Raw genomic sequence first — 178,000 nt, 5'->3', positions numbered from 1 at the left:
AGAAAAACTTTCCAAAAGAATTTTGGAGGGTTATTTGGCATGCTCAGTAATTAGTATAGCACCATCTTCTCGCTTTTCTATTGAAAAATCTTGACAAGTTATTAGCTGGTTTACTTCAACAAAAAAAAGGGACAGCTGCCTGCCATGGCGATCTGTCCCTTTTTTCTGCACTATTGTTCCCCGGTAGTTTAGCGAACTACTCTTTAGGGAATTCACTCCTATTGCCTGAGATCTTCTTTAATTAACAATAATCTTCAGAAGTTCCCTCTCTACATATTTTAGAAATTTTTGGGTTAAAGTAAGAAAACTGGTGTTGATAGGAGGGAAATGTGTGGAGTCAAGTCCGTCGATTGAACTGACAGATCAATACTTCAAGCAGCTTTTTGCGGAACAAGGTGACTTTCAATCGAAACAGTTGTTCATTGGTGGAACGGAGTATAGGCTGTTTTATTTTGACACGTTGATTGATTCCTCCCTCGTTCAAGATTTTATTCTAAAGCCGTTACTTCTTCGTCCATTGGATGCGATCCGTGATGTTGTGTCGATTCTTGACTATACGGAAACTGAGCAATTAGAGGATGCATGTAAGGCTGTTATGTACGGAAAGGCTGTTCTGCATCGCAACGGAGATAGCAAGCTATATTTGCTTGGGGTGGATTTAAAGAAGGAGCGCAGTATTAATATCCCGACGAATGAGCGGGTTTTACGTGGTGCGAACGAAGCCTTCATTGAAAATTTAGATACGAACATCAACCTGATGCGCAAGTTAATTAATTCAACAGAATTCGTTGTAAAATCGTACACCATAGGACGGCTCTCACAGACGAAAGTCGCTGTCATGTATATCAAGTCGATTGCGAACTCGGCGATCATAGAGGAACTGGACAAAAGGCTCAAAAGCATTGACATTGACTATCTCGAGGCACCAGGATTTATCGACGAGCTCATCCAAGAGAAGAAATTCAGCCTATTTCCACAACTCCTTGTTACGGAACGGCCTGACCGCGCACGGGCCTATTTGATGGAGGGGAAGGTCGTCATTGGAACGGCAGGATCACCCGACGCAATTATTCTGCCCGTATCATTCTGGTCTTTTTTCCAAAGCCCTGATGATTACCAAATAAGTTGGCTTTTAGGCTCAACCTTCCGATTGTTGCGTCTCTGCTGTGTTTTCATTACGCTATGCCTGCCCGCGTTTTATGTATCAGTCAGCTCCTTCGATCCGCAGTTGCTACCAATTAATTTCGTCAATACCTTGCAGAGCTCACTGCAACATGTCACATTTCCTCCTGTATTCGAGGCGCTGTCGATGCTATTCATGATTGAGATTTTAAGAGAGGCGACGATTCGGCTGGCAAGCCCCGTGGGCCAAACGATTGGTGTAGTTGGAGGTATTGTCATCGGCACGGTAGTCGTGCAATCAAATTTGGTTTCCAATACCATGGTTATCGTAGCCGCTTTAACAGGACTCTCCTCTTTCACAATCCCTTCATACGAAATGAGGAGCGCAATTCGCCTGCTAAGCTATCCTGCGCTACTTCTTTCCGCGGTATTTGGTCTATTCGGCCTCGCCTTCTTCTTTATGATGATCATTATTTATTTGTGCCAAATGAATACGATGGGACTACCTTACTTTACGCCACCCTTCTCCTTCACTGACATGAAGGATACGCTGTTGCGCACACCGATTTGGAGCTTGCGCAAACGACCAGTAGGAACAGCGCCGAGCAATCGAGTCAGGATATGGAAACCAAGGAGTTGGAAGCGTTGAGAAAGGAAGAAATTATCACAGGAAGACAGCTGATCTCGCTCGTGGTATTGGCGCAGCTCGGAACCGAAGTTTTATCTCTGCCACATGTAGAGGCCGTAGTTTCTGGCCATGATACTTGGCTGGCGGTAATCCTAAGCGGAATTTCCGCACAAATAGGCATCGTCCTGCTATGGTGGCTTGGCAGCCGATATCCGACGCGTAACTTTTATGCTTATATCCCACTTATCGTAGGCAAACCAATAGGAGCATGTATCAATTTATTGTATGGGTGCTATTATGCCCTTTCCGGACTCCTGTTGACCTTACTTTATAGCGATATCTTGAAGAGTTGGCTATTTACCCTCACACCTAGATGGATCATCATTCTATTACTACTTATAGTGTGTGGGTATGCGGCTACTTCTACGCTGAAGAGACTTGCTTATATATCGCAGACCTTCATGGTCTTCTCTTATATCAGTCTTTTCCTTATCGTTTTTAGTGGAATCTATGGACTCGATATAAAAAACTTACTTCCGCTTTTACCCGGTGGCTGGTACCCGATCATGAAAGGTGTCTATACCGCATTTGGTTCATATATCGGGTATGATCTACTTCTATATGCCTACCCTTACATACAAACTACTAGTAAAAAGAAACTGCTTCTTACGATGACGCTGGCAAACAGCGGCACGATCGTGTTCTATGTGGCCGTGTGTCTGATCTGCTCCATGAAGTTCAGCGTGGAACAACTCACCGCTATTCCTGAACCCATCATTTTTATTTTAAAAAACTATCGGATTGAAACGCTGCAGAGTATTGACATCTTATTCCTCATCTTCTATGTGTGCATTGTAGCGGCAACGATCTATGTGTATTTCTTTTTGTCGGCTAAGGCATTTCAGCATCTACGCAGTCAAGGCATGGGGAAGCAGCATGTTTGGGTATGGGCTTTTGTAGCTGTTTGTTTCATAGGAAGTTTCTTCATGACGAAGCGCACTACCCTTCGACAGTTTGCCTCGGCTCAGGACATGGCGTCCATTATTTTGGTCGTTGTTCTGCCTATCGTCCTGCTCATCATTTCAGGGCTGCGAGGAACCAGGAGGAGTCAAATATGAAGAAAGTAATTGCATTGCTAATCATCTGCCTGCTGTTGACAGGATGCTGGGATCAGGATCAGCTGAAAAAAATGCTTTTCGCCGATGTTATCGGGTTAGATTACGAGGGTGATAGTAAGCAGCTCAAGGTTAGCTTTGTTATTGCCTCTCTTAAGAAAGCTTTTCAGGGAGGCGGTACTCCCGAAAACTTATACATCGCATCCAACGGCGAAAACATCTATGACGCCGTAAGTAAGACAAACAAGAATATGCCTGGCATCCTTACGGTATTAGAGACTAGGTTGTTTCTAATTAGTACCCGATTCGCCAAAGATCAGCCGCTCAACTATCTGAATGTCACCGCTCAGTTCACAGCTAATCCATTATATGGTTATCTAGCGGTGTATGACGGCGATATTTCAAAACTGCTCACTAAGAAAAAAATAAAGGGTGATCAGACCACATCGGAATTTCTAGTTGGTTTATTAGATGATGAGAATAAAAGAGGAAACATCCCTTCTAGCAAATTAGTCGAATATATACTTGGGGGATCACATTTTATTAACGACTTCGCGGTCAATCGATTTGAGCCTTATGAAAACGGGGCTCGGCTTGCAGGTACCGGCTTGTTTCGAGACGGGAAGTATACCGGTTACAACATGAATTCTGATGATACCCTGCTACTACATCTGATGTATCAATCAGAAGGCAAAAACCAGCTGATCCATGGTGAAATTAATGGTAAAAAGTATACGGCTTTGGTGAACAAGGCTAAACGAAGTATCCATATTAACACGAAGGATAATAGTCTTCAAAACATTGAGGTTTCGTTGAAACTAGACGTGAAATTAATCGAAGATGGCCTAGCATATAAGAAAAAGACGACCGAATTGCTCACCGAACTGGAAAAGGATATCACAGTCGATATGACAGCCAAGGCATCTAAGATGATTGCGACTTTGCAGAAGGCTAATTGCGATGACTTGCAGCTTGGACATGAAATCGCAGCTTATCATCCAAAGCTGTTCAAAGACAAGATCTGGTGGCGTGAGCAATATCCGAATGTACGAATTAATCCTAGCGTTACCGTTAAAATTCTTAATACTGGTATTTTGGAATAAAATACAAGCCTGCGGCTGATTATGCTGCAGGCTTGTTATCGAGAAGTTGCCTCCTCTTTCGCATATTTTTTTGTTATGTCATTACGTTATTCTGCCCGATCGTATTATGAGGTCACCAGATCTTTCTGGTAGACCTCATATTTGTGTGGTCGTAAGATAGCGGTAGCCGGGGATCGAACGTTTCTGCCCGTGGGAGTTGGATCCCGAGAGCTATACAGTTCATCCCCCCTACTTGTTATACCATGATTAGGCTGGTTGGGACGATGATCCCGAATCACATGCGATAGTGTGGACGATAAGAAGGTTAGGGGTTGCCGGTGAAAATATATAGGGAGTGATTGTGTGAATCCTGTCATTGGTTTGGATGTTTCCAAGGGGGAAAGTCATGCGCAAGCTTTTGCAGACAGAGGAACGCCCTATGGAAAGAGGTCAATATCTGATGAATTTGCGTTACCTGACAAGGCAACACGAGTCTCTAACGGGTATGTACGTTCAAGTAAAGTTACAATTCCAATCGGTACTGGATCAGGTGTTCCCGGAGTATCATGGCGTTTTTGGTGACCTTTATGCAAAAGTTTCCCTTCGGTTCCTGGCTCTATATCCTACGTCTCAAGCGGTGCTAGAGATGTCTGAGAATGACGTTATGACGCAGATTCAGTCTCTAGTGGGATATGTCAATTCAAACGACTGGACGCTGGAAAGCGCACGAAAACTAATGGCTGCTGCAGGGCGTAATCCCTTCAAGGAGACAGCTTTCCCAAGTCATTTAATCTCGTTGGAGCTACTTGTTAATTTACTTCTTCAATACCAAGAGCATCTATCTAAACTTGATCACTCCATAGAGAAGTTGGCTCAAGAATTATTGGAGTATGAATTAATTCAATCGATCCCCGGAATTGGTACTAAACTTGCGGCAACAATTTTAGCCGAAATCGGGGAAATCGATCGTTTCGATCATGCAAAGAAATTCATCGCATTTGCGGGTATTGATCCTAGCGTTTTTTCTTCCGGAAAGTTTACTGCTACTCGAAATCCAATTACTAAACGCGGTTCTAGAAAGCTTCGTACAGCCTTATACCAAGCTGTTCGTTGTGGTCTGCGAAGCTCACGCAATAAAAAATTAAGGGTCTTTTACGATAAGAACCGTGCTGAGGGCAAATTGTTTAAAGTAGCAGTGATCGCTTGTGCAAATAAACTAATCCACTGGATTTATGCGATCTTAACTAAGAAAGAACCCTTCCGCCTCGACTAAATTAGCAAGCCTTAGACATAGAGGAAAACCTTCCCAAATTCTGTTGGACGGCTATTTGTCGTACCCATTTATCAGTATAGCATCCTTCAATTCATTGATTAATTATTAAATATTGACAGCCTATTAGCTGGTATAGCTTAATGAGGCTGCCATCCGATTTCGCGGCGGCAGCCTCATTTTATAGCTTATTGAACTCCCCCGTTGGTTGAACCAGGATAGGACTCACTTCTATTCATCATAGCTTTTCCTTATAACTAAATGGGATACTGTTTCTACTTTATTTAAAAGAAAATCCAATATACCTTCTGGAAACAACTGTTTTTGTTTCAATTGCTCGAAAGTAACCCAAGTCAATATTATTTCTTCTCGCTCGTTATGATTAAAGGTTTCCTGAATTTGAGCATCATTAATTGAACCCCAATGTAAGATAGTGCAATCATGTCTCTTTTTGCCGTCATACTCAACAATGCTTTCATTAAGACACACAAGTGAGCCAATATCCGATTGTAAATCAAACTCTTCAATTAATTCTCTTTTAATAGCTTCTACCGCAGTTTCTCCGAATTCAATGCTTCCACCAGGAAAGCGATAAAATGATTCTTCTTTATCACATTGAACTAATACAGCTAATCCATCATTACGGATTATTATTGCTTCAGCTCGTAGTAGTGGTCGGTTCAAGTTAATCCCCCTTGTAGAATACTCCTTAATACAAATTATTCCATGCTACATTCCGTTATTGTATTGATTCCTTAAAGTGGAATAAGGCACGCCTCTTGTCATTTTACCCCACAATAATGTAATGCTTTGTACAATCACTCAAATTCACTCCTATTTTTCAAATTGCTCCTTCTTGAGTGCGTTGTAGTAAATTACTTTCTCCCTTATCTCAAGGGACCCACAAGGTTGAAATAAAACTTAAGAGCAGCAGCAAGCAAATCATAAATATTAAAAATTTCCATTTTTTATATTTTCTCAAAACAGCTGATATGCCACTCGAAGTGAAGAAAGCAAACATACACTCGATAAACATTGCAAGTAATACGACTTTAATAAAATGGTTAAGAAATAGAGCCATGGCTCACCCCAATTAGCAATTATTATTTGAATGTTTGTTTGAATTTAACGTTCCTCGTTTGCAGAATGATCAACGTCAGTTTCTTGTATTAGTTTAATAATCTCGTTTACACATTGTTCTACATCCTTGTTTAAACAATCGAGGGTTTTATCACTGTACTTAATGTATAAGGGCAGTCTTTCCTCGTAAACGTCTTCTAGACTATTTCCATTCTTGATAACAATGCCTCTAGTCGTAACATTGATTAGTCTTCTTTTAATTTCTTCATATGGAACGTGTAAATAAATGACCGTGCCACCTTGTTAAAGACATTCATGGCTTTTTCTGAATATATAACGCTTCCTCCCGTAGAGATAATGCAATTTTCTAATTGCAGTCCCGATATAGCTTTTTCTTCGATCTTCATAAATCTCTCTATCCCATCGTTATCGATTATCTCTTGTAGTAACTTACCTTCACGTTGTTGAATGACAATATCCGTATCAACAAAATTCATTCCTAAAGCTTTTGCAAGCAATACACCTAAAGTGCTTTTACCAGCACCTGACATACCTACAAGGACTATATTCATTTTCTTCCTCACTTCATATTAATTGTTATTGATTCATTAAATTTTCGGTAATACCCAGAAATATCCTTCATATGATAATATGTTCATCTACCTAGCAACTCTATGATTTACTGGTGATTTGCTCCGTTTCTTCTTTTACTAGGCAGATCTCGCCTTTGCCTGGACTGTCGTTTTTATAGCAAAATAATGTGCGGTGATGGAGAATTGGCCTACACTTTTAATCTCTGCTGAGCTTGAGGAGCTTATTTCTAGGCTTGCGACTGCTCCCAATGTGATTGATTTCGCTTGATTAAGCTCTGTAAGTGTAAACAAGGTGATATCGGAAATCCCATCCCCTGTTGTATCTGCTTTAACCGTTAATGTACAATGCGGACTTTGATTCCGCACGCTAACTGTTCCAAATGGAAGGTTGCGCCCCGTGTTGAGCGTTCGCCAGTATTGCACGCTCTCGCCATTGCTTTCTTGTGAAATGCTGCCGCAGATTTCATCTGTTACAAGTCGTTTCTGAAGTGGCGAAATTTTCCTCTTTCTACTGATCATCTTTTTAGTTCTGCGAATTTTGCATGATTTTTTAACACGTCTTTTATGACACGGCAAAGAAGCCACCTCCTATACACCAATTTATGGATGAACCCTCGTTTATGGTTGGACGACTTGACTAATAAATCCATCCATGTTTATTTCTAATGGCTGTCGAAACGGCTTAAAATCCCGCCAAAGTTCCATATACATCAATACAAGCTTGAACGCCAGAGATGAGCGAAGTGTCTCACAGTAAACGGCTTGCCGAGTTGAAAATCATTCAGTTCGATTGCAATATCAATTATCGGCTTAGCCGATAATTTTTTTATCGCTGTACTCCCAATACAAATTTTTGGTTATATTGATAATGTGCTTGTCCTCCGACAACTGTTCTTCCTCGTATGACAATCATTCATTTTTCAGCGATCTCGATGAAACTGTCTATCACTCGATTTGGATGCTCCTAAGCCCACTTCAACATAATCCCTACAATGATTCACACCCTAACAAGCGACTATAGCTCAATAAAATAATAATGAAAGATTCGCCTATAAAAAGACAAAACCGCGCTGCATCAAGGCTTCGCGGTTTTAGTCTTTTTATCTGTGAATGCACGAACTAACGAACTGTATAGAACGGTCAACTCTTCAGAAGGGCGAATACCTAGCTCCTGATGAAGCAGTCGAACATAATCCGTATACAGTACGGTCAGTCCCTTTTTGTCCCCAGTCATTTCGCGTATCATCATCAAATGGTGGATGACCGACTCATCAAGCGGATTGTGCCCATTAAGTTTAAGCAATAACTTGGAAGCGGCGCCTGTATCTCCCGACGAAATTAGTACGGCGACAAGGCGTTTGACGTATGAAGTGTACATTTGACTATAACGTTCCGTTTCATGAATAGCCCATACATACGCTTTATCACCGAACAAATCACCCGTATAAAGCCGCTCAACCCTTAGGGCATTTTCCACTTGGCTGGCATCGATCTTTTGCAGTTCTTTCACTTGCGATTCGAACTCTACATAATCAATATTTGCGTCCTTCCACTCAAGTGCATAGCCATCGTTCTCTGAACGTATGACTTCGCGCATACCAAGCGGTTCCAGTGACTTGCGCAGTTGGTACACAGTTGTATTCAAATAGCTCTCTGCACCTGCTTGCTCCATGCCGCCAAAAATATCCGTAACCAACTTGGAACGTGGAATACGTCTGCCTCGGTAAAGCAGGAGATAGGCAAATAACTCTGCGCATTTTCGCGAGATCCACTTCACTCGGCCCGTTTCATTGCTTACAACAACGTCTCCGAGCGCTGTAATAACAACCCCTCCTCTATACTGCGCAGGTGGTACTTGGGTCGCTGGCGGATGGAAAGCCCGCCAGTTCTGAAGCGCACGATGTACGGTTCGCTGCAGCCTCTCTTGGGAAACCGGCTTGACCAGATAGTCGATCACCGAAAGTTCATAAGCTTCTAGGGCGAAATCCTTGTGAGAGGTGACGAACACAATTTGAACCGGAGAGCCTGCGTTTCCTAACTTAGCGGCGAATTCCAGCCCATTCTCACCTTTCATGGAGATATCAACGAATGCGAGAACGATATCTGTATTCTCCTGTAAAAAGAAGGCTGCAGATTTCGTATCCGTGAAGGCGCCAACAACTTGAATCTCTGGCAGCTTATGCAACATTTTGCTCAAAATTAAATGCATTGTCGCGTCGTCGTCTACCAAAATAACTTTCAAGCCTCTTCGCCTTCCTTCCAACGGTCAAATACATCCATCCCGCCTCTTGAACTATGTAAAGTAAAGAAAAACGTCGTTCCCACTCCTGGCATGCTGTCAAACCACAGATTTCCTCCATGAATCGCAATAAATTCACGAGTTAACATAAGCCCAAATCTGGCATGCCCTGCTCCTTGTTCAAGGTCCGGCACTTTGATAAAAGTATCGTCACGGCGCAGCATGTCCATTGTTTCTTCGTCCATTCCTTCTCCATTATCTCTTATCGTCACAACAACCCTATCCTTGTCCAAAATAGCTCCAATTTCAATCCATCCACCAATTCTCGTAAACTTTATCGCATTCGATAGCAAGTTCCGCAGAATGAGATCTAGCATCTCTTTATCTGCGCTAACTGTAAACTTCTCGTCAATTTGCTCTCTCAACACAATATGCTTCATTCCTGCCTTCGACTCTGCTAGTAACAGGGCTTGACGAACGACTTGCTGCAAATTCCAACCTAGCGGTCGAAACACGACATTCCCTTTCTGGTTGCGATACCAGTCGAGCAAATTCTCGACAAGATAGAACGTATTCTGTACTTGTCCTTGGAGTACTCCGAACAATTCGGCATGCTCATTGTTATCCGCAGCAAGTTCTTCACCAAGCAATTCAGTTAAACTGACCAAGTGCGCGATCGGATCACGAACGTCGTGTGCCACAACAGTAAACATCTTGTCCTTAAACGAGTTTAATTCCAAAAGCTGGTTCGCACTCTCACGCAGCCTTGCCTCGTTTTCTTTCAACTCTGTGATATCATTAAACAGGATCATTTTTCCAATGGGTGTGCCTGAATCATAGATGAACGAGACACTGCATTGATAATATTTATTTTTTTTGCCATCAGCTTGGGATCTGTAGAACGAGAACCGTTCGTTTCCGTGATGAGAGTCAAGAATGGGATGAATCAATTCAGGATTCGCGGAGAGAACCTCCCCGACATAAGCAGGGTAATGTTTCGTCAAGGTGAGTTCCGGTAAGACGCCTTCGGCCGCTTTGTTGTAACTGACAATTTGATCCTTGTAATCGAGCAGGATAACACCGTCCCGGATGGTGTCGAACACTTGAGTCAGCGCAAGCGGTGTAAATCGGAGCAGATTGAATCGCAGAATTCCCCAGGCATAGACGATTCCAGACACTGCGAACCCGAAAGGCGTCAAATCGACCACCATTCCAAACCACAAGGTTATATTGAATAACAAGGGCACTGCGGCTCCCATGGTCAGTACGATAATTTGTTTGCGAACAATTCTTGAAGACCGCCAATACATCGGGATAAATAGAAAAAATCCACACAATAATACGAAGTAATTATATAGCGTGTGTGCTTTATACCAAGGTCCTTTAACTGTTTTATACAACGGAAATGAAGTAGACTCATTGATAATATATTGCTCATAAAAAAGGTGATGCCACTCATTGGTCAAATGGAATAAAAAGACCCCTACAGGGATAACGAATAGTGCCAGGGCAAGGCGTTTTCGGTAACGCGAAGCCGTCCCAGAGAATTGGATGACCTGGAAGAGCCATAGCGTTGTGACGAATGGAATGCCCACATATTCGATTTGAAGCGAAAGCTTAACTTCGTATAAGTTGCGGCTTAACAACTCGAAAGCATAACCACTTGCGTACCAAGCCGCTCCTATCATAATCAGAATCATCGTTCTAGCGACTGGTAAATGCCGTTGCTGATAGGACAAAAACGCAACGTATATCATGAATCCCGCTGCCAAAAAAAGCAGTAAGGACAACCATTGAACTGTGTTCACTGCTGTGTCTCTCCTCACTATGGAAATGCCATGCGGGTCATTCCTAAGTAAACCCCCTTTTCAATATACATGCATATTCATCGAGTATCTACCCTTCCTCCTTGTTATTCAAGTAAATAAACAGGAACATTTCGTTAACTAGTAGGCTCAAGGACTTGAGGGTATAAAATAAAAAAGCCGCATCACATGCGACTTTTCATGTAACCATATTCTTCTTTTGCCCAACACAGTCTACTGTTGCAAAGTAAAGATTTTGCGTACTTGCTCATTCCTCAACCAAAGACCTCCCCCAAGCTAACACAGCAAGATAACTAAGAAACAGGATCGGCAAGGTCCTTTACATTCATTATACAGTCGTTTCTTAATAATAAATGACATGAGTATCTCGATGAGATTTAGACTGATTTCTTTGTTTGTTTTTAATCGATAAAATGCACGTATTGCAGGAACCTTTTCAGTATTACTGCTGCCTGCGCCCTCGTTGCATACTCTGTCGGGGCAAAACGTCCGTCTTCCATACCTTTCATAATGCCGTCTTCCGATGCTCGGACTACCGCCTCTTGCGACCATGAAGAAATGGATTCTTGATCCGTGAAAGCGTCTGGATGGCTGCCCTTTTGCCTTTGCCCTTCGCTACCAGTTCCATGGCTGATCAAGGTTAAGGCGCTGGCGATCACAACGGCCATTTGTTCGCGGGTAATCGGGTCATTAGGAGCAAAAAGGCCGGCACCGATTCCACTAACCAGGCCGTTAGCCACTGCCGCATTTACTGCAAATGCATACCATGCAGATGCAGGGACATCCGCAAAACGGGCACCGCCCCCGCTCTCCTTTACGGATAGCCCTAGCCCGCGAACAAGCAAAGCTGAGAATTCCGCTCGTGAAATGGTTCCCTCTGGCGCGAAACGGTCGGCCGCCACGCCGTTCACCAGCAACTTGGACGCCAAATACTCCACATCCGCTTTCGCCCAGTGATCGTTTAAGTCGGCGAACGTTCGTGCTTGCACATCTACAACCGTGTACAGGCTGTTATGTGGCACGTTCAAAATCGCTTCTCTTGTGCCATCTGGACCGGTTTCCAGCTGTGCCGGAACAAAAACGACGGTGCCGTTTGCCGGGATATACTGAACGGCAACCAGGTTACGGTTCATGTTCTCTCGGTCTAACTTAATGGTCCGGATCGAGTACGATCCGCCATAGTCATTCACCTCCAACGTTTGCCCGTTTGCTTCCGCCATCACCTTGTAGTCAATGACGTCGGCGAAAACAGCAAAACCTTGGGAAACGCCAATCCGATTCATCTCTTGTCGAACATTCTCGCCGGCCTGCACCTGTATGATGTTCACGGTCAAAGCCGATACTTCCGTGTCGAGAAGCTCCGCTAAGCCGGTCAGATCGATCGCACTTATCCGCAACTGATAGCTGGAATTGTTCAGCCTCACCTCGATAATTGCATTCGGATAAGCTTGGGCCATATCCGCGATCCAGTCAGCCGAGAACTGTGTTTGTACCGCTTTCTCCCGATTTCCAATGTTAATGCTGACAAACGGTTCCTTCGCATCTTTCAGGAGTTCCAGTACCTTCTCCCTCGTCCGTTTGGGGAGGATGACCTGTTCGACCACCATGCCATCCGAACGCGTGATATTTTTGATGTCGGAAGGATCGACAAGAACGGTAATCCCGCCGCTCATATTTATCTTCACAGTCGTCCCCAATGTGATCGGTCTCCCGCCATTATCCGATGAAGACGGGGTTGAGATCCCAGTAACAGTGATGGTTTTCGCTGTTTCATTGCCTGCTTCGTCTAGGGCAAATACGGTATAGTCGCCGTTAGCACTAATCGTGAATTGAGTTGCGGCCAAAATATCGGTTCCTTTTGTTCCACTAACAAAATCAGCCTCGTTAAGGCTTCCAGGCAGCCAGCGGAGCTCCGTCAACGCATTTCCCGCAGCTGCGCCGTACACGCTTGCGGTCACGCTGATCGCTTTACGTGCCGATCCATTCGATGCAGCCGTCAAGGCAACATCGGGCGGTATCGCCACGATACGTATTCCGCTCGCGTCTGGTGCAACGTAAGTCTGCGAAGCCGCAAGTCCGCTAGAGGTGCGAACGATGCTTGCACCGTTCGGCAGCTCCAATGAAGCGGCAACTTTAATTCCGTCAACATCCGCGAGCCCTGCCGGAATTTTGTATTCGAAAGTAAGTTTTCTTAATGCTGTGTCGCGCTCTCCTGTATATGAGGCATATACCATCTGAGTGACAGAATCATCTCCAATCATGATCGGAACGGCGGGTGTCCCCATCACGGTTACTTCGTAGCCGTAAAATACTGTTAAGCGAAGTGTGTCGCTTGTTCCATACAAATTATTAGCAGATGCGGTTAGCACCACCCCCACCCAAGAGGCTTCAAATACCGCCATAGCGTCGTTCAGACGGACAGTGGTTTCATCCAATCGAGTCTGAGATTGATTCTCCGCATCGTCGGCAATAGCCTGCGCTGCATCTATCGCGGTCTGCAGGGCAGCGCGGTCTACTGCTGAAGTCTGTCCTACATCCGTACCTTCTGGATGATCTGTCAACGCCTGCTGCGCCGCCGTAATCGCAGCCCCCAGCGTCGTCGGAATGCCTGCTTGTATAACGGCGGCATTAAACACTTGAACCGCTGAGTTTAACTGGTTAACGGCAGTATCCAGTTGATCCTGCGTGTAATTGCCCATGTTATCGAGTATCTGCTGCGCCGTATCGGACGCCGTCTGCAGTGCGGTGCGCGTTCCCGTTGACGCCTGCCCCACGTTCACCCCTTCTGGATGATCCGTCAACGCCTGCTGCGCCGCCGTAATCGCCGCACCTAGCGCCGTCGGAATGCCCGCTTGTATAACGGCGGCATTAAACATTTGAACCGCTGAGTTTAACTGATTAACGGCAGTATCCAATTGATCCTGTGTGTAATTTCCCGCGTTATCCAGTATCTGCTGTGCTGCATTAGATGTAGTCTGCAGTAAGGTGCGCGATCCCGCTGACGCCTGCCCCACGTTCACCCCTTCTGGATGATCCGTCAACGCCTGCTGCGCAACCATAATCGCCACGCCCAGCGCCATCGGATTACCCGCCTGCATAACGGCGGCATTAAACATTTGAACCGCTGAGTTTAACTGATTAACAGCAGTATCCAATTGATCCTGTGTGTAATTACCCGCGTTATCCAGTATCTGCTGCGCCGCATTAGATGTAGTCTGCAGTGAGGTGCGCGATCCCGGTGACGCCTGCCCTACATCCGTACCTTCTGTATGATCCGTCAACGCTTGTTGCGCCGCCGTGATCGCCGCACCTAGCCCTGTCGGATTGCCCGCCTGTATAACGGCCGCATCAAACACTTGAACCGCTGAGTTTAACTGGTTAACGGCAGTATCCAGCTGATCCTGCGTGTAATTGCTCGCGTTATCGAGTATCTGCTGCGCCGCATTGGACGCTGTCTGCAGTGTGGTGCGCATTTCCGCTGACGCCTGCCCCACGTTCACCCCTTCTGGATGATCCGTCAATGCCTGATGCGCCGCCGTGATCGCCGCACCTAGCGCCGTCGGAATGCCAGCTTGTATAACGGCGGCATTAAACACTTGAACCGCTGAGTTTAACTGGTTAACGGCAGTATCCAATTGATCCTGCGTGTAATTGCCCGCGTTATCGAGTATCTGCTGCGCCGCATTGGACGCTGTCTGCAGTGCGGTGCGCGTTCCCGCTGACGCCTGCCCCACGCTCACCCCTTGCGGATGATCCGTCAACGCCTGCTGCGCCGCCGTGATCGCCACGCGTAGCGCTGTAGGATCGCCGGCTGAGATAATCACATCTTCGAATGTATCTATCGCCGTTTCCAAATGTGCCACAGCCACATCTAATTCATCTTGAAGATATTGGGCGGCTTGATTGAAAATTTGCTGGGCTGCAGTGATCGCGTTTTGCAAAGCGCTGCGATTTGCCGCCGAAGTTTGCCCCACGTTCACCCCTTGCGGATGATTCGTCATCGCCTGCTGTGCCGCCGTGATCGCCGCCACCAACGCTGTGGGATTGCCAGCCTGGATAATTTCCGCATTAAATGCCGCAATTGAAGAAGTCAGCGGTATTGCGGTGTTTGCCAGGTCGGAGGCGATGGTCGCATTCCCGATTCCGTCGATAAAAAGCATAGCTGCGTCGTAGGCTGCAGACAAGTTGTTGTGGGTATTAGCCGGCACTTGTCCTACCCCAGTGCCAGCCAGATGACTTTTTAACAACGACTTGGCGCTAACGACCGCTTGAAACAACACAGTTCCGTCCACAAACGTATGTCCGTTACTTGACGCATAAGCATATACGGGTGAATTCGCCATTCCAAATATTTTCAGATTGCCCGGATTACCCGCAAATACGCCTGACCCAAAGGTTGTTGCATTGCCTAACACAGTTATGCTTGTCAAGTTGTTATTATAAAATGAGCTACTGTCGACTTTCGTTACGCCTGCCGGGATGACTAGTTTCGTAATATGATTACTGTCGAAAGCTCCACCGTTAATCGTCTTCAAATTTTCCGATAATTTAATCGATGTCAAATTATTCATATAAAAAGAGTAGTTGCCGATCATCGTCACACTATCTGGAAATTCGACGGAAGTTAAGGGATTGTTTTCGAATGCGCTGGCGCCAATTGTTAACAAGTTGTCAGGAAGGTCTATGGAAGTCAGGCTAGTATAACGGAATCCATACGTTTGAATTACCTTCACGCTGCTCGGAATCACGACGCTCGTAATTTTAGGTTTGCCCGTACCGTACGTATCAAATGCTGATCTCCCAATCTCGGTTACCGCCGCACCCGTATACGCAGCGGGAATAACCACGTTCAGATCCGTGCCCTTGTAGTCCGTAACCGTCGCGCCATTGGAACCGACTGTAAAAGTAAAATCGTTCTCAGATGCATACACAGGTCGAATCTGAGAAAATGAAGTCCCGAACGCAAGTAATACAATGAATAGGGATAAGACTAATTTTTTCATGGTTTTCTCCTTTACTATAACGCTTGAAGCAAGATGACGATGAGAGTAGAAGCTGATTGGATGAATTGAATACAGACAGGTATCTATGGTTTCTGCAACTAGACGTTCACTATAATTCATAATAAAGAAGTCTAATGAAAGAATAATGAAAGAATCTTACGATTTCGCGTAGGATCAATACTTGTGGATTTTTGGCGAACGAGCGAGGGAAAATCGGAGTCTGGCTGGCAGGGCAAATTAGTGCTTCGACGAGGCGGCGTGAAACATTAGGAAATCGTATTAGGCAAATTATTATAAATCCAATTTGTTTCAGTCAAAAGAATCGATCCACGTGTATTACTTGCCCCACTTTTGATGTAACTTAACCATTCCCGAAGCAATTAGAGCCAGTCATGTAAATAAAAAATAAAAGCAGAGGAATCCTGTGCTGGATTCCTCTGCTCGTTTTATTGCTATGAAAATTTATATTGATGTGATGTTTGAGTTTTCTTTCGATTGGGTTTGTACTATGAGAAAACAAGGGAAAATTCTGGCACTGCAGAATGAAAAACGTGCCTGTAGGTAAGTCGATACTTATAGATTTTTTTGCTTATCTAAGTAATTTTATAGTGAAGAATTTTAAAATTCACTTATACTATTCTCTCATTATGTCGTAATACCCTTTTCTAAAAACGATTACTGCTTCTACGAGTGCTCCAGGTTCCTCGTCTTCATCATAATCAGGTGCATATAGTCCAATACCAAGTTTATTTGATATAATACCCACGTTCTCTTCATCTTCTAATGCATTATCAAATTGTTCCAACCACTTCTTTGCTTCTATAAAAGGAACCTCATTTAATTGTCTTCCATTGAATACTGCTTTTGTTGGCTGACAAAACTCAATAGCTTCACAAATTCCATGTTCTTCTGTGTAGTAAACAAAAACTACTGAATTTCCAAAAAAGTCAGTATATGCTCCCCGAATATCATGCTTATCGTCTGGCTTCTCAGACATTACGCTCCTGACTTGTTCTTTTATCATTCCCAGCGAAATTGGACCAGCACTTTCAAATGGTTTTATAAGAAAATCCATTTAATTCCCCCTACAAGCTACCCTTATTAATATACAATTTGTTACGTTCTACTCCCGTTAACGTAATGAAGCTGCCGATCGTGTCGGATGCTTCGTCATTGAACTGAAATTTGCTTGACTTGGAGTGTACTCCAAGTTGTATCGTAATCTTCAGCAAGTAATTCTATCTCTAGGAGGCGTAGTCATGAACACTTCGAAGACTGTTTTGATAACGGGTGGGAATAAAGGGATCGGGTTAGAGAGTGCCAGACAATTGGGCAAGCTGGGATTCACAATTTTGATCGGTTCAAGAGATCAATCTAAAGGGCAGGAAGCCGCAACTTCGCTGACGAATGAGAACATAAATGCAAAGGCAATTACCCTTGACGTAACAAACTTGGATACAATTCAATCTGCCACGAAACGAATTGAAGATCAATATGGTGCGCTTGATGTGCTGATTAATAACGCTGGCGTGAACTTGGATAGACGTCTTCCTCCGAGTCAACTGGAATTGACAGTTCTCAGGAATACTTATGAGACAAATGTTTTCGGCATGTTTTCTGTCACTAAGGCTATGCTCCCTTTGATTAAAAAATCGCCCGCTGGCAGAATTGTAAACCTTTCAAGTGGCTTGGCTTCCTTGACCTTGAATAATAACCCGGAATCCGATGCCGAAAAATACGGAGTAAATCTTCTCGCCTACATGAGTTCGAAAACGACTGTCAATGCACTGACTGTCTTGTTTGCCAAAGAATTAAAAGATACACCGATCAAGATAAATTCAGCTGATCCAGGCTTCACTGCTACGGATTTAAATGGGCATACGGGTTATCGTACCGTTGAACAAGGCGCTTCTATTGTCGTGAAACTCGCCACCCTTCTGGGCGATGGTCCGACCGGCGGTTTCTTTGATGAAAACGGAGTGATACTATGGTAATACAGTAGGAGGTGCGACTAAGTGATTGACATTCCTGAAACCGTAAGCTCAATTAAACAGGCAGCTGATTTCACAGGTCTGTCAGAAGATACGATCCGCTATTACGAGAGAATTGGCTTGCTTCCGTATGCCGACCGCAAAGCAAGCGGACACAGAACGTACAGTAAATATCAATTGGAAGGCATGGTCTTTCTAACGAGACTCAAAGCAACCGGAATGACACTGGAAGAAATGAAGCATTTCCGTAAGCTTTACGAAGGGGGGTGAAGCCTCACTACCTCAGAGAGTATCCATTCTAATCGAACACAAGAAGAGAATTCAGAACGAGATTGACCGATTACTCGATACACAAAGGATTATCGATTACAAAATTAACAATTATAACCAGTCCCTTGTAAATCCGGACTTAAACAATACAGCCTGTGAGCCCGTAGATTAGTAATGAACAATGAGCTCCGAATCGATTTGAATGGAAATCCCCATTTGTTGATTAGGAGCTTTCTTATTTAACTCTTCTGCCCGTTAGTTCAATCCCAAGGCCATATTAACAAAAATCAAAAACCGGAACCCCTCGGAGTCCCGGTCCTCATCCTATCCAACCTCACTTAACCGCCCATCCCGAAAATACACAACCCGCTTTGCCTGCTGAGCAATCGCCAAATCATGCGTAATCAACACGATCGTCCTGCCCTGCTCATTCAACCGCTTTAAAATCCCCAAAATCTCCACGCTCGTCTTTGAATCCAGCGCTCCCGTAGGCTCATCCGCCAGAATAATCGCCGGGTCTCCAGCTAACGTTCGCGCAATTGCAACCCGCTGCTGCTGCCCGCCGGACAGCTCCGAAGGCAAATGCCGCCTGCGGTCCACGATATCCACCGCTTCCAGCGCTTTCATGACAAGCGGCTCCCGCTCCTTTTTGCTCATCCCCCGATAAATGAGCGGCAGCTCCACATTCTCATATGCATTCAGCCGTGGCAGCAGGTTAAAGCTCTGGAAAACGAATCCGATCTTCCGATTTCGAATCTCAGCCAGCTGCGAATCCTTCATTTGATTAATGGCCTTCCCGTCCAACACATAGTCCCCATGATCCGCTACATCCAAGCAGCCCAAAATGTTCATCAGCGTCGACTTCCCTGACCCCGACGGACCCATGATCGCCACGAACTCGCCGTGATCGATATCTAACGAAACATCGTCCAAAGCACGAATCGTTTCCCCGCCCATCACATAGCTCTTACTCACACGCTCAATCTGGATTAAGGTCATGCACTTCGCCTCCATGATCTGAAACCAAATAAATGAAGTATGCGACTCCTCCGTCTGACCGACCTTACCGCTTCGCCTTATAAAATTCGTGGTACAGCTTCATCAACGCCCGCTTCTCAATCCGCGACACATAGCTGCGGCTAATACCCAGTTCCTTCGCAATCTCTCGCTGCGTTCGCTCTTCCCCGCCAAGCTCCAACCCAAACCGCCCGACAACAACTTCCTTCTCACGGTCATCCAAAATCTCTAAGTTCCGATATATTTTGCTTTTCTCTATCTTCAATTGAACCTTATCCACGACATCGTCCGCTTCCGTTCCGAGGATGTCGATCAACGTGATTTCATTCCCCTCTTTGTCCGTTCCGATGGGATCATGCAAGGACACATCTTTCCTCGTCTTTTTCAACGAGCGCAGATGCATCAGGATCTCGTTCTCGATACAACGCGCCGCAAAAGTCGCGAGCTTCGTACCCTTATTCGGTGAGAAAGACTCGATTGCCTTAATCAATCCGATCGTTCCGATCGAGATCAAATCCTCCAGATCTTCTCCCGTGTTATCGAATTTTTTGACATTGTGGACACGAAGCAACGTAAATTCTAATTTTATTGCAAAATGTGTATTTTTCTCAATCATCTTTCACGGCTCGTTTTCCTATATCGTCCAAAACAATGCTATACCGATTAAACCCTAGTCTCCGTAACAACAAACAAATTCCCTCCCACACCTAGTTGGCATACAAATTCTCATAGTGAAAGCTTTTGTCGGCAATGTCCGCCATTTCCACGGATTCGTTCCAATCCAGAGAAATCGGTTTTTCCATAATGACATGAAGTACCGCTTTCAGCATATCCTCCATGATTATTTTGTGCGTGCTAGGAGGAGTGACCACCACCGCGATATCCGCCGTCGTTTCCTCAAGCGCTTTGTTGTATTCCGTAAAAGCGGGGACAGGTTTACTCCCCAACAAATACCGAGCCTTTTCCAAATTATTCAAGCTTGTGTCCACGATCGCGGCTAATTCGACTTCTTCCATTAATAGGATCGTTGTGATCCAGTGCAATCCGTGCAATCCTGTACCGATTTGACTGATTCTGGTTTTATTCATGTTTTTATGACGACTTGACTATTCGGATTATAAATGAAACAATTATTTATGAATAATCGATACTTATTAAGCGGGGTGATTGTATGGATATCCTATCAATGCATTACGGGAAGCACTGCGTTCCAGAATGGAAATGGCATGTTCCCGTAGGTTGTCATCCAGGGTTTACTTTATGGAGTATTTGGGGTGGAGAAGGTCAAATCATGTTAGGTAAGAACTGTTACAAATTAAGCATCGGTGATGTTTTTTTAATCAATTATCAGAAGGAGGTCGACGCCTACCAAAGTGAACATGTCAGTCTCGATGTACGTTATATAGATTTTACATTGCGATATCCGAATATCTTGTGTAACTTTCCTGAGCATCGCCATTTTGATCAATATCATTTTGTACTAGAGCTTTTCAATCGTTTTCGTTTAGCCGAAGAAACAAATAACTTGACGCACATGGAGATATGGCTGCAAGCACTTATTACAGAATATCAAAACATAACGCCAACATCAGCCGGTGCCTATTCAACAAAAATTGCTGAACTATGCCGCATGTTTCAACAATATCCGCAGCAACAATATGATCTGAGTGAACTTGCTCAGAACTTTTCCCTTACGACAGATCATTTTATTCGTATTTTTAAACAGGAACGCGGTGTTACTCCCTACGCCTATCTGCAGGGGTGCAGACTGGAAACTGCCAAAACTCTGTTGCGAATGTCTACACTCAGTATTACGGACATTGCGAGCAGCTGCGGTTTTTCTGATATCTATAATTTCTCCCGTTTTTTTCAGTCAAAAACAGGAATATCACCAAGCAGATTTCGCAATTGAAATGCTTTATTAATTAATCACTCGAGTCGGACCGGCGTACCACTTTCAGCGCTCAAGTAAACCATATCTAACATTTGAGTGATCTGAAGTCCCTGTTGAGGCGTACACGGTACCTCTTCATCGTTAATAATCGCATCCAGAAACGCCTGCCGAATGTTTGGCATCTTTGAAAACTTCATATCTTCTAAAGGAATGTCATGGACTTCTCCGCCGATTTCCAAAAACACTTTATTGCATGAATCATTCCCATCTCCAACTACTCTATGCAGGACCGCACCGCCCTTGGTGCCATATACCCGTGTTGTAATCACTTCGTTCTCTCGATTGCTGGCCCAGGATGCTTCCAATTCAAGCATAACCCCACCCGTCATACGAAACATAGCTACACCCATGTCATCTAGCTCGAAATTCTGAATGCCTTTGCGCGCAGCCTCTTCCTTGGAGACCTTACAAAACGTGTTTCCTAGTACCCATTCTAGATCTGGATACCCGCAAAACCACATAGCTCGGTCAAGCACGTGCACGCCAAGATCAATGAGAGCTCCACCGCCGCACACTTCTTTTCCAGATGCAAGCGGATACCACCACGGCACCCCACGTCTTCGTTGCCACTGCGTCCGCACATAATAGATATCGCCTATTTTGCCTTCGTCGATCACGGACTTTAACGTTTGACATTCGTGCAGAAAACGCTGATTGAAGTTGATCATCAACTTCCTGTTGTACTTTATAGAGGCATCAAGCATTTTTCTCCCCTCTGCCGCATTTCTTGCCATAGGCTTTTCACACAGTACATGCACGCCCGCTTCCATCGCCTGAATAGAAAACTTCATATGCAAAAAATTAGGAACTGCGAGGCTAATCGCATCCAAATTTTCTTCTTTTAGCATTTTATCGAAATCCGTATATTTTTTTGAAATGTTATATTTATCGCCGATCACTTTCAGTCTTGATTCATCAACGTCGCACAACACAATTTCTTTAACGCTTTCGTTACTGGCGTAGTCTTTAACATGACTTGCTCCTACAGTTAATCCGACAACACCTACTTTAAGTTTTCTGTTACTCAAGCTTATCCCCCCGTTATTTTATTGCAGAAGCATAAATCACAATAATCCTTAAATCCTCGGGACCGTTATTGATAAGACCGTGGCTACCGTTTGCACGGCAAACGCTTATGTCGCCGGGTGACATCTCGTATTGGATGCCATCAAGCTCCATGATTCCGTGACCAGAAATACAGTAGTACCACTCTTCCATAGGAACATCGCTGTTATGCTGGTGATAACCAAAGGTAGAACCTGGCGGGATGATATCATCATGAATGAATTTAATGTACTGCTTATCACTTGCTGACACCGCTTGAATAATATCCCTTAATTGAAAAGGACCTTTGCCGCCATGGCAATTTTGACGAGTCTCATACGCTTGTAACTTATTTTCGATAAAATCCGTTTTTTTCATAAAGTAACTCCTTTTCAACATGCGTTGTTTTTAACACTTTACCTAAATTAATCATAGGCTTGACAAACGGGAATGTAAATGTAAAAAGGCGATTGTAATTTATGAAAAATCGATATAAACATATTTTAACTTTTAATCGTTGTCCCCCTAATATTTCAGCGAGCTGTCCGTAACTGCAAGTTTAAAGGCCATCCTTTGCGGGATGACCCTTTCTTTGCATTGAGAGCATCTACACCATTATAATTGATAAATCCCGTGTTCTATTCGCTGGATGCAATATTCGGCAAACTTGTAGTAATCAAAGTCGTGATGACCTTCTGCCTTAGTAAGTCCACTGTAAAACATTCCCCAAGCAACCTCTCGAACCATCGACACGAATTTCATGTCCTGAAAAATGTGGAATGTTTCCTCCTCGAAATATCCGAAGTAAAACTTTAACCACTCACGCTCATCTGTTACACTGAACTGGTTTGTAAGCGGAATGAGCGTCAATTCAAAAAACACATCTCCGACTCCCGACAACTCCCAATCAATGATTTGCAACTGTTGACCTGTATAAATCATATTGCATAGAAAGGAATCATTGTGACAGAATTTGCTGTTATATTCTTTGTCATCACTCCGATTATGCGCGATTTTCTCTACTCGATTCAAAATTTTGTTTAATCCATCAGGATGCTTGACTTGAAACTGATCTGCGCCTTTCAAATATCCATAAATTAAATCGTAAGGAGTACATGTTCTGCCTTGACCTTCCATACGATGTATTCGTTTGAGGCGATCCATAATCATTCCTTTGATATGATCGTCTTTCAAATCATCTTTCTCAAGCATTCGACCTTCAATAAATTCCGTAACTACAAATTGTTCCGGATGATTACTGGAAATCACTTTCGGAGCAAATCCTTCGCTGTTTGCCTTCTTCATCACTTCTACTTCAGAAAGGCGTGTCAGGTTCAAATACTCATTTTGCCTACTAGTGATGCGAAGAACGTATGTACTCTGTTTGGTTTGTACCTTATAAGTTTGGTTGCATAGCCCTCCACTAAGATGATCAAAACAAAAGAATTCATGACTTAGTTCTGGTACTTCGCAAATAATTTCTTCAACTTTCATGTTCAACAGGATCCCCTCCCACTCAAATCTTCAATCTACCGTAGAAAAAGCGTTTACTTGGATAAATTTGATGTATATGTCTCCCTACTTTACGAGTTCTAAAGAAAAAATACCTCCACTATGATGAATAGTTGGAGGTATCCTGAATTTCCGGTATTTTCTTGGGGTGGTATTTCTAAATATCCAAGGCTTGCTTAGCCAAGGCAAGGGTACCGCAAAGGCCAGCGTTGCCGCCAAGAGCGGGTTGTACAATGTAACTGTCGTTGTGCTCTGAAAAAGCCGGATGCTGTACATAGCCGTTCAACAGTTTACGAACTTGTTCGCGTATAAGCGGGAATAAGTGAGATTGGTTCATAACGCCGCCGCCGATAATGATTTTCTCCGGAGAAAGAATGAGCGCGTAATTGACTATTGCCTGAGCGATATAATAGCTTTCCATTTCCCAAGCAGAATGAGTATCTCCAAGTTCAAAAGCCTTCGTGCCCCAACGATCCTCCAGCGCTGGTCCTGCCGCCAGTCCTTCCAAACAATCTTTGTGAAAGGGGCAGCATCCTTCATAGCTGTCATCCGGATGCCGCCGTACAAAAATGTGTCCCATTTCCGGATGGGTCAAACCATGAACGAGCTTTCCTTCAACGATTGCCCCCGCACCGATCCCGGTTCCGACCGTCATGTACAGGCAGCTGTTCAATCCTGCTGCTGCCCCCCATGTTGCTTCCCCCAAGGCAGCTGCATTCACATCGGTATCAAAACCAATGGGGACATCAAAGTACCGCTTCAAATGCTCTACGATCCGGTAACCGCTCCAGTGCGGCTTTGGAGTTTTTGTTACGGAACCATAAGCCGGGCTCTGCGGATTCACATCGATCGGGCCGAAGGTTCCGATTCCAATTGCTTTGATCTCTTTAGCTGCAAAGAAATCCATCACATTTCCGAGCGTAGCTTCTGGTGTCGTTGTTGGGATAGAGATGCGGTCAAGAATTTCGCCATCTGCCGTCCCAATCCCGCATAAAAATTTTGTCCCGCCGCCTTCGATAGCACCTAATAACAACTCGTCTCCCTCACAATCATCGTCACTTTGTTATACCATTACAACCGAATAGATCGATTTCAATCGATGAAGCGCTAGAGAAATGACCTTGGCCTTTCCATCAAGCACATAGAATTCCAAACCTGTACTGGATGGATCCGGAAAAATTTGATCGGTAATCGCTATCTCCCCGTCATTTGCAAATACTTCAATGGAAGAGTTATCGACAAAAAGGTGCAGCTTTAGCCGTCCGTTTTGAAGCTCCAATCGTACATCATGCTTACAAGCAAATGCATCATGAAATCCGCTTTCACCGGAGTTGCAGCGGTCAACAAACAATGTCTGCATGGCAGTGTTATAGCCGACTACGGTTTCTTCCCGCTCCGAATTCCGAAGCTTAAAACCAACTTCCGATGCGTCACCTAAATCGATTTCACATTCGAGCTCATAGAAATCGCTGAGCACTTCCGAAAGTATGTTTTGACCGGGGCTCACTGTAACCTCTTCCCAAACCTGCCCTTCTAACCGAAGCTTCTGCAAATCCGTCACAGGCTTTTGAACCAAACGTATTCCAGATGCCCCCTTTTTCAGGGTGAGCACCCGTGGCAGCGTCATAGCGCTTCTCCAACTTGTTGTTGGGGTGAGATTTGCATATTTCCAATTGCTCATCCAACCGATAAACAGCTTTCCTTTATCCGTTCTATGAACATCCGACCATGTTACACCAGCATAGTTATCTCTTCCGTGATCCAACCACAATACGGTTTCAGGAGAAGCATCGTTCGTAAATGTACTTCCGTCAAAGCTCCCGACAAAATATTGTGTCCTTGAACCCTCCGCCATCTGTGGATGATCTCCGATGCTGACGATCAGTGTCCATTTCGTTTCTTCAGCATGACCTTCTATCGGCAGTTCTATCAAGTCCGGACATTCCCATACTCCGTCGTGTGAGCCCTCTGCGGCACCAAACTCACTTGCAAAAGTCCATTCCTTTAAATTAGAAGACGTATAGAAATGAACACGGTCACCGACAGCAAGCACCATGATCCACCGTTGCTTTGAAGTATGCCAGAATACTTTAGGATCCCGGAAATCCGTAATTTGCTCGTTGCACAGTACAGGATTTCCGTCATAAATCACCCACGTTCTGCCTTTATCCAAACTATAAGCTAGGCTTTGCCTCTGTCTCGGGCGTTCGGAATCCGGGTAGTGATCCGCGTGGGTGAAAATAGCAACCAGACCAGGCTTTCCGGAGAAAAATCCGCTGGTATCCTCCCAATCCACCACTGCGCTACCAGAGAATATGAAACCATTTTGATCAGGTTTTAACGCAATCGGGCGATGCCCCCAATGGATCAAATCCGTACTGATTGCATGCCCCCAATGCATCGGCCCCCAAGTTGTACCTTCCGGATAATGCTGATAAAACAAGTGATATTCCCCATCGAAATACACCATTCCATTTGGATCGTTCATCCACTTAGTCGGCGGTGTAAAATGAAACTGTGGCCGGTACTTTTCTCTATACATAATAGTTGACATATCTTCCACTCCCTCTATTAAAAACTGGAGCGTGAACTTAATACTCGATCCGCTCCGGCGGTCTTATAACGAACTTATTTTTTTACGTTTCTGTCATAACCTGTTTGTTTGATCTTCAACCAATCTTGTAGCCCCAGACGGTCCAATTCTTTTAAATAACCAGCCCATTCAGCTTCAACTTTCCCATTCTGAATCCACTCGGTCCGTTTTCTCAGTACATAAGCAAACATATCTGTTTCAATCGCAGAAAGTCGATCCAATTCTTCAAGAGAGAAGAACACTTTTGGATAAATATTTTTAGCCTTCATGTCCGGGACCATCACTTTTTTCATTAGGTCTAATCTCCATGCGGCATCGTCTGGCTTCGTCGTAACATTGCCATAGTAAGAATCCAAAATTGCCAATGGTCCGCCAACAAAGGTTTTTTGTCTCAATTCCCAAGGAGACATTCCGTTCAACGATAAATGTTTCAGCATTTTTGTAGATTCATCGAATTCAAAGATATTTTGCTGCGTTTTATCCCCATAAGTACCCCAGTTGTTTTGTACGGATTGGGTTGGATCGTATAGGGAGTCAATCCATTTTGCCGTTGTTTCGATATTTTTATTGTTTTTGGTGATAACCATTCTTCCTCTATCGAAGCCCATTCCGTTCGTTCTCGTTACGTTTTTCCAGCCATTTGGCCCTTCAAGCGCAGGCATAAGGTCATATTTATCATTCATGCCTGTGATATTTCCCTTATCCCATGTAAAATATAGACCATAACGATTTTCTTTTCCTTTAGCAAGATAGGTATTCCAATCCTGCGTAGCCGCTTCAACATCCATTAAACCTTCTTTAAATAATTCATTTAAAAACTTGACGCCTTCCTTAAAGCTATTATCAGCAGATGTGAAAATAACCTTTCCATCATCACTGACAACCGTATGATCCCAGTTTTCACCCAGACCGAAGGAGCCGAATAAGAAAGCCAAGTCTTCTCCTCCGGTTTTATTAACAAAGGACATAGGTATTTCATCCGCTTTTCCATTTCCGTTCGGGTCTTTTGTTTTAAAAGCAATCAAAACTTGCTTTAATTCTTCGGTCGTTTTAGGCATTTTCAAGCCTAACTTATTTAGCCATTCCACGTTAATCCAAGGAAAAGCGTCGACAGAATGGATACTTTCTTTACCCGCGCCCAGCTCCTCAATCCATGGGAATGAATAAACATGGCCATCAGGAGCCGTAATCATCGATTTATATTGCGGCCCTTTCTCCAATACCTTCTTGAAATTTGGCATTTGTTTTTCAATAATATCATCTAGCGGGATAATGGTTCCGTCCTTTGCTAATTTAAGCAAATCGTAGTCACTCAAGGCTGCATCGAAAATCGCATCAGGAAGGTCACCGCTGGCAATCGCTAAGTTTCTCTTCTCCGCAAACGAATCCCACAGATAATTCTCCCAATCAATGTGTATTCCCATCTTTTCTTCTAGACGCTGGAATATCACCTTTTTATTAGGATCTTCGGGAGCTAGCGGTGAGCTTTGTGTCATAAACTTCAAAGCGGTACCTGTGGCGGCACTTGATGCTGCCGGATCGTCTGATTGTTTGTCGCCGCTGCATCCAGTTACTGCCAATAATGCCACCAATGAAATGAATAATGCCTTTTGGGAATGTTTCATATAAATAAACCTCCTCCTTTTTGGAAAACCTATATGCTTGTCGATCCATTATTTTAATGAACCGACCAAAACACCCTTTTCAAAATATTTTTGAAAAAAAGGATACATAACAAGTAACGGCAGACTGGAAATGACAATTGACGAATACTTAATGATCTCAGATAGCCGTTTCAGTTCTGCCATAGCCAATTGGTCCGCAATCATGCCAGGATTTACTTGATTCTGAATTAAGATAGATCTCAAAACCAACTGTAGAGGAAGCAAATTAGCACTCTTCAAATAAATTAATGCGTCGAAATAAGAATTCCATTGACTTACGAAAGCATATAGAGCTAATACGAAAATAATTGGTTTAGATAAAGGTAGAACAATCTTGAAGAAGATACGCACCTCAGATGCACCATCGACCTTGGCTGCCTCGTTCAATTCGTTCGGAATTCCACTAAAGAAAGTCCTTGCCAAAACAATATTCCAAACATTCACAGCCGTTGGTATGATGATCGCCCATACCGTATCTAACATTCCCAAGTTTTTTATCACGAGATAGGTTGGAATTAATCCCCCGCCGAAAAACATGGTGACGACAAACAGGATTGTAAAAAACTTTTTACCTACGAAACCAGCAACCGATAGAGGGTAGCCGGCAAATATGGAGACAACGACCGTAACAAAAGAAAACGCGACAGAGTAAAAAAGAGCATTTACAAATCCCCGGATCATCGCATGATTCAATAAGATGACTTTATACCCTTGAACACTATAATCAGCAAGCTGGAAGGAGATCCCTTTATTTAATAGTGCAGTCGGCTCCATAAACGATGCCACGACTACATAAATCAAGGGAACTACAACGATAATTACAGCAAAGAACAATAGAATGTAATTGATGGTCAGAATAAAACGGTCCAATCTAGTAGGCTTAAAATTCATACGGCATCTCCTTCTCTTTTAATAGAGCCCTTCACCTTCATTTAATTTCTTCACAACAATATTAACGAGGATAAGCAAAACAACATTAATAACGGAGTTAAATAGACCAACCGCAGATGAATAGGCGTAATTCCCTGCTTGCAGACCAATTTTATACACATAGGTTGGAATGATCTCTGAAGTCGGAACATTCATTGCCGTTTGCATTAAATATGCTTTCTCAAATCCAATTGCCATAATGCCGCCGGCAGCTAGAATGAATACGATTGCCATAACCGGTTTAATCGTAGGCAAGTCGATATGTCTAATTCTTTGCAGCAGGTTAGCTCCATCAATGGTTGCAGCATTATGGAGTTCGGGGTCAACGCCGGCTAATGCAGCTACATAAATAATCGAGGACCAGCCCGCTCCCTGCCAAATGCCAGATAAGATGTAAAGCGTACGAAAATAATCCGGATCTGACATAAAATTAATAGGATGGCCAGTAATCAGAGTTAGAATCTTATTAATCGGCCCTACCGGCGATAAGAATACGAATAGCATCCCGACAACAACGACAACGGATATAAAGTTTGGCGCATATAAGACCAATTGAATCCTTTTTTTAACACCAGCTTTACGCAATTGATTCAGCATTAGCGCTAATATGATGGGAACCGGGAAACCAAGTATTAATCCGTAAGCACTAAGTTTCAGCGTGTTCATGAAAATAACTTCAAAATTTGGTGATGTTAAAAACTTCGTAAAATGCTTCAATCCAACCCATTCACTGCCGAAAATCCCTTTGCTCGGACTAAAGTCTTTAAAAGCAATGACCGCCCCGTACATGGGCAAGTACTTAAATATAATCGTCAGGATGAAGGCTGGCGCCATCAGTAAGTACAGAAAAGGATTTTTTCTCATATAATCGATTTTACTTATAAATGCATTGTTTTTCTGTTTAACTGCTCTCATTTCAACTTCTGCTAATTCTCGCAAGACAGTACCCCCTAACTCAATATCCATAGAATTATTGATTTGCACAATACTTTGAATACAAACGTAATTCCGCACATGCAAACCCTTATTGGTAAGGGCTTACAATCTTTGCTTCATCCTTTCGACCACAATTACAATTTACACTCACCATTGGATTTAGTCAACAAAATATTTTATATTTTTGTTCATATGCAAAATAAATAAAGTGCATATTCACACTAAAAATCGATATACCTGCGTATTTTCATATATTTTTTCTCATTCCAAGTAGTAAAACAAAATTAAAAGCGTATTTTTTGACGAATATAAATTCATTTGCACAAAAATAAATGTGCATTTGTTTATTTGAATCACATTACCCAAAGTATTATTGTAACTTTTCAAATGCACCAATTATTAGATTATTATTTGTTCATTTGTAACATTATGAATTGACATTATATTGATATTATTATACATTTACCTTAAACTAATCATCCAATGATCTGCGAACTGTAGCTGTTCGTTAAAGGAGTGCACATGAGTAAAGAAAAAATCACCATACAACATATCGCGGACTCCTTGGGGCTATCCAGGAATACTGTTTCTAAAGCTCTAAACGGGAGTGAAAGTATTCCTGCAGAAACAAGAAATAAGGTATTAAAACGTGCGATTGAGTTAAATTATAAACAGTTTGCTCTTATAGATACGGACACATTAGCCACCAAAAATACAGGCAACATTGCACTTTTAACGTCAAATATGCCGAGCAATTCTCATTTTGGCGCCTCATCACTAAGCGGGCTTGAGAAAAAAATCAGTTCGGATGGTTTTAATTTATCCATTCACATTGTTCGAGAATCGGACATTTCTTCATTAGTACTGCCTAATAATTTCGATACTAAAAAAGTAGACGGAATCGTTTGTATTGAGTTATTTGACAAGAAATACACCCAATTAATCAATACCTTGGGAATCCCAGCCATATTTATAGATTCCACAGCGGATATCTTTTATTCCGAATTGAACTCAGACATTATTCTAATGGAAAATGAACATAGTACGTATTTAATGACAAAGAAATTAATCGATAATAGTTATAAGAACATTGGTTTTATTGGCGATTACAATCATTGTAAAAGCTTTAATGAAAGATGGGTTGGATTTAATAGGGCTTTACTAGAAACACATTTGCAGCTTGACCACCAATTTTGCATCGTTGAAGAAGATCGATATATTGCGGATCCTAGATGGTTAGAGAATCGGTTGGATAACATGGAGAACCTTCCCACTGCGTTTGTTTGTGCGAATGATTTTATTGCCATTAACGTAATGAGGATATTAAAAAATAAAAATGTACAAATACCGGAAGATATAGTTATTTGCGGCTTTGATAACTCTCCCGAGTCGCAAATCGTAGAACCTCATTTAACAACCGTCCATATCTTCCGGGAAGAAATAGGAATTATGGCCGCGGAAATATTGTTATCCAGGGTCAAGTCCCCCCTCAAGCCTCCTCAAATTACTTACGTCCAAACAAAACCGATATTTCGCGAATCTACTGGAAATTTAAACGAATCAAATTTATGAAACCATTAAACAATAAGCCGCTGCAACCTATAAATGGGTGCAGCGGCTTAAGCAGCAACTAAATTTTTCACCTTTTGAGCCGAGCCCAACTACATCGGTACCGTAATTCTATGCTATAATTCTTGTTAAGTTAGACTAGAGGTGAATCAAAATATATTGGACTCCATTATTTGAAAACGATGTACCAGTAGCTCCCGTCTGCTCTTAATGGAGTGAAGGTGACTACTTCTCTCCGTTAGGGGCATTTAGACCTAAAAAAACGGAGGGCATCAAAAAATGAAAAACACCTTATTAGGTTCTATATATTTAGCTGTAGCTTCCAGTATTTGGGGCGGCATGTACGTTGTTGTTAAAATGGTAGTATCGGTCATACCTCCACTGGAACTTGTGTGGATGCGATACTTAGTGGCTATTGTCGCTCTTCTCATTATCGGCTTTATTACACAACAAAAATGGCGGATTGAAAAACGTTATGTCTTAATAATCATAGCCATTGGGGTCATTGGTAATGCCATTTCAATTGTTGCTCAGGAAACAGGTACAATGCTATCCTCGGCACAAATGGGAGCCATTATAACTTCTTCAACACCAGCATTTATGGTTATTTTTGCTCACTTACTCCTTAATGAACGGTTGACGTTAAAAAAGGGACTCTCCATGTGTTTAGCGACAATTGGGGTATTTCTCATTGTTGGAATCGGTCATATGGATTTGTCCAGTAAACTTGGTGGTATATCACTGCTTATTGCGGCTTTAACATGGGCCCTCATGTCTGTACTTGTAAAGCGTATTCCGGGTGATTATTCACAAATTGTGTTAACAACCTATTCTATCTTGGTAGCTCTAATCGTTTTGACCCCTTTTGTTTTGCCACGATTACACGCAATTAATATCTCTCAACTGACTCACCCGACGATTTGGGGAGGACTCTTGTATTTGGGTATTGTCTCAACAGCAGGTGGATTCATACTTTGGAATCGTGGATTACAAATGCTTAACGCCTCAAACGGGGGGATATTTTTCTTCTTTCAACCCGTGGTTGGAACATTACTTGGATGGCTTTTGCTAGGAGAGAACATAGGTTTAATGTTTTGGATAGGCTCTATCTTTATTCTCATAGGTGTTTTATTCGTTATCATCGAGAAAAAATAGGATTTTAAAAAAACCTTCAATGAAATGAAGAAGTTAGAGAAAGTATAGTTAGGGTATCTGGGTGTGGGTCCGGTATTGTACCGGGCTCATGCCCTTTAGTTTTGCCTTAATGAGTTGGTAACTGTACTAATCGATATATTCCTTGGACAATTGCTGAGTTCAATTTGTAGCAATAGTCACTATTTAAAAAGAACGCCCCCCTTAGAATCGGAGTCGATGCGAATCCGTTCTAAGAGGCTTTTTATATGTCATGCAAATTCCTTATTTGCATGATCCGATCCGCCCGTTCGTTTAATTCAATACCGCTATAAGCTCGAGAATGTAAACTACTCATAAAAAAACTAACCGGAACCCCATCGGAGTCCCGGCCTCATCTACCCAACCTCACTCAACTTCCCATCACGAAAAAACACAACCCGCTTCGCCTGCTGCGCAATCACCAGATCATGCGTGATCAACACAATCGTCCGACCTTGCTCATTCAATCTCTTGAAAATCTCCAAAATCTCCACACTCGTCTTCGAGTCCAGCGCACCGGTTGGCTCATCCGCCAGAATGATCGCCGGATCTCCTGCCAAAGTCCGAGCAATCGCAACCCGCTGTTGCTGCCCGCCGGACAGCTCCGAGGGCAAATGCCTTCTGCGGTCCACTAAGTCAACCGCTTCCAATGCCTGCATAACAAGCGGCTCCCTTTCACGCTTACCCATACCTCGATAAATGAGCGGTAGCTCCACATTCTCATATGCATTAAGCCGAGGCAGCAAATTAAAGCTCTGAAAGACGAATCCGATTTTCCGATTCCGAATTTCAGCCAGCTGAGAATCCCTCATCTGATTAATTGCCTTCCCGTCCAGCACATAGTCCCCATGATCAGCAATATCTAAGCACCCAATAATGTTCATCAGCGTCGACTTACCTGAACCTGATGGACCCATAATCGCTACGAACTCACCTTGATCAATCCGTAAGGAAATATCATCCAACGCCCGAATCGTTTCCCCACCCATCACATAGCTCTTACTCACATGCTCAATCTGGATTAAGGTCATCCTCTTAGCCTCCATTATCTGAAGCCAAATAAATGAAGTATGCGACTTCTCCAACTGACCGACCTAACCGCTTACCGCTTCGCCTTATAAAACTCATGATACAGTTTCATCAGCGCCCGCTTCTCAATCCGTGATACATAGCTGCGGCTAATGCCCAGCTCCCTCGCAATCTCCCGCTGCGTTCGCTCTTCCCCGCCAAGCTCCAACCCAAACCGCCCGACAACAACTTCCTTCTCGCGGTCATCCAAAATCTCTAAATTCCGATATATTTTGCTTTTCTCTATCTTCAATTGAACCTTATCCACGACATCGTCCGCTTCCGTTCCGAGGATGTCAATCAAAGTAATTTCATTCCCCTCTTTGTCCGTTCCGATGGGGTCATGCAAGGACACATCTTTCCTCGTCTTTTTCAACGAACGCAGATGCATGAGGATCTCATTCTCGATACAGCGAGCCGCAAAAGTCGCAAGCTTCGTGCCCTTATTCGGCGAGAAAGACTCGATCGCCTTAATCAATCCGATCGTTCCAATCGAGATCAAATCCTCCAGATCTTCTCCGGTGTTGTCGAATTTTTTTACTATATGGGCCACAAGTCTCAAATTGTGTTCAATCAGTTTATTCCTTGAATAGTCATTGCCTTCAGCCATAAGTCTAAGATGTTTTTCTTCTTCTTCCTCAGTTAAAGGTTGTGGAAACGCGTTATTTTTGACGTAGGATACAAGTAATGTTAACTGCTTGATTAAAACAGCAATCGCACTGAAAATCCCAGGCATTCCAGCCACCCCCTTCGATGTTTGCGGATCCTAGCTGTTACGGAAGCCTCCGCTTTCAAGACTAGTATTAGTGTATGTGGGTTTGTGCCTAGAAGTGCATGTACGGATGAACTTGAGGAAATTAGTCTTGTGAACACTACCTGGGAAGGTGCTTGTAATGCTTAGCTGAGATATAAAAAAACTGCCCCTCAGCCGAAAGATCGCTGAATGAGCAGTTCGAAAAAACGTATTATTTCGGTTCGTTCAAAATATAGTCGACCAATTCGTCGAGCGGTACCGTCGCAAGAGCGATCGCTGTGTCAGTAACACCGTAATAAATATATAAAAGTCCGTCTTTCACTACATTGCCCGTCGGGAATATGACGTTTGGAATCTGGAATCCGAACTTCTCGTAATACGTTTCCGGCTCCATGATGAAATTATGGGTTCTGGCAATGATTTTTTCCGGATTCTCCAGGTCGAGCAGCAGTGCCCCGACTCTGTACACCGTATCTTTATCAACACCATGATACAGCGTCAGCCAGCCTTTATCTGTTTTGATCGGAGGTGTGGAGCCGCCGATTTTCTTGAATTCCCAATCGTCGTTTTCCGCTTTGGCGAGCAATTTCGGCTCTTCCCAGTCGATCAGATTGTCGGAATATGTGATCCACATCGCCGCTTTTTCCGTGCCGTACTTCTCACCGATATACTCCTCCGGACGGCGCAGCAGTACATACTTGCCGTTAATTTTCTCAGGGAACAGGATGTTGTCCCGGTCATTAATATCAAGCGGCGTCGTATCGCATAAGTACTCCCAATGAATGAGATCTTTCGACGTCATAATCCCGGAACGGGTCAGCCAATGCTCTGGCTTTTCCCCCCAACCGTCCGGATATGTCGGAACTGATCGTTCCGGAATGCCGGCTCCGGTCGGATAGTAGCTCATCGCGCAAGGACGCAATGCGTAATTCAAGTAAAACGTATCGTCGATTTTCACGACACGCGGGTCCTGTACGCTGCCGTACGGAAATCCGAGCATGTCCGGCGTAACGATCGGTTGATCCACCACATGGCGGAAATTAACGCCGTCATCGCTTTCCAAGAGTCCTAGAAAGTTTTTGCAAGGTGTCAACGATTCTGCCGTACGCTCAATCATGTAGAACTTGTCGTTCTCGATAATGACCGCTGGATTAAAGACCGTCACTTTACGCCAGTCGTATATGCCCGGAACCACGATTGGGTTAGCCGGATGTCTTGTGATTTTCATGGTGGTGCCTCCTGATCATTAATTATCTGTTGTCCATTGTGTCTTGCCGTTCACCTCATTATATAACTGACCAGTGAACGCCTCATATCCGTGAAAGTTTAGAAAACATCCAGATTTTTATGGATGTCATCCGAAAAACTAACGTGTGATGTGAAGCATCGTTTCGGCCTTGTGCAGCGAATCGCTTCCGACCATGATTTTCACATTTCCCGGCTCTACTTTAAATTGCATGTCGGAATCCCAGATGGCCAGTTCCTCGTGACCAAGGCGGAAGATTACGGTCTTCCGCTCACGGGGCGCCAGCTCCACTTTATGGAATCCTTTGCATTCGATGAGACGCCGGGTAACGCTTGCTTCCATGTCTTTGATGTAGAGCTGAACAACTTCAGCTCCCCTCATTGCACCTGTATTTTCGATGTCAATCTCAATCACAACAGAACATTTGTTCTCTAATTCAGTTATAGAGATGTTCGATTGAAGAAGGCGAGGTTGTCCGTAATCGAACGTCGTGTAGCTGAGGCCATAACCGAACGGATACAGCGGGTCCGAGGTCATATCGCGATAAACGCGTTTTCGGCCGGGGTCCTTCTGGTTGTAATATACCGGAAGCTGCGCGGTTGACCGCGGTAGCGATACAGCCAGCCGGCCGCTGGGATTAACATCTCCGAACAATATTTCGCCGATCGCCTGTCCACCTTCCTGGCCCGGATACCATCCGCAAAGAATGGCATCACAAGCATCTACGATGCCGGTTAACGCATGCGGCCGTCCCTGAATCAAGACGGCGATGACCGGCGTTCCCGTCGCGGCAATCTCCTTCACAAGCTGCTCCTGTACGCCTCCAAGCCGCAGATCGGACAGATCGACGCCTTCCCCGCAATCCATCTCGGATGGATTGCCTGCAGTAATAATAGCAGCCCCGTTCGTATCAAACCCCTGATCGAAACGGCGGGCGCTGCTTCCTCCCAATACGAGAACGGCCACATCTGAATCTTTAGCGGCATTGACGGCCTCCGCGAATCCGGTTTTCGACTCGTCGCGGATGCCGCAGCCTTTCGTGTAGACGACCTCCGTACCACGCCCGGCGGCCATCCGGATGCCTTCCAGCACCGTTGTTCCTTTGCCTTCCCGCTGTGTGGACGTATAATCGCCGAGCTGGTTATACAGCTGATGCGCATTCGGCCCAATGACGGCAATGCGTTTCAACGATCTACTTAACGGGAGTTGATTCTGTTCATTTTTGAGTAAAACGACCGATTCCCGGGCAACCTGAAGATTGGTGCGGCGAAACGCTTCGTTGCCAATGACGCGTGCAGCCGTAGTTTCGTCGGTAAAAGGCTGGTCGAACAGACCCAACAAAAATTTAAGCCGAAGCACACGGCGAACGGCCCGATCGATTCGCTCTTCATCCGTTACCCCATTCATAACCGCATTCTCTAATGTAGTGAATGCCGTATCCCACAAGCTGAGATCAACGCCTGCGGCTAACGCGGCGGATGCGGCCGACTCCGAATCGGCCGTCTGTTGGACGAGCCGGTCCACCGCTTCTCCGTCCGCCATGACGATGCCCTGAAAACCCCATTCCTCGCGCAGAATGCCAGTCAGCAGCTTCGCATTCATATGGCACGGCACACCGTCAATTTCGTTGTAAGCGGCCATACACCCCATCGCTCCCGCTTCGACACCGGCCTTCATGCCCTGCAGATGAATTTCCCGCAGCTCCCGTTCCCCGATGTTCGCCGGCCCAGCATTGCGTCCGCCTATGCAAGCGCCTTGCGCACTTAAGTGCTTCAGCAGTGCAACGACTTTATCCGGTCGCGATAACTCTTCCGGCGTCCGGCCTTGCATGCCCCGTACGACGGCTTCGGTCATGCGTGAAGCATGGTACGGATCTTCGCCGTAGCATTCCTCCGACCGTCCCCAGCGTGGTTCATGCAAAATGTCGAGCGCGGATACCAGCGCAAGATGTGCTCCCCGCGCCCTAATTTCTTCTGCCGCATGAGCGTACGCTTGCTCGATCAGCTCAGGATTCCAGGTCGATCCCGCGCCGATATTGACCGGCAGCAACGTTCCGTCCAATGCCTGGTGGCCGTGGGGACACTCTTCCGACAACAGAACAGGAATGCCGAGCCGGGTATTCTCCATGACATAACGCTGCACCTTATTGGCGATGGATGAGCTTTCGCCTGCCGGGATGCCATTCTCATAAGTGACCGCAGACCAAGGATCAGCACGAAACAAACCGTATAATGCGCCCATCCCATCGCCGAAGGCCACCTCACGCTTGAATGCATCCGTCAATTCGATGTCATGTTCCGTTCGGCGGTAGGCATCCCAACCGTACATCTTCTGATTGAGCTGGCCGACCTTCTCCTTTAACGTCATTCGCGACAACAGATCATCCACCCGTTCATCGATGGAAAGCAGCTGGTTTTTATATTTCTCCATCCCCAAATTCACACTCTTTTCTTGTCATAAGTAGCAAGTTGCGAACCGATTCTCAGGTCGTATTTAGATCGCGATATTCTGTCGGCGTCATGCCCGTGTACGATTTAAAGATTGAAACAAAGTATTTGTACTCCTTATAGCCCACTTTGTCAGCGATCTCGTATACCTTGTCATGTGTTTGCAATAGCAGTTGTTTAGCCTGCTCGATACGAAACTGGTTTACGTACTCCGTGAAGCTTTTCCCTGTGCTTTGTTTGAAAATATAGCTGAAATAGCTGGGCGTAATTTTCAGCCAGGCTGCCACATCAGACGCCTTCAAAGCGCTCCGGTTGTGCTCAAAGATATATTTTTTCGCTTTTTCGATAATCCAATAAGGCTTGGAAATTCCGCTCATCTCGATTAACGTAAGGATGGCCGTCAAATCTTCCTTCGCAATTTGACCTATGGCCGCATAAGAGTTAAGTGCATCCAAATCCAATGGGGCTCTATTCAAAGCATCCAAATCTTTGATCCCACTCTCCCTAAGCCGCTGCTGCAGCAGAACGCGGATTTCACCGTACGCGATAGCCGCCTCGTCCAACAGATAACCGCGACTTCGGAAAAATCCGAAGATGTCGGCGATAAGTGTTTCAATCTCTGACAGATCATAACGGAACAGTGCATGCATCAAATTTTGCACCATTTCAGCGCCGGGAAAATGTTCCGGAACCCCATCACGCTTCCGATCAGCCTGATCTTTAAATTCAGCGGTTAGTACGGCTTGCTCATCCAATACATGATAATTCAGCAGGAGTCTGGCCTCTCCACAATGTTCTGCCGTACCGGCGAGCGAGTCATACGCAGCCGAAACGCTGCCGTACAACGATTCTGGCCCATGCCAAGCCTGCAGCATGTTATCTATTGCTTCGTTCCACGCAAGTTCCGTGGCAAGCCTGTTCGATGTATCCACGCATAGTGTAAAAAGTAAATTGGCATGATCGAATACCGATAAACAATGGATCGCATGCTTTTCGAGCGAGAGGTGAATATGGGAAATCCACGCTTCCTGAAGCGATTTATGTTCGGTAGTAGACGTAACCGAAAACCATTGGTAATAACGGTTCATCTGCGTAGCGATCATCCGGAACCGCGCCCCAGAATGAAACGCTGGCATGACGCTCGATAAATCATAAGATGAGGCGACGCCTCGAACGACATTGGAAAGCCACATCATTCTGTTCTCGTTGTCACGATTGACCTGCTCCGCTTCCTTACGCACCTTGGCCACAATGTTCCGAACGAGCCTCAGCAATTCGTCTATATCCACCGGCTTGAGCAAGTAATCGGAAACACCCAGTCGAACCGCCTTTCTGGCATACGCAAAATCCTCGTATCCGCTAATAATAACGATCCGGACGTTAGGCAAGGCTGACTTGAGATGCTCCGCAAGCTCTAGACCGTCCATCCCATCCATGCGGATGTCGGTCAGTACCAAATCCACCTTGTGCTCCTCGGCAAGCCGAAGCGCCTCCGTTCCGTTATACGCCTCCCCGATCACTTGAACGCCAAGCTGCTCCCAAGGGATCGTGTATCTTAAGCCTTCGCAAATAATCGGCTCATCATCGACAATTAACATTTTAACGTTCATGCCATTCACCGCCGTTCTGCGATTCATAAGGAATGATTAAACGAATCCAGGTGCCTTCCACAGAAGCCTCAACAATTTCCAAACCGTATCCCGCTCCGAATATGATAGACAAACGCTCGTGAATATTAGCCATCGCTCCCCGATGATCACTATGGCCTGTTCTTGTGAGCGATTCTCGAATCTCTGCGATCTGCTCGTGGCTGAGTCCTCTGCCGTTATCCTGCACGTCGATCCATATATCCTGATTGACTTGATAACATTTCACTTTAATGAAATTTTGTGGTTGACCACTATCGAGGCCATGTTTCAGGAAGTTTTCCACAAGCGGCTGAATGGTCAGCTTCAAAATAGCCGCATCGGCGATATGTGCTTCCGTTAGCAGTGAGTAACGCAGCTTGCCGCCTAAGCGCTTCTGTTGAAGAAACAAATAAGATTGAACGAATTCCAGCTCCTGCTGAATCGTCGATCTGTCTTGTTCCCGTCCCAAGCTAGAGCGAAAAAACTTGGATAACATCTCGATAAGCTGGCTTGTCCGGGAAGCTTTCTCCAGTCGGGCGGTCCAGCGAATCATATCTAATGTATTGTATAAAAAATGAGGGTCCATCTGTTTTTGCAGCAGCTTCAATTCGGATTCCCGCTGTCGAAGCTCCAGCTTGTACTTATATTCAATGAGTTCTTGGATTGTCATCACCATACCGTTAAACTGCCTGTTCAGCTCGGAAATTTCATCGTGCGACTCAATCGGTACTCTGACCGTAAAGTCGCCCTGCTTCACACGACCCGTTTCCCGCTTTAACCGCAAAATCGGAAGAATGATCGTGTAGTGGAATCCAATCAGCGCCGCTAACCCGAGGATCAGCGTCGCGACGATAATCAACAGCATGATAAATTTTAAACCGGCTGTATTTTCGTTCATTGTAGACTCCGGAACCATAGCGACAACTTGCCAGCCGGTATTTTCCATCGACTGATGAAACGTGAGATAAGAGGCTCCGTCCAGCTCATAAGTGAACGTATCCCCGCCATGCTTGCGCAGCGTATCGAGCAGCGCCTTGTCCGCATCCCGTTCGCCGGTCACCTTATCATCAGAAGTGAGAATCAACTTCCCCTCTTTACCCACAATAAAGATAATTCCGGTTTCCTTGAAAATACCGCTTTTCAGCAAATTCACGATGCTTGACGCGTCAAGACGGATGATGAGTTTACCTAGGGGCTGCGTAATTTCATCGAACGAATTGATAATCCGAAACAAAGAAATGACCTTCGTTCGCCCGTACCAATCGCTCGTAACCGGGTAAGCTTCACTCCAGACCAAACCGCCTTTGCGCTGCGCTGCACGCTGAAGCCATTCGTTTTCATTACCGCTGACCGGCTCCCCCATATGGATCTGATTCTCGTTAATGCCTTGAATCATGATCGACTTGATATAATTTTTGGACATCAGCTGAAACGTAAGAAAACCCTCGATATTCTCTTTATAGAGCTCCGTCTGTTCCCCTGTCATCCATAAATCCGACGGGTGCAAAAAATTGCGGATATCGGGGCTAAATATCATGTAATCCGCGATATCCTCCACCATCTTCGTTTCTTCCGTCAGCTGATTCGTAACGGTATCGAGACTCCTTTTGGTGGATTCAACGAATTGTTGGGTCAAAATGAGGCTGAACTGATGCTGAACGAGAACTCCGACTCCAAATGTAGGCAAAGTAACAAACAGCAAAAATATGAGGAACGCTTTCCGCTTTAAGCTGAAGTTTCCGAACTTCCAAAAACGAGCTCGCATTGTACTTTTCTCCTCATGGCCAAAGTCGGTAGTTACCGTATCTGCACCTGCTTAACCCTTGACCGCGCCTGCCGTCATGCCGTTCACGAGCTGCTTCTGAAGAATCAAATAGAAAATGATGATCGGTATCAGAGCTATCGTGAGCGCAGCCATCTGCAGCGTAAGGCTCGCCGTTTCGATGCCGACGAAATTAGCGAGTCCGAGCGGCAATGTTTTCAATTCGCTGGAATTGATCAACACAAGTGCAAACAAGTATTCATTCCAATTATAAACGAAATTCAAGATGATGACCGTTGCCATGGCAGGTCTCGTAATCGGCAGGATGATGTACCAAAAAATACGAAAAACGCCACATCCGTCCATAACGGCGGATTCTTCCATATCTTTCGGAAAACCTCTCATAAACCCTTCAAGAATAAAGATCGTCAGCGATAAATGAAAAGCGGTATACGGCAAAATGAGCGACAGACTCGTATCGAGCAACTTCAACTTTTGCATAATATGGAAGATCGGAATTAAGGTCGCATGAATCGGAATTAACATGCCGAGCAAGAAAATCCCGTAAGTGATTCCCCGCAGTTTGAACTCAAACCGGGATAAAAAATAAGATGCCAACGCTCCGAGCAAAACCGTGACAATAACCGAGACAGCCGTAATGACGATGCTGTTTTTGTAATACGTTCCCATATTCGCCACTTCCCATGCCTTCGCATAATTGCTGAAGTGCAGCACGGTCGGCAGTGAGAACGGGTTCGCAGCGTAATCCTGCTCACTCTTGAAGGAATCGACCACCATCCAAAAGAGCGGTAATAGATTAATAATGGCAAACAATATTAAAAACGCGTAAATGATGAAATTCTTAAGTTTTCCTGTCCGTTCCATTCGGCTTCAACTCCTCCTTCTTCAGCTCTTTTTTTCCATGCCTAATTTATTCACGACAGTGACCACAATCAGGCTGAATACAAGGATCAGAATGGATACAGCACTTCCGTAACCGAAACGCATGTTTACGAATGCATTGTTATACATGTAGATCGTCATGACTTCTGTATAATGGGCTGGTCCACCGCCGGTCATGACCTGAATCAGGTCGAACACACGGAAGGAACCACTGATGCTGTACACAACAGCGACGACAAGCGTATCCCGAATCATTGGAATCGTGATGAGAAATGTTTTCTTCAGACCAGTAGCCCCGTCCATATGAGCCGCCTCATTGACTTCGGCCGGTATATTTTGCAAAGCGGCAAGCAAGATGACCATATACAAACCGCAGTTTTGCCATATATAAGTAATGCTGATCGATAGCATGGACCACTCGGTGCTTCCAAGCCAGTTCTGCTTCAAGCTGTCCAAACCAAAGAGTCCGAGAACGGAATTGAGCATGCCGTATTCCGTATTATAGATCATTCCCCAAATCAAGGAAACGATTACGGAAGAGATGACGACTGGTAGAAAGCCAACCGTGCGGAAGAAACCTGAACCTTTCAGTTTCTTATTGAGCAGTAGCGCCAGAAGCAACCCGAATGGAATCGTTCCTACGATACCCGCAATCATAATGAAAATATTGTTTTTGAGCGAATTCCAAAAAATCGGATCTTTCATAATTTCGATGAAATTATCGAGTCCGATGAACGTCATGGGCGAGATACCGTCCCAGTTCATGGCCGAGTAATAAACGGACAATCCGATCGGTACGACGGCGATGCCTAAATAAATGACAAGCGCGGGCAGCAGCCCGATAAAAATTGAGAACTTCGTTCCCTTGAGCGTATGCATGACATTTCCTCCTTTTCCCAAATTTGCCCCTTAAAAAGGGAAGAAAACTCGAACAATCGAGTTTTCCTGCCTAACTCATTTACTTTTTAAGATTATCGATCGAACTCTGCAGGTCTTTGGCCAGCTGCTCCGCGGACCCTTTGCCTACCGTGAGAGCCTGTAGGCCGTTTTGCATGACATCGACCACCTGCGCAGGGATCACACTATCGAATACTGGAGCGATTCCTTTACCCGTAAGCGCCATCATCTCTTTTAAATAAGGGCTCGCATCTTGCGGAATTTCGACTTTCGCAGGGACGACGACGCCTTTGCTGATCAGTGTCTTGTACAAATCTTCTCCGACGAAAAATTTCATAAATTCGATGGCTGCCGCTTTCTTTTTCTCATCCAATCCGTTGCTGATGGAGATTCCGTATTGAACGACGCCTGCGCTTTTCTCAGGGTTCCCCTTACCACCAGCAACACTAGGGAACAGGGCGATACCGAATTTATCTCCTTCCTTATTGTTGATACGGACTCTTCCGTCAACCGTAGAAGAAGAAATATGCATAGCCGCTTTGCCTTGGATAAAATAATCTTGCGCCTGAACCGAATCCATATTGTTCATGTCTATGTTGAACGCGGACAGTTTGGTCAATTCTTCAATAACTCCAAGCGCTTTTACGTACTCAGGGTCTGTAAATTTAGCTTGCTTATTCAACACCTGATTCAAGAAATCGCTGCCAACAAAACGATCCCCAATGATTGACATATAAGAAGATTGAAGTGGCCATTTCTCTTTGTTGCCCATTGCAATCGGAGTCATTCCCGCAGCTTTCAGCTTTTTGATCGCATCGATAAAGTTGTCATACGTTTTTGGAAACTCGTTATAACCCACTTTTGCAAACATTTCTTTGTTGTAATAAATAATGTCGACGAATGATTGCTTTGTCGGAATGGCATACTGCTTCCCATCCACTTTCATGCCGGCCAGCGCATCCTCAGGAAGGATGTTTTTCCAGTTGTCCATAATCGAGTCGATCGGCATTAACAGGTTACCGGCGACGAGCGGCGTAATATCTGCTCCCGGCCACACGACATTAATATCGGACAAGTTGTTTCCAGCTGCAAGCGTGCGAAGCTTTGTCTTATACTGGGCAGACGGCACCCCATCTTGTTTGATTTTAATATTCGGGAACTTTTTCTCAAATTCTTCGATTCTCGCCTTATAAGCGTCATTATCGACATTCGGCGACGTCCAAGGATGCATCATCGTCAAGGTCACGGTCTCGCCTGCTGCTGCTGTTGCTGGTGCTCCTCCTGAAGTTGCCGTGCCTTCTTTTTTACCGCAAGCAACGCCTACCGTCGCAAGCATGGCAACCATGCCGATCAATAACGATTTTTTAATCTTACGACTCTCCATATTCAACCCTCATCTCTTTCGTATTTTGACCCATAACATCACTGCAAAATAAATGAGCTTGCCTGTCCATTTACTTTTCCTTTAGATTATAGTTCCTATTAAATGAATCTAATATCCTATGAAATTTTGATAATATCCGAAATATGCCACTAAAATGCGGAGCGCTTTCAAATTCGCACATTCTAACCTTAAATTTGTTCAATTAACAATGTGCCCCTGAGCACGAAGTAATTATACGAACGAATATAAAAGAAAAAGCATGTAAGGCCTTAGCAGGCTCCTACATGCCACCTCTCCTATACTCAGCCAATCTGCCTGAATCATTGGCGAATCCTCCTAGTTCTTACCGAAAATTGCTTCTATACTTATCTTAAAGTGAACGCCAAACCAATACGGAAAGGACGATCGCCATGAATGAACAGCTATTCGGCCAACACCTGGCAGACCGCTGGATTAGTCAGGATCACATTGAATTTTATCAAGAAAACGGATTCGTTCAAGTCAACGATTTGCTGGATGGGGATGAGCTTGCTGCATTACGTGAATATATGGAGGAGTCGATGAGTGCGAAGGAAGGCTTATCGGTGAAAACGGGTAAAGACAACGCGGCCTACGCCAGAGTACTTAATCAGAAGGTGAACACCTGGAGAGATCACGGCGGCATGGCGACCTTCGCCTTTCACCCCCGATTTGCGGAAATCGCCCTGCGTCTGACGGGTGCCAAAGGAATTCGTTTTTTCCACGATCATGCGTTATGGAAAATGCCCGGTGACACGAATGCCACGCCATGGCATCAAGACTCACCGAAGTGGCCAATGAATGAGGACGGCTGCATGAGCATTTGGATTGCTCTCGATGATGTGGATGAGAATAACGGTTGCATGATGTTTGCACCGAAATCTCATAAGGTTGGGAAATTAACGAACATTTCGTTGCATGATCCCGTTAATATTTTCGACTTTGTTCAGGGAACCCCATTAGCTGATCGTAAACCTGTCATGGTACCTTTGAAAGCAGGCAGTTGCACATTTCATGACGGTCTTACTTTTCATTATGCGCATGCGAATAAAACCGACAAGCCTAGACGCGCTTACGCAATCATCTATATGCCGGACGGAACAACGTATAACGGGAAACCTCACATGGTTTCGGATGGGCAGTCATGTACGCCAGAGGAGCCGTTGCGCGGGCCCATGTTCCCGCTGCTTGCCAAAGTCCCTGTTCAAAGATGATTCTTCCGATACTGGCGGGGGGACATGCCGGTCCACTGGCGGAACGTGCGATTGAATAAGCTAACGTCCTCAAAGCCGACCTCTTGGGCAATATCGATCATTTTGAGCTCGGTCTGTACCAACAATCGTTTGGCAGCCATGATTCGCATGTCATTGCGGTACTCCAGAAACGTACGTCCTGTATTCGCTTTAAACTTGGCCTTGAAGGTAGAGATACTCATACCGCAGAGTCGGCTAACCTCGGCCAGCTTAAGCTGCTTTTCCAGATGACGTTCAATGAAGCGGGCGATTTGTTCCATCGCCTGTTTTTCTGATGTACTGGCAAGCCTTACGCTATCGTTGTTCTTTCGGTTGCAGCGGCTTAAAAAAACGAAACATTCCACCAGCTTGGATCGGATCATTGATCGGTACCCATGGTCTTTTACCGTAAATTCCCGAACAATTTCGTCCAGCAGTGACTTCAATTCGCTCTGCTCGACTGGGGTCAGCCACAGCGAGGGCTGATCTTTGACCGATTGACGCATAAAGGGAACGACATAATAAAAATCGAAAAATGAGGAGTCTTCCTGCAACCTTTCCAACTCGTGGAAAATCAAGGACGGATGAAACAAGACATTGTAGACAAGAAGCTGTTCACTCTCCCCTACTCTGTAAGAATGTTCCGTACCGGGTTCAATGACGAACGCATCACCTGTGTGAAGCCTGTGTTCAATGCCTTTATATGTGTGCATGCCACTACCTTCGACGATATAGACGAATTCGACGAATTCATGGCTGTGCGGAGCTACGTACCTTCCTGCCAAAAGTTCGTAGGGGGCCGCATAGAATGGAAATGCATCGCTTTCTAGAAAGCGGTCATTGGTATGATTAACCAAAGGCTTAGCCCCCTCTACTTTTGTCCAGTTTGTCTGGTTTGTCTGGTTTGTCTGGTTTGTCCGGTTTGTCCGCTTACTTTGCTCTTTTGACAGTACTATCTGGCGGAAAGCTTTCGGTCCACACCCCGTTGTTGTAACTGAGCTGAATCTCTCCGGTTGGAACACGTAACTGCAGCGAAAACGACGTCCAAGTTGCCGGAAGTTGTGGACAAAAAGCGATTTCTTGCCAACCCGGCTTAGCAGGCTTTAGGCCGATAATGTCTTCAATCAGCACTGGAACGGGTCCGCTTGCCCAAGGATGGCATAGGCTGGTGTTCCATTTCTGCTCCTTGCCCCACGCCTCGAAGCAGGTAGTTGCTCCTTCTTTCAGCATATTCCCCCAAGAATGCTCATCATCTGATGAAAGCAAATCGTAGATCAATTCATACTCTCCCACCTCCGCAAGTGCCTTCATAACGAAATACGAGAAATAAACGCCGCATGCGAATCGTTTGGTCCGGATCATGTCGACGATAGCAACGACGGATTTCTCAGGGGCGATGCCAAACAGTAGGGGGAGTACATTGGCGTGCAGGGCATGATGCCTACTTTTCTCTGAATCTTTAAACAAGGCGTTCTCCTCATCATAGAAAACCTTCAAGAAGCTTTGCTTCAATTTTGGCAGACGATTCTCATAGTCAACACCCAGCAAACCCCGCATCTCGTTTACAGTACGTACGCAACCGATATATAACGCATTGAGTACATTATGGCAGCCAGGACCTATAGGCTTGGTTAGTTCAAAATCATAGTTATCGCGCAACCCTTGCGGCCAATCGACGAGATTCCATTTGTCCGTAACCCCCAGCAGTAGGCCATCTTCACGCTCAAATTTCTCAAAATGTTGCAGCAAACCTTCCGCATACGGGTACATCTCTTGAAGAAAGGCCTTATCTCCACTGTAATTGAAATACGTCATCACTTGCATAGGCCACTGTAAAGAAAAATCAGCTATTTCCTGCATGAAATGTCCCGGTACTACAGCCATTAGCCCTCCACAGACTAAAGAACTGCGTCCGAATTGCTCAATAGCCTTGCGATACAGCCGTAAATCGCCGCTGAGCAGCATATGCGAATGACCAATGATCGTATTGTCACCCAGATATTGACCTTTCTCTCGGCTAGGACAATCCACGAAGTTTTCCTGCGATCCGTATTGAACACCATTTTTGCAAATATCAAAAATTTGATTCATCCGTTCATCCGAACTGTTAAGTAAACAGCTTTGTTCATCCATAGGATAATGTCTTACCACAGCATGGAAGGATGCTGGGCTCAGTGATTCCTCCGGTCCTTGCACCTCCACATAGCGGAACGCTTTGTAGTCATATGTTTGGAAGGAATCGATGTCACCGGATAATGTCCACTGATCATGATAAAGGCAGTTGCAGCGCATTTCGTAGCGTACCGCCTGATCCCCAGGCATCAGTTCTTCTCCTGACCAGATATGCACGTCTTCTCCCGCTTTTCCATGTGCTGTCATGGCAAACTGGCCCGTCAGCTCTCCACCGAAATCGATCAAATAATGACCAGGTGCTAGCTGACGAACGTACGATGGCTGCTTCCTATAGACGTCAAGCAGCGGAGTCGGCTGCAGAACAAATGTATAATCGATAGTCTCCGTCGTTTCTGCTTGCTGCCAATCTGAATCGTCGTATCCGACTTCTGTCCACCCTCTCTCTGATTGCCTTGCGTCCAAATGCTCGGTGAATTGCGTGTCGTAGCCGAAAGTCACACCACGCCGATTATCCTGTACTTGCTTCGCTTTCCAAGTACGATCTGTTTTAACCAGCAAATTCTCGCCTGCCCACAGTTCTGCCAGCAGACCTTGCCGGTAGTCGGCGCTGTTATAAGCGCGATTCAACAACCCCTGATAGTAGACATGAACGGCAATGACATTTTTCCCTATCTTTAAATGCGGACGAAGATCAATACGATTGTAATAGTAATGGTTCGCATCACTTTGAGCAGGGCCCTGCCCAACGAACTCCCCATTGATATACAGCTTGTAATAATCATCTGCGGTCAGATGAAGCCAGATCTCCTTCTCCTCCATGCTCTTCTCATCCAGTATAAACACGGTTCTTGCATACCAATGGTGATGTTGTAAATCCAATCGATGTGGTTCTACTACGCATTCCTCAAGTTCTTTATGGAAGAAATTAGATTTTGGCAAATGCATAAAAGAACGATCCGTCAACCAACTTGCCTGCCACTTTTTTGACAACTGAACCCTCTCCTCTTCAAAATGGCATACACACCGAGTCCTGGTTTATAGTGTTTTCTCAATGAAGCGCTTCTTCCGGAAATCACTCGGTGGGAACCCCGTTAGTTTCTTAAATGCCCGGTTAAACGAGAAATAATGTTCATAACCAACCAGTCCGGCGATATCCTGTATCGAAGTATCCGTGTCTTCCAAAAGCTGCTTCGAATGAAAGATTCGCAGCGACGTTAAATAATCGATAAAGTTTTCTCCTGTTTCTTCTTTAAATAAGCGGCTGACGTAATTTTTACTTAATGAGAATTGCTCGGCAAGAAGTTGCAAGGACAAGTCTGCATTGGCGTAATGGGTATCAATATAGGCTTTCACATCGTGAATCAACAGCCTGTGATTTTTCGTTTCACGCAGCTGCTTCCACAACTCGGCGACGGTGCTGAGCCGCTCCACAAGTATCTTCTTGATATCTTCCATCATTTCGAAACGGTCAATTGCTTGGGAAATAGGAATAAGCGCCTCCACCCGCCATGACTCGGTATATTCACTCGGAAATTCGGACAATTCACGTGTAAAAGTAAAAGTCATATAGTAAAGCAGGTTCTTTAACTCGTCCCGGGTATACAATTCGCGATTGATGGCTTTGAACAGGAAATCGAACTGGTTATACCATTCATCGTTTCCACTCTTATATAACTGGACAATCGTACGGATTAACTGCAAAATATCAAACAGCTCCGTTTCCGTCTGCCGAGTTATGACCTCATAGTGAATAACGCGATTATTTCCAAATGCGGAGCGGTATTGTACGGCCTTATCAGCCTGCTCATAGGATTCACCGATATCCTCTGAACGCTCCGTCTTTTTCCCTACCCCGATCGTTACGGTGAAGGCAAGATTTGATTCTACCCACGACCGCATACTCTCACAAATCGTACCAATATCACCCATGGATAGTTCGCCGTCTGCCCCAAACAGGATGCTCATTTTATCAACGGAAATCCATTCACTCCAAATACCTATCCCATACTGCTCAGCGGTTTCTTTGAACACGTTCGACAAAACAAATTTCAGGAGCACCTGATCTCGTGTGGAATAGCCTTCTGTAAAATCACTTATTCGATCAATCTCCAACTTGGCTGTCATGAAGGAATGCCAATTACAAGGTAAACCAAAGTTATGCATCTCATCGGTCAACTCATCTTGACTTATCGGACGGTCCCCGCTCATAAGTTCTTGGAAAAAGTATTTTTGACGATAGGGCAAATTTAAATTACTCTCCGACTGATAGCGATCAGCGAAATCAATAATCTTATCTACAGCGGCATCAACAACTGAGATCAATTCTCCACCGGGTTGTCTGACGTTTAAATAGTCCGTTATTCGGCTAATACTCGCATCGATTGGTCTTGCATATCGTTTGGACAAATAAATAATTAAGGCTGAGGCAATCAGAACCATGACAACTCCGATAATAATCCAACTGTAGTAGAGCTCTGAAAAAATCCCATAATGGTACGCTTCTTTGATACCGCTGTTAAACGTCCAACCCGTCTCTTCAAACTTCAAGTTAAGGATATCCTTGTTGGCTTGAACTTTACTTTGCCCGATTAATTGTCCTGCCTGATCTACTAGCGTAATTGAACTAATTGAGTTAGCAGAGATGCTTTGCAGCCAAGAGGCAAGACTCGAAACATCGATATTCACTATGAGGATGCCACTCGGTTCAGTTAGGAAAGGGACTTTTTTTACGAGTGAAACAACTTCAACGTCATAGGGTTGAGAAGGAAGTACTTTGTAGCTTCTTACATTCGTCCAAATGCTAGGAAGCGGCTGCTTCAACTGCTCCTGTACGAAATTGCTATCGCCAAAATCGGCAAGCGGCAGATACATCTCCGTACCCAGCACAGTCTGATCGATGTTGCGGTAAAAATAAATAGATTGAATGAACGGAAAACCAGCCTGAACTTGCCTGAAGAGTTCCGCCACCTTACTGCGCAGCAAATACGGATTGACATCCGAATCGTGAAGCTGAAACATATATTGATTAAACTCTCTATTATTGACGGTTGCCGCATTCACATTCTGATCGATGTTGCCGAGAATCGAGTTAAGCTGAAGCATGGTATATCGCGTAAATGCTTCATTTGCACTCACAGTTTGCGTTTGGGACTGCTTATTCATCGTCATGAAGAAGACAAAAAATAGGACGAAAACAAGCAAATAGACAATGGGCAAATAGGTTGTAACCAAACGGTAAAACCAAGAGTGTTTCTTTAACATGGCATGTTCTCCTCGGGCTTCGAAATGAAAAGGCGAAACCGTCTAATAGGGACGGTACGTACAAGGCTGCCGGCAGAAATCTGCCGACAGCATTCTCCATACTCTTTTAGTTAAAATTCATGGAAAATAAATCGTTCTGAGTCACCATCGTGTCTTTATTCTTCGTGTACCAATCTTGATACCAAGCTTCCAGCTTATTGCCATCCGATTTCTCCCAAATCTTGATCGCATCCTGCTTCGCTTGCGCCGAAGAATACGAGGCTCCGCTAACAATTGCTTTATTCCATAGATCCCCAATTGGGTTACTGGCAGAATCAAGCAAGTTCTTGGAGATGAACTGCATGTCAGCAGGAAGCGTGGGCATGAAACCACCAAGCATGATACTGGCTAACGGGCGGTCCTTGGAAATGTTCAGGCTGAAAATATCTTTACCTAGATCGTAAAACTCTTTCTGAAGCGGATTGTTTTGATCAAAACCCTTCATCGTCGTATCAAACTCGTTATACACATATTGGCCGCCTAACATGCGGAAATCGCCCAACCAGTCAAGCTCTTTCTTATTTTTATCCGCATTAATCGGGACCTCTTTGCCATTGTCAAGCTTGTAATGTGTACCTTCAATGCCACTATAGGTTGTTTTGACCCACTCCGGTGAGCTCAAATAATCAATCACTTTGATTGCAGCTTCAGGATCTTTCGTTTTGGCGTTCAAAACACCTGTCAACTGCACCGGTGGATTGAAATCAGGTGAGAAGCTGCCATACTGGCTGGATGGAAGAGCGATGGCCACAAGCTTGGCATCCGGTACATTTTTACGCAAGGTTTCATATAGAGAGGTGAAAACTTTGTACGAGCCTGCACCTGTATAGATACCAATTTTGCCTGTAACAAAGTCCTGTTCGGCTTTCTTTCCATTCTTATCAGTCAGAAAATCTTTATCGACGATACCTTCATCGAAAAGTTTCTTGCGGAATGCGTTAGCAGCCTCTGCGCGATCCCAATCCTTTACCCACTTGCCATCCTTGATAATCCAGGTTACATTCTGGAACATGGGATCAATTAAGCTGCCGCCTCCGGCCAAATTCATGCCGTATGTATCCTTCTTGCCATTACCATCTGGATCTTGCGTTGCAAACGCTTTCGCAACTTGGAATAATTCATCCGCCGTCTTTGGCGCGGTTAACTTCATTTTATCCAGCCAATCCTGCCTAATTACGGTATAGCTGTACGGCACATAGCCAAGAATGCGGCCAAAGTCATAAATCTTACCGTCATCCCTCGTGCTCAGCTTTTTGAGTAGAGGAAATTTATCTAAAAGTTGCTTGTAAGTTGTGCTATGTTTATCGATCAAGTCTCCGATTGGCATAATCTGCTTTTGTAAATACAGTTGATTGCGGAATCCCACATCGTATTCTAAAATAACATCCGGCGCTGATCCCGACGCGACAAGTGTATTCAGCTTGTTAACGGATTCCGCACGCGGTACGGGTGAAATCTTTAAATTTACGCCGGTTTTTTCCTGGATAAATTTGGTCCAGATATTATTCTCGGCTGTTCCAAGATCAGGAGCAATCGTTCCGCGATCATAAAACGACATCGAGAGGTTCATGGCGCGCGCAGATGCGGATGTAAGAGGTGAAGAAGATGTTTGAGCTTCTCCCGACTTACTATCGGAGCAACCGACCAGTGAAGTTGCCGTAAGCGTCAATGCAACTGTGGAGATGACTAGCGCTTTTTTATTCATATAATAACCCTCCTGTTTAATATTGTATACAAGCATTCTTCTTTTAGGAAGAGCAGACTTGTCAGAGATTCACATGTTCCAGCTATCCTTTAACAGAGCCAATCATGACGCCTTTAACGAAGTACTTTTGCAGAAAGGGATACACGATAAGCATGGGGACAATCATGACAAATACCCCTGCCGCCTTAATCGACTCCGGTGTAACAGATGTAAGATCCTCCGAAGAAGTGTTGGCAATTTCCTGCAGCAGCTGCTGGCTAGAAATCATTTGCTGAATAAGTACAGCGAGCGTATTCTTACTGGAATCGTTGATGTAGATCATGACACTGAAAAAGGAATTCCAATAGCCAACACCATAGAAAAGCGTTAGTGCGGCGAGCACGGGCAATGAAAGCGGCAGGATCATCTGAAGCATCAGTCTAATTTCTCCACAACCATCAATGCGGGCAGCTTCTTCAATCTCCTCTGGAAAGCCGTTAAAGAAGGAACGCATGACCAACATGTTATACACGCTTATTAGTCCAGGCAGCCAAAGTGCGCCATAGGTGTTTACCAATCCAAGTGATTTAATGACCAGATAGGTGGGAATCAACCCTCCATTGAAAACCATGGTAAATACAATAAGCATTGTGAAAAATTTTCGACCGTACATAAACTTCTTTGATAATGGGTATGCCCCTAAAATGGTGAATAACATACTGAGAACCGTTCCAACTAGTGTCACCTCGATGCTATTACGAGCCGCTTGCAATATGCGCGTGCCGGTAAAAAGCTTATGATAAGTCTCGAAATTCCATCCAATAGGCCACAAGCTAACAAATCCGGATACAATGGCATCATTCGTACTGAGCGACAGAGCAAGCATATGCAACAGTGGGAGTAAGCAGCTGACCGCGATAATTCCAAGAAGCACATAATTTATTACATAGAAAAATTTTTCAGGAAACGAGGCTTTTATGAGAATACACTCCCTTCTACCAAAGACTATTGCCTGTTCGTTTGGCGATCACGTTGGCTGCAATGACGAGCACTAATGCGACTACCGACTCGAAAAAACCCATTGCCGTAGCTAGACTAAACTGGCCACCGTTAATGCCCACTCGAAAATTCCAGGTTGAGATGACATCTGAGACTGCGGATACCGCTGAATTCTGCATCACATAAATTTGGTCGAAGCTGACCTCCATAAAATGACCAACCGATAGAACAAACATGATCGCGATGGTCGGTAATATAGCTGGCAATGTAATACTCCATATTTGTCTTAACTTGCCTGCACCATCCATGCTAGCTGCTTCATACAGCGCCGGGTCGACCGCAGCAAGAGCCGCCAAGTAAATGATGGCGTTCCACCCTGCTTCCTTCCAGATCCCACTGCCCACAAATATAGCTATCCAACTATGCTCTTTGTACAAAAAGGGATAAGGTGTTTCTGACCATTGGGTAACAAAATGATTCAGAACCCCTTTCTCCTGGGCAAACACGAGGGCAATAATGCCGCCAATGATGACCCAGTTAAGAAAATGAGGCAAATAAACAAGGGTTTGCACCAGTTTTTTAAACCACAACTTCCTAGCTTCGTTCAAAAGGATGGCTAAGATAATGGGGAAGGGAAACCCGACAACAATTTGTAAAAAACTCAGAATAATCGTGTTGCGGATAATTCGCAGCATTTGGGGTTGCGAGAACAGCATCTCGAAGTTTTTGAAGCCTGCCCAGGGACTTCCGAACACGCCATCCGCAAAATTGTAGTCTTTAAAGGCAATAACAAGACCCCCAATAGGTGCATAACGAAAGATAAGAAAAAAGGCTAACGCCGGTAAAAACATAAGCATAATGGGAACGTTTTGCCGGAAACGCATGCGATCAAATCCCTGTCTCCTATTGAGTTTCCCAGATGCTGAAGTATTGAGTAGCTTCTCTATTTCTCTCACCTTCCTCAAAATTGATTTTCAATAACCCTGAATCGCTTTGCCAAACTCTGGACTTATCTTATCTCGGGATCTACTCCCTCTCAATTCACACATTTCCTGGTAGATCACATTTCTTACATCTTCACTTATCTCACCTTTTTCACTTACCTCAATTATTTCATTATGGGGAAAGCAGCCTGATCCATGATGAAAATAAACACAAAGAACCCTCCAGATGGAGGGTTTTGGGGCCGAGAGAACGCTTCAAGAACGCTACCCGTTCTTGGGAAATCCCCCTGCGTGTTCGATTGTTCTCCGAATTTAGATGGAAAGGGATCTTTAGTACTGCTTGAAGAACGCTTCAAGAACGCTGTCAGTGGCTGCGTACGGCGTCGATGTTTTTCATCGTTACCGCATCCTCCGCGGGCTTCTCTCAAAGCGCAACGATGTTTTTCATTGTTGCAGTAACGCCAGCCCCTACGAGATTTATTGGCATGAGGACTAGTACCTCCATTTTACAAAGGAATGGTCTTTTTCTTTTACCAAATTAAAAAAGAGGTTGCCCCCGCCATTTTCATGGCTTTTGGGACATCCTCTGAAATAAGTGACCATTTCCTTGCAATTACGAAAGAACCTCTTCAGCTGCAGTCTTCCTCGAGGCCAAATGGCGCTCCAACTGCAGCACTTCAATGCCCGCAAGCAACACAATACCGATGCCATGCGTATCATTAATCAGCCAGGAGAGGTCGTCTTTATAGTAGCCAACGCTATACGAGTATCCGGAACCGCGGCACACACCGTACACGTTGCCGAATTTATCGATGGAGATGCGGGCCATCCCGTTCCAGCCCTTGTGAATCGCTGCGATATATTTCTCTGATTCTGTTAGCCAGCCATATCTTACGCCGCGAGCAAAGGCATACAAGAACATCGAGGTGCACGAAGTTTCCTCATACGATGCAGGCTCTGTTAGCACTTGGTGCCACAGGCCATTCTCCCCTTGCAGGCGCAAGTAGCCTTCGCTCAGTTCATTGAAGAATTGCAGCAGCTCGCCTCGCTGCGCATGGTTGTCAGGCAACACAGCCAGTAATTCGGACAAGGAGAAAATTACCCAGCCATTGCCGCGGCCCCATGCAATTTTCGTGGGCTTGTCGATCCCGAAATCATAGACATGAGACATGATTTGCAGCTCAGGGATGTACAATTTTTTCTTAAATTGAATGAATTGATTGGCTGCATCTTCAAGATAACTGATTTCACCGGTCCGCTGGTAGCAGCGGCACATGTACGGCACGCTCATGTACAAGTCGTCACACCACAGCGTCGCGTTCGGGAAATCGACATGCTTCGGCTTACGGTATAGCGATCCATCGGGCAGTCGATCCTGCTTGTTGCTAATATAATCCGCGATCACATCGGCAATCCGCTCAGCGCCTTGAAGGGGCTGATTTTGCAGCGCAAGCAGCATCGTTGCTCCGAACGAGCCACAATCATCCAAGCTGTCCAGTGTAGCCAGCGTGTTCAGCACACCGGAGGCGCCGTATTGGGCTTTATCCCAGCCCGCATAGGTGTAGAGCCGCGTGCACGTTTCGATATGCTTGTAAACATACTGCAGCAAATCATCACGGCCGAGCAGCTTACCGGTCTGAAGCATCCCATACAGCGTCACGCCAAGCGGATAGTTCCACTTACCGAACAACGCATTCTCCGTGAACGGTCGTACCCACGTGTTCGGCTGATCCAGCCGCCAAAACGTTCCGCCCTCCTGCGTCTCCACTAGTGCAAACAGCGAAGCTTCAACATCAGGCATCACATCCTTGGCACCGAACGGCCCAACATATAGCCACTCGTCCTTCGCCCCCTGTACGGGATAAGGCACTACGCGCTCAATGCCTGCCGAAAGCGGGTCCAGACGAAAGCCTGCGCCCCCGTTCGCGCCAAAGCATTGAATGACGAGGTTATGCTCGCCGTACGCTAACTGCAGCACGGCATGGAAAGCGCCTGCTTGATCCATGCTAGCTTGCAGCTCCCCATCCACATAAATCGCAATGCTTCCTTCCGCATGACCGCTCAATTCAACATGCCGCAGTTCAGCCGAAAATGAACAAAGTTTCGTCCACGCCAGGACATACCCGTCGTTTAGTTCGCCGAAGATCCGGGCTACTGGGTTCTTCGCCTGCTCGTTATCACTCCACACCAGCTTCGGATACCAATCGATGTTGTGATCAGCTTCCGTGATTCCCTCTCCAGGGAGCTCACTCCAAACATGATCCTGCGGGGCCGTGTAGATCCATCCCTCGTGGCCGAATCGCTCGGGTGAAGGTGCTAGGAAATGAATCGGATTGCTTTTATAAGAACCTGGCCCAAGAGACCCTCCGCAGCCCGCTTCCGTCTTGGTAAACTGGAACACCAAGTGATTCCAGCCTTTCTTCATCTGAATCGTAACGACTGTTCTTCGTTTTGGATTCAGTTCATCAGCGATATTCGCTTTATAAATGGGTTGCCCATTCGCATACAAAATGAGCGGGCCATAGCAATGCAAGATGAAATTGAGCGGTGTTTCCACGTCACTCCAATATTGTGACCATGCATAGACAATCTGTCCGTTCTGAATCTCGGGAAACCGATTTACAAAATGAAAGTCATAACTATAATCGTGATTCTTTAATATGCCATTGGCACAAAAAGCTCTGTACGCCATCGGATGAGGCGGGTTGTTGCCAACATACCTGTCAGCAACTGTAGCTAATATTTCGCCTACGCGGTCTCCACATTTCGTAAAAATGCTCTCATTGATGTCAATGTAACGCTCAGCCATGGTCTCTTCCTCTCCAACTTGATCTTATTTTGCTGCTGCGCCGCCGCTGCGTTTTTGGTACGCTTCCGTCATTTCTTGGCTCATTTTCGCCAAATCTGCATCTGTTTTGGCTTTTGCAACAAAATCGTCCCATGCGGTAATCGGCTCACGGCCCAAGATGATTTTTGTTTTCAAATCTTGTACTTTTTTCTCAAACTCAGGCAGCAGCTTTTGCGCTGTTGGCGAGTACAGACCGATACTGATATCGGCTACACTAGTTTTGGCACGATCATCTTGAATCTTCATAAACAGATCGTTCGCTTCTTTCGGGAAATATACCTTCGTAGAGCTAGCATATGGATCTGCTACATAGACAATTTGATTAAAGTCAGGACCGTTATCTTTGGCCAGTTGCTCGGTGTTGATCACTTTTTGGCCATCTTTGACCGTGTAATCCACACCTTCAATGCCATATTGCTGAATGGCGAATACATCATCATTCATCCACGTATCGACCATTTTCAAGATGCGTTTCATTTTCGCTTCAGGGACGGATTTCGGGATAGAAATCATACCAGAGAAGCCAGGGCCTTTCGGGTTATATCCATTCATATTGGTCAACGGATAGAAATCAGTTGGCTTCATGTTCGGATCCATTTTTTTCAACAATTCGTAGTGATCGTTCATCGTGCCTGCTTTATCCATAATAATGCCTGCTTTGTTGCCGTTGAACAGATCCGCTGCCTGAGACAGCTTGTAGGATGCGAAATCTTCCGGTAACAGCTTATCTTTGTACATTTTAGTCAAGTACTCAATGGAACTGCGAGTCTCTGGCAGCAGCGCGGTATTCACGATTTTACCGTCAACCAGCTTCCACTTATCGTTTTTCACGTTCGCGCCAGTGAAGCTGTTCTCAATCATCGCGAGCGTTCCCATATCTGCCGGAGGCGTCATGAAGGCAGCAAGTGCCGTTGTATCGTTCTTGCCGTTTTTATCCGGATCTTTCTCCGCAAAGGCTTTCATAACCGTGTACAGCTCGTCGGTTGTTGTTGGCACCTGCATCCCGACATTGTCGAGCCAATCCTTGCGAATAATGAAGAAGGAATCGGCTTCAGCTGGGCGTGGACGCGGAATACCGTAGTTTTTGCCATCCTGCATTTTCGTCAGGTCCCAAGCCGTTTTGGAGACTTTGGAACTCAAGTTCGGATAATCTTTGATGTAAGGGGTCAAATCCCAGAAAGCACCTTGCGCTACTGAATTACGGAAAACCGACGTAAACGGATCGTTAATCGTGATCAAATCGGGAATATCACCGGACGCCAATGTCACATTCAACTTATCCGTATAGTTGTTACCGGACACCCATTGAATTTTCATTTTGGAGTTTGTCGCTTTTTCTATAGCCTGTTTGATTTTGTTATCATCTGCTGCCGGAGACGGCGTAAGCAAAATCGTCATGATGTTAACTTCAAGTGGTGCTTCCGTTCCGCCTGCGGCACTACTTCCTGTATCTGCTTTGTTACCGCATGCAGCCACGACACTAGATAGTGCCAGCATCATTATCATCGAGCCCAGGACAACTTTTTTGTTTTTTCTCACTTTCATTTGAGATCCTCCCTTGTTATGAACTTCTGTGTATCGAACGCCTTAACAGAGCACAAGGTAGACAATAGTACATTCCACTTTGATCGACAATCGGACTTTTTTGTACCCCCATTTCCGCACATTTAGGACTATCTTGCAGCTTGCACATCGATGCATGAAGGCCCGAAACCCCTTATTCCGTGCGGTTTACCTCGCGAAATTGACTTGGTGTAATCCCTTCATACTTTTTGAAAAGCCGATTGAAATAACTGTGTTGATAGCCGATGGCATCGGCAACTTCATTAATCTTCATGTCCGTTTCGATGAGCAAAGACTTGGCGCTACTAATCCGAATATTCGTTAAGAAATCGATAAAATTAATCCCTGTTATCTGCTTGAAAGCCCTGCTTAACGTATATGGACTTGTGCCGAATAAATCCGCGCACGATTCGAGCGATAATGGCGTCATGTACTGCTCACGCAAATGAACGATCACCTGCTCGATGATCTGCTTGAAGTGGTAATCCTGCCGCGAGATCATCTCCTGCACGAAGACCGCAATCACTTTGTGCTGAAACCACTTGAGCATTTGCTCGGGCTCTTTAATTTGCGCAAGCTGCTCGAACAAGTTCACACTGCCGAACAACTGTACGGGATTCATCCCTGATTGCAAAGACGCATACCGAATGCTGCCTAAGAGCTGCAGCATGCCTTGCTGTAGCATGAATTCTGTCGAGCCGTTCGCCGCCAATTCCTTCATAAATTGACCGATCAAATCAACAGCATCTGACTCCTGACCGTTGCGAATTGCATGAATCACTTCTTTATCCAAGGTGAACGGATAGCCGGTTTCCTTAAAGACATTAAGCTTGGAAAGCTGCTCCGTCTTAATAATCTGATTCTCGTCGAGCAGATCTCGATATACCAACGCTTGCTTCACTTCCTCGAACAAATGTGGAATTTGTTTCACGTTGTGAACCCATTTGCTGACCGATATCGTAACCTGCATTTTCAGAATTCGGTTGATCGCTAGGATGATTTCTTGACACACATGCTCCAAATCATCCTCTAACCAGGTAAGCGGATGAGAGATGGGAAAGGATAGCAGGACCCCAATCGAGAAGTTGTGGAAATTCATGATTTCCGCTTGCTCATATTGGCTTTTGAACAACTCATCGATAATGTTGGAGGCCGCGTACGTCACGAGACTTTCATCGCCCTGTGAGAACCTTCCTTCAAGGTTGGCAAAACCCGTCAATTGAACCACAAGCGCTACAAATTGACGTTCCTCTGTTTCCCAGCCATATCGCTTCATCCGTTCCTTCAGGTCACTCTCTTGCAGAGAAATCAAGTAGCCCTGCGCCAGCTGCAGGAAAAAGCCCTCCCGCAGAAGCGGCATTTGCTCTTCAAGTTTGTGCCGCATCTTCTCAGTTTCCTTGGACATATGCTGCCAATGCTTCTCGATCGTGGCAAATTCGTCCTTCACCTCGTCACTCTTTTCACCGGACAGCAGGGTCAGCAGACGCTGTACGGGATGATAGATTCGGCGGGACACGAACCAAGAGAGCAGCAGCGCAATGAGCAGGCTAGAGAAACTAATAACCAATATCCACTTGGAAATGGAGACGACCGGAGCTGTTATTGACGATAGCGGGGCTGCGGAGATATAAACCCACTTTTGGCCCATCCGGTTAAAATGACCATACGAGACAGAGTACGAAACTTTTTGATAATCAAATAACAACGATTCAGGTTTCGCGTCGTTCACCGCAGCTTCTCCTAAGTCCGCTTGGTTCTTCATGTAGGCCTGTTTGAGCGCTTGATCGAGTTCTGCTCCATCCGCCCCGCTGCTGCTCGATAAATTCCAGTTGGCATCCTCATTGAACAGCATCGTAACGCCCTCATCATAAGGAGTTAGCGTTTTCAGCACCTTTAACAAGTTTTCCTGATTGAGTGTGGCAACAAGAGCACCGAAGGGTTCGGTGCTGTCGCCGGGAATTTTATTAACAATCGTAAGTCCCCGTTGGTTCGTTCCTTCGAGCTTCGGAAACGTCCAGAACATCGACCTATCATGCTTAAGAAAGGTCTCGTAACTCTCGATATCTGCACTATCACTAAGAAATTTGTACCGTTCCGTTGTAAAGACCAGCGGACGCGGCTTGTCCAGAAACAGCTCTACTTTCTGCAGAAGTGGATGCGAACTCTCAAGCGACAACAGGGTCCGGTACATATCCTGAACCGTCTCGTAATTATAAGCAAAGTTAAGCGTCTTCAGCTTATCGTCAAACTTGGAGTCGAACGCCCAATGCGATACGGTCATTTCGAGAAAGGCAAGCTGGTCGTCGATATTTGCTGCACGGTTGCTAATCTGATTCTGATGAAGTCCCTGGAGTTCTTCCTTCACGTTGTTCGTGGCAATCCAATAAATACTGAGGCCCGTGATGAGCCCCGGAATACTTGCCATAATGAGAATCATGGCAAGGCTCTTCCAGAAAAACCGATTGTTATATTTATATTTTTGAAAATAGTTGAGTAACGCAGCCAAAATTCCAGTCAAGATGCTCACCTTCCAATAACCGATTTTCTACACGATTCGACATCTTGAGCTGGAATCCCTTCCCTTCTGGCCGTTACCCCTTAACCGAGCCTACCATCGCACCTTTGGCAAAATGCTTTTGCAAGAAAGGATATACCAACAAAATCGGAACCGTCGCTACGATAACCGCAGCCATTTTTAATGTTTCGGACGGAGGCGGGACAGTAGAAACATCCATCCGCAGATCCGTGTTATTCGCATTCAGCAATATGTTTTGCAGCATAACTTGAAGCGGCCATTTGCTTGCATCGTTAATATAAATTAGAGCATTAAAGAACTGATTCCAGTACGCAACCGCATAAAACAGCCCGAATGCAGCCAGCGAAGGAAGCGACAACGGCAAGATAATTCGGAAAAAAGTCGACAAGTCGTTGCACCCGTCCATCGAAGCCGATTCCTCAAGCTCGGCAGGGATACTATCGAAAAAGCCCTTCATCAAGATGACGTTCCAACCGCTTGCAAGTGCCGGTAAAATCAGCGACCACAGGCTATCAATGAGATGCAATTCACGTACCAGCATATAATTCGGGATCATACCAGGATTGAACAATATGGTGATCAGAATCGCGATCAAGGCGAACCGTCTGCCGCGAAGCCTTTTTCTGGATAAAGTATACGCGAGTGAAGCGGTGACTACCAAGCTGAGTGCCGTACCGACAAGGGTCACGTAGGCGCTTACACCAATTGATTTCGGAAAAGCGCCTGTCGCCATCAGAAATTTATACGATTCAAGCGACCACGTCTTTGGAAAGAGCACGAAGCTTTCCTTCAAATATTCCGTGGGATCCGTAAAGGAAACGACAAACACATAATACAGCGGGAAAAAGGTGATGATACCGACCAGACCCAGCAAGATGATGTTACCTATGTTAAACAATCGGTCTCCTAGTCCTACTTTCATATAATTCCCTCCTAAGGACATTGCTATAGCCATGTCTCTCCATAGATATGGACGTTAATAAACCCCTTCTTCGCCCATTTTTTTCGAAATCCAGTTTGCCACTACAACCAACACCAAGCCTACAATCGATTTGAACAAACCAGCGGCCGTACTATAACTAAACTCGCCTTGTTGAATACCGACCCGGTACACATAGGTATCGAATACTTCAGCCACATGGGAAACAGCGCCATTGTACATCAGGAATACTTGCTCAAAGCCAACATCGAGCATATGGCCGAGACGTAAAATGAGCAGTGTGATGATCACGTTGCGGATCGCCGGGAGTGTAATATGCCACATTTGGCGAAGCCGGCCCGCCCCATCAATTTTAGCAGCTTCATATACCCCTGGATCGATGCTTGCCATCGCGGCCAGAAACAGAATAGTTCCCCAACCGCACTCCTTCCAGATCGACTGCAAGGTAAGCATGCCCCAGAACGTATCTGGATTCGTTAGAAAATCAACCCTGGCTAAGCCTATCCCTTCCAGCATTTTGTTAACCAAGCCTTCACCTTTGGCAAACATGAGGAACGTCAAGCCAGAGATGATGACCCATGACAAGAAGTGCGGCATGTAGACAATCGATTGAATGACCCGCTGATACACCACGCTGCGAAGCTCATTCAAGAGCAATGAAAGTACAATGGGCAGCGGGAAAAAGAGCACGAGGTTCAATAGATTAATTGCCATCGTATTACGGAAAAGCAGCATAAAGTCTGGATTGGTAAAAAATCGTTGGAAGTGCTCGAATCCCACCCATTCGCTGCCGGTTATGCCGGCAAACGGCGAAAAGTTCTGAAATGAAATGACCACGCCCCACATCGGAGCAAATTTGAATATTAGAAAAAACAATGCGCCTGGCAGGCCCAGCAAATATAAATATCTGTCGCGCCTTAGATCCTTTAGAATGCCTCTCTTATGCCATTCTCGGGATTTCGCTGATTTGTGAGATGACGTAGATTCTGGTTGTGCGAATGCCATCCTTCCATTCCCCTTTCTAATTTTTTTCTCGTATGATTAACAACTTAGAATAAAACCATGCCGTTTACAATCAGACAATATTGCCCGGGATGAAGGCAATTTTGTCGCAACCGGAACGGAAGCTGAGACTATTTTGCCGGTTGAGACAATCTTGTGCAGAAGAAGGAAAACCGCGCTACAACAGGGATATACACGCTAATATGCGCAAAAAAGGGGCATCCCATGGTCAGTACTGACACTTGGGCCGCCCCTTCTTATTCCTCACTGTCGATAGGAGGATACTTGCCTTTATTCCATCGCCGCAAGCCCATGCCGGTCATAAAAGACCGGGCCTCGGGACCAGACGCTTGCCAGATGCATCAGAAGCTCCCCCGTCATGCGTTCACGGACCTTCGCATAATTCTCATCGGCATACACATTATGCCATTCGTTAGGATCTGCTGCTAGATCATACAGCTCTCCTTGAAACTCGCCGATTCGGCCAATAGCCTCTCCGAGCTTGCCAGGCATATACATGATCAGCTTATAATCCTGCTTTCTCCACATCAAGGCAGGAGCCGAATGATGCGCTTCCGCTCCTTTGCCATGAAATTCACAGAAGGTCCCAAGACGCTGCGTCTCTCCCAGCAGATCAAGCCCGGGCAACTGCGGATTGTCCGGCAATCCCGCTACCTTGGATAAGGTCGGCACGAGATCCACCAGCTCGGCCGGACGGTCGTCCACCGACCCCTGTACCCTTGGCGGCAAATAACTTCCGGCTAGGATCATCGGTACACGGACACTGCTTTCATACAAACAGTATTTGCTGAAGCGGTGTTGTCTCTCTCCTAGCATCTCGCCATGGTCGGAGACGAAGACGATCAAAGCATTGTCTAGCCGCCCTTGCTGCTCCAGCCGCTCCAGCGCCTTGCCCAAGTAATCGTCAAGCCAGGAGCAATTCGCCCAGTAACGAAGCGTTGTCCGCTTGCGCTCCTCCGGCGTCATCGCTTCCCATACATGCCGCTTCTCCCAATAGTTGATCTGGCTGCTCTCATTAACAGCATCGGTCGCGGCCAGATGCGTATCCTGCTCAAGCTCCCAAGGCGGCTGAGTGATATCCGGGATATTGCTAATATCGTATAGATCCTCGAATTCCTTCGGCACATTGAAGCCGGCATGCGGTTTTAGGAAGGAAAGATACAGAAACAGCGGGCGCGACTCGTCCAGCCCCTCATCGATGAACTTCAAACATTGCTCCGCCACCCATCCATCACGGTGCCAATGCGTCGGTACTTGACTCGTACAGCCGAGATAACCTTTGGAATTCTCCTCGCCGCCACCGTAATCTTTCGTTTCTTCATAATAAGCAGCGAGCCCCTCCGGCTCGGCATCCCCCATCATGACAGCGCCATCCTCATAATGTCCGCTGTCGCGGGACAGCCCGACAGCTCGTACTTCGAAGCCGCGTGTAGAGGGAACTGGATTTCTCACCCCGTGATTCCAATGGGTTTTCCCGAAGCCTGCGGTCTGATACCCTGCTTTACGCATTAATTCCGGGAGCGGATCGCTTGGCAGCTTGTCTTCATCGTACAAGCCGCCGTGATTGGTTCGCACTCCGAGCTGCGATGGATAATAGCCGAACATCATCGAGGTGCGGCTAGGCACGCACATCGGCGCCTGACATACCGCCTGGCTATACGTGATTCCCTGCGCCGTCAGTTTATCGATATTCGGTGTATGGATATGCTCGTTGAATGTACCGATACAATCCCAGCGCTGCTGATCTGTCATGAAGAAGATAATGTTCGGTTTGATCGCTGCTTGTTCTGTGTTGTTTGGCATGGACGTCTTACTCTCCTTCCGGGTTCTGGTAAGACCTTACCCGCTCGGCTGTGTAAACTGGCTTCAATTCGTGCTTCGCATAATCAAAATATTTGCCTTCCAGCAAGCCAATTAACGTGTTGGTCACGCGAACTTCGATACGGTTCGTGCCTTCCATCAGCATCGATGTGCGCCCGCTGAAGCGGTACGGCATCCAGGTACGGGCTCCAAGTGACACATTGTTCACCAGCACTTCCGCCACGTCATGGAACTCGCGGTCCAGTCCTTCGAATGTAAGCTCGAAGCTGTCCCCTTGCGGCAATCGGTCCAGCTGAAGCTCACGGCTGAAAGTCATCGTTCCGCCAAAATACGGATAACCCGCATAAGGACTTGCAGCCAGCGGATGCTGCGAAGCGACCGGACGCTTCAAGACGGGGCGCTGCTCGGTGTCAAAGCCAGTTTGGAAGCTCCCTGTTAGATACAGCGCATCGATCAGACCATTCCAATCCTGCTCGACCGTCACCTCAACCGAAATTTCATTGACGCCAGGCCGCAGATACGTTGTAATTTCGCAGCCTACGTTCATGTAGTCATACAAAACGTGTTGCGCAAAATCCAACTTCTGAAGACGATGACCGTTAATCATAATCGAGCCTTCTCCGGAAAGTGCTCCTTGATCCATCACGAGAACCACCTGATCAAGCGGGTTTTCCACGACGATGGTAGTGGAATACCGGGCTTGAAGTGGATAAGCCAAGCTAATGCGCATCGGCGTTCCGAATAACTGGCTCATGTGCACCGGCAACTTCGTCGAAGCAGCCAAGTCTGCACATTGGTCTATGAACGTTTTGACCTGCACCAACGGTGCATCCTCCTCCGCTCCCGATTCTAAGCTGTTAACACCAGGAATCGAGAGATAAAACGCATCCAACCGCACCGCGTTATCGTCATCCGTTTGCGTCGTCCATAAGGTCGACTCGGACGCATCGACCTTAAGCTGCCAAGGTTTGACTGGCAAGGCTTTGGCAGCTAATCTGCGCGTGATACGGAAAAGTCTGGATTCGTAGGCATCCAGTACGACCGGCAACGTCCAGCCGTTGTTAGTGGGTTCAGCCTGGGCAGGCACTTCGTCGCCGCGATCCAAGGATAGCTCTGTAAACAGAGCCTCATTTCCCACATTTCCCTCCCAAAGAGCGGTTGAAATTTGCAAAGACAAATTACGCGCTGGCTCTTCCTGATTGCTCACGAAGACAAGGAAACTATCCGCATCGATTCGGCGAGTCTGCATGAGAATACTGCGTCCGCCGTTTGCCGATTTCAGCTTTACTGCCAGCGGATGAAGCTCTTCAAGCAGATTAGACAGGCTGCCTAGCACGGCAGCCTCATCAGCCGACGCCGCAAATGGCAAGTGATACGCGTTCGCTTCACCTTTGGACCACACCAGAGCAGATTCGGCGCCTTCGTTCCAGAAATGTTCTCCGCTGGGCTGCTGCAAACCGAAGACGCTCGCTGAGGAAGCCGTGTCCCAGCCACTGGTTTCAATCGCTTGATACGGCAATTGCCCCATACTGATAACTGTTCCACCTTGTGCAAGGAACATCTCCAGCTTCGCCCATGCGCCACTCTCCAGATTGGTCATTGGCGGCACAATCACATTCGTATAGCTGGCATTGCCTAGTCTGATCCTACCGTCCTCCACCACCGCTTCCGCGAGCAGTCCTGTATCCAGATGATCGTAATCCCTTCCGCCGTAGGTCAGCTCGTTGCAAATGCGTGTCCACCACGCTTTCAGATCACTAAGCTTGCGCTTCTCATCGACGTTGATACCGCCATAATCAAAATGGTGGAAGGGATTGCCCATGTAGGCCCATAGCGATGTTGTCGGTTGAAGCACCGCTGTTCGAATGTCCGCTTCGCCGCAGCTCATGACATAGCTGATCCGTCCGACATAATCCCCGAGTTGTCTAAAATAGGGCCAATACGGATTTTGCAGAAACTGAGAAGGCGGCGCGTCATGCTTCATCAGTGCATCAAGAGTATAGAAAAAGGCATGGAAGTTAAAAAAGTTCGTGCCTTGCGCGGCCATACGATCAATCATCCACTTCGCATCCTGAAGCGTCATTGACCATCCCACACTATGGAAGCACTCAATTAAGTTACGCTCACGGCCGAACTGACGGGCAATGGAACTGACCATTTTGGCGCTGGAACGAAAGCTTTCCGCCTGATTATTCAAAATCCAATCCAGCGAACGCCCGAGCTTTTCATGCGCGGTATCCCCTCCGGGTACATGACTGTACCGCTGTGTGGTATGCCGTACTGACGGCACTTCGGTCACGTATTGAAGGCCATACTGTTCACACCAATCATGCACCTGCTTATGATAAGCGCTGAGCAGAAGCTCATGAATAGCTTGATAATAATCATAACGAATTCGAGCCGACTGCTCTCCTTCTTCATACAGCAGGGCGTGCAGATGTTCCCGCAGGTCATAGCCATTTTGCTCCATGAAAAATGACGGCAGCTTCGGCGACCATGGTAAGCTTCCCAACAGCCCGATCTCATCGGTAAACATGCCCTTGATCGTACCACCGAAGTATTCACCCAAGTGCTGTGCATACTTATCGTGCGTCAATCGAATAAACGTGGCCATTGCCTCATGATTGCACGGATCGACGAAAGTCCCATAATACTTGAAATCTTCAATTTCCTTCTCCTGCATAATCAGCACTTCCCAATTACCTGGAGGCGGTGTCCACTCCATCTTCTGAATCGTGCGATAGGTAAAGAACCGTTTTTGGTTGTAACTCGTCAAGCCCGCTTTCTGAAAAATCGGCTCCGCTTGGAAATTACCGATGGATGAACGGACATCCACCGCCTCGTTCCAAAGCTTCTCACCTTCGGCGCTAACAGGAATCGCTTTTGCATACAAGATACGCGCCCACGGGAGCTCCATGGACAGATGCTCTCCGCCCTGCACCCGCTCGGCCCGATGCTCGAGTGTATAGTGCTTAGCCTCCGGATGCTCCAGCGTCACCTCGCCGCCAGCAATCCCGCTCGGGTACGGGTACTCGTCGTAGAGCCACACCTGCAAATTGCGGCGCTCGGCCGCTTCGACCGCTACGCGTACTTTACGAAACCAGGCATCGGATAAGTAAGGGATCTGAAGCCCCTGTCTCGCACAGACGAAAAATCCCCCCAAACCCTTGTCTGCCATCTCATCAATCTGATATCGAATCTGCTCATCGTCCATTTCCCCATTCCAAAACCAAAACGGATGAATCCGGTACTCCGCTTCTGGCTGTGCAAAAGACTGCATATTAAACTGGGCCATGCAAGCTCATCTCCTCGGCAAGTGCATATTTAAAATATTGCTTCATCTGTTAAACACTATAAAGGAAGTCACTTTGCCCTAACAATCGCACTATTTTGACGCGCATTATTCTCGCTGCAACTATCTTGCCCGGTTTGCACATCCTTGCGAAATCAGGCCAATATGACGGCCAATTACGTAATAAGGCTGCCAATCGTTCTTGGCAGCCTTGTGGTATTTGTTTATGCAGCTACTACTTCTTTTTCATCTCCTGATATACTTTCTTCTGTTCATCCATGACCTCTTTACCGCCGGTCTTCATGTACTCAGCAACCATATCATCGTATAGCTTATCAAAGTCCGCCGGCTTAGCCGTTACGGTCTTCACATAAATTTCAATGGCTTTATCACCCAAGGTTTGATTGTATTTAATTTGCGCTTCGATGGGTCTGTCAAAACGCGCGGGCAGCTGCCCGTCCTGATCACCAACCTTGATACTGTTCATGGTGAAGTCCTTATACTTGGGATCAGCCGCGTTTGCTTTCAGTGTTTTTTCTTGATCGCCCATATCTTTGCCGTTGATCAGCATGCTGTAGTCCAAATAGTTGTACATCACCTTTTTGGCTTCATCCGAATCCATAATGACCGGAATGCCGTCGTCGCCCTTTTTGTAGGTAACTCCTTCCGTACCGTTTTGCAGATCGAAGATAACGTTATAATCCGACATCCAGTTCAGAAACTTAACAGCTTCTACGGCTCTTTTGCTCGCCTTCGGTACCATGAGGTGAGCAGACAGCGGATGGTAAATCTGCTTCACATGTTTGCCTTCATAGTTCGTGAACGGATCTACGGGCAGCAGCGTGGCACTCGGAACATTCTTCTGCAGGGTGGAATAATACGATTGATAGACAGGTTCGTTTGTATTGGTGATCGCAAATCCGATCAATCCGTTCACTAAATCAGCTTGAAACTTTTTACCATCTTTGTCCAGGGCAAAATCAGGGCTAATTAAGCCTTCGTTATACAGCTTGTTCAAATACTTATAACCTTCTTTATTACCCGGTTTCATCAAATCCGGAAGAGAGTAGTATTCTTCTTCCGTCATTTTCTTCCAGAACGTCCGGACCAGAGGGTCCAGATTGTTGTTATACCGAATGCCATAAGGAATGACCTTTCCGCCCGTATTGCCTGGATCTTTCTCCTTAAAAGCTTTCAACACAGCATAGAACTCATCGGTCGTTGCAGGCGGCTTCATACCCAGCTTGTCAAGCCAGTCCTTGCGGATAATCGGTGTTGAACTGGCGATAATAATTCTTTTCGCGGGAATGGTGTACTGTTTTCCTTCAAAATTGCCATAACTCAAGAGCTTATCTCCGAGATATTTCTTCAAATTCGGACCGTGCTGGTTTATCAAATCGCCAAGCTCGGTCAATCCGCCCTGCTTCACCCAATTCTGTACAGCGGGATCGCTATAAGTAAAAATAATATCAGGCGCCTCATTAGCCGACATCAGCACATTCAGCTTCGGTACTTCCTCTGTTCGCGGAACGGTTACAAACTGCAGCTTGATATTATTGGGGTCGCCAAATTTTTCCTGCATGTATTTGACAAAGTAACTTTCCGTAAGCGGCGGCGCGCCCGGCGGTGTGTTGCCACGGTCGAAAAGCTCTATTTTGAGCGTTACTGGATCTCCCTTGGCCCCACTTCCATTTGCACCACCTGCGCTAGAGCAGGCCGCAACGGTACCTGCCAATAAAATGACCATCAGTGAGCTGCTAACTGTTCGGATAAGCGATTTTTGATTGCGCAAATCATTCAACTCCCTTTTTCATGTAGAATGGGACTCATCTTATGAATCAATCAACCCTTCACTGCGCCAATCATAATCCCGGAAATAAAATATCGCTGAAGCCAAGGATATACGAGCAAAATCGGAATCGTGGCAAACATGATGCTTGCCGCTTTCAGACTCTCGGGAATTGGGGCCATAGCATTCATCCCTTCCGTTGCAGTCGCGTCGCTCATTTGATTACTGATGACTAGTTGGTACAACTTCAGTTGAATCGGGTATAAATCTTGATTTGTAATATAAAAGAGCGCATCCATGAACCCGTTCCACCGACCTACAGCATAGAACAAGCTCAATGTTGCCAGTACCGGCAAAGAAAGCGGCAGCACAATCCGGAATAAAGTTCCGAAATGCGAGCTTCCGTCAATCCGTGCAGACTCTTCGAGCTCCTCTGGAATGGAGGCGAAAAAGGACTTTAAGATAATCAGGTAAAAGGCGTTGATCATGCCAGGCAGTACTAACGCCCAGAGGGTGTTCGTCAGCTTTAACGATTTTACAAGCAAATATTCCGGAATCAGTCCTCCGCTGAAAAACATCGTAAACACGATAATGATCAAAAAGAAGTCCCGGCCTTTCAGTTTTTTCTTCGTAAGCGGGTAAGCTGCACAAATCGTCATGATCATGCACACTACCGTGAATACAGCCACAAGTAAAATCGTGAAAAATAACGAGCTGACCATCTTGGCATCCTTAAATACCGATTGATAAGCCATTGTGCTCCATTCAACCGGGAATACCGTCACCTTATTCGATAAGATTGCCGCATTGGAACTTAACGAGACGGCGACCAAATGAAGAATAGGAACAAGGCAAACAAAGGACGCCACGGTTACTAGCAAAATGATGAAGCTATCGATAACCTTATCGCTTGCACTGACTTTCATTTGACGCCCTCCTTACCAAATTCCTTGGTCGGTCACTTTTTTGGAGATATAGTTCGATGACAACAGGAAGATCAGGCCGACGACAGCCTGGAATAACCCAATGGCCGTAGCGATTGTAAAACGAGCAGAATTGATCCCGACCTTATAAACGAAGGTACTTATAACATCGGACACGTCAGTAACTAGCGGATTCCCCAGCACAAAGGGACGTTCAAATCCGATGCTCGCCATATGCCCAATGTTGATGATTAGCAATATCATTATGGTTGGTTTGATTCCGGGAATCGTGATGTTCCATATTTTACGCAGGCGGCCCGCTCCATCCACTTCCGCGGCCTCATATAGCTCTTTGTTGATTCCCGCTAAAGCCGCCAAATAAATGATGGTACCCCAACCGGCATTCTGCCACACACCTGCTCCCACATAGGTGATAACCCAATAGACGGGTTCAGTTAGAAATGGAATCGCTTTCATTCCTGAGGACTTCAATAATATATTTACCAGACCTGTATTGGTGGATAGAAGCTGATACACCATGCCCCCGATGATGACCCATGAAATAAAGTGAGGCAAATATAGTACGGTTTGCGCACCCTTCTTAAACCATTTGATCCGGATTTCGTTCAATAACACAGCCAAAATAATAGGTGCCGGGAAAGAAACCACCAAATCTAATAGATTGAGCAGCATCGTGTTTCGCAAGACTTTGTAGAAATCCTTCATTAGAAAAATTTCACGAAAGGCATCCAACCCCACCCAAGGACTCTTCCATACTCCCTGGAACATATTAAAATCTTTGAAAGCGATCGTTACCCCATACATCGGAATATACTTGAAGATCAGGAAATACAACATTGGCAAAAATAGCAATGCGTACAACTGCCAATCCTGACCCGCAATAAGTCTCCTGCTTTTTTTTAAGACTGACGAGCGAATGGTATACTGAGCGGCTAGCGTCTTATCCATTGCAGGTTCGTTACTAGGCATATGATTCCTCCTTTTCGTCATTGTATTTCCACAATAATTCAAGCTTGGTCAACATTCAATTAACAAGAATCGCCGCTTATCGAAATGTAAGAAAGTCCCTATTTCTATTACCTAACCTTTTCTCACACCTTAACATTTCCGAATAAAAGGTTGAAAGCGCTTGCTATTTTAATGAGTGAAATTGGCTTATCCGTTGCTATTTACCTCTGTTTTTTTGCGAAAGTCTCCAGGGGGAACGCCCAGCACATTTTTGAAAGCTCGGTGAAAGGAAATGACGTGAACATAGCCAACCCGTTCTGCGATAGTTTGTACCGGCAAATCGGTCTTAAGCAGCAATCTCTGAGCTTCCGCCAAACGAATCCGCAGTAAATAATCAATAAATTTCTCTCCGAACTCCTCTTTAAACAGCTTGCTTAAATAGCGAGGATTCATTTCAAAATGCTCACTAATCCTATTTAAGGATAGATCAGAATCGTAATAATGCGTTTCAATATACACTTTTACCTGGCATATGAGTTCATGATTATTCCTTGCGTAGCGGGCAGCTCGAACACGAGGCTCAAGCTCGGAAAGCAGCATAACCAACCGCTCATGCCATTCTTCCAGTTTTTCAGAGTGCTCCACTAAGGCTTCAAGAACCGGCTTGTATTCCGTGGTCCACAGCTCCTGTGCCTCTCCCGTCATTTCCATCAGTTCTTTATTCAGATGATACATTAAGTAATTGGAAATGTGGTTGATATCGCTTTGTGAGAACCGGCCCTTCTTTAAAGCATGAAAAAGCGAAATCATATGAGTCTGCCATTGCCCATCGTCAGTCCGGAACGATTTCACGATTGTTCGAACCGATTGCAGATGAGGGAAAATCCGACCTTCCGTTTTCGCATGTACATCCCGGCTTCCAATGAGTGAGCCTAATCCAAAGACTGGCTTGTAAGACAAATGTTTTTTTGCATCCGCATAGCTTTGTGGAATGTCTCCAAGAGTGTGGGTCTCTGGCCCGATTCCAACTGACACCGTAAATTCTAGATTTGCTAGAATCCAATCCTGCAGTTTTTTCATGAAATCATATACGGTATTCTCGTCTTGCTCCTGGCTATCATTCAAGTAAAACATAACGGCCATTTGCTGTGGTTCCACCCATTCATTCCACACAAATATCCCTTCGTTTTGGGCAACTTCCTGAAGAACGTTGCTAACAACAAATTTAAGCAAGTACTGATCACGCGAGCTATAGTCACCGATAAAATGAGAGTAACGGTCGATTTCCATCATCGCTACCGCCAACCTGTTGAACTCGGAGGGTAGTTGCAATCTAGCGGTCTCTTGCCTCCACTCCGTTTCAATCATTATCCTATGGCCTTCCAGCCAATCGACCAATACTTGCCTTCTACGAATCAGTAGATCATCTTTATGTAGTTTCTCGTACTGGCTCGTCCTTTCCAATAAGTTATCGATGGCCAATTCTATAAATTTCAGTTCGCCGACCCCCGCATGCTTCACAAGCTCGCTGCTTTTTCGTTTCGTGTAATCATTGATCCTTAGCGCAATGGACTGGATCGGTTTGTAATGCCTGTGAGTAATAAACGTAAACCAAATCAGGCCAATAAGGATAGTCGCTATGCCCACTATTATCCAAAGGTCATTAAATTGCGACATGAAAGATAATTTCCGATCTCTTTGTCCACCCGGCATATACAGCCAGCCCGTATAGTCGGAATGAATCTGCTTCCTTTTTAGCTCTTGTACGGGTGTGGTTTGGCTCTGAAGCGTCAAGTTTCGGTCAAAAGGCTCTAGGTTAGTGGTAAGTAACCGAATGAAACCGGCATCATATCGCGTTAAATCCTTCATAAACCCAACTAATGAACGAACGCGGATGTTTACCACGACAGCCCCCTGTTTGATGCCATCTAATGGGAAAAACTTGACTAATGACACCACTTGTTCCTCACTTGAATCATGAATAAACTCGCGATAATTTCTTGGATTCGTCCACCCTGGGGGCGATGTCTTCGAATGATAGGCAGCAAGAAGGAAGTCACGATCTCCAAACTGATCCAAGTCGGATAAGCCGTTTCTGGATAAAATTTTCCCGGATTGTTCGTTATACATATAAATGGAACTGGAAAAAGGCAGCATGGAAGAGAAATCATCCAGCTTATGTGAAATCACAAAGTAATCAAAAAGCGTTTTATCACCCGCCGAATACGTATAGAAATCTTTTAACTTCTCATCGGTAAAAATTTCTTTGATCGTCATTTGTTCGGAAGCCTTCAGATTAGCATCGACGGCCTGCATGACCTTTGTCGCAATAGAGTCATCCGTCATCGCGATTTGTTTTTGTGCTGAATTATTTAATATCGAGAAAAAAGAAAAGATTAAGACGGAAATGACAACGAAAAATAGGGGGGCGTAAGACAACAGCATGCGATGATACCAGCTCATTTTCATCAAAATCAGTCCTCCTGCACCTATAACTTGATTGACAAATAGCAGAAAAAGATCGTTTCCGCTACCGCTAATTTCCATTTATTCAGCATAGTATATTAGCTTGAAAATTGTTGTCGAATCCTGTTTGAAACAACATGGAGGAGACACAAAAAAACACCGGAAGTTGATCCGATGTCCTTGATTTGATATGGATTGTCCGAATTAATCAAAAATAGTTGAAAACGGTTCCGCTGGCCGGGATATCGTATCGGCATCCATGTAACAAACGCTGAAGGCCCTACGAGATTTGCTGCTGCGATTGCCTTCCGAACCATGAATCGTCCAGTTATGAAGCAAGACGGCTTCGCCGGGCTGAAGCTCCAAATAATCGGCCTCCCTATTTACTGTCAAATCCTCGATCTGCTCCTTGGTCAAAAATCCAGATGGATCATTTGGATTCATAAGATTACGGTGTGTGCCGGGATAAACTTGAACACAGCCGTTTTCACGAGTAGCCGGGTCCAAGGCTGTCCATATCGTCAACAATGGATCACGATCCAAATTGGACCATCGATCCTGATGATAAACCAGACGAGTACCATGATAGGCGGGCTTGTTCATAAACATGGCGCGGAAACTAGCAACCCTAGTGTGGATTCCGTATATTTTTTCCGCAATAGAGCGGAACAGCGGCTTCTTCATATAAGCCAAATACAAGGGATCGAGCTCCAGGTTCTGGATCTTGCGGTAATTAAGCGTTGCTCCCTTAAAACCGAGGGTCTGCGCCGATTGTTCGAAGCCTTCCCCTTCTTCCCGCTGCATCATCAACCGGTTATAATCAATTTCAGCTTTACCTAGCATAATCTCGTCTATCCGGTTGGTAAGCGCTGTCACTTCTTTCTCCGACAAAACTTCTCCCAATCGGAGGTATCCTTGCTCTTCGTAGGTCTGCCACTGCTCGAATGATAACATTTCACCCATGCTGTTCACCCTCCCTTATCTGAATATTCATTGGTAAGTAAAGCTCAACATTCTGCGGAAGTCATCTCGTTAGTAAACATCCGTTTGTATTCCCCGGCTGACATCTTCTCTGCCGATTTCGGCGCATAGTGAAACTGCAGCGACCGGCGGCGCTTGGATGAATGATTATTTGGCGTGCCATGATAAAGCAGCCCATGGAAGAACAGAATTCCGCCCGACTGGAGTGGAACTGCTGCATCCCTCTCTACCGGCACATTCGTGTCGCAGATCTGCCAATCTCGAACAGCGTAGTGAGGTGTAGCACCATCCATGTGGGAACGCGGGATGACGTGCATGCAGCCATTGTCGAGCCCAGCCTCGTCAAGTGCGATCCAAACGCCAACCACCGGCTTGTTCCATGTCAAGTTGTTGTAAGCCATATCCTGGTGCCATGGCTTCTCCGCTCCCCCGAAAGGAGGCTTCAACAAAGCCTGGTCCTGCACGAGATTTACTTCTTCTCCAAGCAAGCGTTCGACAACCGATAGGATAGCCGGATGATAGGCGATCGCTCGCAACGACTCATCGAAATCAACAAAGTTGTAAAGTTTCCTTACTGCAAGCTCTCTTTCCTCATCGGTCTTAAGTTCACTCTGCGGTTTGGTGAATTGCAGCTTAACCTTCGTGTCACGGTTAAAGATATGATTCATAACTGCATCAATCGACTGGCTAACTTCTTCCGCCGTCAGTATTTGCTCTATGGCAATGAATCCCGCGTCCTTGTACTGTTTGATGTTCTCATCTGTAAAATCATTGATTGATACTAATGGCCGATGCACATTGTCGAAGCGATACATACGTGTGTTAATGTCATCTGGATTTTGTACATTTGTACTCATTGTAACCCTCCTTAAAGTTGTTAAATCTACATCTGCTACATTTACAATAACGTTTATCTTTATTAATGGAAATGGATGGAAGAGCGACTTTTTTGTATAAATGTACATATAGATGACATTCACAAACTCGTTGCTAACGGCTGAAGCTTATGATTAAATGGAAACCAAACGTCACTTGAAGGAGTGTTTGCGATGATCACTTTCTTTTATAATGGTTCCGTGGGAAAATCTCGGTGCGAGCCAGGTTGGGAATGGTCACGTTTAAGCCCCATGCCCGATTACGACCTATGGTATGCCATAGAAGGAAGAGGGCAAATGATGATCAACGGCGTAAGCTACCCGATCTCTAAAGGCTCCTGCTTCTTAATCCGGCCGGGTGATCAAGTGAAAGCAACGCAGGAACTCGATCATCGGCTAACCGTCATTTTCATACATTTTACAATCCAACCGGGACTCGAAGTCGATCTTCCCGAGAGACATGTACGGCTAGAGGACGCCACTTTACCGGAAACATGCCTACAGCGAATTGTTGAGCTGCAGCTTCGAGAGGAAGATCGGCAGGAAGAAGAATTCGACCTGCTCGTGCATCTTGTTCTTCTGCATATGCTGCGCCAGCAAAAAAGCAGCTCTCCATCACCGGTCTCTCCTATGCATAAACAACTCATCCACAAAGTTATGGATGAGCTCCGCGACCAAATTGGCGAAAAGGCAATAACCGTAGCAAGCCTCGCCGAAAACGTCAATGTTTCTCCGCGTTATTTGAGCCAACTATTTATGAAATACACCGGTTTTTCGCTAAGGGAGTACATTACGCGAGTCCGCATGGAGCGGGCACGCTTTCTTCTGTCCGAGACCTCGATGAATATTACGGAGGTTTCAAGCGCACTCGGTTTCACGGACGTCTACCATTTCAGCAAAATGTTCAAATCTCACAATGGAGCGCCTCCGTCCAGGTTTCGCTACAAAGGGCGGCCAGCCAAAAGCAATTACGGCGATTCCAAGCCTAAGGAAGATATCGATCCTTTTGAATGGTAACTTGTCGCTATTTTCGAAATTCCGAATTGAATGAACAAAAAAAGAAGCTGCCATGAGGCAAGCTCCTTCACTATAGTTACGGTTGTGTTATTGTGAGATCCGTACCGCCAAATTCAACATTTACATTTCCTGATTTGATTGTTGATCCGGTCCAGTTAAGCAGTGCATAATTATTTGCTTTCAGGGCCTCAATGATTCTATTATCCGCTCCGCCGCCTTTTCCACTTAAAAAGTACATTTTCTGCAGAACTGTACTGTTCAAAGTTTCCTTCAGTGTGCTGGTAGCGTCTGTCAAATCGGCAGAAGTCGGGTTCGTTATAGAATGGTTTTCATAATAAGTATTCACGATATCATTATAGCTGTTAGTAACAATCGCATACTTAGGATTGATGGTGCTAGCGATTGAATCCGGCATGAGACTAAAATAGAAACCATGATGCGCAACCTGATAAACGCTAATATTGCCTACGACTTCTTCTATTTTTTTCCCAACTTCGTAAGAATAATTTTGGTTACTATTCTCACCTACGTCAGCGCCCAAGTATGTTCTGAAATTCGTTCCAGTACTTGTTGTGCACTTTAACAACAAAGTTGCTGCGTTCAAGTTTTCATCCCATTTATTTGATGACAAATCTTCTATGATAGACTCGTGATTCCAGTCGTTTCCATTAAACCATGTCATTGTAAATTTACCAAATGTAATAGTATCATATAGGCCAACGGATACATAACTGCCTTGTGCATTTTTAGTAAACTTCTCAATTTTCGCCTTGAATTTGTTAGCGGATAAACCTCTAAGCTCCGATAAGGATCCAACATCATTGTCGAAAGCTTCATAAGGCTTTATTTTACCGATCGGCATATTTTTAGCTTTCGCTGCAGCTATGATCGCATTAGCTCTGTTGGCAATACTGGCTTCACCGGAATAAGTTGAAGCGGGATCTGCTACGTCCTTTAGATAGAGTGTCGTGTTGGCATCCGCAAAACTAGCGATTGCAGCTTCGGCACCACCTGCATGATCCCCATGCATATGTGAGAAGGCGATAAAAGACAATTTTGTCGATCCAAGTACGGAGGTTAAGTATGGCGCTACATATGTTGTGTAATCTCCACTCGTTCCCGTGTCAACCAACCCATAGCTTGCCGTAGTACCGCTAATTGTTTTTATCAGGGTAGCATTTCCTTTTTCACCAAGGTTGATAAAATAAACGCCCGCTTCAGCAGGAGCAGCTGCAAATGATGTTGTATTTGACATCAGCAAACCCATACAAAATAGTACAACCACTGCAAATTTCATTCTCCATTTTGATTTCATCATAATCCTCTCCTCTGTACTAGATTAACTCGAAATTCTCAGATAAGTGTCTGACACAATCGTACAGCAAATACTCCGACTTCTCGCTGTTATGAATGATCGTAGTGATGGACGTATTGCGCAATTCGTTACCCGTTGACTCGTCCTTCATTAATGCCTTAAAGGTTTGTCCAAGGAAATAACCGTGAGTGACGACAAGCACCTTCCGGCCAGCATAACGCGAAGCTATATCCTGAACAAAGTCGATTCCACGCGCACGCATGGACTCATGGTTTTCTTGGCCCATATCGAGCTCGTTCCAGTTCTCTCCCCATCGTGCAACCCGTTCCTCCTCAGTAGTGTTGGCGATTTTCCCTCTATCCATTTCACGCAGCCGCTCATCGAATAAGTCAACCGGCTTGCCGATGGCGGCAGAAATAATTTCTGCCGTTTCCCGGGCTCTTCTTAAATCACTTGAGATGAAGACATCCCACTGCTCTTCGGAGAGCCGTTTGGCCACTAACGCAGCTTGCGCTCTTCCCGTTTCATTCAGCGGATTTTGCGTATGGCCCTGTGCTCTCTTCTCCACATTGTGATCGGTAATGCCGTGTCTGACGAAGGTAATCGTGGTCATCGTCTTTCCTCTCCCTCTGATATCTTTATTTCCCAAGGATCGAAGCCACCTCCACTGTCTCTCCCTTTTGCGGAAAATACGCGTTAATTCCTCTTGTATTTTGCGACCTTGGATGGCGGCTGTGCAATGTAATAACCGCTTGAGGAGCTATACGCTCGATCATATCGGCGATAGCTTCAGGATGCGCATGCCCACCGTTGCACAACGAATGGCCGGTAATTCCGAAAGTTTTCAAATATTTCGCCACATCAGCATGATCGAGTTTAACGCTATAATCGGATTGGATGAAATGCGAGCCTCCCTGCAAATCACCGAGCGTTTCCAGTTCAATCATATGGGCAAGATCGGGAAATTTATAAAAGTAGACATATTCGTTTTTCCGCTCGGCCATTTTCTCCAAGGAAATCGTCTTGTAAGGCACCTGCATCCTGTCCGTTACTGTCGCGTCGACGATTTGAATATCCGCGCCAAGCGCGGGGTGCCCTTCCAGAATGCGCAGGCACTCTCGATTTGCTCTATGCCAGATGACGGCATGGGAAGCCTCCATGACCACTTTTCGCCCTTTCTCAACGGCAATGGCAATCATGTCGGCCATTCGCTCCAGATCCCGTGGCGACATTTGCAGGTAAATAAGTCCTCCCGCCTCATCCACAATATCGGCATACCGGGACAACAGCTCGACTTCTGTCATTTGGTTGGGCAGATCAGCAGACGGGTCCGCTGTAAGACGCGTTCCTTCCGTAATTAACAGGTCGATCCGCTTATCACGGCAAAGCTCGATGAACCGGTCGATCCGCTCCGGATGCTTGCCTTGTCTCCGCCAATCTCCCGTATAAGCGATTTTGTGGTCGCCACTGTCTATAATAATACCCGCCGACCCCGTAGCATTATGGTCCATCTCGACGATCTGCATCGTAAATTCGCCGAAATCGACAACGCTCAAATCGTCGCACACCGTAATACGTGCCGCAGTATCCGCCGTATGGCCCCCCTCAACCATGCCCCGGTATAGGGAATGAGCATCGTGATTCATATATACCGTAACATCCGGGTTGGCATAAGGAAGAACGGCCATATGATCCGTGTGCATATGTCCGATAAACAAACTGATCTCCTCATAATGAGGAAAATCTCTGTCTCCCCAAGAATGGCGTACCTTCGCCATATCCAGTTTCTCGATATGCTGTGGGTCGTAAAGCTCAGGAAGCGGGGCGGTCATTCCGCCAAGCAAGAACTGCCGCAGTTCACGGCCAGGCGTTGCTCCTACAGGCTCGTACAGCGTCAGCTGTTTGGGGAACAGCAGGCTGCTGTGCTCGACACCGAAATCGAACATAACAGCCTGTTCACCTTTTCCGTAAAGAACCTGTACGCCTCCCGATTCACCTACCCCGCCAAAAAAAGTTAATTGACCATTGTGCATTACACTCGACTCCCATTCTCTTACATCTACTGCGGATTCGCTTGCCACCAGTCTTTAAGCATCTGTTTGGACTTGGAGTCAATATTCCCAATCGTCTTGTCTACATCTTGACTGCCTGAACTGAACCGGATAATTTCATCCTGTACGATGCGATCTACATCCGTGAAGGAAGGAATCCATGGCTCCAAATATTTCTTGTAATTTTTAGAATTTTCGCTAATCTTCTTGATGATATTGAACTGCGGGCTTTTCACCAAAAATTCCTTCGTTTCAGGCAACTCCATAGCCTTGGTATTCATCGGATAGTAGCCTGTGTTCATGAACCATTTCGCCGACACCTCTGGGGTTGCCAGGTATTTCAAGTAATCCCATGCTCCCAGCAAGCTGTCTTTATTCGCCCGGTCAAAAAGATAGACAGCAGAGCCGCCGATACCGGTACCACTCGTGCTCGCCTCGTTAACGCGCGGCAATTCTGCGACCCCTACATCAAACAAGCCGGCGTCGATAATATCCTTCTTAAATCCACCCATCGACGCCGTAGAGGCTGGAATCATGGAATACAACCCGGATTGAAATCCTTTCGTAGGCGCCGGATCCGTAAATTCTGCCCCTCCGGTTGCGAGTACCTTCTGCCATTCGGTCAACAATGTTTTCAACGTGCCATCGCTCGTCATCGTCATTGTAGTAGGCGTACCAGTCCGCCCTTCTTCCTTATCAAATATGTATTTATTCTCGCCCTGCATCGGAATCCACGTCCCGAGCAAGAAGAAGCGCAGTTGTGCACTAATACCGTAACGCGTAATCTTGTCACCGTTTTTCACAGTAAGTGCCTGCACCGCTTTTGCCAGCTCCGCCAGTGTTTTCGGCGGATTCTCCGGGTCCAGTCCTGCGCTGCGGAAATGATCCTTGTTATAGTACAACATGATGGATGAATTCGAGAACGGCAATCCGAGCATTTTGTCATTGTACATGGCATATTGCAACGCATTCGGATTCAAATCGCTTGCGTTCAATCCGGACTTATCCCGATCGATAAACTGCTGGACAGGAACGATATATTTGGAATCCTTCACATCGAAAATCCCTTTGGAGCTGAGCTGCATAATATCCGGTAATTCTTCCTGCGAACCCGATCGAAGAACAGCCGCCAGCTTGGTTGATGCTTCGTCATAGGTACCCTGGAAAACCGGAGTAATCGTGATGCCCTTCTCCTTGCCGACCGTTTCATTATAGGCTTTGGCCGTACTTTCAATATTCGTCGCAGCTGCACCCGTCATTGAGTGCCAAAAAACAACCTTAACAGGAGCGCTCGGCAACATGCTTTCTTGGGACAGAGCACTAGGTGCCGGCGTAGATTCTTGTTCCTGTTTGGTAGAGCATGCTGTAATAACGGAGAAGCATATGGTTAACATTAATAAAACTCTCAACTTGTTATACATGGTTTGATCTCCACTCCTATTTGTTTTCTGTTTAGCTCCTTATTGCGCTTCGGAGCTGCTGTTCGCCAGCGACAATAAATACTGTCCGACCTGGTAAGAGTAACCGGCTGTCAAATCCTTCAATTCCTCCGGCATACCGTTATTCATCTTAATCTCGTAGACGAAATCGCCCTTATACCCAATTTCGTTCCATAGCGGCATAATGGATTTCCAGTCGATATTCCCGAGGAAAGGAAGTAAATGATCATCCGCCAGACCCTGGTTGTCATCAACATGCAACGCGATAATCCGCTTGCCTAACAATCGAATCGGGCGAAGCTGACTTGCATATACTCTGTTAGCGTGTCCGATATCCCAACATACGCCGACTCGAGGGTCATTGTAGGAATCCGCCAATTCGATCAACTCTTCAGCTGTCACTCCAAAACTCCGCCTACCATTGGTGTCGAACATGTTTTCAAATGCCAAATTAACTTTTAACTTCGCAGCTTGCTCCATAATGGGGTCATAAACTTGATGGTTCAGCCGGAGATTGGCTTCCATGCTATGCTCATCCAAGCTCATTTCCGTCAAGGGATGAAAGACTGCCGTCTTCACACCCAGCACGCTGCTTGCAATCAAAGAACGGCGGGTAATCTCGTTAAAGAATGTTTCCTCTTCCGAACCCGCAGGGTAAAGTTTGTTCCCAGGCAAGTAGGGCGGATGCGACTGGCAAAATTCAACGCCAACCTTCTCAGCTGCTTCTTTAATTCGGTAAAGTGCGACTTCCCAATCCGGACCGTTCAGTTCGGTTTTATTGTGAATCATCGCACACATGTTGAGGTCTAGTACGGAGAAACCGGCATTCTTGCATCTTTGGATGGACTCCTCGTATCCGATGTGCCCGTCTCCTTCGCTTCGTTCTCTAAACAAGCTTGTCATTGTTGCCAATCGCATGGACAGACCTCCTAAAGTCTTTTTTTATTTTTGGAACGGTTGAAATTTTTCCGAAAGAATGATTATTTCCGTTCGCTCTTATCCAACTTATCATTATTGCTTGCTGTGAATAAACCGATTTTGGTTAACTGGAAGTAAATAAATTGTGAATTTCACCGCCAAAAAATTACATCTGGCGGTGAATATGTAAATCCCTTACCGAATTGCGCTCAATTAATGTGGGTTCGAGCTTTAAAGAAACTTCTTGGGCATTCTTGTTATGCATACGATTCAGCATCGCAAGGCATGCCGCTTCACCCAGCTGCTTTTTATGTCCGTCAATGATGGTCAACGCAAGTGGTGAATGCGCAGTAATGATTGATTCTTCGTAACCCATAACGGAAATATCTTCAGGTATTCGCACGCCTTGCTTGTACAAATATCGAATCATTCCCATCGTGATCCCATCGCTCCCGCCAAAGACCGCATCAGGCCTGATTCCCTTCTCCCACAACTCACTCATCGCTTCGTAGCCGCCCCTGCCGGTATACGCAGCATGGATAACATGCATTTTTTTCTCTTCTGGATGGCTATCCTCAGTAAAGGCTGCCGTAAAGCCCGCCAGTTTTTCTATGGAATTCACATTATCTTGAGGTCCATTCACAAAAACAATAGTGTTGTGTCCCTTCTCCAGCAAATGCTTGGCGGCAAGATAACCAACCTGGTACGCATTGACGGATACGGAATCGACTCCCTCATAGGTACGCCCGATAATGACGACGTATATATTTTCCTTTCGGAGACACTCAATAAATTGACTGTCGAACAAGCCCCCAATGATGAATACCCCGTCTACACGCTTGTTCTTGACAATGTTCGGCAGCTTGTCATGCATGGAGAAACGTTCTGTAAGTAACGTGTAATCCGTATTTTTCAATCCTTCATTGATGCCATAGCTGACATCGAAAAGCAGTGTTTCGGGAATAGACTCGAATCCGTAAGACAAGTTTTCCTCTCCCGAAGTTACAAAGATCAACCCGAATGTCCCTTTTTTGCTTGTAGTCAGTGCGCGCGCAACCATATTAGGTACATAGCCCAGTTTGTGGATGGCTTGCAGTACCTTGTATCTAGTTTCCAGTTTGACTAAATTGCTCCCGTTAATGACCAATGAAACTGTGCTTTTGGACACGCCAGCCTCCATAGCTATATCCATAATCGTGACACCCATAAAAGCCTCCAATCCAATATCCAGCTATTAATAACTATTTACAATATATACTATCCACTGATGCGAATTGTTAGCTGAAGATTAACTCCATGTTAAATCTCGCCCGCCCAATTGACAACTTTTTTTAGTGTGATGTAAGATTCAAGTGTTGCTAGGCTACTTTGTTTCATGGTCCTTAATCCGTTTTAATCTCAAATTGGTTCAAAATCGGAGCGATGGAAACCACTTTTGGAACGCTCCAAATTTGGTTGGCATTCGACCGCCTATTAAAAATGTTCGGAGGGTACTCGTCTCATGGCCAAATTTGTGTCTTCACCAATTAGCAGTATTCCATCGTTGCTCAACACGGCAACCAGCAAGCGCAAGCGCAGAAAAGATATATGGAAGGCCTATCTGTTCGTCCTGCCTATCATCCCGTTTATCCTCGTATTCGACTATTTTCCATTCTTGCGCACCTTCATCTACAGCTTATCCAGTGTCAATGCACAAGGCAAAATAATCAGGTTCGTCGGATTGGATAATTATATGAACCTGTTCGGCAGGCAGGAATTTGTAAACTCGCTGCTCGTTACGTTGAAATTTACGGCTATGTATGTTCCGTTTGCCATTATCTGTCCTTTGCTGCTTGCACTCATTGCTGCTCCAAAAAATCCGTTTGCCAGAACCAGTCAGCTGTTGTATTGCATTCCAATGGGTGTTTCCATGGCGGTGACTTGTTTAATATTCGAACAATTTTTTGGCCGCACAGGACTCTTGAATTATTTGTTTAACCTATTTGGCTTGTTGCAGAATACAACAGCTATAAATTGGCTGCAGGACCAGACGTGGGCGCTCCCTTTCCTTGTGATTCCCATGGTCTGGACCCATATGGGCTTCGACTTCCTGCTCATGCTGTCTGCGGTTCGCAATGTTCCGCAGGATTTGTTGGAATCGGCCGAAATGGATGGCGCCAGTTATTGGAAGAAAACGTTTCGCATTACGTTACCTATGATATCGCCTACCTTATTTTTTGTTATATGCACGCAGATCATTGTTGGGTTAACCATGGTCGCCCCTGTTATGATCTTAACGAAAGGCGGTCCTCTTGGCGCTACGTCAACTCTGATCTATTATATTTACACATCAGGGTTCCGAAGCATTAATTACTCGCTGGCAAGCACAGCAAGCATTTGCGCTTTTATCCTCACGTTTATCTTCCTGTTGTTCAACTTTCTTTATGAGAAAAAAGGGGTGGTGTACGAATGACGTACAATCGAAATTTGAAACCGTACCTGACAGCTGTCCTCAAACTGCTGCTCGGTTTGATCGTAGCATTTCCAATTTTTTATGCCCTTATGGCCGGATTCAAAACCGAAAGCGAGTTTGGCACATTTCCACCTTCAATCCTGCCGCACAGCTTTGCCTATTTGGACAACTTCCGGACCGTTTTGTTCGAAACTCAAATTTTGCGCTTCATGTGGAATTCATTCTTCATAGCGCTTGTCGTTACTGTCGTACGACTCATCCTATCCAGCTTGGCTGCCTACGCCTTTGCCTTTTTCAAGTTTCCCGGAAGCAGTTTCTTGTTTTTCTTTATTCTTGGCACGATGATGACCCCGTCGGAAGCTTTGCTAATCTCTAACTTCATTACTGTCAGCAAGCTGCACCTATTAAACAGCTACCTTGGCATTATGATTGTGTTCTTTGTATCTGCCACTCAGGTATTCATGTTTCGCCAATACTTCAAAACGGTGTCGGGCACTTTGCGGGAAGCCGCGTTTTTGGACGGCTGCGGCGACTTCCGGTTCTATGCCAGAATCTGTATCCCCGTTTCCTTACCGATTATAACTTCGCTTGGCTTGTCGTCGTTCGTTGGCGTATGGAACACTTACTTATGGCCGTTACTCGTTACTACCAAAGCGGAAATGCGCACTGTACAAGTAGGCATCACGCTGCTGACCGCCCATGAGGGATCGAACGATACCCTTGTATTTGCGGGGATTGCGGTTATTCTGATTCCATCCATTTTGTTTTTCATCTTGTTTCAGCGAAATATGGTGGGCGGCATTTTCAACGGGGCTGTGAAGGGGTAAGAACCCAAGAGCTGAGGTGTATGATTGGGTATATTAACTTCTAGAAGGCGGCTGAAAGAAATGCTTATAAGCGGTCAAATGAAACGATTACTGCTCATGAATGCAGTATCGATCGTTATTTTTAACTACATTGGTATTTTCGTCAATTTATTTATATGGGAAAAGAATAACAGCATCTCCGAGGTGGTCTGGTTCAATCTGGTCATGTTCATCACTTGGACATTTGGGTTTGCAGGTGGTTATAGATTGCTCACCAGTTGTACGACCCGTGTATTGATTCGAATCAATGCGTTCTGCGGTGCAATCGTTTTCCTGCTTTTATCCGTATTGGAGCTGGATAACCGACTTCTATGGATCACTATTATTGCCATTCCAATCGGGATCATGTGGGGATTATATGCCGTAACGCAGAACATTACATTGAGCGTGTATGGGAAAGGGAAGGATTTCGAGCAATATTTCTCCATAGCCAATATTATCAACCAGATCGTCTCCATCGTTAATCCAATAGCCTTTGCTCTTATTATCAAATGGATTGGTTACTCTGGCTCCTTTCTATTATTAATGTTATTTGTTGCTTTATTACTGATAGTTTCCTTCCATATTCCTTCCATTACCCTCGCCGGCGAATCGGAACGACTATTCCGTGCGATTCGATTTCGGCAAGTATTCTCCAGCAATGCACTGCGCTGGATGGTTCCGTCCTTTATGGCAACAGGCATATTTTTGCAATTTCAAGTTTTGTTTGCGTTAGTGTTTACGTTTACCGTATCGGAAGACAAGTTGGTCATCGCGATACTGAATGTACTGAATGCCTGCTTCGCCATGGGGGCTATGTTCATGTATAAGCGTTTGAAAGTCCGTGAAGGGACCTGGCTCGTCATCGGTACGATTTTTGTTTCGGTTGGTATTCTTCTGCCATTGTTACCCAAGGCACCCCTGCTTATCATTTCAAATATTTTAACAACCATCGGCATGTTCTATTTTGGGACGGTCTGGAACACTAGACAATTCAGAATTATTACGAAGCAAACAGCCATTCAACAAGCTCATATTTTTTTATGGCGAGAATGCTTTTTGAATGCTTCAAAAATACTATTGCTTATATTGGCCTTATCGGTAAAGGAGATTAATGGAGCAACGTTTATTGAATTAATTTTGCTAGCGCTCGTCTGCGCTTTAATGGTCCCGTATTTCTCCGGTAAGAGCATCGAGATGTTTGAGAGACAGCCTTAACCCGTAACGAGCCGAAGCCAACTGTGGATAAAATCATTAAGAAACCGGAACCCAAGCGGGTTCCCGGTTCTCATCGCCCCGGTCCGAGCTTTCTGTATAGACCTTCCTTAAGGGAACTAGAGTTCTCTATTTTAAGAAAAACGAGCTGTTTCCTCTCCGAGCGGAACTACAAGACCTTATTCTGCCTCCATGTCACGTTTACTGGGCAAAATTGGGCGAATAGCGCACAGCAGTTCCCTTTATACTTGGAAAATGTTCATATTATTGGAAATAAAGGCCTGTAGTTCCCCTCAGTAAGAGCCGCCGCATGGCTCATGGCGCTTCACTTGTTAAAACCTGACGGATCGAATCCCGTCAGGCTCAGGTGTAGCTACTTTACTACCCATTCACCCTCCACTAACGCTATTCACCATACAGCCAACTTCCACCTCACCTGCCAAAGACAAATGACATAAACGTTTGCAGATATTCCGCAAAGCATAGACCTTTCTTAAGGGAACTAGAGTTCCCTATTTGAAGAAAAACGAGCCGTTTCTCTCTGAGGGGAACTACAGGACCTGACGCCAAGCCAGTATAAGAAGATCAAGGGGCTTCATCGGTAACGTCGCACACGTAGATCCGCCTGTTCTTTATGGCCCATGAAATTTTCAATTTCACACAGCCTGGAGACATATTCGCCAACCAATTTGCTGGCATCCTTCGTACAGCGTTGATAGGTACATGTTTTCAAAAATTTCCCTACCCAAAGCCCGCCCGTATATCTTGCTGCCCCTTTGGTCGGTAACGTGTGATTCGTGCCAATCGCTTTATCACCGTACGCCACATTGGTTTCGGGACCGAGAAATAAAGCTCCGTAATTTGTCATGTTAGTCAGAAAATAGTCCGGCTGTTCCGTCAAAACTTCCACATGTTCATAAGCAAGCTTATCGGCTTCGATAAGCGCTTCCTCTATACTGTCCACCACCAGCACGGTACCGTAATCCCGCCATGCGCTACCTGCGATGTCAGCGGTTGGGAGTACTTGGAGCTGCCTCTCGATCTCAAGCAGGGTCTCCCTGGCTAGTGACTCGGAGGTCGTGATCAAGGCTGCCGGCGATGTAGGGCCGTGTTCCGCCTGTCCAAGTAAATCCACAGCCACCATTTCCGCATCTGCTGTATGGTCTGCGATCACTAGAACTTCTGTCGGTCCCGCAATCAGATCGATGCCAACTTTCCCGAACAGCTGCCGTTTGGCCTCAGCCACGTAGGCATTACCAGGCCCTACAAGCATATCAACGGGACGTATCGTTTCTGTCCCAAGAGCCATGGCCGCCATGGCCTGAATTCCGCCAAGCACGTATATCTCGTCAGCCCCGGCGAACGCCATCGCGCAAATCGTTGCGGCCGGTATTTCCCCTTTAATCGGCGGCGTGCAAGCAATGACTCGCTTGACTCCAGCGACTTTAGCCGTGAGGATACTCATGTGCGCAGAAGCGACCATGGGATAACGACCACCAGGGATATAACAACCTACGCTGGCAACAGGAATATGTTTATGACCCAGAATAACACCGGGCAAAGTTTCGACTTCCAGATCCTGCACAGTTGCTAATTGTTTTTCCGCAAAATTTCGAATCTGCTGCTGCGCGAATCGGATATCCTCTTTCACTTGCTCCGGTACGCTAGTGATAATTTCCCCAATTTGCTCCTCACTCAATCGGAAATGCTCAGGCGACCAACGATCGAATTGTTCCGAGAGTTTACGAACAGCTGCGTCTTTACCGACTCCAATCTCTCGAATAACTTCTTTCACGGTATGGTAGACAGCCTCTTCACTGGAAGCATAAGATGCCTGCACGACATCTCCTTTTTTCAAGTAGGTAGCCACTGTGCTCTCCTCCACGATTCAAATTCAGATGAATTCCATGCTGTCATTTGCCTTCCCACAGGTTAGGCGTAATCACATAATCGGGCACTTGCGCAAATTCCAGCGCCAGCTCGTGCAGTGTCCTTTCACGGATAGCAGGCGTACTCAGAAGCGCAATGTTTGCGCTCACCTGGTCCGGCGTTTCAGCTCCGAAGACAATGCTCGCAATGCCGGGCATATGGTGAATATAAGAAAAAGCAAACTCAGCCACAGACATCCCTTCCTGCTGAGCGAAGGCATGTAAACGAACAAGCCAAGGCTCTGCCGGCTTAAGCCGTTCTTGCAATGCCTCAGGCTTCATGAAGAACAAACCCTGCAAATAAATGCTTCTTGCAAACAGCTTTTTATTCGAGCGTCTAAGTTGTTCGAAGGTCCCGTTCGCAAACATTCGGCGATCCATGACATTCATGGGCACCTGAACAATTTCATAACAATCATCCTGGAGCTCACGCCAATTCTCCGCAAATTCTCGCACATCAAAGGAAAGCAGCGAAGCACCGATGGTGCCGATATTCCCCCGCTTCACCTGCTTGCACAGCAGCTCTGTCACTTGTTTACCGAATTGACCCAGCACGTTCGGTCGATGCAGCAGCACAGCGGGCAGACAATCCGTCTGAAGCCGTTCCATGGAGCGATTCACACTCTCTTCGATTTGCGCTTCCAAGTCGGACAACGTCGTTGCCTGATTCACCTGTAAAGTGAACTTCGTGATGATCGTGGCTGCACGGGCTTGTTGCTGAAAATAACGGCCGAGCACCTGCTCCGCATTCCCGTAGGCGCTTGCTGTATCGAGGCAGGTAATGCCTCCGTTCATAGCAGCATCCAAAATGCGTCCTGCCATTTCTTCATCCGGCTGTCCCAGCTGGTTCGCAATGCCATAGGGCATTCCCAATTGGACGGTTCCCAGCGTCAACGGAGAGATCGCGGATGTCCACTGTTCATTGTCGGTACGAATAAGACTCATCTCGCTTTCTACTAGGCGATCGTTCCTTTTATTCCCGTTTTCGAATACGTTTTGTATAAGCCGGGCGGCCAAAAGCCTCCACAGGCAGTTCTCCCTGAGGGTGGTAGCCGTATTCGTCTTTTCCTTTCATCATATACAGCTGAAAATCAGGATACGTTTGCGGGTCCCATTGCACCATCGTCTTGGAATAGCGAATAACAAAACCGTTGCGCCAGCGATCGGAGGTATTGGGACCGGAACCATGAATGAGCGAATCGACATGCATAGAAATGCCACCGGCTGGAATGATCATCGAGACCGCATCCTTTTCGCTGAATGTCCCTTGATCGAGTTCGAAAGACAAAATCGCGTCATCGCCGGCAACTTTATGCTGGATCACGCCTGCTTTATGCGTCCCAGGGATCACCTTCATAGCGCCATTAGCTTCATCCACATCTGTGAAAGCCAGCCACACCGTGACCGTGTTGTTCAGCGCAGTAGACCAATAATAGGAATCCTGATGCCATGGAACTACTTTGTCTGAATGAGGCGATTTCGTAATAAACTCACTGGCTGCCAAGTAAAAGTCGCTGCCCAGCACACCTTCAACATAACGAATAATTTGCGGATGAGCACAAATGTCATACAGCCACCGGCTCGTCTTATGCCAGCCCATGATGTCCGAAGGATTTTCGTCCCCCTGTAGTAATGCCGTTAGCTGCTCATATCCCTGTTGTAATTCCTTCACTTCTTCGCCTGAAAATATGGCAGGAAGACCCAATAAATACCCATGATCCTCATAGAACTGCTGCTGCTCGGCGGTTAATTGATTCAGACCCATCCGAAACTCTCCCTTCTGCGCCTCTGCTACTCACCCCTTTAAAGCTCCTAAGGTAATACCTTCCGTAAAGTACTTCTGGAAATAGAGAAAAATGATCAGCACCGGAAGCGTAGCGAACATCGCACCCGCCATCGCAATACCATAATTCGTCTCGAGCTCCGATATTTTCTGGGCAACCTTAATACCTACCGGCAAGGTAAACATTTTCTCCCCGTTCAGTACAATGACTTGCCACACATAGTCGTTCCACGTATTCACGAATGTAAAGATAGCAAGCACGCCAATCCCAGGTTTGGCGAGTGGCAAGATGATATGCCAGTACATCTGCCATTCGCCGGCACCGTCGATTTTCGCTGCTTCGTTTAATTCCGTCGGCAGCGAAGCCATGAACTGCTTCAACAAGAACACACCGTATGGCCAGCCTACGACCGGCAGTAAAACCCCCCATCTTGTATTAATGAGGCTAAAATCATTTAACAGCTGAAATAGTGGGATAAAGAGCACCGTGTGCGGAATCGTCATGGCAGCAATCATCACAGTGAACAACCATTTGGAGCCTGTAAATGGAATTTTGGCTAATGCGAAGGCTGACAAAGAGCTGACCGCAATAACAAGCAAAGTAGCGATTAGCGAGATGAACATGCTGTTATAGAACCAGGTGAACACTGGACTGTTCTTGAATAGCGCCGCATAATTTTGGAAAGTAGGATGAACGGGTATCCATTCTGGCGGGATCTGCAAGGCGACCTTCAGATTCTTGAAGGAGCCGCTGACCATCCAATAAAAAGGCCAGAGGAAGAACAAAGTGAGTACCCAGAGGAAAATATGGCCTCCCCATATCGGTGATTTTTTATTCGGCATCTTCGTCTCCCCCTTCCTTAGTATTCAATATCCGATTTAAGAAATTTGAACTGCACAAAGGCAATCAAACTGATAAGGACGCACAGGACGATCCCCATCGCATTCGCAATACCAAAGTTCATGTTAACGAACGCTTGCTGATAAATGAGCATCATAATCGTCGTTGTCCGATAAGCTGGCCCTCCGCCTGTCATGATCAAAATAATCGCAAATACTTGGAAAGCACCGATCGTTCCCGTTACCACGACATATAGCAAGGTCGGCTTTAGCATTGGAAGTGTAATCTGGAGGAACATCTTCCCCGGCTTTGCACCATCCAGTGCAGCAGATTCATAATAATCCTTGGGAATTCCGCCAAGCGCAGCAGAGAATACAACAACCGCTGAACCGACAGAGATCGTAAGCACAATTAAAGATAACGCAAGTGTCGCAGAATGAACTCCCAGCCAATTGACCGACTGTAAACCGACGAGGTCAAGGATGTAATTGCCGAGGCCAAACTGTCCATTATAGATGTACTGCCACACTAAAGTTAGGGAGACAATCGAGGTTACGCCCGGAATATAGAAGGCTGCCTTGAAAAATGATTGCATTTTTTTCGGATACGCATACAAAGTAACCGCTATCATCAGGGCAATAACCGTGATGGATGGAACCAGATACAACACAAATTCCAACGTATTGCGAATCGACTTCCAGAAGAGAGGATCTGTGAAAATCGTGCGGTAATTGTCAAGCCCCGACCAATAGTACTTGGTATAGTCAAAACCATAAAAGCTGCTTTTGATAGCTTTGAGAATGGGATAAACAACAAACAGCAGAAAAAACAACAACATGGGCAGGACGAATAGCCAACCGCTGATTTCTCTGCGCAAACGGATGCTGCTGAATTTACTCTGTTTCATTGGCTGCTCCTTCCTTCTACCGCTAAGAGGATAAGGAAATGACGGCAGGTGACAACAGCCAACCTGCCGCATCGATTACTTATTGTATTTGGCAATGGTGTCGTTAAACTTCTTGGAGATGGTATCTATGGTTTGCTTAGGCGTTGACATACCGATAAACAGCTTTTGGATTTCAGGGAACATCGCGGCTCTCATCTCAGGATAACCTTTGATTCCCCAGCCTGGATCAATAACCGGCCATTCCTTCGTTTTCGTCGCCAGCTTAGCAAGGAACTGAAGCTCAGGGTCGCTTTCGGTCCAAGCTGGCGCTTTGCCAAGCGGGTTGAAGGACTTCATAGCGGTTTGGAAAATCGTATTATCTTTCATCGTCCAATAGAGGAATTTTTTCGCCCATTCTTCTTTGACCGCATCCGCATTTTTGAACACGACTCCGAAACCTACTTCAGACTTTAATGCTGCTTGCCCTGCTGTTGTCGATGGGAAATTGACGTACATGTACTCATGCGGCCCACTGACGCTTCCGTCTTTCAAGCCGTTCTTAATGATATCGGAGTGGGCTGCCGAGGCAACGACCATCCCGTTCTTCCGCTGTTTCCAATAGTCTAATGCGTTCGTAGAGGTCAACGTTTCGGGATGCGGCGTCACAAGACCTTCATCAACCAGCGATTTGAAGAAGGTTAATGCTTTTTCCGTTTCCGGGCTTTCCCCAGCCGTATATTTCGTGTAATCCGCATTAAATAATTTAGCCCCGTAGCCGGAGATTATATTGTTATAAATCTGATCGCCTTGTTCGTTCAGAGCGAACAGCGTCAGTCCGTATACGCCCTTCTCTTTGTTCGCAACGGCTTTCAATGCCGCTTTGAATTGATCCGGCGTCCACGTTCTGTACTCATCTTGCGGAAGCAGATTTTCAGCTCCAGCCTCTTTCCACAAGGATTTATCCAGAATCAATCCGAGCTGCGTCGAGTAGTATGGCATCGTCACAACGTTGCCGCCTACCGAAACCATTTTCATCATATCCGCACTCTTCTTCACTTGAGCCAGATCTTCTGCTGGAATAACATCCTCCAGGGAAGCTAGCGCCCCCATCTGTCCGTATGCCAAAGTACGTCCCGGATAATCCAAAAAGACGTTAGGCGCCGACTTGGAGGCAATCGCTGTCGTGACCTTCTCATTAATGCCGTCGAAAGGGATGAGCTCGATGTTTACCTTAACGTTCGGATGGATTTTGTTCCACTCAGGGAGCAGATCCTCTTTGAACCAGTCACCAGCCTTCTGCCCTGGCTTGTATGTACCATTCGGCGCTGCCCAGACCGTCAGTTCAATCTTCGGATCTTCCTTCGGGGCTTGTGACGCTGCTGCTCCCGGACTCGTACTGCCTGCGGGTGCTGTGGTCGGCGACGGTTTACTGGAACCCTCATCTGTACTGCACCCTACGGTTGTCGCCATGAGAAGCGATACACCTGCTGCTACAAACAATGATTTAAATGAAACATTTTTCATTTTACGGATCATTCCGTCGGCCCCCTTTTCCTATGTAAAGCGAATTGGATTATACGTGGAAAACGAAGTCAAGTAAGGGGAAACATCTCACGAATACTCATCGTCGAATAGGAGAGATGTCTCATTAGCAAATCACTTTTTTGTGCAGCTTCCGTCAAGGGCAAATGCGAATGCGTTTCGTTATAGACGCGGTAAAAGCCTTCTGCGAAATTGACGCCAGCCGCCCGGCCGTATTCGCCGTTGTAGGATTCAAGCAGCTTGCGAGCGAATAAGCCGCTATAGCCTTGGCTTTTGAACTCATCCATCGCTTTGATCTTCTCGCCCACAACGGAGCTAATATCGATAAAAACGTCATTGCGCATCCCATACAAGCTAAGACCATCGATCGGACTAACCGGCAGCGAAGTTAAGAAGATCTGTTTCACTTGATAGTCCTCCTGACCGTCCAGGTTTTTCAAGAAGAGCGAAACCTTGCTTAGTCCGGCAAACGCCATCTGTGTCGCAATCGTATGCGGATTATGGAAGGCCGTATTCATCGGAAAATCGCAAATCACGATATCCGGCCTTTCCTTGGACACCTCTTCCGCAATTCGGTTCACGATCTCTTCATTCACAACCGAATAGTTATCATCATAATCAAGTAAAATGAGCTTGGAAATTCCGATCGTTTGAGCGGCACGCTCCAATTCACGCCTTTTATTCAGCGCAATTTCTTCTAAGCCTGCATGTAGAAGGCTCTCGTCGGGATTGTCTTTTCGCCATTCCTCGGCGTATTTGTTGGGATGCAGCCGTCCTCCATGTGTCAAAATCAGAGCAACGACTTCATCCCCGCGCTTCGCGTGAAGCGCCAGCGTACCTCCGCAATTTGTGATCGTATCAGCGGGGTGCGCATAAATCGTCATCACTTTCATAGAGCCCTCCTTGTGTGATCAGTTTGATGAACCTGTTGAACCCCTCTGCGAATCCATCTGCACAGCGCTGTCAACATCAATAGTGTGATCTACCAACAAGGTAGCATAGGCTCCCTAACATTGCGTAGGTGAAATTCATTAGAAAACCTTTGATTTCGTTAGTCCCACAAGAGAATATAAGGAATTCGACCTGTTTCTTAAAATAACAAAGTCGTATGGTCAGTTAGTGCTCATCCAATTTGCCCTAAAAGCTGCTTGCGATACTGCGAAGGCGACAGCCCCGTGTTGTCCTTGAACCAAATACTGAAATAGTGCGGATTCATAAATCCGACCTGCAGGGCGATATCCTTGATTTTGTTGGCTGGTTCTTCGAGCAGCCGTTTGGCGTGCTCCATGCGCACTTGCCCGACGTAGTCGGTAAACCCGACACCGACTTCTTTTTTGAATAATTGACTGAAGTAGTTGGCGTTTAGGCCGACCTGTTCGACCACTGAATCAATGCCGAGTCCAACATCGCTGTAGTGCTCATTAATAATTTGCAACGACTTGAGAATACTTCTGCTAGGCTTCTTCTCTTCCTGAACACTCGGACTTAAATGTTCTCTTACAAGTGCGATAAACTGCCTTCCGTTCTTCTCCAGTGGCTGCGACAATAATTTTTCCTGCACATCGCCGAACCAGCTTTTGCTCAGGACCGCCGATTGACCTGATTTAATGAGCAGCTTATACAAGTGATTGTAGAGCGAAGCCATTAACGCATACAGCACGTGCGGAACGAGATGGCTGGCTCTGGCATAGACAATCAGCTCTTCCATTACTGCTGCACAGTTGTCGATATCGCGCTGTTCCATGTAATAAAGAAGCTTGTTTTCGTACGCTTCAGGGTACTGTAACTTCCAGGAGTCTCCGACGAAGAAGACATTGGTCTGTTCATCCATTCTTTCGCCAACCAGATAATTCAGCAATGTCTTGGCTTCCTCGAACGAGGTTTTGATCAGATTAACATGCTCATATTGGTTACCGACGAACGCGTACATATGTAGGCCAAGCCTTTCTTTCAACACGGCGATCAGCACATTGATTTTATTAAACACTTCTTCATTGGTGCCGTTAAAAATTAAACAGTACTGTTCACTCGATAAATAAATGCTAATCATCTCATGCCAATTTTCGAATTCATGGATGATCGATTCCGCCCGATCCAGTATCTCTTTCTCGTTACCTCCATGCACATGCAAAAGTACAACTCGAAACGAAGTGCTGCTGAGACGGAAACCAAGCCGCTCCTCGAACATCTGCGCTTCTGTCTCCGTCATGCTCCCTTCTATAAGAGAACGAACCAGCTTCTCCCGCATGAGCGGCTCGCCTTCACGAACTTTATCAATCATATGATTAAACGCACGGCCAAGGTCACCAAGCTCATCTTTATATAAAGGTTGGAATTTCAAATTCAAATTACCCTGCTCGACATGCCGGAGCATGCGAATCATTTTGCGCATCGGCATAGAAATCGTCCTTGAGATGAAGACAGAAACAATCACCATGAGCGCTAGGGACAGCCCTAGAAAAGCGATCCATAAATTGTTTATTTGTTTCAAATCCTTAAGCAGTAAGCTCTCTGGAATCGTATGAACAAACGTCCAGTTCGTCAAAGGGTGCTTGGAATAAGCGACAACATAGTTGTCACGTTCTTCGGTATAATGCCCTTTCGTACCCGTCATTCGGGCAATGTCAATGTGAGGATTCTCTGCTCCGCTCCCGGCGGAAAAAATAAAACCGTTTGAATCGACGATACTGTTCGTACCTTCGTCCAGATTAGATGAGGCCAAATAATTGTTAAGGATCGTTGGAGAAATGGAAATGATGAGATACCCGAGGATTTGTAAATTATTTTTATCGTAAATCGTTTTGAACATGACAATGGAGGTTTGCTTGTCACGCCATTTGATGAATGACCATAACGAATTGCTGCTGTTATTGTTGGCCATTTTGTCGTACCAGCCTTGTTTTACGAACTCATCGCTGACCAAATAACTAGGCGTAAAATTCATCCCGACACCGCTGTCGTAAACATTCTGGTACTTATCCACCAAATAAATCGCTTCGATGCCATAAAACCTGTCAGATAACTGCCTTAATTGATCATAGATATAATTGTAAGCTTGTATACGATTCATTCCATTTAAATTCGCCGCATTGGCGCTTAAGGGCTCTTGAATATTTTCATTGTAGACGAGGAGCTGTGAGGATTTTTCAATACTTTGAATGTAACTATCCATGCTGCCGGTAAAATATTCTATTTTTTGCAGCATCGCATTGCCTTCCCGGTCCGTCATAAATCGTTTGATAAATGTTGAAGAAAGCACGGCAAAGATGATGAGCGCAATAAGCGTAACAAGAGAGAACGATAACCACAGCTTTTTTACCAATTTCAGATCGTGAAAAACCCGGAACCCATTGACAGAGCTTCTCATAACCTTCACCCCCAATAATATCTATTTTTCTAGGCCAAAATTGACATAACCGCGGGTACGCGAAAACGGCACCATGCGTCGATGCCGTTTGTGTATGGATGTTTACTTCGCTGTGTAACCTCCGTCTACCGGAAGGTTCGTGCCGGTTACGTACTGGGAAGCATCGGATGCCAGGAACACGATTGGCCCCCAAATGTCATCCGACTTCGCCATGCGACCTAACATGGTTCTGTCGTTGTAGCGATGAACGAATTCCGGGAGGTTTTTCTCCGTCTGGAAGCCTCCCGGCGAGATGCAGTTGCATCTGACCTGACGTGCCCCATAATAGCTGGCGATGAATCGGGTGAAGTTGACCATACCGCCTTTGTGGAAGAAATAGTCCGGGACTAGGCCGTTTAGCGGAAGCCCCTCATAAAGGGTAGGATCAGGTCCAACCATGCCTTGAATCGAGCCGATGTTAATGATCGACCCCGATCCCTTCTCGGACATCCAATCTCCGATTACGCGCGTGATTTCGAACAACCCTGTCGCATTAACCGCCATGCTGCGCGCGAAGTTCTCGAGTGAGTCATTATAGTGCGACATCGTGCGAGCAACCGCATTATTGATGAGGACATCGCACTTCCCTTCTCGCTCTTCCAGCTTATCACGGATCGCAGCAATCGAGGACAGATTCTCTTGGTCAAACTGGAGGGCGTGCACCGTGTAGCCATCTTGTCTGAACTTTTCCTCAATCGCTTCAAGACGCGATTCATCTCGTGACGTCACATACACGTTGCCTCCGGCCCCAGCGCAAGCGATCGCAATTTGCGTACCATAGAGCCCAGCGCCTCCTGTCAGTAATACCGTCTTGCCGGCTAGCGAGAAACTTTGCATCACATGCGAATTCAATTCGAATTCCTCCTGTCCCTTGTGGAAGCACCGCTTTCCTATCGTTACCAAGCCGTCCATCCGCCGTCCACCATCAGGTTCGATCCGGTCATATAACTGGAGGCATCGGAGGCCAGCATAATGACGGCTCCTGCCATTTCTTCCGGCTTCCCTACCCTACCGAGCATGGTCTTAGCTTGCAGCTGCCCAAGAAATGCCTCATTCTGACCGATGACGGTGTTCGGAAAAGGACCCGGAGATACGCTGTTGCAGCGTATCCCATATTTCGCCAAATGTGCGGCGCAGTAACGGGTCAGTTGGACGACGCCCGCTTTCCCTGTGCCATAATTTGGCGGGTTGTTCGCACCGCTATCGCCATAGATGGAAGGATCGGGCGAAACGATTCCGTACATCGAGGCAAAGTTGATGATCGAGCCGCCGCCGCTTTCTCTTAAGTACGGAATGGCTTCCCGGATACAGCGGAACGTCGTTCCTGCCGTCCCGTCTACGCCTTTTTGCCAAACTTCATCTGTCATGAATTCCAGCTCTGCTCCTTTGCCATAACCTGCCCCATAGGTAGCACAGTTGACCAATACGTTCAAACGTCCGCTGGCTGCGAAGTGTTCCTGCAGCATATTCTGGATCGAAGCCGTATTCGAAACATCACAGACGACACCCCGCAGACGACCTTCCTGAATTGCAGCATCCAGCGTTGTATTTGTACGGAAGCTCAGATCCGCCACCGTGACATCGGCGCCAAAGGCCAGCAGTGCTTCCGTGAGCGCCGAACCGAGATAACCGGAACCTCCCGTGATCACGACACTTTTTTGCTGCAAAGAGAATAGCTCTGTATACATATCCCGGCCTCCTTAACTGCTCTTCGTTGAGCCGTAGACAGAATCCGTGCCAGTTCCAGACACGCGGTTAATACTTGCGGCAATTCCGCTTAAATATTGGCCAAATCCAACGACATCCGCTCCCACACTGACAAATTGGTAGCCCATCGCCGTCAATTCCGACAGGTTGCTAGGACTGCCTACCGTTCCTGCAAATTTGCCGTGCTTTTGCGCCAGACGAGCGACCGCTTGGCGTGTTTCTAGCAGCAGCGGATGGTCCCATTTGCCAGGCGCACCAATGCCCTGACTGAAATCCCCTGGACCGAAGAAGATCATGTCCAGTCCAGGCAGTGCAATCATCTCCTCGAGCTCAGAGAGTGGCTCCGGATCTTCAATCTGCAGCACATTGAAGCGCTGATCATTCGCCTGAGAGATGTAGTCGCCCAGCTCCAAATTGCAGAAAGCGCCATCGGCATTCCCGCCATCGAGCGGGCGGCGGCCGATCGGATGAAACTTCGTATGATGAATAATTTGCTTCGCATCCGCCAGACTCATCACATGTGGAATCATAATTCCCGCTGCATCCATCTCCAGCGGGCGAATCAGATCGCTATAGCTGCCTCTCGCCACGCGCACTAGAACATCCACATCATAAGCTTTTGCTGCCCAGATTTGCCGCTCGATCACAGCCCAATCATTCGGGACATGCTCCATGTCCGTCCAGAGGCAGTCCACACCAGAAATCCTGGCAGCCATTTCCGTAATTCGCGGGTCAGCAAGATTTAACTTCAGTGCAATTGCTGTTTCCCCAGATCTAAGCTTGCGTAAAACTCGACTCGGACGCATATGAAATTGTGTTGTCATCCTTTAGTCCTCCTTCATGTGTATGCCAAAAGCGGATCTAATCCGCAGCGATTTCTTCCAGAGGGACAATTCTTCCCCCTTCTTCCCGGCTTCGAATGCCGGCAATGACCATACGCATTAATTCTTCCGTTTCACTGAACGGAAAAGGACGCTCACCAGTATGTAAATATTCAATAAAAGCTTCAAGCTGGGTTTTGAAGGAATAAAACGTATCTTGGGAACTGACAGTAGCGCTCGCACTCGTGCCGCACAGCTGCAAGAGACCATGCGAACCATATAGATCATCAATCGCAATCACAGCAACATCGCCATGTGTGCGATGCTTAAATAACACGATATTTCGTTCCTTGATTCCTACGTTTTGTGCAGAAAGAAAACCGGGGCCTAGAATGGGGTAAATGGACTCCAAAGCGTGGATGCCGTAGCGCTCCCAGCTTTTGCAAGTCGTGATGCTTGTATAACGAAGTTGTCCTAACGAATGAATCGAAGTGCGATAAGGCATGAATTCTTTGCAATAACGCATGCAGCTGGATGACATAATTCGGGCGCCGTCCCGTACCCATCGCCTAAATTGCCTTAGATCGGGCTCATTGTCGACTAGCGGTTTATCAACAAAAATAGGAATACCCGCTTCAACAAACGGCCGGCAGCGCTCCACATGCTCGTGGCCTTTATCTGTCGTAATCATCACAGCATCTACGTGCCCGATCACGTCCTCCGGCCTGCTCACGATATGAGGGATGAGCGACGTTTTCGCCACGTGTTCCGCATCTTTGGGATCATCGGTCCAGATGTGCGTCACAGACGCGCCTGGAATTTGCAGCTTTTCATTCGGTTCTTTTGCAAGATAAACCGGAATTGCCGGATAGGGGCATTCTGCCATCGCTGCTTTATCATAGTTATTGAACATGGCACTCCAGGAATAAGGATGACCATTCCCATCCACCATCCCGAGAACCGCAATACGCAAGGGTTGCATGAGGAGCTCTCCTCTCATTTATCAATCATAACGATTGGTGCATAGGGGTAACCCAGCTTTCGGGAGATCTGATGCGCAGCCGCCTTAATGCTTTCTGCCATTTCGGGCACAACGTCTGGAGCAAATCGGTGCATCGCCCCGGATAGGCTAACTGCACCCTCGATAGTCCCGTACATATTAAAAATTGGAGCAGCCAAACAACGCGCACCTTCTACAATTTCTTGATCATCCATCGAAAATCCTTGCTGCCTGACCTGAATTAATTCAGCAATTATCGATTCAGGTGAAATAAGCGTATGTTTGGTCATCGCCGGCAGTCCATGACGTGCAATTAGTTCTTTAACTTCGTCCTCAGGCAAGTAAGCGGTCATGGCTTTTCCCATCGCTGTTGCGTGAAAGGGGGATCTGGAACCAACCGTATCCGTCATCCGGAGCGGCTGCGTACTTTCAATGATGGCCACATATAGCACCTCACCGTCCACTAGAACACCTAAATTGATCGTGTCTCCAAAGCGCTCTGAGAGTTTTTTCATTTCATGCATCGCAGAGGCTCTTAGTGTGTTGCGCTCCAACAACCCTCGCGTCAGCATTAATTGCTTGTAGCCGAGGCAATACTTGCCGTTGTCGTCACTTCTACTGATGAATGCCCGATGTTCAAGTGTCAGAATGATGCGGTACGTCGATGATTTGGGTTGATCGAGCAGATCCGTCAGCTCCAGCAAATTCAGGGAACCATGTTCAGCCAGCAGCTCCAGCAAATCCAACGCTTTATCAATCGTTTGGATGGTGTAGCGTTCCTGTTTCTGACTTACATCCATGCTCATAGGTAGGTTCGCTCTCCTTCGTTAAGATAGCTTTATGAGCTGCCCGCCATCCACCACGAGGCAGTGGCCCGTCATATAACGGGAATCGTTCGTTGCCATAAAAAGCGCAGCGTCTGCAATCTCTTCCGGCACCCCGGCACGCCCCATCGGAATTGTTTGCAGATACGGCCCAAAAGCGGTCGGATTATCAATCAGCGGCTTCGTTAGCCGTGTCTCGATGAAGCCCGGACACAGCGCGTTGACGCGAATACCTAAAGGCGCAAGCTCAATGGCCATGGACATGGTGAGCAAGTTGATGCCGCCTTTGGTTGCATTGTAGTGCGCTTGATCCTTCTCCGCTGCGAGGCCGTTCACACTGGACATGTTAATAATCGTGCCGCCTTTGGCTTGCTTGACGAGCACTTTCGCAACGGCCTGCCCCGTCAGGAACGTTCCTTTCAAATTAATCGCCATATGCCGGTCCCATTCCGCTTCCTCGATCTCCAGAAAGGAGGCCGGACTGCATATCCCCGCATTGTTAACCAATACGTCAATCGTGCCCCAATGACTTAGTACCGTATCTACCATCCGGACAACATCCGCTTTGAGCTGCACATCGCCGTCAATCCAAATGACTTGCCCACCTTGTTCGGCAATTTCCTCGGCAGCTGTTTGAAGCGCCGCCTTCTCCCTTCCGGTTATAGCCACCTTGGCTCCTTCAGCGGCAAAACGGACAGCCGTCGCCTTCCCGATGCCGGTTGAACCGCCAGTGATAAGCGCGATCTTATCTGTCATCCTCATCCAGATTCCCCCCTTAATAAGCGAGCCAGCGCCTGATCGACAGCTGCTAACGTCTCTTCAATTTCCTGTGCGCCATGTGCAGCAGAAATGTACCACAGTCCATTGGATCGAACGAGTACACCCTCCTCCAGCATATAACCTGAAAACTCGGTATACTTAGCCGCATCCCGCTTCATAAAGGAAGCAAAATCGTCTACTTTCGGCTCATGCGTAAACATCATATGGAAAACAGGCCCAATATGGTTGATGAGGCCAGGAATCGCGTGTTTCGCGAGTAAGCTGCGAATCCCTTCGACTAGCTTGCTTGCGTTCGTTTCCATTTTCGCAAAAGCCGCCCCCTCCTCCTGCGACAGTTCCGCAATAGTTGCCAAAGCGGCAGCCGTCGCAACGCCATTCCCATTCAGCGTGCCCAGATGGCTGACCGTCCCATTCTCAATAAGCGCCATGATATCCTGCCTGCCAGCGACAGCACTGATTGCGATCCCTCCGCCCAAAGCTTTGCCGATCGTAACCAAATCTGGCTTCAGCCCGAACCTCCCATGCGCGCCGCTAAGACCAAGCCGGAAACCGGTAATCACCTCATCCAGAATCATGACGATGCCCAGCTCCTGGGTCAGCTCCTGCATGCGCTCCAGATAGCCCGGCTTCGGCAGCACACAGCCCGAATTGCACATCACGGGCTCGGAAATGACCGCCGCAATGTCATCCTTATGCTCACGGAGTGCCGCCTCCAGCACCGCAGTGTCATTCCATGGCAGCAAAATAATTTCCTCCAGCGCCTGCTCGCTCTGTCCGCCTGTACCCGGGACAATCCGTTTATCCTCAGCTGCACCAGCTGCTGTACTAGACTTACGCATATCCGAGCTTGGAAATGAGGTGAAAACCGTATCTGACCACCCGTGATAATGACCGTGAAAGCGGACGACTTTGCGCTTGCCCGTGTGCGCCCTAGCTAATCGGAGCGCCAGCATCACGGCTTCTGTACCCGAGCCGCTTAACGCTACCTTATCCGCACATGGTAAGATCTCTGTTAATCGACGGGCTAACGCAATCTCTCCTTCATGCTGAAGTCCGAAGGTAATCCCTCGCTGCATGGCTTCATAGACACGTGAGGCGGTTGCTTCATGCGCATGGCCTAGAATCAAGGGTCCATATCCGAGCAAGTAATCAATAAATTCGTTACCGTCCACATCTCGAATTCTCGAACCTGATCCTCCAGTGGCGAATAAGGGTGTGGGCTTCATTGCGCTTCTTAAGGAGCTTGCCACCCCGCCAGCTAAGTAGGCTTGTGATTCCGTATATTTCATCTTCGAATTCTGGGTCTGCTTCATCGTGAATCCTCCTTATTCCTTGCTTAATCGTACGCTCTGAATCTCGGTATTGGCGCAGGTGTCGCATCTAACGGATAAACAGGGCGCAGGACCCGATGATAGTCAAAATGCGCCAAATTCGCGTTACAGCACCCCGGCGAATCCACGTTAATGACATGCTTGGCGAACGATCCGAAAGCCGTCTGCCATGCGAGCGCTGATTTGGCCACGATGATGTGATAATCAGCCGGCCATAGCCCGACCGAGCGCACATGACCAACGTCCCACGGGGCCACCCGCTTCTCCGTCAAAATAAGCGTCAGCTGTCCGCATTCGACGACGGCCGTTAGTCCCATCTCCGCGCGCTGCCCTGTCATATAAGGCCCAACATGCCGATAATGCCCGTCGAACAGCAGCCGAACTTTCCCCTTGACCTGGACCGGCTTACCGTGGAGCGTATCGCTTTTACCGCCGACCCAGCCTTCGAACACGCCACCGATGCCAACCTGTCTTGCAGCTTCCACTGCTTCCTGATCGCGGATTACAATCAACGCTTTTTGCGGTGAGGTTACCAGCTCCGCTAACATATGGGTCGCATCCGCCGGAGCCCCTCCCCCCACATTGTCTGAGCCTTCTGCGATAATGACGGGACCTTCCGGCTGGGCGAGAGCCTCGGCAACTGCTTCGCGCGGTGTCAGATAGCTGACATTAAACGACGCCTTGAGGTCAATGGCCATCTGCGCAAGTTCCGAAGCACAGCGACTGGCCAGCTCTGCATCTCCATCCGTTGTCACAACAAACGACATGCCTGCATCCGGCACATCACTGTATGGGAAGCCTCCCGCCACTGTCACATTGAGGACGGCAGGAATGCGTTCCATGCTGAACGCAAGCTCCATGAGCTGCTTCATACTGCCCACATCCGTCAGCATGCCTTGCGGTACGACCAGCATCCCCGTATGCGCCAACGCCCGTACCGGGCGAATATTCCTTCGGATTTTCTGGATAAGCAAATTAAAGGCCTCGACAGCCCGTTCATACATATCAACATGCGGGTACGTATCGTAACCGACAATTAAGTCGGCTTGCCGTACCATTTCCTGACTGATATTGCCATGCAGATCAAGTGTCATCGCGATTGGATAATCGGACCCCAGTTTAGCTCGCAGACGCTTGAGACATTCGCCTTCATAATCAGCATATTGCTCGGATACCATGGCGCCGTGCATGATGATGACAAGTCCTGCCGCCCTGCTGTCGATACTTTCCACAAGTTCATCGATCAGCGCGTCCCCTGCAGCCGCCTCCACCATCCCGCTTGGCGTCGCCGCTGCGTACACACCTGGAATCAACTCGACCCCATGACTTGCAGCCGCAGCGATCACTCCGCCCATGGAGGTTCTTGTTCCCGCGTACCGCGAGGTAAATGCCTCCAAGCCCACTGTCCATTGATCGCGAAAATGAGACAGATCTGTTATGCCTGGAGCGAACGTATTCGTCTCATGCAAAATACCGGCTACCGCAATACGCAGCTTACGGTTACTCATTTTCACAGCTTTCTCCGCGACGCGTAGCAGCGTAAGCGATAGCGTCAATCTCCACTAAATAGCTGCCGATGGAGCATCCGATAGACGTCCTAGTAGGAAAAGGCTTCTTCATGACGTTTTCATACGCCTTGTTATAGCCCGGGAAATCCTCCTGTCTGGAAAGGAAGGCATTGATTTTCACGATATGGTCGAGCGAAAGCCCAGCCGCCTCCAGGATGGTTTCAATATTCCGCAAACATTGAACGGTCTGTTCCTCAATCGTTTCGCCAACGACTTCACGCGTAGCGGGATCCACGCCGACTTGGCCTGACACATAGACAAAATCACCGGCTCGGAGCGCCTGCGAAAAAGGAAGCGGGAATTCAGGTGCAAGGTTCGTATGAATGTGCTGTGACATACGTATCATTCTCCTTTATATGGATATCTCCGTGTTCGTTCTTGCTACTTCACTTTGCCTCTAGCATCTACCTTGATGATTCGCTCTAATTGACCATTTCGTACGCCCAGCAGCTGATCATGCAAATTGGTAACGGCGCAGCAATGATTCGGAATTATGGCAAGTGTGTCGCCGATCTGTAATTGAACCCCATCTGGAACGGTCAAAATGCCATGCTCCTCGCTGAGCCTCTCCACGAGGATGCCCGGGAATTCCGTGATCATTCCGAAGCCTTTGCGATGAGCACTGCTGTCATTCGACAGTGTCTTCGAGCCGGCATCGATGATCACGGTGCCCGGTCTCGGCGTGCTGACGACAGTCGCATGGATGCACATTGCGCATTCTTCTTCGCCGATCAGCCCTGTGTACAGCTGGGAGCCGTCGCCAAACACGTATGCTCCCGGACGCATCTCGGTCACTCCGCTGCCGGCGAGTGCGCCAATGAACTTCGACGTCGGGGTTGAACCGACGCTAATGTCCGGCACATCGACGCCTAGTCTCCTGAGCATGCGCTGCGATTCCAACAGCGCTTCCGCCTCGGCCAAGGCGACCTCCAAGCAATCGTCGGCATGGCTTTTACCATACGCTTGGCCCGCATGCGTCATCAGGGCGGCAAGCCGGATGCCGGGCAGCTTCGCTATTTCTACCGCCAGCTCGGCTGTCTCTTCCCCGGGCTCCTTCCCACAGCGGTTCAAGCCGCTGTTGACATCCACATAGAGTGGAACTCGAAGCTTCAGATGTTCACCAAGCTCCGAGAGCCCTTTGGCCACTTCATAGCTATCTACACTGACAGATACCTTGATTTGCTGCAGCAATCGCCCGAGTCGCTCGAGCTTAATGCGGCCGACAATCGGATAGGCGATCAAGATATCGTCTATGCCTCCACTCGCCATAATCTCGGCTTCACCTAACTTTGCTACGGTTATCCCAGAGGCTCCGTGCCGCAGCTGCTCTTGCGCGATCCAAATACTCTTATGCGTCTTCGTATGAGGCCTTAAACGTACGGCTGCGTTGGACGCTAGTGTAGCCGTACGCCTCAGATTGGCATCCAGCCGATCCAGATCAATCACAATTGCCGGCGTATCCATGTTCTCCTCGAATTGCATCCTTTCACCGCCTTTCTTCCTAGAACTTCACAGTTTGGCCGTGTAAAATAACCCGCTGAATTCGGATCTCTTCATCGATAAGGAGAAGATTGGCCCGCTTGCCTTGTGCGATGCTTCCCATTTGATCCTCCATGTGAATGACTTTAGCCGGGTTGAGTGAAGCCATCCGAAAAGCATCCACAATTCCGACGCCCGTGTGAACCATCATATTGCGCACGGCTTTGTCCATCGTCAGTCGGCTTCCGGCCAAGTGGCCAAGATGATTCCAATTCACGTCCGAGGAATCTCCCTTATCGACACTGGCATCCGGCATCGCATCCGTAATAATGATGACACGGTCCGTCCCTTTTGTTTTATGAATCAGCTTCAGCATCAAAGGACGGACATGAATGCCTTCGCGATCTGGGATCACTTCGGCGTAAATATCGTCATGAACAAGAACAGCCTCATCGACACCAACTTCACGCGTTCCTCCATAGCGGGATGGCGAAGGTGTTGCGCCAGAAGCATTTGTGCAGTGACAACCGATTCTCAGACCTTGAGGGACAAAACGGAAGATCTGCTCAGCAGTCGCCTCGGAATGACCGACGGACAAGGAAATATTGTATTTGGCAGCCTCGTTCACAAACATATCCTGGCCACCTAGTTCAGGCGCCATCGTCCAAACCTTGATCCGATCGCCGGCTTCCCTCAATATTTCACCATACTCCTCTGGATCAACTGGACGGATCGGGGATGTGATGGCCCCATATTTTTTATTAATATACGGCCCCTCCATATGAATACCTACGATTGCTTCCACAAATGGCTTGCTCGACTCCATCGTTGACAGAATGGTTCGAAGTCCGTCCCGCACTTGCTCCCGACTCTCGTTGTATGTAAATGTAGGAAGGATCGCTGTCGTCCCATGCTTCAGGTGCGTAAGCGCAAATGCATAAGGCTGCTCCCACGACCACACCCCGCCTCCGCCATGGCAATGAATATCGACGAAGCCTGGAGCGATATAGGCGCCTGCCGCATCCAGCACCTCACTCCCCGTCGGCACTTCCACGCTGCCCGATTCTCCTACACCGACTATCCACCCGTTCTCCATGTGAACGAGTCCATTCGGGATCAACCTGTCCGCTGTCACGATCGTGCCGTTTTGAATCACGATACTGCCTGTTGCTGACATCTAGCCACCCCTCCACTTAAATTGAAACCACAGTTTCACTGATGAGTATAACAACTGGTAAACGGGCCTAAAAGATAAAATAACTCAGATTGACTCCACCTAAGAAAAATGACCATTACTGGCAAGAAAGCGCGTTCAAATAGAACAGGACCAATAAAATTCTACTATGATCCAAGGAATTTAACCTTTTCTGCCCATCTATTCGCATGGTTAACGGGTACGGCTTCTACCGCTACTTACTCCCAGCCGCTAAGCAGCGCAGATTAACGGTGGATTTTCCATCTATTTTCACTGAAACCCCTACTATGATCATCCCCTTGGATCTCGAGAAACCAGCACCCCCGTGCAAATCATCGCTAACGCACATTCCCTTTCAACGCCCCTTCAACAATTGGTAAATCCATCCTCATAAATAGAACTCCTACTCATAAGCTATATACATGCTTGCAGATTGGATGTGACAGGAAATGGATTCCTATATGGCACAAACTGGCGATACTTAAGAAGTATCGCCTATCGTATGCGTCTAGATATACCAAAACTCCTATCTCTCAATCCCCATATTCAGAACCCCGATACTTACATAGCTGGTCAGACCGTGAATTTTAAAAAAATGATTCATATTCCCATCGCTACACCTCAGCCTCCCGAAACACGGCGGGTCATATCATCCATCAATTAACCAAATAAGCCCTGCCGACAATCCCGGCAGGGCCATCATCAAACTTCCGTAGAGCGCCGAACAACCAGCTCTCCTGAAAAGAGAGGCGTCTCAGCCGTCTTCCCTTCTATCGTATCAAGCAGCAATCTCATAGCTGCCTCTCCTATTTGCGGACGAGGATAATGGATGGCCGTAAGCGGCGGATCGGTTTGCGAGGACATCAAAATATCCTCGCAACCAGCGACAGCCAGCTGTTTCGGCACCTGGGCACCAGCCTTTCGGCAAGCGGCGAGGCAGCCAGCTGCCATCAAGTCATTGGCACAGACCAGTGCAGTAAAGTGGGCTGACTGACGAATCAATTCAGCGTGCAATACCCGTTCAGCCGGCTCAAACCTGCCTCCCCCATCCAACAAATCCTCTGAATACCAGGTACAACCTGTTTCCCGCAACGCATGAATAAATGCCTGCAGCCTGACTTCATAATGCTGACCAGCATCACCACTACCCATGAAGCCAATCCGAGTATGGCCTTGCTGCTGCAAATGACGGACCAACTTACTCATCTCGGCTTCCCAATCCAAATCCATATAGGGTACGGAAGCGTCCAAGTCCGAACCCGCCGGCTTCAAAACAGAGACAATCGGCATATCAAGCGTCTGAAAATGCTCCACCACCTGCTGTTTCAGCGCTTGCCCGAGCAGTAAAATACCATCCACTCTACCCATGAACAAGCTCTTGAGCTGATCTTCTTCCTCTTGTTTATAGGTTTGGAAAAACACAAAATACCCTCTGTCTTTCGCATGCTGCTCGATGCTTATTAATAGACCCGCCTCGAAAGGATTCCCGAGATAATTAATCAGCACGGCGATCTGTCGCGACTTTTTCGTTTTCAGGCTTTGTGCTAACAAATTTGGTTGATAGCCAAGCTCGCGAATGGCTTCCAGCACTTTCTGCTTCGTCTCTTCCTTCACAATCTCCCGATTGTTCAATACATAAGAAACGACCGCAGAGGAGACTCCTGCGCGGTCGGCTACATCTTTCCTACTTACCATTCGTTTTCACCCTAACAAACGTAATCAAATTCCAAACGTGTTGCCCCCGTTAACCGAGAGACATTGCCCGGTAACAAAACCTGACTCAGGCGACGCCAGGAACACCACGGCATTCGCAATATCCGCAGGCTCGCCGACTCTCCCTAGCGGTACACCGGCTTGGTAACCTGCCGTGCTGACTCCCTCATGCCGCTCCACAGGTATCCAACCTGGTGCAACCAAATTGACCCGGATACCGTGAGGCCCCAGCTCGCTGGCCCATGATCGCGTCATGCCCACCATGGATGCTTTCGCCGTGACATAGCTGGAGAAGTTAGCATTCCCGATTTGCACGACTTCGCTGCCGATATGAATAATACTTCCTTCTCTCTTCAACTTCATCCCCGGGAGCACCGCTTTCGCAAGCAGTAAAGGCGCTTTCACGAAGAAATCCAGTTGATCCAAGTAGGTCTGCCATGTGCTCTCTTCAATGGATAACATCGGCTGAGGGCCTGTCGCATTGTTAACCAGAATATCAATACTCCTGCCAAAATGCTGCTCCACTCGCTCGATGAGCTCGCTAACTTCTCCCTCGCTTGTGATGTCAGCGCGAAATGCACAAGCGCTGCCTCCTGCTGTGGTAATCAGCCGAACCGTTTCCTCTGCATCCTGCACGCTATATGCATAGTTGACTGCAACATTCGCTCCTGCTGCCGCAAGTGCAGCTGCGATATGACGCCCTAGTCCGCGTGATGCTCCCGTAACAAGCGCAATCTTTCCCTCTAATCTTGTTGATGAACCCAAGATATCCACCTCTTCCAAGTGAGCTTATTTGTAGACGCTTTTGCCAGCATCCTGATTGTACAGCTCCTTTAATGGTACCATAGATTCGGATGGAACATAATATTTAAACGGATTCTCATCAATGACCCCCAGAAGCTGCTTCCGGTATGGAGAGGCATTTTCCAGCAATTGTTCGGATGCCGTGCGGTAGTCAATTGGTCTCATCCAGATCGGGCTATAGCCTAGAAACAATTGCCGGCGTGTAAATTCCGAGCGATTAGGCGCACCGGCATGCCACAGGTTCTGCGGGAATATGAACACATCGCCTGGCTTGCCGCATACTTGCACTTCGCCGTCCACTAGACCATTCACATTCTGACTCTCTGGATGAAACGGCTTGTTATGTGAGCCAGGGATAATTTTGGTATTACCACGATCCGGCTGGGACATATCGCTCAAGATATAGCATGTTTTGATGTAATAGGTCGAGGTGATGCCATCTTGCTTCGGAAACTGTGGATGCGGACCGTCCTGATGCCAGTTAATGAAGCTGTGTGACTCGGTCTTCACATCGTTGGGATTCGGTTTACGTACGGTTAAGTGTGAAATGTGCAGCTGAATGTTATAGCCAAGCAGATTCACCATCAGAGGAAGCAACGCCGGTTCATCGATTAGCGCAGCTATTTCATCATCTCTCTCAATGCTGTTATAAATGTTATAAGCTAATGAGTCCGGTTCTTCAGCGATAATTCGGTCGATGGCAGCGTTCAAGCGGTTAACTTTTTCTTCTGACAAAACGCCTGGCAGTATCAAATAACCGTTTTCGTTAAATTGCTCAATAAGTGCAGGAATATCTAATTTTGTTTGTGTCATATGCATACACTCCTCATTTTTATTATTGATTTATGGTAATTATAACCACAAAATTTACACGTGTAAATAGTTCTTTTAAAAGAAAAGGAAGCCCATTTCTCCTTCCTTTTCCGCACGCTGTTCCCTCAACTTTTCCTTCTATTTTTACTTCACGTAGCCAAGCTCTTTGATCTGTTTGTTAGCTGCATCTAAATAGGCTTTATAATTCATGGAGGTTTCAAGCGTCTTCAGGAAGCTGTCATATTCGCTGAGCGGACGTTTGCCATACAAGAATTTGGAGAATTCTTCTTCAATATAGCGCTTCGCATCTGCATCGTTATAGCCATTCGGCATATCAACGAATCCGGCCAAACCATCAATGTGCGGCTGTTTGCTTGCATATTCCATAAATTTAGCCTGCGGACCGAATTTCACTGTCAAATATTCCATTTCCGGGCGCCCTGCGAATTGGTACAGCCAGAAATAACCGCCTTCTTTGCCCATGAGATCTGTCGGGACAACTTTACTGCCATCGAGGTTGAAATGTTTGCCTTTTACCCCGTATTGCACCAATAAGGAACCATCTTTCGAAGACACATAATTCAGTAAATCGATGACTTTCTGCAGCTTCTCCGGATTCTTCTCAAGGGACTTCGGCACGGCATACAGACCTGCTGCCTTGCCAATATCATAGGCGCTGGCATATTTCCCGCCTGGACCTTTGATCGCATCGACTTGCACCCATTTGGCATTGGGATTCACAGCTTTGATCTGCTCAACAAATTGGTCTTTCGTGACATTCGGCCAATCCAGATAGACGATACCTGCTTGCCCTTTTATCGCTTTTTGCTGATGTTGAAGGCCTGAATTAGCCAAAAGCTCTGGATCTACGGAACCGGAAGCAATCATTTTCTGTACGAAACCGAGGGCGTCCTTCATCCCAGAATCATACAAGGAGTTCACAACTTTATTATCCTTGACATAAAAGGTCGGTAAACCGCCGTCCATACCTACACCATAAGCTCCGAAGACGGTATCAAAAGCACCTAATTTACCGCCAGTGAGGCCATACGTATCTTTTTTGCCATTGCCGTCCGGATCTTTCTCCGTGAACGCTTTAGCCACTTCGAGCAGTTCTTCCGGCGTCGTAGGGACTTTCAAATTCAACTTATCCAGCCAATCCTGACGAATCCAATACGTATTGTAGGGGACCTGCGGTGACTTGGCAATTGCATACGTTTTGCCGTTCATCATCCCTTTCTTCAAACTGTCAGCCCCAATGAACTCTTGTACTGGCTTAAGCTTATCCAAATAAGGTGTGAGATCAAGCAGAAGACCTTGATCGGCAAATTGCTTTAATTGTTGGCGATCTACAGCGAATAAATCAGGGAAGTTCGCCGATGACATACGCACGTTTAATTGATTTTTATAATCATCACCAGAGGCATATACGGTCAAATTAAGATCCGTGCCCAGCGCTTTATCCAGCTCCTGCTTAATAATGTCCTGATCAGGAGAAGGAAGACCGCTGCCCGTTTCGATAATATCAAGCTTAACGGGCTTGGCGTTAGCAGCCGGTTTACCGCTTTCCGCAGCTTTATCAGCAGGCTTATTCGCAGCAGGTGCTCCACCGCAACCGGCAATCAGCGTTCCACCGGCGAAAGTCATGGCGAGAAGAATTGGTACAAGCAATTTCTTTTTCATAGATACCCCTTCTTTCTTTTAAAATAAAAGTTGTTTCTATTGTCGCCGTTACAGAACGAATCAGGCTGCAGTCCTGATGCACTGAGCGGGGTCAACCTTTGACGGAGCCCATCAACATTCCTTTGGTGAAATGCTTTTGAATGAACGGATACACGATAATGATCGGTAAGCTTGCAGCAACAACAGACGCCATTTGCATCGTTTCGGTAGGAAGCATATTTTCGGCATTTTCCAGCGGTTGCTGGGTCAGCATGAGAATTTCGCGAATAACGACCTGCAAGGGGAACAAATCTCGATCCGTCACATACATAATCGCCTGGAAAAATTCATTCCAATGGCCGACCATGTAGAACAACCCAATTGTGAGCATAGACGGCATAGAGAGCGGCAATACGATTTGCCAGAGAATCCGGAATTCCTTCGCTCCATCCATCCGAGCCGATTCAAACAGCTCTTCAGGAAGGCTTTCAAAAAAGCTTTTCATAATCAAAATGTTAAACGCCCAAATCGCATTCGGCAGAATCATCGACCAGACGGAATCCAAGAGCCCTAAGGATTTCACAACTAAATAAGTCGGAATCAGCCCTCCGCTGAACAGCATCGTAAACACAACCATAAGAAGGAAGAAGCTTCTGCCTGGAAGATTGCGACGGCTAAGCGGATAAGCCATCAGCAAAGTCAATATCAGGTTCACAATCGTACCTACAACGGTGATAAAGATTGTCACCCAGAAAGCTTTTGGAATATTCGTTTCCGTGAAAAGCTTGTGATAAGCGCTAAAAGTGATGGACTTAGGAATGAGGATGAATCCACCATTCTTCAGTACCTCGGAGAAAGGTGTGATGGACACGGCAATCACGTACATCAGCGGTATAATCGCCGCCAATGCAGTAAGTCCGAGGATGACAACGACGATCGTATTGACGATCCGGTCTTCCCAGCCTCTTACCATATGCCATCACCCCACTTCTTGGATAAATGATTGGAGCCTAATACCAGGACAAGCCCAATAGCGGATTTGAATAATCCTACGGCGGCCCCCAGTGAGAAGTTGAGCTGCTGCAGCCCTGTCCGGAATACCCAGGTATCCAAGATATCCGCAACTTGATACACTTGAATGTTATACAAAATATAAATTTGATCGAAACCAGCATCCATAATATGTCCCAGCTTTAAAATGAGCAGAAGCACAATGATATTTCGAATGCCTGGCAGCGTAATGTGCCAAATCATTCTCAGACGGCTTGCACCGTCCACACGGGCTGCCTCATATAAGGTTGGATCGATCGCTGTCATCGCAGCCAGGTAGATGATTGCGCCCCAGCCGAGATCCTTCCAAACTTCCGAGCTTACCAGAATGGTCCGGAAGTAATCAATCGAGGTCATGAAGCCAATCGACTGGCCGCCCGCATCTTCGATAAACCGGTTGACGATCCCCGAATTCTGGGAGAGCAGCGCAATGAGGATACCATAAATGATGACCCAAGATAAGAAATGCGGCATATACGTTAGCGTTTGCACAACCGTTTTGAACCATCGCAGCCTGCACTCATTGAGCAGCAAAGCCATGATAATCGGCGGTGCCATGCCAAACAGCAGCTTGTAAATACTAATGACGAACGTGTTGACCATCAGCTGCCCGAAATACGGAGAATTAAAAAACGTCGCAAAATGCTTGTACCACGGATCAGCCCAACCGCTGCCGAGAATGCCATCCAATATTTGAAAATCCTTAAAAGCAATAATCACACCATACATGGGAATATAGCGGAAAATGACGAAATAAATAACGCCAGGTAAAAGCATGAGATAAAAAGCCCGAAAGGCCCAAACCTGCTTCGCAGATAATTTAAGCTTCGCTTCTTTTGTTTTTCTACCCGCCCTTACTTCCTGCTTGACTACGACTTGCTGTTCCATGAGGCCACCTCTTTTCCATCTGATCACTCGCTTCCTAACGGGTTGAGTTAAGTATAGCAAGCGCTTTCTTTGGAAAATATACAGTGATCCTGCGAAAATGTTCGAATTCTTGCAAACGCTTTATTTGTTTTTTTCTGTATATTCATGTTCCATTGCCGGAAGCTCGATTCGGATCAACGTTCCGATTTCGGACAAGGAGAAAATGGATAAACCGTACGCTGCTCCAAAATGGAGACCTATTCGCTCATGGACATTCATAATCCCGATTCCTGTAAATCTATGCTTGCTCGGCGCTTTGTGCCGCTCTTCGAACAGACTATTCAGGACCTCAGAGTTCATTCCGAGCCCGTTGTCCCTAATCGTAATGATCAATTTATCCTTCACACACTTAGCCCGTATACGGATGATTCCCTCACGTTTCAGCGGAACAATTCCATGGAAAATGGCATTTTCCACAAGCGGCTGCAGGGTCAGCTTTAGAATTGTTTTGGATATCGTGGCAGGTGCTGTGTCAATCTCCATCGTGAACTTATCCCCGTAGCGTACCTTCTGAATGTATGCATACATGCGCAGTCCTTCCAGTTCGTCCGCTAAAGTAACGAATTCCGTGCTTTTATCAAAGCTGAAAGACAACAGACCAACAAGGGTCTTGATCGTTTCCCGAACCTCGTAGATTTTGTGCTGTTTGGCCAAAGAACTAATGCAAGCAAGGGTGTTATACAGAAAATGCGGGGCAATTTGACTCTGCAGCATTTTCAGCTCAAAGTGCTTCTTGCGGCGTTCCGCTTCCTTCGTTTCCTGAAGCAGATGATGGATCCGCTCCATCATGGCATTATAACTTCGCGCCAACCGGCCAATTTCATCATTTCCAGTTGCGTGTATGGTGTGAAGCACATCCATATCTCGAACCCGATCCATCTTCGCAACCAATGTGCGTACCGGAAGTGTAATATATCGACTGATCATGTACGTGCTGGCCAATACGAGGAATATCCAGAATACGCCTGCTGTGCTGAAATTCCGGTATAGACTGGCAATATTTTGATAGAAGAAGCTATTCTCATAAAAGGCGATAAAATACCAGCCAAGATTATTCATGCCGGACTTGACCGCAACCAAATCGCCTTCCGGGCCCTCTATCTCCGATGCTCCGAGAGGAAGATCCGATACTTGAGCGACAAACCCTTCATCCAGCTCGGGCGGATACACAGACGTATGATAAGGAAGCAGCCGGTAAGAGCTAAGCGGTAACCCGACATCAAACGAATGGACAACATTCTTTTTGTTCGTGATGATAGCAAAGGTTTGATTCTTCGTATTCATGAATTGGGCGATCATATTCGTTAATTGAACGAGGTCGATTTCCACGACGGCGATCCCTTTTAATGACTTCGTCGAAGATGATTGAATCGGCAGCACGAAGGCGACTGTTTTACCCGACATAGGGGATTGATAAGGCTCGGTGATAAATATTCCGTAGGTTTGCTTGGCTTTCTCAAGCAGCTTTGGGATTTCCGGATTTCCAATAATATCAAAGGTGGTTTGCGAGTCGGAAATGACATGCCCATCTACACCGACCAAATAGAGCGACTTATACAGCGTTCTGTTCATATTCGCATACGAGCGCAGAACATCCGAGGCCTCTTTCTCTTTGCCTTCGTTCAACAAATCTTCACGGGTCGAGATAAGCATAAGAATATTTTGCACATTATCCAGATAAGCATTCATATATAAATTGGTTCGGTCAATAATAATTTGAGCGTCCGTAATAACCTGTCTCCGAAATAACCCCTCCGCTTCACGCAAGTTGATGAAACCAAGCCCTCCCAACAGCACAAGTGTTCCCAGGGACAAAAATAGAAAATGCTTGGCCAACATGCTCCAGCTGCCAAACCACGAGATAAGCGCTTTCATATTGGTATCATCCCTTTTTATAATCTGTAGGTGCTACGCCGGTCCAATTTCGAAAAAGTTGCGAAAAATAACGGTAACTCGGAATGCCTACCTGTTCAGCGACTTCATAAACTTTGAGCTGCGTGTTCTGAAGCAGATTCACAGCTTTCTCCATGCGCAGCCGAGTCACATAATCATTGAAAGATTCCCCGGTTTCTTCCCGAAACAGCCGGCTTAGATAGTATGAGCTGAGCCCAACTTCTTCCGAGACGGAGGTCAGCGTAATTGGCTCACCGAGTTTAGTCTCGATGATCTTCTGGGCAAGCTGGACTTCTTTTCGAATTTTCCGCTCGTCACTTGTCCCTGATTTTGGAGCGTTAGCCAGCTCCCTGCGTATCCGTTCTTGTTCATATTGCTTGAGATCGACTTCACGTCTGATCGCTGCTCTCGCCTTTTCAATCGCCGTCTTCATATCTTCTTCATCAAAAGACAGCTTCGTAAAATAATCCAAAGCTCCTAACTTCAGCGCTTCTTGGGCATAATGAAAATCGCTATGACAGGTTAACAGGACGAATTGGATGTGCGGGAATCTTTTTTTGACGCTGCGGAACAATTCCATTCCGTCCATGATGGGCATCGTAATATCTGAAATAACAAGATCAGGTACCAAAGCTATACAGAGCTCCAAAGCCTCTTCCCCATTCTCGGCCTCTCCAACCAGTTCTGCGCCAAATGTAGACCATGGCATGGATCGGAGCTCTTGTCTTAACGGCAATTCATCATCAATGATCAGCACGCGTACGGGGGCGACAGACACATTGCCCACCACCTTTCCTTTCAACCTTGAAATCGCTATCAATCTTTATATGAATGATATCAATTATATCAGCTTTTGTTTATACAGAAATAATGTAAAAATGTATGAAAAACCAAACTCAAGCGCGCGTTGTGTCGCCGCCACATGGCGGCTGCCAACCCCAGTCAGAGGATACTCACTTGCTGAGGGAACTATGATCCCTTATTCGGCAATAAATCGGTGCCTAGACTGGCTGAGGGGAACTGTGGTCTCTTATTCTTTCATTTTCGATAGAAAATAGCTATTTTTCATTTTACCCAACAATTAGCACTTTTCAGATAGCAGCTAGCATATAGGCCAATCACCGCAAAAAAGAGGTTACCCTCAAGTAGAAGCACTCTACTTGTAAGGTAACCTCTTATAACTCTATGCCCCACTCACAATCCTTGAAGCGCAGCCTTGAGATTAGCCGTCACGTCCGGGTAATCGTCCGCAACATTCCGATTCTCCCACGGATCGCTTCGTATATGATACAGACGATCACCCCGATCCCGCTCAGCAATCAGCTTCCACTCGCCATCCGAAGCGACACGCCACGAGCCAGGATGCTGTGGCCCTTCGTCCAAGCCGGACACTTGAACGTCGCGCAAACTGGACGTCACCTCGCCCCGCACCACGCTTTTCAGCGAAATCGAATCTTCCGCTTCCTCCATGGTGAGATCCGCCAAATCCAGTATCGTGCTTGCCAAATCCTGCAGTTCTACCAACGCTTCGCTGACCTGATCCTTCTGAATGCCAGGCCCGCTAATCACCAGCGGAATGTGCACGGAGCCACGCTCAGGCTTGCATTTTCCGAATTTATCGAAATCCCCCAGCATATCGCCATGGTCCGAGGAATAAATGATCACCGTGTTCTCCAAGTCGCCTCTGCGCTTTACCGCATCAAGAAGCTGACCGATATTGCGGTCGATATTTTCCAGCATGGCGGCATAATTCTGCCGAACAGGGTTCCATGTTTCTTCCGGAACGCTGCTGTTGTTCGGCTCTGCAAATTGCACCTGCTCCCAATCCGCTTTCATCCGGTGCGTGATGTCCCATGGCTCATGCGGGCCAACGAAGTTCACCATGAGAAACCAAGGCTGGTCAGCGGGGAAGTCCTCCAGCATTTGCACGCCATTTCGCGTCAGCCAATTATCGCAATACGCCTCATCCGGCAAATCTGTGGCATCGGTTCGTTGGCCGCGATCCTGCATATCCTGCAGGTGAATGTCAGCTAACCCTTCCTGATACAAGTACTTCATATAGGGATCCTTCGGAGACTCCTTGCCCGAAATAATCGCATCAATTTTGCCAGCATTATCGATGGCATCTGTATAACCAAGCTGGCTTAATTCATCAATCCAGCCATCCAGCCCCCACCAATGGGTGGCTTTGTGCAGGTCGAACTTACCGACGCCGCCAACACGGTAGCCATTATCTTTCAAGACCGAGTAAAACGTTTTGCGTGACAAATCGTAATTGTGATGATTGCCGGTCACCTTCGGCTTATTGTATCGTAATCCCGATGCCAGGCAGGCTCGGGCCGGTGCACACAAGGGAGACGAGGTAATCGCCTTCGTAAAGGTGACGCCTTGCTTCATTAAAGCCTCCATATGAGGCATTCTGATCGGCAGTGACTCCATGCCCAAAGCAGCTAAAGCAGCCGGTGCGTATGGCATCCAATCTCCACGATGCGTATCTGGAAATAGAAACAGAAAGTTGGGACGGCTCATCCTTTTTTCCCCTCACTTACATTTACAATCGGATCGCGCACGCTCTTCTGCCACGCTAACAGCTCACGTTCCAATCGCTCCAGCTGCTCTTGGTTAGCGGAATCCTCCGTCAAATCTTCGGTTTCCCATGGATCATTGTGTAAATCAAACAGCTGCGTCCGATTCGTACCCACTTCGCCCCTGCGGTAGTAGCGGATTAATTTCCAGCGTCCATCACTCACCATGCGCTGAACATTTTTATAGGCGGCAAACACGCTTTTCCTTGACTCTGTTTTCTCACCAGCTATCATTCGAACCATGCTTTTACCCTCAAGCGATTGTGGCAGCGATGTTTCCGTTAGTTCGCACAAAGTCGGGAAAATATCCATTTGACAGCCAAGTCCGCTGGCCACCACTCCCTGCGCCAGTCCGGGCCCCTGCATGATGAGCGGAATATGGATGCTGTGATCATACAAACTTTGCTTGCCCATAAGCCCATGCTGCCCCAAGGCGATGCCATGATCGGCCGTATATACGATGATCGTCTGCTCGCGCTGATTGGTTTCGTTTAGTATCTGCACAATACGGCCGATTTGCTCATCCATATGCGTAATCATGCTGTAATACTCAGCTAGATGCTGGCGAATTTCTTCTGGCCTGCGCGGAAAAGAGGCCAGCTTCTCGTCACGCACATGCATCTCGCCATTATCAAATGGATGCTCTGGCATGAAATTGTCAGGCAGTGGTATTTGCTCATTATCATAAAGATCCAAATAGGCCTGAGGCGGAGTCCGTGGATCATGCGGCGCTGTAAATGCCACGTATAAGACAAACGGCTCCTCTTCCTTATATTGCTGGATGAAATCAATGGCTGTTTCTGCAAAAAGCTCCGTCGAAAACTTCTCGCTTGGAACTGCATGGTCCGCATGATACATACCTGTAGGATCATAATCATGAATGGGCAGGCCAATATGATCACCCATACCGCCAAAGAAAATATTGGCCCCGTCCGAAAAGCTTCGCGCAAAGCTCTCTTTGCCATTGTGCCACTTGCCGATGCCGAAGGTCCGATAGCCCTCTCTACGGTACACTTCTGGCCATGTCAGGAGGGTAGGATTAATCGCCCATAGCTGCTGATTTTCCGTCTCACCAAGCTTAACTTCTTTCTCCGTTACCGTTGCTTGAAAAACATTCGTCCCCGTCAAGAGACAGGCCCGGCTGGGTACGCAGAGTGCAGCCGTTTGCCCTCCCATTGTGTAGATGGATGTAAATCGCACACCCTCAGCTGCAAGGCTATCCAGAACGGGTGTTTGTACCACCTGATTCCCATAAGCGCCGATCCCGTCGAATCGATGATCATCCGCGATTAAAAATACAATATTCGGCTTTTTGTCCCGAGCTTCATGTTCTCTCATTTTAACCTCCAGAATCAGATGTTTATTTGATGGCGCCGCTCGTCAAGCCGCGCTGCATGTACTTTTGACCGAAGATATACAAAATCACGACAGGAATCGTAATTAACACAAGCGCTGCAAACACTTTATGGTAATCAGAGGTATACTCTTTGATGAAAAATTTGGGAGCCATGGTCACCGTCAACATCGTTTCCTTGCTAATGAAAACAAGCGGAAGTACGTACTGATTCCAGGAGTTGAGAAAGGCTAGGATGCCAATGGTTGTCAGCACTGGAATGGCCAGAGGCAGCATCACATGAACGAATCTTCCCCATGCATTGGAACCGTCAATCTCCGCTGCTTCCAAGAGCTCTCCAGGCACTTCGTCGAACGCGTTGCGGGCAAGCAGCAAGGAGAAAGGAATGCTCATCGCGACTTCTGGACCTATCAAGGATAGATACGTATTCATCCAATGAAAGGACTTGATGGTTTGGAATAAAGGAACGAGCATCGCAACAGGCGGGATCATCAGACCAATTAAACAAATGGCAAAAACAGAAGCATCCCCAGGAAATCTCAGCTTGCTGAAGCCAAACGCCGCTAAGGATACAACGATAAGCAGCAGCAGCACGACCGAAGTCGATACAATAAAGCTATTGATTAGAAAATGCGGAAATAAGTCCAAACTTACGACAGCTTGATAATTTCCCCACTGGTCACCCTCGAACGAATACATCACCAGATAAACCATGGGAATCACCCAGATAACAGCGAGGATTAGGAGAAGAAGATTCATCGTGATCTTTTCAGAGCGTTGCATGCGACCGAACATCTTTTTACCTCCTAACCTTGTTATAAACGCGCAGCTGGAAAGCCGTATAACCAAAGGCGATAAGCAGCAGAACAACGGAAACCGCTCCACTGTATCCCGTTCTATATTTGAGAAGAGACTCCCGGAATAAGAAAGTGGAGATGAGCTCCGTCTCTCCTCCCGGACCGCCCTCTGTCATAATCCAGATTAAGTCGAATACTTTGAGCGCATAGATAATGCCTAGAATGAGTAATGTGATGTGGGTACCGCTGAGCATGGGGAAAATAATATGGCGGAATTGCCTCAGCACCCCGGCCCCATCGATGTTTGCGGCTTCGAATATTTCCTGGTCAATGTTTAGCAGACTGGTATAGTAAATCAGCATGTAGAATCCCGTATTGGCAAAAATGTAGACGGCAGCAATCGCATTCAGCGCAGTAGCTGGCTCTGACAACCAGGAATGCGCCCAGCTTTCCGCACCTGCAAACCGCAGCATCGTGTTCAGCAAGCCAAAATTCGGCTCATAAATGCCGGCGAACGTCGTACCTACCGTGACAACAGCAATCACATGCGGCAAAAAGAAAATGGATTTAAATAGCCCATCCGCCACCCAAACGCCGTTAAGCAAGGTTGCTAGCAAGAGTCCAAGCGCCATCGAGAGCGGAATGGTTATAACTAGAAAATAGAGCGTATTGCCAAGTGCTTGATAGAAATTAGGATCATGAAGCAGACTCATATAATTGTCGAGACCAATGAACACTTTGCTGCCAATGCCCGACCACTCAAAAAATCCGATATATACATTATAAAATATGCCGAAAAACGTGAACACCGAGACAAAAAGTAGTAAAGGCAGAGCAAAATATAAGCCGGTGAAGCGTCCTCGCTTTTTCTTTTTCGATTTGGCTGCTGCTGGTTTCGTTGCCGTTAACGCGATATCCACTTGGCTCCTCCTCACAACCTTCACGAGGGAGGGACCTCTGCCTGCCAAGCTGCAGATAACAGAAGCCCGCTTCTTCATGAATGTAAGCTTAATTAATGAAACGCAATGTAGTCCAATTGAGCGAAGTAGTTGTTAGCGTTTCACGGCATCTGAAGCTTTTTGTACGTCAGCCATCGCTTGCTCCGGCGTCACCGTTCCAGTCGCCACCTTTTGTAAATTAGCAAAAAGCGCTTGTTCAATAGAGGCATTGTCCAGGAAGCGAATGCCGCCTACATGATTCGTAAGTGCGTTCAGAACCACATCAACGGATTGCTTCTCAATGTCGGTTTTGAGAGCGGATTTATCCATGGATAGTCCCTCTTTCACAGGAAGGAACTGCAGTGCTTTACTCAGAATCGTCTGATATTCGCCAGTAGCCATGAACTCTACGAATCTCCAGGCAGCCTCTTTATGTTTGGAATCTTTACTTATGCCGAGGGGTACATCACCGTTGATGAGGACACTTGTTTTGCCGCCGGCAATTGTCGGCATCGGCACCAGTCCGAAGGTACGGTCGCCAATTTTCAAGCTATCCTTATTCGCTACGTCTGTCATGATCCATGCCCCAACGAGAATCATTGGAAGCTGTCTCTTCTGCTCATACATATCGCGAAGATCTGGGTCGAATTTGGTTGTCAGGTTGCCGTCTTGGAAGAGATGATCTGTATAAAATTGTTTGAACGCATTCGTCGCTTGAATAAACACCGGATCGGTAAATTTCGCTTTTCCCGCATCCGCCTCATACAATTTGCCTGGTGCAATCTGGTTAACGAGCGTGTAAAAGACATCCGTTACCGTTGCGCTTTTACCGCCAGCGAAGCCTAAACGTGGCACTATGCCCGGCAATTTGGCCTCTTCAAACTTTTTCACGACTTGTTTCAACTCATCATACGTCTTTGGCGGCTCTGCGCCTACTTTCTTAAACAGGTCCACATCATAGGAAAGGAATGGCGTCACCGCGACCCCTGTTGGTATCGTCTTATAATCGTTTTTCTTGGATGATTCCATTGGCGTAGATTTGAAAAGCTTTTGCCAATCCTTACCTAACGATTTCTCTGCCAAAGGCGCTAATGGCTCAAGAATAGGCGAATAGTTTTTGATCATCGGCCCGTTGGAGAATGCCATGACATCCGGAACCTCGCCGCCTTGAATGGCGACTTGAATTTTCTTATCGTAGTCAGCCGATGGTGTACGCACGTAATTCACTTTAATTTTGGGATATTTCTCATTAAAAGCTTTGATTAGGGGTTGCCAGACGTTGTCTTCTGGTGACCAGGACCAGAATGAAATTTCACCTGTGACCTCTTCCGGCTTTTGTGTGGCAGTAGCGGTCGTGGTGGCGGCTTTTGTATCACTAGCTGGGGTTGCCGTAGTGCTTTTAGTCTGAGTGGAGCATGCGGACAGCAGAAGTATGCCTATCAGCAAATAACTCGCGAGTCTCATTCTTTTCATAAACAGAACACTCCCTTTTTAACTTATTTAGTATAAACGTAATACCAAGTAAAATACTGTGCTTAGTTGATATTAATTTAATGTCTATTCGTTAATAAGTCAACAATGAGTTTTGAACAGTTATAAAAATGAATTCTCCCCCCTTATTTAGCCCAAACACCCCCACTTTTATATATAAAACGCTTTCAACTTCTTGGTATTTAGTATATACGTTATACTAATTAAAAGCACGGTAATTTTTGGATACTGCTATATATTTTTTGACACCGTTCATTATTTTGTATATCATTCATACTAAATAACTACCATGCTTGAAGTAAGGTTGTGATTCATTTGCATTCGAACGGACCTATCGGAAATTATGATCTTGTTAAAAAAATAAATATGGAACACGCCATCTCTACGATTTTAAAATACCGACCATTATCTCGTGCAAAAATCGCCTCTCTTACTGGCCTTAACAAAATGACCGTCTCTAGCTGTGTCGACCTCTTCGTACAGAAAGGTTTTGTCGTAGAGCTCGGCACAACCGGAACCTCCAGAGGACGCCCCCCTACGCTGGTCGACTTGAATGAAAAAGCAGGCATCTGTGTTGGGATTGATGTTGAAATCAACCAGTTCACCGTTCTCGTTACGGATCTGCTCGGCAAAAAGCTGGACAGCATGATTATTCCGCTTCAAAGCAAAGATCCCTTCTTTTTCGTAGAGGCGATTTCGGGAATTTTGAAAAAGTTAGAAACGGATCACGCGCATCGCCAATTAGGCATTGTAGGAGTCGGAATTGTCATCCCGGGCTACTACAATATCCGGACTGACGTCGTAGATTATAGCGCCAACCTGCAGGAATGGAACGATTTCCCTCTGCGAGGCGAGCTTGCCAAACGAGTTCCTGGGCTTACCATCCATGTCAATCCAGCTTCTTATGCGGGCGCAATGGGGGAAGTTCATTTTGGCGGGGCCAAAGCAGCGGATCATTTAGTCTATGTAACCAGTTCCTGGGGCTTGTCCGTTGGTGTCTACAGCAAGGGAGAATTGTTCACCGGTACGACGGGTACTGCGGGGCGATTAGGGCATTCCACCATCCATATGAACGGCAAAAAATGCACCTGCGGCAGCAGGGGCTGTTGGGAGATGTATGCTTCCATCAAGGCGCTTTACGAGTTGTTGGAAACAACGCCTCAGGAAATGTCGATTGCAGAGATTGTGGCAGGAATTGAGCGTGGTGATTCTAAAATCACGAGTGCCGTGCACGAGCTTGGCCATTATCAAGGCATCGGCCTGGCAAACGTGATCAATGCGTACAACCCAAGGGTGATCTGCCTTGGAGGACTTCTTGCGCTGCTTGGCCCTACATTGATTAATTCGATCTGGAACACACTGCGTGAAATGATTCCTGAGCGGTTTCTTCTGAATTTGGAAATTTATTGTTCCGATTTAGGCGAGCTGGGCGTTGCCCACGGCGGTGTTTCGATGGTGCTGAGGCAGCTTTCTACGACGATCATCGAGAATTCTTTGTTGGGATGATTTTAGTTGCCCAGTTATACCTAGTCGATTCATTAAGTCGCTGCAGCTGAAATAGCCGGAAAATCTACCGTTAATCTCCACCTGCTCGGCGGCAGGGAAGGCAATAGCGGTAGATACTCCAGCTAAAGCGTGATATCTGCCTAAAATTCCCTAAATTCGGTAATATTAGCGATAGAAATTCCAGTTAATTAGGTAAAAGCAGCATAATTGCAGCAAATAACAGGAGAAATCGGCGTACACTTTCACTTATACACTCCACTTACCCTGCATACCTCGCTATCCCCCTTAAAGTCGCACCGGTTTATGAAGACGAATCGATTCGTAAGCCGCAAGCGCGATAACCGTTGAATTATAGCCATCCTCACCTGTAATAGATACAGATCGATCTTCTTTTAGACATCTGATCCAATCATCGACCAGCAACTCATCTTTATTATCGCCCCAATAACTCCACTCCGCATGCCCAGCCGTTTCGCTGTATATTTCATTCACCTGAGCAAAATAATCAATAGAAATCACGCCATCAGTCCCGATAAACGCCATCGTTAAGTCGCGTTTATATGGAGCTGCATGTTTCCTTGACCAACTTGCATCCAAAGCAGCGATAACTCCGTTGGCAAATTTGACATGCACCATAGCAGCATCATCAATATCGATTTTATGGAATAAACTACCGCCCAGTGCGTACACTTCAACGGCTTTTGATTGAAAAATCCAGTTCAATAAATCCATAACATGCACAGTGTGATCCATGAGAGAGCCCCCGCCGGACAACGAACGGTCATTGAACCAACCGCCAATCATTTCACCTTTGTTCGTCGCCTTGACTGCGATTACCCTGCCAATCTCCCCACGCTCAATGGCACGTTTGGCCTCCACGATCATCGGAATGTAACGATTCGGGAATGAAGTCATCAATTGCACGCCGTTTGCATGACACGCCTCGATCATCTGATTCATTTGTTCGCGGGACACACCCAACGGCTTCTCGCATAGGACATGTTTTTTGTGCTTCGCAGCCTCAATGGTCATCTCAGCGTGCTTGGCGTTTTCCGAGCTAATAATGACAGCCTCGACATCTCCAGCCAGCAGCTCACGGTAATCCGCATAATAGGGCAGCTGATATTTCCTGATAAACGGCTCTACCCGCTCCCAGTTTTCATCAGCAATTCCGACAAGTTCCACATCATCGCGTTGTATCAAAGCTTCCAAATAGCTAACCGCATGCAGATGGGCAAAGCTAATCATGCCTATCTTCCGTTTATTCACTCTCTCCGCCTCCAATCCCAAGCGAAAATGTGTTGTCAATGAGCTCAACCGGCTGCCCCGTCATGATCGAGTGCTCGGCTGCAGCTGTTACCCTCAACGTTTCGAGAGCATCTTCTGCAGTCATTACCGGCTGCAAGCCCTCTTGGATGCAGCTTAACAAATGAACAAGCTCTTCATATTCAGGGTTGCGAAAGGAAGGATTGAATCCGCGCTTCCTTGGACTTGCCGATTTATAAATATGCAAGGCATCTGTTTTCCGATTATCATAGCGAAGCAAACCTTGCGTACCCGCATATTCCACTGCGGATGTGTACGCCTCTGGGTATCCCAAGCACGCTTCGAGGTTGGCAATTGCACCGCTGCGGAACCGTAGTGTTACCAAGGCATAGTCCACGTGACCAGTACCTCTTTGCATGGCGTAGACACTTGTAATGTCCCCAACGATCCAGCGCAGCACTTCGATATCGTACATAGCCAGCCGCTGGACCGCGCTTCCTGATCCATCGTTGCCTTCAGGCGGCGCTGGGCTATAACGCTTGACGTTAATCACCCCGATGCTGCCGATCGTTCCGGCGTCTATCCGCTTTTTGATATCGATATGGTGAGCATAAAAGCGTTCCGGGTTGACGAATAGCAATCGTCCTCCGCTTGACTTGGCAGCGCGCAACATGGCCTGCACATCCAACAAGCGGGAAGCAGCAGGCATTTTAGTTATAACCGTTCTGCCTTTTCCTAATGCGAGCATCACCGTTCTAGTCCAGCCGTTCTGGGGACCGACACATACGAATAAAGTGCTCAAAGGCAGTACATCATTCATATCGGCAAACGAGAGAAAGACTAGGCCACCGTAACTTGCAGCAAGCTCTAATGCCCTATCCTCCTGCTCATCGTACAGGCCGACGATTTCCACCTGTCCCGTTTCCGATAGCAGTTGCGCATACTTTTTCGCCACATCCCCTTCGCCAACTAGGGCTACTTTTATCATCAAATAGGCCTCCCCAACTTTAGAGCGAAACAGCCTTCCCCGTTTCCGAAGAAACATAAATCGCTTCTAAGATTTCCTGCACAACAAGTGCCTGCTCAGGCTTCACAATCGGATCCTGCCCGTTCATCAACGCCTCAATCCATAACCGTGCTTCAAGATCCGCTGGGCTTTCTTCCCGTGTCTCATAGAAAGGGACCCCTGTTTGCTGAAGATGGATTCGAGTCGTATACAATTTCCCATATTTTTCCCCGTTAATGCTTAGACCATCCCACATATCTGCCCCTGCTTCAGTACCACATAACGTCACCTTGCCCGCGCCTTCTCTTGTAATGTTTAACGCCCAGCTCGCCTCAAGTTGGATCGTTGATCCGTTCTCCATCATAATCATCGCCACGGCAGAGTCCTCAACCGTGAATTGATCCGGATCCCACGATCCATACGGATTGGCTGCATTCGCATGCTGCCCTAGCTGATGAAAAGCTTTACCCAGAACCGTTCTGGGTTTATAGTTGTTCATCAGCCACAAGGCTAGATCGAGCGCATGCGTGCCGATATCAAGCAAAGGTCCACCGCCCTGCTTATCCTTATCGAGAAAAGCTCCCCATGTCGGAACACCACGGCGGCGCAGGGCATGCGCTTTGGCCATATAAATGTGTCCCAAATCGCCATTTCGGCACATGTGATACAAATATTGCGAATCCGGGCGGTAGCGATTGTTATAGCTGATCGTCAGTTTCTTATTCGTACGTTTCGCCGTCTCAACCATTTTTCTTGCTTCTGCCGTCGTTTTGGCCATAGGCTTTTCGCACATCACATGTTTACCCGCCTCCAATGCCGCAATTGCAATCTCTGCATGCGAGTCGTTTGAAGTGCAGACATGAACAACATCAATCGTCTTGTCTTCAAGCAAATGGCGATAATCCCCATATACCTTGGCATCCTCCGAACCGAATATTTGAGCTGCCAGTCGTGCCTTATCCTCTGACCGGTTAACGAATGCGGCCAAACTAACCTGAGGCAGTTTGCTCAGACTAGGCATATGTTTGGCATTTGCGATACCGCCGCAGCCAATGATTCCGACTCTCAATTCTTTTGCCATGACGGGATCCTCCTTAAGAAATGATGAATACAGGCGTGATCCAAGCATACTGTTCATTAGTCTGCCTGATTTCCACGTGATAAGCGTCACAATCTCGTTCTTTCACATCGTCTTGCCATTCACCCTGGAAGCAATAAGCGTGTTCAGGAACAGCGCGATGAACGAGGATGGCCTCTGAACTGTATGGCTGCATATGGGCCGAACGGCTTCCTTCAAGGAGCTCACCAATGGTATACACAAATGTCTGGCCATTCACTTCAATCGATAGTTGACTGCTTGTGTCTCCTTCAATCTCGAAAATAAGCGCAGCGGTTTGCGGGTGCCGTGTGGACACATTTTTAAACGTCGTACACGTCCATTCCGCCGTCTGTTCGGACCAAGCAATGAGCTTGTTGCCAAGCAGGTTAATATTCGGATTATCCCGCATCTCCGGCGTCGGCGCGAGCACGCTTTGTCCCCGGAAACATGTCTCCACCGAGACGATCTGGCCCTTGTCTAGACGGGCGTTGCCCTGCCAAACATACCCTGTTTGACTATCTCCCCAACCCATTTCCACACGCACTTTGTACTTGCCTTGTGTAAGCTGCTGCCCGTGGCTGGCATGCTGGCTATATACAACTTTCCATAGTTCACCGTTCTTGTAGACGCTCACTTTGTCAATGAAGTCGCAGCCCGTTACATCCAGTTTAAGCTCTCTGCGTCCATCCACCTTCACCTCGCTGCCGAAGATAGCCCCATTCACCGTAAAGGAACAAGCGATTTTATCGCCGGTAATCGCGTAAGTTCGACGAGCCAGCAGGGCTTCCCATATCGCATCGCGCGTTTTGTCCGTGGCCAGCACAGCCACTCGGCCGTCTCCGTAAGAGCCAGGATATCCGGCATGATGGTCGGTTGATCCAGCGAAGCTGAACTTGCGTCCGCTACGAATCGCCGAAACGACCGTATTGCGCGAGTCGCGAGGGCCCATCGTATGCCAGCAGGGATATGCACTGGAATCAGACATGGAGCAGCCGTGCTTGGAGTATACTTCGACAACAGGGCTGATTTGCTCCGAAAACGCCTCCCAGTTAGCTCCCCGATAGCCAGGCGTGTAACTCACATGATGAGGTACAGCAATGACTGGCAGTGGAGCCAGCGCAGCTACAAGCTCAGACGGTGATCCCGCTTCGATCAGAGGAAGTTCATCAGAAGTTGACAGTACATGATGATCACCAAATTCACTGGAGTGGATCTCATATCCTTGAAAAGTTACAAATTCATGTGGAACATTCCAAGCTTTTACCATTTCACGGACATGCTCCCAATTGCCTCTAAGCTTAGCGAATCCTTTCAAATGGAAATCGACCAGAAATTCCAGTTCCTCCGTCCTCTCCGGCATATCCGGCCACATGGCGTGCCCAATGATCGCGCAGAAGTCCAATTGTTCTTTGGCAACAGACAAAGCGTTTTCCAAACCGCCAAAGCCGTAAGTGATGCCACAATGATTGTGCAGATCTCCCCAAAACAACTTCATTTCCGATCACTCCAATTCATGATTATATCGTTAATCCTTAACGCGAATATTCACCCTCTTACGGGCAAAATGGGTTCCAACTGAGCTTCCACGCAAAATGTATACGTTTTCCGCTCTCCAGGAGTGAGTAACGGCAAGGTTCCTCTCTCACGGTGTATGGCGCGCCCTTCTGTTGTTGCATTGCCTGGCTCAATGCCTAAGACGTAAACTCCTTTGCCAGGATGCTTCCACTGCGTCAAGATAGGGCTTGCTTCTTTATCGTAACGAATCCCCACTATCAACCTTTTCTCTTCACCGTTATGAACAATCTTATTGCTTATTCGAACCTGAACGGCGCCTTCCTCATCATCAGCCTGCACATTTTCGTGCGCCATTACTGTTGGCTGCCCATTCTCCACTGGCGCAGGATATGAGCTCCAGCTATCGGTTGCTCCCTCGCCATTCATCCATCGTTTGGGGCCATCTGGAATGTCGATGACACAGTTTTCGCCAATAAGCGGAAAACCTAAGTTAAAATGATGCATCATTAAATGTGCAACTGGTTGATACGATTCGTTCGTGACGGAATCCGTGATAAATATCCTATTTTCTCCCAACCTAGTAACGATTGTCCGCTCCAACACAAGGTTGTCGCCAGCCGCTGAGCTTTCACGAACTAACCCGCGAAAAATCAGCTCATATTGACCGCTGTCATCCCAGCGTCCCTCGGCCTGCAGCAGCTCCGCAGGTATGGAGGAAATACGCCCGTGCGGACCGTACACTTGCCCTTCATCTACACTCGGTCTACCCATCGTCGTTAAGCCGCAAGTTGCCAGTAAGCCGCCTTCAAAGCTGCGGTTCCAATCATCTCTTTCATAAAAAAATGGAGCGACAGGCCCGTTTTGCGACAGCCAGGCAAGAGGAATGCCATACAGTTCGCACATACTGATATCGAAAGAGCGGCTTACCGCGATTTGAAACTGCAGCCCTGAGCCGTTGCGTACTCGAATCACTTCATTGCCACGGCCTTTGCCTTGCAGCAGCTCCATGCGCTCAAAACCAGCCAATTGGCGAATATCTGACATATGCGCAAGCAAATTCTCTTTTCCTTTTAATTCGTATACATCCGGCATCCTGTCACTCCCTCAGTAAGGTTACTTCTTAGTTCCGTCTATAAGTGCTTGCAAATCTTTCTCCGCACCCTTAAGCGCAACATCCGGCATGACCGTTCCCGTCATAATTCCCGAAAGCGCTGAGTTCATGATTTCATGTTGCTTCAAATAGTACGGCACGAGCGGCTCGTCTTTTGCGACTTTTAACGTTTCCAAGACTGTATCGTAAAATTCACGTGGCTGCAGCGAAGGATCGCTGAGCACAGAGTAACGAATTGGCAACCCGCCTAGTTTGGATTCGCGCATTGCTCCTTCTTTATTGGTCATGAACTCCACGAATTTCGCTGCATCTTCTTTGTTTTTCGCGTTCTTGTTCATAATCAGCGTCCACGATTGGAAGAGCGGCGTACGTAAAATGCTGCCGTCAGCCTGCTTCTCACCAGGGATTAGGCCAACTTTAATTTTATCCTTGTAGGGGCTGTCGCTTTTCTTGAGCTCTGTATAAGCTGCACTCCAAAAAGGTGCGGCCATCGCAATTGTGCCTGTTTTCAAAGCATCGAATACGTTGGAATAGCCCCAGTTTGGCGTATCCTTAGGAATGACTTCGTCCTTCACCAAGGATTGCCAGAGTTCCCCGGCCTTGATCGCTCCAGGTGAACCTACGCCTGCCTTGCCGTCTTTCGCAATCTCTCCACCAAATGACCACATCATCGAATAAAAGACTTTCGGCTGCTCAGAGCCAGACAGCGCCGTCCAGGAAGCGCCGTATGCCGTTGGCGAACTTGGATTTTTCGATTTGGTCCATTTTTTCGCTTCTGCTGCGAATTCCTCCCAGGTTTGTGGCGGATTCGGAATAAGATCTGAGCGGTAGTAGAATAGATGAATGCTTAGGTTATAAGGCATGGCAACGGTTTTATCTTTATACTTGTATTGAAAGGCAACATCTTTCCAGTCATAATTCGGATCAAATTTCTTGATGTAATCATCGAACGGCTCAATTGCGCCTGCTTCTGCCAGCGGGGCTACATACGTATTGTTAGTAGTCGCCAAATCAAATGTGTCCGTGCCTCCAATCAACTGATTGGTCATATTGGTAAAATAATTGCTAGCGCCTTGTTCCGTGATGTTTACTTTGACCCCTGTTAATTTCGTGAACTCTTTGCCTTGCTCTTTGACATAATCACTCGTGTCAGGGCCAGTACGCGTAAATATGGTAATTTCCCGTGCTTTTTGACCCTCCGTTGCCTTGGGACTCTCAGTGTTCCCTTTGTCAGTCGACGAGCATGCACTTACGTATGCGAGACTTGATACCAGCAATACCGTTAACACTGCTCTCTTTTTTAACCGCTTCAGCTTCATGTTCGAACCCTCCATTTTTTGTGGTTTTTTTGCTCTATTTAACTGCTCCCACGGTCAAGCCCTGTACGATGTAACGTTGCAGGAACAAAACCATGATAAAAGCAGGTAATAGAATTAGGCTTCCCGAGCCGAATACCGGCCCCCAGTTAATCGAATACCCGGTAATGAAATCCCCGGTCGCTACAGGCAATGTTTTGCTTTTCTCCGAAAGCGCCAGAGTAAGGCCGAATAAGTATTCATTCCAAACAAACAGGAAGCAAAAAATGCTGGTCGTTATGAGCCCCGAGCGGGCCAAAGGCAGCGATACGCGCCAAAAAGCTTCAAGTCTTGTGCAGCCGTCAATTAAAGCGGCTTCCTCCATATCCTCAGGCAGTTCATCGAAAAATCCGCGCATCGTCCAAATAACAAAAGGAATATTGAACGTAATGTTGGCAATGACGAGCGCCCATACCGTGTTGATTAAGCCAATGCTTTTGAACATCAGGAAAAAGGGAATGATAAGAATCGCAGGCGGCGCCATTTTCGTGAAAATCACCCAGTTTGCAAACGCGCTGCCTCCTGTCCGCCATCGTGCAATACTATAGGCAGCCAGCGTTCCAGCGGTTAGGCATATAAAGGTCGCGCATACAGCGACAATCAAGCTATTAATCAGGTATTGGAAAAAATTTTGAGTTTCAAAAATAAATCTGTAGTTAGCGAGTGTCGGCTTAAACCAAACGATTAGTTTCGGCTCAATGATCGCTTGTGTGGACTTGAAACTGCTCAAAATCATCCAGAAAATCGGTACTGCCCACACCAGTATGACAATTGCGATGAGACAGGTTACGACAATTTTCGCCGTAACGGCTTTGAATGTCCTTTCCATCCGTTATGCCCCCCTTTTGGAAACCCATTTACCGATACTTGAAAAAAGAACGCTGATCGCGATAATGAGCAGCAACACGAGGATGGATAAAGCCGCGCCTTTACTATAATCCTGTCCTGTCAGACCCGTTGAAAAAATATGAATATTCAGAGTGCGCATCGTGACCGAGTCGCCAAACAATGCCCAGATCTGATCGTACACTTTCATAAGATCAATGATCCGAATGAGGAACACTACCCCGATGACAGGCCGCAACAGCGGGAACGTGATGTGCCAATACGTCTGCCAGACATTTGCTCCATCTACCTTCGCCGCTTCATACGGCTCCTTCGGCAATGCGCTTAATCCTGCAAGGAACATTAGATAAACAAAAGGCGTCCACTGCCAGATATTCACGATGATCGCTGCTGCAAATCCGATGTTGGCGTTCAGATAGGTAACCAGAAAGTGACCGATTCCTGGGATATCACTTATCAATGGCAGCGGTTGATTGGTTAGCCAAGGTACCTCGCCGATCCCCACACTTTTTAACGCTAAATTTATGAAGCCGTTATAGCTGCTGTACATGTATTTCCACAGCATCGCTATGACAATTGGACATGTCATCACCGGGATCACCAGGATCGATGAAACGAAGGAGCGACCTCGAAACTCTCGCTGCAACAGAAGTGCAAGGCCCATTCCGATGACCATTTGCAGCCCGAGCACAATAACCATGTATTCGATCGTGCGGATAATTGCCCCGTAGAACAATTTGTCTTTGGTGAGAAAATACGTATAATTGGCAAACCCAACAAACGACCAATCCCCTTTGAAATTTAACAGCGATACATCAAACACACTGAGATATAAAAGAAAAATTGCGGGTACGGACGTTACGAGGAACAAAATCATAAATCCTGGGATCACGAGCGTATAACGAATATGCTTATCTCCGAAAAAAAACAAAGACCATAAGAACACGAAGACAACTGTTACTCCGATCAAGCCGAATTTGGCAGCAGGAGCCATCTCACTTTGGAGTGCGAAGATCGTAGTAACAAGTCCCAAAATGGACAGACATAAAAACAAGTACGCTGGTGCTGAACGGCTCTTCGATTGTTTTATTTGATCCATACACGAATCAATCCCCCATTGATGAAGTCATTGCCAAATCATGCGGTGATACATGTCAGAAAAGAAATGATTGCTGATGATAGCTGCGGCCCCCCTTACTTGAAGGTTCTCAGAATGCTCAGAGAACCGGATCTTGCTGCGCCTTGTGACAGCGGTGACTCTTTGCTGAACAACTTCGATAATTTTCTTTTCCAGCTCTGGGCTTGCTTGCGTGATTTCCCCTTGAATGATAACCTGCTCGGGATTAAATACATTTAATATCGTGGCTATGCCAATCCCCAGCCAATAGCCCGTATAGTTAAGCAAAACATCTGCAATGACCTTATCGCCCTCACGGTATAGGCTTACAATTTCACTGAACTCTAGCTCAGCATACTTTCCATCGCGACGTGACAGCTCTTCGCCCAAGGCCGTGACGGATGCCAGCGCTTCCCAACAACCGCGATTGCCGCAGCGGCAAAGAGGTCCGTCATGATCGATGGTCGCATGAGCCAAGTTTACAGCACCATCGAACGCTCCCCGATATACCTCATTGCCAATTACGACACCCGTTCCGATCCCGATTCCGACGCTGACGCAAACTAGCGTTTCTCTATATTTGCCGTTGCTGTTCAGCATCTCTACATACGTGCCAGCCCTCGCATCATTTTCCAAGAAAATCGGGATGCCCAGACTTTGCCTCATATACGCTCCGATAGGAGCGTCCTCCCATGGCAGCGCCGATGAATAACGCATAATGCCCTGCTTCGTGTCTACCAGCCCGCGAACGGCAATCCCGCATGCCATGACAGGCTGCTGATGACCTTGTTCACGCGCCTCTTGAATCAAATTGCGAATTTCCTGCACGATCAGATCAATTGTTTGTCGGTAGTCCTCATAGATGCTGATTCTCTTTTTCAAATGAAACTTCACGACCCCCAGCAAGTCGACCAGAGCAATTTCGTAATGCTTGTTGTTAAAAGAAACCGCTGCGATCATCGCCACATCCGCTTGGAAGTCAAGTAAGATGGGCTTCTTTCCCCCGGCTTCGGTGGAGTCCCCCCTTCCGGTCTCGTACACTAGGCCTTCCTTGATCAGTTCATCGACAAGCGCGGAAACGGCTGGCTTACTTAGACCAAGCGCTGCTGAAATTTCTGCGCGTGAGCATACTCCGCTTCTGATCGTTTTCAGAATGCTCATCCGGTTTCGTTCTTTCATATCGTTTTTGCTGATCATCTTCATAGATTCCATCCAATCTGTCCTTTAGTCGGCATGAATTGGTCTTACGTATGTTAGTTATAATAACTAACTAACTTTATAACGCAATATTACTGCCTACCAGTTAGAGCTGTCAATACATTTTTTGAGCCCTAAGTTGAGTTGTTGGAGATGAGATTTGCTGAGTTATTTGGCGCTCGATGTTTCACTATTTGGAGGCGTTGGGCAATTTCACTGTAGTCCGTTAAAGCAATCAAATAGCTCCAATTAACCTAAATAGCCTAAATAGCTGCGGTGAGGTCCGTTGGGTGGTTCCTTTCGGGATCATTGGTTGCGACGAGGAGAATCCCCCCTTCCGAACGAAGAGGCTGTCTCGAAGGTCTGATATGACCCAAGAGACAGCCTCTTATTTATAACTTTTAATGCCAAATGGGAGGGAACTACGATCCGCTATTCCTTAGGAATTCATCGATTTCCTGTAGTGGCGGAACTATGATCCTCTATTACCCCTATTTTAACCTCCATGTAAGGTTATTTGGACAAATAGCGCCCTGTAGTTCCGCTTCACCCCTGTTACCATCAGATATCGCACAAATAGCGCCCCCTAGTTCCTATAAACCTTGCATGCCGCTATAATTTGGTAGGGCATTGGCTCTGTAGACAGAAAAATAGACTGTCTCATTGTCAGATTACTTCTACTCTGCTGTAGAGACAGCCTCTCTAGAATGCTACGGACACTCAGCACCGCTATTCACCGCTTCATAGTGCAAACCTCCCGAACTCACCCGTTTCGTTGCTGTAGCGCCATCATTTCCAAATAAGTCGATGATGCGAGTCAGAGAAAAAGTACTGGGAGATAACAGCCGCTGCTCCCCTAACCTGAAGTTTTTCGGAGTGTTCAGAGAAACGAATGACGCTGCGCCTAGTCACTGCAGACTTCACCCTTTGATGGACCACTTCGACAATTTTCCGCTCAAGTTCAGGCCCCACCTGCGTAAGTTCCCCTTGAATGATCAGTTGCTCGGGATTAAATGCCTGCAAGACATTCGCAATACCAACTCCGAGCCAGTACCCGGTATAGTTGAACAAAACATCTGAAATAACCGGATCGCCTTCCTGATACAGGTTTAGAACTTCACTGAATGCTAAATCTGTATATTTTCCATCGCGACGTGCCAGCTCTTCATTTAAAGCAGTGATGGATGCCAAAGCCTCCCAACAGCCGCGATTCCCACAGCGGCAAAGAGGGCCATCATGATCGATGGTCGCATGAGCCAAGTTGACAGCACCGTAGAACGCTCCACGGTACACCTCATGGTTGATCGCAACGCCTGTTCCGATCCCGAGCCCAACGCTGACGCATACAAGCGATTCCCCGTACTCTCCGTTGCTGTTCAGCAACTCAACATACGTGCCAGCTCTCGCGTCATTTTCGAGAAAAATCGGGATGTCCAAGCTTCGCCTCATGTAATCTCCGATGGGAGCATCCTTCCACGGTATCGCCGAGGAATAGAGCATAATACCTTGCTTCGTGTCCACCAACCCGCGAATGGCTACGCCGCATGCAATGACAGGTTGCTGATGGCCCTGCGCACGTGCCATTTGAATTAAAGTGCTGATTTCTTGCACGATCAGATCGATCGTTTGCCGGTAGTCCTCATAGATGCGGATTTCTTTTTTCAAATAAAATTTCACGACACCTACCAAATCCACTAATGCAATTTCGTAATGCTTATTATTAAAGGATACCGCTGCGATCATCGCCACATTCGCCTGAAAGTCAAGCAAGATGGGCTTCTTGCCCCCAGCCTCGGTGGAGTCGCCCCTTCCGGTCTCGTACACCAAGCCCTCCTTGATCAGCTCGTCGACGAGCGCGGAAACGGCTGGCTTACTTAGACCAAGCGATGCTGAAATTTCTGCACGGGAACAAACTCCTCTTTTGATCGTTTTCAGAATGCTCATCCGGTTTCGATCTTTCATATCGTTTTTACTGGTCATCGGCTTATTTCCATCCATTCTATCTACGAAGTTGCACACATGTGTCAATTACAATTGTACGTTAGTGTAAAAAATACCGCTTACATACTGGAATGTCAAGGTATTCTCAGAAAACATGAGGCCACTTCTGTTGCCTAACGGAACATCTCCAAGCATGCCGCATAGCACACACTACACCCTCTCCACTTTCACACATCCAGCTCGCCTACCACTCATACACTCGCAATGGCTCAGCCAAACGAAGTTGTTGCTTGCCATGAAACTGGTCACGCGCATCCGCGAGCACATAATCATCTACATAATGCATGAGCAGCATCTTCTCCTGAATGGATACAGGGAGCGTTAGAAGCTCCTCAAGTGACGTATGCGACGGCAGTTGATCCTCCTGCATATGGCATTCATGGAAGATCGTTTGCACCTCACTGGCAATCTCTGCTAGAAACGTTTCATCTAACCTCGTATCCCCACTAAAATAGAAATATGGCTTACAAAGCAGGCCATAGCTAAGCATGTCCGGCACATGCTGCGTCCGAATAAGCTCGAACCGCTCCCCCGCGATCTCAAAGGCATTTTCCACGCATTCCACGTCAAAATAGTCCTCAAGAACTCGCTTCCCTCTCGTGGTTAACTCCAGCCCATGGCGCAAAACTTGCCATAGATCAGCTAGCAGCCCTGTAGGCACATAAAGCTTCGGCTTGATTTTGCCGGGATACACCCGATGAAACAACGCCAGCTTCGACAACCCATTAATGTGATCCTCATGCAAATGTGTGACGAAAATATGCTCCACCTCATTGAGCTTCATCCCCATTTGATGCAAACTAGCATGATTCGACTCTGGAAAGTCGATGCACAGATGGGTATCTCCAAACGTGAGTAAAGCGCTGTTATGACCTTGCTCGACACTAAAGCCATCACCACAGCCCATAAATGTTAATTTCATCCTACCTGCCTCCGTTTCAGGGTCCTCATAAATTGATACGCTATTGCCAAGGAATTTGTAATATGATAGCTGTAGATAATTGACATTTAGGAGGACAACATGAATTCACCGCACAAACCTAAGCCAAAAATCCAACTGCGTTCCTCGCTCTTTATCCTCATGATTTCGTTAATCATTGTACTACTAACCGACAGTGTATTCTACACATACTCGAAGCGAATGCTGTCATCGGAGCTTGAAACTAAACTGGAGTTAATTGCCGATAACATTGCCATTTCCATTAAACATTCCAAAGCTGGCGAGAAATATGTTGAAAATCTGATTGGACAAAATTTGCGAACGGCCTCATTAGCTTTGCAGTACAAGCTTGATCCGGACATCGAAAAAGTAACCAATGAAGAGCTCGTCGCTCTCAGCAAAGAGCTGATGGTTGATCATATTACACTTATGAAGCGCAGTGGCGATGACATCATTGGCTATAAATCCACGGAGCCGAAAGAAATCAATATGAGCACCAAGAACTGGAGCCGAGACTGGTTCAAAGCTTTTAATCAACTGCTTGATACCAAAGAAACCAATGTCAAAACTGGCCAAGCCTTACCGAATTATTGGTCAGGACCGATGAATACCTCTATGTCAGATCCGCAATATGTGGACAAATGGGGCTATTATTATGATGGCCGAACGAATTACATCCTTGATCCTTATGTTCACGATACATTCTTCCGTGATTATCAACGGGAAACGGGTGTGGATGCCGTTATCAATGAAATCATTCACGGCTATACCGACCATGGTGCCAAAGAAATTGCTGTTTTTAACCCGCCCATTTTCCTTGGACAGCAGGAGCAGTACAAAAAAGAAGGCTATACCTGGTTCACTGACCGGGAAATCTTATTCGGCTCCTACACCATGAAGGATCCGCGCGATCAAGACTTGGTGCAATCGGTCTTACAATCAAAGCAAACCCAGCGGCTGCTCACCAACATTGAGGGTAAAACCTACCTCAAAATGTTCATCCCGCTCCAACTGGATATCCCTGTCGTAATTGGACTTACGGCTGATTATGAGAAAGTACAGAACTCCCTTAATCAGCAGCAAAGAAACCTGCTGCTTCTTATCGCTACTACCGCTATTATTGCTTTCATTCTTGTCATTCTGAGTTTTCGTTTCATCAACCGCAATCGCGAGGCCACCGCGGAGAGCGTTCAAGACGTATACGTTGATCATATCGGATCACTATTCCGCTCCATGAAGGAGCAACGGCACGATTTTAATAACCATGTAGCGACTATTCATTCTCTCGTCCACCTCAAAGAGTTCGAAGAGCTGAGCCGCTACACCGCTGATCTAATCGGTGAAACGACCGCTTTGAACGATATTATCCAAATCAATGTGCCGGCACTATCTGCTATTGTTCAGTCCAAAGTCATTCAAGCCGTTGAGCGCAAAATTACCTTTCAGCATGAGGTTGCCAATCTCAAAGATACTCCGCTTGGGGCCGTAAAGGCAACGGACTTGGTTCGAGTCATTTCCAACCTAATTGATAATGCGTTCGATGCTGTCTCCCAGTCTAATAAAGAAGGGGACAAGCAGGTTCGACTAGTCGGTTATGCAGATGGGCGTTCCCTAATCTTCCATGTCATCAATAATGGTGCGCAGATTCCCAATGATATTCTCGGACGAATTTTTGAGCCTGGTTTCTCGACCAAGAATCCTGATGACCTTCACGCTGGTTTAGGGCTAAGTATCGTCAAGCAACTGGTCGACAAGTATGATGGAAGCGTTCGGGTAAGCTCAACGGAAAGCGAAACAACCTTCACAATTACCATTGAGGTTTAAGTATTTAACGAACATTATCCGATTGACAACATAAAACGTTCGTATTATGATGGTTGTGGCAATAAGAAACTGCCACATACGTCATAATCGTTCGTATATCCTTGAGAATTGGCTTAAGGGTCTCTAGAGGAAGCCATAACTTCCTAGCTACGACGGGTTCTTGCTTTTGCATACCCGTGTGGCTAGGTTTTTTTGCGTCCAAAAATGAATGTTCCAGAGGAGATCGCAATGAACGCTTATGATTTGATCGTAGTTGGTGCAGGACCTGCCGGTATTTTCGCCTGTTATGAAATGACACTGCTTCACCCTGCCGCTAAAGTATTGCTCGTCGACAAAGGCCATGACATTTACCATCGCAGTTGTCCGATTCTGGAAAGCAAAATCAAGCTATGTCCTCCTCCAGCCGGTAAAAAGGAGTTCTCTGGCTGTCTGCCGGCCTGTTCCATTACTGCTGGTTTCGGAGGTGCTGGCGCTTATAGCGACGGCAAGTTCAACATCACCACAGAATTCGGTGGTTGGATGACGGATTTATTACCCCCCAGCCAAGTCATTGATTTGATTCGATATGTGGATCACATTAATCTAGACCATGGCGCTACGGAAAATATCACGGACCCGACCACCGAAGCTGTGAAAGATATTGAGCAGCGTTCATACGCGGCAGGACTTAAGCTGCTTCGCGCGCAGGTCAGGCATCTAGGCACCGAACAGAACTTAATGATTCTGAAATCCATCTACGAATACTTGAAAACACGAATCGACATGCAGTTCAAAGCTGAAGTCGACGACATCATAACGATCAAACGGGAAGACAAACATATCATTCAAGGCATCCGCTTCAAAGATGGCACGGAGATCCATAGTGATCATGTGATGCTAGCTCCAGGACGGGACGGTTCCGCATGGTTAACGCAAGTGCTGAAAAAGCGCCGCTTGAAAATGTACAACAACCAAGTCGATGTTGGCGTGCGTGTAGAAACATCTGATGTCGTGATGCGTGAAATTAACGAGCATTTGTATGAAGGGAAATTCATCTACAATACCTCTGTCGGCACACGGGTACGTACCTTCTGCAGCAACCCATCCGGCCATGTTGTTGTCGAGAATCATAGCGGCGTAATGGCCGCGAACGGTCACTCTTACAAGGATCCGGCCCTTGGATCCAGCAATACGAACTTTGCTCTGCTCGTTTCCCACAAATTCACTGAGCCGTTCGATAAGCCGAACGAATATGCGCGGGAAATTTGCAAACATGCGAACGATTTATCAAGCGGCGGCGTCATTGTACAGAAATTCGGAGACATCATGCGGGGACGCCGCTCCACAGCGGATCGAATTCGCGAGGGCTTCCTTGAGCCTACTTTGGCGGAAGCTGTTCCTGGCGATCTAGGTCTCGTTCTGCCTTACAATACAATGAAAAGCTTAATTGAAATGATTCACGCTCTTGAAAAAGTAACCCCAGGTATTGCGGCTGAACATACCCTCTTTTACGGTGTTGAAGCGAAATTTTACTCCGCTCGTCCGAAGCTCAGCGAAAGCTTTGAGACTGAGATTAAAGGCCTTTTCTGCGGTGGTGACGGTGCCGGGATTACAAGAGGATTAGCGCAGGCCGGCGCGGCTGGCGTATGGGTGGCACGCAACGTGCTTGAACGAATCAAATAAGCATTAATGCTGTTAAATATTTCCTAGGAAATATATGATCGCGGATCTCCATTTTTTAAGATGGAGGTCCGTTTTTTACATGAAAAACACTTTAAAAATCCAAATAAATGCGGTATAATGAAAACGTTCTCAATTGTAAGCGTTATCATTTTAAAGGGGGATAATAAAATGACTGTAGCGCTCGAAACAAGAAACAGCTATGAAAATTTCGTACTGGAGAAAGATATTATGTACTTCCGGGTCGGAGAGCATGGGCTGGTCTCTTTTCATGGGAAAAACTTTCACATTAAAAAACGGATGTCCACAGAGCAGATTATAGAGATCACAACGGGCGGCGCTTTTTTCAAGGTGAATACAGATTGCTATGTGAACACACATAAAATTGTTCAGATTCAAGATGGCAAAGTGTTTTTTGAGGTCAAAGGCGCTGATTCCAAATACACCTCGGTTACCAAACTACGCCAATACCGTTTGAAAGAAATTGTGCAGCAGCACAAAGCGGAAGCAGCGAAGAAGTAATCGCCGCTTGGTAACTACAAAAAAGCTTAGTTAGATCCATGTTGGGGATCTGGCTAAGCTTTTTTGTTAATGAGATATCTGGGCAATGCCGTTGGCGGCCCTGTTGCATCTACCCTTACTTGGCTTCTGGCGCTATGAGGGGAAAGAAATTCGTTGCAACAGCGTTCTATGTTGTATTTTGTACAACCATTTAGCTGCTAATGGGCTTCTGCATGCCTCTATATTGTACTTTATACAACGATTTAAGCGGTAAGCTGTATACATCCCACCTTTTCGGAACAAATGGTTGTATTTTGTGCAATGAGAGACCGAATTGGCAGTCAGATCCCGCTTCTTTGTTGTATATAATACAACATAGGCCATGGACTTCGACCTTGCTGCCTCATCCCCCTAATTTTAGCGGAAAATAGTGCTGCTAATTTGTTCATTTCGGCTAGCTCCGCCAACGCACATAAGAAAAACCTAGCCTCCGCTAGGTCCTCGTCTTATGTCCTGTGTTTTATTTCTCTTACTTACTTCACTTACTACTTCACTTTTTATTTCTCCACACCATCCTTCTCTTATATTCTCCACTCAACTTACCTCTCTACTGCACCCTACCTTTTCTGGGTAGTCAATCATGCTAGAAGTTAGCGTACTTCCAGCTCTTATTGGACAAAATCCAATGAGAACGCCATGCAGACGTGTTCATTCTTCTTTTCGTTGGATGAAATCCAACAAGGGCAGCTAAAATGGCGCTGAACCCCCACAAAATTCATCCCTGCGTTGGATTTCATCCAATGAGAACGCCATTTAAACGTCAAAAATTGCCTGTTCGTTGGAATTCATCCAATGAGCAATGAGCTTGACTCTCCTCAGTCTGCCGCCCCCATCGATCCCACCTGAAACAAAATGTAAAAAAAGAGTCAGCGATCAAATCGCTGACTCCTTTATGTGGTCCTGCTATGAGATTTGGGCGAGTGTCTCTTGTTGATGTTCACGGATCAGAAAACGTATGTATTCCACAGTCGTGTCTTTTACCTTCTTAGCTTCTTCCAAAGTAGCAAAGCTGTACTCCGCATAATCCGTGCTTCCGTACTTCTTCAACTCTTCATAATTCATACCCAGTGTGGAAAAGTTATGAACTAGCTCGTAAGGTGTCTTAGCATCGACATTTTGCACGAAAATATCCTTGGAAAAGAAAGAGCCTTGTTTCTCTACTTTGAAGATGACACGAAAAGGCCTGTCCTTATCCGACACAAAGCACTTGATAACCACGTCAATCTCCATCGTTTTATAATCCACAGCGTTTACAGGATCTTGCTTTGGCATATGTTTAGGTGAATACATCCATCTTTTCAAAAACCCTAGCACAAGATTACCTCCCCAATAACGACATGAATATAAATCATATTGTAATGGAAACGCTTCTAATTGACAATCCAAAATATGGATAAAATGGTTATATGGCCTCAATCGATTTTTTCTCGGCTGTTTTGCGAAATTTCCAGATAATAATTAAACATAAAATACCCGTCAGTAACCCGCATACGACAAAGGCCCCATTCGCTCCAAAACGATCTGCGACATAACCGGCAAATAAGCTGCCAAACGGTGTAGAACCGGCAAATACGAGCGCATAGACACTCATAACCCGCGCGCGATACTCCTCTTTCGCATTCATTTGAAGATTGGAATTGCTATTCGTGGCGAACATAATATTGAAAAATCCTGTTAAAGCCAGCACTCCCCCACACAGCCAAACAGACGTACTAAGCCCATTTAGAATTAGGCAACTAGCAACCACCAGGCTGGCGATTATGCTTATTTTGACCCGTGGGCCTCTCTTACTGCGAAATGACATCGTTAGCGCCCCTGCAAAAGAGCCGATTCCAAGGCATGACATCAGGGTACCGTATGTGGTCTCGCCCAATTGCAAGACATTTCTCGTGAAAACTGGAATGAGGATATTAAAGTTAAAAGCTAAAGTCCCAATCACCGTCACGAGCAGGATCGTCTGAGCTAACACTGGATCTCTTGCGATGTATACGATTCCATCTTTAATCTCTTTGAAAACGCCCTCTCGCGAAGTTTTCTTCCGGACATAAGGCGCTGCTTGAATTTGGAGTATGCCATACAACACAGCTATGAAACTGACTCCGTTAAGCAAGAAACACCAACCTGCTCCAAGCCAAGCCATCATCACTGCGCCAATAGAAGGCCCTACAATCCTTGCCATATTGAACGTCGTGGAATTGAGCGCAATGGCATTCATTAGATCTTCTTTTCCAACGATTTCAATGTTAAAAGCCTGCCTGGTCGGCATATCGAGCGTATTATTAAGCCCCAGTAAGAGAGCGAGTACAATGATATACTCATACCTCACCGTGTCTGTCAAAACAAGCGTTGCCAGCGAAAAAGCAAGAATCATGGAAACCGTCTGCGTGACCAAAAGGATATTCTTCTTTGGAAATTTATCTACGATAATGCCCGCAAATAGTGAAAATAAAAGGATCGGTAAAAATTGGCAAGCGGTGACCAAACCAAGCTTGAGCGGCGAACCTGTAAGCGTTAGAACGAGCCAAGACTGCCCGATATTTTGCATCCATGTCCCGATAAGCGATACACATTGCCCTGTCCAAAGATATCGATAATTACGATGAGTTAAAGCATGGAAATGTCGATCAATAAAAACCGAACCTGCTGCCCTCATATTCATTCTGATTTACGCCTCCTCTGCGAACCTTGCTGCATTATTGCCCATTTTCTCCAAAATGGTTAGTGCCAATTGCTTCTCTTCTTCCGACAGACCATCGGTCAAACGCTCCCGCCAATCCGTTAATACTTTACGCACATCCTCCTTGATCAAAAGAGCCTTTTCAGTCAGATGCACTTCGTTGCATCTTTTATCCTTTTCGCTGACCGTGCGCGTTATGTAGCCTTGCTCTTCTAACTTTTTCAGCGCTTTTGCCGTCGTACCTTTATCGATCTTCAGATAGTCCGCCAGATCTTCTTGCGTGAGGCCATCTTCCTTATAGAGCGCATTGAGAAAAATATGCTGCCCCTTACCGATTTCGTACGCTTTCAGATGCTCACCAATGTACATTTGTCCATACCTGTATAACAAAGAGATCCACCTGGGAATGGTATTTCGGGCATCAATCATAATCCTATCTCCTTCCTTCCTGCAAAAATGGTGGGACTGACCGAATCGTTGCACTTGCCACTAATTCATCATACGCTCGATTAGTTGCATGCGCAACCAATTTTTCAGCTAAAATAGACCCTTTTTAGGGGGCCTTGTTTTATTGTTGCTCACAAATGAGCGGTCATGCCGCTTGTAGAAACAGCTGCTTTCGGCAGCTTTTTACGTGCCATCCAGCGCCTCTGAGCGAGGAATCCGCGGATCGCTTCGTCAAATATCATAGCGATATAAACGCCGTGAAGCAGCCATCCGAATTTTAGACCGAATACGTACGTGCCTCCAACCGCAAAAATCCACATAACGCCAATGCTCACATACATCACAAATTTGGTGTCTCCGACGGCATTAAGGGCATTATTAAGCGGCATATTCCACATTTTGAGCGGCTGCAGAATCAAATTCATGGCCATGACACCAACGACGATCGTGATAATTTGGTTGTTTTCAGTGAATGCCCCTACGATATGTTTGCCTAATAAGAATAATAAGAGCGTATTGGCAACCACGACTAATTCGCCCCAGAATAACGCTTTATAGAGACTGCGATAAGCTTTCTCCATCTGCCCTGCACCGAATAAATGCGCAACCTGAATTTGGACCGCCATCGCAAATGACCAGCCGGCCAGGAATGAGAAAGACTCCATCGTATTTAAATACGTTCTAGCCGTAAGCTGCTCTGCGCCCATGGTGGCGACCATCGAAAAAAGGACGACCTGGGACAACGTCCATGAAGCTGAGCTAACAGCCATCGGGAGGCCAACTTTCGCCACCTCTTTCAATAATCCCCGGTGGAATACGCGCAGGTCACTCCAAGTAATAAGTGAGGTGAAGGTTTTGCGGAAAATATAAAAAAGCACGAATAACGCAATCACGCGACTTCCTACAGTTGATAGGGAAACGCCAAAAAGCCCCCATTTTGGTAACCCCAAAGCACCAAAAATAAACACATAATTGCCGATAATATGGATGATGTTCATACCGATAGCAACAAGCATCGTGCCTTTCGTATTTCCTGTGCTGCGGATAATGGTGCTTAAAGTTAATACGGCGGCCATGACGATCGTTCCACTGCCCACAATTTGAATATACTGCCGTGTCATCTCATGAAGAGAAGTCGGGACATGCAGAAAATAAACGAACAAATCCACACCGAAATAAAGCAGCAATGAAACAACGACACCCAAACCCATCGTTAATGTAAAAGCCATCGAAGCCACTTTCCGCGCTTCTTCCTCTTTGCCTGCTCCAAGTTTCTGTGAGATGACTATGCCCGCTCCACTGGATATAAGAACGAATAGCATAATGACAGCTTGGAAAAATTGATTGCTGATCCCAACGACTGCTACCGCATCATCCGAAATCCGGCTCACCATCAGCGTATCCGCTGTGCCAATCATAAATTGCAGAAATAATTCAATCATTATCGGCCAAACAAGCCCGAATAACGTCATTTTCTTTGCGGTTTCCATAACGGTTTCCTGTTCTTAACATGATTGTGTACACGCGTTCACCATGTACATACAATGATCTATTGTAACAACTGTTCATGAGAAGTCAATGCTTTTTGTTGCATAAGCTAAGGAGGAGTCGCAGAGGGGGCTGGAATGACGTGCTTGGCGGAGCTAGGGTGCATAGAAATGTAAAAATGCAAAAAGTGCATCAAATTTGACGAAATCCTCCATTCAATGGGGAAATCGTATAAATTTGATGCACTAAATACATGATTATCTCCTAGAATCACGATAACACGCTAATTTGCTGCACTTTTTACATGATTGCTAGAGCTAGAGAAACTTCAAGCAAACCGGCCGCGATACCGCCGCCGTTTGCCCGGTTTCCTGCAGCATCCCCGACTCCGCGTCAACGCGGAAAACCGTGATGCTGTCCGAGCCCTGATTCGCCGCAAGCAGGAAGTCTCCCTGCGGCGTCAGGGCAAAGTTCCGCGGCGTCCGCCCCAGCGTCGCCTGCCAACCCACGACGGACAGCGTGCCGCTCTGTCCGTCAACCGCATAAACCGCGATACTGTCGTGTCCGCGGTTCGAGGCATACACATGCCGGCCATCTCTGGAGAGATGGATGTCCGCGCATGTGCTTTCGCCGCTGAAGCCTTCCGGCAGCGTCGAAATGCTTTGGAGCGCGGTCAACGTTCCCGCGCTCGCCTCATAAGCCAGCACAGTCACCGTGCTGTCCAGCTCATTAATCGCGTACACGAAGCGGCTGTCCGCGCTGTACACCAAATGCCGCGGGCCTGCACCCGGCTTCACCGCTGTTTCACCATGCGGCTGAAGCGTGCCTCCCTCCGCGTCAATGCGGCTCACGATCAGCCGATCGAGGCCCAGATCGGCGGAAATCGCATATCGATTGTCTGGCGCCAGCACAATCGAGTGCGCGTGCGGACGCTCCTGGCGATCCGTCCGCGGCCCTAAAGTACCTTCATGCTTGACCAACTGCGTAGGCTCGCTCAGCCCTCCACCCTCTTCAATCTTATAAGAAGTGACACTTCCGCTTGAATAATTGGCCACGAAAACAGCACTGTTCGTCTGATCAACGCTAATATAACAAGGAGCAGTCCCGCCGGTAGCCTGCTGGTTCAATTTCGTCAGCTTCCAAGTCCCAGCTTCGATAGCATATGCCGCGGCTGAGCCTCCGAAGCCGCCAAGATAAGTATCTGTCTCACTGACTGCGTATAAGACAGTCCGGTCAGCGTTCAGCGCAAGGAACGAAGCGTTAGGCAAATCGGTATACGTGTCGAGCAGTGTAATTGCTCCAGTTTGCCTATCGAGTCTAAATAACGTAATCCCCGTCTTATGCTCGTCGTTCGTATAAGAACCTACATAACCAAACATTTCTTTCTGTCCTTCAACTGACACCAGCAACCAGCCTCCACATTTGTGAAATATATTTCTCGAACTACCGCACTGCTCTTCAAACTTCTCTTCACACTACTCCTCAAACCACTTTCGCCTACGACCCAAAACTGCCGTCATCACCATCGCTATAACAGACCCATAGAGCGCTAGCGCCATGTCGTGATGCGTATCCCACTGATCTCCTTGCGTTCCAAGAAATAACGTACCAATTTCCGGAGCAACAAGCAAAGCTACCCACATTTCTATAAGCTCATAAAAGGCTCCTAGCGCCAATATAATAACGCAGGTCATCACATAAGGCCATCTACGGCTTAGCTGCGTCCACGCACTCATAACTTCCCTCAACGGGTAGGCGAGCAGCAGCCCAAAACTGAAGTGCACCAAGCGATCATAATTATCACGTTCCGTATGCATAATCAGCTTCAGCCAAACATCCACGATGTTCTCGTTATACGAATAATGAGCTCCTACAGTATGCAGTGCCAGAAACAAGCCAATTAACGCATAAGAAAAATTGGAGAATGTTATAAGCTTATAAGTGCTGATGAGGGCAATAAGCGCGGCCCAAATCAACAGATTTTCCAATACCCAATCGAACCTGCTGTAAGGAGCAACCGCCATCCATATCCACAATCCGGCATAAATGACGATCATCGCGTGCAAAGGCCAATTCGCTCCAAAGGTTCTTGCCTGATTCCGCCCTATGTTTTCCTTCTCTTTCATGGCTGAGCCCCCTAGTTTAGCTTATAAACTTAGGTTATCTCGCCACAGTCTTTTCCAAAAGTACTAACTTTATGTAGTACTGAGCCTAATCTAAGGACGAAGCTGGTAAAGTTTTGGTGTTAGTTCTGAGCCTTCAAAAGCTTGCAGAATCTGATTCGGATAAGCTTCAAGCTCGGACAACGTTGCGATCAGGAATGCAGGCGCAGTCTTTCCGGACGCCTCTGACAATACCCTTGTCTGCGCTAATGTCTTATAAGAAAAACGCCCCCAAGGAGCCGTATTAGCCTCTACAGCCGGATCGATCCAATAGGGAATATGTATGCCGTGAAACCAAGCAGCCTTAAGCACCTGCTCTGCAAATGCACCCGTTCCATACAACATTAAAGAGTGAATACCGTCTTTTTTAACCCGTTGAAGGGTATCGAAAATCATAGCCTGACTGCCAAATCCATCCGCCAGCTGCACATAATAATGATACAAATAGTATGGAAACCTTCTGGTTGCCATACCCTGCGGCCAATTCACATTCAAGACTGTCGGCGCATAATTGCAGCTATTCAGAAATGCCTCCGGGCCTGCCAGGTACCATTCTTCGGCCACAGCTCCACAAATCGGGGCAATGAACGCCGTGCAGAAATTGTCCTGATGCGTCAAATCGCCCAAAACTCTCGCCTCTTCTGGCTTCGGCATAGTTAGCACGCGGTGCAGCGGCTTGCTCCACTCTTCCGGATGCGTGGACGCTCGTGTTAGTCGTCCATTTTTTTGTTGAAGCAGGTACGCATAGTAGCCTTGGAACGCAAGCGCTCCTTTTTGACAGGCTTGTTTTCCTGCGTATTCTTCCTCCGTTCTGTGCAGTTCTGCTTGCACCGGGCTTATTGCGCCAGACTCGTCTGCAGCATAACGCAGCGTTGAGCCGAAACCGCCCATCATGAGCTCCTCCAAAAAAGCCGGCGTCCTCGCGATCCGCCTCCCCATCTCGCTTCCACCACTGCCTGAGCGCAGCATGCTGCGAATATCCATGCCTTGAAGACGGAGCTCATCCAGCCGATTCGTGCCAACGGCAAGCAAATGTTTCATTTCCGGCTGCTTTCCCGCGAGTCTCACAATCTTTTCTAAAGCTCCTTGAATCGTTCCCTGAAACCCGATATCAACCGTCACTAACCGCTGCGGAGAACCAAACTCCTGTGCCAGGTAGCCTACCAAGAGCTGCCTATGGCGTTCAATCGACGCTAAGAGCTTACTTTGCCCAGATTCACTTAGTAGATAATTGCACAGGAAATCATAAATAGTTAAACCATTATCGTCAGTTATGTACTTGCATGCTTCAATTGATTCTTTCATGTAGGCTTCGAAATGTCCATCTTCCAAACCAACATCCAATACGTCGAAAAGCTCTCCCACTTTCAAACCTTGAATACCTAACAAATACGCAAGCTCATCTTCCCCAAAATGCTCCAGTCCCGCCATAAAAGTAGCTTGTCTTGACACATATATCGGCTTCACTTGAAGCTCCACGCCTCTCAAATACGCAGCTTGTTCAAGCATCGGAGCTAACAAATAGGCTTCCCTCATCAGCGGGTTCACACAAGTGATGCCCTCTTGGACGCAAATATCAAGCACCCACTCACACAATGTGTGCAGGAAAGGCCCGATCACATCCGTGCCAAATTGGTATAAACTCCGATCCTTTTCTTCGCTTCCAGCCGCCATATCCGAAGCTGCAGCTAGCTTCCGCAATGACTTCCATTCCGGCAGCACATCCCCATGTCTGATAAATTCCCAATGATGGATGCTTTCAAAATGCTCCAGAATAACAGGATAGTGCAGCCCTCTGATCCCTGCTTTGGCTGCTCCCTCCACATCTGCTGCCACATTGTCGCCAATATGTACGATAGAATGATCATCGATTTGCGGATAAAATTGTTTGAGCCTAGCAAACAGATGCCCTGACGACTTCCCTTCGTGCTCCTCCGACGAGACGAGCAGCGTATCCACCTGAGACAGATCAAGACCTGCTGATGCAAGAATTCGCCGAAGCTGCTCTGACGACAAATACATATCCGATAAGAGCGCTACAGGAATCTGCTCTTTTTTACAGGCATGCAGCAAGGAGGTTATGTGCGGGTTCACATAACAAACTTCCGCTTCGACTTCCACTTCCAGCCTGGCAAGTTCGTCTCTACAGCAAATCGCGTCCGGTATTTCCTCATAAATAAGCTCCAACGTCACTTCACCGAAGCCTGTTCGAGCAGTTTGCTTTGCACGCGCTTTGTGCTCGGCACGAATACGTATTTCTTTGAATGCTTCCGGGGATACATGCGTTTTCAGTGAACCGTTATGATGGGCTTGCATGGCAATTTTCGAAAATATATCAGCTGGATTCGCGCAAGAACGAAATAGCAGCGTGTCAAAAATATCCAGACTTAACAGCCGAATATCCTGTAGTTGTCCAATTAAGACGCTCAAATAACGATCTTTTTCCCATAAAAACAGATCAGTCGGGCTTACCCGTGTATACGGTTCCTTTGGCATCTAGAGCCTCCTTCGCGTTTGGCACAAGCAGCAACTTGCACAAATGTATTTGAGAAGTATGACGAATTTGAGGTAAGCTTAATCTATGATAAATCGGAGGTGCTTCTTGTTGTCTGATCAACCCTTGGTGTCCATTATTATCCCGACGTATAATCGTCGAATTGAGCTTGCTGAGCTCGCAGAATCATTATACCGCCAAACGTACAAAAACCTGCAAATCATTGTCGTCAATGATGCCGGTCCTTCGGTAGATTTCATTCAGGAGCTATACCCGGAGCTCGCCATTCAAATTGTTAATATGCCGCAAAACCTCAAGCACGTTCACGCTCGAAATCGCGGCCTGCAAGAGGTGAAAGGCGATTACATCATGCTCTGCGATGATGACGATCTGCTGCTCCCCATGCATATTGAACGTATGCTGCAAGAAATTGAAGGTTATGATCTTGTCTACCCGGATGTCGAAATCTTCGATTATATCTATGAAAACAACGCCCGCTCGATCACGAACCGATTCGTTTTCGCTTATGAATTTGATGTGCCGGCGATGCGCAGATTTTCAACCTTTTTCTCATCAGGCTGTATTTTCCGTCCTGAATTGATTGAAGCCTTGGGACCTTTTGACACGGAGGTGTTCCATTACTGGGACTGGGATTTCTTCTTAAGAGCAGCTGAGAAATTCCGTGTGAAGCGCGCGCCCATTGCCAGCGTCCTCTACGCTTTTGCCCAGCAGGGCACCAGCAACATGTCAGGTCAGCTTGATAATATGCGCCCCTTTTTGGACATGCTCTCTGTCAAACACGGGCTTGGCGATCTGCCTACCAAAAATTTCTTCCTCCTGCTTGAAGAACCGGAAGTCAAGGAACGTCAAGCCGAGACCGAAATCGTTTGGGATGGAGAACCTATTCGCTCTCGCTTATTCAAATAAACCTTTGCCGTACAAGCTTCGAAATTCGCTCGGTGTCATCCCTTCTTGCTCCTGAAAGCGCTGGTTAAAATAACTGGCGCTGGCATAACCGGCTTGAATCGCGATCTCTTTGATCGCTAAGCTTTCCTTCTCGATCAAACGCTGCTTTGCAAATTGAATGCGGCATAGGGTAATGAAGGAGAGCGGTGTCATCGAGGTCGCTTTGCGAAACAATTTGCAGAAATAATAAGTACTTACGCCTGTGAGCTCCGCCCATTCTTCGAGAATGAACGGTTCGCAGGCTTTTTGCTGCATGGTAGGAAGTATAGCCAGAATCCGGTCCACGGACTCTATCCCTCGGTTGCTCGTTAACGGGGCCGCATAGCTCATGAATTCACTCAGAATCTTATAGGATAACGTCGAGAGATTCGTCGGCTTCAGAATGCTATTCGACTCCGCTTCTAACAAGAGCTCGTGAAACGCCTCCTCCAGCTCACTCCATCTTTTGAGTGTCCATAACGTACGCAAAAAGCCTTTTTCCAACATAAATTCCTTCAGATGGCTCCCGTAAAAATGAACCCAACGAACGTCCCACGGATCTTCCTTGGAGGAATAATAACGCTGCTCTTGAAATGGAAAATAAAGAAAAGCATCGCCTTTTTGAAGCACGTGCTGCTCCCCTTCAATCTCCACATATCCTTTCCCTGAAAGAATAAAATGAATGCTGTATGAATCATAATAACCTTCCTGCCTATAAATCGAATGGTCGGGAAAATCCTGATACCAGCCAACCGATTCTGGAAAAATAAAATAGGGGCATTGCTGCAGCCTCGGCAGCATGACTTGCCTTCTCATCACTCGCGCCCTCCTCTACCAATGACAATATTCCGATATCTGATGCAATATATTATCATATTCATTTTAAATAACTCGTTTTATAATAACAATATAACGCTATTAAATATTTTTTTCAAAGGAGATCATAACGTCATGACAAAGCTTCGTTGGGGAATTCTAGGCTGTGCGGGTATTGCAATTAGGGCGTGTATTCCCGGAATTGTGCAGTCACAAACTGGTGTTGTAAGCGCTATAGCGAGTCGCGATTTGCAGAAATCACAAGAAGTTGCGGAGAAGCTTAATATTCCAAAAGCTTACGGCAGTTATGAGGAATTAATTGCCGATCCCGATATTGATGCTTTGTATATACCTCTGCCGAACCATCTTCATAAAGAGTGGACGATTCGTGCTGCTGAGGCAGGGAAGCATGTGCTATGCGAAAAGCCCGCTTCACTTACTGCTGCTGATGCGGAAGAAATGGTTGCGGCTTGTGAGAAGGCCGGCGTACAGTTTGCCGAAGCGTTCATGTACCGCCATCATCCGCGTTACACGCGAATTAAAGAGATCATTGATTCCGGAGAAATCGGCGATATTCGCGGCATTCATGGCGCGTTCACTTTCAGCAATCCGAACGACAGCAAAAATGTCCGTTACAAACGCGAGTGGGGCGGCGGTTCATTATATGACGTTGGCTGCTATCCAATCAGCGCAGCAAGAATGATTCTAGGCCGAGAGCCTGAAGCGGTTACGACGCACGCCTTCTTCTCCCCTGAGCATGATGATGTCGATATGATGATGTCTGGACTTGTAGAATTCAGCGGCAATGTTGCGCTAACCTTTGACTGCGGCATGTGGGCTGGTTTCCGTAATACGATTGAAATCGTCGGAGCGACAGGCCGTATTGAAGTCCCTTCTGCCTTTGTCACCCCTACAGATGAATCCGGTCAATTCATTGTCCATGTCGGCAATGAACGCCGGGTAGAAACCGTTCCATTCCTGAACCAATATGCGTTAGAAGTTGACGACTTGGCGTATGCCGCTTGGGGCGAGAAACAGCCGAATTATCCTGCTAATGACGCCATTCTTAACATGAAAGTACTTGACGCTTGTCTGGAATCAGCAAGAAAACGTTCCCGCATTGTTTTGTAACCTATCTATAATTACTTATCATACGAAAGGTTGGGATGATTGCGATGAAGCACATTCAAATTAAAGGCTTAGATAAACCTGTTTCCAAACTGATTATGGGCTCTGACTTTTTCCGTCTGGACAACCGTCAGGAAGTCAGTGACGTTCTTGGACATTATTTAGCGATTGGCGGCAATACCATTGACTCCGCCTTTATTTACTGCGGGGGCCAGAGCGAGCAAGCGCTTGGCATTTGGATGGATGAACTGGGCAACCGCGATGATATCAACATCTTCACAAAAGGTGCGCATCATGATCAGAACGGTCCACGTGTGAACGCAGATGCGATTCGCAGCGACCTGTTCACATCACTCGAGCGACTTCGCACCGACTACATCGACCTCTATGCGCTGCATCGCGATGACCCAGCCGTACCGGTCGGAGTGATCCTGGAAGCGCTGAACGAGCATGTAGAAGCTGGACGCATTCGCGCATTCGGCGGCTCCAACTGGACGCACGCACGTCTGCAAGAAGCGAACGACTATGCGGCGAAGAACGGCCTTGTCGGCTTCAGCTTCAGCTCTCCGAACCTCAGCCTCGCGAAAGCGAAAGAGCCTTTCTGGAGTGGCTGCGTCTCCGTCGACGAGGAAGCTCTGCGCTGGCACGAATCTACACAGCTGCCGCTGCTGTCCTGGTCTTCGCAGGCGCGCGGATTTTTCACGGGCCGGTACTCGCCGGACGTGCTCGATAACGCTGATCTCGTTCGCGTGTTCTACAGCGACGAGAACTGGACGCGGCTGCACCGCGCGGAACAACTGGCACAGGAAAAAGGCGTAACCGCGATTCAGATCGCGCTCGCCTACGTGCTGAGCCAGCCGTTCCCGGCTTGCGCGCTCATCGGACCGCGCAACGAGGCCGAAATGCTCTCATGCCGCGACGGCGCGGAGCTTGTGCTCACTCCGCAGGAGTTGGCATGGCTTGATTTGACTGCAGCTACGGTGTAGCTGCATGATGTTAGCCCCGGCGGGTATTGCCGGGGCTTTTTCACGTTGTTTGTCACCGTGTCATCAACAGACGCGGTGATTCTTCTACCTTGCCTCTTATCCAACGCTATTCATCACTCCTCCCACCTAAGCTACTCTCCACCGCTATTACGTTGCTCCACCTCCACACACGCTTCACTTCCCCCAGGGTATCCCAGTGCTAGGGAGAAGAACCGATTGAAGTATTTTCGATGGATTAGATGGAAAAACTGGCGTTAATCTGCGCTGCAGGGTGATAGGGAACGGAATAGTCGGGAGAAACTCCATCTAAATCGTCGGCAGCTGTCCGAAATTACCTTGATTTGCCAATATTAGCTGGAGAAATTCCAGTTATTATCCAAAATCAGCATCATTTGTAGCAAATAACAGGAGTAATCGGCGTTAAGTGAATGAAATGCATCAACTCAGACGCCCAGTACCAAGGGGACGTCCGATTGAGATGCCTAATCTGCTCTACTGAGTGGCAAGGAATGAAATAGAGGTCTACAGTTCCCTCTCGCCGAAACAGTTGGGAGATACGGATACTGGCTGCCTCATACCCACCCACTCTAATTAAGGAGTTGTCCAAATGAAGTATTTTATTATTACCGGTACATCCCGCGGTCTTGGAGAAGCGATGGCGCTTAAGCTCATCTCTCCTAATCATCACTTGATCTGCATTTCTAGGACAAGGAACGATAACCTAATAGCTGCTAGTAGTCACCTAGAGTACTACGAATATGATTTGAGAAACGACAACGAAATCGAAGCTCTGATGGAGCAAGTGTTCCAGAAAATCGATCTTACAAATGCCGAAGGAATCTACCTCATCAATAATGCGGCCATCCTCTCGCCTTTTTCCCGAATCGAGCAGGCTAACTCACAGGAATTAATGGACAACCTACATGTCAATCTACTCGCCCCGATCGTGCTTACCTCCTGTTTTATTCGCCTAACCCAGCACCTGCCGCTAGAAAAACGCATATTGAACATTTCCTCGGCCTCTGCCAAACAGTTACTTCCAGGTATGAGTGCATATTCGACCGCCAAAGCTGGTCTCGATATTTTTTCAACATGCGTGGGATTGGAACAGGGTACGGAATCAACGGCTGTCAAGATCGTTTCGGTTTACCCGGGGATGATCGATACAAGTCTACAAGAACAGGCAAGGAACACAAGCAACGAGGCGTTGACCACACCTGATATTTTTAAAATGGTAAAAGATCGCGGTATGCTGGCATCCCCTCATGCAACAGCCGACAAGTTGATCAGCTTGTTGCTCGGCCCCTCCTTCCATCAAGGCACAGTCATAGAAGAGCTCCTCATGTAGCCACAGACTCGAGCACCCCTGCCTGTTCCTAACCCTCCACCTAATGGACGGCTTATCCATCCACATGATAAGATAGAAGCTAGCACTACTTACATCGTTAGCTAGTTTTCCACGAGGAAAGCTTTTTAGGAGGTTCCATGGGAAAGACAGATATTCGCCGAGATGCCATTATGCAAGCCATCAAAGATAAAGGCTCCATCGCCTTGATCGATATCGTTCAGCAATTTGGCGTATCGGAAGCAACAGCCAGGCGGGATCTTGAGATTCTGGAGCAAGAGAAACGCTGCATCCGCACCTTCGGAGGCGCCGTGCTGGAAAGCTTAAAGGTGGAAGTCCCCTTTTTCAACAAAATGGACCTTTATACAGAAGAAAAAAAAGAAATCGCCGACAAAGCGCTTAACTTCATCGAAGACGGCGATATTATCGGCTTAACCGGTGGGACGACCACGACGTTCATCGCCAAAAAGCTAAACCAATTCAAGAACCTCACCGTCATCACGAATGCGGTGAATATCGCCTACGAGCTGATTGGCACACAAGGGCTGCAGCTCATTCTGACCGGCGGCGTGATTCGCACGCAAACGTTTGAGTTATCGGGACCACTCGCCAATGCGACACTCGATAATCTCAGCATCCGCAAAACCTTCATGGGCGTAGACGGCATTTCCTTAACTCGCGGCATGATGATCTACAATGAGCTGGAAGCCGAAACGAATCGCCGCATGATGAAGCAATCCATGGAGACGTACCTCGTGGCGGACCATTCCAAGTTCAGTCGCAGCTCCCTATTTGTTATCGGTGAAGTGCAGGAAACGACCGGAATTATTAGCGATTCCAAAATAACGCCAGAAATGAAGGAAGCCTTCAAAGACGCCGGCGCCCCTTTCCTTTAAAAAGAAAAACTCGACCTCTCGGCTTATCACCGGGGATCGAGTTTTTTTCATCTTAACAGCACCTATTAATTTTGCCGCTTTCATAACGCTCATGAAGAGACTGCATGTAGAATTCTTTTTCCGTCAAAATGGGATGATCCGGATGATGTTCCTGCTGATGCCTCACATATTTGTCATAGTCCGGGATGTTGAAAATGACTTTGATCGTCTTATTAAACTTGTGCGAAAAACTTGTGATCTTTCTCACGGGATCACCCTCCAAATGTGGATTGGACGAACGGCGATTCTTGTAGCTGAGGCTTTTGTTTTTGGATGATAATGTTGAACCACAAACGTATTGAAATGATGATTATCAGAAGGACTACGATCCCAAAGAAGATTGTTAACCCCGCATCGATATAGTTATTCGTTACGATTTGGTGCATAACGTCCATGTTTTTGGCGGGTGCTATGACTTGGCCTTTATCAATTCCCTCTTGATATTTTCTGGCAGCGGATAGAAATCCGATCGTTGGATTCGGTGAAAAAGCTTTTTGGTAGCCAGCGGTCAACGTCGTCACGGCCAGGAATACGAATGGGATCATGCCTACCCACGCATAGCGGGCTTTGCCCATTTTGATCATAATCGTAACCGCTACGGCTAAAGCGATGGCAGCCAGCATTTGGTTGGCAATACCGAATAGCGCCCAAAGGGAGTTAATTCCCCCAAACGGATCGACAGCTCCTTGATACAGGAAGTACCCCCAAGCCAAGCAAACGATCAGAGAAGCGATGAAATTGTATTTAAAATCTTTGGTTTGGCCAAAAGGTTTGTAGAAGTTGCCGACTAAATCTTGCAGCATAAACCGGCCGACACGTGTCCCCGCATCAACGGCAGTCAGAATAAAGACCGCTTCGAACAAGATAGCGAAATGATACCAGAACGCTTTGGCCCCATTTAAAAAAGAAGAGAAAATCTCAGCCATACCTACGGCAAGCGTTGGTGCTCCACCCGTTCGGGAGAGGATGGTTTTCTCGCCGATTTCTTTGGCCGTGCCCGTAATTTGATCAGGCGTCAAAGTGAAGCCCCAGGATGAAATTTTGGCAGCGACAGCAACAGGATCGGTTCCAATAACAGCCGGAGAGGAATTCATCGCGAAGTACAGACCAGGCTCCAAGGAGCAAGCCGCAATCAATGCCATAACGGCAACGAAAGATTCAGCGGCCATACCGGCAAAGCCGATGAACGGCGCATGGCTTTCTCTATCAATCATTTTCGGCGTCGTACCCGAGGAAATCAATGCGTGAAACCCGGAGACCGCGCCACACGCAATCGTAATGAACAAGAACGGGAACAAATTGCCGGAGAATACGGGTCCAGTACCGTCAATGAACTTCGTTACGGCAGGCATTTTTAGTTCAGGTAAAATCACCATAATACCGCCAGCGAGCAGAAGGATGACCCCGATTTTCAAAAATGAACTTAAATAATCCCGTGGAGCAAGCAGCACCCAAACTGGCAAAATGGAAGCAATAAGACCGTAGATCACCATCAAAACCGCAATTTGCGGGGCGGTGAACGTAAACATGCTAGCTAAAGCCGGACTCTCTGCAACAAACTGACCTGACCACAAAACGATCATTAACAAAACGAAACCAATAATCGAGCCCTCGATTACTTTGCCTGGACGAATATAGCGCATATAGAAGCCCATAAAGATAGCAATCGGCATCGTCATCGCAATGGTGAACATGCCCCATGGGGATTCTGCTAACGCTTTCACAACAACAAGCCCAAGAACAGCGACAATAATAATTAGAATGGCAAGCGTTGCAATAGAGGCTAAAGTACCGCTGAATGGGCCCACCTCATCCTTGGCCATCTGCCCGAGCGACTTACCGCCACGGCGCATGGAGCCTACCAGGGTCACAAAGTCCTGCACGCACCCCGCAAGAACCGCTCCGATAATAATCCAGAGAATGCTCGGTAAGTACCCCATTTGAGCTGCCAAGATCGGACCAACCAGCGGACCCGCCCCTGCGATCGCAGCAAAATGGTGACCAAAGAGGACATACTTGTTTGTGGGCACAAAGTCTTTGCCGTCGTTTTGAACGTGAGCCGGTGTTGCACGCTTGTCGTTAAGCTCATAAATCTTGCGAGCGATAAAACGACTATAGAATCGGTAACCGAACGAATACGTACAAATGGCGGCAATAATTAACCAAATCGCTGAAATACTTTCGCCTCTCGAAAGTGCGAGCATCGCGAAGCCTGACGCGCCAAGTAGGGCAATGACCGCCCAGATCACGTAGGAAGCAAATTTGTTTTTTAATAGTGACATATCTATGATCACCCTCCAGATAACATGATTGTTAGCGCTTACAAGGAGTATAGCTTGTTTGGGGAACAAGCGGAATACCTGTAGCGCAACATGCCATTTTCGAGACCCATGATGTTAAATTTCCAGTTTCAAACGCAGCTGTTTCACATAATTTCGGCTGACAGGTATGGTGCTTCGCCCAGCATCCTCCATAAGTAGATTGTACGCACCATTCACCCAGGTCTTCATTTCTGAGATCGCTGCGAGGTTAACGAGATAGCTTTTGTGACAGCGGAAAAATCCGTACGGCTCCAGCTTCTGCTCCAGCTCCGATAAGGTATACGAAACAATATAGGCCTTATCATGAAGGTGAACTTGAACATTCTTAACCTCCTTGCTGATATACATAATATCCTTCGGAGAGACATATCTGATCCCTTCGTCTAATTCTAATGCGAGCTTTACGCTCGTCTTAATCGATGCCGACGTGCTTAGGGGCGCAGCCGCTGTGCTGTTCTGAGGCTGTATTTTACGCAGCTCCCTGAACACAATCGCGATATCCTCCTCATCGTACGGCTTAAGCATATAATGAAAAGCACGCAGCTTAAACGCGTGAACGGCATATTGATCGTAGGCTGTGGAAAAAACAATTTTCACCTGCGGGTTCATTTCTCCTACGATTTCGGCAACCTGCAGGCCATTAAGGTCCGGCATATCCATATCAAGAAATAGCACATCCGGCGCCAATTCTTTGACCTTCTTAATGGCATCCATTCCGCCGACTGCCGCGGTGACCTTGTCCACCTCTTCGCTGCTTTCCAACAGATAAATCAATTCTTCTCTAGCCGGCTCTTCGTCATCCGCAATGACAATATTCCAACCCACCCGCCATCACCTCACCCAAAATTTAATAGTTGTGCCTTCCCCTGGCTTGCTTTCAATCTCCAAAGGATGCTCTTTACCGTAATGATAACTTAGACGCTGCTCGATATTCCGCAAAGCCAGCCCGGCGTGTTCCAACTGACTTTCGGTTCCAGCGGTTTCAAGACCTACTCCGTTGTCCTGTACAGTAATACGCGCATGGAGCTTCCCCTCGTCGTCGGGCTCCTCCTTCACCGAAAGTCGAATGACACCGATACCCGATTTGTTTTTGATACCATGAACAATGGCATTCTCGATCAGCGGCTGAATCGTAAATGGAGGAATAGCATGATCCAGCAGCCTTTCGTCAATCTCAGCGTAAAATTCCATCTGTTCGCCCAGACGGGATTTAATTAAGCTCAGATAAGACATAACCAGCTCATATTCATCACGTATGGTGATAAGGCGCTGGTTGCCGTGACTCATATTTTTGCGCAAAAACTTAGACAAATGCATCACCATCTGACGGGCTTCTTCCGGTTTCGTGCGGATAAAAGATTTGACTGTGTTCAGCACATTAAACAGGAAGTGGGGGTTCATCTGCGCTTGCAGCGAGCGAATCTCCGCATCAGCCAAAAGCTGTGTTTGCCGATCCGACTCGACGAACGCGTACTGCTGGGAAAGCAGCTCTGCCAGAGAGGAAAGCATGCGTCTACGGGACGGATTGTCGTCCTGCTCCCGCTCGAAATACAGCCGAAACTGCCCAACCTGGGGCCGATTCGGAACACGGATGATGAGATCGTTCCAGTGCTGCGTTTTTCTCCCCTCTGCAATCCATGACACGCCATCCTTGCTGAAAAATGCGCCTACCGACTTCATTTCCTCATTTAACACCTTCGAAATTTCCGCTACCGCCTTATCGAAATCCAACCGCCAAAGCGGCATCGTCATATCCGCAATTTGCAGCGCTTGATGCGCATGTTCCGCGCCAATTCTGGCCTCTTCACGCTCCATCGTGTTGTATAACACGAAATATAGAGCAACGCCAACGCTATTCGCAAGCGTCTGGGGCAAACCAATAAGCGAAACCAAGTTGAACGCATCATCCCAAGGCTTGGCCAAGGCAAGAATAAGAATCATCTGCAGCGCTTCAGCCATGAATCCAACGAGAAATGCGAGCTGTACAGAAGCTATCTTCCGGAAGCGTTTCTTGAACGCATTACGACACAGCCCTGCCAATATGCCCTGCAGAATAGGAGCAATCATACAGGCAACAGCTACAAATCCACCTAAGCTGTAGCGATGCACGCCGGCTACGATGCCGACGATAAAGCCGCTTTTGACACCTCCAAGCAGCCCCGCAATGACAACACCAACGGTACGCGCATTCGCAATCGCCGCAGTTGGAGAAACCTCGCCAATCCAAGGCGCCGGCCTGTAGGTGTAGTCAGAAACCGTCACACCCGAATAAGTGGCAAGAATCGCATACGCGGAGAAAAAGAACAGAAAGCGCCATTGATACGTCCTGTCACCTTGATAGCTCATATAGCTGCGCATCCAGCGGCTGCGGGAAAACGCAAACGCAAGCGCTATCAGAAAACCGACCCGTTCCATCATATCAACGAACAATTGAATCAATTGAAGCATGACTCACACACCTTTTGCATTCTCATACCGTTATCCTAACAGAAATCGCTTTGGCTTGCAGTAGAGTCGTTGTAATGGGTGGGAGTCGGCGTTAGCGGCGGGCGTGGGCAGTCTTGGACGGGGACTAGGGCGATGAGATACGTTGAAAAACAACGTCTCAGCTTCCACATTCGGGGTTTACATCCTGCCCCTTATCTTTAAGCTTGTTTTACAACGCTAACTTCTACCTTCTGCTCTCTACGCCTACTTTAGCGTTGAAAAACATCGTTGCAGGGCGTGCCGCCGCAATGGCCGGGGTTGTAACGATGTAAATCATCGTTACAGGCCACACGCAGCACGGATGCGAGGGGTTTTCGCTCATGCAGCGTTGAAAAACATCAGTACAGGGCACACGTGCCGCCGCATTCGGGACTGGAGCGATGTAAAACATCGTTACAGCAAAACAGCTTAGTCGATGGTACTCATTCCAGAACGCACTATCCGATCTGCCACCTTCAACAAAAAAAGGACTCCCTAAGAAGTCAGACAAACCTTCTCAGAAAATCCCCTTTTTTAACAAAGCCTAACCAGCTTTAACTTCCTCGCTGCTCGGCTTAGGTGCAGCACTTGCTTTGTACTTCAACGTAGGCAGCATAATAAACACACCAATCAGGAAGAGTACGGCGGAAGTGACATAAATGGACTCCAACGTGAAGGAAGCTTTAATTCTACCTGCCAAACTCATTGTGAGAACCATGGCACCCATGAACAACGGATTCAAAATTCCATTCACACGACCAACGAAAGATTCCTCCGTGTTACCGAGGATCAATGTGGAGATCCCAATTTGAATCGCAGGCATCACTAGACCAGAGAAAAATTGCATCAAGAGAGCCAGCCATACCAAATGAGTCAATCCCAAGACGGCAAAAGTCACGACACTTACAGTCATTCCGATAATTAGCAGTGCTTGCGAGGACACTTTTTTGGAGAAGCCCATAGTCGCTCCGCCGCCTACGATCATCGCTATCCCGTTCGCGGCCATAAACCATTGCAGATCTTCCTTCGGCAAGCCAAGATTCTCAGTTACAAGAAAGATGCCAAGCGGAGATATCAAACCGATTGCCAGACCTGCTACTGCAAAACAGCCGCCTAAGGTGACAAGCATTTTATTACCCATGACATACTTAAAACCTTGACCCATTTCGGCAAAAATATGTGTGGATGGTTTTTCTGTTCCTTCTTCATTTTTACGGTCTGCTGGAAGAAATGTAAGCACAAGCGCAGAAAGCACAAAGCAAACACCCATGATGGCAATCGCCACTTCAATTCCAAAATGATAGTAAACAAATGTCCCCATAATAGGACCAAGGATCATAAAAATCGCCATCATCGATTGAAACATCGACATGCCCATTTGCATCTGGGATTCAGGGACATGAACTTTGAACAACTTCATCCCGGACGGCTGCGAGAACTGAGACAAGATTGACGAGACTAACGTGGCGAAAAAGATCGCTTTCCAAGAGCCGTAAAATAGTGTCACCATAATGGCAAACACAGACGCAGCACTGAGAATATCACACCAGACCATCGTCAATTTGGGTCTCCAACGATCCGCAAAGGCACCTCCGATAAACGAGAAAATAAAAATTGGTGCAAACTCGGCCACCGAAATTAAAGAAACCGAGTAAGGATCATTATTAGTCATGTCTGTGACATAGAGAAGAATCGCAAAGTTACGAACCCAAATTCCGATTTGTAAGAAAAGACCGGACAGCATGATGGATTGCACGAAACGATTGGCAAAAAACGAGCGCATCGTCGGCGTATCCGAAGCTATTGCTTGAGACAAAGAAAACACCCCTTCATTAATAAGATAGTCTTATAAAACAGGACCTTCTTCTTACGTACTAAGAAGAAACAAAGTTTCATAAACCTTTTCTACTTTAACGAAAAAGGTGCCTATCGTCTAGTGACATAGGTCATATGACCAGTAATAACCTAATTACCTCAGCGTGACTGAGACATGAGCAGCGCGGCCCCAACGGCTCCTGCGGAGGACCCGAGCGCAGATGCTGCGAACCGGACCGGTCCGCGAATCGAAGGCAAGCAGCGCTCCTCGATGATTTCGCGCATCGGCCCAAGCAGAGGCTCGCCGATATGCGACGCGCCGCCGCCAAGAATGACCACCTGCGGATTCAGCAGGTGGAGGATGCTCACGAGCCCGATGCCGAGGGCTCGGCCCGCTTCGCGCAGGATGCCGCTAGCTGCGGCATCCCCTTCCGCGGCTGCGGCGGCGACCAACCGCGCATCCACGCGGTCCGGGTCGCCTCCCGCGAGCCGCACGAGGGCGCCCGCTGCGCCCTCGCCAGCCCGGCGCACGTGATCGGCGCCGCGGCGGCCAATGGCAGTGCCTGACGCGTATAGCTCCAGGCACCCCACATTCCCGCAGGGGCAGAGCGGCCCATTTCCATCAATGGAAATGTGACCGAGCTCCCCTGCGTTATGATTCGTTCCGGCGATCAGCTGCCCGCCGGATATGATCCCCCCGCCGATCCCCGTGGAGATCGTCACGAACACACAGTCCGGCGCGCCTTCACCCGCGCCGGCCAGCCATTCACCGACCGCCGCTGCGGTGGCGTCGTTCTCTAGCCTGACCGCGCAAGCGAAGCGGTCCGTCAGCACGGCGGCGACGGCTACGTCGCGCCAGCCGAGATTGGTGGCGAAGGTGACGACACCGTTCGCCGTATCCAGCGTGCCCGCGGTGGCGACGCCAATCCCGCGGAGTACGCCGCGACCGCCGGGCGCGGTCGCGAGCAGCCCCTCGATCAGGCTACTGAGCCGATCGAGTACAGCCGCCGCACCCTGCTGCGCCAGGGTGGGGATTTCTTCCTTGGCGATGATGCTGCCATCGCCGCTAATGAGCGCGGCCAACATCTTCGTGCCGCCCAGGTCCACCCCAACAAAGTACTCCCGCAGGAACACGTCTTGTGTTATTACTTCCTCCGTCCTTTTCATCTCCTCACTCATACTCCCTGCCTCCATCCAATCGCGTATTGTTCCGACAACGTAACAGGCAGCCGCCCAACTGGCTTGTCACGCCCCAGGAGCACATTCGCCAGAGATACCATCGCCAGCGGACGATTCTCATAACAAGCCAAATACGTCTTCACCTCAGGAAACTCAAGTAAATCATAAGGATTCCTTCCTGCAGCCACGATAAGATGCAGATCATCTTTCTTAACCAAACCCTTTACCAGCTGAGTCTGTCCTTGCGAGAAAGTAGCATTATAAGTCACCATAACCACCTGCTTCTTGCCTTCGGCAGACTGCAGTGTCGCAGTAATCTCCGACTCAGAAGGAGATAATCCTAAATATACCTCTTGAACATGTATTCCCGTGAGTTCCGACAGTGTGCTGCCCAGTGTCCCCTGCCGCTCGACAACCTCATCGATTTCCGTTCCCGTCTGCACTTCCGTCCAGATCACAAGCAGCGACTCGTTCATATCCAGAAACTTGCCTACTTCGTCCTTCACTAGCGTAATGCTTTTGCGGCTCAGCTCCTTAGCCAAAATTTGATGTTCAGGCGTTGAAATAGGTCCCTCAGGAACCGGAGCCAGCTTGTCAAACTGGATAGCTCGTTTATATTTGTGGGTCATTACTCGAAGAACAGACTCATCAATGCGAGTCTCCGGAATACGTCCGCTTTCGACGGCTGCAATTACGGCTTCCATGGCGGATACTTGGCGATCCAGCGTATGACTGACCAGAATGAGATCCGACCCGGCCTCAATGGCACGAACCGCTCCTTCAGCTACTCCAATTCCTTCAGAAATCGCCTTCATTTCCAAACAGTCCGTCACAATGAGACCTTTGAAGCCCAGTTCCTCCCGCAGCAGCTCTGTTAAAATCCGATACGATAACGTTGAGGGTACACCGTTTTGTTCCAATGCCGCAAACACGACATGCGCGGTCATAATGGCGTCTACGCCGCCTTCAATCGCTTTGATAAAAGGTGCAAGCTCAAGCTCCATCAGCCTCTCCATGCTATGCGGAACAATCGGCAGATCATGATGCGAATCCTCCGTGGTATCCCCATGACCCGGAAAATGTTTGACCGTCGCAATAACACCCATGTCCTGCAAACCTTTCACAGCATGCGTACCCATATCACCGACGATTGCCGCGGTCTCCCCATAGGAGCGTACGCCGATAACTGGATTCAAGCGATTATTGTTAATATCCAGGCATGGAGCAAAGTTCATGTTCACGCCCATTAGACGCAGTTCCTTGCCCATGATTTTGGAGCTTGCGTACACGCCCGCCGGTGCAAAAGCAGCCCCAAGCGCCATATTCCCTGGCAGCAAAGTGGCTCCTTTTTCAATTCGGGACACCATACCGCCTTCTTGATCCACCGCGATAAATAACGGTTGTCCCCCGCTGTGCAGGCTCATCGCTTGCAAGTCTGCGGACAAATGAGCCAATTGGTGCGCATCTTTCACGTTGCGCCGGAAGTAGATAACGCCGCCAAGCCCATACTCCTCAATTAGCTGCGTAATAGCTGGATTGGGCTCCAGAGCATCAAAGCCGCAAATAAACATTTGACCAACTTTTTGCCGCAAAGTTAATGGTTTATGCGGGTTGCTGGATGTGGATGACATAGTGGACACGCTCCTTGGATAAGTGGTTAAGCTTTCATGCAGGCAATAATTCGTTTCTGCAAAAGGACATACATCAGAAGGGCAGGGATAAGGCTGAACATGATAGCTGCGCAAAGCGAGCCATAGTTCATATTCAGCTGGTCATAGAAGGCCACCATGCTCACAGGCAGCGTGCGAAATTTCTCTTTTGTCAGGAACAGGTTCGCCATCATAAACTCATTCCAATTGCTAAGGAAATTGAGCATAAACACGGGAATAAGCGTCGGTACGGTAATCGGAACAATGACGCGCCACAGCAGTCCATAGATGGATAACCCATCCATTGTGCCAGCTTCCTCCAGCTCACTCGGGATCGACTTAAAAAATGCGCTAATCATGAAAACCGTGAGCGGTAGTCCGAGCGTTATGTAAGGTAAAATCAAAGCGAGAGGCGTATTGTACAGATGCATGCTTCTCAGCAGCATATACAGAGGGACGAGCAAAGAGCCAGCTGGCACAAGTAAAGCTACCATCAGAACTCGATTGATGACCTTGCTTAGTCCAGGATGCTTCATTCGTGTCAAGGCAAAGGAGGTGCTTGTACCGAGGAGTAACGTCATCACGGCCGATATAACCGAAATCACGAGACTGTTCGTAAAATAGTGCGAGACATGCGCGCCTGTCCACGCGTTCCAATAATTGGACAGCAGCCACTCCTTCGGAAAAGACCAAGGGAATGCGATGATTTCTTTATTCGTTTTAAAAGAAGAACCCAGCACCCAGCCCAGAGGGAACAGGATGATTCCTATGTATGCCATAAGTACGGCATGCGGGATGGTGCCGCGGAGGGAGATTGCTTTTCGCTTGATCCAAATCTTCAAAACCGCACCTCCTCTTGCTTCGCCGTCAACCAGCCAAACACAGAAGTCAGCATACCCGTGAATAGAAGAATGAGCAGCGCGATGGCATTCGCATAGCCATACTCGCCGATCCGGTACGCCTTTTTATACATATAAGTGGCCATTACTTCCGTTATCCCGTATGGATTCCCACCTGTCATCACAAAGACGATATCCAGAGCTTTCATCGCCCCAATAATCGAAAGTAGAATCATTACGATGATCACGGGACGTAAGAGTGGCAGCGTGATCGACCATGCTTGACGAGCGCTCGACGCGCCGTCCATTTCGGCTGCCTCCAGGATGGTTTTGGGGATCGCATAAATCGCAGACAACACGAGAATCACATAAAAGCCAACCCACTGCCAGGCATTCGTGACGAGTACAGAAATCATGGCTGTCGATTCGTCAGCTAACCATGTATGCTTCCAAGCCCCTAAGCCCACAGCTTCCAGCAATTGATTCAGCAAGCCCGCTTCAGGGTGATAAATGAATCCCCACAACACACCGACAACAGCTGTCGACAGAATCGTGGGAAGGAATATCATGGTTTTATAAAAGCCCGTCCACCGCCGGATTTTGCTCACCACCAGAGCTAAAATAACAATGAACGGGATCTGTACGCCAATAGAAAAAGCAATAAAATACAAGTTGTTTCGCATTGCGATCCAGAAATATTTGTCCAGAAAAGCTTGCGTGAAGTTGTCCAGACCGTTCCACTTGGCAGGTAGGATCCCGTTCCATGCTGTAAAACCGTAACGCATCGCCATCAGCATGGGATAATAGAAAAAAATAACCAGCAAAAGCAGTGCAGGTATTGTAAAAATGGCGTAAGCGAGTGGGTTTCTTCCTACTTTGTTCATGGTTCATCCTACTAATTCGTATGAGTTTCTTCCTTATTTGAAGCGTTCTGCTGCTTCTGTATGTCCGTCATCAGCGTGACCGGATCCGTTCTTCCGCCGACTAATTCCTGCATGCCGCGTTCCAATTTCTCACGCACCTTGGTTTGAATGCGCGAGTCGAATGCAGGGAATTGCCCTTTGCTGGTTGCAAACACATCCAAGATTTGCGTAATCAACGGATTCACATTGCTCGTATCCTGCAGCTTCATAGCAGGCGGCATGCCTTCTTCGACCAGCTGTCTTTTTTGCATCGACTCATTGTACATCTGTCTAATAAATTCCTTAATGGCATCAAGCTGCGCTGGAGTAACTTTCTTCGAGAAACCATAGGCGTTCGACCACCCGCCGTTGATGAAGCCGTCCCCAGGGCCGCCCATGTCTGGGAAGCTCATGAACCCTACATCCTTCACAATGGCAGACTTCTCCGGATCAAGTAGCGGCGTATTGGCCCAACTACCGTCAAACATGAACGCTGCCTCTCCGCTGCTGAATTTGTTTTGCTGCTCGGCATACGAAAGTGCTAAGCTGCCCTCTTGGAAATACCCTTTTTTCACGAGGGAATCATACTTCTCAAAAGCATCCACGACATCCGGGTCTGTCCAATGCTTGCTTCCATCCAGAAAGCCTTCAACGGAATCGGGCCCAGCCGTGCGCACCCACATGGTGTTGCTCATCATATTGATGACCCACGAGTCTTTGGCTGCCAGCGCGAATGGCGTTATCTTCTGGGCTTTCAGCTTGGCCGCAGCGTCAAGCAGCTCATCCCATGTCTGAGGAGGTTTAATTTGATGCTCTGATAAAATCTTTTTATTATAATACAAGCCCTCCACATATCCGGCCATCGGGATTCCATATATCTTACCGTCGACTGTAAACTCTTCAAAGCTGTAGAACTTGTTCGTTAAACCCAATTCACTCAAGATCGGCGTCAGATCCAGCAATCTATTCGCTTTGACATAATCCTTCGTATCCGTCCCGCCGAACAAGTCGAAAATCTCCGGTGGATTCCCGGCAGCCATCTCGGCTCTCAGCTTTTCAAATCGATTCACCTTGTCCTCTACGCCATCCAGTGTAATCGACAGGCCTGGCACCTTCGCCTCCGTAGACTTCACTACCTCCTGAAGCATCGCCAAACGCTTTTTCTGTGTATCTTTCACTTGCGTGTGACGGATCGTCAGCAGGATGGGTTCGCTTTTTGCCCCTGGGGTAGGCGCTTCGTTGTTTGGGCTGGATAGGTTTAAGCTGCTGCAAGCGGACAGGATGAACGATACGGCTACAACCCCTGTCACCGGTAACAACGTTCTTATTTTCATCTTTCTTGATCTCCCTTAGGCTTGCATGTTAAGTATAAAATAATGATGGGTCGTCCTAAAGACCGATAAATTCCTTATATAGGGACAAAATTCTCTACTTCGGCTCCATGCGCTTCTCCCGATACTCTGAAGGAATTTCACCCGTAAACTTCTGAAATACTTTTGTAAAATAACGACGTTCCATATAACCAACGGATCGTCCGATATCGGTAATATTTTTATCGCTGTGCAGCAGCATGGATTTCGCCAGCTCCATCCGGTGTTTCGTTACATATTCAACGAAAGTTTCCCCGAAATGCTGCTTAAATAATAGGCTAAAATAACTCGAAGAGATGCCGAGGGAGCTCGCTATATCTTCAATGCCGAAATCATTCGAATAATGGGTTCGAATATATTCCTTCGCCGCCGTCATCAGAAGCTCGCTGTTCTTCTTCTTATTCGTCCCTTCCAGTCCGATAGCTGCGAGCTGCACCATCACTTGAAGCAGGTGCTGAATGCTCTCGCTTTTATCCAGTTGACGCCAAACCTGCTCTTCTTCCTGTGCATCGAGTGAATTCATCTCGCGCAATTCGCGAAGCACATGCAGGATCAGGAAATGCAGCATTTGATACGCTCTGGCAAAAGAACTATTCGGCAGCCCCTCCAGCAAGAGTTTCAGCCGATCCAGAGCGTCCTCCGTTTTCGTACGATTCAACTGTTTGAGACCGGTCACAATCTCCTCAACCAAATACCATAAGGAGCTGTTTGCGTCCGTCGGCTCTTTGGAATCCTTATAGAACAGCACAGACTCCTGTTTATCCAGATTTAACTGCATGAACCGCTGCAGCTTCCGATATGTATCAGAGAGCAAACGCAAGCCAACAGCACTAGGATAAAAGCCTACACTAATGCCAAGTTTGACGGATTCGCGGACATCTCTTTGCAATTTTATCGCCACTTCGTACAAATTAGCCTGCATCTGCGCTTCCTCTGTTTGGGTTCCATTGTCCTCTTCCCCGTAACTGTCCCATTGAATAAGCAGGCACCATTCGCCTTCACGCATCTGCAGAACGGAATACTCCGCTTTGTAATTGGCCAATGAATCTTGCATAACATTCCGGACGGCGAAATTCCACAGCCTTCGCTCTTCCTCTGACCAAGGAAGCGACTTTTGCGAATAATCATCCACATCGATCATCATGAACGAATACTTCATGGTTTCCAGATCCTTATTATCTATCGGAAGCAGGGTATGAGTTGAAATTTCCGTATAGTTCATGAGGACATCCTGCAGGATCTTCTCATAGGCCAAATTTTTCATTTTTCCCCACTTTTGCTGCTCCTCTTGCTTGATAGCCTTGTTTTCCCTGACTTCACCAGCCAGCTTACGGATGCAGTTTTCTAACTCTTCATAGTTAATCGGCTTTAAGATGTAATCACTGACACCAACCCGCATGAGCGAGCGCGCATACTCGAAATCCTGATAGCCTGTCACCATCAGCACTTTACATGCCTCGTTGATTTCACGGAGCTTTTGGACGAAAGTAATTCCATCCATCAAAGGCATCCGAATATCGCTCATCACCAAATCCGGTCCATGCAGGCTGGATAGCTCCAGCGCCTCAACCCCGTTCTTGGCTGTCCCTACAATATCAATTTCCAGCTCAGCCCACGGAATAACCGCCTGTAAATTACGTAAAATGTTAGGTTCATCATCCGCCAGAATCGCTTTTAGTCTCACAGGCCTGCCCCCTTTGTTTTGGGAATTACAATCTTCATCGTCGTCCCATGTCCTTCCATGCTGCAAATAAACATGCCGTAATGCAGGCCGTACTGGATACGTATGCGGTCAGCCACATTACTGACACCTAGACCTCTGCGCTCTTCATTGACATTTGCATCTAAAATTTCGTGAAAAGGCGTTTCCAGCTCTGTTTTATAATGAAATTTAGCTAATTTCTCATTGGAGATGCCTATCCCGTTATCTGTGACATACAGCCCGATCTGCTCCCCTTCATCGAGGATTTTGATCGAGATCACTCCCATGTAATCAATCGGCTCAAAGCCATGCTGCAGAGCGTTTTCTACGAGCGGTTGAAGCGTAAGCTTCAGAATGCTGTAATCCAAAATCTCTGGGTCTGCTTCAATTTCATAGCGGAATTGGTCTTCAAAGCGGAATTCCTGAATTTCGAGGTAACTCTTGAGATGATCAAGTTCTTGTTTAAGCGAAATCTCTTCCCTGCTCTCCATGCCGATCCGCAGCAAATTGCCTAGTCGATACACCATTTGACTGACTTTCTTCCCTTGGTTTTGAATCGCGAGCACATTGATAGACTCCAGCGTATTAAAAAGAAAATGCGGCTTAATTTGCGCTTGCAGCAGCATGAGCTCAGCTTTATTCTTACGATCCTGTTGGCGTTTGACTTCTTCCAGCAGGTCCTCGACCCTCACAACGAGACTATTAAAACCTCTGGCGAGCGCCGTAGTTTCATCCTTGCCGCTTTCCTCCATGCGGGTCGTTAGATCACCGCGTTCTACTTTTTTCATGGAATTGAGCATGCGCAGAATTAACTGAACAATGCGGCGAACAAACACGAGATTATAGACCAGGGCAAAAAATAAACAAACAAACGTAATCCCCGCGACCAGCTTCATGATCGTTTCGATTTCTCCCGCCACGTACTTCCATGACGTAATCGATACGACGCTCCAGTCCTGCACACCCATTTGATTAATATTTAAGTGATAGAGAGAAACTAGACTTCTTTCATTTTGAAAATTAGCTTGAAAGCTTCGGTTGCTTTGCCGCAGATCCAGCTTGCCTTGCAGCAGTTGAAGCACATTGGCGCCTTCCAATTGCTGCTTATTGTCATAGAAAATAAGTCCGCTCTTATTTACGAGCAAGTAACGCTTCGAGCTATCTTCATTCGTATTAAAAGATTTGAAAATTTGATCGAGCTCATTAAACTTAAATTTCAGGAGCATGTAGCCAAGATTGTCCATCGTCCAGAAATCCTTAACCAACCTCGCTTGATAAAACTCCCCGCGGCCAGCCCCCAGCTCCTTATATTCAGAGGGTCCCATCCACATGGGACTCCCATTCAGTTCCTTTATCTGTTCAAATGCCGTGCTGCTCGACAGCGTTTTCCATGGCAGCGTATTTCCGCTCGTTCTCCCCGCGCTGAAGGATTTGCCGGCATTGTTATAAATGACAACCGACTGGATCGGTGAGTAGGTCAAAATTGAGCCGCGCAGCAAGGTATCAAACGTATTCAAATCATAGGACGACGGAGCTTCTTCGTTCGGCCTGACCTCATCGATCGTTCGATAGATGCCCTGTATGCTGTCTTTAACCATCCAAAAGTCTGAGAAATAATTTGCTTCTTTGAACATGTAATAGATATTACGAGAAATCGCCTGCAGCGTAACTTCGGTTAAGTCACCGTATTTCTTCTCAATTAGCTGTTGGGATACGGTATAGACAGCCGTGCCCAGCACGAACAAAGGGATAATGATAAAAAATAAAAATCCGATAAACACCTTTTTGTTCAAATTCATCGACGTTTGGCTGACCCCTTCTAACCCGAATCAGGCACCATCCTTGTGCTGGTGCCTATTACCTGCTTTTTGACACTATAATTGACCCATCTTATCGTCGGATCTAATTTCGGGTTCCACCGTGACTTCCACGTTGCCTTTAAGTGCTTTACTGATCATACATGCCTGTTCAGCCCGATAGGCTGCTCTGTTTATTTTATCCAGTTGATCTGGGGAAGTATGAGCGGGAACAGAAATGACCGGGCGGTGTATGATGCGATTCACTTTCATCGCTGGACTGTTCTCAACGTAAATCTCCGATTTCAGTTCAAGCGAGTGAATACCCTGGCGCTTCACCAGCATGCCGAGCGTTATGAGATAGCAGGTTGCTGCTGCACCAAGCAAGAGTTCTTCAGGATTCGTGCCGATGCCAGGACCATCTAGCTGGCTTGGCACCGAAATCGATGCAGCCAGGTTGCCTGCTCGAATGTGGCCTGTGCCGTCCAAACCGCCGGTCCACTCTGCTTTCAAATCAAATCGATGCTCACTCATCGGTCTCACTCCTTTTTTAATGTTGCCGCGGATGGCTCTAGAGGCTTGCTGGACTGCTGCGCTTGCGCTTCATCTCCGCCACTTATATGCAGCCCGATTACTCCTAAAATGATAAGCACAATGGAGATTACTTTCAGCGTGGAAATGGACTCATTGAACCACCATATGCCGATGATCGTAATCAGCGCCGTCCCTACCCCGGACCATATGGCATAGGCCAAAGAAACTTCAAGCTGCTTCAAAGCCAGCGTAAACAACGTGAAACATATGATGTAACAAATCCCCATCACTACTGCGGGACCAACTTTTGTAAAACCAAATGACATCTTCATTGCCGTCGTGCCTATCGTTTCAAATAGGATAGCAAGCAGCAGAAATGTCCAATTCATATTCCAAACCATTTCATCCATCCTCTACACTGATCTTATTGCTCTCATTGTAAAGGAATGGAAGGCGTTTCACCAGTTCGTTCATAGGCAAAATCAATTAAAAAACCGCCCCCACCCTGTGATCAGGGCAAGAACGGTCTTATTAGCGCAATGGATGAAGGCTGCTCACTTCGTGTGATAGGCTCTTCTAAAGGATTGCGAATATTGATTTCTATGAAAATGCATAATCCATGTGTTGGAATCAAAACAATGAAAGCCCTACCTCTCTTCCATCCTTGCGGCTCCAATGACCGCGCCAGTACGAATTGCTTTACAAACACCTGCTGCCGAAACACGATGACACTGCCTCGGGTTTACCATAAAATGAGCTGATTTTACTGCGTCATTGGGAGAAATAACAAACAAGGAGAGGGGGTTACTTTCTACTCGCTAATCGTCCGTATGGGGGTAAATGAGGTTTAGCCTAAAGTGTTCATATTGTTCACTTCAATCAATCTATCTAATATACACGAATGTTATGAAAATGTCAAGACGACTACTCCCATTAAACTAGTTATGCTATTATGGAAATAATTTCAATCGGCTGTGAAGCACACGCCGCTTTTCTTGATCCAGCATGGACTGCTGCTGAATCTAGGGAGGCGGCTTATTTTATTCATTTTTATTGGGGGTACTAGCATGAATGAGCAATTACGTAATGCATTAGAGAATTTCCTAACCGAGCATCTCGCGAAAAGGGAGGGAGAGCGATATCGCAGACTCAAAGAGGGCCATGGCCATGCAGAACAATTGTTTCTTCAGCAGGTATGGTGGCCTGCCTTCGGCAACTTCTCGGCTTTACACCCTGAGTATGAGGTGAAAGACTTTCGGGATGGGACTCGATTTCTTGACTTTGCTTTTCTGCGGCACTCCCTGAAGTTAGCCATCGAAATAGATGGTTACGGGCCTCACGCCTCCCAAATCAGCCGCACCCAATTTGCCGACCAATGGATTCGCCAAAATCATCTCATCATCGACGGCTGGAAAATCCTCCGTTTTTCCTATGATGATGTCAAAACCCGCCCCCGTATGTGCGAACAAATTCTGCAGCAATTCATGGGACGATTTCTGGGCCGCGATGCTTCAAAGGATGTTACGGTGAGTTTTGTGGAGAAAGAGGTTCTTCGTTTTGCACTCAACATTGGAAGAGCTTTAAAACCAAACGAT

140 protein-coding genes, 3 pseudogenes and 1 riboswitch (1 of these 144 only partly in view) are annotated in these 178,000 nt (G+C 46.9%); of the genes and pseudogenes, 24 read left to right on the top strand and 119 right to left on the bottom strand.

Translation table 11 applies throughout. The annotated features are described in order from the left end of the window. The first annotated feature begins 331 nt into the window (after positions 1-331). The 4 genes and pseudogenes from AC58VC_RS25960 to AC58VC_RS25945 form a co-directional block, all read left to right on the top strand. Entirely contained in the window at positions 332-1,771 is a 1,440-nt protein-coding gene (locus tag AC58VC_RS25960) for a spore germination protein (protein WP_497372755.1), read from the top strand. Next, the gene (locus AC58VC_RS25955) at positions 1,768-2,868 is read left to right on the top strand and encodes a GerAB/ArcD/ProY family transporter (RefSeq protein WP_497372753.1); all 1,101 of its coding nucleotides are present in this window, start codon (positions 1,768-1,770) and stop codon (positions 2,866-2,868) included. Before AC58VC_RS25960 ends, AC58VC_RS25955 begins: the two co-directional genes overlap by 4 nt. Beyond that, on the top strand, positions 2,865-3,968 hold the full coding sequence (locus AC58VC_RS25950; RefSeq protein WP_497372751.1) for a Ger(x)C family spore germination protein: 1,104 nt from the start codon (positions 2,865-2,867) through the stop codon (positions 3,966-3,968). Before AC58VC_RS25955 ends, AC58VC_RS25950 begins: the two co-directional genes overlap by 4 nt. 424 nt (positions 3,969-4,392) lie before the next feature. Beyond that, positions 4,393-5,220, top strand: a pseudogene (locus AC58VC_RS25945) (IS110 family RNA-guided transposase); the annotation flags it as partial. Positions 5,221-5,448: 228 nt separating this feature from the next. Here AC58VC_RS25945 and AC58VC_RS25940 read toward each other — a convergent pair. From AC58VC_RS25940 to AC58VC_RS25905, 8 genes and pseudogenes are all read right to left on the bottom strand, one after another. Then, on the bottom strand, positions 5,449-5,901 hold the full coding sequence (locus tag AC58VC_RS25940) for an NUDIX domain-containing protein (RefSeq protein ID WP_497372749.1): 453 nt from the start codon (positions 5,899-5,901) through the stop codon (positions 5,449-5,451). A gap of 441 nt (positions 5,902-6,342) precedes the next feature. Continuing rightward, positions 6,343-6,848, bottom strand: a pseudogene (locus AC58VC_RS25935) (shikimate kinase). Between the two features lie 159 nt (positions 6,849-7,007). Further along, positions 7,008-7,409: an S-Ena type endospore appendage gene (locus AC58VC_RS25930; protein ID WP_497372747.1), complete on the bottom strand. Its 402-nt coding sequence runs from the start codon at positions 7,407-7,409 to the stop codon at positions 7,008-7,010. Between the two features lie 245 nt (positions 7,410-7,654). Further along, a pseudogene (locus AC58VC_RS25925) lies at positions 7,655-7,741 on the bottom strand (GrpB family protein); the annotation flags it as partial. 224 nt (positions 7,742-7,965) lie between these two features. Continuing rightward, complete coding sequence (locus tag AC58VC_RS25920; RefSeq protein WP_497372745.1) at positions 7,966-9,132, bottom strand: response regulator; 1,167 nt, start codon at positions 9,130-9,132, stop codon at positions 7,966-7,968. Further along, entirely contained in the window at positions 9,129-10,937 is a 1,809-nt protein-coding gene (locus AC58VC_RS25915; protein ID WP_497372743.1) for a sensor histidine kinase, read from the bottom strand. Before AC58VC_RS25915 ends, AC58VC_RS25920 begins: the two co-directional genes overlap by 4 nt. Before the next feature lie 419 nt (positions 10,938-11,356). Next, a complete protein-coding gene (locus AC58VC_RS25910; RefSeq protein WP_497372741.1) occupies positions 11,357-15,958 on the bottom strand; it encodes a leucine-rich repeat protein in 4,602 nt (1,533 codons plus the stop codon). 634 nt (positions 15,959-16,592) lie between these two features. Beyond that, the gene (locus tag AC58VC_RS25905; protein ID WP_497372739.1) at positions 16,593-17,033 is read right to left on the bottom strand and encodes a hypothetical protein; all 441 of its coding nucleotides are present in this window, start codon (positions 17,031-17,033) and stop codon (positions 16,593-16,595) included. A gap of 184 nt (positions 17,034-17,217) precedes the next feature. Here AC58VC_RS25905 and AC58VC_RS25900 point away from each other — a divergent pair, with 184 nt between their 5' ends. Both AC58VC_RS25900 and AC58VC_RS25895 read left to right on the top strand, forming a co-directional pair. After that, entirely contained in the window at positions 17,218-17,952 is a 735-nt protein-coding gene (locus tag AC58VC_RS25900; RefSeq protein ID WP_497372737.1) for an SDR family oxidoreductase, read from the top strand. A 21-nt stretch (positions 17,953-17,973) separates the two neighbouring features. After that, positions 17,974-18,219: a MerR family DNA-binding transcriptional regulator gene (locus AC58VC_RS25895; protein ID WP_497372735.1), complete on the top strand. Its 246-nt coding sequence runs from the start codon at positions 17,974-17,976 to the stop codon at positions 18,217-18,219. Positions 18,220-18,543: 324 nt separating this feature from the next. Here AC58VC_RS25895 and AC58VC_RS25890 read toward each other — a convergent pair whose 3' ends face one another. The 3 genes from AC58VC_RS25890 to AC58VC_RS25880 form a co-directional block, all read right to left on the bottom strand. Continuing rightward, positions 18,544-19,218: an ABC transporter ATP-binding protein gene (locus tag AC58VC_RS25890; protein WP_497372733.1), complete on the bottom strand. Its 675-nt coding sequence runs from the start codon at positions 19,216-19,218 to the stop codon at positions 18,544-18,546. A 64-nt stretch (positions 19,219-19,282) separates the two neighbouring features. Then, complete coding sequence (gene sigK / locus AC58VC_RS25885) at positions 19,283-19,852, bottom strand: RNA polymerase sporulation sigma factor SigK (RefSeq protein ID WP_497372731.1); 570 nt, start codon at positions 19,850-19,852, stop codon at positions 19,283-19,285. Positions 19,853-19,943: 91 nt separating this feature from the next. Beyond that, the gene (locus AC58VC_RS25880; protein ID WP_497372729.1) at positions 19,944-20,324 is read right to left on the bottom strand and encodes a Gfo/Idh/MocA family protein; all 381 of its coding nucleotides are present in this window, start codon (positions 20,322-20,324) and stop codon (positions 19,944-19,946) included. Between the two features lie 98 nt (positions 20,325-20,422). On the opposite strand from AC58VC_RS25880, the gene AC58VC_RS25875 reads away from it, so the two are divergent. Continuing rightward, the gene (locus AC58VC_RS25875; protein WP_497372727.1) at positions 20,423-21,148 is read left to right on the top strand and encodes a helix-turn-helix transcriptional regulator; all 726 of its coding nucleotides are present in this window, start codon (positions 20,423-20,425) and stop codon (positions 21,146-21,148) included. Positions 21,149-21,165: 17 nt separating this feature from the next. Here the strand turns inward: AC58VC_RS25875 and AC58VC_RS25870 are convergent, their stop codons facing one another. The 8 genes from AC58VC_RS25870 to AC58VC_RS25835 all read right to left on the bottom strand — a co-directional run bounded on the left by AC58VC_RS25870 (position 21,166) and on the right by AC58VC_RS25835 (position 29,848). Beyond that, positions 21,166-22,218 (bottom strand): Gfo/Idh/MocA family protein, encoded by a 1,053-nt coding sequence (locus AC58VC_RS25870; RefSeq protein ID WP_497372725.1) that lies wholly within the window; start codon positions 22,216-22,218, stop codon positions 21,166-21,168. Positions 22,219-22,231: 13 nt separating this feature from the next. Beyond that, entirely contained in the window at positions 22,232-22,612 is a 381-nt protein-coding gene (locus tag AC58VC_RS25865; protein ID WP_497372723.1) for a cupin domain-containing protein, read from the bottom strand. Positions 22,613-22,849: 237 nt separating this feature from the next. Beyond that, complete coding sequence (locus AC58VC_RS25860) at positions 22,850-23,728, bottom strand: phosphotransferase (protein ID WP_497372790.1); 879 nt, start codon at positions 23,726-23,728, stop codon at positions 22,850-22,852. 175 nt (positions 23,729-23,903) lie between these two features. Further along, positions 23,904-24,779, bottom strand: a complete 876-nt coding sequence (locus tag AC58VC_RS25855; protein ID WP_497372721.1) for an ROK family protein — start codon at positions 24,777-24,779, stop codon at positions 23,904-23,906. A 30-nt stretch (positions 24,780-24,809) separates the two neighbouring features. Next, positions 24,810-26,300: a glycoside hydrolase family 32 protein gene (locus tag AC58VC_RS25850; RefSeq protein WP_497372719.1), complete on the bottom strand. Its 1,491-nt coding sequence runs from the start codon at positions 26,298-26,300 to the stop codon at positions 24,810-24,812. 74 nt (positions 26,301-26,374) lie between these two features. Then, positions 26,375-27,964 carry an ABC transporter substrate-binding protein gene (locus AC58VC_RS25845; RefSeq protein ID WP_497372717.1) on the bottom strand — a complete coding sequence of 530 codons (1,590 nt, stop codon included), beginning with the start codon at positions 27,962-27,964 and terminating at the stop codon, positions 26,375-26,377. A gap of 48 nt (positions 27,965-28,012) precedes the next feature. Continuing rightward, entirely contained in the window at positions 28,013-28,894 is an 882-nt protein-coding gene (locus tag AC58VC_RS25840; RefSeq protein ID WP_497372715.1) for a carbohydrate ABC transporter permease, read from the bottom strand. Between the two features lie 18 nt (positions 28,895-28,912). Further along, entirely contained in the window at positions 28,913-29,848 is a 936-nt protein-coding gene (locus AC58VC_RS25835; RefSeq protein ID WP_497372788.1) for an ABC transporter permease, read from the bottom strand. Between the two features lie 543 nt (positions 29,849-30,391). Between AC58VC_RS25835 and AC58VC_RS25830 the strand changes: the two genes are divergently transcribed. After that, positions 30,392-31,441, top strand: coding sequence for a LacI family DNA-binding transcriptional regulator (locus AC58VC_RS25830; protein ID WP_497372713.1), 1,050 nt, complete (start codon positions 30,392-30,394; stop codon positions 31,439-31,441). Positions 31,442-31,717: 276 nt separating this feature from the next. Next, a complete protein-coding gene (locus AC58VC_RS25825) occupies positions 31,718-32,593 on the top strand; it encodes a DMT family transporter (RefSeq protein WP_497372711.1) in 876 nt (291 codons plus the stop codon). Positions 32,594-32,967: 374 nt separating this feature from the next. Here AC58VC_RS25825 and AC58VC_RS25820 read toward each other — a convergent pair whose 3' ends face one another. The 9 genes from AC58VC_RS25820 to AC58VC_RS25780 all read right to left on the bottom strand — a co-directional run bounded on the left by AC58VC_RS25820 (position 32,968) and on the right by AC58VC_RS25780 (position 44,700). Further along, complete coding sequence (locus AC58VC_RS25820) at positions 32,968-33,642, bottom strand: ABC transporter ATP-binding protein (RefSeq protein WP_497372709.1); 675 nt, start codon at positions 33,640-33,642, stop codon at positions 32,968-32,970. A gap of 71 nt (positions 33,643-33,713) precedes the next feature. Beyond that, the gene (gene sigK, locus AC58VC_RS25815; RefSeq protein WP_497372707.1) at positions 33,714-34,415 is read right to left on the bottom strand and encodes an RNA polymerase sporulation sigma factor SigK; all 702 of its coding nucleotides are present in this window, start codon (positions 34,413-34,415) and stop codon (positions 33,714-33,716) included. Positions 34,416-34,644: 229 nt separating this feature from the next. Beyond that, positions 34,645-35,661, bottom strand: a complete 1,017-nt coding sequence (locus AC58VC_RS25810) for a glycoside hydrolase family 130 protein (RefSeq protein WP_315953475.1) — start codon at positions 35,659-35,661, stop codon at positions 34,645-34,647. A gap of 138 nt (positions 35,662-35,799) precedes the next feature. After that, positions 35,800-38,109: a glycoside hydrolase family 3 N-terminal domain-containing protein gene (locus AC58VC_RS25805; RefSeq protein ID WP_497372786.1), complete on the bottom strand. Its 2,310-nt coding sequence runs from the start codon at positions 38,107-38,109 to the stop codon at positions 35,800-35,802. Positions 38,110-38,161: 52 nt separating this feature from the next. Next, on the bottom strand, positions 38,162-39,763 hold the full coding sequence (locus AC58VC_RS25800; RefSeq protein ID WP_497372705.1) for a response regulator transcription factor: 1,602 nt from the start codon (positions 39,761-39,763) through the stop codon (positions 38,162-38,164). Further along, positions 39,726-41,519 (bottom strand): cache domain-containing sensor histidine kinase, encoded by a 1,794-nt coding sequence (locus AC58VC_RS25795; RefSeq protein WP_497372703.1) that lies wholly within the window; start codon positions 41,517-41,519, stop codon positions 39,726-39,728. Before AC58VC_RS25795 ends, AC58VC_RS25800 begins: the two co-directional genes overlap by 38 nt. A 51-nt stretch (positions 41,520-41,570) precedes the next feature. Next, positions 41,571-42,401 (bottom strand): carbohydrate ABC transporter permease, encoded by an 831-nt coding sequence (locus AC58VC_RS25790; protein ID WP_497372701.1) that lies wholly within the window; start codon positions 42,399-42,401, stop codon positions 41,571-41,573. A 21-nt stretch (positions 42,402-42,422) separates the two neighbouring features. Beyond that, positions 42,423-43,298: a carbohydrate ABC transporter permease gene (locus tag AC58VC_RS25785; RefSeq protein ID WP_497372699.1), complete on the bottom strand. Its 876-nt coding sequence runs from the start codon at positions 43,296-43,298 to the stop codon at positions 42,423-42,425. Between the two features lie 79 nt (positions 43,299-43,377). Next, the gene (locus AC58VC_RS25780) at positions 43,378-44,700 is read right to left on the bottom strand and encodes an extracellular solute-binding protein (RefSeq protein WP_497372697.1); all 1,323 of its coding nucleotides are present in this window, start codon (positions 44,698-44,700) and stop codon (positions 43,378-43,380) included. Positions 44,701-45,110: 410 nt separating this feature from the next. Between AC58VC_RS25780 and AC58VC_RS25775 the strand changes: the two genes are divergently transcribed. After that, the gene (locus AC58VC_RS25775; RefSeq protein WP_497372695.1) at positions 45,111-45,932 is read left to right on the top strand and encodes a phytanoyl-CoA dioxygenase family protein; all 822 of its coding nucleotides are present in this window, start codon (positions 45,111-45,113) and stop codon (positions 45,930-45,932) included. Here AC58VC_RS25775 and AC58VC_RS25770 read toward each other — a convergent pair. The 19 genes from AC58VC_RS25770 to AC58VC_RS25680 form a co-directional block, all read right to left on the bottom strand. Then, complete coding sequence (locus AC58VC_RS25770) at positions 45,923-46,807, bottom strand: helix-turn-helix transcriptional regulator (RefSeq protein ID WP_497372693.1); 885 nt, start codon at positions 46,805-46,807, stop codon at positions 45,923-45,925. The genes AC58VC_RS25775 and AC58VC_RS25770 overlap by 10 nt on opposite strands. 73 nt (positions 46,808-46,880) lie before the next feature. Continuing rightward, on the bottom strand, positions 46,881-49,073 hold the full coding sequence (locus AC58VC_RS25765; RefSeq protein ID WP_497372691.1) for a family 78 glycoside hydrolase catalytic domain: 2,193 nt from the start codon (positions 49,071-49,073) through the stop codon (positions 46,881-46,883). Positions 49,074-49,118: 45 nt separating this feature from the next. Continuing rightward, positions 49,119-51,344: a helix-turn-helix domain-containing protein gene (locus AC58VC_RS25760; RefSeq protein ID WP_497372689.1), complete on the bottom strand. Its 2,226-nt coding sequence runs from the start codon at positions 51,342-51,344 to the stop codon at positions 49,119-49,121. A 106-nt stretch (positions 51,345-51,450) separates the two neighbouring features. Next, a complete protein-coding gene (locus AC58VC_RS25755; RefSeq protein WP_497372687.1) occupies positions 51,451-53,088 on the bottom strand; it encodes an extracellular solute-binding protein in 1,638 nt (545 codons plus the stop codon). Between the two features lie 82 nt (positions 53,089-53,170). Then, positions 53,171-54,046, bottom strand: a complete 876-nt coding sequence (locus AC58VC_RS25750; RefSeq protein ID WP_497372784.1) for a carbohydrate ABC transporter permease — start codon at positions 54,044-54,046, stop codon at positions 53,171-53,173. A 16-nt stretch (positions 54,047-54,062) separates the two neighbouring features. After that, positions 54,063-54,950 carry an ABC transporter permease gene (locus tag AC58VC_RS25745; RefSeq protein WP_497372685.1) on the bottom strand — a complete coding sequence of 296 codons (888 nt, stop codon included), beginning with the start codon at positions 54,948-54,950 and terminating at the stop codon, positions 54,063-54,065. Between the two features lie 673 nt (positions 54,951-55,623). Then, positions 55,624-57,819, bottom strand: coding sequence for a glycoside hydrolase family 88/105 protein (locus tag AC58VC_RS25740; protein ID WP_497372683.1), 2,196 nt, complete (start codon positions 57,817-57,819; stop codon positions 55,624-55,626). A 24-nt stretch (positions 57,820-57,843) separates the two neighbouring features. Then, positions 57,844-59,403: a type 2 periplasmic-binding domain-containing protein gene (locus tag AC58VC_RS25735; protein WP_497372681.1), complete on the bottom strand. Its 1,560-nt coding sequence runs from the start codon at positions 59,401-59,403 to the stop codon at positions 57,844-57,846. A 172-nt stretch (positions 59,404-59,575) separates the two neighbouring features. Continuing rightward, the gene (locus tag AC58VC_RS25730) at positions 59,576-61,939 is read right to left on the bottom strand and encodes a helix-turn-helix domain-containing protein (protein ID WP_497372679.1); all 2,364 of its coding nucleotides are present in this window, start codon (positions 61,937-61,939) and stop codon (positions 59,576-59,578) included. 73 nt (positions 61,940-62,012) lie between these two features. Then, positions 62,013-62,879, bottom strand: coding sequence for a carbohydrate ABC transporter permease (locus tag AC58VC_RS25725; RefSeq protein ID WP_497372677.1), 867 nt, complete (start codon positions 62,877-62,879; stop codon positions 62,013-62,015). 54 nt (positions 62,880-62,933) lie between these two features. Beyond that, positions 62,934-63,902 carry an ABC transporter permease gene (locus AC58VC_RS25720; RefSeq protein ID WP_497372675.1) on the bottom strand — a complete coding sequence of 323 codons (969 nt, stop codon included), beginning with the start codon at positions 63,900-63,902 and terminating at the stop codon, positions 62,934-62,936. 288 nt (positions 63,903-64,190) lie between these two features. Further along, positions 64,191-65,723, bottom strand: a complete 1,533-nt coding sequence (locus tag AC58VC_RS25715; RefSeq protein WP_497372673.1) for a sulfatase family protein — start codon at positions 65,721-65,723, stop codon at positions 64,191-64,193. 7 nt (positions 65,724-65,730) lie between these two features. Beyond that, positions 65,731-69,036 carry a glycosyl hydrolase gene (locus tag AC58VC_RS25710; protein WP_497372671.1) on the bottom strand — a complete coding sequence of 1,102 codons (3,306 nt, stop codon included), beginning with the start codon at positions 69,034-69,036 and terminating at the stop codon, positions 65,731-65,733. A gap of 232 nt (positions 69,037-69,268) precedes the next feature. After that, a complete protein-coding gene (locus AC58VC_RS25705; RefSeq protein WP_497372782.1) occupies positions 69,269-70,780 on the bottom strand; it encodes an extracellular solute-binding protein in 1,512 nt (503 codons plus the stop codon). A 95-nt stretch (positions 70,781-70,875) separates the two neighbouring features. Beyond that, positions 70,876-71,748 carry a carbohydrate ABC transporter permease gene (locus tag AC58VC_RS25700; protein WP_497372669.1) on the bottom strand — a complete coding sequence of 291 codons (873 nt, stop codon included), beginning with the start codon at positions 71,746-71,748 and terminating at the stop codon, positions 70,876-70,878. 12 nt (positions 71,749-71,760) lie between these two features. Next, positions 71,761-72,603, bottom strand: coding sequence for an ABC transporter permease (locus AC58VC_RS25695; protein ID WP_497372780.1), 843 nt, complete (start codon positions 72,601-72,603; stop codon positions 71,761-71,763). A gap of 318 nt (positions 72,604-72,921) precedes the next feature. Beyond that, a complete protein-coding gene (locus AC58VC_RS25690) occupies positions 72,922-75,183 on the bottom strand; it encodes a helix-turn-helix domain-containing protein (RefSeq protein WP_497372667.1) in 2,262 nt (753 codons plus the stop codon). A 201-nt stretch (positions 75,184-75,384) separates the two neighbouring features. Continuing rightward, positions 75,385-76,143 carry a phytanoyl-CoA dioxygenase family protein gene (locus AC58VC_RS25685; protein ID WP_497372665.1) on the bottom strand — a complete coding sequence of 253 codons (759 nt, stop codon included), beginning with the start codon at positions 76,141-76,143 and terminating at the stop codon, positions 75,385-75,387. Positions 76,144-76,187: 44 nt separating this feature from the next. Then, complete coding sequence (locus tag AC58VC_RS25680) at positions 76,188-77,018, bottom strand: phytanoyl-CoA dioxygenase family protein (RefSeq protein WP_497372663.1); 831 nt, start codon at positions 77,016-77,018, stop codon at positions 76,188-76,190. Between the two features lie 192 nt (positions 77,019-77,210). On the opposite strand from AC58VC_RS25680, the gene AC58VC_RS25675 reads away from it, so the two are divergent. Then, positions 77,211-78,053, top strand: coding sequence for an AraC family transcriptional regulator (locus AC58VC_RS25675; protein WP_497372661.1), 843 nt, complete (start codon positions 77,211-77,213; stop codon positions 78,051-78,053). 76 nt (positions 78,054-78,129) lie between these two features. Here AC58VC_RS25675 and AC58VC_RS25670 read toward each other — a convergent pair whose 3' ends face one another. From AC58VC_RS25670 to AC58VC_RS25645, 6 genes are all read right to left on the bottom strand, one after another. Then, entirely contained in the window at positions 78,130-79,368 is a 1,239-nt protein-coding gene (locus AC58VC_RS25670) for a ComEC/Rec2 family competence protein (RefSeq protein ID WP_497372659.1), read from the bottom strand. 19 nt (positions 79,369-79,387) lie between these two features. Further along, entirely contained in the window at positions 79,388-79,981 is a 594-nt protein-coding gene (locus tag AC58VC_RS25665) for a histidine phosphatase family protein (RefSeq protein ID WP_497372657.1), read from the bottom strand. Between the two features lie 25 nt (positions 79,982-80,006). Continuing rightward, entirely contained in the window at positions 80,007-81,401 is a 1,395-nt protein-coding gene (locus AC58VC_RS25660) for an MBL fold metallo-hydrolase (RefSeq protein WP_497372655.1), read from the bottom strand. A 26-nt stretch (positions 81,402-81,427) separates the two neighbouring features. Then, positions 81,428-82,813, bottom strand: coding sequence for an ABC transporter substrate-binding protein (locus AC58VC_RS25655; RefSeq protein ID WP_497372653.1), 1,386 nt, complete (start codon positions 82,811-82,813; stop codon positions 81,428-81,430). A gap of 66 nt (positions 82,814-82,879) precedes the next feature. Further along, positions 82,880-83,776, bottom strand: a complete 897-nt coding sequence (locus tag AC58VC_RS25650; RefSeq protein WP_497372651.1) for a sugar phosphate isomerase/epimerase family protein — start codon at positions 83,774-83,776, stop codon at positions 82,880-82,882. A 166-nt stretch (positions 83,777-83,942) separates the two neighbouring features. Further along, the gene (locus AC58VC_RS25645) at positions 83,943-84,983 is read right to left on the bottom strand and encodes a LacI family DNA-binding transcriptional regulator (protein ID WP_497372649.1); all 1,041 of its coding nucleotides are present in this window, start codon (positions 84,981-84,983) and stop codon (positions 83,943-83,945) included. Between the two features lie 294 nt (positions 84,984-85,277). On the opposite strand from AC58VC_RS25645, the gene AC58VC_RS25640 reads away from it, so the two are divergent. From AC58VC_RS25640 to AC58VC_RS25630, 3 genes are all read left to right on the top strand, one after another. Next, the gene (locus AC58VC_RS25640; RefSeq protein ID WP_497372647.1) at positions 85,278-86,228 is read left to right on the top strand and encodes a carbohydrate ABC transporter permease; all 951 of its coding nucleotides are present in this window, start codon (positions 85,278-85,280) and stop codon (positions 86,226-86,228) included. Continuing rightward, on the top strand, positions 86,225-87,055 hold the full coding sequence (locus tag AC58VC_RS25635; RefSeq protein ID WP_497372645.1) for a carbohydrate ABC transporter permease: 831 nt from the start codon (positions 86,225-86,227) through the stop codon (positions 87,053-87,055). The genes AC58VC_RS25640 and AC58VC_RS25635 overlap by 4 nt, the downstream gene beginning before the upstream one ends. Before the next feature lie 78 nt (positions 87,056-87,133). After that, positions 87,134-88,291 (top strand): MFS transporter, encoded by a 1,158-nt coding sequence (locus AC58VC_RS25630; RefSeq protein ID WP_497372643.1) that lies wholly within the window; start codon positions 87,134-87,136, stop codon positions 88,289-88,291. 592 nt (positions 88,292-88,883) lie between these two features. Here AC58VC_RS25630 and hisD read toward each other — a convergent pair. From hisD to AC58VC_RS25470, 32 genes are all read right to left on the bottom strand, one after another. Further along, a complete protein-coding gene (hisD, locus tag AC58VC_RS25625; RefSeq protein ID WP_497372641.1) occupies positions 88,884-90,158 on the bottom strand; it encodes a histidinol dehydrogenase in 1,275 nt (424 codons plus the stop codon). A gap of 43 nt (positions 90,159-90,201) precedes the next feature. Next, the gene (locus AC58VC_RS25620) at positions 90,202-91,161 is read right to left on the bottom strand and encodes an aldo/keto reductase (RefSeq protein WP_497372639.1); all 960 of its coding nucleotides are present in this window, start codon (positions 91,159-91,161) and stop codon (positions 90,202-90,204) included. A 28-nt stretch (positions 91,162-91,189) separates the two neighbouring features. Further along, a complete protein-coding gene (locus AC58VC_RS25615; RefSeq protein ID WP_497372638.1) occupies positions 91,190-91,981 on the bottom strand; it encodes a phytanoyl-CoA dioxygenase family protein in 792 nt (263 codons plus the stop codon). A 30-nt stretch (positions 91,982-92,011) separates the two neighbouring features. Further along, the gene (locus tag AC58VC_RS25610) at positions 92,012-92,842 is read right to left on the bottom strand and encodes a carbohydrate ABC transporter permease (RefSeq protein ID WP_497372636.1); all 831 of its coding nucleotides are present in this window, start codon (positions 92,840-92,842) and stop codon (positions 92,012-92,014) included. Positions 92,843-92,859: 17 nt separating this feature from the next. Next, positions 92,860-93,747, bottom strand: a complete 888-nt coding sequence (locus tag AC58VC_RS25605; RefSeq protein ID WP_497372634.1) for a carbohydrate ABC transporter permease — start codon at positions 93,745-93,747, stop codon at positions 92,860-92,862. Between the two features lie 75 nt (positions 93,748-93,822). Then, positions 93,823-95,262, bottom strand: coding sequence for an extracellular solute-binding protein (locus tag AC58VC_RS25600; RefSeq protein ID WP_497372632.1), 1,440 nt, complete (start codon positions 95,260-95,262; stop codon positions 93,823-93,825). A 56-nt stretch (positions 95,263-95,318) separates the two neighbouring features. After that, complete coding sequence (locus AC58VC_RS25595) at positions 95,319-96,161, bottom strand: PIG-L deacetylase family protein (RefSeq protein ID WP_497372630.1); 843 nt, start codon at positions 96,159-96,161, stop codon at positions 95,319-95,321. A gap of 230 nt (positions 96,162-96,391) precedes the next feature. Further along, positions 96,392-98,635: a helix-turn-helix domain-containing protein gene (locus AC58VC_RS25590; protein ID WP_497372628.1), complete on the bottom strand. Its 2,244-nt coding sequence runs from the start codon at positions 98,633-98,635 to the stop codon at positions 96,392-96,394. A 102-nt stretch (positions 98,636-98,737) separates the two neighbouring features. After that, complete coding sequence (locus AC58VC_RS25585) at positions 98,738-99,526, bottom strand: SDR family NAD(P)-dependent oxidoreductase (RefSeq protein WP_497372626.1); 789 nt, start codon at positions 99,524-99,526, stop codon at positions 98,738-98,740. Between the two features lie 44 nt (positions 99,527-99,570). Then, a complete protein-coding gene (locus AC58VC_RS25580; RefSeq protein WP_497372624.1) occupies positions 99,571-100,362 on the bottom strand; it encodes an SDR family oxidoreductase in 792 nt (263 codons plus the stop codon). A gap of 12 nt (positions 100,363-100,374) precedes the next feature. Beyond that, the gene (locus AC58VC_RS25575) at positions 100,375-101,205 is read right to left on the bottom strand and encodes an HpcH/HpaI aldolase family protein (RefSeq protein WP_497372622.1); all 831 of its coding nucleotides are present in this window, start codon (positions 101,203-101,205) and stop codon (positions 100,375-100,377) included. Between the two features lie 37 nt (positions 101,206-101,242). Continuing rightward, positions 101,243-102,184: a Gfo/Idh/MocA family oxidoreductase gene (locus tag AC58VC_RS25570; protein ID WP_497372620.1), complete on the bottom strand. Its 942-nt coding sequence runs from the start codon at positions 102,182-102,184 to the stop codon at positions 101,243-101,245. A 14-nt stretch (positions 102,185-102,198) separates the two neighbouring features. Continuing rightward, positions 102,199-103,008: an IclR family transcriptional regulator gene (locus AC58VC_RS25565; RefSeq protein WP_497372618.1), complete on the bottom strand. Its 810-nt coding sequence runs from the start codon at positions 103,006-103,008 to the stop codon at positions 102,199-102,201. 21 nt (positions 103,009-103,029) lie between these two features. Continuing rightward, positions 103,030-103,788, bottom strand: coding sequence for an SDR family NAD(P)-dependent oxidoreductase (locus AC58VC_RS25560; RefSeq protein ID WP_497372616.1), 759 nt, complete (start codon positions 103,786-103,788; stop codon positions 103,030-103,032). Then, entirely contained in the window at positions 103,785-105,119 is a 1,335-nt protein-coding gene (locus AC58VC_RS25555; protein ID WP_497372614.1) for an aspartate aminotransferase family protein, read from the bottom strand. Before AC58VC_RS25555 ends, AC58VC_RS25560 begins: the two co-directional genes overlap by 4 nt. A gap of 23 nt (positions 105,120-105,142) precedes the next feature. Next, positions 105,143-106,645, bottom strand: coding sequence for a M81 family metallopeptidase (locus AC58VC_RS25550; protein WP_497372612.1), 1,503 nt, complete (start codon positions 106,643-106,645; stop codon positions 105,143-105,145). Next, entirely contained in the window at positions 106,638-107,042 is a 405-nt protein-coding gene (locus AC58VC_RS25545; protein WP_497372610.1) for a RidA family protein, read from the bottom strand. The genes AC58VC_RS25550 and AC58VC_RS25545 overlap by 8 nt, the downstream gene beginning before the upstream one ends. Positions 107,043-107,086: 44 nt before the next feature. Continuing rightward, on the bottom strand, positions 107,087-108,187 hold the full coding sequence (locus AC58VC_RS25540; protein WP_497372608.1) for an alanine racemase: 1,101 nt from the start codon (positions 108,185-108,187) through the stop codon (positions 107,087-107,089). A gap of 19 nt (positions 108,188-108,206) precedes the next feature. Beyond that, the gene (locus AC58VC_RS25535; protein WP_497372606.1) at positions 108,207-109,361 is read right to left on the bottom strand and encodes an N-acetylglucosamine-6-phosphate deacetylase; all 1,155 of its coding nucleotides are present in this window, start codon (positions 109,359-109,361) and stop codon (positions 108,207-108,209) included. A 720-nt stretch (positions 109,362-110,081) separates the two neighbouring features. Continuing rightward, positions 110,082-111,074, bottom strand: a complete 993-nt coding sequence (locus AC58VC_RS25530; protein ID WP_497372604.1) for a LacI family DNA-binding transcriptional regulator — start codon at positions 111,072-111,074, stop codon at positions 110,082-110,084. Between the two features lie 24 nt (positions 111,075-111,098). Further along, entirely contained in the window at positions 111,099-111,857 is a 759-nt protein-coding gene (locus AC58VC_RS25525) for an SDR family oxidoreductase (protein WP_497372602.1), read from the bottom strand. Between the two features lie 24 nt (positions 111,858-111,881). Beyond that, positions 111,882-112,709, bottom strand: a complete 828-nt coding sequence (locus AC58VC_RS25520; protein WP_497372600.1) for a phytanoyl-CoA dioxygenase family protein — start codon at positions 112,707-112,709, stop codon at positions 111,882-111,884. A gap of 144 nt (positions 112,710-112,853) precedes the next feature. Beyond that, positions 112,854-114,392, bottom strand: a complete 1,539-nt coding sequence (locus AC58VC_RS25515) for an extracellular solute-binding protein (RefSeq protein WP_497372598.1) — start codon at positions 114,390-114,392, stop codon at positions 112,854-112,856. A 91-nt stretch (positions 114,393-114,483) separates the two neighbouring features. After that, positions 114,484-115,344: a carbohydrate ABC transporter permease gene (locus tag AC58VC_RS25510; RefSeq protein WP_497372596.1), complete on the bottom strand. Its 861-nt coding sequence runs from the start codon at positions 115,342-115,344 to the stop codon at positions 114,484-114,486. Further along, positions 115,338-116,198, bottom strand: a complete 861-nt coding sequence (locus AC58VC_RS25505) for an ABC transporter permease (protein ID WP_497372778.1) — start codon at positions 116,196-116,198, stop codon at positions 115,338-115,340. The genes AC58VC_RS25510 and AC58VC_RS25505 overlap by 7 nt, the downstream gene beginning before the upstream one ends. 231 nt (positions 116,199-116,429) lie before the next feature. Continuing rightward, positions 116,430-118,223, bottom strand: coding sequence for a cache domain-containing sensor histidine kinase (locus tag AC58VC_RS25500; protein ID WP_497372594.1), 1,794 nt, complete (start codon positions 118,221-118,223; stop codon positions 116,430-116,432). Positions 118,224-118,230: 7 nt separating this feature from the next. Further along, entirely contained in the window at positions 118,231-119,019 is a 789-nt protein-coding gene (locus tag AC58VC_RS25495) for a response regulator transcription factor (protein WP_497372592.1), read from the bottom strand. Positions 119,020-119,435: 416 nt separating this feature from the next. Further along, a complete protein-coding gene (locus AC58VC_RS25490; protein WP_497372590.1) occupies positions 119,436-120,770 on the bottom strand; it encodes a sulfatase family protein in 1,335 nt (444 codons plus the stop codon). After that, the gene (locus AC58VC_RS25485) at positions 120,767-122,164 is read right to left on the bottom strand and encodes a sulfatase family protein (protein ID WP_497372588.1); all 1,398 of its coding nucleotides are present in this window, start codon (positions 122,162-122,164) and stop codon (positions 120,767-120,769) included. The genes AC58VC_RS25490 and AC58VC_RS25485 overlap by 4 nt, the downstream gene beginning before the upstream one ends. 22 nt (positions 122,165-122,186) lie before the next feature. Continuing rightward, positions 122,187-122,975 carry a carbohydrate ABC transporter permease gene (locus AC58VC_RS25480; RefSeq protein ID WP_497372586.1) on the bottom strand — a complete coding sequence of 263 codons (789 nt, stop codon included), beginning with the start codon at positions 122,973-122,975 and terminating at the stop codon, positions 122,187-122,189. 4 nt (positions 122,976-122,979) lie between these two features. Beyond that, positions 122,980-123,897: a carbohydrate ABC transporter permease gene (locus AC58VC_RS25475; RefSeq protein WP_497372584.1), complete on the bottom strand. Its 918-nt coding sequence runs from the start codon at positions 123,895-123,897 to the stop codon at positions 122,980-122,982. A 132-nt stretch (positions 123,898-124,029) separates the two neighbouring features. Beyond that, complete coding sequence (locus AC58VC_RS25470) at positions 124,030-125,388, bottom strand: ABC transporter substrate-binding protein (protein ID WP_497372582.1); 1,359 nt, start codon at positions 125,386-125,388, stop codon at positions 124,030-124,032. Between the two features lie 384 nt (positions 125,389-125,772). Here AC58VC_RS25470 and AC58VC_RS25465 point away from each other — a divergent pair, with 384 nt between their 5' ends. After that, positions 125,773-126,912, top strand: coding sequence for an ROK family protein (locus AC58VC_RS25465; RefSeq protein ID WP_497372580.1), 1,140 nt, complete (start codon positions 125,773-125,775; stop codon positions 126,910-126,912). Between the two features lie 285 nt (positions 126,913-127,197). Here the strand turns inward: AC58VC_RS25465 and AC58VC_RS25460 are convergent, their stop codons facing one another. The 11 genes from AC58VC_RS25460 to AC58VC_RS25410 all read right to left on the bottom strand — a co-directional run bounded on the left by AC58VC_RS25460 (position 127,198) and on the right by AC58VC_RS25410 (position 140,347). After that, positions 127,198-128,181: a Gfo/Idh/MocA family protein gene (locus tag AC58VC_RS25460; protein ID WP_497372578.1), complete on the bottom strand. Its 984-nt coding sequence runs from the start codon at positions 128,179-128,181 to the stop codon at positions 127,198-127,200. Then, the gene (locus AC58VC_RS25455) at positions 128,174-129,166 is read right to left on the bottom strand and encodes a Gfo/Idh/MocA family protein (protein WP_497372576.1); all 993 of its coding nucleotides are present in this window, start codon (positions 129,164-129,166) and stop codon (positions 128,174-128,176) included. Before AC58VC_RS25455 ends, AC58VC_RS25460 begins: the two co-directional genes overlap by 8 nt. Before the next feature lie 19 nt (positions 129,167-129,185). Continuing rightward, complete coding sequence (locus tag AC58VC_RS25450; RefSeq protein ID WP_497372574.1) at positions 129,186-130,265, bottom strand: Gfo/Idh/MocA family protein; 1,080 nt, start codon at positions 130,263-130,265, stop codon at positions 129,186-129,188. A 13-nt stretch (positions 130,266-130,278) separates the two neighbouring features. Continuing rightward, entirely contained in the window at positions 130,279-131,778 is a 1,500-nt protein-coding gene (locus tag AC58VC_RS25445; RefSeq protein WP_497372572.1) for a PHP domain-containing protein, read from the bottom strand. Between the two features lie 50 nt (positions 131,779-131,828). After that, positions 131,829-132,890, bottom strand: coding sequence for an aldose 1-epimerase family protein (locus AC58VC_RS25440; RefSeq protein ID WP_497372570.1), 1,062 nt, complete (start codon positions 132,888-132,890; stop codon positions 131,829-131,831). A 21-nt stretch (positions 132,891-132,911) separates the two neighbouring features. Continuing rightward, positions 132,912-134,228, bottom strand: coding sequence for a sugar ABC transporter substrate-binding protein (locus tag AC58VC_RS25435; protein ID WP_497372568.1), 1,317 nt, complete (start codon positions 134,226-134,228; stop codon positions 132,912-132,914). 34 nt (positions 134,229-134,262) lie between these two features. Continuing rightward, positions 134,263-135,093: a carbohydrate ABC transporter permease gene (locus tag AC58VC_RS25430; protein ID WP_497372566.1), complete on the bottom strand. Its 831-nt coding sequence runs from the start codon at positions 135,091-135,093 to the stop codon at positions 134,263-134,265. Between the two features lie 3 nt (positions 135,094-135,096). After that, on the bottom strand, positions 135,097-136,209 hold the full coding sequence (locus tag AC58VC_RS25425; protein WP_497372564.1) for a carbohydrate ABC transporter permease: 1,113 nt from the start codon (positions 136,207-136,209) through the stop codon (positions 135,097-135,099). A gap of 27 nt (positions 136,210-136,236) precedes the next feature. Beyond that, the gene (locus AC58VC_RS25420; RefSeq protein ID WP_497372562.1) at positions 136,237-137,430 is read right to left on the bottom strand and encodes an ROK family transcriptional regulator; all 1,194 of its coding nucleotides are present in this window, start codon (positions 137,428-137,430) and stop codon (positions 136,237-136,239) included. Between the two features lie 783 nt (positions 137,431-138,213). After that, the gene (locus AC58VC_RS25415) at positions 138,214-139,386 is read right to left on the bottom strand and encodes an ROK family transcriptional regulator (RefSeq protein WP_497372560.1); all 1,173 of its coding nucleotides are present in this window, start codon (positions 139,384-139,386) and stop codon (positions 138,214-138,216) included. Positions 139,387-139,609: 223 nt separating this feature from the next. After that, positions 139,610-140,347 (bottom strand): MBL fold metallo-hydrolase, encoded by a 738-nt coding sequence (locus AC58VC_RS25410; protein ID WP_497372558.1) that lies wholly within the window; start codon positions 140,345-140,347, stop codon positions 139,610-139,612. 99 nt (positions 140,348-140,446) lie between these two features. Here AC58VC_RS25410 and AC58VC_RS25405 point away from each other — a divergent pair, with 99 nt between their 5' ends. The 3 genes from AC58VC_RS25405 to AC58VC_RS25395 all read left to right on the top strand — a co-directional run bounded on the left by AC58VC_RS25405 (position 140,447) and on the right by AC58VC_RS25395 (position 144,370). Then, positions 140,447-142,189: a sensor histidine kinase gene (locus AC58VC_RS25405; RefSeq protein ID WP_497372556.1), complete on the top strand. Its 1,743-nt coding sequence runs from the start codon at positions 140,447-140,449 to the stop codon at positions 142,187-142,189. Positions 142,190-142,260: 71 nt separating this feature from the next. Further along, a riboswitch (purine riboswitch) is annotated at positions 142,261-142,359 on the top strand. 58 nt (positions 142,360-142,417) lie between these two features. Next, positions 142,418-143,851 carry an NAD(P)/FAD-dependent oxidoreductase gene (locus AC58VC_RS25400; protein WP_497372776.1) on the top strand — a complete coding sequence of 478 codons (1,434 nt, stop codon included), beginning with the start codon at positions 142,418-142,420 and terminating at the stop codon, positions 143,849-143,851. A gap of 168 nt (positions 143,852-144,019) precedes the next feature. Next, a complete protein-coding gene (locus tag AC58VC_RS25395; protein ID WP_497372554.1) occupies positions 144,020-144,370 on the top strand; it encodes a LytTR family transcriptional regulator DNA-binding domain-containing protein in 351 nt (116 codons plus the stop codon). 942 nt (positions 144,371-145,312) lie between these two features. Here the strand turns inward: AC58VC_RS25395 and AC58VC_RS25390 are convergent. The 7 genes from AC58VC_RS25390 to AC58VC_RS25360 form a co-directional block, all read right to left on the bottom strand. After that, positions 145,313-145,681 carry a hypothetical protein gene (locus AC58VC_RS25390; RefSeq protein ID WP_497372552.1) on the bottom strand — a complete coding sequence of 123 codons (369 nt, stop codon included), beginning with the start codon at positions 145,679-145,681 and terminating at the stop codon, positions 145,313-145,315. A gap of 130 nt (positions 145,682-145,811) precedes the next feature. After that, complete coding sequence (locus AC58VC_RS25385) at positions 145,812-147,068, bottom strand: MFS transporter (protein WP_497372551.1); 1,257 nt, start codon at positions 147,066-147,068, stop codon at positions 145,812-145,814. Positions 147,069-147,074: 6 nt separating this feature from the next. Further along, the gene (locus AC58VC_RS25380) at positions 147,075-147,515 is read right to left on the bottom strand and encodes a MarR family winged helix-turn-helix transcriptional regulator (RefSeq protein WP_497372549.1); all 441 of its coding nucleotides are present in this window, start codon (positions 147,513-147,515) and stop codon (positions 147,075-147,077) included. Between the two features lie 149 nt (positions 147,516-147,664). Further along, positions 147,665-149,023, bottom strand: a complete 1,359-nt coding sequence (locus AC58VC_RS25375) for an MATE family efflux transporter (RefSeq protein ID WP_497372547.1) — start codon at positions 149,021-149,023, stop codon at positions 147,665-147,667. A 315-nt stretch (positions 149,024-149,338) separates the two neighbouring features. Continuing rightward, positions 149,339-150,424 (bottom strand): lactonase family protein, encoded by a 1,086-nt coding sequence (locus AC58VC_RS25370; protein WP_497372545.1) that lies wholly within the window; start codon positions 150,422-150,424, stop codon positions 149,339-149,341. Positions 150,425-150,496: 72 nt separating this feature from the next. Further along, positions 150,497-151,147, bottom strand: a complete 651-nt coding sequence (locus AC58VC_RS25365; RefSeq protein WP_497372544.1) for a DUF2238 domain-containing protein — start codon at positions 151,145-151,147, stop codon at positions 150,497-150,499. 90 nt (positions 151,148-151,237) lie between these two features. Further along, complete coding sequence (locus tag AC58VC_RS25360) at positions 151,238-153,679, bottom strand: HAD family hydrolase (protein WP_497372543.1); 2,442 nt, start codon at positions 153,677-153,679, stop codon at positions 151,238-151,240. Positions 153,680-153,788: 109 nt separating this feature from the next. Between AC58VC_RS25360 and AC58VC_RS25355 the strand changes: the two genes are divergently transcribed. After that, complete coding sequence (locus AC58VC_RS25355) at positions 153,789-154,604, top strand: glycosyltransferase family 2 protein (RefSeq protein ID WP_497372541.1); 816 nt, start codon at positions 153,789-153,791, stop codon at positions 154,602-154,604. Here AC58VC_RS25355 and AC58VC_RS25350 read toward each other — a convergent pair. Further along, complete coding sequence (locus AC58VC_RS25350; RefSeq protein WP_497372539.1) at positions 154,593-155,438, bottom strand: helix-turn-helix transcriptional regulator; 846 nt, start codon at positions 155,436-155,438, stop codon at positions 154,593-154,595. The two genes, AC58VC_RS25355 and AC58VC_RS25350, sit on opposite strands and share 12 nt — an antisense overlap. Positions 155,439-155,573: 135 nt before the next feature. Here AC58VC_RS25350 and AC58VC_RS25345 point away from each other — a divergent pair, with 135 nt between their 5' ends. From AC58VC_RS25345 to AC58VC_RS25330, 4 genes are all read left to right on the top strand, one after another. After that, positions 155,574-156,569 carry a Gfo/Idh/MocA family protein gene (locus tag AC58VC_RS25345; RefSeq protein ID WP_497372537.1) on the top strand — a complete coding sequence of 332 codons (996 nt, stop codon included), beginning with the start codon at positions 155,574-155,576 and terminating at the stop codon, positions 156,567-156,569. A gap of 44 nt (positions 156,570-156,613) precedes the next feature. Further along, positions 156,614-157,552, top strand: a complete 939-nt coding sequence (locus tag AC58VC_RS25340; protein ID WP_497372535.1) for an aldo/keto reductase — start codon at positions 156,614-156,616, stop codon at positions 157,550-157,552. 607 nt (positions 157,553-158,159) lie between these two features. Next, positions 158,160-158,900 carry a (S)-benzoin forming benzil reductase gene (locus AC58VC_RS25335; protein ID WP_497372533.1) on the top strand — a complete coding sequence of 247 codons (741 nt, stop codon included), beginning with the start codon at positions 158,160-158,162 and terminating at the stop codon, positions 158,898-158,900. A gap of 137 nt (positions 158,901-159,037) precedes the next feature. After that, entirely contained in the window at positions 159,038-159,793 is a 756-nt protein-coding gene (locus AC58VC_RS25330) for a DeoR/GlpR family DNA-binding transcription regulator (protein WP_161410428.1), read from the top strand. A 52-nt stretch (positions 159,794-159,845) separates the two neighbouring features. Here the strand turns inward: AC58VC_RS25330 and AC58VC_RS25325 are convergent, their stop codons facing one another. From AC58VC_RS25325 to AC58VC_RS25255, 15 genes are all read right to left on the bottom strand, one after another. Further along, positions 159,846-160,040 carry a YbdD/YjiX family protein gene (locus tag AC58VC_RS25325; RefSeq protein WP_497372531.1) on the bottom strand — a complete coding sequence of 65 codons (195 nt, stop codon included), beginning with the start codon at positions 160,038-160,040 and terminating at the stop codon, positions 159,846-159,848. Between the two features lie 4 nt (positions 160,041-160,044). Continuing rightward, positions 160,045-162,114 carry a carbon starvation CstA family protein gene (locus AC58VC_RS25320; RefSeq protein ID WP_497372529.1) on the bottom strand — a complete coding sequence of 690 codons (2,070 nt, stop codon included), beginning with the start codon at positions 162,112-162,114 and terminating at the stop codon, positions 160,045-160,047. 114 nt (positions 162,115-162,228) lie between these two features. Then, the gene (locus AC58VC_RS25315) at positions 162,229-162,978 is read right to left on the bottom strand and encodes a LytR/AlgR family response regulator transcription factor (RefSeq protein ID WP_497372527.1); all 750 of its coding nucleotides are present in this window, start codon (positions 162,976-162,978) and stop codon (positions 162,229-162,231) included. 6 nt (positions 162,979-162,984) lie between these two features. Beyond that, on the bottom strand, positions 162,985-164,601 hold the full coding sequence (locus AC58VC_RS25310) for a LytS/YhcK type 5TM receptor domain-containing protein (protein WP_497372525.1): 1,617 nt from the start codon (positions 164,599-164,601) through the stop codon (positions 162,985-162,987). 223 nt (positions 164,602-164,824) lie between these two features. Then, the gene (locus AC58VC_RS25305; RefSeq protein WP_497372523.1) at positions 164,825-165,130 is read right to left on the bottom strand and encodes a hypothetical protein; all 306 of its coding nucleotides are present in this window, start codon (positions 165,128-165,130) and stop codon (positions 164,825-164,827) included. Between the two features lie 33 nt (positions 165,131-165,163). After that, positions 165,164-166,402, bottom strand: a complete 1,239-nt coding sequence (locus AC58VC_RS25300) for an MFS transporter (protein ID WP_497372774.1) — start codon at positions 166,400-166,402, stop codon at positions 165,164-165,166. 191 nt (positions 166,403-166,593) lie between these two features. Further along, the gene (locus AC58VC_RS25295) at positions 166,594-167,613 is read right to left on the bottom strand and encodes an ROK family protein (protein ID WP_497372521.1); all 1,020 of its coding nucleotides are present in this window, start codon (positions 167,611-167,613) and stop codon (positions 166,594-166,596) included. Beyond that, a complete protein-coding gene (gene nagZ, locus AC58VC_RS25290; RefSeq protein WP_497372519.1) occupies positions 167,610-169,244 on the bottom strand; it encodes a beta-N-acetylhexosaminidase in 1,635 nt (544 codons plus the stop codon). Before nagZ ends, AC58VC_RS25295 begins: the two co-directional genes overlap by 4 nt. A 26-nt stretch (positions 169,245-169,270) precedes the next feature. Next, complete coding sequence (locus tag AC58VC_RS25285) at positions 169,271-170,104, bottom strand: carbohydrate ABC transporter permease (protein ID WP_497372518.1); 834 nt, start codon at positions 170,102-170,104, stop codon at positions 169,271-169,273. Beyond that, positions 170,101-170,985: a carbohydrate ABC transporter permease gene (locus AC58VC_RS25280; protein WP_497372516.1), complete on the bottom strand. Its 885-nt coding sequence runs from the start codon at positions 170,983-170,985 to the stop codon at positions 170,101-170,103. The genes AC58VC_RS25285 and AC58VC_RS25280 overlap by 4 nt, the downstream gene beginning before the upstream one ends. An 11-nt stretch (positions 170,986-170,996) precedes the next feature. Beyond that, on the bottom strand, positions 170,997-172,337 hold the full coding sequence (locus AC58VC_RS25275) for an extracellular solute-binding protein (RefSeq protein ID WP_497372514.1): 1,341 nt from the start codon (positions 172,335-172,337) through the stop codon (positions 170,997-170,999). Between the two features lie 94 nt (positions 172,338-172,431). Then, positions 172,432-174,057 carry a response regulator gene (locus AC58VC_RS25270; protein WP_497372512.1) on the bottom strand — a complete coding sequence of 542 codons (1,626 nt, stop codon included), beginning with the start codon at positions 174,055-174,057 and terminating at the stop codon, positions 172,432-172,434. Beyond that, positions 174,054-175,874: a sensor histidine kinase gene (locus AC58VC_RS25265; RefSeq protein WP_497372510.1), complete on the bottom strand. Its 1,821-nt coding sequence runs from the start codon at positions 175,872-175,874 to the stop codon at positions 174,054-174,056. The genes AC58VC_RS25270 and AC58VC_RS25265 overlap by 4 nt, the downstream gene beginning before the upstream one ends. Before the next feature lie 75 nt (positions 175,875-175,949). Further along, entirely contained in the window at positions 175,950-176,405 is a 456-nt protein-coding gene (locus AC58VC_RS25260; RefSeq protein ID WP_497372508.1) for an OsmC family protein, read from the bottom strand. 5 nt (positions 176,406-176,410) lie between these two features. Then, positions 176,411-176,794: a DMT family transporter gene (locus tag AC58VC_RS25255; RefSeq protein WP_497372507.1), complete on the bottom strand. Its 384-nt coding sequence runs from the start codon at positions 176,792-176,794 to the stop codon at positions 176,411-176,413. Positions 176,795-177,472: 678 nt separating this feature from the next. Here AC58VC_RS25255 and AC58VC_RS25250 point away from each other — a divergent pair. After that, on the top strand, positions 177,473-178,000 hold the 5' portion of the coding sequence (locus tag AC58VC_RS25250) for an endonuclease domain-containing protein (protein ID WP_497372505.1). Its footprint extends 162 nt past the window's final position; 528 of the gene's 690 nt are visible here — the first part of the coding sequence; its start codon is at positions 177,473-177,475; the stop codon falls past the right edge of the window.

It is taken from the genome of Paenibacillus sp. J22R67 (genome assembly GCF_059692175.1).
This window is presented reverse-complemented; position numbering and strand designations above follow the sequence as displayed.

Coding starts and splice junctions, on each gene's coding strand:
- AC58VC_RS25950 (WP_497372751.1), top strand. CDS start 2,865: ATGAAGAAAGTAATTGCATTGCTAATCATCTGCCTGCTGTTGACAGGA.
- AC58VC_RS25930 (WP_497372747.1), bottom strand. CDS start 7,409: ATGATCAGTAGAAAGAGGAAAATTTCGCCACTTCAGAAACGACTTGTA.
- AC58VC_RS25910 (WP_497372741.1), bottom strand. CDS start 15,958: ATGAAAAAATTAGTCTTATCCCTATTCATTGTATTACTTGCGTTCGGG.
- AC58VC_RS25905 (WP_497372739.1), bottom strand. CDS start 17,033: ATGGATTTTCTTATAAAACCATTTGAAAGTGCTGGTCCAATTTCGCTG.
- AC58VC_RS25900 (WP_497372737.1), top strand. CDS start 17,218: ATGAACACTTCGAAGACTGTTTTGATAACGGGTGGGAATAAAGGGATC.
- AC58VC_RS25890 (WP_497372733.1), bottom strand. CDS start 19,218: ATGACCTTAATCCAGATTGAGCGTGTGAGTAAGAGCTATGTGATGGGC.
- sigK (WP_497372731.1), bottom strand. CDS start 19,852: ATGATTGAGAAAAATACACATTTTGCAATAAAATTAGAATTTACGTTG.
- AC58VC_RS25880 (WP_497372729.1), bottom strand. CDS start 20,324: ATGAATAAAACCAGAATCAGTCAAATCGGTACAGGATTGCACGGATTG.
- AC58VC_RS25875 (WP_497372727.1), top strand. CDS start 20,423: ATGCATTACGGGAAGCACTGCGTTCCAGAATGGAAATGGCATGTTCCC.
- AC58VC_RS25865 (WP_497372723.1), bottom strand. CDS start 22,612: ATGAAAAAAACGGATTTTATCGAAAATAAGTTACAAGCGTATGAGACT.
- AC58VC_RS25860 (WP_497372790.1), bottom strand. CDS start 23,728: ATGAAAGTTGAAGAAATTATTTGCGAAGTACCAGAACTAAGTCATGAA.
- AC58VC_RS25850 (WP_497372719.1), bottom strand. CDS start 26,300: ATGTCAACTATTATGTATAGAGAAAAGTACCGGCCACAGTTTCATTTT.
- AC58VC_RS25845 (WP_497372717.1), bottom strand. CDS start 27,964: ATGAAACATTCCCAAAAGGCATTATTCATTTCATTGGTGGCATTATTG.
- AC58VC_RS25840 (WP_497372715.1), bottom strand. CDS start 28,894: ATGAATTTTAAGCCTACTAGATTGGACCGTTTTATTCTGACCATCAAT.
- AC58VC_RS25835 (WP_497372788.1), bottom strand. CDS start 29,848: ATGAGAGCAGTTAAACAGAAAAACAATGCATTTATAAGTAAAATCGAT.
- AC58VC_RS25830 (WP_497372713.1), top strand. CDS start 30,392: ATGAGTAAAGAAAAAATCACCATACAACATATCGCGGACTCCTTGGGG.
- AC58VC_RS25825 (WP_497372711.1), top strand. CDS start 31,718: ATGAAAAACACCTTATTAGGTTCTATATATTTAGCTGTAGCTTCCAGT.
- AC58VC_RS25820 (WP_497372709.1), bottom strand. CDS start 33,642: ATGACCTTAATCCAGATTGAGCATGTGAGTAAGAGCTATGTGATGGGT.
- sigK (WP_497372707.1), bottom strand. CDS start 34,415: ATGCCTGGGATTTTCAGTGCGATTGCTGTTTTAATCAAGCAGTTAACA.
- AC58VC_RS25810 (WP_315953475.1), bottom strand. CDS start 35,661: ATGAAAATCACAAGACATCCGGCTAACCCAATCGTGGTTCCGGGCATA.
- AC58VC_RS25805 (WP_497372786.1), bottom strand. CDS start 38,109: ATGGAGAAATATAAAAACCAGCTGCTTTCCATCGATGAACGGGTGGAT.
- AC58VC_RS25800 (WP_497372705.1), bottom strand. CDS start 39,763: ATGAATCGCAGAACGGCGGTGAATGGCATGAACGTTAAAATGTTAATT.
- AC58VC_RS25795 (WP_497372703.1), bottom strand. CDS start 41,519: ATGCGAGCTCGTTTTTGGAAGTTCGGAAACTTCAGCTTAAAGCGGAAA.
- AC58VC_RS25790 (WP_497372701.1), bottom strand. CDS start 42,401: ATGGAACGGACAGGAAAACTTAAGAATTTCATCATTTACGCGTTTTTA.
- AC58VC_RS25785 (WP_497372699.1), bottom strand. CDS start 43,298: ATGCATACGCTCAAGGGAACGAAGTTCTCAATTTTTATCGGGCTGCTG.
- AC58VC_RS25780 (WP_497372697.1), bottom strand. CDS start 44,700: ATGGAGAGTCGTAAGATTAAAAAATCGTTATTGATCGGCATGGTTGCC.
- AC58VC_RS25775 (WP_497372695.1), top strand. CDS start 45,111: ATGAATGAACAGCTATTCGGCCAACACCTGGCAGACCGCTGGATTAGT.
- AC58VC_RS25760 (WP_497372689.1), bottom strand. CDS start 51,344: ATGTTAAAGAAACACTCTTGGTTTTACCGTTTGGTTACAACCTATTTG.
- AC58VC_RS25755 (WP_497372687.1), bottom strand. CDS start 53,088: ATGAATAAAAAAGCGCTAGTCATCTCCACAGTTGCATTGACGCTTACG.
- AC58VC_RS25745 (WP_497372685.1), bottom strand. CDS start 54,950: ATGCGTTTCCGGCAAAACGTTCCCATTATGCTTATGTTTTTACCGGCG.
- AC58VC_RS25740 (WP_497372683.1), bottom strand. CDS start 57,819: ATGGCTGAGCGTTACATTGACATCAATGAGAGCATTTTTACGAAATGT.
- AC58VC_RS25735 (WP_497372681.1), bottom strand. CDS start 59,403: ATGAAAGTGAGAAAAAACAAAAAAGTTGTCCTGGGCTCGATGATAATG.
- AC58VC_RS25725 (WP_497372677.1), bottom strand. CDS start 62,879: ATGAAAGTAGGACTAGGAGACCGATTGTTTAACATAGGTAACATCATC.
- AC58VC_RS25720 (WP_497372675.1), bottom strand. CDS start 63,902: ATGGCATTCGCACAACCAGAATCTACGTCATCTCACAAATCAGCGAAA.
- AC58VC_RS25715 (WP_497372673.1), bottom strand. CDS start 65,723: ATGCCAAACAACACAGAACAAGCAGCGATCAAACCGAACATTATCTTC.
- AC58VC_RS25710 (WP_497372671.1), bottom strand. CDS start 69,036: ATGGCCCAGTTTAATATGCAGTCTTTTGCACAGCCAGAAGCGGAGTAC.
- AC58VC_RS25705 (WP_497372782.1), bottom strand. CDS start 70,780: ATGGTCATTTTATTGGCAGGTACCGTTGCGGCCTGCTCTAGCGCAGGT.
- AC58VC_RS25700 (WP_497372669.1), bottom strand. CDS start 71,748: ATGAAAGTCAGTGCAAGCGATAAGGTTATCGATAGCTTCATCATTTTG.
- AC58VC_RS25695 (WP_497372780.1), bottom strand. CDS start 72,603: ATGTTGTATTTCCTGATCTTCAAGTATATTCCGATGTATGGGGTAACG.
- AC58VC_RS25690 (WP_497372667.1), bottom strand. CDS start 75,183: ATGAAAATGAGCTGGTATCATCGCATGCTGTTGTCTTACGCCCCCCTA.
- AC58VC_RS25685 (WP_497372665.1), bottom strand. CDS start 76,143: ATGGGTGAAATGTTATCATTCGAGCAGTGGCAGACCTACGAAGAGCAA.
- AC58VC_RS25680 (WP_497372663.1), bottom strand. CDS start 77,018: ATGAGTACAAATGTACAAAATCCAGATGACATTAACACACGTATGTAT.
- AC58VC_RS25675 (WP_497372661.1), top strand. CDS start 77,211: ATGATCACTTTCTTTTATAATGGTTCCGTGGGAAAATCTCGGTGCGAG.
- AC58VC_RS25670 (WP_497372659.1), bottom strand. CDS start 79,368: ATGAAATCAAAATGGAGAATGAAATTTGCAGTGGTTGTACTATTTTGT.
- AC58VC_RS25665 (WP_497372657.1), bottom strand. CDS start 79,981: ATGACCACGATTACCTTCGTCAGACACGGCATTACCGATCACAATGTG.
- AC58VC_RS25660 (WP_497372655.1), bottom strand. CDS start 81,401: ATGCACAATGGTCAATTAACTTTTTTTGGCGGGGTAGGTGAATCGGGA.
- AC58VC_RS25655 (WP_497372653.1), bottom strand. CDS start 82,813: ATGTTAACCATATGCTTCTCCGTTATTACAGCATGCTCTACCAAACAG.
- AC58VC_RS25650 (WP_497372651.1), bottom strand. CDS start 83,776: ATGCGATTGGCAACAATGACAAGCTTGTTTAGAGAACGAAGCGAAGGA.
- AC58VC_RS25645 (WP_497372649.1), bottom strand. CDS start 84,983: ATGGGTGTCACGATTATGGATATAGCTATGGAGGCTGGCGTGTCCAAA.
- AC58VC_RS25640 (WP_497372647.1), top strand. CDS start 85,278: ATGGCCAAATTTGTGTCTTCACCAATTAGCAGTATTCCATCGTTGCTC.
- AC58VC_RS25635 (WP_497372645.1), top strand. CDS start 86,225: ATGACGTACAATCGAAATTTGAAACCGTACCTGACAGCTGTCCTCAAA.
- AC58VC_RS25630 (WP_497372643.1), top strand. CDS start 87,134: ATGAAACGATTACTGCTCATGAATGCAGTATCGATCGTTATTTTTAAC.
- AC58VC_RS25620 (WP_497372639.1), bottom strand. CDS start 91,161: ATGAGTCTTATTCGTACCGACAATGAACAGTGGACATCCGCGATCTCT.
- AC58VC_RS25615 (WP_497372638.1), bottom strand. CDS start 91,981: ATGGGTCTGAATCAATTAACCGCCGAGCAGCAGCAGTTCTATGAGGAT.
- AC58VC_RS25610 (WP_497372636.1), bottom strand. CDS start 92,842: ATGCCGAATAAAAAATCACCGATATGGGGAGGCCATATTTTCCTCTGG.
- AC58VC_RS25605 (WP_497372634.1), bottom strand. CDS start 93,747: ATGAAACAGAGTAAATTCAGCAGCATCCGTTTGCGCAGAGAAATCAGC.
- AC58VC_RS25600 (WP_497372632.1), bottom strand. CDS start 95,262: ATGATCCGTAAAATGAAAAATGTTTCATTTAAATCATTGTTTGTAGCA.
- AC58VC_RS25595 (WP_497372630.1), bottom strand. CDS start 96,161: ATGAAAGTGATGACGATTTATGCGCACCCCGCTGATACGATCACAAAT.
- AC58VC_RS25590 (WP_497372628.1), bottom strand. CDS start 98,635: ATGAGAAGCTCTGTCAATGGGTTCCGGGTTTTTCACGATCTGAAATTG.
- AC58VC_RS25580 (WP_497372624.1), bottom strand. CDS start 100,362: ATGTATACAGAGCTATTCTCTTTGCAGCAAAAAAGTGTCGTGATCACG.
- AC58VC_RS25575 (WP_497372622.1), bottom strand. CDS start 101,205: ATGACAACACAATTTCATATGCGTCCGAGTCGAGTTTTACGCAAGCTT.
- AC58VC_RS25570 (WP_497372620.1), bottom strand. CDS start 102,184: ATGCAACCCTTGCGTATTGCGGTTCTCGGGATGGTGGATGGGAATGGT.
- AC58VC_RS25565 (WP_497372618.1), bottom strand. CDS start 103,008: ATGAGCATGGATGTAAGTCAGAAACAGGAACGCTACACCATCCAAACG.
- AC58VC_RS25560 (WP_497372616.1), bottom strand. CDS start 103,788: ATGAGGATGACAGATAAGATCGCGCTTATCACTGGCGGTTCAACCGGC.
- AC58VC_RS25555 (WP_497372614.1), bottom strand. CDS start 105,119: ATGAAGCAGACCCAGAATTCGAAGATGAAATATACGGAATCACAAGCC.
- AC58VC_RS25550 (WP_497372612.1), bottom strand. CDS start 106,645: ATGAGTAACCGTAAGCTGCGTATTGCGGTAGCCGGTATTTTGCATGAG.
- AC58VC_RS25545 (WP_497372610.1), bottom strand. CDS start 107,042: ATGTCACAGCACATTCATACGAACCTTGCACCTGAATTCCCGCTTCCT.
- AC58VC_RS25540 (WP_497372608.1), bottom strand. CDS start 108,187: ATGCAATTCGAGGAGAACATGGATACGCCGGCAATTGTGATTGATCTG.
- AC58VC_RS25535 (WP_497372606.1), bottom strand. CDS start 109,361: ATGTCAGCAACAGGCAGTATCGTGATTCAAAACGGCACGATCGTGACA.
- AC58VC_RS25530 (WP_497372604.1), bottom strand. CDS start 111,074: ATGGTAAGTAGGAAAGATGTAGCCGACCGCGCAGGAGTCTCCTCTGCG.
- AC58VC_RS25520 (WP_497372600.1), bottom strand. CDS start 112,709: ATGACACAAACAAAATTAGATATTCCTGCACTTATTGAGCAATTTAAC.
- AC58VC_RS25515 (WP_497372598.1), bottom strand. CDS start 114,392: ATGAAAAAGAAATTGCTTGTACCAATTCTTCTCGCCATGACTTTCGCC.
- AC58VC_RS25510 (WP_497372596.1), bottom strand. CDS start 115,344: ATGGTAAGAGGCTGGGAAGACCGGATCGTCAATACGATCGTCGTTGTC.
- AC58VC_RS25505 (WP_497372778.1), bottom strand. CDS start 116,198: ATGCTTTTACCTGGCGTTATTTATTTCGTCATTTTCCGCTATATTCCC.
- AC58VC_RS25500 (WP_497372594.1), bottom strand. CDS start 118,223: ATGAAAGCGCTTATCTCGTGGTTTGGCAGCTGGAGCATGTTGGCCAAG.
- AC58VC_RS25490 (WP_497372590.1), bottom strand. CDS start 120,770: ATGAGCCGTCCCAACTTTCTGTTTCTATTTCCAGATACGCATCGTGGA.
- AC58VC_RS25485 (WP_497372588.1), bottom strand. CDS start 122,164: ATGAGAGAACATGAAGCTCGGGACAAAAAGCCGAATATTGTATTTTTA.
- AC58VC_RS25480 (WP_497372586.1), bottom strand. CDS start 122,975: ATGTTCGGTCGCATGCAACGCTCTGAAAAGATCACGATGAATCTTCTT.
- AC58VC_RS25470 (WP_497372582.1), bottom strand. CDS start 125,388: ATGAAAAGAATGAGACTCGCGAGTTATTTGCTGATAGGCATACTTCTG.
- AC58VC_RS25465 (WP_497372580.1), top strand. CDS start 125,773: ATGGAACACGCCATCTCTACGATTTTAAAATACCGACCATTATCTCGT.
- AC58VC_RS25455 (WP_497372576.1), bottom strand. CDS start 129,166: ATGATAAAAGTAGCCCTAGTTGGCGAAGGGGATGTGGCGAAAAAGTAT.
- AC58VC_RS25450 (WP_497372574.1), bottom strand. CDS start 130,265: ATGGCAAAAGAATTGAGAGTCGGAATCATTGGCTGCGGCGGTATCGCA.
- AC58VC_RS25445 (WP_497372572.1), bottom strand. CDS start 131,778: ATGAAGTTGTTTTGGGGAGATCTGCACAATCATTGTGGCATCACTTAC.
- AC58VC_RS25440 (WP_497372570.1), bottom strand. CDS start 132,890: ATGCCGGATGTATACGAATTAAAAGGAAAAGAGAATTTGCTTGCGCAT.
- AC58VC_RS25435 (WP_497372568.1), bottom strand. CDS start 134,228: ATGAAGCTGAAGCGGTTAAAAAAGAGAGCAGTGTTAACGGTATTGCTG.
- AC58VC_RS25430 (WP_497372566.1), bottom strand. CDS start 135,093: ATGGAAAGGACATTCAAAGCCGTTACGGCGAAAATTGTCGTAACCTGT.
- AC58VC_RS25425 (WP_497372564.1), bottom strand. CDS start 136,209: ATGGATCAAATAAAACAATCGAAGAGCCGTTCAGCACCAGCGTACTTG.
- AC58VC_RS25420 (WP_497372562.1), bottom strand. CDS start 137,430: ATGAAGATGATCAGCAAAAACGATATGAAAGAACGAAACCGGATGAGC.
- AC58VC_RS25415 (WP_497372560.1), bottom strand. CDS start 139,386: ATGAAAGATCGAAACCGGATGAGCATTCTGAAAACGATCAAAAGAGGA.
- AC58VC_RS25410 (WP_497372558.1), bottom strand. CDS start 140,347: ATGAAATTAACATTTATGGGCTGTGGTGATGGCTTTAGTGTCGAGCAA.
- AC58VC_RS25405 (WP_497372556.1), top strand. CDS start 140,447: ATGAATTCACCGCACAAACCTAAGCCAAAAATCCAACTGCGTTCCTCG.
- AC58VC_RS25400 (WP_497372776.1), top strand. CDS start 142,418: ATGAACGCTTATGATTTGATCGTAGTTGGTGCAGGACCTGCCGGTATT.
- AC58VC_RS25395 (WP_497372554.1), top strand. CDS start 144,020: ATGACTGTAGCGCTCGAAACAAGAAACAGCTATGAAAATTTCGTACTG.
- AC58VC_RS25390 (WP_497372552.1), bottom strand. CDS start 145,681: ATGCCAAAGCAAGATCCTGTAAACGCTGTGGATTATAAAACGATGGAG.
- AC58VC_RS25385 (WP_497372551.1), bottom strand. CDS start 147,068: ATGAATATGAGGGCAGCAGGTTCGGTTTTTATTGATCGACATTTCCAT.
- AC58VC_RS25380 (WP_497372549.1), bottom strand. CDS start 147,515: ATGATTGATGCCCGAAATACCATTCCCAGGTGGATCTCTTTGTTATAC.
- AC58VC_RS25375 (WP_497372547.1), bottom strand. CDS start 149,023: ATGGAAACCGCAAAGAAAATGACGTTATTCGGGCTTGTTTGGCCGATA.
- AC58VC_RS25365 (WP_497372544.1), bottom strand. CDS start 151,147: ATGAAAGAGAAGGAAAACATAGGGCGGAATCAGGCAAGAACCTTTGGA.
- AC58VC_RS25360 (WP_497372543.1), bottom strand. CDS start 153,679: ATGCCAAAGGAACCGTATACACGGGTAAGCCCGACTGATCTGTTTTTA.
- AC58VC_RS25350 (WP_497372539.1), bottom strand. CDS start 155,438: ATGAGAAGGCAAGTCATGCTGCCGAGGCTGCAGCAATGCCCCTATTTT.
- AC58VC_RS25345 (WP_497372537.1), top strand. CDS start 155,574: ATGACAAAGCTTCGTTGGGGAATTCTAGGCTGTGCGGGTATTGCAATT.
- AC58VC_RS25340 (WP_497372535.1), top strand. CDS start 156,614: ATGAAGCACATTCAAATTAAAGGCTTAGATAAACCTGTTTCCAAACTG.
- AC58VC_RS25335 (WP_497372533.1), top strand. CDS start 158,160: ATGAAGTATTTTATTATTACCGGTACATCCCGCGGTCTTGGAGAAGCG.
- AC58VC_RS25330 (WP_161410428.1), top strand. CDS start 159,038: ATGGGAAAGACAGATATTCGCCGAGATGCCATTATGCAAGCCATCAAA.
- AC58VC_RS25320 (WP_497372529.1), bottom strand. CDS start 162,114: ATGTCACTATTAAAAAACAAATTTGCTTCCTACGTGATCTGGGCGGTC.
- AC58VC_RS25310 (WP_497372525.1), bottom strand. CDS start 164,601: ATGCTTCAATTGATTCAATTGTTCGTTGATATGATGGAACGGGTCGGT.
- AC58VC_RS25300 (WP_497372774.1), bottom strand. CDS start 166,402: ATGCGCTCGTTTTTTGCCAATCGTTTCGTGCAATCCATCATGCTGTCC.
- AC58VC_RS25295 (WP_497372521.1), bottom strand. CDS start 167,613: ATGAGTGAGGAGATGAAAAGGACGGAGGAAGTAATAACACAAGACGTG.
- nagZ (WP_497372519.1), bottom strand. CDS start 169,244: ATGTCATCCACATCCAGCAACCCGCATAAACCATTAACTTTGCGGCAA.
- AC58VC_RS25280 (WP_497372516.1), bottom strand. CDS start 170,985: ATGAACAAAGTAGGAAGAAACCCACTCGCTTACGCCATTTTTACAATA.
- AC58VC_RS25275 (WP_497372514.1), bottom strand. CDS start 172,337: ATGAAAATAAGAACGTTGTTACCGGTGACAGGGGTTGTAGCCGTATCG.
- AC58VC_RS25265 (WP_497372510.1), bottom strand. CDS start 175,874: ATGAATTTGAACAAAAAGGTGTTTATCGGATTTTTATTTTTTATCATT.
- AC58VC_RS25260 (WP_497372508.1), bottom strand. CDS start 176,405: ATGAGTGAGCATCGATTTGATTTGAAAGCAGAGTGGACCGGCGGTTTG.
- AC58VC_RS25255 (WP_497372507.1), bottom strand. CDS start 176,794: ATGAATTGGACATTTCTGCTGCTTGCTATCCTATTTGAAACGATAGGC.